General features: G+C 58.8%; 182 protein-coding genes, 1 other RNA gene and 6 pseudogenes (1 of these 189 cut by a window edge). 84 read left to right on the forward strand and 105 right to left on the reverse strand.

What is annotated here, in order from left to right:
- Positions 1–272 (reverse strand): hypothetical protein (locus tag AF70_RS00820; RefSeq protein WP_169342452.1); only part of this gene is annotated, 272 nt, incomplete at its 3' end.
- Positions 273–571: 299 nt separating this feature from the next.
- On the opposite strand from AF70_RS00820, the gene AF70_RS00825 reads away from it, so the two are divergent.
- The 5 genes from AF70_RS00825 to AF70_RS00845 all read left to right on the forward strand — a co-directional run bounded on the left by AF70_RS00825 (position 572) and on the right by AF70_RS00845 (position 3,959).
- Entirely contained in the window at positions 572–1,126 is a 555-nt protein-coding gene (locus AF70_RS00825; protein WP_019579174.1) for an OsmC family protein, read from the forward strand.
- Between the two features lie 97 nt (positions 1,127–1,223).
- Positions 1,224–1,997, forward strand: coding sequence for an SDR family NAD(P)-dependent oxidoreductase (locus tag AF70_RS00830; protein WP_019579173.1), 774 nt, complete (start codon positions 1,224–1,226; stop codon positions 1,995–1,997).
- 175 nt (positions 1,998–2,172) lie between these two features.
- Positions 2,173–2,796 carry a TetR/AcrR family transcriptional regulator gene (locus AF70_RS00835; RefSeq protein WP_019579172.1) on the forward strand — a complete coding sequence of 208 codons (624 nt, stop codon included), beginning with the start codon at positions 2,173–2,175 and terminating at the stop codon, positions 2,794–2,796.
- A 65-nt stretch (positions 2,797–2,861) separates the two neighbouring features.
- Complete coding sequence (locus tag AF70_RS00840) at positions 2,862–3,557, forward strand: DsbA family oxidoreductase (protein ID WP_019579171.1); 696 nt, start codon at positions 2,862–2,864, stop codon at positions 3,555–3,557.
- A 72-nt stretch (positions 3,558–3,629) separates the two neighbouring features.
- A complete protein-coding gene (locus tag AF70_RS00845; protein ID WP_019579170.1) occupies positions 3,630–3,959 on the forward strand; it encodes a co-chaperone YbbN in 330 nt (109 codons plus the stop codon).
- A 38-nt stretch (positions 3,960–3,997) separates the two neighbouring features.
- Here AF70_RS00845 and kefC read toward each other — a convergent pair whose 3' ends face one another.
- The 5 genes from kefC to AF70_RS00870 all read right to left on the reverse strand — a co-directional run bounded on the left by kefC (position 3,998) and on the right by AF70_RS00870 (position 8,427).
- Positions 3,998–5,824 carry a glutathione-regulated potassium-efflux system protein KefC gene (kefC, locus tag AF70_RS00850; protein ID WP_019579169.1) on the reverse strand — a complete coding sequence of 609 codons (1,827 nt, stop codon included), beginning with the start codon at positions 5,822–5,824 and terminating at the stop codon, positions 3,998–4,000.
- A 1-nt stretch (position 5,825) separates the two neighbouring features.
- The gene (kefF, locus tag AF70_RS00855; protein ID WP_028941112.1) at positions 5,826–6,347 is read right to left on the reverse strand and encodes a glutathione-regulated potassium-efflux system oxidoreductase KefF; all 522 of its coding nucleotides are present in this window, start codon (positions 6,345–6,347) and stop codon (positions 5,826–5,828) included.
- A gap of 190 nt (positions 6,348–6,537) precedes the next feature.
- The gene (locus tag AF70_RS00860; RefSeq protein ID WP_019579167.1) at positions 6,538–6,756 is read right to left on the reverse strand and encodes a 4-oxalocrotonate tautomerase family protein; all 219 of its coding nucleotides are present in this window, start codon (positions 6,754–6,756) and stop codon (positions 6,538–6,540) included.
- A 169-nt stretch (positions 6,757–6,925) separates the two neighbouring features.
- Positions 6,926–8,050, reverse strand: coding sequence for an alkene reductase (locus AF70_RS00865; protein WP_019579166.1), 1,125 nt, complete (start codon positions 8,048–8,050; stop codon positions 6,926–6,928).
- 44 nt (positions 8,051–8,094) lie between these two features.
- The gene (locus AF70_RS00870) at positions 8,095–8,427 is read right to left on the reverse strand and encodes a carboxymuconolactone decarboxylase family protein (RefSeq protein ID WP_008015729.1); all 333 of its coding nucleotides are present in this window, start codon (positions 8,425–8,427) and stop codon (positions 8,095–8,097) included.
- Positions 8,428–8,728: 301 nt separating this feature from the next.
- Here AF70_RS00870 and AF70_RS00875 point away from each other — a divergent pair, with 301 nt between their 5' ends.
- Positions 8,729–9,334 carry an ACP phosphodiesterase gene (locus AF70_RS00875; RefSeq protein ID WP_019579165.1) on the forward strand — a complete coding sequence of 202 codons (606 nt, stop codon included), beginning with the start codon at positions 8,729–8,731 and terminating at the stop codon, positions 9,332–9,334.
- A gap of 52 nt (positions 9,335–9,386) precedes the next feature.
- Here the strand turns inward: AF70_RS00875 and AF70_RS00880 are convergent, their stop codons facing one another.
- Complete coding sequence (locus tag AF70_RS00880) at positions 9,387–9,890, reverse strand: Lrp/AsnC family transcriptional regulator (protein ID WP_019579164.1); 504 nt, start codon at positions 9,888–9,890, stop codon at positions 9,387–9,389.
- A gap of 275 nt (positions 9,891–10,165) precedes the next feature.
- On the opposite strand from AF70_RS00880, the gene AF70_RS00885 reads away from it, so the two are divergent.
- The 8 genes from AF70_RS00885 to AF70_RS00920 all read left to right on the forward strand — a co-directional run bounded on the left by AF70_RS00885 (position 10,166) and on the right by AF70_RS00920 (position 17,979).
- Positions 10,166–10,987 carry an ABC transporter substrate-binding protein gene (locus AF70_RS00885; protein ID WP_028941113.1) on the forward strand — a complete coding sequence of 274 codons (822 nt, stop codon included), beginning with the start codon at positions 10,166–10,168 and terminating at the stop codon, positions 10,985–10,987.
- Positions 10,988–11,033: 46 nt separating this feature from the next.
- A complete protein-coding gene (locus AF70_RS00890) occupies positions 11,034–11,837 on the forward strand; it encodes an amino acid ABC transporter ATP-binding protein (protein ID WP_019579162.1) in 804 nt (267 codons plus the stop codon).
- Positions 11,821–12,489, forward strand: a complete 669-nt coding sequence (locus AF70_RS00895) for an amino acid ABC transporter permease (protein WP_019579161.1) — start codon at positions 11,821–11,823, stop codon at positions 12,487–12,489. Before AF70_RS00890 ends, AF70_RS00895 begins: the two co-directional genes overlap by 17 nt.
- A 10-nt stretch (positions 12,490–12,499) precedes the next feature.
- Positions 12,500–13,165, forward strand: coding sequence for an amino acid ABC transporter permease (locus tag AF70_RS00900; RefSeq protein ID WP_019579160.1), 666 nt, complete (start codon positions 12,500–12,502; stop codon positions 13,163–13,165).
- Between the two features lie 71 nt (positions 13,166–13,236).
- The gene (locus AF70_RS00905) at positions 13,237–14,547 is read left to right on the forward strand and encodes an FAD-binding oxidoreductase (RefSeq protein ID WP_231380584.1); all 1,311 of its coding nucleotides are present in this window, start codon (positions 13,237–13,239) and stop codon (positions 14,545–14,547) included.
- A gap of 278 nt (positions 14,548–14,825) precedes the next feature.
- Positions 14,826–16,328, forward strand: a complete 1,503-nt coding sequence (locus tag AF70_RS00910; RefSeq protein ID WP_019579158.1) for an FAD-dependent oxidoreductase — start codon at positions 14,826–14,828, stop codon at positions 16,326–16,328.
- 102 nt (positions 16,329–16,430) lie between these two features.
- Positions 16,431–16,808 carry a Rid family detoxifying hydrolase gene (locus AF70_RS00915; protein WP_019579157.1) on the forward strand — a complete coding sequence of 126 codons (378 nt, stop codon included), beginning with the start codon at positions 16,431–16,433 and terminating at the stop codon, positions 16,806–16,808.
- 31 nt (positions 16,809–16,839) lie between these two features.
- Positions 16,840–17,979, forward strand: a complete 1,140-nt coding sequence (locus AF70_RS00920; RefSeq protein WP_081013814.1) for a PLP-dependent cysteine synthase family protein — start codon at positions 16,840–16,842, stop codon at positions 17,977–17,979.
- A 101-nt stretch (positions 17,980–18,080) separates the two neighbouring features.
- On the opposite strand, the gene AF70_RS00925 is transcribed toward AF70_RS00920, so the two are convergent.
- Both AF70_RS00925 and AF70_RS00930 read right to left on the reverse strand, forming a co-directional pair.
- Positions 18,081–18,395, reverse strand: coding sequence for an EthD family reductase (locus AF70_RS00925; RefSeq protein ID WP_019579155.1), 315 nt, complete (start codon positions 18,393–18,395; stop codon positions 18,081–18,083).
- A gap of 25 nt (positions 18,396–18,420) precedes the next feature.
- Entirely contained in the window at positions 18,421–19,296 is an 876-nt protein-coding gene (locus tag AF70_RS00930) for a TauD/TfdA family dioxygenase (protein ID WP_231380581.1), read from the reverse strand.
- A 293-nt stretch (positions 19,297–19,589) separates the two neighbouring features.
- Between AF70_RS00930 and AF70_RS00935 the strand changes: the two genes are divergently transcribed.
- Positions 19,590–21,188, forward strand: coding sequence for an NAD(P)/FAD-dependent oxidoreductase (locus AF70_RS00935; protein ID WP_019579153.1), 1,599 nt, complete (start codon positions 19,590–19,592; stop codon positions 21,186–21,188).
- Here the strand turns inward: AF70_RS00935 and AF70_RS00940 are convergent.
- From AF70_RS00940 to AF70_RS01010, 15 genes and pseudogenes are all read right to left on the reverse strand, one after another.
- A complete protein-coding gene (locus AF70_RS00940; protein ID WP_019579152.1) occupies positions 21,185–22,300 on the reverse strand; it encodes an AraC family transcriptional regulator in 1,116 nt (371 codons plus the stop codon). The genes AF70_RS00935 and AF70_RS00940 overlap by 4 nt on opposite strands.
- Positions 22,301–22,589: 289 nt before the next feature.
- Complete coding sequence (locus tag AF70_RS00945) at positions 22,590–23,165, reverse strand: peroxidase-related enzyme (RefSeq protein WP_008015715.1); 576 nt, start codon at positions 23,163–23,165, stop codon at positions 22,590–22,592.
- Positions 23,162–23,659, reverse strand: coding sequence for a CMD domain-containing protein (locus tag AF70_RS00950; RefSeq protein WP_019579151.1), 498 nt, complete (start codon positions 23,657–23,659; stop codon positions 23,162–23,164). The genes AF70_RS00945 and AF70_RS00950 overlap by 4 nt, the downstream gene beginning before the upstream one ends.
- Positions 23,660–23,740: 81 nt before the next feature.
- Positions 23,741–25,174, reverse strand: a complete 1,434-nt coding sequence (locus AF70_RS00955) for an NAD-dependent succinate-semialdehyde dehydrogenase (RefSeq protein ID WP_019579150.1) — start codon at positions 25,172–25,174, stop codon at positions 23,741–23,743.
- Between the two features lie 387 nt (positions 25,175–25,561).
- Positions 25,562–26,920 (reverse strand): glutathione-disulfide reductase, encoded by a 1,359-nt coding sequence (gene gorA, locus AF70_RS00960; protein WP_028941114.1) that lies wholly within the window; start codon positions 26,918–26,920, stop codon positions 25,562–25,564.
- Positions 26,921–27,215: 295 nt separating this feature from the next.
- Complete coding sequence (locus AF70_RS00965) at positions 27,216–27,848, reverse strand: response regulator transcription factor (RefSeq protein ID WP_028941115.1); 633 nt, start codon at positions 27,846–27,848, stop codon at positions 27,216–27,218.
- A 113-nt stretch (positions 27,849–27,961) separates the two neighbouring features.
- The gene (locus AF70_RS00970; RefSeq protein ID WP_028941116.1) at positions 27,962–28,714 is read right to left on the reverse strand and encodes a S9 family peptidase; all 753 of its coding nucleotides are present in this window, start codon (positions 28,712–28,714) and stop codon (positions 27,962–27,964) included.
- Positions 28,714–28,872, reverse strand: a complete 159-nt coding sequence (locus tag AF70_RS00975; protein WP_081013878.1) for a DsbA family protein — start codon at positions 28,870–28,872, stop codon at positions 28,714–28,716. Before AF70_RS00975 ends, AF70_RS00970 begins: the two co-directional genes overlap by 1 nt.
- 71 nt (positions 28,873–28,943) lie before the next feature.
- Positions 28,944–30,287: a 2-hydroxycarboxylate transporter family protein gene (locus AF70_RS00980; protein ID WP_028941117.1), complete on the reverse strand. Its 1,344-nt coding sequence runs from the start codon at positions 30,285–30,287 to the stop codon at positions 28,944–28,946.
- A 58-nt stretch (positions 30,288–30,345) separates the two neighbouring features.
- Positions 30,346–30,546: pseudogene (locus tag AF70_RS00985) on the reverse strand (alkene reductase); the annotation flags it as partial.
- A gap of 66 nt (positions 30,547–30,612) precedes the next feature.
- Complete coding sequence (locus tag AF70_RS00990; protein ID WP_008015705.1) at positions 30,613–30,945, reverse strand: carboxymuconolactone decarboxylase family protein; 333 nt, start codon at positions 30,943–30,945, stop codon at positions 30,613–30,615.
- A gap of 397 nt (positions 30,946–31,342) precedes the next feature.
- Positions 31,343–32,365, reverse strand: a complete 1,023-nt coding sequence (locus AF70_RS00995) for a transketolase family protein (RefSeq protein WP_028941118.1) — start codon at positions 32,363–32,365, stop codon at positions 31,343–31,345.
- Positions 32,362–33,210: a transketolase gene (locus AF70_RS01000; RefSeq protein WP_028941119.1), complete on the reverse strand. Its 849-nt coding sequence runs from the start codon at positions 33,208–33,210 to the stop codon at positions 32,362–32,364. The genes AF70_RS00995 and AF70_RS01000 overlap by 4 nt, the downstream gene beginning before the upstream one ends.
- Positions 33,211–33,226: 16 nt before the next feature.
- Entirely contained in the window at positions 33,227–34,525 is a 1,299-nt protein-coding gene (locus tag AF70_RS01005) for an MFS transporter (RefSeq protein ID WP_032831189.1), read from the reverse strand.
- Positions 34,526–34,622: 97 nt separating this feature from the next.
- Complete coding sequence (locus tag AF70_RS01010; protein WP_028941121.1) at positions 34,623–35,372, reverse strand: SDR family NAD(P)-dependent oxidoreductase; 750 nt, start codon at positions 35,370–35,372, stop codon at positions 34,623–34,625.
- A gap of 198 nt (positions 35,373–35,570) precedes the next feature.
- Here AF70_RS01010 and AF70_RS01015 point away from each other — a divergent pair, with 198 nt between their 5' ends.
- Both AF70_RS01015 and AF70_RS01020 read left to right on the forward strand, forming a co-directional pair.
- Positions 35,571–36,485, forward strand: coding sequence for a LysR substrate-binding domain-containing protein (locus tag AF70_RS01015; RefSeq protein WP_019579140.1), 915 nt, complete (start codon positions 35,571–35,573; stop codon positions 36,483–36,485).
- Positions 36,486–36,602: 117 nt separating this feature from the next.
- Positions 36,603–36,911 carry a DUF1652 domain-containing protein gene (locus AF70_RS01020; protein WP_050438342.1) on the forward strand — a complete coding sequence of 103 codons (309 nt, stop codon included), beginning with the start codon at positions 36,603–36,605 and terminating at the stop codon, positions 36,909–36,911.
- A gap of 9 nt (positions 36,912–36,920) precedes the next feature.
- Here the strand turns inward: AF70_RS01020 and AF70_RS01025 are convergent, their stop codons facing one another.
- The 8 genes from AF70_RS01025 to AF70_RS01060 all read right to left on the reverse strand — a co-directional run bounded on the left by AF70_RS01025 (position 36,921) and on the right by AF70_RS01060 (position 40,903).
- Positions 36,921–37,130, reverse strand: a complete 210-nt coding sequence (locus tag AF70_RS01025) for a hypothetical protein (RefSeq protein WP_028941122.1) — start codon at positions 37,128–37,130, stop codon at positions 36,921–36,923.
- A gap of 84 nt (positions 37,131–37,214) precedes the next feature.
- The gene (locus AF70_RS01030; RefSeq protein WP_028941123.1) at positions 37,215–37,532 is read right to left on the reverse strand and encodes a hypothetical protein; all 318 of its coding nucleotides are present in this window, start codon (positions 37,530–37,532) and stop codon (positions 37,215–37,217) included.
- Positions 37,533–37,644: 112 nt separating this feature from the next.
- Positions 37,645–38,004 (reverse strand): hypothetical protein, encoded by a 360-nt coding sequence (locus AF70_RS01035; protein ID WP_028941124.1) that lies wholly within the window; start codon positions 38,002–38,004, stop codon positions 37,645–37,647.
- 42 nt (positions 38,005–38,046) lie between these two features.
- Positions 38,047–38,241: a hypothetical protein gene (locus AF70_RS01040; RefSeq protein ID WP_081791088.1), complete on the reverse strand. Its 195-nt coding sequence runs from the start codon at positions 38,239–38,241 to the stop codon at positions 38,047–38,049.
- A 33-nt stretch (positions 38,242–38,274) separates the two neighbouring features.
- Positions 38,275–38,496 carry a hypothetical protein gene (locus tag AF70_RS01045; protein WP_081791099.1) on the reverse strand — a complete coding sequence of 74 codons (222 nt, stop codon included), beginning with the start codon at positions 38,494–38,496 and terminating at the stop codon, positions 38,275–38,277.
- Positions 38,497–39,002: 506 nt separating this feature from the next.
- Positions 39,003–40,148, reverse strand: a complete 1,146-nt coding sequence (locus tag AF70_RS01050) for a hypothetical protein (RefSeq protein WP_028941126.1) — start codon at positions 40,146–40,148, stop codon at positions 39,003–39,005.
- Positions 40,149–40,448: 300 nt separating this feature from the next.
- Entirely contained in the window at positions 40,449–40,751 is a 303-nt protein-coding gene (locus AF70_RS01055; RefSeq protein WP_032831190.1) for a hypothetical protein, read from the reverse strand.
- On the reverse strand, positions 40,748–40,903 hold the full coding sequence (locus AF70_RS01060) for a hypothetical protein (RefSeq protein WP_169342453.1): 156 nt from the start codon (positions 40,901–40,903) through the stop codon (positions 40,748–40,750). The genes AF70_RS01055 and AF70_RS01060 overlap by 4 nt, the downstream gene beginning before the upstream one ends.
- A gap of 200 nt (positions 40,904–41,103) precedes the next feature.
- On the opposite strand from AF70_RS01060, the gene AF70_RS01065 reads away from it, so the two are divergent.
- From AF70_RS01065 to AF70_RS01080, 4 genes are all read left to right on the forward strand, one after another.
- Positions 41,104–41,754 (forward strand): hypothetical protein, encoded by a 651-nt coding sequence (locus AF70_RS01065; RefSeq protein ID WP_028941127.1) that lies wholly within the window; start codon positions 41,104–41,106, stop codon positions 41,752–41,754.
- Positions 41,755–42,279: 525 nt separating this feature from the next.
- Positions 42,280–43,458, forward strand: a complete 1,179-nt coding sequence (locus tag AF70_RS01070; protein ID WP_028941128.1) for a cyclic GMP-AMP synthase DncV-like nucleotidyltransferase — start codon at positions 42,280–42,282, stop codon at positions 43,456–43,458.
- 102 nt (positions 43,459–43,560) lie between these two features.
- Positions 43,561–45,096, forward strand: a complete 1,536-nt coding sequence (locus AF70_RS29725) for a ThiF family adenylyltransferase (RefSeq protein WP_231508985.1) — start codon at positions 43,561–43,563, stop codon at positions 45,094–45,096.
- The gene (locus tag AF70_RS01080; RefSeq protein ID WP_028941130.1) at positions 45,084–45,566 is read left to right on the forward strand and encodes a Mov34/MPN/PAD-1 family protein; all 483 of its coding nucleotides are present in this window, start codon (positions 45,084–45,086) and stop codon (positions 45,564–45,566) included. Before AF70_RS29725 ends, AF70_RS01080 begins: the two co-directional genes overlap by 13 nt.
- A 150-nt stretch (positions 45,567–45,716) precedes the next feature.
- Here the strand turns inward: AF70_RS01080 and AF70_RS01085 are convergent, their stop codons facing one another.
- Genes AF70_RS01085 through AF70_RS01095 form a run of 3 tightly spaced genes read right to left on the reverse strand, consistent with a single transcriptional unit; the run spans position 45,717 to position 46,664 of the window.
- A complete protein-coding gene (locus AF70_RS01085) occupies positions 45,717–45,881 on the reverse strand; it encodes a hypothetical protein (RefSeq protein WP_169342454.1) in 165 nt (54 codons plus the stop codon).
- A gap of 34 nt (positions 45,882–45,915) precedes the next feature.
- The gene (locus tag AF70_RS01090) at positions 45,916–46,107 is read right to left on the reverse strand and encodes an MbcA/ParS/Xre antitoxin family protein (protein ID WP_028941131.1); all 192 of its coding nucleotides are present in this window, start codon (positions 46,105–46,107) and stop codon (positions 45,916–45,918) included.
- 38 nt (positions 46,108–46,145) lie between these two features.
- Positions 46,146–46,664, reverse strand: coding sequence for a hypothetical protein (locus tag AF70_RS01095; RefSeq protein WP_028941132.1), 519 nt, complete (start codon positions 46,662–46,664; stop codon positions 46,146–46,148).
- 120 nt (positions 46,665–46,784) lie between these two features.
- On the opposite strand from AF70_RS01095, the gene AF70_RS01100 reads away from it, so the two are divergent.
- Entirely contained in the window at positions 46,785–47,093 is a 309-nt protein-coding gene (locus AF70_RS01100) for a helix-turn-helix domain-containing protein (protein WP_028941133.1), read from the forward strand.
- Between the two features lie 115 nt (positions 47,094–47,208).
- On the opposite strand, the gene AF70_RS01105 is transcribed toward AF70_RS01100, so the two are convergent.
- The 6 genes from AF70_RS01105 to AF70_RS01130 form a co-directional block, all read right to left on the reverse strand.
- Complete coding sequence (locus AF70_RS01105) at positions 47,209–47,766, reverse strand: hypothetical protein (RefSeq protein WP_050438332.1); 558 nt, start codon at positions 47,764–47,766, stop codon at positions 47,209–47,211.
- Positions 47,767–48,136: 370 nt separating this feature from the next.
- Positions 48,137–48,580 carry a hypothetical protein gene (locus tag AF70_RS01110; protein WP_028941135.1) on the reverse strand — a complete coding sequence of 148 codons (444 nt, stop codon included), beginning with the start codon at positions 48,578–48,580 and terminating at the stop codon, positions 48,137–48,139.
- Positions 48,581–49,550: 970 nt separating this feature from the next.
- Positions 49,551–50,969, reverse strand: a complete 1,419-nt coding sequence (locus tag AF70_RS01115) for a tyrosine-type recombinase/integrase (protein ID WP_028941137.1) — start codon at positions 50,967–50,969, stop codon at positions 49,551–49,553.
- Positions 50,950–51,564, reverse strand: coding sequence for a hypothetical protein (locus AF70_RS01120; RefSeq protein ID WP_028941138.1), 615 nt, complete (start codon positions 51,562–51,564; stop codon positions 50,950–50,952). Before AF70_RS01120 ends, AF70_RS01115 begins: the two co-directional genes overlap by 20 nt.
- 6 nt (positions 51,565–51,570) lie before the next feature.
- On the reverse strand, positions 51,571–53,649 hold the full coding sequence (locus tag AF70_RS01125) for a hypothetical protein (RefSeq protein WP_028941139.1): 2,079 nt from the start codon (positions 53,647–53,649) through the stop codon (positions 51,571–51,573).
- On the reverse strand, positions 53,627–55,936 hold the full coding sequence (locus tag AF70_RS01130; protein ID WP_028941140.1) for a hypothetical protein: 2,310 nt from the start codon (positions 55,934–55,936) through the stop codon (positions 53,627–53,629). The genes AF70_RS01125 and AF70_RS01130 overlap by 23 nt, the downstream gene beginning before the upstream one ends.
- Before the next feature lie 91 nt (positions 55,937–56,027).
- Between AF70_RS01130 and AF70_RS01135 the strand changes: the two genes are divergently transcribed.
- Complete coding sequence (locus AF70_RS01135) at positions 56,028–56,312, forward strand: 50S ribosome-binding protein YggL (RefSeq protein ID WP_026331760.1); 285 nt, start codon at positions 56,028–56,030, stop codon at positions 56,310–56,312.
- 86 nt (positions 56,313–56,398) lie between these two features.
- On the opposite strand, the gene AF70_RS01140 is transcribed toward AF70_RS01135, so the two are convergent.
- Entirely contained in the window at positions 56,399–57,589 is a 1,191-nt protein-coding gene (locus AF70_RS01140) for a benzoate/H(+) symporter BenE family transporter (RefSeq protein WP_018925276.1), read from the reverse strand.
- Between the two features lie 355 nt (positions 57,590–57,944).
- On the opposite strand from AF70_RS01140, the gene AF70_RS01145 reads away from it, so the two are divergent.
- The gene (locus AF70_RS01145; RefSeq protein ID WP_007941070.1) at positions 57,945–58,709 is read left to right on the forward strand and encodes a GntR family transcriptional regulator; all 765 of its coding nucleotides are present in this window, start codon (positions 57,945–57,947) and stop codon (positions 58,707–58,709) included.
- Between the two features lie 91 nt (positions 58,710–58,800).
- Here the strand turns inward: AF70_RS01145 and guaD are convergent, their stop codons facing one another.
- From guaD to xdhA, 4 genes are all read right to left on the reverse strand, one after another.
- Complete coding sequence (gene guaD, locus AF70_RS01150) at positions 58,801–60,099, reverse strand: guanine deaminase (protein WP_178119829.1); 1,299 nt, start codon at positions 60,097–60,099, stop codon at positions 58,801–58,803.
- A 63-nt stretch (positions 60,100–60,162) separates the two neighbouring features.
- A complete protein-coding gene (gene xdhC / locus AF70_RS01155) occupies positions 60,163–61,008 on the reverse strand; it encodes a xanthine dehydrogenase accessory protein XdhC (RefSeq protein ID WP_019579882.1) in 846 nt (281 codons plus the stop codon).
- Between the two features lie 124 nt (positions 61,009–61,132).
- Entirely contained in the window at positions 61,133–63,529 is a 2,397-nt protein-coding gene (xdhB, locus tag AF70_RS01160) for a xanthine dehydrogenase molybdopterin binding subunit (protein ID WP_028941142.1), read from the reverse strand.
- On the reverse strand, positions 63,522–64,976 hold the full coding sequence (xdhA, locus tag AF70_RS01165; protein WP_028941143.1) for a xanthine dehydrogenase small subunit: 1,455 nt from the start codon (positions 64,974–64,976) through the stop codon (positions 63,522–63,524). The genes xdhB and xdhA overlap by 8 nt, the downstream gene beginning before the upstream one ends.
- A gap of 266 nt (positions 64,977–65,242) precedes the next feature.
- Here xdhA and AF70_RS01170 point away from each other — a divergent pair, with 266 nt between their 5' ends.
- The 6 genes from AF70_RS01170 (at position 65,243) to ffs (ending at position 74,536) form a co-directional block, all read left to right on the forward strand.
- Positions 65,243–65,902 (forward strand): GntR family transcriptional regulator, encoded by a 660-nt coding sequence (locus tag AF70_RS01170; protein ID WP_018925281.1) that lies wholly within the window; start codon positions 65,243–65,245, stop codon positions 65,900–65,902.
- 2 nt (positions 65,903–65,904) lie between these two features.
- Positions 65,905–69,393 carry a chromosome segregation protein SMC gene (gene smc / locus AF70_RS01175; protein ID WP_028941144.1) on the forward strand — a complete coding sequence of 1,163 codons (3,489 nt, stop codon included), beginning with the start codon at positions 65,905–65,907 and terminating at the stop codon, positions 69,391–69,393.
- A gap of 258 nt (positions 69,394–69,651) precedes the next feature.
- Positions 69,652–70,503 carry a cell division protein ZipA gene (zipA, locus tag AF70_RS01180; protein WP_019579886.1) on the forward strand — a complete coding sequence of 284 codons (852 nt, stop codon included), beginning with the start codon at positions 69,652–69,654 and terminating at the stop codon, positions 70,501–70,503.
- A 105-nt stretch (positions 70,504–70,608) separates the two neighbouring features.
- Positions 70,609–72,966 (forward strand): NAD-dependent DNA ligase LigA, encoded by a 2,358-nt coding sequence (gene ligA / locus AF70_RS01185; RefSeq protein ID WP_028941145.1) that lies wholly within the window; start codon positions 70,609–70,611, stop codon positions 72,964–72,966.
- Between the two features lie 154 nt (positions 72,967–73,120).
- Positions 73,121–74,284, forward strand: coding sequence for a putative zinc-binding metallopeptidase (locus tag AF70_RS01190; RefSeq protein WP_028941146.1), 1,164 nt, complete (start codon positions 73,121–73,123; stop codon positions 74,282–74,284).
- 155 nt (positions 74,285–74,439) lie between these two features.
- An RNA gene (ffs, locus tag AF70_RS01195) (signal recognition particle sRNA small type) lies at positions 74,440–74,536 on the forward strand.
- A gap of 186 nt (positions 74,537–74,722) precedes the next feature.
- On the opposite strand, the gene AF70_RS01200 is transcribed toward ffs, so the two are convergent.
- Positions 74,723–75,037: a helix-turn-helix domain-containing protein gene (locus AF70_RS01200; protein WP_007933342.1), complete on the reverse strand. Its 315-nt coding sequence runs from the start codon at positions 75,035–75,037 to the stop codon at positions 74,723–74,725.
- A 408-nt stretch (positions 75,038–75,445) separates the two neighbouring features.
- On the opposite strand from AF70_RS01200, the gene AF70_RS01205 reads away from it, so the two are divergent.
- Positions 75,446–77,146 (forward strand): bifunctional diguanylate cyclase/phosphodiesterase, encoded by a 1,701-nt coding sequence (locus AF70_RS01205; protein WP_019579889.1) that lies wholly within the window; start codon positions 75,446–75,448, stop codon positions 77,144–77,146.
- Between the two features lie 30 nt (positions 77,147–77,176).
- Here the strand turns inward: AF70_RS01205 and AF70_RS01210 are convergent, their stop codons facing one another.
- Positions 77,177–77,920: an ABC transporter substrate-binding protein gene (locus tag AF70_RS01210; protein ID WP_028941147.1), complete on the reverse strand. Its 744-nt coding sequence runs from the start codon at positions 77,918–77,920 to the stop codon at positions 77,177–77,179.
- 145 nt (positions 77,921–78,065) lie between these two features.
- Here AF70_RS01210 and dnaX point away from each other — a divergent pair, with 145 nt between their 5' ends.
- The 4 genes from dnaX to AF70_RS01230 all read left to right on the forward strand — a co-directional run bounded on the left by dnaX (position 78,066) and on the right by AF70_RS01230 (position 82,675).
- Positions 78,066–80,153: a DNA polymerase III subunit gamma/tau gene (dnaX, locus tag AF70_RS01215; protein WP_028941148.1), complete on the forward strand. Its 2,088-nt coding sequence runs from the start codon at positions 78,066–78,068 to the stop codon at positions 80,151–80,153.
- Between the two features lie 67 nt (positions 80,154–80,220).
- Entirely contained in the window at positions 80,221–80,559 is a 339-nt protein-coding gene (locus AF70_RS01220) for a YbaB/EbfC family nucleoid-associated protein (protein ID WP_007933349.1), read from the forward strand.
- Between the two features lie 289 nt (positions 80,560–80,848).
- Positions 80,849–81,451, forward strand: a complete 603-nt coding sequence (gene recR / locus AF70_RS01225; RefSeq protein ID WP_007933351.1) for a recombination mediator RecR — start codon at positions 80,849–80,851, stop codon at positions 81,449–81,451.
- 75 nt (positions 81,452–81,526) lie between these two features.
- Positions 81,527–82,675 carry an acyl-CoA dehydrogenase family protein gene (locus tag AF70_RS01230; RefSeq protein ID WP_028941149.1) on the forward strand — a complete coding sequence of 383 codons (1,149 nt, stop codon included), beginning with the start codon at positions 81,527–81,529 and terminating at the stop codon, positions 82,673–82,675.
- 63 nt (positions 82,676–82,738) lie between these two features.
- Here the strand turns inward: AF70_RS01230 and AF70_RS01235 are convergent, their stop codons facing one another.
- From AF70_RS01235 to ccoN (AF70_RS01320), 18 genes are all read right to left on the reverse strand, one after another.
- A complete protein-coding gene (locus AF70_RS01235) occupies positions 82,739–83,287 on the reverse strand; it encodes an adenine phosphoribosyltransferase (protein ID WP_019579893.1) in 549 nt (182 codons plus the stop codon).
- Positions 83,288–83,365: 78 nt separating this feature from the next.
- Positions 83,366–84,100: a fumarate/nitrate reduction transcriptional regulator Fnr gene (gene fnr / locus AF70_RS01240; protein ID WP_019579894.1), complete on the reverse strand. Its 735-nt coding sequence runs from the start codon at positions 84,098–84,100 to the stop codon at positions 83,366–83,368.
- Positions 84,101–84,250: 150 nt separating this feature from the next.
- Entirely contained in the window at positions 84,251–85,633 is a 1,383-nt protein-coding gene (gene hemN / locus AF70_RS01245; protein WP_028941150.1) for an oxygen-independent coproporphyrinogen III oxidase, read from the reverse strand.
- Positions 85,634–85,882: 249 nt separating this feature from the next.
- Complete coding sequence (locus tag AF70_RS01250; RefSeq protein ID WP_028941151.1) at positions 85,883–86,566, reverse strand: sulfite exporter TauE/SafE family protein; 684 nt, start codon at positions 86,564–86,566, stop codon at positions 85,883–85,885.
- Positions 86,559–86,777 (reverse strand): cbb3-type cytochrome oxidase assembly protein CcoS, encoded by a 219-nt coding sequence (ccoS, locus tag AF70_RS01255; protein ID WP_007933363.1) that lies wholly within the window; start codon positions 86,775–86,777, stop codon positions 86,559–86,561. The genes AF70_RS01250 and ccoS overlap by 8 nt, the downstream gene beginning before the upstream one ends.
- Before the next feature lie 21 nt (positions 86,778–86,798).
- Positions 86,799–89,249: a heavy metal translocating P-type ATPase gene (locus AF70_RS01260; RefSeq protein ID WP_028941152.1), complete on the reverse strand. Its 2,451-nt coding sequence runs from the start codon at positions 89,247–89,249 to the stop codon at positions 86,799–86,801.
- Between the two features lie 187 nt (positions 89,250–89,436).
- A complete protein-coding gene (locus AF70_RS01265) occupies positions 89,437–89,976 on the reverse strand; it encodes a FixH family protein (RefSeq protein WP_019579898.1) in 540 nt (179 codons plus the stop codon).
- A gap of 11 nt (positions 89,977–89,987) precedes the next feature.
- Positions 89,988–91,403: a cytochrome c oxidase accessory protein CcoG gene (gene ccoG, locus AF70_RS01270; RefSeq protein WP_028941154.1), complete on the reverse strand. Its 1,416-nt coding sequence runs from the start codon at positions 91,401–91,403 to the stop codon at positions 89,988–89,990.
- A gap of 205 nt (positions 91,404–91,608) precedes the next feature.
- Positions 91,609–92,019 carry a type II toxin-antitoxin system VapC family toxin gene (locus AF70_RS01275; RefSeq protein WP_028941155.1) on the reverse strand — a complete coding sequence of 137 codons (411 nt, stop codon included), beginning with the start codon at positions 92,017–92,019 and terminating at the stop codon, positions 91,609–91,611.
- Complete coding sequence (locus AF70_RS01280; protein WP_026331761.1) at positions 92,019–92,273, reverse strand: type II toxin-antitoxin system Phd/YefM family antitoxin; 255 nt, start codon at positions 92,271–92,273, stop codon at positions 92,019–92,021. Before AF70_RS01280 ends, AF70_RS01275 begins: the two co-directional genes overlap by 1 nt.
- 183 nt (positions 92,274–92,456) lie before the next feature.
- Positions 92,457–93,440 carry a cytochrome-c oxidase, cbb3-type subunit III gene (ccoP, locus tag AF70_RS01285; protein ID WP_018925300.1) on the reverse strand — a complete coding sequence of 328 codons (984 nt, stop codon included), beginning with the start codon at positions 93,438–93,440 and terminating at the stop codon, positions 92,457–92,459.
- On the reverse strand, positions 93,437–93,622 hold the full coding sequence (locus AF70_RS01290) for a CcoQ/FixQ family Cbb3-type cytochrome c oxidase assembly chaperone (protein ID WP_003175465.1): 186 nt from the start codon (positions 93,620–93,622) through the stop codon (positions 93,437–93,439). Before AF70_RS01290 ends, ccoP (AF70_RS01285) begins: the two co-directional genes overlap by 4 nt.
- Positions 93,623–93,627: 5 nt before the next feature.
- Entirely contained in the window at positions 93,628–94,236 is a 609-nt protein-coding gene (gene ccoO / locus AF70_RS01295; protein WP_018925301.1) for a cytochrome-c oxidase, cbb3-type subunit II, read from the reverse strand.
- Positions 94,236–95,678 carry a cytochrome-c oxidase, cbb3-type subunit I gene (gene ccoN / locus AF70_RS01300; protein WP_019579901.1) on the reverse strand — a complete coding sequence of 481 codons (1,443 nt, stop codon included), beginning with the start codon at positions 95,676–95,678 and terminating at the stop codon, positions 94,236–94,238. Before ccoN (AF70_RS01300) ends, ccoO (AF70_RS01295) begins: the two co-directional genes overlap by 1 nt.
- 482 nt (positions 95,679–96,160) lie before the next feature.
- The gene (gene ccoP, locus AF70_RS01305; RefSeq protein WP_019579902.1) at positions 96,161–97,114 is read right to left on the reverse strand and encodes a cytochrome-c oxidase, cbb3-type subunit III; all 954 of its coding nucleotides are present in this window, start codon (positions 97,112–97,114) and stop codon (positions 96,161–96,163) included.
- Entirely contained in the window at positions 97,111–97,311 is a 201-nt protein-coding gene (locus AF70_RS01310) for a cbb3-type cytochrome c oxidase subunit 3 (protein ID WP_018925303.1), read from the reverse strand. Before AF70_RS01310 ends, ccoP (AF70_RS01305) begins: the two co-directional genes overlap by 4 nt.
- A gap of 3 nt (positions 97,312–97,314) precedes the next feature.
- Positions 97,315–97,923: a cytochrome-c oxidase, cbb3-type subunit II gene (gene ccoO / locus AF70_RS01315; RefSeq protein ID WP_007942211.1), complete on the reverse strand. Its 609-nt coding sequence runs from the start codon at positions 97,921–97,923 to the stop codon at positions 97,315–97,317.
- Between the two features lie 10 nt (positions 97,924–97,933).
- Positions 97,934–99,358 (reverse strand): cytochrome-c oxidase, cbb3-type subunit I, encoded by a 1,425-nt coding sequence (gene ccoN, locus AF70_RS01320; protein ID WP_007942213.1) that lies wholly within the window; start codon positions 99,356–99,358, stop codon positions 97,934–97,936.
- 94 nt (positions 99,359–99,452) lie between these two features.
- On the opposite strand from ccoN (AF70_RS01320), the gene AF70_RS01325 reads away from it, so the two are divergent.
- Positions 99,453–100,127: an alpha/beta family hydrolase gene (locus AF70_RS01325; protein ID WP_028941156.1), complete on the forward strand. Its 675-nt coding sequence runs from the start codon at positions 99,453–99,455 to the stop codon at positions 100,125–100,127.
- Between the two features lie 38 nt (positions 100,128–100,165).
- Here AF70_RS01325 and AF70_RS29950 read toward each other — a convergent pair.
- Together AF70_RS29950 and AF70_RS01335 are read right to left on the reverse strand one after the other, a co-directional pair.
- Positions 100,166–100,270 (reverse strand): annotated as a pseudogene (locus tag AF70_RS29950) (aerotaxis receptor Aer); the annotation flags it as partial.
- Between the two features lie 8 nt (positions 100,271–100,278).
- Positions 100,279–100,560 carry a type II toxin-antitoxin system YafO family toxin gene (locus tag AF70_RS01335; protein WP_231380607.1) on the reverse strand — a complete coding sequence of 94 codons (282 nt, stop codon included), beginning with the start codon at positions 100,558–100,560 and terminating at the stop codon, positions 100,279–100,281.
- Between AF70_RS01335 and AF70_RS29730 the strand changes: the two genes are divergently transcribed.
- The gene (locus AF70_RS29730) at positions 100,555–100,902 is read left to right on the forward strand and encodes a hypothetical protein (protein ID WP_230174137.1); all 348 of its coding nucleotides are present in this window, start codon (positions 100,555–100,557) and stop codon (positions 100,900–100,902) included. The genes AF70_RS01335 and AF70_RS29730 overlap by 6 nt on opposite strands.
- Here the strand turns inward: AF70_RS29730 and AF70_RS01345 are convergent.
- The 3 genes from AF70_RS01345 to acnA form a co-directional block, all read right to left on the reverse strand.
- On the reverse strand, positions 100,892–102,457 hold the full coding sequence (locus tag AF70_RS01345) for a PAS domain-containing methyl-accepting chemotaxis protein (RefSeq protein ID WP_019579905.1): 1,566 nt from the start codon (positions 102,455–102,457) through the stop codon (positions 100,892–100,894). The genes AF70_RS29730 and AF70_RS01345 overlap by 11 nt on opposite strands.
- A gap of 107 nt (positions 102,458–102,564) precedes the next feature.
- Positions 102,565–103,356 carry a CPBP family intramembrane glutamic endopeptidase gene (locus AF70_RS01350; protein WP_028941157.1) on the reverse strand — a complete coding sequence of 264 codons (792 nt, stop codon included), beginning with the start codon at positions 103,354–103,356 and terminating at the stop codon, positions 102,565–102,567.
- Between the two features lie 111 nt (positions 103,357–103,467).
- On the reverse strand, positions 103,468–106,209 hold the full coding sequence (gene acnA, locus AF70_RS01355; RefSeq protein WP_028941158.1) for an aconitate hydratase AcnA: 2,742 nt from the start codon (positions 106,207–106,209) through the stop codon (positions 103,468–103,470).
- A gap of 222 nt (positions 106,210–106,431) precedes the next feature.
- Between acnA and rlmM the strand changes: the two genes are divergently transcribed.
- Both rlmM and tusA read left to right on the forward strand, forming a co-directional pair.
- Positions 106,432–107,505: a 23S rRNA (cytidine(2498)-2'-O)-methyltransferase RlmM gene (rlmM, locus tag AF70_RS01360; RefSeq protein WP_018925308.1), complete on the forward strand. Its 1,074-nt coding sequence runs from the start codon at positions 106,432–106,434 to the stop codon at positions 107,503–107,505.
- Positions 107,506–107,582: 77 nt separating this feature from the next.
- Entirely contained in the window at positions 107,583–107,834 is a 252-nt protein-coding gene (gene tusA, locus AF70_RS01365) for a sulfurtransferase TusA (protein WP_007907805.1), read from the forward strand.
- Between the two features lie 47 nt (positions 107,835–107,881).
- Here the strand turns inward: tusA and AF70_RS01370 are convergent, their stop codons facing one another.
- Positions 107,882–109,291, reverse strand: a complete 1,410-nt coding sequence (locus AF70_RS01370) for an MATE family efflux transporter (protein WP_019579908.1) — start codon at positions 109,289–109,291, stop codon at positions 107,882–107,884.
- A gap of 335 nt (positions 109,292–109,626) precedes the next feature.
- Between AF70_RS01370 and pdxB the strand changes: the two genes are divergently transcribed.
- On the forward strand, positions 109,627–110,769 hold the full coding sequence (pdxB, locus tag AF70_RS01375; RefSeq protein WP_028941159.1) for a 4-phosphoerythronate dehydrogenase PdxB: 1,143 nt from the start codon (positions 109,627–109,629) through the stop codon (positions 110,767–110,769).
- A 91-nt stretch (positions 110,770–110,860) separates the two neighbouring features.
- Here the strand turns inward: pdxB and AF70_RS01380 are convergent, their stop codons facing one another.
- Positions 110,861–111,040, reverse strand: a complete 180-nt coding sequence (locus tag AF70_RS01380; protein WP_019579910.1) for a PA1571 family protein — start codon at positions 111,038–111,040, stop codon at positions 110,861–110,863.
- 268 nt (positions 111,041–111,308) lie between these two features.
- Between AF70_RS01380 and AF70_RS01385 the strand changes: the two genes are divergently transcribed.
- Positions 111,309–113,093 (forward strand): ABC transporter transmembrane domain-containing protein, encoded by a 1,785-nt coding sequence (locus AF70_RS01385; protein WP_026331762.1) that lies wholly within the window; start codon positions 111,309–111,311, stop codon positions 113,091–113,093.
- 78 nt (positions 113,094–113,171) lie between these two features.
- Here the strand turns inward: AF70_RS01385 and AF70_RS01390 are convergent, their stop codons facing one another.
- Complete coding sequence (locus tag AF70_RS01390; protein ID WP_028941160.1) at positions 113,172–115,100, reverse strand: transglycosylase SLT domain-containing protein; 1,929 nt, start codon at positions 115,098–115,100, stop codon at positions 113,172–113,174.
- A 213-nt stretch (positions 115,101–115,313) separates the two neighbouring features.
- Here AF70_RS01390 and AF70_RS01395 point away from each other — a divergent pair, with 213 nt between their 5' ends.
- Complete coding sequence (locus tag AF70_RS01395) at positions 115,314–117,236, forward strand: ATP-binding cassette domain-containing protein (protein ID WP_018925314.1); 1,923 nt, start codon at positions 115,314–115,316, stop codon at positions 117,234–117,236.
- A 78-nt stretch (positions 117,237–117,314) separates the two neighbouring features.
- Here AF70_RS01395 and AF70_RS01400 read toward each other — a convergent pair whose 3' ends face one another.
- On the reverse strand, positions 117,315–117,752 hold the full coding sequence (locus AF70_RS01400; RefSeq protein WP_007933196.1) for a universal stress protein: 438 nt from the start codon (positions 117,750–117,752) through the stop codon (positions 117,315–117,317).
- 104 nt (positions 117,753–117,856) lie between these two features.
- Here AF70_RS01400 and AF70_RS01405 point away from each other — a divergent pair, with 104 nt between their 5' ends.
- The 7 genes from AF70_RS01405 (at position 117,857) to AF70_RS01435 (ending at position 126,281) form a co-directional block, all read left to right on the forward strand.
- Complete coding sequence (locus tag AF70_RS01405) at positions 117,857–118,294, forward strand: hypothetical protein (RefSeq protein WP_019579914.1); 438 nt, start codon at positions 117,857–117,859, stop codon at positions 118,292–118,294.
- Positions 118,295–118,807: 513 nt separating this feature from the next.
- Positions 118,808–120,955: a fatty acid oxidation complex subunit alpha FadB gene (fadB, locus tag AF70_RS01410; protein ID WP_018925315.1), complete on the forward strand. Its 2,148-nt coding sequence runs from the start codon at positions 118,808–118,810 to the stop codon at positions 120,953–120,955.
- A 30-nt stretch (positions 120,956–120,985) separates the two neighbouring features.
- Complete coding sequence (gene fadA, locus AF70_RS01415) at positions 120,986–122,161, forward strand: acetyl-CoA C-acyltransferase FadA (protein ID WP_007933190.1); 1,176 nt, start codon at positions 120,986–120,988, stop codon at positions 122,159–122,161.
- Between the two features lie 99 nt (positions 122,162–122,260).
- Positions 122,261–122,497 carry a DUF1653 domain-containing protein gene (locus AF70_RS01420; protein ID WP_007933188.1) on the forward strand — a complete coding sequence of 79 codons (237 nt, stop codon included), beginning with the start codon at positions 122,261–122,263 and terminating at the stop codon, positions 122,495–122,497.
- A gap of 114 nt (positions 122,498–122,611) precedes the next feature.
- Positions 122,612–125,239, forward strand: a complete 2,628-nt coding sequence (topA, locus tag AF70_RS01425) for a type I DNA topoisomerase (RefSeq protein WP_028941161.1) — start codon at positions 122,612–122,614, stop codon at positions 125,237–125,239.
- A gap of 142 nt (positions 125,240–125,381) precedes the next feature.
- Positions 125,382–125,906 (forward strand): DUF6586 family protein, encoded by a 525-nt coding sequence (locus AF70_RS01430; protein ID WP_007933174.1) that lies wholly within the window; start codon positions 125,382–125,384, stop codon positions 125,904–125,906.
- Positions 125,907–126,047: 141 nt separating this feature from the next.
- The gene (locus AF70_RS01435) at positions 126,048–126,281 is read left to right on the forward strand and encodes a hypothetical protein (protein WP_007933173.1); all 234 of its coding nucleotides are present in this window, start codon (positions 126,048–126,050) and stop codon (positions 126,279–126,281) included.
- Positions 126,282–126,374: 93 nt separating this feature from the next.
- On the opposite strand, the gene sulA is transcribed toward AF70_RS01435, so the two are convergent.
- Positions 126,375–126,848: an SOS-induced cell division inhibitor SulA gene (gene sulA / locus AF70_RS01440; protein WP_018925320.1), complete on the reverse strand. Its 474-nt coding sequence runs from the start codon at positions 126,846–126,848 to the stop codon at positions 126,375–126,377.
- A 10-nt stretch (positions 126,849–126,858) separates the two neighbouring features.
- Complete coding sequence (gene lexA / locus AF70_RS01445; RefSeq protein WP_007933171.1) at positions 126,859–127,467, reverse strand: transcriptional repressor LexA; 609 nt, start codon at positions 127,465–127,467, stop codon at positions 126,859–126,861.
- A 229-nt stretch (positions 127,468–127,696) separates the two neighbouring features.
- Between lexA and AF70_RS01450 the strand changes: the two genes are divergently transcribed.
- The 5 genes and pseudogenes from AF70_RS01450 (at position 127,697) to AF70_RS01470 (ending at position 131,180) form a co-directional block, all read left to right on the forward strand.
- Positions 127,697–128,404, forward strand: coding sequence for a TetR/AcrR family transcriptional regulator (locus AF70_RS01450; RefSeq protein ID WP_019579916.1), 708 nt, complete (start codon positions 127,697–127,699; stop codon positions 128,402–128,404).
- Between the two features lie 155 nt (positions 128,405–128,559).
- A complete protein-coding gene (nagZ, locus tag AF70_RS01455) occupies positions 128,560–129,570 on the forward strand; it encodes a beta-N-acetylhexosaminidase (protein ID WP_019579917.1) in 1,011 nt (336 codons plus the stop codon).
- A 12-nt stretch (positions 129,571–129,582) separates the two neighbouring features.
- Complete coding sequence (locus tag AF70_RS01460; protein ID WP_028941162.1) at positions 129,583–130,320, forward strand: S-methyl-5'-thioinosine phosphorylase; 738 nt, start codon at positions 129,583–129,585, stop codon at positions 130,318–130,320.
- 11 nt (positions 130,321–130,331) lie between these two features.
- Positions 130,332–130,556 (forward strand): annotated as a pseudogene (locus AF70_RS01465) (sigma-54-dependent Fis family transcriptional regulator); the annotation flags it as partial.
- A gap of 369 nt (positions 130,557–130,925) precedes the next feature.
- Complete coding sequence (locus AF70_RS01470) at positions 130,926–131,180, forward strand: DUF1652 domain-containing protein (protein ID WP_028941164.1); 255 nt, start codon at positions 130,926–130,928, stop codon at positions 131,178–131,180.
- Positions 131,181–131,228: 48 nt separating this feature from the next.
- Here AF70_RS01470 and AF70_RS01475 read toward each other — a convergent pair whose 3' ends face one another.
- The 3 genes from AF70_RS01475 to AF70_RS01485 all read right to left on the reverse strand — a co-directional run bounded on the left by AF70_RS01475 (position 131,229) and on the right by AF70_RS01485 (position 133,216).
- Positions 131,229–131,585 (reverse strand): hypothetical protein, encoded by a 357-nt coding sequence (locus AF70_RS01475; protein WP_019579919.1) that lies wholly within the window; start codon positions 131,583–131,585, stop codon positions 131,229–131,231.
- Positions 131,586–131,834: 249 nt separating this feature from the next.
- Complete coding sequence (locus AF70_RS01480) at positions 131,835–132,236, reverse strand: lysozyme inhibitor LprI family protein (RefSeq protein ID WP_019579920.1); 402 nt, start codon at positions 132,234–132,236, stop codon at positions 131,835–131,837.
- A 59-nt stretch (positions 132,237–132,295) separates the two neighbouring features.
- Positions 132,296–133,216, reverse strand: a complete 921-nt coding sequence (locus AF70_RS01485) for an ADP-ribosylglycohydrolase family protein (protein WP_028941165.1) — start codon at positions 133,214–133,216, stop codon at positions 132,296–132,298.
- Between the two features lie 198 nt (positions 133,217–133,414).
- Between AF70_RS01485 and AF70_RS01490 the strand changes: the two genes are divergently transcribed.
- Positions 133,415–133,903: an SRPBCC family protein gene (locus AF70_RS01490; protein ID WP_019579922.1), complete on the forward strand. Its 489-nt coding sequence runs from the start codon at positions 133,415–133,417 to the stop codon at positions 133,901–133,903.
- 540 nt (positions 133,904–134,443) lie between these two features.
- Here the strand turns inward: AF70_RS01490 and AF70_RS01495 are convergent.
- Positions 134,444–135,769, reverse strand: a complete 1,326-nt coding sequence (locus AF70_RS01495; protein ID WP_028941166.1) for a PLP-dependent aminotransferase family protein — start codon at positions 135,767–135,769, stop codon at positions 134,444–134,446.
- Between the two features lie 89 nt (positions 135,770–135,858).
- Between AF70_RS01495 and AF70_RS01500 the strand changes: the two genes are divergently transcribed.
- Complete coding sequence (locus AF70_RS01500; RefSeq protein WP_019579924.1) at positions 135,859–136,488, forward strand: LysE family translocator; 630 nt, start codon at positions 135,859–135,861, stop codon at positions 136,486–136,488.
- Between the two features lie 26 nt (positions 136,489–136,514).
- Positions 136,515–136,853 (forward strand): antibiotic biosynthesis monooxygenase, encoded by a 339-nt coding sequence (locus AF70_RS01505; RefSeq protein WP_019579925.1) that lies wholly within the window; start codon positions 136,515–136,517, stop codon positions 136,851–136,853.
- 73 nt (positions 136,854–136,926) lie between these two features.
- Here AF70_RS01505 and inhA read toward each other — a convergent pair whose 3' ends face one another.
- The gene (inhA, locus tag AF70_RS01510; RefSeq protein WP_028941167.1) at positions 136,927–137,613 is read right to left on the reverse strand and encodes an isonitrile hydratase; all 687 of its coding nucleotides are present in this window, start codon (positions 137,611–137,613) and stop codon (positions 136,927–136,929) included.
- Positions 137,614–137,703: 90 nt separating this feature from the next.
- On the opposite strand from inhA, the gene AF70_RS01515 reads away from it, so the two are divergent.
- A complete protein-coding gene (locus tag AF70_RS01515; protein WP_028941168.1) occupies positions 137,704–138,696 on the forward strand; it encodes a GlxA family transcriptional regulator in 993 nt (330 codons plus the stop codon).
- On the opposite strand, the gene AF70_RS01520 is transcribed toward AF70_RS01515, so the two are convergent.
- The 3 genes from AF70_RS01520 to AF70_RS01530 all read right to left on the reverse strand — a co-directional run bounded on the left by AF70_RS01520 (position 138,665) and on the right by AF70_RS01530 (position 142,330).
- Positions 138,665–139,555: an alpha/beta fold hydrolase gene (locus tag AF70_RS01520; RefSeq protein ID WP_019579928.1), complete on the reverse strand. Its 891-nt coding sequence runs from the start codon at positions 139,553–139,555 to the stop codon at positions 138,665–138,667. The genes AF70_RS01515 and AF70_RS01520 overlap by 32 nt on opposite strands.
- Positions 139,556–139,612: 57 nt before the next feature.
- Entirely contained in the window at positions 139,613–139,999 is a 387-nt protein-coding gene (locus tag AF70_RS01525) for a hypothetical protein (RefSeq protein ID WP_028941169.1), read from the reverse strand.
- Between the two features lie 507 nt (positions 140,000–140,506).
- The gene (locus AF70_RS01530) at positions 140,507–142,330 is read right to left on the reverse strand and encodes a glycoside hydrolase family 15 protein (RefSeq protein WP_028941170.1); all 1,824 of its coding nucleotides are present in this window, start codon (positions 142,328–142,330) and stop codon (positions 140,507–140,509) included.
- A gap of 162 nt (positions 142,331–142,492) precedes the next feature.
- Between AF70_RS01530 and AF70_RS01535 the strand changes: the two genes are divergently transcribed.
- Entirely contained in the window at positions 142,493–143,665 is a 1,173-nt protein-coding gene (locus AF70_RS01535; RefSeq protein ID WP_028941171.1) for an MFS transporter, read from the forward strand.
- A 21-nt stretch (positions 143,666–143,686) separates the two neighbouring features.
- Here the strand turns inward: AF70_RS01535 and AF70_RS01540 are convergent, their stop codons facing one another.
- Positions 143,687–144,820 (reverse strand): cupin-like domain-containing protein, encoded by a 1,134-nt coding sequence (locus tag AF70_RS01540; RefSeq protein ID WP_019579932.1) that lies wholly within the window; start codon positions 144,818–144,820, stop codon positions 143,687–143,689.
- Between the two features lie 158 nt (positions 144,821–144,978).
- On the opposite strand from AF70_RS01540, the gene AF70_RS01545 reads away from it, so the two are divergent.
- The 5 genes from AF70_RS01545 to AF70_RS01565 all read left to right on the forward strand — a co-directional run bounded on the left by AF70_RS01545 (position 144,979) and on the right by AF70_RS01565 (position 177,980).
- Positions 144,979–145,716 carry a thioesterase II family protein gene (locus AF70_RS01545; RefSeq protein WP_032831191.1) on the forward strand — a complete coding sequence of 246 codons (738 nt, stop codon included), beginning with the start codon at positions 144,979–144,981 and terminating at the stop codon, positions 145,714–145,716.
- A 319-nt stretch (positions 145,717–146,035) separates the two neighbouring features.
- Complete coding sequence (locus AF70_RS01550; RefSeq protein ID WP_028941173.1) at positions 146,036–158,404, forward strand: non-ribosomal peptide synthetase; 12,369 nt, start codon at positions 146,036–146,038, stop codon at positions 158,402–158,404.
- Positions 158,404–171,924 carry a non-ribosomal peptide synthase/polyketide synthase gene (locus AF70_RS01555; RefSeq protein WP_028941174.1) on the forward strand — a complete coding sequence of 4,507 codons (13,521 nt, stop codon included), beginning with the start codon at positions 158,404–158,406 and terminating at the stop codon, positions 171,922–171,924. The genes AF70_RS01550 and AF70_RS01555 overlap by 1 nt, the downstream gene beginning before the upstream one ends.
- On the forward strand, positions 171,921–175,157 hold the full coding sequence (locus AF70_RS01560) for an amino acid adenylation domain-containing protein (RefSeq protein WP_028941175.1): 3,237 nt from the start codon (positions 171,921–171,923) through the stop codon (positions 175,155–175,157). The genes AF70_RS01555 and AF70_RS01560 overlap by 4 nt, the downstream gene beginning before the upstream one ends.
- A gap of 342 nt (positions 175,158–175,499) precedes the next feature.
- Positions 175,500–177,980 carry a TonB-dependent siderophore receptor gene (locus AF70_RS01565; RefSeq protein ID WP_028941176.1) on the forward strand — a complete coding sequence of 827 codons (2,481 nt, stop codon included), beginning with the start codon at positions 175,500–175,502 and terminating at the stop codon, positions 177,978–177,980.
- Between the two features lie 269 nt (positions 177,981–178,249).
- Here the strand turns inward: AF70_RS01565 and AF70_RS01570 are convergent, their stop codons facing one another.
- The 5 genes from AF70_RS01570 to pvdM all read right to left on the reverse strand — a co-directional run bounded on the left by AF70_RS01570 (position 178,250) and on the right by pvdM (position 188,041).
- Complete coding sequence (locus AF70_RS01570) at positions 178,250–182,425, reverse strand: non-ribosomal peptide synthetase (protein ID WP_028941177.1); 4,176 nt, start codon at positions 182,423–182,425, stop codon at positions 178,250–178,252.
- A 29-nt stretch (positions 182,426–182,454) separates the two neighbouring features.
- Complete coding sequence (locus AF70_RS01575; RefSeq protein ID WP_028941178.1) at positions 182,455–184,113, reverse strand: cyclic peptide export ABC transporter; 1,659 nt, start codon at positions 184,111–184,113, stop codon at positions 182,455–182,457.
- Between the two features lie 131 nt (positions 184,114–184,244).
- Positions 184,245–185,132, reverse strand: coding sequence for a formylglycine-generating enzyme family protein (locus tag AF70_RS01580; RefSeq protein ID WP_028941179.1), 888 nt, complete (start codon positions 185,130–185,132; stop codon positions 184,245–184,247).
- Between the two features lie 261 nt (positions 185,133–185,393).
- The gene (locus AF70_RS01585; protein WP_028941180.1) at positions 185,394–186,674 is read right to left on the reverse strand and encodes an aminotransferase class V-fold PLP-dependent enzyme; all 1,281 of its coding nucleotides are present in this window, start codon (positions 186,672–186,674) and stop codon (positions 185,394–185,396) included.
- On the reverse strand, positions 186,671–188,041 hold the full coding sequence (gene pvdM / locus AF70_RS01590) for a pyoverdine-tailoring dipeptidase-like protein PvdM (protein ID WP_028941181.1): 1,371 nt from the start codon (positions 188,039–188,041) through the stop codon (positions 186,671–186,673). The genes AF70_RS01585 and pvdM overlap by 4 nt, the downstream gene beginning before the upstream one ends.
- A gap of 326 nt (positions 188,042–188,367) precedes the next feature.
- Here pvdM and AF70_RS01595 point away from each other — a divergent pair, with 326 nt between their 5' ends.
- Positions 188,368–189,996, forward strand: coding sequence for a hypothetical protein (locus AF70_RS01595; protein ID WP_028941182.1), 1,629 nt, complete (start codon positions 188,368–188,370; stop codon positions 189,994–189,996).
- A gap of 66 nt (positions 189,997–190,062) precedes the next feature.
- On the opposite strand, the gene AF70_RS01600 is transcribed toward AF70_RS01595, so the two are convergent.
- From AF70_RS01600 to AF70_RS01610, 3 genes are read right to left on the reverse strand one after another with little or no spacing between them, the layout of a single operon-like run.
- Positions 190,063–191,457, reverse strand: a complete 1,395-nt coding sequence (locus AF70_RS01600; RefSeq protein ID WP_019579942.1) for an efflux transporter outer membrane subunit — start codon at positions 191,455–191,457, stop codon at positions 190,063–190,065.
- 7 nt (positions 191,458–191,464) lie between these two features.
- A complete protein-coding gene (locus tag AF70_RS01605; RefSeq protein WP_028941183.1) occupies positions 191,465–193,438 on the reverse strand; it encodes a MacB family efflux pump subunit in 1,974 nt (657 codons plus the stop codon).
- Positions 193,439–194,611, reverse strand: a complete 1,173-nt coding sequence (locus AF70_RS01610) for an efflux RND transporter periplasmic adaptor subunit (protein WP_028941184.1) — start codon at positions 194,609–194,611, stop codon at positions 193,439–193,441.
- A 325-nt stretch (positions 194,612–194,936) separates the two neighbouring features.
- On the opposite strand from AF70_RS01610, the gene AF70_RS01615 reads away from it, so the two are divergent.
- The 6 genes from AF70_RS01615 (at position 194,937) to AF70_RS01640 (ending at position 204,656) form a co-directional block, all read left to right on the forward strand.
- Positions 194,937–195,419, forward strand: coding sequence for a sigma-70 family RNA polymerase sigma factor (locus tag AF70_RS01615; RefSeq protein WP_019579945.1), 483 nt, complete (start codon positions 194,937–194,939; stop codon positions 195,417–195,419).
- Positions 195,420–195,550: 131 nt separating this feature from the next.
- Positions 195,551–196,888: a lysine N(6)-hydroxylase/L-ornithine N(5)-oxygenase family protein gene (locus AF70_RS01620; RefSeq protein WP_019579946.1), complete on the forward strand. Its 1,338-nt coding sequence runs from the start codon at positions 195,551–195,553 to the stop codon at positions 196,886–196,888.
- A 539-nt stretch (positions 196,889–197,427) separates the two neighbouring features.
- Entirely contained in the window at positions 197,428–200,145 is a 2,718-nt protein-coding gene (gene mgtA, locus AF70_RS01625) for a magnesium-translocating P-type ATPase (protein ID WP_028941185.1), read from the forward strand.
- Between the two features lie 141 nt (positions 200,146–200,286).
- A complete protein-coding gene (locus tag AF70_RS01630) occupies positions 200,287–200,694 on the forward strand; it encodes a hypothetical protein (protein WP_019579948.1) in 408 nt (135 codons plus the stop codon).
- Positions 200,695–200,792: 98 nt separating this feature from the next.
- Positions 200,793–201,413, forward strand: coding sequence for a response regulator transcription factor (locus tag AF70_RS01635; RefSeq protein ID WP_019579949.1), 621 nt, complete (start codon positions 200,793–200,795; stop codon positions 201,411–201,413).
- Entirely contained in the window at positions 201,414–204,656 is a 3,243-nt protein-coding gene (locus AF70_RS01640; RefSeq protein WP_081791089.1) for a transporter substrate-binding domain-containing protein, read from the forward strand.
- A gap of 3 nt (positions 204,657–204,659) precedes the next feature.
- Here the strand turns inward: AF70_RS01640 and dkgB are convergent, their stop codons facing one another.
- A complete protein-coding gene (gene dkgB / locus AF70_RS01645; protein ID WP_019579951.1) occupies positions 204,660–205,463 on the reverse strand; it encodes a 2,5-didehydrogluconate reductase DkgB in 804 nt (267 codons plus the stop codon).
- Between the two features lie 243 nt (positions 205,464–205,706).
- Between dkgB and AF70_RS01650 the strand changes: the two genes are divergently transcribed.
- The 3 genes from AF70_RS01650 to AF70_RS01660 all read left to right on the forward strand — a co-directional run bounded on the left by AF70_RS01650 (position 205,707) and on the right by AF70_RS01660 (position 208,758).
- On the forward strand, positions 205,707–206,573 hold the full coding sequence (locus AF70_RS01650; RefSeq protein ID WP_019579952.1) for a pirin family protein: 867 nt from the start codon (positions 205,707–205,709) through the stop codon (positions 206,571–206,573).
- A gap of 136 nt (positions 206,574–206,709) precedes the next feature.
- Positions 206,710–208,158, forward strand: coding sequence for a mechanosensitive ion channel family protein (locus AF70_RS01655; protein ID WP_028941187.1), 1,449 nt, complete (start codon positions 206,710–206,712; stop codon positions 208,156–208,158).
- A gap of 159 nt (positions 208,159–208,317) precedes the next feature.
- The gene (locus AF70_RS01660; RefSeq protein ID WP_019579954.1) at positions 208,318–208,758 is read left to right on the forward strand and encodes a carboxymuconolactone decarboxylase family protein; all 441 of its coding nucleotides are present in this window, start codon (positions 208,318–208,320) and stop codon (positions 208,756–208,758) included.
- A 21-nt stretch (positions 208,759–208,779) separates the two neighbouring features.
- On the opposite strand, the gene AF70_RS01665 is transcribed toward AF70_RS01660, so the two are convergent.
- Together AF70_RS01665 and AF70_RS01670 are read right to left on the reverse strand one after the other, a co-directional pair.
- Positions 208,780–210,372 carry a DHA2 family efflux MFS transporter permease subunit gene (locus AF70_RS01665; RefSeq protein WP_028941188.1) on the reverse strand — a complete coding sequence of 531 codons (1,593 nt, stop codon included), beginning with the start codon at positions 210,370–210,372 and terminating at the stop codon, positions 208,780–208,782.
- Complete coding sequence (locus AF70_RS01670) at positions 210,369–211,496, reverse strand: HlyD family secretion protein (protein ID WP_028941189.1); 1,128 nt, start codon at positions 211,494–211,496, stop codon at positions 210,369–210,371. Before AF70_RS01670 ends, AF70_RS01665 begins: the two co-directional genes overlap by 4 nt.
- A 171-nt stretch (positions 211,497–211,667) precedes the next feature.
- On the opposite strand from AF70_RS01670, the gene AF70_RS01675 reads away from it, so the two are divergent.
- From AF70_RS01675 to AF70_RS01685, 3 genes are all read left to right on the forward strand, one after another.
- The gene (locus tag AF70_RS01675; protein ID WP_019579957.1) at positions 211,668–212,168 is read left to right on the forward strand and encodes a sigma-70 family RNA polymerase sigma factor; all 501 of its coding nucleotides are present in this window, start codon (positions 211,668–211,670) and stop codon (positions 212,166–212,168) included.
- A 58-nt stretch (positions 212,169–212,226) separates the two neighbouring features.
- Positions 212,227–213,201: a FecR family protein gene (locus tag AF70_RS01680; RefSeq protein ID WP_028941190.1), complete on the forward strand. Its 975-nt coding sequence runs from the start codon at positions 212,227–212,229 to the stop codon at positions 213,199–213,201.
- Positions 213,202–213,298: 97 nt separating this feature from the next.
- On the forward strand, positions 213,299–215,722 hold the full coding sequence (locus AF70_RS01685; protein WP_028941191.1) for a TonB-dependent receptor: 2,424 nt from the start codon (positions 213,299–213,301) through the stop codon (positions 215,720–215,722).
- Between the two features lie 41 nt (positions 215,723–215,763).
- Here AF70_RS01685 and AF70_RS01690 read toward each other — a convergent pair whose 3' ends face one another.
- A complete protein-coding gene (locus AF70_RS01690; RefSeq protein WP_028941192.1) occupies positions 215,764–216,915 on the reverse strand; it encodes an MFS transporter in 1,152 nt (383 codons plus the stop codon).
- A 172-nt stretch (positions 216,916–217,087) separates the two neighbouring features.
- On the opposite strand from AF70_RS01690, the gene AF70_RS01695 reads away from it, so the two are divergent.
- Positions 217,088–218,080 (forward strand): DeoR family transcriptional regulator, encoded by a 993-nt coding sequence (locus AF70_RS01695; protein WP_028941193.1) that lies wholly within the window; start codon positions 217,088–217,090, stop codon positions 218,078–218,080.
- 57 nt (positions 218,081–218,137) lie between these two features.
- Here the strand turns inward: AF70_RS01695 and codA are convergent, their stop codons facing one another.
- The 5 genes and pseudogenes from codA to AF70_RS01720 all read right to left on the reverse strand — a co-directional run bounded on the left by codA (position 218,138) and on the right by AF70_RS01720 (position 223,376).
- Positions 218,138–219,382, reverse strand: coding sequence for a cytosine deaminase (codA, locus tag AF70_RS01700; RefSeq protein WP_028941194.1), 1,245 nt, complete (start codon positions 219,380–219,382; stop codon positions 218,138–218,140).
- A 13-nt stretch (positions 219,383–219,395) separates the two neighbouring features.
- Positions 219,396–220,667, reverse strand: a complete 1,272-nt coding sequence (gene codB, locus AF70_RS01705; protein ID WP_019579963.1) for a cytosine permease — start codon at positions 220,665–220,667, stop codon at positions 219,396–219,398.
- 192 nt (positions 220,668–220,859) lie between these two features.
- Positions 220,860–221,691 (reverse strand): annotated as a pseudogene (locus AF70_RS01710) (alpha/beta fold hydrolase).
- A 163-nt stretch (positions 221,692–221,854) separates the two neighbouring features.
- A complete protein-coding gene (queD, locus tag AF70_RS01715) occupies positions 221,855–222,211 on the reverse strand; it encodes a 6-carboxytetrahydropterin synthase QueD (RefSeq protein WP_007933061.1) in 357 nt (118 codons plus the stop codon).
- Positions 222,212–222,296: 85 nt separating this feature from the next.
- On the reverse strand, positions 222,297–223,376 hold the full coding sequence (locus tag AF70_RS01720; protein WP_028941196.1) for a patatin-like phospholipase family protein: 1,080 nt from the start codon (positions 223,374–223,376) through the stop codon (positions 222,297–222,299).
- 275 nt (positions 223,377–223,651) lie between these two features.
- Between AF70_RS01720 and AF70_RS01725 the strand changes: the two genes are divergently transcribed.
- The 4 genes from AF70_RS01725 to AF70_RS01740 are packed head-to-tail and all read left to right on the forward strand — an operon-like array spanning position 223,652 to position 226,247.
- Complete coding sequence (locus AF70_RS01725; RefSeq protein WP_019579966.1) at positions 223,652–223,960, forward strand: PepSY domain-containing protein; 309 nt, start codon at positions 223,652–223,654, stop codon at positions 223,958–223,960.
- A complete protein-coding gene (locus AF70_RS01730) occupies positions 223,960–224,265 on the forward strand; it encodes a PepSY domain-containing protein (RefSeq protein WP_018925373.1) in 306 nt (101 codons plus the stop codon). Before AF70_RS01725 ends, AF70_RS01730 begins: the two co-directional genes overlap by 1 nt.
- Positions 224,266–224,268: 3 nt before the next feature.
- Positions 224,269–224,937 (forward strand): response regulator transcription factor, encoded by a 669-nt coding sequence (locus tag AF70_RS01735; RefSeq protein ID WP_018925374.1) that lies wholly within the window; start codon positions 224,269–224,271, stop codon positions 224,935–224,937.
- A complete protein-coding gene (locus AF70_RS01740) occupies positions 224,934–226,247 on the forward strand; it encodes a sensor histidine kinase (RefSeq protein ID WP_028941197.1) in 1,314 nt (437 codons plus the stop codon). The genes AF70_RS01735 and AF70_RS01740 overlap by 4 nt, the downstream gene beginning before the upstream one ends.
- A 65-nt stretch (positions 226,248–226,312) precedes the next feature.
- Here AF70_RS01740 and AF70_RS29980 read toward each other — a convergent pair whose 3' ends face one another.
- On the reverse strand, positions 226,313–227,068 hold the full coding sequence (locus tag AF70_RS29980) for a methyl-accepting chemotaxis protein (protein ID WP_371929184.1): 756 nt from the start codon (positions 227,066–227,068) through the stop codon (positions 226,313–226,315).
- Between the two features lie 102 nt (positions 227,069–227,170).
- A pseudogene (locus AF70_RS29985) lies at positions 227,171–228,460 on the reverse strand (HAMP domain-containing protein); the annotation flags it as partial.
- A gap of 363 nt (positions 228,461–228,823) precedes the next feature.
- Between AF70_RS29985 and AF70_RS01750 the strand changes: the two are divergent.
- Positions 228,824–230,140, forward strand: a complete 1,317-nt coding sequence (locus AF70_RS01750; protein WP_167331173.1) for a Na+/H+ antiporter family protein — start codon at positions 228,824–228,826, stop codon at positions 230,138–230,140.
- A 97-nt stretch (positions 230,141–230,237) separates the two neighbouring features.
- A pseudogene (locus tag AF70_RS29990) lies at positions 230,238–230,686 on the forward strand (cache domain-containing protein); its annotated part runs 370 nt beyond the window's last position; the annotation flags it as partial.

Here is a 230,686-nt window from a genome sequence, read left to right on the forward strand (position 1 = left end):
TCAGCGGCGACACCTTTGGCTCCGACATGATCGGCACCGTCAGCAGCCACCTGGCCCGTGCCATGCTCAGCGCCACTTCGTGCTAATGCGCCGGCGCCGACATGATCAGCACCATCAGACGCAGTAGCGGTAGATTTGGATTGGTTATCAACAGCTGATACAGAACTTGCGGTAGGTAGTTCTTGCGCCTCTGTACGTAACGACGTTTGAGGCACAGCGATGTATATTCCAATTGCTGATAAAAAAAGACCTGAAGCTATTTTACGGTTCATGACTACTCTCCCTGATACCTTTTCAATTAATTTTTTAAGCCTGGTAAAGATTTAGAGGGTAATAGCTTCTTTGCTTTAAGCCATCCTACTCGTAGGCGTTTTGCCGTCTGTCCGTTCGGATAGACGGTGCTTAGCTTTGGGCTATGTTTACCGGGCTTGTGAGTAGATTACTCCTTGCTGGGTTTCGCGCATCAAGCAATTTCAAAAAATTCTATTGCATCCCTCCCTACCAGTTGGTAGAGTTATTCCGTCGAACATCAACCCACGCGCAAAAATGCGTTGCACAGAGGACTTACCAAATGACAAATAACCTGAACGGTATTGACGTAGCCGCCCTGCAGCAGTTTGCCCAAGGTGTTGCTGAGGATGCGGGCAAGCGCCACGCCAGCTTTAACGTTAAGACTCAGTGGAAAGGCCAGACGCGCTCTGTGGCGAAAGTCAGTCGCTACAGCCTCGCCGGTGAGACCTATTCGCGTGATTTCGAAATCGTCGCCGATGAGCCAAATGAGTTGCTGGGCCAGAACAGTGCGCCTAACCCTCAAGAGCTGCTAATGGCCGCTCTCAACGCTTGCATGTCGGTCGGCTATGCAGCCAACGCCGCCATGATGGGTATCAAGATCCACAGTCTGGAAATTGAGACGGACGGTACCCTCGACCTGCGTGGTTTCTTGGGCCTCGACGAGAGCGTCAACCCAGGGTACGACGAAGTGAGCGTCGTGATTCGCCTGCACACCGACGCACCTCGTGAGCGCGTGGAAGAGTTGCATAAAAATGTAATTAAGACTTCGGTTAACTACGCCAACTTCTCGAAAGCTATCCGTATGAAGCCGACTCTCGAGGTTCGTGAGGACTGATTTTCAAGGGGGTTGATTCTCTGAACCCTAAGAGCGCCAGCAGACGAATGAACTCTGGCGCTGCAATTTTCGATAACTTGGTTAGCTGGAGTATGAAATGAACGATTTTTTCAAAGGTAAGAAACTGCTTGTTGTAGGTGGTACCAGTGGTATGGGTCTGGAAACTGCTCGCATGGTGCTGAAAGCCGGTGGCAGCGTGGTGTTGACAGGCAGCAAGCAAGACAAGGCAGACGCCGTCCGTAACGAGTTGAGCGCGTTTGGCCCGGTTTCTGTGATAGTCGCAAACCTCATGACTGAAGAAGGCATGAATTTCGTTCGCAACGAAATCAATGCCAAGCATAGCGATATCAGCCTGATGGTGAACTCTGCTGGCATATTCATTCCCAAAGCCTTCACCGAGCACGACGAAGCTGAGTACGACATGTACCTGTCTCTCAACCGTGCAACGTTCTTCATCACCCAGGCAGTAGTCAAGAACATGCTCGCCGCCAAGCGCGAAGGGTCAATTGTCAACGTCGGTTCCATCGGTGCACAGGCCGCTTTGGCAGGTTCGCCGGCCTCTGCGTACTCCATGGCGAAGGCAGGTCTGCATGCGCTGACACGCAACCTGGCAATTGAATTGGCTCACTCGGGTATCCGCGTCAACGCAGTTTCGCCAGGGATCGTTCACACCTCGATTTATGAAGGTTTCATGGACAAAGAGGCGATCCCAGAAGCGATGAAGTCGCTGAACGATTTCCACCCATTGGGTCGAGTTGGTGTTCCTGAGGATGTGGCCAACACCATCGTGTTCCTGCTGTCGGACAAGACATCCTGGGTGACCGGTGCTATCTGGGACGTGGATGCGGGAATCATGGCCGTTCGTGCCTGATTTCAGCTAACGCTGTCTGATGGAAGTCGCCTAAGTCGACTTCCATTCCATCACCAAGAGTGCTGGGAGGTGCAATGGCTCGAACGTTAATCAAAGGCCATTTGACTGGCCCAGTTGGCAGCAGCTTGCCAGCTTTTGGTGTAGGGCGGCTGAACCCTAGCCGCAGGAGTTTTCAATGTCTGTTTCGACAAGAGCAGCGCTGTTAAAAGTCGCGGAAGACCAGATGAGGTCTAAGGGCTACTCAGCATTTAGTTACGCTGATCTAGCCGCAACGATTGGTATTAGAAAAGCCAGCATTCATCATCACTTCCCGACCAAAGAGTGTCTCGGTCAGGAGTTGATCAAAGACTCAATCAATCGCTTCGAAGCGACCATTAGGTCAATTGAAGACACTGATAAGGATCCTTTGATGCGGCTTCGAGCTTTTTCTCGTCTGTTTGTCGTCAGTGCGAATGATGGGCTTCTACCTTTGTGTGGCGCACTGGCGGCAGAAATGGCTGCGCTACCTTTATCGCTTCAAGTGCTGACTCGAGTCTTTTTCGAGACGCAACTTGACTGGCTCCAGAGAACCATCAGTGAGGCAGCTATTCAGAAAGGCTGGTTGCTGGCCAGGCCCGCTCAAGCCTATGCATTCATGCTGTTGAGCGCATTAGAGGGGGCGAGTCTCATTGATTGGACATTGGGCAGATCGGCAGATCCCTTAGCTGGGTTCGACTGCTTGCTCGAATCGGTGGAGCGATCAGCCGCAATGGCTGCTCATGAGATCAGACATACCAGTGAGCATCAACAGAGTTATTAACAGTCGCTTTTAGTCTTCCCCAAATAGCGACGACTTCTTTTATTTCCTTTAATACAGAGTGATTTATGAGCAGTGTTTCGAAGAAATTCGTAATAGATATTTGGTCTGATTACGTCTGTCCTTGGTGCTGGGTCGCTAAGCGTCGTTTCGAAAAAGCGCTTGAAAACTTTCCTCACAAGGACAGCGTTCAAGTCAACGTTAGAGCTTACCGTCTTGCCCCGAACCATGTTGCTGAGCCTATGGTAGGAGCCCTCAAACGTAAATTGGGTAGTCCAACCGCTGCTGTAACCATGATGAGTACAGTTAAGCAATATGGCCAATCTTCGGGGCTGGATTACCGTTTCGAAACCATGCTGTTTGGTGACACTGCGGACGCGCACGTATTGGTCAAAGCAGTCGAAGATGTAGCAGTGAAGAAGAACCTGGTGGAAGCGCTCTATGAGCAAAGTACCACCCAGGGTAAATCGCTCTTTGACAGGAAAAGTTTAGAGGCGATAGCGAAGTCTGTAGGGGTATCTGATGAGTCGATTCGACTCGCGTGGTCATCCCCGGATCTGCGCCTTCAGATGCAGGAAGACGAGCGCGCGGCGGCCCAATTCGGCTCAGGCGTTCCATTTTTTGTGTTCAATAACGCATTTTCCATGGCGGGTGCTCAGCGTCCAGAAGACTTTCTCCAAGCATTGAATCAAATGTATTTGGAAGCAAAGGGCGAGGAGGAGTCGCTCAGCGGTCAAGTCTGCGGTATTGATGGGTGTAATTGATGCTAGAGACTTTGCGGCACCTGTTGGTGCTGCAATCTCTAGATTTGAAGTGGCGTTGTGGGTGAGGTGCAAATGAACCGTATCGTAGACTTGAAAGCCGAACAGTTCGCCAGATTCGTTGCAAAAGGAAGCAGCGTCGTGCTGTTTTCGGCGTCTTGGTGCAAGCCATGCCAGGAAATGAAGCCGGTCTTTCACGACCTGGCAGACAAGCTGCATTCTCGCGCCGCATTCGGAAGGATTGATGTGGCTGTTTCGCCGACGATTTCCCAAATGTACGGTATCCGGTCAGTGCCATCCTTGGCGATTTTTCACGAAGGGCGGTTGCGCTTAGTCTTGGCCGGCTCTCGATCGGCTGCCGCGTTGAAGAAAGCAATCTTGGCTGACTTAAAGGACGTCTTTTAGACTGACCTCAGAATGGCTTTAAATTTTTCGACGTTCGTTTAGCTATCTTTCTCTTCCGCCTTGGCTCGACTTTGATCCGGCCAGTTAATGATCGGATGAGCTCGATCTTCGTTGAAAATTTCCGTCAGAAGGGCGTTGGCCCGCTTGTATGCGTCGTACTTGAACTCAGTATCGTCCTCGGGCTGCGCGGCCATTTCTTCAAGCATTTCCTGGTTCAGGCGGCGGAATCGATCCGCGCGTTCACGGGCCTCGTAGCGCCCGACGCCCAGTTGCTCCAGCGCTCTGCGTCCAAGGGACAAAGCGCTTTCAAAAGTCTCCCGCTCAACTGCCTCTATGCCCATCTGGCGTAGGGTAATGATGTGCCCCATATCGCGAGCGCGCACCACCAGCTTCAGGGAGGGAAAATGCTCTTGGGCCAGCCGAGTCAGTGCCAGGTTGCCTTCCTGATTGTCGATGGCGTTGATTAGCACCACTGCTTGAGCAGCACCGGCGGCGTGCAGCAAATCAAGACGGGTCGCGTCGCCGTAGAACACCTTGACCCCAAACTTGCGCAACGTCTCGATATGATCGGGATCATGATCCAGCACCACTACTTCAAAGCCACAGGACATTAAGAGACGGCCCGCGATTTGGCCGAATCGACCAAAGCCGGCGATGATTACCCGAGGATTGCGCTGATCGATGGTGTCAGCCTCCTGGTTGCCCTGTTTATTTGCGGACTCCAAGCGATTGAGCATTAGGATCAGCAGAGGTGTGACGCACATGGACAGTGCTACCGCCAAGGTCAGGCTTTTACCCCAAGGGTCGACCAGGATGCCGGCAACCGTTGCTGCGCCAAACACGACGAAGGCGAACTCACTGCCCTGACCGAGAAACACCGCCTGCCAAGAGCGCTGTTCAGTAGGGACACTCAGGAAGCGGCCAAGGAGTTTGATTACCAGCAGCTTGATCAGGATGAAACCCAAGGTCAGCGTTAAGACTTTCAGTGGCGCATCGATCAGCGTGCCGAAGTCGATCGACATGCCGACGCCGATAAAGAACAAACCGAGTAGCAGCCCCTTGAATGGTTCAATGTCACTTTCCAAAGCGTGCCGGTATTCCGAGCTGGCTAACAGGACGCCGGCGAGAAATGCTCCCATAGCCATGGACAATCCTGCCTCTTCCAGCAACAACCCAAATCCAAACACCAGAAACAGCGCAACGGCACTGAAGATTTCGCGCAAGCCTGAGCGCGCTACAAAGCGCAGAACGGGCCGGGAGACGTACTGACCCAGGAGCACCACCGCGACGATCGCACCGACGATTTTCGCGATGGACAACGCGAGTTCCGCGCCGGTAGGCGTACCACCATTTGCGGCTAACAATGGAATCATCGCGACCAGCGGAATCGCCGCGATGTCCTGGAACAACAGCACGGCAAAGCTGCTGCGACCCACGGCGGTTGGGATCATGTTTCGCTCGTTCATGGCCTGCATGGCGATGGCGGTCGACGACAGACTCAGCGTCAACCCCACCAACAGTGCTGCTGTCCAGTTCAAGCCAAGTGCGGCGCAAAACACGGCAATTGCAACACCGCAGGCCAGCATCTGCAATGCGCCGCCACCGAAGACCATTCGGCGCATGGCCCAAAGACGTTTGGGATCAAGTTCGAGACCAATGATAAACAACATCAAAACTACACCGATTTCAGCAAAGTGCAGGATGGATTCCACATCCGTTACCAGCTTCAGACCCCACGGGCCGATCAGGCAGCCGGCCAACAGATAGCCCAGAACCGGGCCAAGTCCTAACCGAACGGCGATTGGGACTATCAAGGCAGCTGAGCCCAAGTAAATGAGCATTTCAATCAGACTGTGAGTCTCCATATCAATCTTCCTTCCAGGAGGCCAAGCGCGCGTAATAGTGCTCGATTTGTGAGTGTAGGGAGTCGGGTGCAGCTGCATACGCGCCGTGTACCACGACCGGGTTCAGCCAGCGCATGCTGCAATAGATTGCCGTTGCGTGGAGGGGTTGAGCCAACACCGAGAAACCTGGGTGGTTGCCTATTTGGAAATGATCGTGCTCGCCACCCGTCGTGACGGCCCACAGCAGACTCTTATCTTTGAGGGCGACAGAGCCTTTGCCGTATGCCCAACCGTGAGTGAATACTTTATCGATCCATAATTTCAAAAGGGGCGGGGAGCTGTACCAATACATCGGATGTTGCAGTACGAGCAGCTGTGCTTGATCGACCGCTTTCTGTTCAGCCTCAACGTCGATATTGAAGTCTGGATAAAGGTCGTACAGGGAACGTATGACTATGTCCGGATTGCTGGATACGCGTTCGAGCATTGCTCGATTAACAAGTGATTTTTTGGGGTAGGGATGAGCGTAAATGATAAGAATCAAGATGACCTCCAGGATGTCCGTTAGGTCGATGAGTGATAGAGGCCATCCCGCGTAAAGGATGGTTTTCATTCAAGCACTTTGAGGCCAATTAATGTCTTTTGAATGAAAAAGCCCTTCCTGGAGAAGATGCCAAGTCCCAAGGAACGAGATGCACCAAATCCAGAAAAGGCTTGATTTTCAGGGCCGCGCTTTATTCGCCAGCTTGTAGCTTCAGCACCTTTTCTGCGGTGATTGGTTCTCCTGCAATCCCCCAACTGCCGCTTTTCACTTCCTCGAAAAGAACCCAAGTGAGAGCGCGCATATTTTCACCTTCGACTGAGACCATGGCCTCGGTGACTTTATGAATCGCCTCGGCTTTTTGCTCTTCCGTGAAAACGCCTTCGATACCTTTAATAATGACTAACGGCATAGTGTGCTCCATTTCAATAAGGGCTATAGGTCAGTACCGAAGACGCCCATATCTCCGTGACTTTGGGGCGCGGCTTCTATCCAGTCTTTACAGCAGACATGACTGATAGGTACCGCATTACGACGGGCCTGCCCACGCAGAACTCAACGTAGGCTGAGCCTTAAAGCAATTACGCTTCAGCCGGAACCCGCTGAGCAGCGTTAGCGTAAGTCGGATAGTCGGTGTAACCCTTTTCAATCGAATCGCTTACGCCGTAGTAGGTTGCGCGATCGCCTTCCGCCAATGGCCAACCGTTCTGCATACGCTCTACCAGATCAGGGTTGGCAATGTAGGCGGTGCCGAAAGCGATCAGGTCGAGTTCACCTTTGGCCAGTTCAGACTCTGCGATCTCTTTGGTGAAGCCGCCAGCAGCCATCAAGGTGCCTTTGTAGGCTTCGCGGAAGGCTGCTCCGAAACCCGGAGGTGTTTGCGCGGCGAGGATGGTTGGTTGGTAGTTCAGATGAACGAACGCTAGTTCCCGTTCATTGAGGGCTGCTGCCATGCTCATCCAGGTTTCTTCTTCACCGTCGTACACGCCGAAGTCATACAGGCGACCAAACGGCGAGAAACGTACACCAATCTGGGAACCACCGATTTCAGCAGCAATTGCGTCAATGGTCTCCAGCAGGAAGCGCTGACGGTTGGCAATCGAGCCACCGTACTGGTCGGTTCGAGTGTTCAAGGCACTGCTCAGGAACTGATCGAACAGAAAGCCGTTCGCCGCCATGATTTCGATACCATCAAAACCTGCGTCCATTGCCATTCGCGCAGATTTCACAAAGTCGGCGATAACGCGTTTTACTTCCTCAGTTTCCAGAGCACGTGGAGCGCTAGGTTGAACCGGGCCTGATTTGCCAGGGTCGATCCACGCATACACCGTGGTATCAACCGCAGGCACCGTACCCGAGGAGACTGGCACCATGCCATGCACCGAAACATGAGACATACGGCCAACGTGCCAGAGCTGCGCAAAAATCTTCCCACCCTTGGCATGTACGGCTTCGGTGACTTTGCGCCAGCCTGGCAAGTGCTCATCTTCGTAAATGCCAGGGGTGTACAGATAACCGCGAGCCTCGTCGGAGATAGGCAGGCCTTCGGTGATCAGCAAGCCGGCAGAAGCACGTTGCGCGTAATACAGCGCGTTGGATTCATTTGGAATGTTGTTCAGGGTACGGGTGCGGGTCATCGGCGCCATGACAACACGGTTTTTCAGCGCAATGCCTGACAAATCGTAAGGGGTGAACAGCTTATTCATGATTAATCTCGACGTCGTTAAAGAGTTGAAGGGCGGAGAAAGACTTATGACTTGTCGAAGGCGTCGAGCACGTGAGTGCTATAGACCAGCGCAGCCCCTGCGTTCATGTTGATTGCTACGCCCAAAGCTTCTGCCACCTCTTCAGTAGTTACGCCGAGCTTTTTGGCCTCTGCAGCGTGAAAAGCAATGCAGCCATCGCAGCGGGTAGTCACCGCTACGGCTAACGAAATCAGTTCGCGTGTTTTGGCGTCCAGCTGGTTTGTTTTCGCGCCAGCACCTCCTAGCGAAGCCATGCCTTTCAAGGTCTCAGGGGACAGGCTATTCAGCTGTACCAGGCGGGCATTGATGTCTTGACGAGTTTGCTTCCAATCTTGCATAGGATTCTCACGTGGGCGTTAACGCCCTGCAGGTTCACGGGGATAATTTTGAATCTGTATATACGCTACCATCTAGTTGGTAGGCGTGCAATGAGAAAAACGACAATCGGCGTCATCGTGTAATTTTGAAGGTGGCTGCGGGCGACACGCAGCTGCAGAGCAGGGTGGCTGGGCGGCTTTAAATCTGCTATTGATGACCTACCTAGTGAATGGTAGCGTTTATATGGAGGGCCGATCTCGGACGGGCGGCGCCCAGCGCTATCAACCCTCCCAAAAGCCCTATAGTTCGTAGGAGTCGTTGATGAACTACCTTGCACATCTCCACTTAGGCGGTCAGGAGCCACAGCAGTTGCTGGGGAGTCTTTATGGGGATTTTGTAAAGGGGACGTTTTTAGGAAATTTCTCTACGCAGACTGAAGAGGCAATCAGGCTGCATCGCCGAATTGATGCTTTTACGGATTCCCATCCACTGGTTAGAAGGGCGCTGGAGCGATTTCCTGTCACAAAACGTCGCTACGCAGGTATCGCCCTCGACATGTTTTTTGATCATTGCTTAGCGCGGGATTGGGAGCGATACGCCGATCAGCCCCTGGACGTTTTTTCTCAAAAAATCTACCGACTTTTAGAGGATGAGCCCGCGTTGCCGGAGCGCTTGGCCCAGATCGCGCCATTAATCATTTCGGAAAATTGGCTTGGCGCGTATAGGGATTTTTCGATGATCGGACATGGGCTGGAAGTCATTTCCTTGCGCCTATCCCAGCCAGAAGGCTTGCGTGGGGCATACGAAGAGCTGACAGCTCTGTATGAGCCGCTGAGTGCGGATTTCCTAGAGTTCTATCCATTGCTGTGGCAGTACGCCCAACCCGGTTCGGAATTAGGGAAAAATATCGCCAATTCCGATGGTTAGAGTTTAAACCAGGCAGCTCGTCTGGATACAACGAGCTGCCTCAGAATCTGATTTAGTCTGGAATAAATTCAAGCGGTACTTCGCTTGTTGACTTTATTTCTTCCATTGCAAACATTGAAGTCATATTCGCAACCGGTAACTGACTAATGATTTTTTTATAAAGTGCGTCGTACGCTTGAATATCTGGTAGGAAAGCGCGGATTAGATAATCGACCTCACCGCTCATCCGATAGATGTCGACAATTTCGGTCATGTCACGTGTGGCTTTGTGGAAGCGATCTATCCATTCGATGGAGTGCTCCCTTGTTTTGATCATTATGAACACTGTCACTTTTGCATTCAGCGTCGTTCTGTCGAGGATGGCGACACGTTTCTTGATGAAACCTTGCTGTTCCAGGCGCTGAATTCTGCGCCAGCAGGGCGTCATAGAGAGCCCGACCTGCTCTGCGAGCTCGGTTACGGGCTGAGTAGCGTCGCGCTGAAGTCCCGCCAGTATTCGACGATCGATACGGTCTAGACGGGAGGAACGATCCGGCGGCTTTGAAGAACTGGACATTTAGACAGCCTCGAAAAAATATTGCACAGATACAGAAAACATTGGAAGTTGCTTCTATGTCAAGAGGTTGAGGTGTGGAAATTTTGCAATAGTTTACCTATTGTCAAATGGTAGTCTTTTTTCATCAGCTAAACGGATCGAGCAGAGTGCTTCATCAGGGAGAAAATAAGAGGTGCGTCCCAGCCCCAAAGCGGGCGCGCTGAAAATAACAAGAGGCTCAGAGGGCCATCCCCTCGAATCTGCGCTTGGCCGGCGCATCACTGGGAGATACCGATATGATTTTCAAACGTATGGGCATGCGTCTGTTACCGGCATTGGTTCTAGTAGGAGTGGTTTCCGGATCGTCAGGCGTTTACGCCGAGGGTGAGGGGGATGGCATATGGGCCGCAGCCCAAAAATCGGGCTCTATTCGATGTGGCACGGCGGAGGCTCCGCCCTACATCATGAAAGACCCTGCCACCGGGGAGTATTCAGGTTTCTTTGTCGACGCATGCAGAGAGTTCGCTGAAATACTGAAGGTCAAGCCGGTCTTTGTGGACACCAGTTGGGACAACATGATCGCTGGCTTGCAATCCAGAAAATGGGATTTGGCACCGGCACTTACAGCTACCCCGCAACGTGCGCTCTCTATCGTGTTCTCTAAAAACCTTTCAGCTACTGAATCGACCTTTATCTACAACCAGAAAAATCCCAAGACGAATCAGCCTAAAGGAGTTGCTGATATCGACCAACCGGGAGTCACCATCGCGGTGTCATCTGGCACGGCTCAGGATAAGTCTTTAACGGCCATCATCAAAAACGCATCGATCATGCGGCTGCCTGGCCCCGACGAAATCCGTTTGGCTGTTATGTCAAAACGAGCTGATGTGATTTTCGATACATCGGCAGCTAATGACCTTTTCGCCGCTTCTCACCCCGACTGGGCAGTAGTTCTTAGACCTGTACCAGCGATCGATAAAAAAGGGGTTTCGTTCGGCCTACGGCGCGATACCTCATACGCTGATCTTCAAGTATTAGACCTTTATATCAATGATGCCGTCGCGACCGGTCATATGGATGAGCTAATCAAGAAAGCTATTGCGCACGAGACTAAATAATTTCCTTGTGAGTGGTAGTGGCTGTCTGAATTTGGAGTAGAAGCTAATGGCAAATGCAAACTATCTCGTAGAAATGAAGGGGCTGCACAAGAGCTACGCAGGCGGCGTAAAACCTGTGCTGCAAGGTTTGGACATTAGCATGTGCCCTGGTGACCGTGTCGTCGTGATTGGGCCGAGTGGTGGCGGAAAAAGTACGTTGCTACGAGTGTTGATGGGTCTAGAAGATATTGATAAAGGCCAATTACTGTTTCAAGGTAAAAACTATATTACGACTGATAAGTTCGGAAGAACCGTAATTGATAAGGATATTCGTCGCAACATCGGTATGGTTTTCCAGCATTACACTTTGTTTCCGCATCTGAATATTTTACAAAATCTGACACTTGCGCCGATCAAGGCTCGAGGAGAGTCAAGACAATCGGCAGAACAGCGAGCACGTGGTTTATTGGTCAGATTTGGACTGGAAGGAAAGGAAAAAGCTTATCCAGCCCACCTGTCTGGTGGGCAAAAGCAACGCGTGGCCATTGCCAGGGCTTTAATGCTTGACCCAAAGCTGATGCTTTTCGACGAAGTTACCTCAGCCCTTGATCCTGAACTTGTCGCTGAAGTCGAGCAAGTCATTATGCATTTGGCTGAACAGTCTATGCCGATGGTGATAGTGACTCACGACATGCACTTTGCCAGGAACATCGCTTCCCGCGTCATTTTCTGCGCTGGCGGTGTGGTGGTCGAAGATGGCCCGCCTGAACAGGTACTGGGGAGACCCAAGGAAGCTCGAACGAGAGAGTTCATACAGAGAGTCTTTCATATTGGCGAGACTGTAGGAGTCGGACGTGAACTATCAATTTGATTTGTTCTTTATCACGAGCGGGCTCTGGCCACTACTGAAGGGGTTAGTCGTAACCCTTCAACTCACCGTGGCGGCGAACATCATAGGTTTGACTCTGGGTTTCGTTATTGCGCTCCTGGTAATGAGCCCCAATCCGATACTCCGTTGGCCTTTCACTCTGTTCATTGAGTTCTTTCGCTGTACTCCTGCGCTTGTCCAGATCGTGTGGTTTTTCTACTGCATACCAATCATCTTCGATGTTTACATAGACGCACTGACGATGGGGATCTTGGCGATTGGGCTTAATCTCGCAGCGTTCAACGCAGAAGCGTACAGGGCGGCCATCCAAGGAGTGCAAAGTAATCAGTACGACGCGACTGTTGCGTTAGGTCTCTCTCCGTTTCAACGAACGGTCTATGTAGTCTTGCCCCAGGCATTTCGCTCGGCTCTACCCGTGTTGGTTGCAAATGGTATCGGCGCTTTTCAGCAAACGGCACTCGTTGCGATTGTCGCTTTGCAAGACCTTATGTATATGGGAAAAATCTTGGCCACCGATACCTATCGTCCTATCGAAGTGTTCACGGTTATTGCACTCATATACTTTGCGATATCGTTCCCAATATCTCAGCTCGTAGAATACATAGAGCGCCGCCGCAAAGCGGAAAACTCATGAGGACGCGGCCATGGAACTAGATTTTTCAGTAATCTTCGATTACAAGGCTGCCTTACTTTTCGGCCTTTTATTAACCCTGAAGCTCACAGCAATCTGTGTGATATTGGGTTGCGCTTTAGGCTTTATGGTCGCCATAGCGCGCAGCTCAAAAAACAAAATTATATATGGGATTAGTACCGTATATGTGGCGCTGTTTCGCGGCACTCCAGTGCTCATTCAGTTGTTTTGGATGTTTTTCTGCTTGCCTCTGGTATTGGGTGTTGAACTCTCGAACCTGACTTGTGGAATCATCGCGCTTACGTTGTATATGGCGGCGATAACCAGTGAGACGTTCCGTGCATCGTTCAGCTTCGTTAGCAAAGAGCAACATGATGCGGGGGTTGCTCTCGGACTAACTTACCGTGTGCATACATTGTACGTTCTTCTACCGCAGGCGCTCCTCAGAGCGGCTCCCACGCTTTTATCGAATTGCACTAGCTTATTTAAGGAGAGTGCGCTCGTCTCCGCCGTGGGTATGGCCGACTTAATGTTTGTTAGTCAAAACATATCTAACCGAACGGGGCATCCGGTTGAGCTCTTGACCGCTGCTGCAGTAATTTATTTTGTAATTGCGTTTCCTATTACTCGCGCTGTTACGGCGCTGGAGCGAAAAATTTTGCATACCATGGCTATTTAGTTAAGCAAAAAAACCAACCCTTTGTAGCGATTGAAAACAGTTAATAAATTAAACGCTCGTAGCGAAGTAGGATGATTATGTTTAATGGCGATAGACCTTTCATTAGCGGACAAGAATCTGAAATCAACCATTCAATGTGGTCTGCGACCGGTGGGGAAAAGCCAGAAAGCGTGGTTCTGGCGCGGCAAGAGTCCTGCGATGTCCTGATCATTGGCGGCGGATTCAATGGCGTGACTGCTGGGCTCCACTGTGCAGAACGCGGCGCTAGGACAATATTGGTTGAAGCCCAAGAAATTGGTTCTGGTGCTAGCGGACGGAACGCAGGGCAGGTAAATCCGGGTCAGTTTCTCTCGCCGGAACAAATTCTTCGTGCGCTCGGCCCGGATTACGGTCAGCTCTTTTTGAAGGAGTTGGGCAGCGCGCCTGACGTCGTCCGTCAACTGATACGCGATTACGGTATTGACTGTGCCGCTGACGAAAGGCCTATCATCCGCTGTTCAACGTCTCCTCAGAAAACACGAGAACTCGAAATCCAGGCCTCGGATTGGCAAGCCTTGGGCGCGAATGTTCAGATGGTCTATGGCTCTGAACTCGAAGAGATGAACGGATCGATCCGATATAAAGCTGCATTGATCGATCATCGCGGATTTACGCTTCAACCGCTTGCCTACGTGCGCGGGTTAGCGCGAGCCGCAGTCGCCAGAGGTCTTAGAATTTCTACCGGGTCTAAAGTGACATCCCTGGAGCCTTCAGGTACCGGATGGGTCGCTACCACCGGCAATACGACAATAAAAGCCGACAAGGTCATTCTCTCAACCAACGCATACAGCAATGATCTGGTACCAGGTTTCAAAGAGGAAATAATGCCTCTTGGTGCTTTTGGTATCGCCACTGCAGATCCGTTACCTCCTGAGTGGAGAGAGCGAATTTTGCCTCACTACATAGCCATGTGGGACACCCATAAGATACCGCTGTGGTTTAGATATGACCCGGTAGGGCGTCTTCATGTTGGATCTATTGGATTCCTTCCCATTCATTCGGAAGGGGATAACTGGGTAAATCGCGCAATGAAGTTTGTCTATCCTTTCGCGCCTACATTCAAATGGGGCTATCGGTGGTCAGGCACCCTTGGCCAAACGGTCGACAGATTGCCGCATCTCGTTGAGCCGCGCCCGGGCATCTTTGCAACCATCGGATGTAATGGGCGAGGCATTGCGCCAAATGCCTATTTCGGAAAAATGCTGGCTAAAATCGCACTCGGCGATGATGTAATCACTCCGTTGCCATTAAGAACGTCTTCGAAATATCCAATGCGTGAGATCGCATTAGAAGCGTATGACGCTGGAATTCGTTTCTATCGCAATACGTTACTTTTTACGTAACCAAGACGAAAAAAATTTGTGGACTCTGCAGTGTTGTTGGAGGTCTTTGTTCACGCATTAGCGAATGCTTGGAAAATATTTCCAAAAGTTTAGCTTTTTTTAGAAGTCTATTCGGTTTTGCTTGGCTTTAGCGGTGAAGATTGGAAACTGCTTTTAGTGAAGGAAGAATACACTGACTTTATCAAGCCGGATTAGCGAAAGAGCGATATGAGTGGCCTCTAGGGCTGTTTGCGACGAGATGACCTATATTTCGGATCTATGTAGATAGGTGAAGAAAAATGAGTGTGAAATCAACAGAATGTAGTGCTCTTGATGAATTGGCGTCCAGGGTACAGGCCGATCTCCACGTTCTACGTTTTCCCCATGACCCTTGGGTGCTGCCCAAGACGCACCCTAGCGGCAAGCATGTCTATGACGTGGCGATCATCGGGGGAGGCCAAGGCGGGCTTGCAATCGCGGCGGGGCTTTTGCGCGAACGGGTTGATAACATCGTTGTTTTTGATCAGCAGCCTAAGGGACTGGAAGGCCCATGGAACAATACGGCGCGGATGCGCACTTTGCGTACCGTAAAGCATTTGCCAGGTATTGATGCGTCCTTAACCAGTCTTGCACCTCAAGCCTGGTACACAGCCAAATACGGTGAAGAGGCTTGGGAAGAGCTGGTCAAGATTCCGAAAGGGGACTGGCAAGAGTATCTTACATGGTGTCGCGATACGCTGAAGATTCCAGTCGAGAATCTTACTGGTGTATCCAACGTTATTCCAGAAGACAAACTGTTTCGACTAGAGCTGAACAGATTTGACGGTCGAGGGGAAATATCGTCTCGCGAGTTTGTTTATGCTCGCAGAGTCGTTGTTGCGACGGGCGTTGATGGCAGCGGGGCGTGGCATGTACCCAAATTCATCTCATCGGCATTGCCCAAAGATCGATATGCTTCTTCAGGAGAGCATATTGATTTTTCCAAGCTTGTAGGGAAGAAGATAGCTGTTCTCGGTGCAGGCGCATCTGCTTTCGATAACGCTTCGACCGCACTTGAGGCGGGAGCGTTAGAAGCGACTGTTTGTATTCGTCGCAAGGATATCCAGCGTATTAATCCTCAGATCTGGATGGCAAAAGCAGGGTTCCTTAATCATTACGCTGATATGGACGATTCCCTGAAGTGGAAATACATGCGGCATATGTTCAGGTACAACATTCCAGCTCCACAGGACGCCTACAATCGATTGTCAGGCCTAGAAGGTGCAAGCGTTCGTACCAATGCGGCCTGGGAAGGGGTGAAACTCGTAATTGATGACGGAAAAGAACAAGTTGAGGTCTCCCTTGCGTCTGGAGACAAGCTCAAAGTGGACTATTTGATCGTCGCCGTCGGTTTTGTGAATGATTTTTCTCTACGCCCGGAGCTTTCAAGCATTGCCAATAGCATAGCACTCTGGCAAGACAAATATAGCCCGGCTCATGGGGAGGAAGATGCTCAAATTTCCAGTCATCCCTACTTGGGTGAGAATTTTGAGTTTATCGAGAAAAGGTCTGGGGAAACTCCCTACATTTCGAAGATATTCAATTTTACCTATAGCGCGCTCGTCAGTATGGGGCTTTCCGGCTCCGCTATCAGCGGCTTTAGATATTCGGTTCCTCGCGCGGTTCGTGGTATCACCAAATCGCTATATCTTGAGGATGCTGAAGAAATTTATAATAAATTTACCGATTACGCTGAGCTTGAAATAGTAGGGGTCGTTCCCTTCAATAATTCAACTCAAAAAAGAAAAGTTTTCGCTGATTGAATTAAGTATCGTTGTTCAGTTCATGAAAGGTATCGGCAATCGGTACCTTTACTAATATCGAAGCTGTGAATTTTAATATTCTAAAAAGGGTAGGGTATTTTTATGAAAAATATTTCCACTTTGTTAGCGCCTGCTGCCGTCGGCCCATATTCGCAAGCAGTATGCCATGGCGAGTATCTGTTTGTTTCGGGACAACTCGGTATCGACCCTTCCAAGGGAGAGCTAGTGGCGGAAGATGCCATGCTTCAAATGAAACAGTGCCTCAGCAATATTTCAGCGATTGCTGGAGCAGCAGGTACTGATATTTCAAAGACTATCAAAACAACAATAATGGTTACGAACTTAGGTGATTTCGCCAGGTTGAATGAAGTGTATGCGACCTATTTCTCTTCACCGTTCCCCGCTCGAGCCACGTTCGAGGTTTCCGCACTTCCGAAAGGAGCCCTCGTCGCAGTAGACGCAATTGTCGCATTGGACTGAATGTTGAATTAGTGGCCAAAACAGGATATTTATGAATCTTAATCTCGGAAATCAGGATAAAGAGTGGACTCGCTGGGCGATCGGCGTGTTGCAGGGGGATGCTAATCGCTCTGCCGATACACATCTGATTCCTTTGGATTTTAATGGGCTACCTGGGATATCGATTTATCTGAAAGATGAGTCTACTCACCCTACAGGCAGTCTGAAGCACCGCTTGGCACGATCGCTTTTCCTGTATGGCATCTGCAATGGCTGGATAAAGAAAGGTACTTTATTAGTCGAGGCATCTTCTGGTTCAACAGCTGTCAGTGAGGCGTATTTCGCTAAGCTCCTAAATCTGCCCTTTACTGCGGTAATGCAGCGCTCCACCAGTTGCCAGAAAATCGATGCTATCAATCGATTAGGGGGGGCATGTCACTTTGTTGACAATCCTGGAGCTATCTATACGGTCGCCGAGCAACTTGCTCGTGAAACGGGTGGTCATTATTTAGATCAGTTTACAAATGCAGAGCGCGCTACAGACTGGCGCGGCAATAATAACATTGCCGAAAGTATATTTTCGCAAATGGCAATGGAGCAAGATCCTGAACCAGCTTGGGTGGTTATGAGTGCCGGCACTGGAGGAACATCAGCCACAATCGGAAGGTATATCAAGTATAAGCATCTGAATACTCGACTTTGTGTAGTTGACGTTGAACATTCCGCTTTCTACGAATCCTACGATACTGGAGATAAGGCGAGCACTTGTGCGACTCCGTCTCGCATCGAAGGTATTGGTCGGCCTAGGGTAGAGCCTTCGTTCATCCCTGATGTCATCGATCACATGATCAAGATTCCAGACGCCGCTTCACTTGCTGCCATGCACGTTCTTTCAGAGCGGTTATCGCGCCGTGTTGGTGGTTCTACGGGAACGAATTTCTTTGGTGTTTGTTGTATTGCGGAGCAAATGCGCTCACAGAAACAGACAGGTTCGATAGTGTCGGTAATTTGCGATTCGGGAGATCGTTATGCCTCTACATATTACGATGCTGATTGGCTCAAAGAAGCCAATATTGACATAAGGCCTTATGAGAAATATTTGAATTTGTTTCTCGATGGAAAGAGTTCGGATGTGTCACTGATCAGCCTTTGTAAAAATATATGCGGTAGTAGTGTTGTGGCTCATTGTTAGTTATTAATAAATTGATGGCTCTTATGCAAGCGTTAAATAATTAGGCACCTGGTTCTTAAAAACAGGTGCCTTTCGGTGTGCGCCAATTGGTTTCTTGGGGATCAGCCGACGATCACTTCGCTGATCTGAATGGTGGGCTTGAGACTGGTGTAATTGGCGATGTCCGCTCCGATAGCCTTGGCATGCGGCCCGAATGCAGAGGCGAACGCGTCGAGTGATTTGAAGAAGAGATGACCTATCGCAATGTAGGTTGGAGCGCTTCCAGGCACTGGGCCTTGAAGGCCTTTCTCAATAGTGAAGTGACTGCAGGCCCCGGCCATCTTCTGCTGAATCATCGTCATATGCTGCTCACGATAGTAATCGAAGTCGAAGGTTGCGCCAGCTTCATTCGGGTACAGAATGCTTACGTCAATCATTGGGTGTATTTCCCTGGTTTATTGATTAAACGGCGGCAACACCAACAGGGCGTTCGCCTGAGATGGTTGTTCGATGCATGAGGCGTAGGTGGCCGTCGTAGCCACCCTCTGCATTGTGAAGCGTGCAGCGGTTGTCCCACAGAGTAAGCATGTTCGGCGCCCATCGGTGACGGTAGACGTATGTGTCCTGCACCATGTGCTGATACAAATAACTCAGCAGCGACGTCGATTCTCCATGAGTCAAACCCTGAATACCCTGCGTGTAGACAGGGCTCACGTAGAGCGATTTGCGACCCGTTACGGGATGTACACGTACCAGCGGGTGTGGCCAGGTTTTGTCGGCGTCTTCACTGACCACTATCTTCATTGAACGTGCTTCTGTCTCTTTTGCGAACAGGCCATTTTTGCCATAGGGCATGCTCGCAGAATGTATCGCGACGAGATGATTCATGAGTCCCTTCATGGTCTCAGAAAGATCATCGTAGGCACGATAGCCGTCGGCAAATAGCGTATCGCCGCCCACGGGCGGAGTGATCTTGGAATGTAGGATGGTTCCCGCTGGCGGCTGTTCCTGAAAGCTCCAGTCTGAGTGCCACTGTGCACCAAAGTTAACTGCCTTTTCATCAGCCTCGCGTCTGAGTTCGAGAATGTGCGGATGAGCCTCCATCGGGATGATATATGGGTCTACGCCGAACTCACCAAACTGAAGCGTGAACGCCTCCAGTTGTGTGTGGGAGAGAGGCTGATCCGGGAAGTAAACCACCGAGTGCCTAGCCCACGCTTCCTTCACCTCTCTTAGTACAGCTGCCGCGAGTGGCTTATCAATCGAGATACCAGTAATCCTGGCTCCAAAACCCTGAGCCTCGGGTTCCACCTGAATATGCCTAAAGTTGCTGTCCATCATCGCAGTCCCTTTCTCTCGTTTTTATAAATAAATCACAGGAAGACCGTGGAGGGATTCTCCGATGCCAGTCCTCTGCTGTCGTTGCTACCGTGCGACAGAGAATTGATTTGGGATGCCAATACCTTGGGCGGTTGGTGTTCCCACCATTTAAATTGTCGTGTCGAAACAAATCTTTGGCGTGTGGTGCCATTCACGCCGATTCCCCACGTACCCACACTCAGCCAGGCTGCGTAGCGATTGCGCAGCAGTGATCAATAAAAATCCCGGAAAGGGCAGGGAAGGAACGAACGATGAGCGATTACGATCTGAGTTTTAAGCGCGCGTTGGCTCGTGGCGAGCTAGACAGCAGGTTCGACACGATTGTCATAGGTTCTGGCGCAGGCGGCCTAAGCACAGCCGCGTTGTTGGCGCTCGAAGGACAACGCGTTTTGGTGCTCGAACGCCACGCGGTGTTGGGTGGTTGTTTGCAATCCTTCAAACGCCAGGGCTTCGAGTGGGACGTAGGCCTGCACTATATGGGCGAGGTACACCGCAAAACGAGTGGCCTCTATCGCCTTTTCGACAAAGTCTCAGGTGGTCAACTTGAATGGGCGCCCATGCCCGAAAACTACAATCGCATTATCGTAGGTGCCAATAGCTACGATCATATGGCTGGTGCAGAAGCCTACAAGGATCGACTCAAGGACTACTTTCCGAAGGATGCGCGCGCGATCGATCGTTACGTAGAGCTAGTGGGTGAAGCAAGCCGGGCTGCGAAATGCTTCTTCGGAGAGCGGGCGTTGCCACGTTCAGCGTCTGAGGCAGCGTTCACCAAGGCTCAGACTGCATTCATGCCACTTGCACAGCGCACAGTGCAGGATGTTTTGGACGAATTGACTGACAACGCTGACCTTAAGGCAGTCTGGTGTGGGAACTACGGCGACTACTGCAATTCCCCTGCAGAGGCCTCTTTTGCGATCCATGCCATGGTTTTCAGCCATTACATCGATGGTGCGAGCTACCCCGTTGGCGGTTCGCAACGCATCGCCACAGCAATGGCCGACACTGTGCGTGCTGCAGGAGGAGCTTGCCTTGTTACTGCTGAGGTTGTGAGCATCGAGATGTGTGATGGTTGCGTGGTAGGTGTAAAAACCGCTGACGGAAGCCAAATTCTCGCGGACAGAGTCGTCAGTGCGATTGGTATTTCTCAGACCGTACCGCTGCTGGCTCATGCAAATCCAGAACTGGCGCAGCCATTGGGCGAGGTGACTAAGAGCATTGGTACAACTCAATGTTTTGCTGTGCTTAACCTTGGCATCGACATCGCAAACGCAGATCTGAACATTCATCCAGCCAATCTTTGGGTGCACCCAAGCAACGATCTACCAGCGAATCTCGCTCGGTACAAAGCTGATCCAGAGGGACAGCCCATGCCCCTTCATTTCATTGCCCATCCATCACTGCGGGATCCGAGTTGGGCCGACCGTCACCCTAAGCAGAGCACGATGGACGTCTGCGGCCTGACAGATTGGTCGGTGTTCGAGCGTTTCACTGGCACGAAGTGGAAGCACCGAGGTGCAGAGTACGAGGACATGACAGCAAGCCTTAGAGAAGACCTCTTGGCCGTGGCCTTAAAACATTATCCTCAAATCGGCGGACATATTGCTCATGCCGAGTTGGCTACACCTCTTACTTTCAATCACTTTCTAAATCGTAGTCACGGCAATTTTATGGGATATGAGCAAACGCCACTTCGTTTTGCACAGCGCTGGATGCGTGCGCATGGCCCCGTTAAAGGTCTGTTTTTCGGTGGACAGGATGTGACCGCTGCCGGAGTCAGTGGCGCGATGGTCAGTGGGCTGGTCGCGGCGAGTGCAGTTCTTGAGCGTGATCTTTTCCGAGAGCTTTAGCTCTCAAGATCGCACCGGGTCGAATCGGCTGCACAAGCCGTATTTTGGTTGTCGGAACTCTCGTTGCTGGTGATTGCAAGGGCCTTTCCTACTGCAGAGAAGCTGCTTGCTAATTCTTGGCGCAGCGCACTAGGTGCTTTACCGAAATGACCTCGCACAGCATGCGAAAAAGCGCTGGGCTCTGCATAGCCCAGCCGTTCTGCCAGCATCACAAGCGGCAGATTGGGATCAGCCAGGCCTTCCAATGCCTCGCTCATACGTACCGCTTCCAGTAATTGGCGGAAGGATGAACCGCGCTCAGCCAATCGACGCTGAAGAGTACGCCTGCTGAGATCCAGCGAGCGCGCTACGCTGTCGCAATTCGCTTCCGAAAATCCCTGTGCTGCGATGGCTGCTGTCACGTAATCAACGAGCGTGTCGGAGCGACCCTGGGTTTTAAGCATCGTCTCCGCGCGACCGAGTACGATGCGAAGCAATGTTGGATCAGCAGCCTGCCAGGGTGAGTCCAGCAGTTCAGCGCCAAATACAACACGAGCGTGCTCGACTCCGAGAATGATCGGACATTCGAAATAGACTTGATAGCGGTCGGCTAAACACGCGTCAGTACCAGGTAGCTCAATTCTGGTTGGCCTTCGATCAGTCGGCATACAGTTATAGAGAAGGCGCATGTACGCGGCAAACAGCGAATCTATCTGGGCCGGATGCATGGCAACCGGGCTGGGTGTTACGTGGTAAACCAGCTGAACACCATTGTTGGAAGCAGGTTCAACTGAAAAACGACCAGAGTTGCTAACTAACTGCTGCAGCCTGACCGTATGAGCGAGCGCGTGGCGCAATGAGCTACTGTGCATCAATACCAGTGCTACGACGTTCATCGATTGCAGTGGTAGTGCTACGCCAACCTTCAAGCCGAGCAGCGGATCCTGGGAGAGGTGCATCGCACGCTGCCAAAGCCTCCTCACTTGCACGAGTTGCAACTGCCGCGTAGGCGCCACGTCGTCCCACTGTTGAGTCCAGGGAGCGCCCAAACGGGAAGGTTCGATACCTTGCCGAGTCAGTTCCTCGATGACGCCTACAAGCCAAGTGGCACTGACGGTGAGAGGTCGGGTCATTGTATGTCCGTTAGCTGCCACGCAATACTTGCTCGGAAAGAGATGAGACCCTTACTTGGCGCTGCGTTGCAAATCGGTTGCTCAGGGGCAGCGAAGTATTACGACAGACTGTGTAGCACGTCTGATAGGGATATTCCAAGGCCTGGCCGGCAGCGTCGATTTCGCTTCGAGATACGAGTAGGGGGGGAAGTCTGAGGATGCGGAGTGCTGCTATCGAAAACGGTCATTTTGATGAACGGGCAGTTTGGGGCTGCCCGCTATTTTGATATCACTTCAATGGAGCGTCTGATCAGATTTTTACGGGTTCACCTAAAACATGCATCAGGCGGTTTGCCCAACCAAAGATGGCTGTGGCCAGCACGAGGTCGACAACCCCAAGCGTGTCAAAGCCGAGTTCTTTCAAGGCATCGGCATGCCGTGTATTCAGCATTGGGGGTGACTTGGCCAACTCAACCGCAAAGTCAAACAACGCCTGAGAGCGATCATCCAATTGTGCTTCGGTTTCGTCTGCAAAGATTTTTGCGACCAGCTCTGTACTTTTGGTCAGCTGATTGTATCGGGCGCCGTGTACTGCAGCGCAGTAGACGCATCGATTAACAATTGAAGAACCAATCGCCCCAAGTTCACGCTCAGCTGGGGGCAAGCCGGCGCGGCCATACATAATGGCGTTGAACAAAGGGGATCGCACCGCGAGCGATTCGGGGTCATGGGCGAGAGTGAGCACATACTCCGAGATTTTTTTGCTCGATGGAGTCACTTTCATCGCATCAAGCTGCTCTTGGCTCGCGCTTTCTAACTCAACAGGCTTGATGTACGGCGACCAATGAGGCACCGATACGGTGAAATTATGCACGACCTGGCTCATTTCATTTCTCCTGCAATTTTGAATCCTGCTACGACCCGGAGCTGGTAGTTCACGAAAGCGAGGACTTCAGTGAGCCTTACGATGTCCGGTTCTGAAATCCCAGCGGCCTTTAACGTATCGATATCTTGCTTTGTAGCTTCTCGCGGCTTTTGAGTGACCAGATCCGTGAATCGGATGATCGCCATAAAGCGTTCATCCCCGTAAGCGGACTGCTGAGGATTGGCGGCAACATAAAGGCCCTCTTCGCCACCTGCTGTCTCAAGACAAGCATGGTAGTGATCCGCCAGTTCTTCGGAGTTGCTTAACCGAGCGATTCGTTCAGCAAGGGCTGCACGTTCTGCATGTGACAGCCCACCAGGATCTTTCGGAATGATCACTGCATCATGGCTCGCTTGACTCAGCGCCATAATTTCTGCCCGCTCAGCAATGGCCAGCGCGAGGGGAGAGTTTTCGTTTGCGCCGACAAGACGCTCGATAATGTTCGGAGTAAGCATATGAGTTCCAATAGTTAGCGACGCGTTATTTCCTGAATGCAGCAATGCTCGATAGCGAACTGAAAAAACGTTCGCCGAACGCTAAAGAACGCTCGCGAGCGAAACGAACTTTGTGGTCATGAAAGCATCCAGTGCGCCAGGGCCTCCTTCGGTTCCGTATCCGGAATCTTTTACGCCGCCAAACGGGTGCTCGGGTAGTGCAACGCTGTGATGGTTGATTGAGATGGCGCCAGACTCGATTCCGTTAAACAGCTTATTTGCAGAGCTCAGTGATCGGGTATAGGCGTATGCAGAGAGACCATATGGCAGTCTGTTCGCCTCCTTGATGGCTTCATCGATGTCGTCGAAAGAGTTGATCAATGCGATGGGCCCGAAGGGCTCGTCAATCATGGCGCGGGCGGTTACCGGTACATTCGTCAGAACTGTTGGTTCGAAGAAGTAGCCCTTGTGGCCTATTCGATTTCCGCCGGTTTCCAGCTTCGCTCCATGCGATACCGCGTCCGCCACGAGTTCCTCTGTCGCCTTGAGCCGGCCAGCGTGCGCCATTGGGCCCATTGTTACGTTGGGATCAAGACCATCACCCACCATGACGGCGCGTGCGCCTTCCACGAAACGGCTAACGAACTCGTCGAATACTTTCGAGTGAACGAGGAAGCGAGTAGGGGAGACACAAACCTGGCCCGCATTGCGGTATTTAGCGGCGACAGAAATCTTAACGGCGGTGGCGATGTCCGCGTCATCCATTACGATCACAGGCGCGTGGCCACCCAGCTCCATCGTGGATCTTTTCATGTGGAGCCCCGCGAGGCTCGCAAGCTTTTTACCTACTGGCGTAGACCCGGTGAAGGTAACTTTCCGGATAGAGGGATGGGCAATTAAATGCTCAGAAATTTGGCCCGAGTCGCCAAATAGCAGGTTGACGGCTCCAGGAGAAACGCCAGCGTCAGCGAACGCCTTCACTAGCTCTACTGCACACGTAGGTGCCTCTGTTGCGCCCTTCAAAATTATCGAGCAGCCAGCGGCAAGCGCGCCGGCGACTTTTTTTACCGCTTGAATGAGTGGAAAATTCCATGGGGCGAATCCCACTACAGGCCCAATGGGCTCCATCACGGTGAATTGATGAACGCCTAATGCGCGAGACGGAATGACACGCCCATATGCGCGTCTGCCTTCTTCTGCGTGCCAATCGATGGTGTCTGCGGTTGCGGCAACTTCACCCATCGCTTCCCCCAAAGGCTTGCCATGCTCAGTGGTGAGGATAAGGGCAATGTTTTCCGCTCGCTCACGAATCAAACTCGCGGCTTTGTGCATAATCGTTGCGCGCTCGAGTGCAGATACCTGCTTCCAAGTGGCGAAACCTTTTTCCGCTGCGATCGCCGCATCTTCAATATCAGCCAAGCTAGCTTTCGCAATGAGTCCGATCTGCTCTTCAGTTGCCGGATTGATTACGGGGATCGATTCATCGGGATGCGTGTTACGCCACACACCGCCAATAAACAGTGGTATTTGTTCCATGATCACCTCTCAGTTGCTAATTGTTTTGACGTCCCATGACTTGGAAAAAGCTTGTTGTGCCGCTCATCAGTAGCTATCTACGACACATGGGCTTCAATAAAATATAGGGCATTCCATTACGAAAAATTTTCCGTTTTTTGCAGGAATTATTGATAAATTAGAAAATACTTCTATGAATTATGTTTTTGATAAAAAAAATAACCAATCATGGCGCGGTGTATGATTTTGACCCTACTCTATGGAAGGTTATGATAGGAGCACCAGGGGGGCTTCTAGTCGTAATCCATCACCCAAATAGTAGGGCGCGTTCCTTATAGAAACGTGAAAGCGTGCGTCTCGCAGCTGTCGTTCCGACAGAGCCAGACGCATGTTAAAGCGCAAGAGTGACTAACCCGCGACCGGCGTACGCATAGTGACGAATTCTTCAGCGGACGTCGGATGAACAGCAATTGTTTCGTCAAAATGACGCTTCGTCGCACCAGATTTCAGCGCTATCGCCAAACCTTGCACGATCTCGCCGGCCTCAGGGCCGACCATGTGGCATCCCAAGATTTTGTCTGTTTTGGCGTCTACCACTAGCTTCATCAACGTACGTTCTTGGCATTCGGTCAGCGAGAATTTCATCGGCCGGAAATTGCTTTCAAAGATCACCACTTCGTGTCCGGCCTCCCGCGCCTCTTCCTCGGTCAACCCGACAGTGCCGATGTTCGGCAAGCTGAACACGGCGGTCGGGATCAGCTTGTAGTCCACCGGGCGGTATTGCTCGGGCTTGAATAATCGACGTGCCACAGCCATGCCTTCGGCAAGTGCGACCGGAGTGAGCTGCACCCGACCAATCACATCGCCCAGGGCCAGGATCGACGGTTCAGCGGTTTGATACATTTCATCGACCTCGACAAAACCTTTCCTGTCGAGTGTGACGCCAGTGTTTTCTAATCCCAGGTTGTCGAGCATAGGACGTCGGCCAGTAGCGTAGAAAACGCAGTCAGCCTCAAGTTGACGACCATCCTTGAGGGTAGCCGTTAGGCTTCCGTCAGCTTGTTTATCGATTCGTTCGATATCGGAGTTGAATTGCAGATTCATGCCACGTTTAGTCAGCTCCTCCTGAAGGTGTTTACGTACCGAACCATCGAAGCCTCGTAGGAAGAGATCACCTCGGTACAGCAGCGTGGTTTCGCTGCCCAAACCGTGGAAGATGCCCGCAAACTCCACAGCAATGTAACCACCACCGACCACGAGAACGCGTTTGGGTAGCTTGTTGAGGAAAAACGCCTGGTTGGAACTGATCGCGTGCTCGTGCCCGGGGATCTCCGGGATCTGCGGCCAGCCACCGGTAGCAATCAGGATATTTTTGGCGGTGTAGCGCTCGCCATTGATCTCGACCGTGTGCGGGTCGACGATCTTGGCGTGGCCCTCATGCAAGGTGACACCGCTGTTGACCAGTAGATCGCGATAGATGCCGTTCAGTCGATTGATCTCGCGATCCTTATTGGCAATCAGCGTCGCCCAGTCAAACTTCGCCTCGCCCGGCGTCCAGCCAAAACCTTGCGACTGTCCGAAGTCTTCGGCGAAGTGCGCGCCGTAGACCAGCAACTTTTTCGGCACGCAGCCAACGTTCACACATGTACCGCCCAGATAGCGGCTTTCGGCCACAGCCACTTTCGCGCCAAAACCGGCGGAGAAACGCGCAGCCCGCACGCCTCCAGAACCGGCACCTATCACGTAAAGGTCAAAATCGTAGGGCATTTTCAATCTCCTCGGCAGGCACTCAGCATAAGAGCGGTTGGTTAATAGCGTGCCGGACTGTCGTAGGAAGTCTGCAACTCATCGAGCACAGGCTCTATAGTTTTGCTTAGTAATTTCTAGAGGTTGATCAGAATCTACCATCCGATTGGTAGGGGTGCAAGGGCGCGCTGACTATGACGCCCACATCTTGTGGGCACGTTAGGCAACTTCTGTCGCGGATGGGCGATACAGTTCCGATGGGGGCACTGTTATAAACATGAAATGAATGACACGCCACGACCACTGGCTAAATTCCCTATCTCGGAATTATTCTATGGTCTATTGCATACTTTACCAACGCAGCAGGTTTGTCGATATTGAGTTTGCGTCGAATGCTCAAGCGATGGGTTTCTACAGTCCTGACGCTGATGTTCAGCTCTCGTGCCATTTCCTTGTTGTTCAGTCCTTGAGTCATTTTATATAAAATCTGGCTTTCCCGGGGCGTTAGCTCGTTGATAATACCATCATCAAGAAGCAGCTTTTGTGCGATTTCAGCACTGTAGAAGGTACCTCCGTTTTTAATTGCTTCAATCGCAGCGACAATCTCTCTTGAGGGTGCGTTTTTCAATACATAGCCACTCGCACCGGAGCGTAGGGATTCACTTACATACTCTTTACTATCATACATGCTGAGCACGAGCACCTTCAGGGTGGGGAACCTGTCACGTATTTTTCGCGTCAGCTCAAGACCGTTTATGTCGGGAAGGTTGATGTCGACCAATAGAAGGTCAGGATTGCAGTGCTCAACCATCACCATAGCATCCGCACCATTTTCAGCCTCACCAACCACGGTCACAGTCGGAATGACGGATAGTAGAGCTCTGATCCCATCGCGCACTAAGGTGTGATCATCGACCAAGGCCAGCCGGATTTGTGTTGGTAAGTTCATTAAGTGTGCCAACTGTTATCGATGTCGGAAAGTCAGATTTTCTTACAGGGAATACCATATGAAAATGACCCCCAAAGTGCTATGGCATTTTCGCCGGGAAGCAATGCCTAGGGTTACAGATACCTAGAGCTCCAGGCAGTAATGCATGACGCAACATAATCTGCATCCTGACTATTAGTAAGCAAGTGGTCAGCCGAGTCGAGTGAAATGAAGCTCTTGGGGTGTTTAGCTGTTAGGTAAATTTTCTGGGCTTGCTCTATTGATACAACGCTGTCTGCTGGGGAATGAAAAATAAGCAATGCGCGTCGTAGGTTAGCGATATTTGTATCCTGCTGTTGGGTTTCAATATCGTCGAGAAACTGCCTTTTTATAGTGAACTCTCTTCCTGCCAGCATTACTTTATATTCACCAATGTCTCTGATCGCTTCTACGTGACCTTTGAACTGCTTCAGAACATGGGTCGCGTCAGCGGGGGCACCTATTGTCACCACGCCTTTTGCCTCTGGGATGTACTTCGCCGCTGCTATGACTGCGGCTCCGCCCAAACTATGGCCAATCAAGATGGATGGAGCCTGGTATGTATCACGCAAAAACTCCGCCGCCGCTACCAAGTCGGCAACGTTGGAGGAAAAATTGCTGTTGGAGAAGTCTCCTTCACTGCTGCCTAGACCTGTGAAATCAAATCGCAGTACAGCGATATGATTGTCGACTAGCGCCTTAGCAATTCTCGCGGCAGCTTTAATATCCTTCCCACAGGTGAAGCAATGGGCGAACAATGCATAGGCTTTGGGCGCCTCCGGCGTCTCAAGCAGACCTGACAGGCTTATACCCTGGGCGTTTCGGAACGTTATCTTTTGTTTGCTCATCATGAATTTTCCTTGAACGGCTCTGATACCTGGCCTGGTGCGAGCCGGTAGGCCCGCAGCTTTATCTCTACCAGATGTTTGTGCTCAAACTGCTCAAGGGCTGCTTTAAAGCGCCGTTTAGCAATCCAGCACCAAGGGCAGACGAAATCTGACCTCAGATGGTGTTCACTAGAAAGTGAAAACCATTGGGTTTATTGAGGGGTTGATGATGAGTGTCCTGCACTCGGCATCAAGCAAAAATACGCAAAAGAATACTAGCAATGATCACCGTCGAAGCGCCGCCGAGGCGGGTGGAGATCTGAGCGAATGGCATCAGCGACATACGATGGGAGGCTGAGAGGATCGCAACATCCCCGGTACCGCCAAGGCCGCTGTGGCAGCAGGTCACGATGGCTGATTCGATGGGGTACATTTTCATCAGGTTGCCAATGAAAAAACCTGCGATGGCCATTGAGGCAACGACGGATACGCAGACTAGGACATAACTGATAGAAAAGACTTTTACGACGCTATCGAGAGGGACATACAACATGCCCAAGCCGATCATTACCGGCCAAATGAAGGCGGAAGAAATCAGCTTGTAGAAAGCGTTTGTGCCTTTCTCCAGTTTTTCCGGCAGAACGCGAACGTACTTAAAAAGTACAGCGGCCAAGATCATCAGGACAGGGCCAGGAACCCCCAAGATTTTTTCAAGCAGGCCGCCAAGGACGAAGAATGCACAGATGACCAGAATGCCTGCACCTATCACTCTGAAATCGATAGTCGAGCCGTTATCTTCCCTGGCTTGGAATTTATCATTCTCGTCTTTGGCACGGATCAATGAACCCTCGCCATTGAGATGCGGGCGTTTTAGCGCCAGCCGGGCCAAGTAGCCGGCACAGATAATCGCCGCGATGTTGCCGACTACAGCGGCAGGCACCAATTTAGCAACGTAGATATCCGGCGTACCGCCGAGAATAGCTGAGTAAGCAAGCGATAAAGGCAGGATTCCCTCACCAATGCCCCCGCCAATAATGGGAACAATGATAAAGAAGAAGGTGTGGTAGAAACTATAGCCGACGAGTTTTCCCACAATGAGTCCGCTTGCCACGGCAGCCAGGGTTCCGACGAGAAGAGGTATGAACATCCTCATCATGCCCTGAATCAAAATAAATCGGCTCATCCCGAGAATACTTCCGACTACCAGGCTGGCAATCACGAAGTACAAAAAGTTGGCTTCTTTCATCAGCATTTTTGTAGCGTCAATCGTGGCCGGCCCGAAGAAGCCGTAGAACACCAAAATCGATGGCAGCATCAAGCACAGAATGGCTCCTCCTCCGATTTCCTTCAGAATCGGAAGACGCGAACCCAGTTGACCGAAGAACATGCCCATCGTCATGATGACGGCGAGGCCACCGATCATGTTATTAGGCAAAAAACCCAAGTGTGCCGAGAGATATACAATTACGGCGATGCCGAGAAAAATCGGGAGTGGTATTACCCCTATTTCGTAACCGCACAGGCTACGCAGTTGACGCAACCCGCCAGCACGGGGAGCATCGATTTTCAGGGACTGCTCATTAGACTTGTTCATGTCGCTATTCCTCATACAGCATCACTGACTTGGCGCCAGCCTCAACCTATTCCGCAGTGTAAATACCCGGGGTATACAAATAGCCACGGGCCTCCAGTCCTTCTGTGATCAGACTGGTAGATGCTTGCTGCGCGAAGTAGAGAGCGATAAGTTTATTTGAATTTTTTTCCCGTGTTCGAGTGCGAGTCATGTGGGCTAAAACGACACGGTTTTCTAATAGCGTTCCGCACAAACCGTAGGGCATGAAAAGCTCATTCATGAAAAGTCTCGCAGTTGGCTGGGCGGATGGCAGCAGTTAGTTCTGATATTTCCGCAATGCCCTGTATTAAGGTTTGTCGAATGCATCCAAAACGTGAGTGCTGTAAACCAATGCAGCACCGGCGTTCATGTTGATTGCTACACCCAATGCTTCAGCAACCTCTTCAGTAGTTACACCAAGCTTTTTGGCCTCAGCAGCGTGGAAAGCGATGCAGCCATCACAGCGGGTGGTCACCGCTACGGCGAGCGAAATCAGTTCACGAGTTTTAGCATCGAGGTGGTTTGTTTTTGCACCGGCGCTCCCTAGAGAAGCCATACCTTTCATGGTCTCTGGGGACAGGCCATTCAGCTGTACTAGGCGGGCGCTGATGTCTTTTCGAGTTTGCTTCCAATCTTGCATGGGGACTCACCTGGGCGGGGCGCCCTGTAGGTTTACGGGAGGAGATGTGAATCCGATAGAATCTACCATCTAGTTGGTAGGCTTGCAAGGGGGCGCGACAGCCGACTTGATCGTATGTGTAGTGAGGGCGTTGCGAAGGGGGAGGGAATGGGCGTGACAATTCAGTAGCGGTAGGAGAATTTGGTGGGATCTTGTTGCTCGGATATTGGCTTTGCCCAATGTCCTCGAGGTTCGCCTCTCTTAAATCCGCCTGGTCAAGCTTATGAGCATCTCACCAAAGATGCATTGGAGATGTTAGTAATCAAGACCGCTTAACAAGTCAGGGCGTCGAGAGACGCCCTTGTTCATCGCTCTTGACAGCTAAGCCGATGCTTAGGCTCTTCTCTTTAGGCCCAGATCAAAGCCATGCTTTGATCTGGGCGCAGACCGCCTGAGTCGAAATTCCGTAACGATCATGCAGCGTAGGTAAGGCGCCAGCATCCAGGAAAGCATCGGGCAACGCGATTTGCCTGAAGGTTGGTGTTACGCCGTTACGTAGCAAGACCGTTGCAACGGCTTCACCCAATCCACCGATAATCGAGTGGTTTTCTGCGGTAACGACCAAGCGACCGGACTTCCTCGCTTCAGCGAGAATGGTTTGCTCATCCAGTGGTTTGATCGTCGGTACGTGCAGTACAGCGACATCAACTCCGTCCGCTTGTAGCTCTTTGGCCGCTTCCAGTGCGCGCATCGTCATCAAGCCGGTGGAGATGATCAACACATCGTTACCGGTGCGCAGGGTTTTGGCCTTGCCGATCTCGAATTTGTAGCCGTACTCATCCAGCACCAGCGGCACATTCCCGCGCAACAGCCGCATGTAGACCGGCCCTTGATGCGCCGCGATAGCGGGCACCGCCTGTTCGATTTCCAGTGCATCACACGGATCGACAATCATCAGGTTGGGCATGGCACGGAAGATCGCCAGGTCATCCGTGGCCTGGTGGCTTGGGCCGTAGCCAGTGGTCAGGCCGGGCAGGCCGCAGACGATTTTGACGTTGAGGTTTTCCTCGGCAATCGCCATGCAAATGAAGTCATAGGCACGGCGCGAGGCGAACACGGCGTAGGTTGTGGCGAACGGCACGAAACCTTCACGTGCCATCCCTGCTGCAGCACTCATGAGCAACTGTTCGGCCATGCCCATCTGATAGAAACGATCCGGGTGGGCCTTGGCGAAAATGTGCAGATCGGTGTACTTGGACAAGTCGGCGGACATGCCCACGATGTCTGAGCGCTGATCCGCCAGCGCGGCTAATGCATGGCCAAAAGGTGCTGAGCGGGTGGCTTGGCCTTCAGAGGCAATCGACGCGATCATTGCCGAGGTGGTCAGGCGCTTTTTGGCTGGCTCGCCAGTCGAAGTCGGACTGTGGATGGCGTTGCTCATTGCTTTTTTCCTTCTTCAAGATTGCTCAGTGCCAGATCCCATTCGTGCTCTTCCACGCGGATGAAGTGCGTCTTCTCCCGGGTTTCCAGGAAGGGCACACCTTTACCCATTTTGGTATCGCAGATGATGACTCGCGGTTGCGTGCCAGGATGGTTACGTGCGGCATCGAACGCGGCGACCAGTGTTTCCAGATCATTGCCATCGACCCGTTGGGTGAACCAGCCAAAGGCCTGCCAGCGATCGACGATCGGTTCAAAGGAGAGGATTTCACTGGAGTAGCCATCGGCTTGCTGGTTGTTGACGTCGACTATGGCGATCAGGTTGTCGAGCTTCCAATGCGAGGCCGACATCACGGCTTCCCATGTCGAGCCTTCATTCAACTCACCGTCCGATAGCAAGTTGTAGACGAAGGAGGGCGAACCTTTGCGCTTGAGGCCAAGGCAGGCACCGACCGCGATGCCCAGGCCCTGACCCAGCGAACCGCCGGTGATTTCCATGCCCGGGGTGTATGTCGCCATGCCCGACATCGGTAGCCGGCTGTCATCCGATCCGTATGTTTCGAGCTCATCGAGCGGGATGATTTCGGCTTCGATCAAGGCCGCATACAGCGCAATCGCGTAGTGACCGATCGACAGGTAGAAGCGATCACGCGCTTCCCATTCCGGGTCTTCGGGTCGATAGCTCAGCGCATGGAAGTAGGACACGGCCAGTAGATCCGCAGCACCGAGAGCCTGGCCGACATAGCCTTGTCCCTGGACTTGGCCCATGCGCAGCGCGTGGCGGCGAATGTTGTGGGCTCGCTCCACCAAGGTTTTGGATGAAGCGAATGAAGGATGGGTAGTCATGCTTAAAACTCCGTTATCAACGATTGACCAGTGCGGCGGGAATGCGCAGTACCAACAGGGCTCCGCCCACCAGTACGCCGGTGATGAGGTACATGCCGATGGCGCTGGAACCGGTCAGCGTGGTGACCCAACCAATCAGGTAAGGCGAGCAGAAGCCGGCGAGGTTGGCGAAGCTGTTCACCGCCGCGATGCCTGCGGCGGCAGACACGCCACCGAGTAACGTGGTGGGTAACATCCAGAACATCGACGTCGCGGACAGAATTCCGGAAGCAGCTAGGCAAAGACTCAGAATCGAGAGCGTCACATTTCCGCCCATCATTGCCGCCAGGGTTAGTCCGATAGCACCCGCGATCATCGGTATGATTAGGTGCCATCGGCGTTCACGATGTTTGTCGCCACTGCGTCCGGCATACAGCATGGCCACAATTGCACAGAGGTAAGGCAGGCTGGTCAGTACGCCGATTTTCATCGGGTCGGACACTCCTGCGTTACGCACTAGGGTCGGCAGCCAGAAGGTGATTGCGTACTGGCCCATCACGACACAGAAGTAGATGGCGGCCAGTAACCAGAGACGACGGTCGCGGATGAATTCGCCCACAGAGGCATGCGTGACTTTTTTCTGGTCATCCTCGGCCAGTTCACGGTTGATCAGTGCTTTTTCGTCGTCGTTGAGCCAGCTCGCTTGATGCACGCCATCTTTGAGATAGCTCAATACCAGCAGTCCAACCACGACTGTAGGTATGGCCTCCAGCACGAACATCCATTGCCATCCCGCCCAGCCATGCATACCTGCAAAGTGAGTCATGATCCAGCCGGAGAGCGGGCCACCCACCATGCCTGACAGCGGAATGGCGATAAACCACAACACGGTCATCCGGGCACGACGGTACGACGGAAACCAATAGGTCAGATAGAGCAACAAGCCCGGCGCCAGGCCGGCTTCGGCGATGCCCAGCAGGAAGCGCAGGGCATAGAATTGCCAGGCGGTTTCAACGAAGGCGAACAACGCAGAAACGATGCCCCAGGTGATCATGATGCGCGCGATCCAGACCCGCGCACCGACCTTGTGCAGGATGATGTTGCTGGGGACTTCGCAGAGGAAGTAGCCAATGAAGAACATGCCCGCACCCAGTCCGTAGACCGTTTCGCTGAGCGCCAGATCGTTCATCATTTGCAGTTTGGCAAAGCCGACGTTGACGCGATCGAGGTAGGCGCATAGGTAGCACAGCATCAGAAAAGGCATCAGGCGCCATGCGGTTTTCCGGTAGGCGTTAGAGCGCACGGTCGAAACCGCTTCGAGCGACAGGGTTGTCATGATGGTCTGATCTCTTGTTTTTATTGACCGCCAGGCCAAAGGCCCGGCTGCATCGTCGATCCAGATCCGCACGGGCCGCGAGGCCCGCCAGGTGTAATCAGTGAATCAGCATGCCGCCGTTCACATCCAGCGTGATGCCAGTCAAATATGAGGAGAGATCGCTGGCCAGAAACAATGCGGCATTCGCCACATCCTGGGCTTCACCCAGACGCCCTAGTGGGATGCCATCGATGATCGCGTGGCGGCGTTCGTCCTGCATCAGGCCACCGGTAATGTCGGTGTGAATCAGACCTGGGGCGATGGAGTTGACGCGTACCTTGTCCGGCCCCAGTTCCCGTGCCATTGCTTTCGCCAGCCCCAGCACACCTGCTTTTGCGGCACTGTAATGAGGGCCACCGAAAATGCCGCCACCTCGTTGAGCAGAAACGGAGGACATGCACACAATGCTGCCGGATGACTGTTGGCGCATGATCGGAATCACCGCCTGTGACATGAGCAGGGTGCCGCGCAGGCTGACGTCCAGAACCTTGTCGTAATCGGAAGGGCGGATATCCAGGGTCTTGAGGGGCTGGGTGATGCCGGCGTTGTTGACGAGGATGTCGATGCGACCGAAATGCTCGATGATTTTCGCGACGGCTTGCTGAACTTGCGATTCGTCAGCGACGTTGGCCGCAATCCCCAAATGACCTTCGCCCAGGGAAGCAGCGGCATCCCGTGCGGCGGATTCATCCAGATCGAGGATCACGACACGCGCGCCTTGTTGCGCGAAGGTAGTCGCCGTTGCGCGGCCAATTCCACGTGCGGAGGCGGCACCGGTGATGATCGCGACTTTGCCTTGAAGAAGCATGGGAGGGTACCTCTGATTGTTGTTATTGGGTCGACCCGCAATGAATCGATGGCCCAGCTTGTTCTCCAGGGTGACCTTGAGCAATAACGCGAATCTCACTCGGTGCTGAAAAAAATTCAGCACTCGCCAACCCAGTGAGCGGATGCTTGAATAGCTGGATGCCCGGCTTATGTCACTTGCAGCGGAATAACAATAATCATGCGTTCACCCGGCGATGCACCTCCGATACTGCCACCCCTGAAAGCCATTCAGGCCTTTGAACAGACGGCGCGCTTCGGCAATGTCGCTCGCGCAGCTGAATTACTCGACCTGACACCCTCGGCGGTTAGTCACCAGTTGGCCAAACTAGAGGCAATGATCGGCAGACAGTTGTTTTTCAGAACGGCCAGAGGCGTCACATTGACGCCGGTCGGTGAGCAATATCTCACCGAGGTTTCCGGCATCCTGCATAGCCTCGCCGTAGCCACAGAGCGCGCTACCAGTGATGTCAGCCTGGATTGCCTGCGGTTGCACTCGTCGCCCAGTTTCGGTTTGCTGTGGCTAATGCCGCGCTTGGAGCAGTTTCGCCAGAGCCATCCCGATATCCAGCTCAACCTCTCGTGCTCCTATGAATCACTGCACTTCAGTCGAGACAAGATTGATGTGGATATCCGCCATGGCATGCCCAATTGGCCTAGCTATGAAGTGCGCACGATACGCAATGAAAAGATGGCGGTGATGGCTTCCCCGAAACTATTGGCCAAGCGCCCCATCCGGGTAGTTGCGGATTTGCTGGACTGTAATCTGATTCTGTCGGAGGCCACGTTAATAAAGTGGCCGCAGTTGTTCGCACAACATGGCCTGTCGCGTCCCGAACAACCTTACACGCTAAGCTTCGACCGCTCGTATATGACGCTGGAAGCTGCCAGTCACGGCCTTGGCTTTGCGTTAGAAAGCACGCTGCTGGCCCGGGACTATCTTGCGAGAGGCGCATTGGTTGAGGTGGCGCCGGAGCTGAGCGCTTCTATCACTGCACACCATCTAGTTTTCCCTAGGGCTCATTCAAATTTCCCTCGGGTCAGGCGCTTTTTGGAGTGGATGCAGAAAGAGCTGGGGCATGACTTTGCCTATTGATGCCTGTACCCAACATGAAGACATGCGACAACTGGTCATATTTTGCGCTGTCACACTGCTTGACGACCATTCTTTGGGAGAAAAAACTAAAGAGAAATAATGCTAAGGCCGACCATCATGCTTTCCATTCTGGAGCTCCGCCACACCATTGAATGTGGCTTCCTGCCGCTGTCTTGTAGCTGCACCGTGAACCCCGATGGATCTCTGATGATCAAGGTATTCGAGCCATCCTCTGGTCAAGTGGAATTGCTGGTCACTGGTATCTCGACGGCGAATCTCACATCGAGCCGAGCCATTGCCAATCTAATTAGCGAGCTTCGCTCAGAGATGGCCACGACGAGGGTTTCTTTTGCTCAGCAGGCTCGGAGCACAATCAGCAAGCGCACGTTTTCAGTGACCCAAGGTCAGCAAGATCTTTCGGCGTAGGGGGGTGAATTATTCCGGTGTCATCAACACAGCGAGCGTCATGTTGATGAACTCTTCATTGGTTCTGATCGCGTCCAGGGCACCGCGCACATTGCCTCCAACCTCACCCGATCCACGCTGCTCGACCCAGAGTGTCAGTTCCATAATGGCAGCCTCAAGGGCTTGCTGGTTTTCGTTGATCTTGAATAGTAGGGAAGGGAGCAGGTCTGAGTTTTGCATTGCGATTCCTCCATGGAAAAAGGAAAGCGTAGCAGTAGGTGAATTTAGTAGGATCTTGTCGCTGATATTGATGGTCGCACAGAGTCAGAGCGCGTTCAGTAGACGCTCAAGCTGCTCACGCTCCCAACCACTCAAAAGCTCGACTGGATCTGTGCCATAGCGTTGCCAGTCTTCAAGAGACCCGATGCGACCGTCAGGAGACCTGCAATCCTCGCAGTAATCCAAGGTGCCGCCGTCATTGAAAAGCGTGAGATACCAGCCATCGATCTCAACTGGCATGAGGTCGTGATAGATCTCATTCCATGATTGGCTGCAGGCTCTTTGCATGGTGCGGCTGCCGAGCGCGACGTCCTTCAGTACCTGGTAGACCTCACGAGCGGTGAGAGCAGGTTTTGTGTTCAAATTTTCCCTCATCTTGATTACCGATACTCGTCTTGAGGTGTCCAAAATCATTAGGCCAGTTCAATGAACTTCGCCGAAGCGCACTTCAGACGCAAGGAGCTACGGGATGAAATCACAACCCAATATCGAGTTGCATACGCCATTCAAGCACGTCCTCTGGCAGTACTTCCGGCGGCAAAGTTTGGACGATGCCTCGCAGCAGATGACCGGAGTGACAGTGAAGTATCGCGACTTTACTCGGGTCATCCCCAGAAAACGCTAGCTCTGCTCCTGCCCGGCGCTGGCCCTTGCGCAGGGCTTCTAATGCCTCTTGGTCGAGCCATTCGAGGCGTAGAAATCCATACACGTTCACCGCGCGAGTCCTTACATGACTCTTTAGCAGTTCAGCCACCAACTGCTCCAAGCCTTGCGCGCCGAGCGTGGCCACAGCCAATTGCCAAAGCTGCCCTTCGAGAGGGGGCGTGATCTTCATACACACGCCAGGATAATGATGTGCTTGAGCTCCCGTTTCGACTTAAATCCGTCGCTCTGGTTTAGGGGCGACTGGAGTGCTGGCATCTTCCAGATGCGACACCAAAGCTTCCTTCAATTCCAGCAACGCATCTCGCAGTCGAGCGTCCTCGCGCGGGTCGTCCGTGCTCGGCTTGAATTCTTCGACGTGCCTAAGCAGGGCTTCGCTGTCGTTTTGGTTGAGATCAAAAACAATCATGTTGAGCCCGGGGATTTGGAGGAGGGGGTAGCGTCAGCAGGCGTATCCGTGGCTGAGTTTTTCAAGCTCAGCCTTTACGAATTCGTATCCTGTTTTACTGTTAGCCGCTTGCAACCGCGAGCCTTCAACAGCCCCCGCCATCGGCTGGGCGAGCCAGAGATCGGCCTTCGCTTTGTTGCCAAAAACAATCTCGGCATGGCGCTGGATCAGTTCTGCTGTTGTTGAGTCTTGGCCTTGATTTTGTTTTGAGTACAAGAAAGGGCCCCTTGAGCAAGCCGTTCGCTTAATTTTTTGAAGAGTCCCAGCCATCAGTGCCGGGACTCTTCGTTATGTTTAAAAAGCACTGAGAGAATGATGTGCATTCGGTCAGCGCATTTTAATGCGCCGTCACCCATCACTCTTCATGTATTAGCGCATTATAATGCGCTGATCACCGGTTTGATTATGGCTAGTACTTACCGTCCAAGTGTTCGCTGATGGCGCCAGGCAAGACGCCTACAGCCTAAAATTCGAGAATCCTTTTCCTCGTGAGGGAGCCTGCATTACTGGTTACCTCGGCTTTGGCTTTGTTGCCAAAAATCTGCTCGGCTTGGTTTTGGATTAGCTCAAAGTAATTCATTTTTGGCCCTGGCGCGCGTTCGGCTAAACTGGTTGCTCGGTGCTCGTAAGCATCCATGCTAGCGGGTTGATCCTTTTTCTTTCCATACAGGAGTTCCAGCTTGTCCTGTTAGTGCTTCGGGTGGGGCTTACTGGAAGACCTTTTACACTTCATACATCTGAGCCTTTGCCCATCTCTTTTTTGCTTGTTTTTCTGGAACACGTTTCGCCGTTTTGGTATCTGTCACCAGGCATGCAGGAGAGCGCGCTGGCCACTCTGCCAATTCTGTGGTGACCAAGTAAGCTGGACACAGGATCAATAGGTCGCCCAGGCTGAGCAACGGAAACCCTCTAACCACGGGGCGGTCTTTGTCGATGCTTACTTTCCCCCAATCTGAATCGAAATAATCGACCGAGTAGGTATCCGTTATCAGATACGAAGTAATGGTCGTGTCCCTGAGGCCCATCAAGTAGGCCGTTCGGTAAACCATAGCTGGGAAAGTCCGAGGCGCCATGGTCAGCATTGCTACCGTCATGATCATCAGGACGGCCAGCGTATTTCTGATTTTGGCGAGCAGATTTTCTCCAAAAGCAAAGAAGATAACCGCTGGTACGAGCGCCAGAGATGAAACGAAGATCGCCATCCCGGCAAGTTTGAGCGAGCTTTCAATGTCAGTCGGCGTGGGGTAAGTTGACAACACTAGCTGTACTGGAAATACAGCCGACAATACTGTTGAAAACACAACGATGAACAGTGGGACTAATGCTCCAAAGCGCGCCTGCCATTTCATGCCCTCCTCGGGCCGCGCCATAAAGCCTACTACGTGAATCGCAACCCTGAATCGTTCCGACTTCATCAGGACAAAGAAGACAACGATTTCTGCCAGCGCTGACGCCAATATGGTGAGCAGCGGATGAATGTCCCCCACTATGGTGCTCATCTGCACTGAGATCCCGACTAACACAGGTATTGCGAGCAGCCTGACCATTTTGGTTTGCACATAGGGTTGCTTGTTAAACAGGGTTGCCCCTGATGCGAAAATCATCGAGTTCATGGTGAGCACGAAGATATAGGCGATGAGTAACAATGCAACCAGGAGCATCCAGGGAACGAGAGCAGCCTTGGTGTCGAGGGCGGAGGGAAACAATCCAGGGAGACCGATCGCATTCAGGTAAGTGGACAAGATAGCGAAGCCGAAAAGTGTGCCTGCACCGCTAAGCATCAGACTAACAACAACCCAGTGGTCGACAATGCGTTTTAGGTTCTTCTTGATGGCGCCGTTAGGGATGGAAAAAGGTGATGTCGTCATGAAGAGCGAAGGCCTTGAGTATCAAGGGATGAAGTTAAATCCACTTCATCTCGTTTTACGGAATGGGCACCGGGTATACCCAACCGACGATGTTCGGTTGATGACATAGGCAGCCGTCGGCGCCCTGGATCGTGTTTTCCGGACTCCAGCCTTTTTAGGATAGGAGCTCGTTGGTGCAGGGAAGTCCAGGTGATAAGGGAGATGGTGTCCGCATTAAAATACTCGGACACCATCGCTTTTAGTGCTGGAGTGCGAAGGGTGACTTCACCGGACGCTTACGGTTACCCACCGTGGCTATGCTTATGTGAGTTTGCTTTTCAGCATTTCAAACATCGCCTCTTTCGCCCGAGCGACGAACTCATCTTCGGTTTCGGCCTTTTCGGGAAGGCCAATCTCTGATTGAAGCTCGCCCAGAAACTCTTTGTCAGTGATGAGGTTTGCAGCACCCTCAGCGAATTGAGAGGCCTTTGTTGCCCCCAGGCTTGCGCCAAGGATCGCGAGGGATGCCAGTTTCACTTGGGCACGCGTGGTGATTGCGAGTGTTTCAGCGCCTTTGGGCTCTGCGGAGTTTTGACCGTACACGATATCAACGAGAGATTTCACTGGGCTTCCCCTCCATTCGCTCTGAAAAATTCTCGGAAAACCTTGTCCATCAGATCGACAAAAGCTTGGCAAATATCGTCTTTCTGCTGTTGCGAGAGAGACGACCAGATTTGAGAAATGAAGCTGTATATTTTGAGCAGAATTTCGAGCATGTGACGCTCCCTGTAGTGCTGGTTTCTGACCCTTCTGCATCGGCCAGCGTCCTGGAAGCTTGAGCAGGAATCTGGCCGAAGCCATGGGTGTACAAAACGTACACTGGCGTCCGTGAGCGAACTGGGGCTGATCACAAGTCTGTGCGTCAATTATGCATATCGGTGTACTGTGTTTGCTGATTATTTGTACGGATATGTCCATGTACCAGGTGCTGGGTATTCAAAAATGTCTCGGTTACTTCGCCCTACTGTGCTTTATCGTTTTCGGAGCACTGAGCTTTTGGCGCTTGCCTGAAGTGTTCAGTGAGTTCGCGGCTTTTTGGTCTGTGGCCAAAATGGCGATGGGTGTTTCGACGGTTCTCCTGCTTGGCGTAGGTCAGACACCTCTGTTCCCCTGGCTCTGCAAGCTGCCCTTGGTGAGAAAGTTTTTCCCTCCCATTGATGGAGACTGGCAGGTAACTATCAGGTCGAACTGGAATCTGGTCAGGCAGTTAACTGGGCAGCAGGCTGGCGATACGCTGTTTACCAAGCAGGGTAAAATCACCATTACTTCCCGTCTGTTCAGTGTGAGGATGAAGTTTCAGTCTGATGATAAGTATTCAAAGTCGAGCACTACGATCGTAGGTGTGCGGCGAGATCCCGAGCATGGAACCATTGAGCTGAACTACTCCTACCATAACGTGACCCGTAATCCAGAGTTGACGGATAGCGGCTGTCATTACGGCTCTGCGCGAGTGGAGGTTCATGATGAGAAGGAGGGCGTGAGTCTTGATGGGGAATACTGGACAAATCGAAATTGGAACAAGGGCCTGAACACAGCGGGTATGATTTTCTTTGAAAGGCTGAAGTGAAGCTTTCACCACCTTTGCGCGGCCTTAGGGCTGTCGCCAGGAACAAATCGGGTGGTCTGACTAAACCAACTCATCGTCTTCAAATGCCATCCGAATCAGTTTTCGATGTTAAGCATGCTCAAATGGCGCGTGCTTCGTAGTGGGGGTATTCACTGGGATTGCGGATGATTACCTGCCGTTTCGCGGTTATCGACACTGCGCCTTCAGCGTTGGCCTCAGGTGCCCCTTCCAACCCATTTGCTTTGATTAAGTGCTGCAAAATCTGATAAGAGCTTTGCGGTAGGTACACTGCATCTTGTGTTTTATTGTGTTTATTTTATGGATATTGCACTAGATGTAGGGTTGTGCCAGTATTGGATCCAGCTGTGTTCGCTTCGTTGATGGTTCGCGTTTATCAATCAAAAAACATTGCTGGTTTTTGTGGCAGCACCGGAGGAGTTGGGTCTTGGGGGGAGTGGTACGCACTCACAAGAATCCGACTGAAAGCAGGCGCGTTGCTTGCAAGCCATCGACAGGACATGTCTCATGCTCAACCTGAGTCCCTTGCTGTACACCACCAAAGACCGTTTCGATGAGTTCGGAACCGTCGTTGATCACCCGACCTTCCTGAAATCCATGGATCTCACGACTGATGAGAAGCAAAAGATCGACGCTGCTCGAAAGGACATTCGTCAGTCGCTGCGTGATGGTTTGTCTCAAGCTTTGCGGGAAAAGGGTTACGACGGTGAGACGTGCGACCCCAAGTTCTACATTCAAGGTTCCTGGGCCTACAAGACGCTGAACCGCCCGTGTCAGACACCGCCGCAACAGTCCGACGTCGATGACGGGGTGTACCTACCCCTGAGCATCATGAAGGAGGAAGAGAAGCCACACTTGGCTATTGGTGACTTTTTCGATGCCGTGTACGAAGTGCTCAAGCCGCTGTGTGACGCTAACGGTTGGACTTTGGAGCGCAAGCCCAACTGCATGCGGGTCGTGATCGCAACTTACGCGCACATCGACCTGCCGCTTTACGCGATCCCCGATGTTCAATACAAGCTCCTGAAGGCGGGAATGGAGGAGCGTGGCATTCCAACCATGGACGGTATCATTGCCAATGCCGCCACTCAGAGTTGGAAAAAGCTCCCGTCCGACAAGATATTGCTCGCGTGTGATCGCGGATGGATTAAGTCTGATCCCCTGCAGATGAAGGAGTGGTTTGAGCTGGAAGTACAGGACAAGGGCGAGCAGTTGCGTCGTGTGATCCGCTACATCAAGGGATTCCGTGATCAGCAGTGGGATGAGAGAGGGCCTAGCTCGATCCTGTTGATGGCAGCTGCATGCCCACTCTTCGAATTCGAGAGCAAGCGAGATGATGAAGCACTGCTCAACGTCGTGAGAGGCATCCCAAAGGCCCTGCGAGACGGTGTTCTGAGCCCGATCGATCCTAAGGTTTACCTCACTGCCGCGCTGACCGAGGATGAAATCGATTCGGCGGCGGAGAAGTTTGAAACACTCGCGAGGTACCTGGACGCTGCGATCAACGCAAGTGATGAGGCAAAGTCGTCAGCATGTCTCTGGATGCGGGAGATGTTGGGTGATCGCTTCCCTAACCGGCCAGATTTGATTGATGTCATGTCTAAGGCTGCGCTGCCAGCAGCGATGGCGGCTATTGAGCCTCAGCCCGGGGAGATGGAGATCCTGGATCGTTCTAAGTCGGGGTAATGGTCATTGGTAATTCCTCAGCTTCTGCAAGCACTCAAGCCCCTAGGGTGGCGCCGCCAGAAGTCCCAAGAGCTTTCGGGGTTCCTGGCATTGGAAGGTGCCTTGCAAACCCGCTTTGGTTTGGTGCCGTGCGAGTTATTCATTGATCGCGAGCTTCGGTCGTTCCCAACGATTGTTCTTCAGCAACCCTTCCCCGAGCGTTTGCTTCCCTTTGCACCGCATGTTGGGCCCGATGGTTTTCTCTGCTACGTGGCGCAGGGCGCGGTGGTGTTTGACATCTACAAACCTGTCAGCCAAACGATCGCGGCATTGAGGCGGGCGGCGACCGTACTTGACCAAATCATGGCGAAGGAGCGCGTGGATGATCTGGAGGAAGAGTTTTTCGCCTTCTGGCCAGGCGTATATGCCTTCACTGACATAGAGAGACCTGAGTCGGGCGAAGTGGCTGTATTGAGTCTGGGTAAAGGACAGGGGCTCGTTTTCACCGATGATGTGGCGCGAGCGAAATCAAAGTTCGCCCTTCGAGCAAACAGCGTCGATACGCTCCTTGGATTCTCGGCGAAAATAACGACGAAAACTCCTCCCCGTCCTTTGATGGGGGCCTGGCCGCCAAAAACCGTCGGTGAGCTTCTGGATTGGCAATCGAAGCTGGATCCTCAATGTCGTCGCAAGATTCTAGCTCGGATCGTAAAAGCCTACCGTGCAGGTAAGCATGGCGTCGTCGTTGTCATTGATGCACCCACGATGCAGTACGGATTCCTTGTGAATGATCTTCAGACGTACAAGCGCACATCCAAGGCGGATCAGCGCACTCCAATCTTTGGAGCACCTATAGAGTTGATGCAGGTGGTCAGGATGGACGATCAATACCTTGTAGGGCGTAACATTCCTGCTCAGACAACGCTCGCGGGCAAGAGGATTGCCTTGATTGGTTGCGGAACGATTGGCGGCTTCCTTGGTGACCTACTGGTTAAGGCGGGGGCCGGTACGGGAGGTGGAGAGTTGCAACTGATCGACAATCAGGATCTATCTCCTGGGAATATCGGGCGTCACCGACTAGGCATCAATCGCTTGGAGATCAACAAAGCAATAGGGTTGGTCGCAGAGTTGAAAATCACAATGCCTTCAGCAAACGTCAGGGCACTTCCCCACGACGCCTTTTCGGTCAACCTTGCAGGGGTTGACCTGGTCATTGATGCAACCGGGGAGCAGGGCTTCGGGAGCTGGCTGGCGGGTTTGCAAGCCAGCGGTAGCCTTTCCAATGGTGGGTTGCAGACTCCGCTCCTTCATGTCTGGATTGAAGGTGCTGGAGAGGCTGTGCGGACGCTTCTTAAGCAGCATAGGTCTGAAGGGTGTTACCGCTGCTTATGCGATTACGAAGCGGAGCAACGGTTCCTCTCAGTAGTCGGAGGTGTTCGTCCGATCCTCGCAGGAGGTGGCTGCGAGGGGCAGTACGTGGCGTACTCGGCGTCAGTGTCTGTTCAGGCGGCAGCATTAGGCTTGGATACTGCATTGGCTTGGGTCGGGGGTACGGCGTGGCCTTCATTGTCCACTCGTGTTCTCAGTCGGGCGCATGATCCCTCCACAGGAGATGTCACCATCCTTACGCGACCAGGATGCCCCGCATGCAGTTCCTAAATACCTGGAAGGATCCCGCCAGCGAGCGACTCGTGTATTTCTCTGCGCAGGTGATCGAAGTCTTTGAACGCTACATCCAGGGCGAGAACGATGCAGAGGCGGGAGGCATATTGCTGGGGCATGTTCGTGGTATCCATCTGGAAGTTCTAGAGGCCACGGTGCCCACCCGAAAAGATCGTCGACTCAAGTATTTTTTCGAGCGGTTGGTCGAGGGCCATAAAGGCATTGCTGAGCGCCGATGGCGTGAGAGCAATGGGTTGGTCAGGTATCTCGGGGAATGGCATACGCATCCTGAAGACCATCCCACACCGTCTGGCCTGGATATCAGTGAGTGGCAGAAGCTTGCGGCTGCTCGAAGAGATGGGCGGCCTATGCTGGCAGTCATTGTTGGGAGACGGGACTTACGTGTTGAGTACTCGTCCTCGAATGGCGCTAGGCTCCGCTTGTACCACTCCTCTAGTGGTCAGTAGCCAACGCTCAGGATGAAGCTTCAGATGGTAATTGAGGGGATAGATACTTGCTTAACGATTAGGGTTGATAAGCAGCATTCCCTACATTCGCGTCGATTTTCCTACATTCGGGCGGGATCCATGGAGATCACCAGTAGCGTTGTAAACGTCCTAAGCGCCCGAATCATTTAGGTGCTGTACGAGGGCTTCCTTCAATTCGAGAAGCGCATTTTGCAGTCGTGAGTCTTCGCGAGCGTCGCCCGAACTCGGCTTGAATTCTTCAACGTGCCTGAGCAGGGCTTCAGCATCGTTTGTGTTGAGATCAAAAAAAATCATGTTGAGTCCTGGGCTTGGAGGAGTGGAACTCGAATTAGCAGGCGAATCCGTGACTGAGTTTTTCAAGCTCAGCTTTTACGAGTTCGTATCCCGTTTCATCGTGAGTGAGCTCCAATGGTGTACTACCACCGAAGGTGTTTTTCGGTTGGGTCAGCCAACTGTCGGCTTTTGCTTTGTTGCCAAATACAAGCTTGGCTTGATGCTGGATCAACTCAACGTAGTTCATTTTCTTACTCTCGGGAGACTTGCCGGAATCCGCTCTGTTTAGCTTGCGGGCGAGATCGATGCCGGAGCCTTCGCGCAATATTCACGAAACGCTTTGATGCCCCGTTTGATGATCAATATTGGCTTAATCATGTAGCGATAGCTGACGAACATATTGAGCGCGAGCCAACCCAACTGGTAAGTCGAGCCATGAAATCCTCCATGGTGTGTGCTGTTTTGCCAAAAGCCGTAGGCAACGAAAATAGTAAAAATGGCGACCGTCAGAGGCAGGATGCTGAGCCTTCCCAGGGAGACGGCAATGAAGGGAATGTCGACAACTGAACGGACAGGTTCATTGTCGAGCTGAATGGCCCAGATCCGGTTGATGTTGTCTTTGCCTGGCTGGTACGTCGCTCTGACTCGATCGCCGGCCTTTACGTGAGCGTCGAGAACGTCAGGGATTTCGAGCTTTTCGTGTTTCTTGCCGTCAATTTTCCAGTAGTGATAGCTGACCATGTCGCCGCCAAAGCCTCGCGATTTCTCGTCGAGCCGGCCGTCTACGATTTGCATTTCCTTCATTTTGATCCCTGTCTCGCGTTTGAAGTGATGGCAAAAGGATATTTCTGCCAAATACTAAGTAATACTTAGTATGTCGTCAAAGCGAATCTAAGAATCTCTTAGCCTTTCGGCGATGAGAAAATGGGTACGTTTGGCAAGCGCTTGAAAGAGGCACGCAAGATAAGAGGTTTTTCACAGGAACGTTTGGGGATTGAGGCGGGCATTGAGCCGGCCACAGCTTCTGCGAGGATGTCTCAGTACGAAAAGGGCGTTCACCAGCCTGGTGAAAGCATCGTGAAGCAGATTGCTGCTGTCCTGAATTTACCGGTGCCGTATTTTTACTGCGAGGATGACGAGACGGCGCATCTGCTGCAGTGTTTTCATTTATTGAAAGGGAAGGAGCGCAAGGATGTGGTTGATCTGGTGGAGCGACTGGCACTGGGTGGCTGATGTACGCGCTGCGAAATGCTTTGAAGGTGCTTTTCTTGATCGAATGGTTTGAGTCAAAGAAGACTCATTGGTGCTATAGGCATCAGCATCCCACCATTCGGAAACGCTGATGGGGTCAGGTAAGTTTCACAGCAAACTTTTTTCTATTGGCCTTTGGTTTCCCATCTTCGAAGTACTCAACTGACACCACCTGTTGGGCTCGATCGACCATCATGAACACCCCCAGCAGGTATCCACAGACGTGTTCGGGATGAGTGACACCGTCATAAGACCAGGTGTCGTCAAAGCTCTTCTTGGTTAGAGCCATGAGTCGTAGCCTATCCGAGTGTATCTGTTCAGTCGTTTTGTCTGGCTTGGCCATTTCCATGGCAATCAGATTATCTCGCCCCCTCTCTCCACGGCTGTGCACGATTAGATCACAGGTCACTTTGATCACTTCCAATTCTCCCGACAAGATGGTTTTGATCTGCCCACCTTGTTTTCTGTTGTACTCGGGGTCTGCGTAATACCCCTCAAGCTTGTAGGTTGGGAGCAGGTTTTCGAATTGCATGGCGAGACGAGCACAGAGATTTCTTTCCGAAATATTGTCTCTGATGCTGGTGGCGTCCTTGATCAGAAATTGGCTTACCGCTGCTTCAACAAGCTCGTACATCAAACTCCGAGAGGTTTCCATTCAGGCTCTCCGGATCCATGTTTTGAAATAGGGAGGCCGGTCAGAAGACCAGTGAGGATGACTCCCTGATAGTGGGATTAATGTGGCAATGCTTAGCCGCTTACGTCAAGAGAAGACGCCAGCTTGGATGGTGACATTTAACTCTCTGAGTGCTTTCAGTTTCGAGCAGTCATTCTGGGCGCGCGAAATCCAATACCTTCCGAGCACGGGACGATCTGCTCATCGAGCGTTCCCTAAGGCTGCAAGCTAGCATCCGAAAGGCGCGAAGGTGGGCTCGGTCAACGTTAAAGCCGTGCGTTGATCCACTCCCAAACATTCTTGCTGGGCCACCCTTGGTGTTCACCATTGTTGAGTTTGGTGGCCACTTGGTTTATCCGCATAAATGCGTGCAGCAAGGTTGGCTAGAAATCCATTTTTTAACTTCGTTGTCCCAGCCTGGTTCGCAAAACTCAAGGCTGGGCCAGTAATTGTGAAACTCTTCGTAATCTAGCGCTCTCGCGTTTTTCTGAGATTTCTCGGATATAAACCCCCACACAATGTACATCCGCTCTTTCCAATTGGATGTAGAAAGCATATGCATTGGTGTGCATTCAGGAAAACCAAGGTTCAATATGGAAGCACTGAAGGATTCGACTACTGCCGGCGTAAACCTTGAGTCGTACTCATTGGTTGCGTCAATGCCGTGATATAACAGTCCAATGTACTGGAATGCACTATGATCTATGCTGTCCTGTTTTTTGATGCTGTGAAAAGAATTGAGGTTATAGCCTTCGGGCGTTTGGGTTACGCTGAAGCTGATTTTTAGGTCGGACATTGATGTTCTCTTTTTTATTTTATGGTAACGAGGGAGCAAACACCGGTGCAACTCTGAGAGATTAGATTTCTAGGGGGGCTATGTGCGGATTTTGCAATGTAGGTTGTGGGCTGGCTGCTTGCATTCATTCCCCGGTAACTTTGCTTACTTGATATCAAAGGCTTTCGATTTTTATATGCTGACCTGTGAGGTCATGGCCTGATGAGTTAGTGAGTATTCGGCTTGTTGATGGCTAGCAGGGCTTTGTTTGAAATTAATTGATTCCGTAGCGAGAAATCCGCATTGGAGGTTGCTGGCTGAAAGTCTCCATCGACATAGTAAAGAGGAAAACAGAGTCGCAATCGAGGATGTCGGTATGGAAAGCAGAGCAACTGAATATCGATTTGCTTAGGGTATTTGGATGGCAGGTGGAGATTGCTGAGCAGGATGAATCTTTTGGGGTCTCTGGCAAGTACTTGAAGCTTTACCGGGTTTCCAGGCCTGGCCAACCTGATTGCAAGAAATCTTATGTCAGCCCAATGCCTATCGATATACCTGACTTCGCTATCCATAACGCCGGTTGGCTCTGCCGTGATACTATCTCCTAGGCTACAAACAAGGACGCCGTGATGAAGGTAGATTCAGACGAAAAAACGACCTCGTGATCGGTAAGAATTGAGGTTGCCAATGAATGCTACGACTTGCAGGGTTTGGATTCCCCCCTGTCGGAGCTGTAGATGTTCAAGGCATTCTCACCCGTTTGAGTCGAAATCTATTCACATCCACGACTACATCTGCACGACGCTTGGAGCATTCATAAGTAGTGGTGCTCTACGTCAGTACTATTATCAGAAGGGGCTGAGTACACGCGGCGATGCGCAGACTTAGCTCAACCGCTCGCATCCTCGTGAATTGTCGGATGAAGTCGGTAATCCAGTCAGGGAGCTTCTGTTGAAAGCAAGAATGATCTCTAAGGCTCCAAGGCTGGATCTCACGCCACCTTAAGCAAGCGCTCCATGGATTCCGTCAGAGACTGTTCCCTTTCAATGTATATTTCTTTGCTGATTTTTTCTTTCGCGAAATCATCCAGCAACCGTTTTCTCCGCTTCTGATATGTTTCGTAAATTTTGGCCACTTCAACATTATGAATGATCTGCTCGTACTTGGATTTGGTCTTGAATGCTGTGTCCACGTAGCCCAGTAGGCTCTCCAGTGTGGCGTGACCGCTCTTGGTTAGCGCTCGCTCGGCCAGCATCTTGTTAGTCATCAACGTCTGCCTGAACGAGTCTGGGCTCAGTGCCTGTGTTTCGGCAATTAACCGGGCGACAATGTTCGTACAATATGCATGTCTGAAGAGGTGCGCGCAGGCTTGTTCTTCGACTCCGGCAGCGCGACGGATCAAAGAAAATTCAGTTGTGAAAGTGTCTATCCCAAGCGGGCGACCACCACGCTCGGTGACAAACAGGAATCCGTGATCCGGGACGCCTTTGAATCGCTTCATGATGATGAAGCGGTCGCCGCGAATATAGTTCATGAGCTCGTCAATCATGGGAGGGCTAAGCTCAAGTGCTCGTGTCAGCCCCATCCCGCCTCGTTTTAGAGTGGTGACTGAAATAGTGGGTTGTTTTACTTTGGCGGCGGCAAGCACTTCGGCAACTGTAATGGGTTGAATCTCGCCGCGTCGCGCGCCTAATTCCTCGAATAATGAAATCATCAGGTGTCGACGATTATTTAAAAATTCCGACGTCGACATCTCATCAATAGCATTACGCAATTTTTCGATCGTGGCTTCTCCAATCGGCTGACGAGTCTTCTTCGCCTCAGGTGTCCTGAACGACCTGTGGTGAACGCTGGAGCGTGTGAAGGCCTTTCCATTTCGATAGTAAACTGAGTCCACCATGTAAATTGATATGGTTCCATCTATACCGACGAAATTGTGTAAGCCGCTCATTTCACCCACGTAAGCAAGAAAGCTTAAGCACCTTCTACCAATGCCAACAATCGTACGCTCAGTTCTTTTGCGCTGGTTGGGTTGATTGCGCTTCATTTCTCTGCGAAGTCCGTCGATGAACTCGCAGAAGTCGTCATCGGATAGAGCGATAAAACTGAGGTTATTGTAATAGCAGAATCTGATCAGGTGGCTGATCTTCCCAGCGTACTCGCCAAAGGTGCCCCCTTTGGTTCCGGCTCTGGATGGGCCATTGCCACCTCGGCCAGGTTTCATACGTGTCTTGATCATATAAGCATTGGCCTGTAGGCAGGGCATTCCATTTGGCCACGTCATAAAAGGCATGTTGCTGCCATCGAGCGTATGCAGCCTATCCAGCGATATGTAGTCGTAAAGTCGCAGTTTCGGAATCAGTGTAAATAATTGAGCGGATTCGGGGTACTCAACGCGTCGTTTGATCATGGGGCACCAGCTGCAAATGCTTCTTCATGGAGAGAATGGTCACGTCATCAAACGGTGCAGGGTTCAATCCCAGAATTTTGATGACCCTGTTGATGGCGTCCTTAATCCGCTTTTGCCGCAATCCTGTATTGGCCGTGTCAGCAATCGTGATCAAGTCCCTCCTGTTAACCTCCAGTGCCTGTATAAGCACCATGTTAACGGCTTGCAGGGAGGAGATAGTGTCCTTCAGTTCGTCGACCTGTTCCTCCAGCGCGGTTCGAGATCGCTTCTTTGGCGCAGCCTGTTGCTCTTCGAATTTGTATATCATTTGCTGCGCATGCGACCGCAGCCGGTCTAAATGTTGAAAATCTCTCTCCGCATCTGGTTGCGTGAGTCTTTTCTTCAAAGTGTTCAGGCTGACAGGCCGGATCGAGAAGTTTTCATCTCGTATTGAGAACTCCATATCCAAGGAGCATAGGCCCCCCTGGCTTTTGAGTGCATTCAACACCTGTTCGTTTTGCGAGTAACTGTCTGGCGAGCGTGCGATATCAACCAGCAATCTGAAAATGCTATCGATGGACTGATCAATTTGCTCGCGCTTGGATACTGTGCTCATCTTTGTTCAGCTCACAATGAATAGAATTTTCATAGATGTACCATTTTCATCTTTGAAGAATTGCGGTTCGAATCTGGCTTTCCCCTCGTTCAGCATGGCCGCAAGGTAGGTTTCAATTTTCCCCTCATCGACAAGCGCAAATGACGTAGTGCCGAACTGTGCAGATAGCAGATCCCGCAAATTTTTGTAGTTCTCCAGCCGGCCTTTTTTTGCCAAGCCTGCAAAATAACGTGCGCCTGCGCCTCGAATTTCTTTAGGCTCCATGCATTCGGTCAGATACCGCCAAATGTGTTCGATGTCGCGATGGCCAAACATCCAGCGCAAAGTATCCAATTCCCCAAAGCTGTTGGTGTAGAAAAACATGATGGCAAAGAAACGCCGCAGCTGATGTTGACGCACGTAATAACGCTCGCCACTTTCTGTGACATCGCTTTCGAAATAATCGCAGGCAAAATCCAGGTGACGGTTGTAAAGGTGCAGTGAACAGTCCTGGAGTACTTTATGCCCCATAGAAGGTGGAGTCGCGAACAGGTCGGTCAGGTCGTCGATAACGCCAAGACGCTTGAGTAGCTTTTGGAAGCGACGCAGCTCCTCAATCATTTCGACGGCGATGGCGTCGATGGGGCGAGACTCGCGCTGTCGAATGCCCAAGGCGTTACGAGTGGACTTGGCCAGCTTGAAGATAAGCCATGACTTTGTACTGTCCAGGCACTTTTGAGTCTCCAAAGTCACCAACTCATCAACGCGTCGCGCCATGATCATCCCGACGGTCAGTTGTATGCTGCCGAGGTATACGTAAACCAATTCAAGTAGTCCGTGATTTGCACGTATCCGCTTGAAGTATTGATTCCTGTCTCCTTTTCGTCGGGATCTCGCCCCGGTTTGGCGGTGACTAGAAAGACCTAGTTTTTTGACGCCAAAATCTACGAGCTCTGGGCCGATGATTTTCATGAAGTCGGCGTCAGCAAGTCGGATCATCGAAATGTTTTGGGCGTGGCAGTAGCTCGCGACTCTAATGAATCCATTTAGAATTTTCCTTCCGTGATCGACATGGAACTCCATGCTGCTACGGAACAGTTTCAATAGGTTTCCAGAGGGCACGCTTCTAAATCGGGATGGTTGATTAAGCTTTGGAGTATACTCTTTGATCGTAATCGTATCTGAGGGGGCAGGTAGCCCTAGCGCACTGAGCGATGCACTGCTCACGAGGGTGTACCTGTAGTAAAAGTACAATGATTCTTGGAGAAGCTCGGCTTCGCCGGTGGTAACTCTTACTGACGGATACTCTCGTTTGTAGTTCTGCTCGTTAGGGTAGAAGCTCAGTGCCTCCAACGCTGATTTTGCAGTCTGTCGTCCTCGTAGCGTGTCTGGGTACAGACGTTCAGAAAGCACTTTAGTGCTTATCTTGTAGCCGTTGTGGTTGTTTCCGTAATACAGGTTCGCTTTCATCATTGCTGCACGAACTCTCGGAATGTCGGAGGCGTTGATGTCGAGGCTCAGATCCTCACAGACGTCATCGCTGACCTCCAGCATACTCGGGTACTTGGCAAAAAACTCCTCGGCCTCAGCGTTGCTGAGGCCGCCTAGTTGAAGCGTGCAAAACGCAGACACGCGCTCATGCCATGCATAAATGGAGTCTTCAGACCGCGCAAAGGAGGCCAGTTGATTGAGTATCCCCTTCAAGTCATCAGCGTTCAAAGCACCTAGGCCGAAGGCGATAAGGTCGTAGCTTTGAGCATTAATCAGCAAGTAGTCGATGACTTTCAATGTGCAAGCTAAGCGCATGTTTTGAGAGTCGGGCGAGAGAGTAGCAAACTCATCGTTGACACCATTTGTGCTAATGATGAGTAGATGTTTAAGCGAGCGAAGCAAGATCTCATTCTTGTCGTCGGTCAAGAGGCTGCCATCCCAAAGACGAACTCCCCAATCAAGTTCGTAGGGTTTTTTCTGGTTGGTCAGTATTGCCCAGGAATTCTCATCGAATTTGCACCGCAGCCAGGATGCTGTTGTGTGAGGTGATGCTTCGACCAAGTCAAAGTCATCAAGAAATTCATATCCGGATTCACGACCAGTGAGCAGGGACATAGATCAGCGCCTCCATCTTCTTTGCATCGACCAGTTTCAACGCTGCGTCCAGATGCTTCTTCAGCAGCCGGTCATAACCACTGGAAATCTCGGCTTTGATTTTTCCTGCAAATGACGCCCAGTACTCAGCCTTGCCGCATACCCGCTCGCGATTGCTGGATCCCGTGACTGCTGCCTCCAGCGAGAGCAAGGAGGAGAGGAACGGCACTCCGATGGAAAGCACGGCCTCGCTGGTTTCAATGGGTTTGAGCTGCTCTTTTCGTTCAGGATCGGAAGCTTCGGGCGGAATCTCTTTGATCCGGTGGTTATCCAGGAAGGTATCCAGTTCATCCATGTTGTTGAACTTCGTCACACGAAGAAGGTGCGGGCTGTCCTTCATGGCCTCGCAGACCATCGCCTTCTGGAAGATCCTGATCCATCGAGCCTTGATGAAAGCCAGCAGGGCCTCCGGGAGGTAGTGGCTGAGCAAGTCTGGGTAATAGTGTTCATGGCCAAGAGCCTTGGACATCTCCTCAGTACTTTTACTCGCAATGAAAACTGCGACCGCCGCAGAAGCTCTGATGCGCCCTAGTCGCACTCTCTGAATAAAGTCCACCAGCTGCGTCTCTGGGAGATCGATGTGTGGTGTGAATTGAGCGATCAGTTGCTCGCGCAGACCGCTATTGTTAGCAAAGCTACTCTTATTCCATTGGGGAATAACGTCGGCCCCAAAGACGGTTGTTCCCCTGGCGGAGTTCACAAATAGCTGGCGCCAGACATCATTACCTTGGGCCTTAAGTTTTCGCCGACCGAGGCTAGTGATCTCGATGATGTCTTTAACGATGGAAAATGAGGTGTCATTGAGCTTAATGGTCTGCTCCCGGACATCCGACTGTTTACGGTCTTTGTAGCCAATGAGCAGCCGTTTCTCTTCGTTAAACCCTGATAACTGACCTGCCTGGTTATAGAGCTCGAATCCATTGAGAAAGTCCGCTGTGATCTCTGGGTGTTCAAGCACGAGAAGGCACTGAAATGGATACAGGCACCCTTTCAATTGGAAGCCATAGGTGCTGGCGAGGTGCATGGCGCTGCAACCCTCACCCGTGATCTGCTCGTGAACTTTGCAAAGAAAATTATGTGGCACCGTAGAAGTTATATCCTCCAAAGTCGCGCAGATGTCCGCCTGTGTATACCGCTTGACCATGCCACGGCCGGTGTACTCGATAATCGGGATGCCCTCCTTAGCTAGTGAGATTCGACGAGCAAAGCGGGATTTCAGATCTGCTGCCTGCTTGGTAGCCCAGTTACGCACCGTCGCGAGGTCGTTCTTGATATGAAAGAACAACACGTCGATAGCCTCGGCATCGGTTACGTGCAGTGGAATACTCGTGATTAGCTTTTCTTGTATAAGCAGGCCGCCTTCATCTTCACGCAGCCTCGTTTCCGAACCATGTTTGGTAGCTGGAGGAGGGCGTCGGATCGGTGAGGTAAGGCTTGCCCATACGCCTGTTTTGCAAAGGCAAGATTCAACGGCGTTGAGGAACTTGTTCCACGCTTTGATCTTGTATTTGCTGTCGTGGCCGTCTTTCTTGGCCTTATAAAAATGAGCAAGGGTGAACGCGTGCATGAATCGCTTCACGCCTTGTTCGCTCTCAAATGTGCGCAGAGGCCATTGAGCTTGATGTTTGTGGAGGTAGTCGAACATGAAGCCCCATTCGAGACGATAATCACCCCCTCGGCCACGGTAATGTTTCTCCAGCTGGACATACATGCCCTCGACAAAAGCCCTTCCATAAGCGGCCACGAGAGGGGCTAGTCTCAGGTGCGAGCTCCCACCACCTTCACGGAAAATCGTCCAACCTCCCCAGTACCACCTCTTGAAATCGTCCGCCGATGCCACTTTCGCGCATACGGCTGCATCAGGTTTGAATAGGGCAAAGTCCCAGCTAACGGCATGAAGATCAGGGTGCGTGAGTCGGGCTGTGGCTAGCACCTGATAGATGCGGCGACAGAACTTCACTGATTCTTTACTTGGCAAGTCAAGCAGTTCATCGCCAGCCAAGGCGGCTACGTAGCCTTCCAGGACTGTCTCGATCGCGGGGCCTCTAAGCGTCTCCATCGTGATCCGCTGACCAGTGATATCGCAGTACGCTTCGAGTACCTGTAGAGCAGGTCGAATTGTAAAACTTCTCGCCTTTGTTGACTGTCGGTAAACCTCGCCAGCCTGAAGGATCAGGTCGCCGACCTCTGGGTCGATCGCGGTAAGTGGATGGTAGAGGACAGTAGAGGCGTTTTTGATAATTGTCATTTTTTTCTAGCTGAGGATTGTGCCTTTAATGCCCGTTTTAGAGCGGTTAAGACAATAATGATAGCCATCGCTAAATAGTCAAACGAAAGAGCTGGGTTTCGAACTGAACCTGGATTTCAAAGAAGATTTGGCTGATGAAGCCATTGATGCTTTCCTCGACGCGTTCCTGAAAGAAGCCATGGAAGCCAACGGTCTGGGTTATGTGGGCGGCGATGACTTCGGTCTGGTTTGCCTGCAGAAGCGTGGCTCGGTGACCGAAGCACAGCGTGCCGCTGTTGAAGCCTGGCTCAAGGGCCGTAGTGAATTGACCAGCGCTGAAGTCAGCCCGCTGATCGACGTCTGGTACCCGGAAAAGCCGATCAATCCGGTAGCCTGATGTTCTAAAAAAACGGCGACCCCAAGGGTCGCCGTTTTTTTTATACCTGCTTTTTATAGGCGCATGGCTTGCCCGCGAAGGGGCCCTCAGGCCTTGCGCCAATTCAGAATCACCAGCGTCAACACCCCCGCAACAATCCCCCAGAACGCCGAACCGATGGAAAACAGCGTCAGCCCCGATGCCGTCACCATAAAGGTAATCAGCGCCGCTTCGCGTTCCTGCACTTGCGCCATGGCAATGCTCAGACCGTTGATGATCGAGCCGAACAGCGCCAGCGCGGCAATCGACAGCACCAGTTCTTTAGGCAACGCGGCAAACAACGCCGCCAATGTCGCGCCGAACACCCCGGCAATCCCGTAGAAAATCCCGCACCAGACCGCTGCCGTGTAACGCTTGTTGCGATCCTCATGGGCGTGCGGCCCGGTGCAGATCGCTGCGCTGATGGCGGCCAGGTTGATGCCGTGGGAGCCGAACGGCGCCAACAGCAACGAGGCGATGCCGGTGGTGGTGATCAGCGGCGAGGCCGGCACGTTGTAGCCGTCGGCGCGCAAAACGGCGATGCCCGGCATGTTCTGCGAGGTCATCGCCACCACGAACAGCGGGATGCCGATGCTGATGGTCGCGGCCAGGGAGAAATGCGGCGTGGTCCAGACCGGCGTCGCGACTTCCAGGTGAAAGCCACTGAAATCCAGCAACCCCATGAAACCGGCCAGCGCGGTGCCAATCAGCAGTGCCGCGAGCACGGCGTAGCGTGGCGACAGGCGCTTGACCAGCAGATACGTGAAGAACATCCCCAGGACCAGCGCGGTGCGGTGCTGGGCGGCGACGAAAATCTCGCTGCCGATCTTGAACAGAATCCCCGCCAGCAACGCCGCCGCCAACGAGGCCGGAATCTTTTTCACCAGCCGTTCGAAACTGCCCGTCAGGCCGCACACGGTCACCAACACTGCGCAAGTAATGTAGGCGCCGATGGCCTCGCCGTAGCTGACACCGCCCAGGCTGGTGATCAGCAACGCCGCGCCGGGGGTCGACCAGGCAATGGTAATCGGGGTGCGGTAGCGCAAGGACAGGCCGATCGAGCACACCGCCATGCCGATGGAGATCGCCCAGATCCACGACGAAATCTGCCCGCTGCTCAGGCCCGCCGCTTGCCCGGCCTGGAACATCAGCACCAGGGAGCTGGTGTAACCGGTCATCATGGCGATGAACCCGGCGACAATGGCCGAGGGCGACGTGTCGGTCAGGGGACGAAGCTGCGTGTGCGTGGCGTCGGTCATGACAGCGGTGTTCCTTGTTCTGATAAAGATGTCCGTAGCCGCTGAACTTGTAGGAGCGAGGCTTGCCCGCGAAGGCGTCGTGTCATTCAACATTGATATCGACTGACACGACGCCTTCGCGGGCAAGCCTCGCTCCTGTAGGGATTGTGTTCAGGCTGCGAATTCTGCGTTCAAGCCTAAACTGAAACGTAACCGGTCGTTGCGATACAGCAAAGGCGACAAACAGCCGTACAGTCGTGTTGCCACCCGCCATTGTGTACAATTGCAGTGTTTTTTACGCGATACTTGCCAGCGACCCACTGTGCCGTATTACAGTCACGGTCAATTCGCCGCAGTTCTCCCGACTCGAGTGCCCATGAACGAACAGTTGCAACCCCTCAAGAAACAACCGCGAGCAGGCAAAGCCGGCCGCAGCGGTACCCAGGACGATATTGTCTACGCGCATATCTTCGAGGCCATCCTCGAACAGCGTCTGGCGCCCGGCACCAAGTTGAGCGAAGAAGCGCTGGGGGAAATTTTCGGGGTCAGTCGCACCATCATTCGCCGCGCGCTGTCGCGTCTGGCCCATGAAGGCGTGGTGTTGCTGCGTCCGAATCGCGGCGCTGTCGTTGCCAGTCCGAGTGTCGAAGAGGCACGTCAGGTGTTCATGGCGCGGCGGCTGGTGGAGCGGGCGATCACTGAGTTGGCGGTACAGCACGCCACTGCCGAGCAGATTGCCGACTTGCGGCAGATGGTCAACGACGAGCGCGACAGCTTCTCCCGCGGCGATCGCGGTGCCGGTATTCGTCTGTCGGGCGAGTTCCACTTGAAACTGGCCGAAGCGGCGAAGAACGCGCCGCTGATCAGCTTCCAGCGCAGCCTGGTGTCCCAGACATCGCTGATCATCGCCCAGTATGAGAGCGGCAACCGTTCCCACTGTTCCTACGATGAACACACCCAGCTGATCGACGCCATCGAAGCGCGGGACGCGACGCTGGCGGTGGATTTGATGATGCATCACATGGACCACATCGACAGCAAACTCAACCTCGACGAAGAAAGCGCGTCGGATGATTTGCATGCGGTGTTCTCGCATCTGTTGCAGACCAAGAAACCGGGGCGTTCGACTGCCAAGCTATAAATCGGGCCGAGTCGCGATAGCGGTCTGACAGGCGACAAAAAAAATCCCCCGCAATCAATGAATGCGGGGGATTTTTTATGCCCGAAAAACCTTAACGCTGATGCACCAGACTCCCCGCCGCATACGTCTGCAACACCGTCCGGTCATCCCCCAGCGTCATCAACACAAACAACGTCTCGGCAATGTTGTTCGCCTGCTTCAAGCGATAGCTCAGCAGCGGCGTGGCGTTGTAGTCCAGCACCAGGAAGTCCGCGTCGGTGCCCGGTTGCAGAGTGCCGATCTTGTCTTCCAGCCGCAGCGCGCGGGCGCCGCCGAGGGTGGCGAGGTACAGCGACTTGAACGGGCTCAGCCGCGCACCTTGCAGCTGCATAACCTTGTAGGCTTCGTTCAGGGTTTGCAGCAGCGAGAAACTGGTGCCGCCACCGACGTCCGTGCCCAGGCCGACATTCAGCTTGTGCTTCTCGGCCATCGGCAGGTTGAACAAGCCGCTGCCGAGGAAGAAGTTTGAGGTCGGACAGAACGCAATCGCCGATCCGGTCTGTGCCAGGCGCGCGCATTCGTCGTCGCACAGGTGCACGCCGTGGGCGAACACCGAGCGCTCGCCGAGCAGTTGGTAGTGATCGTAGACGTCCAGGTAGCCCTTGCGCTCCGGGAACAGTTCCTTGACCCACTCGACTTCCTTGAGGTTTTCGCTGATGTGGGTCTGCATGTACAGATCCGGGTATTCGCTGAGCAACTGCCCCGCCAGTGCAAGCTGTTCCGGGGTGCTGGTCGGGGCGAAGCGCGGGGTGACGGCGTAATGCAGGCGGCCCTTGCCATGCCAGCGCTCGATCAGCGCCTTGCTTTCAACATAGCTCGACTCGGCGGTGTCGGTCAGGTAGTCCGGCGCGTTGCGATCCATCATCACCTTGCCGGCGATCATCCGCAGATCCAGTTGCTCGGCAGCCTCGAAAAACGAGTTCACCGATTGCGGATGCACGCTGCCGAAGACCAGGGCGGTGGTGGTGCCGTTGCGCAACAGTTCCTTGATGAAAATATCCGCCACTTCGTCGGCGTGAGCCTTGTCGGCGAACTGGCTTTCGCACGGGAAGGTGTAGGTGTTCAGCCAGTCCAGCAGTTGCTCACCGTAGGCGCCGACCATGCCGGTTTGCGGCAGGTGAATGTGGGTATCGATGAAGCCGGGGGTGATCAGTGCGTCCTGATAATGGGTGATCTCGATGTCGGCCGGCAGCGCTGGCAGCAATTCGCTGGCGTGGCCGATGGCGTTGATCTGGCCGTTCTCGACCACCAGCAGGCCGTCTTCGAAATACTCATACGAGGCTTCGATACCCACTTCGGCAGGGTCGGCGATGCTGTGCAAAATGGCGGCGCGGTAGGCTTTGCGAGTCATTGGCATGGGTGTTCTCAATTAGTTCGGAGCTTTTCAGTTCGAGGCTTTTCAGTTCGAAGCTCTTCAGTTAGAAGCTTGGCTGCGGCGTGAAGCAGGCAGCAGTTTGGCGATCGATGATCCGGCGCTGGCGGTGTGCTGGCCAAAATTCGCGTTGTAAGTGGCGATGATTTCGCCGGCGATGGAGATGGCGATTTCCACAGGCAACTTGCCTTTGACTTCGCCCAGCCCCATTGGGCAGCGCATGCGTTGCAGCACGGCGCTGTCGAAACCACGATCACGCAGGCGGTGTTCGAACTTCACCCGTTTGGTCTTCGATCCGATCAGGCCGAAGTAGGCGAAGTCATTGCGCTTGAGGATCGCGGCGGTGAGTTCGAGGTCGAGCTGGTGGTTGTGAGTCATGACAATGCAGTAGCTGCCAGCGGGCAGGTCATCGACTTCATCCAGCGGTTCTTCGGTGACAATTTTGCGCACGCCATGGGGGATCTGTTCGGGGAATTCGGCTTCCCGCGAATCGATCCAGCGCACCCGGCAGGGCAGGCTGGCGAGCAGCGGCACCAGCGCCCGACCGACGTGGCCGGCGCCGAATACAGCAATCTGCGCTTGCACCTGGCCCATCGGCTCGAACAGCAACACGGTCACGCCGCCGCAGCACTGGCCCAGGCTGGCGCCGAGGCTGAAGCGCTCCAGATGGGTGTCCTGCCGGCCGCTGGCAAGCATCTCGCGGCCGATCTGCATGGCCTTGTATTCCAGATGCCCGCCACCGATGGTGTCGAACGTTTGCGTGGCGCTGATGACCATCTTCGAGCCGGCATTGCGCGGCGTCGAGCCGAGCTCTTCGATGATGGTCACCAACACACAGGGTTCACCCCGGTTTTGCAGGTCGGCGAGGGCGTCGATCCAGTTGTACATGTTCACCTCTCAAGATCGTTCCCACGCTCGGCGTGGGAATGCATCTCTGGACGCTCCGCGTCCGCTGTTCACAATGCGACGCAGAACGTCGCGGGCTGCATTCCCACGCAGAGCGTGGGAACGATCAAACCACTACTTCCGACTCAGTTTCGACGGCCTTCACCGCCTTCAACTGACGCATCTGCTCACAGCCCCACAACACCCGCTCCGGCGTCGCCGGCGCGTCGATTTTCGGTTGATGCCGGTAGTCGCCCAAACTCGCCACGGCGTCCTTGATCGCGCACCAGACGGCGATGCCAAGCATGAACGGCGGCTCACCCACAGCCTTGGAATGGAACACCGTGTCTTCCGGGTTCTTGCGGTTTTCCACCAGCTTCACCCGCAGGTCCAACGGCATGTCCGCCACGGCCGGGATCTTGTAGCTGGCCGGGCCGTTGGTCATCAGTTTGCCTTTGTCGTTCCACACCAGTTCTTCCATGGTCAGCCAGCCCATGCCCTGGATGAAACCGCCCTCGACCTGACCGATGTCGATGGCCGGGTTCAACGAGGCGCCGACGTCGTGGAGGATGTCGGTGCGCAGCATCTTGTACTCGCCCGTCAGGGTGTCGACGATCACCTCGGCGCAGGCCGCGCCGAAGGCGTAGTAGTAGAACGGCCGGCCGCGAGCCTGGCTGCGGTCGTAGTAGATTTTCGGGGTCTTATAGAAGCCAGTGCTCGACAGCGATACCTGGGCGAAATACGCCTGCTGGATCAGCGCTTCGAACGTCAGGATGTGATCGCGAACCCGCACATGCCCGTTGTGGAATTCCACGTCTTCTTCGCTGACCTTGTATTGCCGCGCAGCAAATTCCACCAGGCGTTTCTTGATGATTTCCGCGGCGTTCTGTGCGGCTTTACCGTTGAGGTCGGCGCCGCTGGAAGCGGCGGTTGGCGAGGTGTTCGGCACTTTGTCGGTGTTGGTCGCGGTGATCTGCACCCGGTCCATTTCCACCTGGAATACTTCAGCCACCACTTGCGCAACTTTGGTGTTCAACCCCTGGCCCATTTCGGTGCCGCCGTGGTTCAGGTGGATGCTGCCGTCGGTGTAGACATGCACCAACGCACCCGCCTGGTTGAGGAAACTGGCGGTGAAGGAAATGCCGAATTTGACCGGGGTCAGCGCCAGGCCTTTTTTCAGGACCGGGCTGTTGGCATTGTAGCGACGGATCGCTTCGCGGCGCTCGGCGTACTGGCTGCTGGCTTCCAGTTCGGCGGTCATTTCCTCGAGCATGTTGTGCTCGACGGTCTGGTAGTAATGGGTGACGTTGCGCTCGGTCTTGCCGTAGTAGTTGGCCTTGCGCACCGCCAGCGGATCGAGGCCCAGATGACGGGCGATGGCGTCCATCACTTCTTCGATGGCGACCATGCCTTGCGGGCCGCCGAAACCACGGTAAGCGGTGTTCGACGCGGTATTGGTCTTGCAGCGGTGACCGTTGATGGTCGCATCGCCCAGGTAGTACGAGTTGTCGGCATGGAACATCGCGCGGTCGACAATCGACGCCGACAAGTCCGGTGAGCAACCGCAGTTACCGGCCAGCTCCAGAGCGATGCCGTGCAGGCGGCCGGTACTGTCGAAGCCCACGTCGTACTCGACGTAGAACGGGTGACGCTTGCCGGTCATCAGCATGTCTTCAACACGCGGCAGGCGCATTTTGGTGGGTTGACCGGTCAGGCGCGCGATCACCGCGCACAGGCACGCCGGGCTGGCAGCCTGGGTTTCCTTGCCGCCGAAACCACCGCCCATGCGGCGCATGTCGACGACGATCTTGTTCATCGACACGTCCAGCACTTCCGCCACCAGTTTCTGCACTTCGGTGGGGTTCTGGGTCGAGCAGTAAACGATCATCCCGCCGTCTTCAGTCGGCATCACCGAAGAGATCTGGGTTTCCAGATAAAAGTGTTCCTGGCCGCCGATGTGCAGCGTGCCCTGGATGCGATGCTCGGCAGTGGCCAAGGCATTGGCCGAATCGCCGCGCTGGTGGGTATGGCTGTCGAGCACGAAATGGCGTTTGCGCAGGGCTTCGACCACGTCCAGAACCGGTTCGAGGTCTTCGTATACGATGATCGCTGCCATCGCGGCTTTGCGCGCGGTTTCCAGGTCTTTCGCGGCGACGGCGAGCACCGGTTGACCGACGAACTGCACGTCATCGATGGCCAGCAGCGGATCGCCCGGCAACAGCGGGCCGATGTCTTTCAGGCCTGGCACGTCTTCGTGGGTGATGGCGATGCGCACGCCTTCGAATGCGTAGCAGGGCTTGGTGTCGATGCTGATGATTTTCGCGTGGGCGCGGTCCGACAGCCGAGCATAAACGTGCAGCTGATTGGGGAATTCCAGCCGATCGTCGATGTACTGTGCTTCACCGGACACATGCTTGGCGGCGCTGTCGTGCTTGACGCTGCGGCCGACTCCGGTGGTCAGGTCCTTGGCGAACAATTCAGCCAGTTCGGCTTGGGTCTTCTCTACAGCGTGATGATTAGACATAAGCGGTCACCCGAGTCTCGATGTGCGGTGTTTGCAGTTCGATGAAGTATTTGCGCAGGAGGTTCTGCGCGCTGAGCAGGCGGTATTCCTTGCTGGCGCGGAAGTCCGAGAGCGGTGTGAAATCTTCGGCCAGTGCGGCGCAGGCGCGTTCAATGGTGGCGTTGTTGAACGGTGCGCCAACCAGCGCGGCTTCGCAGTTTTTCGCGCGTTTGGGGATGGCCGCCATGCCGCCGAAAGCAACGCGGGCGTCGGCGACTACGCCATTGTCGATGCGCAGGTTGAAGGCTGCGCAGACCGCGGAAATGTCATCGTCCAGACGCTTCGATACCTTGTAGGCGCGGAACAGTTGTTCAGCGCTGGCGCGGGGCACGATGATCTTCTCGATGAACTCGCTTTCCTGGCGCGCGGTGACCCGGTAATCGATGAAGTAATCCTCCAGGGCCAGGGTGCGGCGAGTCTCGCCTTTGCACAGCACGATCTGCGCGCCAAGGGCGATCAGCAGCGGTGGCGAGTCACCGATCGGCGAGGCGTTACCGATGTTGCCGCCGAGGGTGCCCTGGTTGCGAATCTGCAACGAAGCGAAGCGCTGCAGCAATTCGCCGAAGTCCGGGTACTCGGCTTTCAAAGCGTCGTAACAGTCGGAGAGGGCGGTGGCGGCGCCGATTTCCAGGCGATCGTCGAAGCGCTCGATGCGCTTCATTTCGGCGACGTTGCCGACGTAGATCATCACCGGCAAGGTGCGGTGGAATTGCGTGACTTCCAGCGCCAGGTCGGTACCGCCGGCCAGCAGGCGGGCCTGTGGATAAGCGTCGTAGAGGTCGGCCAGGTCGGCCACGGTCAACGGCACCAGGCAGCGTTTGTCGCCACTGTTGAGTTCGCCGATGTCGGTGGGGGCGATGGCTTTCAGGCGAGCGATGGTTTGCGCTTCGCGAGCATCGAACTGATCCGGTTGCTTGCCGCAGCAGGATTGCTCGGCAGCGGCCAGGATCGGCCGATAGCCGGTGCAGCGGCAGAGGTTGCCGGCCAGGGCTTCATGGGCCTTGTGGGCGTCCGGTTGATCGCTGTTCTTTTGCAGGGCGAACAGCGACATGACGAAGCCAGGGGTGCAGAAGCCGCACTGCGAGCCGTGGCACTCAACCATGGCTTTTTGCACGCTGTGCAACTCGCCCTTGTGCTTGAGGTCTTCGACGCTGATCAGTTGCTTGCCGTGCAGCGACGAAACAAAGGTCAGGCAGGAGTTGAGGCTGCGATAGCGAATGTGTTCGCGGCCATCGTCATCCGTCTGCAACTCGCCGACCACCACGGTGCAGGCGCCACAGTCACCGCTGGCGCAGCCTTCTTTGGTGCCGGGTTTGCCCACATGTTCGCGCAAGTAATTGAGCACGGTCAGGTTCGGGTCCAGGGCGTGCTCGCTACGGAGTTCCTGGTTTAATAAAAACTGGATCACGGATGGCCTCGCAAACTCATTATTGTTGTTAACCGACATGAGCCGAATTTATCAGGTCTGACTTTTCGGTCAATGATTTTCTGACTTAAAGGTCAGGAAATGGCATTTTGTCGATCAACGACTCGTTCCTTCATTATTGACCCTCACGGGATAGCCTGCTTTTTGCTTGAATCGTGCCAAAAACCGCTGGGTGGGCACTCCGCCATGACCCATCAATTGCGCTACACTGCGCCGCTTGTGCAGATCGAAGAGTTTGAAGGACAACCATGACGTTCAAGGCGCCGGACAGCCTCGCCGAGCAAATCGCTCACCACCTCGCCGAACGTATCATTCGCGGCGAAATGAAGCCGGGGGAGCGCATTCAGGAACAGAAGGTCACGCTGGCGCTCAATGTCAGCCGCGGTTCAGTCCGTGAGGCCTTGCTGATTCTCGAGCGCCGCCACCTGATCGCGATTTTGCCGCGACGTGGCGCCCATGTGACCGAACTCACGGCGCACAAGGTGCAGAGCCTGTGCACGCTGATGAGCGAGTTGTACATCTTGCTCGGCAACGCCGTGGCTAGCGGCTGGCAAGTCCAGGCCGACATGGCGCCGTTCCTGCAGATCCAGCAGCGCCTGACCGACAGCTACGAACGCCAGGACATCCGCACGTTCGTCGACGACAGCTTCAGCGTGATGCGCGCCGCGTATCCGTTCGCCAACAACCCGTACCTGCAGGAAACCGTCGAGAATCTGCAGCCGGCCATGAGCCGTGCGTATTTCCTTGCCCTGGAGCAGCGCAAGGCCTCGATGAGCGAGTTCCTTGAACTGTTCGAACGCCTGCTGGCCGCCGTGCTGGCCCGTGACTTTGCGCAGATCCGCGTGGTGCTGACGGCGTATGCCCAGCGCAGTTGCGATCTGGTGGTTTCTGCCTTGACGGTCGCTTAAGCGTGCGGCTCAAGTGCATTAAACTGGCGGGGTTCAAATCCTTCGTCGACCCGACCACGGTGAACTTCCCCAGTAACATGGCGGCGGTGGTCGGGCCCAATGGTTGTGGCAAGTCGAACATCATCGACGCCGTGCGTTGGGTGATGGGCGAGAGCTCGGCCAAGAACTTGCGCGGCGAGTCGATGACCGACGTCATCTTCAACGGCTCCACCAGCCGTAAACCGGTGAGCCAGGCGAGCATCGAGCTGGTGTTCGATAACTCCGATGGCACCTTGATCGGCGAATACGCCGCCTACGCGGAAATTTCCATCCGCCGCAAAGTGACCCGCGACAGCCAGAACAGTTATTTCCTCAACGGCGCCAAATGCCGTCGTCGTGACATCACTGACATTTTCCTCGGCACCGGTCTCGGCCCGCGCAGCTATTCGATCATCGAGCAGGGGATGATCTCCAAGCTGATTGAAGCCAAGCCGGAAGACCTGCGCAACTTTATCGAAGAAGCGGCGGGCATCTCCAAGTACAAGGAGCGTCGACGCGAAACCGAAAACCGCATCCGCCGCACCCACGAAAACCTGGCCCGCCTGACCGACCTGCGCGAAGAGCTCGAGCGTCAGCTTGAACGCTTGCACCGCCAGGCCGAGGCCGCCAAGAAGTATCAGGAATACAAAGGCGAAGAGCGTCAGCTCAAGGCCCAGCTGTCTGCCTTGCGCTGGCAGGCGCTGAACGAGCAGGTCGGCCAGCGCGAAGCGATCATCGGCACCCAGGAAATCACCTTTGAAGCCCTGGTGGCCGAGCAGCGCAACGCCGACGCGGCCATCGAACGCCTGCGTGACGGGCATCACGATCTGTCCGAGCGCTTCAATCTGGTGCAGGGGCGCTTCTATTCGGTCGGCGGCGACATCGCCCGGGTCGAGCAGAGCATCCAGCACGGCCAGCAGCGCTTGCGTCAATTGCAGGACGATCTGAAAGAAGCCGAGCGCGCGCGGTTGGAAACCGAATCGCACTTGGGCCATGACCGCACTTTGCTACTGACCTTGGGCGAAGAGCTGGACATGCTCACGCCGGAGCAGGAAGTTACCAGCGCCGCCGCCGAAGAGGCCGCCGCCGCACTGGAAGAATCCGAAACCACCATGCATGGCTGGCAGGAGCAGTGGGACACCTTCAACCTCACCGCCGCCGAGCCCCGTCGCCAGGCTGAAGTTCAGCAGTCGCGGATCCAGCAGCTGGAAACCAGCATGGAGCGATTGGCCGATCGCCAAAAGCGTCTGGCCGAAGAGCGCGCGCTGCTTTCGGCGGACCCGGAAGACGCGGCGATCATGGAACTCAGCGAGCAGTTGGCCGCGTCCGAGGCGACGCTGGAAGACTTGCAGGCCAGTGAAGAGGCGCAAGTCGAACGTCTTGAGCAACTGCGTCAGGAGTTGCAGCAAGCGCTGTCGGCGCAGCAGCAAGCCCAAGGTGATTTGCAGCGGCTCAACGGTCGGTTGGCATCGTTGGAAGCCTTGCAGCAAGCCGCGCTCGATCCGGGCACCGGCACCGCCGAATGGCTGCGCGAACAGCATCTGGCGGATCGTCCGCGTTTGGCCGAAGGCCTGAAAGTTGAAGCGGGTTGGGAGCTGGCGGTGGAAACCGTGCTCGGCGCCGACCTGCAAGCGGTATTGGTGGATGACTTCGGTGATTTCGATCTGGCCGGGTTTGCCCAAGGCGATTTGCGCCTGCTCAGCCCGGCCAGCGATGGCGTGCGCATGCCCGGCAGTTTGCTCGACAAGGTCGAGGCGCAGATCGATCTGTCGCCATGGCTGGGGCAGGTCAAGCCGGTCGACAGTCTTGAACAGGCCTTGGCCTTGCGCGGGCAATTGGCTGCCGGCCAAAGCCTGATCAGCCGCGACGGTTACTGGGTCGGCAGGCACTTTTTACGCGTGCGTCGGGCCAGTGAAGCGGAAAGTGGCGTGCTCGCCCGTGGTCAGGAAATCCAGCGGCTGGGCCTGGAGCGTGAAGAACGCGAAGCCACGGTCGAAACCTTGGAAACCCAACTTCAGAATCTAAGGGCGCAACAGCGTCAGCAGGAAAACGGCCGCGAACACTTGCGCCGTCTGCTGCAAGACGAAGCGCGTCAGCAGGGCGAATTGAAAGCCCAGTTGTCGGCCGGTAAAGCCAAGGTCGAACAATTGACCCTGCGCCGCAGCCGTCTCGATGAAGAACTCACCGAGCTCAGCGAACAGCGCGCCCTGGAACACGAAAACATCGGCGAAGCGCGCCTGCAGTTGCAGGAAGCCCTCGACAGCATGGCGGTGGATACCGAGCAGCGCGAGTTGCTGCTGGCCCAGCGCGACAGCCTGCGCGAACGCCTCGACCGGGTGCGCCAGGAAGCCCGGCAGCACAAGGACCATGCGCATCAATTGGCGGTGCGCCTGGGGTCCCTGAAGGCGCAACACGACTCCACCCGTCAGGCTCTTGAGCGGCTGGAAATGCAGGCAGAGCGCCTGACCGAGAAGCGCGAACAGCTGAGCCTCAATCTGGAAGAGGGCGAGGCACCTCTGGAAGAGCTGCGGCTGAAACTCGAAGAGTTGCTCGACAAACGCATGACCGTCGACGAAGAGCTCAAGACCGCGCAAATCGCCATGGAAGACGCCGACCGTGAACTGCGCGATGCGGAAAAGCGTCGGACTCAGGCCGAGCAGCAATCCCAGTTGATTCGCAGCCAGCTCGAACAGCAACGCATGGAATGGCAAGCGTTGACGGTGCGGCGCAAGACCTTGCAGGATCAATTGCTCGAAGATGGCTACGACCTCAATGGCGTGCTCGCCACACTGGTGGCCGGGGCCAGCGAGAAAGACGCCGAAGAAGAACTCGAGCGTATTGCCGCACGGATTCAGCGCCTCGGCGCGATCAACCTCGCGGCCATCGACGAATACCAGCAACAATCCGAGCGTAAACGTTATCTGGATGCTCAGAACGACGATCTGGTGGAAGCACTGGACACTCTCGAGAACGTGATTCGCAAGATCGACAAGGAAACCCGGAACCGCTTCAAAGATACCTTTGATCAGATCAATGGCGGTTTACAGGCCCTTTTCCCAAAAGTTTTCGGTGGAGGCAGCGCCTATTTGGAACTGACGGGCGAAGATCTACTCGATACAGGGGTGACGATCATGGCGCGGCCGCCAGGAAAGAAGAACAGCACCATCCATTTGCTCTCCGGTGGCGAAAAAGCCCTGACCGCATTGGCCCTGGTATTTGCCATCTTCAAGTTGAATCCGGCGCCGTTCTGCATGCTCGATGAAGTTGACGCGCCATTGGATGACGCTAACGTTGGACGCTACGCACGGCTGGTCAAAGAGATGTCGCAGACGGTGCAGTTCATCTATATCACCCACAACAAGATCGCCATGGAAATGGCCGATCAATTGATGGGGGTGACGATGCACGAACCGGGTTGCTCGCGTCTGGTGGCAGTGGATGTGGAGGAGGCGATGGCCATGGTGGACGCCTGAGTCATTGGGTGTAGGGCAAGTAATTTTGAGCTGTAGGGCTTTTTTACCTGCCTTGATTTGATGGCTAATCGACATATTCGCGCCAGCCAATGTGACAGACGGTGTAAAGTTATCTTTGGTCGTGCTAGTTTAATGTCAATTTTTCGTATACGTGGGCAAAACGCCTGTCAGAACATAGAGTTGGCGCCACGTTTTAAAGCGGTTTACACAATGTAAACCCCTTATTTTTCAGCATTTTTTATAGAGGCACGGGATTACATGGAAATCGGTCTGCGCGAGTGGCTGATCGTCATCGGCATTATTGTCATTGCCGGTATTCTTTTCGATGGCTGGCGTCGCATGCGCGGCGGCAAGGGAAAACTGAAATTCCGTCTTGACCGAAGTCTGTCCAACCTGCCGGACGAGGACACCAGCGCCGAGCTGTTGGGCCCGCCTCGCGTGCTGGACACCCAGAAAGAACCGCAGCTGGACGAGCACGACTTGCCGTCGGTGAGCATGCCTGCCCGTGAACCGCGCGAATCGGGTTCCAAGCGTGGCAAGCGTGGCCATGGCGAGCCGTCGCAAGGCGATATGAACCTCAGCCTGGACCTGGACGGCGGCCCGAGCTTCAGCAGCCGTGACAACGATTTCCCGGATGACAGCAAGTCCGCCAGTTCACCTGAAAAAGATCAGCCACAAGCCGAAGAAGTGCTGGTGATCAGTGTGATCTGCCGCGACCCGGCCGGCTTCAAGGGCCCGGCGCTGTTGCAGAACATTCTGGAAAGCGGTCTGCGTTTCGGCGAGATGGATATTTTCCACCGCCACGAAAGCATGGCCGGTAACGGTGAAGTGCTGTTCTCGATGGCCAACGCGGTCAAACCGGGCGTTTTCGATCTGGATGATATCGACCACTTCAGCACCCCGGCGGTGAGCTTCTTCCTCGGCCTGCCAGGCCCGCGTCATCCGAAGCAAGCCTTCGACGTGATGGTGGCGGCGGCACGCAAGCTGTCCCAGGAGCTGAACGGCGAACTGAAGGACGACCAGCGCAGCGTGCTGACCGCCCAGACGATTGAGCACTACCGTCAGCGCATCGTCGAATTCGAACGTCGCGCATTGACCCAGAAGCGTTGATCTGTAGGAGCCAGGTTTGCCGTACCGCTGGCTCCTGCAATGATTTGTACAGCATCAACAGATTGAGCAGCCTCGGCTGCTCTTTTGCTTTATGAGAGAACACCCATGACTGCCGCCGAAACCCGCATTCTAGAGCTGCGCGCCGAGCTCGATCAGCACAACTATCGCTACCATGTGCTGGATGAGCCGAGCATTCCGGACGCCGAATACGATCGCTTGTTCCATGAACTCAAGGCGCTCGAAGCGGCCCATCCCGAACTGATCACCAGCGACTCGCCGACCCAGCGCGTCGGCAGTGCGGCGCTGTCGGCGTTCACTCAGGTGCGTCATGAAGTGCCGATGCTCAGCCTTGGCAACGCCTTCGAAGAAACCGACATGCGCGAATTCGATCGCCGGGTGACGGAAGGTCTGGACTTGCCGGTCGGCGACCTGTTCGGTGGCGGCGCAGCGGTGGAGTACAGCTGCGAACCCAAACTCGATGGCCTGGCGGTCAGTCTGCTGTATCAGGACGGTATGCTGGTGCGCGGCGCTACTCGCGGCGATGGCACCACCGGCGAAGACATCAGCGTCAACGTGCGCACCGTGCGCAATATCCCGCTCAAGCTGCACGGCAGCGGCTGGCCGGCGACCCTGGAAGTGCGCGGCGAAGTGTTCATGTCCAAGGCCGGTTTCGAGCGGCTCAACGCCACGCAACTGGAAGTCGGCGGCAAGACCTTCGCCAACCCGCGGAACGCGGCGGCAGGTAGCTTGCGGCAGCTGGATTCAAAGATCACCGCCAACCGACCGCTGGAATTCTGCTGCTACGGCATCGGCCAGGTTTCCGCCGATATCGCCGACACGCACATTGGCAATCTGCAGCAACTCAAAGCCTGGGGTATGCCGATCAGTCATGAATTGAAATCGGCTCGTGGCATCGATGAGTGCCTGGATTACTACCGCGACATCGGCGAACGCCGCAATGCGCTGCCCTATGAAATCGACGGCGTGGTGTTCAAGGTCAACAGCATTGCCTCCCAGCGCGAGTTGGGTTTTCGTGCTCGCGAACCGCGTTGGGCTATCGCGCATAAATTCCCGGCGATGGAAGAACTCACCGAGTTGCTCGATGTGGAGTTTCAGGTCGGTCGCACCGGTGCCGTGACGCCGGTAGCACGCTTGAAACCGGTCAAGGTCGCCGGCGTTACCGTGGCCAATGCGACGTTGCACAACATGGATGAGGTCGCGCGGTTGGGGTTGATGATCGGCGACACCGTGATCATCCGTCGCGCCGGTGACGTTATTCCGCAAGTGGTGCAAGTGGTCATCGAGCGTCGTCCTGAGGATGCGCGACCGGTACAGATTCCCGAGCAGTGCCCGGTCTGCGGTTCGCATGTCGAGCGTACGCAACTGGTCAAGCGCAGCAAGGGTCGCGAGACTGTCAGCGAAGGTGCGGTGTATCGCTGCGTCGGCCGTCTGGCCTGCGGTGCGCAACTCAAGCAGGCGATCATTCACTTCGTTTCACGCCGCGCCATGGACATCGAAGGGCTGGGCGAGAAGAGTGTCGAGCAACTGGTGGACGAAGGTCTGGTGAATTCGCCAGCCGATTTGTACGCATTGACCTTCGAACAAATCGTCGACCTCGAAGGCTTTGCCGAGCTGTCGAGCAAGAACCTGCTCGGCGCCATCGAAGACAGCAAGCGCCCGAGCCTGGCGCGGTTCATCTATGCCTTGGGTATCCCTGATGTCGGCGAAGAGACGGCCAAGGTGCTTGCACGGTCTCTCGGCTCGCTGGAGCGGGTTCAGCAGGCGTTGCCGCAAGTGCTCACGTACCTGCCGGATGTCGGGCTGGAAGTGGCTCACGAGATTCACAGCTTCTTTGAAGACGCGCATAACCAGCAGGTGATTGCCAATCTGTTGAAGCACGGCCTGCAGATTCAGGATCAGGGGGCGTTGGGGGCTGAATTCGCTGCAAGCACCACGCTTGGCGGTTTTCTCGACAAGCTGAACATTCCTTCGGTCGGGCCGGGCGGGGCGCAGAAGCTTGCCGACAAATTCGGCTCGCTTGAAGCGGTGATGAATGCTGACTGGCTGGACATGCGCCAGGCGTTGCCGGAGAAGCAGGCGACCTCGGTGCGTGAGTTTTTTGCGGTCGCAGAAAACCGTCAGCTCGCCGAGTCCGCTGAAAAGCAGCTGCGCGATTTCGGCATGCATTGGCAGAGCGAGAAAAAAGTCGTCGAAGGATTGCCGCTGGCTGGGCAGACCTGGGTGCTGACCGGTTCGCTGGAACTGATGAGTCGCGACATTGCCAAGGACAAACTTGAAAGCCTCGGGGCCAAGGTGGCCGGTTCGGTGTCGGCCAAGACCCATTGCGTGGTCGCCGGACCGGGCGCAGGTTCGAAGCTGGCCAAGGCTAATGAGCTGGGGTTGAAGGTGCTGGATGAGGAGGCGTTTGTCGAGTTTCTTGGCAGGCACAATATTTCGGTTTAACTGATCGTTCCCACGCTCTGCGTGGTAACGCATCCCGTGACGCTCTGCGTCACAGCGGACGCGGAGCGTCCGGGGCGGCATTCCCACGCAGAGCGTGGGAACGATCATGTCTGAGCAATGATCTAGTCTTGGCAGTCCCCAAAGAGAGATCGCCATGTACCGCTTCTTCGAACAGCTCAGCTCGCGCATCGCCGCGCCCTTCATGGGTGAGCATTTGCGCAACAGCAAGGTCTGGCATTGTCGCTGCGGGCAGTCGCTGTTCTTTCGCAACAGCCAGTGCCTGGCCTGTTCGGCGGCGCTGGGCTATCAGCCGCAGCAAAGTCGCTTGTCATCGCTGCAACCCGGCCCGCAAGCGGATACCTGGTTGCTCGACGCCGACCCTGACGCCGGTATTTTCCGCCGTTGCGCCAATCTCGATTCCCCGGCTGCGTGCAACTGGTTATTGCCGGCCAATCATCACGATGGGTTGTGCATCGCCTGTAGCCTGAATCGCACCATCCCCGACCTGTCGATTTCCGAGAATCACGAGCGCTGGCGCAAAGTGGAAACCGCCAAGCGTCGCCTGGTGGCGCAGTTGCTCAGCCTGGGCTTGCAGGTCATTCCCAAAACGGTGGACGAAGGGGCTGGTCTGGCCTTCGATTTCATCGGTATCGACCTCGAAGGCAAGCCGCCGACCACCGGGCACGCCAACGGCCTGATCACCCTCGATGTCAAAGAAGCCGACGACGCCCACCGCGAGCAGGTTCGCGTGCAGATGCACGAACCCTATCGCACGCTGCTCGGTCACTTTCGGCACGAGACAGGGCATTACTACTGGGACCGGCTGATCGCCAACAGTGCCTGGCTGGAACCGTTCCGCGGCCTGTTCGGCGACGAGCGTGCCAGCTACGCTGAGGCTCTTGAACAGCATTATCAACAAGGTGCGCCGCTCGACTGGCAGCAACATTACGTCAGCGCCTACGCCACCATGCACCCTTGGGAAGACTGGGCGGAAACCTGGGCTCACTACCTGCACATGATGGATGCGGTAGACACCGCCCTGGGTTTTGGCATGAGTGCCCAGGAAATGGAGTTCGACTATCAGCCGTTTCCGCCCAGCACGCTGTTCGACCCACAGCACCCCGGCGGGCCGGCGTTCCTGTCGTTCGTCAATGCGTGGATCGAACTGGCCGGCATGCTCAACGAGCTGTCACGCAGCATGGGGCAGCCGGATTTCTATCCGTTCGTCTTGCCGCCGGCGGTGATCGCCAGGCTGCACTTCATTCACCTGGTGATCCAGCAAGAGGGCGGCCGGGCAGATGAAGTGTTGGTGCAATAGGATCAAAGGATCGCGGCCTGGTCGCGATCTTTTGAAGGCCGGCGCATGTCCTTGAAGCGGCTCATGTTTTTTAATCTGCCCGAACGGTTGTAACTTCGTCTCAGATAGGTACAATGGCGCGGCTCGCCGTCAGGTGAGCGTTGTTATGGTGACCCCATCGGTCCCCCCGCAACGATTACCCGTGAACCTGGTCAGATCCGGAAGGAAGCAGCCACAGCGGGAACATTGTGTGCCGGGGTGTGGCTGGTGGGGTTGCCTCCATAACGCAACACGAACCCTCTCTCGTGTTTTCTATCTAAAAATACTGTTTTGCTTTCCCTGCCATGGAGCTCATCCAGGGCGGCTTTTCGTCGTTTCCGAATGAAACAACGGGATATAAAAAAGGAGGCCGATCTGTCGCATTCGACAGGTCGGCCTCCTTTTTTTTGATTGTAAGCATCAAGGCTTGGACAAGGCCTGGTCAACCGCTGCGATCAGCTTTCCCAGATCCTTCGGGGTGGCTTTGTGTATGACGCTGAACAGGTACGCTCGCTGTTCATCCTCGTCGCCTAGATCTGCGAAAAAGGCTTTCAGCTTCACACCCAGCACGTCGGCAAGCAGGAACAATGCTTCCACGCTGGGGGTATAGGTGCCAGTTTCGAAGCGGCTGATGGTTTTGGGGTCAAAACCGGTTTTTTCGCCGAGTTCAGCCTGAGTAAGCCCTGCGACCTTGCGGTAGCGTCGGATGGCTGGACCCAAACTTGAAATTTGCATCGCTCAATTCCCATTTAGAATCAAGAACTTAACGATAGATTTTTGCATTAGGCAACTGCATGATCCATCACCTTGCTTTGCAAAATGTGATGCATTTCGTAGAATCGCCGCTTCGGAGGGGGTTTTGGTGATCTGCTGTCTGAAGTTTAGGCGATATGAAACAGCCAGCATTGTCTTCCCTTGCCGGGTGTGCAGAGAAGCCGTTGGCGGTCTGAAACCCTCGCGAAATGTTACCAGAGTCGGTGTTGCTACCTTGCCCGAGACTAGTTGATCTTCGGCGGTCCGGGGGCCATCAAATGCTGTTCATGGAGTGATAACGTGTCTCTGCGCTGTACGTCTCAAAACATCTCTTCCGGGCATCCTGCACTGGTCGAGCGGTACCTCCGCTAGCGACAGTGAGCCTCACTCATGGATGAGAAATACCGCAGGGCCGTGGATGCCGCCGCAATTTTTTCCGAGACTGATCTGAACGGCCGGATTACTTACGTCAATGATCAATTCTGCGTCGTGTCCGGCTACAGCCGCGAGGAATTGCTGGGGCAAAACCATCGCCTGCTGAACTCCGGCCTGCATTCCGCCGATTTCTTCGCTGCCATGTGGCGCACCATTGCCCTGGGCAATATCTGGAAAGGCGAAATCTGTAATCGCGCCAAGGATGGCAGGTTGTATTGGGTCGACAGCACCATGGTGCCGGTGCTCGACGACACCACCGGGCTCGTTGATCGATACCTGTCGATTCGTTTCGACATCAGCGAAAAACGCCAATTGCTGCAATCCCTGCAATGGCGAGTCGGGCATGACGTACTGACCGGGCTGCCCAATCGCGCGTTCCTGTCGGATTTGCTGGATCAGGCGCTGGAGTTTTCCCGGCAGGAAAACATTCCGCTGGCAGTGTGCATGCTTGACCTCGACGGGTTCAAAGCGGTCAACGACGGCTACGGTCACGCCAGTGGCGATATGCTGCTGGTGGAAGTGGCCAAGCGTCTGCGTGACATTGTGCGCGGCGAAGATGTGGTGGCGCGATTGGCCGGTGACGAGTTCGTGCTGGTGTTGCGTTACGTGCGTGATCTGCCGGAATTGCGCGCGGCGTTGAGTCGCGTGCTGGGGGCGATCTCGGCGCCTTACACATTGCACGGCAAGGACATCAATGTATTTGCCAGTATCGGCGTCACCCTGTTTCCCCATGACAATGAAGATGCCGAAACCCTGCTGCGCCACGCCGACCAGGCGATGTATGTGGCCAAGCAGCGCGGGCGAAACCGCTTTCATCTGTTCGATGTGTCCCGGGATCAAGAGGTCAAGGCCACGCACCAGACCGTCGAGCGGGTGCGTCAGGCGCTGGTCGCCGGTGAATTTCGCCTGCACTTTCAGCCCAAGGTGAACATGCGCCGTGGCGAGGTCGTCGGTTTCGAGGCCTTGTTGCGTTGGCAGCACCCGCAAAACGGCATGGTGCCGCCCCGGGAGTTTTTGCCGCTGGTAGAGGATACCGACCTGATCATCGATATCGGCGAATGGGTGATGGACCAGGTGCTGGCGCAGTTGCACCGCTGGCAGCAAGCGGGGCAGGGCTGGCCGATCAGTATCAACATCGCGGCGCGACATTTTCAGCGCGCGGATTTCGTTGACCGGCTCAGACAGGTACTCGCTCGGCATGCTCAGGTTGCCCCGCGGATGCTTGACCTGGAAATCGTCGAGTCGGTGGCGATCGAGAATATCCAGCATGTCAGCGCCTGTTTGCAGGCCTGTCAGGCGTTGGGGGTGCAGTTTTCCCTGGGTGATTTCGGCACCGGTTATTCGTCCCTGAGTTATCTCAAGCGTTTACGCACCCAGACTATCAAGATCGACAAGTCATTTGTGCGTGACATTCTGAATGACCGGGATGACCTGGCCCTGACCACGGCGGTGATTGGCCTGGCCCGCGCATTCGGTCGGCAGGTGATTGCCGAGGGGCTGGAAAGCCTTGAGCACGGTGAGTTGTTGTTGCGGCTGGGGTGCGAAGTCGCTCAAGGCTATTTCATCGCCCGTCCGATGCCGCCCTCCGAGGTGCCGGCCTGGGTGGCGGGGTTTGTCGCCCCGTCGCAATGGCAGGCACTCGATCAAATAGCCTGACTCGCTCTATATAGCAGCCTTCGGCAGCTGCTACGGGGTCGGGTTACCGGTATAGAGCCGGATGATGTCATTGATCTCCCCCGACGTTTTCATTTGCTGCAACGTACGCAAAATGCGTTGTACTGGCACTTTGGGGTCGTTGCGCACGTAACAACTGATAGGCTGTTCCTGCACCAGCGCTACGCTTTTCAGTTGCTGCTCGGGCAGCAGGCGCTGGTTGAACCAGTCCAGGGTCCATTGGTTACTCACCGCGTAGCGATAGCGTCCAGCCAGCAGCTTTTCCAGCACCTGTTCCTGATTGCGTGCGTCCTCGCGGTGCAGCCGGTTGGCGTCGAACAGCGGTTGCAGGGTCGGGTAGCTATAGCCGAGCACGGTGCCGATCGACTGTTGCGGCAGGTCCGCTGGATTGACAGAGTCGGGTGGGCCTTGCCGGCCAATCAGCATGTCGCGCTGAACCAGCAGCGGAACGCTCCAGATATAGTCGCCGGACGGGGTCGGCAACCAGTCTTGTGAGACGAAACAGCGCACATCGGCTTCGCCGTGTTCCATGGCGTTCTGTACTCGCGGCCGAGGCAACACGTGAAATTGCGCCGGCGCGCCGACCTGAGTCGCCAGGCTAAGCATGATGTCGTGCAGAATGCCCTGGGTCGGCCGGTCGCGCTCGATTTGCACCAAGGGCATGGCCCAGCTGTCCGGCACGACAAAGCGCAACGGCACTTCGGCGGCCGCGACGCTCAGGCTGACTAATAGCAGTGCCCCCAAGGCAAAGTGCATAAATGCTCCGGTACGGCTCAAGCCTGAGCTGATAAAAGCTCCTCAAAGTGCAGCTTAGCCAGAATAGACGAGCGCACCGGATGCAATTTTGGCCTTGCTCCGCTAGCATTAGCCGCTTCTGCTTCCTTCGCTGCGACGGTTTTCGATGAGTTATCAGGTTCTTGCACGTAAATGGCGTCCGCGCTCGTTCCGCGAAATGGTCGGCCAGACCCATGTGCTCAAGGCTCTGATCAATGCCTTGGACAGCCAGCGGCTGCACCACGCCTACCTGTTTACCGGTACCCGCGGGGTCGGCAAGACCACCATCGCGCGGATCATCGCCAAATGCCTGAATTGTGAAACAGGTATCACTTCGACGCCCTGTGGCGAGTGCTCGGTGTGCCGCGAAATCGATGAAGGCCGCTTCGTCGACCTGATCGAGATCGACGCCGCGAGCCGGACCAAGGTCGAAGACACCCGCGAACTGCTCGACAACGTGCAGTACGCGCCGAGCCGCGGGCGCTTCAAGGTCTACCTGATCGACGAAGTGCACATGCTTTCCAGCCATTCCTTCAATGCGCTGTTGAAAACCCTCGAAGAGCCGCCGCCCTACGTCAAGTTCATCCTGGCTACCACCGATCCGCAGAAACTTCCTGCAACGATTCTCTCGCGGTGCCTGCAGTTCTCCCTGAAGAACATGACCCCTGAGCGGGTGGTCGAGCATCTGAGCCATGTGCTGAGCGTCGAGAACGTACCGTTCGAAGACGATGCGCTGTGGCTGCTGGGTCGCGCCGCCGACGGTTCGATGCGCGATGCCATGAGCCTGACCGACCAGGCCATCGCCTTCGGTGAAGGCAAGGTTCTGGCCGCCGACGTGCGGGCGATGCTCGGCACCCTCGATCACGGCCAGGTCTACGACGTCCTGCATGCGCTGATCGAAGGCGACGCCAAGGCGTTGCTCGAAGCCGTGCGCCATCTGGCCGAGCAAGGCCCGGACTGGAACGGCGTGCTCTCGGAAATTCTCAACGTGTTGCACCGTGTTGCCATCGCCCAGGCCCTGCCTGAAGGTGTCGACAACGGCCATGGCGACCGTGATCGCGTATTGGCACTGGCCCAGGCACTGCCGGCCGAAGATGTGCAGTTCTATTACCAGATGGGCCTGATTGGTCGCCGGGATTTGCCGCTGGCACCGGATCCGCGCGGCGGTTTCGAAATGGTCCTGCTGCGAATGCTCGCATTCAGGCCGGCAGACACCGAGGACGCTCCGAGGCAACCGCTAAAGCCAGTGGGGATCAGCCAGGCCACAGTTGATTCCGCAAACTCAGTGGCTGCCGCGCCGATTGTTGCGCCGGTAGTCGCTGCGGCCGTGGCACCGGTTCCAGTGGCGCCCGTGGTTGCACCAGCACCTGTCCCGGCCGTTGCGCCTGAACCCGTCGCGCCGGTGGTCGTGCCTGAGCCCGAGCCAGTGGTCGAGCCCGTAGCGGTCGAAGAAGTCGTCGATCTGCCCTGGAACGATCCGGTAGAGCCTGAGGTTGTCCAGCTGCCCGCCGTCGAGCCGGTGCTGGAGACGGCCGGCGAACAACCCGAATTACCACCGATGCCCATGCCGACGCCGGACAGCGTGGTGCCGGATGCACCTGAGTGGGCCGCTGCGCCGATTCCGGAACCGTCCGTGGCCGAAGTCGATGCCGCCACACCAGGCATCGACCTGGATGACGAACCGCCGCTGGACGAGGACTACATCGAGCCGGACATGGATTCGGCCTACAGCTACCTCGACGATCTGGCCAGTGAGCACACCGCCGAACCTGCGGCGCAGCCCGAGCCTGAACCGGCCGCGATGCCGGCCACCGGCCTGGCCCTGCAATGGCTGGAGTTGTTCCCGAAATTGCCGGTGTCCGGCATGACCGGCAGCATCGCCGCCAACTGCACGCTGATCGCCGTCGATGGCGACAATTGGCTGTTGCATCTGGACCCGGCTCACAGCGCCTTGTTCAACGCGACGCAACAACGTCGTCTCAACGATGCGCTGAACCAGCACCACGGGCGCACGCTGACCCTGAGCATCGAGCTGATCAAGCCTGAGCAGGAAACCCCGGCCCAGGCAGCGTCCCGGCGTCGTGCCGACCGTCAGCGCGAGGCCGAAGAGTCGATCCATGGCGATCCGTTCATCCAGCAAATGATGCAGCAGTTCGGAGCGGTGGTCCGTCACGATACTATTGAACCTGTCGAGGTCCTGGTCAGTCAGGGCTAATAACTGAAGGCGCTTGGCCGCACTCGCCGGGCGCTGTTTTTATCCAAGTACTTTTGAGGTGATTCCCATGATGAAAGGTGGCATGGCCGGCCTGATGAAGCAGGCGCAGCAGATGCAGGAAAAAATGGCCAAGATGCAGGAAGAGCTGGCCAACGCCGAAGTCACCGGTAAGGCCGGTGGCGATATGGTCACCGTGGTAATGACCGGTCGTCACGACGTCAAGCGCGTGACCATCGACCCAAGCCTGGTCGAAGGCCTGAGCGAAGACGACAAAGAGATGCTGGAGGCTGTATTCGCCGCCGCCGTCAACGATGCCGTGCGCAAGATCGAAGCCAACAGCCAGGACAAAATGGGCAGCATGACCGCTGGCATGCAACTGCCACCGGGTATGAAATTGCCATTCTGATTCGCCAACGCGCGTCGGATGGGTTAAAAAAAATGCCAGGCATCGCGCCTGGCATTTTTGTTTCTGCCCGCGGTTTACCCTGTGGCGAGGGGGCTTGTCGGAACGCCGCACCGCCCCGTTCGGCTGCGCAGCAGTCGTTAAATCAGTCAATACAGTTTTTGATGCTGGGCCCGCTTCGCGAGCCAACGGGGGCAAGCCCCCTCGCCACAGGGTAATTGGCGCTGCTATTTGACGCTAAACAGAGGCGCGGGTATAAACCGCGTCTCGTTGTTATGTCGGACTTTTCCCCATGAGCTTCAGCCCTTTGATTCGCCAACTGATCGATGCCCTGCGAATTTTGCCGGGTGTGGGTCAGAAAACTGCCCAGCGCATGGCGTTGCAACTGCTTGAGCGCGATCGCAGCGGCGGTTCGCGACTGGCCCAGGCGCTGAGCCAGGCCATGGAAGGGGTGGGCCACTGCCGTTTGTGCCGCACGCTGACCGAAGACGATCTGTGCCCGCAATGCGCCGATCCACGCCGCGACGACACCTTGCTGTGTGTGGTGGAAGGTCCGATGGACGTGTACGCGGTGGAGCAGACCGGTTTCCGCGGTCGCTACTTTGTGCTCAAGGGCCACTTGTCGCCTCTGGACGGATTGGGGCCGGAAGCCATCGGCATTCCACAACTGATGGCGCGGATCGAAGAGGCGGGCACGTTTACCGAAGTCATCCTCGCCACCAACCCGACGGTGGAAGGCGAGGCCACGGCGCATTACATCGCCCAGTTGCTCAGTAACAAGGGCCTGATTGCCTCACGCATTGCCCACGGCGTGCCGTTGGGTGGCGAGCTGGAACTGGTGGATGGCGGGACATTGGCGCATTCGTTTGCCGGGCGTAAGCCGATTTCGCTGTAACCGCATCTTCAATCCTCACTTGAAAACCAAGCAAGCGCTCGGTTAACTTCGCTGAACCTTCAGTGGAGTTCGCCGATGCCTGTCTTCCAGGAATACTTCGACCCCAGCCACCAATTGGTCCGCGACAGCGTCAGACGTTTCGTCGAGCGCGAGATTCTTCCGGACATCGATCAGTGGGAAGAAGCCGAAAGCTTCCCTCGTGAGCTCTACCTCAAGGCCGGCGCGGCGGGGATTCTGGGCATCGGCTATCCCGAAGCCTTCGGCGGTAGCCATGAAGGCGATGTGTTCGCCAAGATCGCCGCCAGTGAAGAGCTGATGCGCTGCGGTTCCGGTGGTCTGGTCGCAGGGTTGGGCTCGCTGGACATCGGCCTGCCGCCGATCCTCAAGTGGGCCAGGCCCGAAGTTCGCGATCGCGTAGTACCTCAGGTGCTGGCGGGCGAGAAAATCAGCGCCTTGGCCGTCACCGAGCCCAGCGGTGGCTCCGACGTCGCCAACCTGCAAACCCGCGCCGTGCGTGATGGCGACTTCTACCGGGTCAGCGGCAGCAAAACCTTCATTACCAGCGGCGTTCGCGCGGATGTCTACACCGTGGCGGTGCGCACCGGCGAGCCGGGGTTCGGCGGCATCAGTTTGCTACTGATCGAGAAGGGCACGCCGGGTTTCACCGTCGGTCGTCAGTTGAAGAAAATGGGCTGGTGGGCGTCCGACACCGCCGAGCTGTTTTTCGATGATTGCCGGGTGCCGGCCAGCCATTTGATCGGTGCCGAAAACGGGGGCTTTGCCTGCATCATGGGCAACTTCCAGAGCGAGCGTCTGGCTCTGGCGCTGATGGCCAACATGACCGCGCAGTTGGCGCTGGAGGAGAGCCTGAAATGGGCTGGTCAGCGTGAAGCTTTCGGTAAACCCATCGGCAAGTTCCAGGTGCTCAAGCACCGCCTCGCGGAAATGGCCACGGCATTGGAGGTGTCTCGGGAATTCACCTACCGCCAGGCGGCGAAAATGGCGGCCGGGCAGAGTGTGATCAAAGAGATTTCCATGGCGAAGAATTTCGCTACAGACACGGCGGATCGCATTACCACCGATGCGGTGCAGATTCTGGGGGGATTGGGTTACATGCGTGAAAGCCTGGTGGAGCGGCTGTACCGCGATAACCGGATTCTGTCGATTGGCGGCGGGACGCGAGAAGTGATGAACGAGATTATCAGCAAGCAGATGGGGCTGTAGTTGGCGGTATGGCAACTGACGCCATCGCGGGCAAGCCCGTGAAGGCGTCCTTCCAGACGCCGCTTACTTATCGCTCAACGCAAACTGCGTCAGACAGAAAGTCGCAATCCCCATGTCTTCCAGCCGTTGCGAACCACCCAGCTCCGGCAAGTCAATGATCGCCGCCGCTTCATGCACCCGCGCGCCCATGCGCCGAACCAGGTTGGCCGCCGCAATCAGCGTGCCGCCGGTGGCGATCAGGTCATCGAACAGCACCACCGAATCCCCCTCGCACAGGCTGTCGGCGTGGACTTCAAGGAAGGCTTCGCCGTATTCGGTCGCGTAACCTTCGGCCAGCACGTCGGCAGGCAATTTGCCCTGCTTGCGGAACAACACCAATGGCTTGTTCAGCTGATACGCCAATATCGAACCGATCAGGAACCCGCGCGCGTCCATGGCACCGATGTGGGTGAAGTCGGCCTCGACGTAGCGATGGGCAAAGCTGTCCATCACCAGGCGCAGGGCCGTGGGCGACTGGAACAGCGGGGTGATGTCGCGAAAGATCACGCCCGGCTTGGGAAAGTCGATCACGGGGCGGATCAGGGATTTGATGTCGAAGGAGTCGAAGACCATCGTCGAAGTGTCCTGGCGGGCTGCAAACGTCGCAGTATAACGGCGGCTGAACCGTTTCGCTCAGCCACCGTTAAAGGGTCAACCTTCGATCGAGCCACCGGCCAGGGCGCAGAGCTGGATCGGGTCGAGGATGTGCACTTCCTTGCCCTCGGCGGCGATCAGTTCGTTTTGCTGGAAGCGGGTGAACACCCGAGACACGGTTTCCACCGCCAGGCCCAGGTAATTGCCGATTTCGTTGCGCGACATGCTCAACCGGAACTGATTGGCCGAGAAGCCCCGGGCGCGGAAACGGGCCGACAGGTTGACCAGGAAAGTAGCAATGCGCTCGTCGGCGGTCTTCTTCGACAGCAGCAACATCATTTGCTGATCGTCACGAATCTCGCGGCTCATCACGCGCATCAACTGGCGGCGCAGTTGTGGCAGTTGCAGGGCCAGTTCGTCGAGGCGCTCGAACGGGATCTCGCACACCGAAGTGGTTTCCAGGGCTTGCGCCGAGACCGGATGCTGTTCGGTGTCCATGCCCGACAGGCCGACCAGTTCACTGGGCAAATGGAAACCGGTGAGTTGTTCTTCGCCGCCATCGCTCAGGCTGAAGGTCTTCAGGGCGCCGGAGCGTACTGCATAAACGGAATCGAACGTGTCGCCCTGGCGAAACAGGAATTCGCCTTTTTTCAGCGGGCGACCACGTTTGACGATATCGTCCAGCGCATCCATGTCTTCCAGATTCAGAGAAAGTGGCAGGCAGAGAGGGGCCAGGCTGCAATCCTTGCAATGGGCCTGGTTATGAGCGCGCAGTTTTACTGGCTCGGACATTTCTTTAATCCTTGTGGGAAAAAACACACATAAGCCGTAAGGGTACCCCACCGGAGGACATTCGGGCCAGCCTGCGACAATTTATCCTCAAGGGGGTGTTCTCAATTAGTTTCCCCGGCGCGGCGGGGAAACTAATTGAGAGCGCCCCCCCTAAATCACGCGTGAGAAACGCTGGCGATTGCTGTGTTCCAGGTATGCATCGAACACCATGCACACCGAGCGCACCAGCAGCCGGCCTGCGGGCAGTACGGTGATTCTTTCATTGTTCAACTCGATCAATCCGTCCTCGGCCATGTCCTGCAGCTGTGGCCAGAGTTCGCCGAAGTAACCCCGAAAATCGATATTGAAGGCCTGCTCGATTTCCGCGAATTCCAGGTTGAAATGGCAAATCAGTTGCTGAATCACCGCTCTGCGCAAGCGATCGTCGGCATTGCACAGCAGGCCACGGTTGGTGGCCAGTTGCGCGGACGCCAAAGCGTTCTGGTACTGGGTCAGGTCGCTGCTGTTCTGGCAGTACAGGTCACCGATCTGGCTGATGGCCGATACCCCCAGACCGATCAAGTCGCAATGACCGTGGGTGGTGTAGCCCTGGAAGTTGCGTTGCAAGGTCGACTCTTCCTGGGCAATCGCCAGTTCATCATCGGGCAGGGCGAAGTGGTCCATGCCGATGTAGCGGTAACCGGCGGCCGTCAGTTGTTCGATGGTGCGCTGGAGCATTTCCAGCTTCTGCGCCGGTTCCGGTAGATCGTTGCTGTTGATCCGCCGTTGCGGCATGAAGCGCTCTGGCAGATGGGCGTAGTTGAACACCGAGAGCCGGTCCGGTTGCAGGTTGATGACTTCGTCGACGGTGCGGGCGAAGTTCTCGGGCGTCTGCTTGGGCAGGCCGTAGATCAGATCGATGTTGATCGAGCGATATTGCAGAGTTCGGGCGGCGTCGATCACCGCGCGGGTTTCTTCCAGGCTTTGCAGGCGATTGACCGCCCGCTGTACCGCCGGGTCAAGGTCTTGCAGGCCGATGCTGACCCGGTTGAAGCCCAGTTCCCGGAGCAGGCCCATGGTCGACCAGTCGGCCTCGCGCGGGTCGATCTCGATGCCGTAGTCGCCGGAATCGTCGTCCAGCAGATTGAAATGCTTGCGCAGCCGGGCCATCAGCTGACGCAGTTCATCGTGGCTGAGAAAGGTCGGTGTGCCGCCGCCGAAATGCAGTTGCTCGACTTTTTGCATGGGGTCGAGGTGGCAGGCGATCAGCTGGATTTCCTGTTCCAGGCGCTGCAAATAGGGCAGGGCGCGGCCGCGGTCCTTGGTAATGACTTTGTTGCAGGCGCAGTAGTAGCAAATGTTCGCGCAGAACGGCACGTGCACATAGAGGGATAACGGCCGCAGCGCCTTGCGGCTGTCGCGCAGGGCATGAAACAGGTCGAAGGTGCCGACCTGGCTGTCAAATTGTACGGCCGTCGGATACGAGGTATAGCGTGGCCCCGCCAGGTCGTAACGGCGGATCAGATCTGTGTCCCAACGAATGGCGTCGAGCATGCGGGCATTCCCCCGGATAGGCTGGCAGTGTCGGCGAGTCTAGGGGCTGCGACGTTGCGGCATCTTGATTTGCATCAACGGTGATTGGATGTGCGCCGCACTTTTGTAGCAGCTGCCGAAGGCTGCGTTCGAGGACGAAGTCCTCGCAAGAACGGCTACCCGGTATACCTGAAATGTTGAGGTGAATGGTTTACGACGGCTTCGCCGCCGAACGCAGCCTTCGGCAGCTGCTACAAGGGGCGCGTTGATCTAATGCCCCATGAGCCAATGCTGATGCGGCCCCGGCAAGGTCCAGATGCCGAACACCATCACCAACAAGCCGCCGGTCATGCGCACGCTGCGTTTACGCAACAACGCCGTGACCCGCTCGGCCGCCAGGCCTGTGGCGAGCAGTACTGGCCAGGTGCCCAACCCAAACGCCAGCATCAGCAACGCACTGTCCAGCGCATTCCCCTGACTCGCCGACCACAGCAATGTGCTGTAAACCAGCCCGCACGGCAGCCAGCCCCACAGCGCGCCGAGCAGCAAGGCGCGGGGCAGGCTCGACACTGGCAACAGTGTGTTGGCCACCGGCTGGATATGCCGCCACAGGCCGCGACCGAGGCTTTCGATGCGGGTCAAGCCGCTCCACCAGCCGGCCAGGTACAGCCCCATGGTGATCAGCAGCAATCCGGCGAGGATGCGCATGAACATCGCCGCCGGGCTATTGGCCACGGCCCATCCAGCCAGGCCGATCAGCAGGCCGGCCGCGGCGTAGCTGAGAATCCGCCCCAGATTGTAGGCCAGCAGCAAGCGCAAGCGTCGGCTGCGCTGTTCCTTGGGGATCGCCAGGGTCAACGCGCCCATCAAACCGCCGCACATGCCCAGGCAATGGCCGCCACCGAGCAGGCCGAGGATCAGCGCAGATACCAGCAGTGGCGCCAACTCAAGCATGGGGTGGCGCCTTGTCGTCCGGTTTGGCCGGATGGCCGCTGGCTTCGTCGACCGCTGCCGTGTGCTTCGGGTCCTGGTCATCGAACAGGATGCTGTGGGCCGGGCCGTCGAGGTCGTCGTACTGACCGCTGTCGACCGCCCAGAAGAAGATGTAGATAGCGATGGCCACGATCAGCAGCGCGGCCGGGATCATCACGTAGAGAGCTGGCATCTGGACTCCATGCCCGCGCGGCTAGGCCGGCAGCGGGCGGGTTTCTGGCGTGGCGCTGGCGGCAGGCGCGCTCGGCAGGCGAGTCAGGCGCAAAGCATTCAACACCACGGTCAACGAACTGATGGACATGCCGACCGCGGCCCACACCGGAGTGATCCAGCCGAGGGCGGCGAATGGCAACATGAGGCCATTGTACAGCGCTGCCCACAGCAAGTTCTCGATGATGACCCGACGGGTGCGACGGGCCAGGCTGAAGGCTTGCACCAGCGCGTCGAGGCGGTTTGACAGCAACACCGCGTCGGCACTGGTTTTCGCCAGATCGGTGGCCGAGCCCATCGCCACGCTGATGTCGGCGGCGGCCAGCACCGGCACGTCGTTGACCCCGTCGCCGAGCATCAACACCTTGCGACCTTCCTGGTGCAGCTGTTGCAGCACCTGCAATTTATCGTCCGGACGCAAACCGCCACGGGCCTCGTCGATGCCCAGTTCGGCGGCGACGCTGGCGACCATCGGCGAGCTGTCGCCGGACAGCAGCAAGGTGCGCCAGCCGCGAGCCTTGCATGCCGCCAGCAGGGCGGGGGCGTCGGCGCGCAAACGGTCATCGAGGACAAACCACGCCAGCGGTCCCTGGCTGTCGCCGAGCAGCAGCCATTGGCCGGGTTCATCGGGCATCATCGGCACTTGAGCACCGCTGAGCTCGCAGACAAAACCCGGTTGGCCAATGCGCAGGCGTTGCGCGCCGACCAAGCCTTCAAGGCCCAGGCCCGGCGTGCTGTGGACTTCTTCGGCAGCCAGCGGCGCGCGGCCAAAAGCCCGGGCGATCGGGTGTTCGGAACGGTTTTCCAGGGCGGCGGCGAGGCTCAGGCATTGATCGCTGGCCAGTGCCCCAAGCGGCCGGATCGAACGCAAGGCCAGCCGACCTTCGGTGAGGGTGCCGGTCTTGTCGAAAATCACCGTGTCGATCTGGTTCAGGCCTTCCAGTACATGGCCGCGCGTCAGCAGCAAACCGAGTTTGTGCAGTGTGCCGGTGGCAGCGGTGAGGGCGGTAGGCGTGGCCAGGGACAAGGCGCACGGGCAGGTCGCAACCAGCATCGCCAGGACAATCCAGAACGCTCGCGATGAATCCAGCTCCCACCAGAGCAGGCCGATGGCGGCCACTGCGATAAGCGTCAGCAGCAAGAACCATTGCGCGGCGCGGTCGGCGATTTCCGCCAGCCGCGGCTTTTCGGCCTGGGCGCGATCCAGCAGGCGGACGATGGCCGACAGGCGCGTGTCCTGACCCAGCGCCAGGACCTCCACGGTCAACGCACCCTCGACGTTCAAGGTGCCGGCGGTGACTGCGTCACCCAGGGTTCGTGGTTGCGGCAGGTATTCGCCGGTGAGCAGGGATTCGTCAATGCTCGACTGACCGTCAAGGATCTTGCCGTCGGCCGGAAGAATCGCACCGGGGTGCACCAACACCTGATCGCCCACGCGTAACTCGCTGAGCAGAATCCGCTCGCTCTGGCCGTCCGCACTCAGCCGCAGGCAGGAGGCGGGCAACAGATTGACCAGTTGTGCGGTCGCGGCGGCGGTTCGCTCCCGGGCACGGCGTTCCAGGTAGCGCCCAGCCAGCAGGAACAGCGCAAACATTCCCACCGCATCGAAATACAACTCGCCGACCCCGGTGATCGAGGTCCAGATCCCGGCGATATAGGCACTGCCAATTGCCAGTGACACCGAGACGTCCATCGTCAGGTGCCGGGTGCGCAGATCGCGCATCGCCCCTTTGAAGAAGGGCGCGCAGCTGTAGAACACGATCGGCGTGGTGAGAAACAACGCGACCCAACGCAGGATGGTGTGCAGTTCGGGGCTGAGGTCAATGTTGAATTCCGGCCAGGTGGCCATGGTCGCCATCATCGCCTGGAACCACAGCAACCCGGCGACCCCGAGTTGGCGCAGGGCCAGACGGTTTTCGCTGGCCAGTTGTTCGCTGGCACGGTCGGCCTGATAAGGGTGAGCGGCGTAACCGATGTGGCGCAATTCGCTGAGCAACTGGCTTAACGGCAATTGCGCGTCGGCCCAGCGCACGTGCAGGCGATGGTTGGACAGGTTCAGACGTGCTTCGGCCACCGCCGGCAGGCTGCGAAGATGCTTTTCGATCAGCCAGCCGCAGGCGGCGCAGCTGATGCCTTCCATCAACAGGGTGGTTTCGGCGAGTTCGCCTTCGTGGCGGACAAAGGGTTGCTGCACATCGGCGCGATCATACAGCGCCAACTCGTCGACCAACTGCACCGGCAAGGCTTCGGGGTTGGCCGAGGCTTCGCTGCGATGCTGGTAATAACTTTCCAGCCCACCGGCCACGATGGCCTCGGCCACCGCCTGGCAACCCGGGCAGCAGAATTCGCGGGTATCCCCGAGGACAGCGGCGGTGAAGCGGCTACCGGCCGGGACGGGCAGGGCGCAGTGGTAGCAGGGGATTGGAGTGGTCATGTTTGTTGCCATGAAAACCATTGTGGCAGGCCCAAAGGCCTCTGTGGCGAGGGGGCTTGCCCCCGTTGGACCGCGCAACGGTCCCAAAGACAGTCAGCGCGAACTTCTCGATAGATCGAGTAGACAACTTGCGGCTGCTGCGCAACCGAACGCGGGCAAGCCCGCTCGCCACAGGAGATCGTTGTGACTATTTCTTCAGGTCTTCGGCACCTTGCAACGGCTCATCACCGAGCAACAGATCCTTGGCATGGCTGACCTGTTCTTCTTCGAACATGCGCCAGGTCTTGTCATCCTGCACACCCAGCAATTCGACGAAGCGGCGGCCTTCGACCTTGTCGCTCAACTGGCCAATGTAGCGGCCCTGTTCAGTTTCGCTGCGGGCCAGGGTGATCTTGCGATCCTTCTCTGGCTGGGTCGGCGAAATCAGATTCAGCTCAAGGGTTTTCGGTTGGCTGTTGCCGCTCAGGCGCAGGTCGACTTCGCCGGTCAGCTCATCCAGGTGCACGCTGGCTCGCAGTTGCAGGGTCTGGGCCAGCAGTTCCCGGTCCAGGGAGCGATTGATGCCTTTGCCGGCCTCGTAATAGTTGTCATTGACCAGGTTGTCCGGGTGATTCACCGCGATGGTCACCATCGACAGGGTCAAGGTCACCGAGCAGGCCAGGATGGCGATAATGATCCACGGCCAAAGGTGCTTGTACCAGGGACTTGCGGCAGTTGCTGCGGGCATGATCACTTCTCTCAACGAATTTGTGGGCCGATGAATCGGCTCTTGGCTTCAACGTGGACGCTGGCGTCATCGGCATCCTTGAGGATGAATTTCACCTCGTTGGTGCTCGACGGCAGTTGCTCCGGCGAGCTGGACAACTCGACCGGCTGGCTGAAAATTTCCCCGGCGGCGACTTTGATCTCGCGCTTGCCTTGCAGCTTGAGGTCCGGCAGGCCGGTGGCTTCCAGCACGTAGGTGTGGTCGCGCTGGTCCTTGTTCATGATCTTCAGGCTGTAGACGTTTTCGATCCGGCCTTCGGCGTTTTCGCGATACAGCACGCGGTCTTTGCTGACATCAAAACCGACCAGCGAGCGCATGAAGAACGCGGTCACCAGCAACGCGATCATGGTCAGCAACACCAGGGCATAGCCGATCAGGCGCGGGCGCAGTTTATGGGTTTTTTGCCCCGACAGGTTGTGCTCAGTGGTGTAGCTGATCAGGCCACGCGGGTAATCCATCTTGTCCATGATGCTGTCGCAGGCGTCGATGCAGGCCGCGCAGCCAATGCATTCGATTTGCAGGCCGTCGCGGATGTCGATGCCGGTGGGGCAGACCTGGACGCACATGGTGCAGTCGATGCAATCGCCCAGGCCCTGAGCCTTGTAGTCGATGCCTTTCTTGCGCGGGCCACGGCCTTCGCCACGGCGCGGATCGTAGGAGACGATCAGCGTGTCCTTGTCGAACATCACGCTCTGGAAGCGGGCGTACGGGCACATGTAAATGCACACCTGTTCGCGTAGCCAGCCGGCGTTGCCGTAGGTGGCGAGGGTGAAGAAACCGACCCAGAAATACGACCAGCCATCGGCTTCACCGGTGAAGAAGTCGATCACCAGTTCACGAATCGGTGAGAAGTAGCCGACGAAGGTCATGCCGGTCACGAAACCGATCAGCAGCCACATCGTGTGCTTGCTGAATTTGCGCAGGAATTTGTTGGCGCTCATCGGCGCCTTGTCGAGCTTGATGCGCTGGTTGCGGTCGCCTTCGGTGACCTTTTCGCACCACATGAAAATCCAGGTCCAGACGCTTTGCGGGCAGGTGTAGCCGCACCAGACCCGACCGGCATACACGGTAATGAAGAACAGGCCGAAGGCGCTGATGATCAGAATGCCCGAGAGCAGGATGAAGTCCTGGGGCCAGAAGGTCGCGCCAAAAATGAAGAACTTACGCTCCGGCAGGTTCCACCAGACGGCCTGATGACCGCCCCAGCTCAGCCACACCGTGCCGAAATACAGCAGAAACAGTGCGGCACCACCCGTCATCCGCAAGTTGCGGAACAGACCGGTGAAGGCGCGGGTGTAGATCTTTTCTCGAGAGGCGTAGAGGTCGACGCTGTTGTTCGCGTTCTTGGCGGGTGGAGTGACGTCGTGTACCGGAATCTGATTGCTCATCATTGCATCCCACGGCAGTGGAAAAATGCCCCGGTCAGTACGTGCCGACCGCGGTCAAAAAGAGGTGTTGCAGTGGCGCAATGATACGCCTGTAGCTCTAACTCAAGGGTGCGACCTTTGGTCACGTTGGTGGAAATCAACTGACAGTGTAATGACTTGAATCAATTGACTTGTGAATTATGGACGGTTACGCGAGTGTCGGCGCTCAATCGGCCCATGGATTGATCAGGGCAACACCACTGGATTGAAAATCGCTGATGTTACGGGTGACCACTGTAAGGCCATGAACCAGCGCGGTCGCTGCGATCAGTGCGTGGCTTTCGTTGGCGCGGTCCGGAACATGCAGGCTGGCACAGCGTAGCGCCACAGCGGCGTCGACCGGCAAGATTCTGGCATCGAAGGCCGGAATGACATGTCGCTTCAGCCACGCACGCAAAACCTTCCCTTGCGCGGGGTCACGTCGCTCCATTCGTAATACCCCTGTCTCCAGTTCCTTCAAGGTAATGGCCGAAATAAACATGCGTGGCGCGATGATACTTTTAGCCCAGGCGACGACATTTACATCAGCCTGGGGTTTGCGTAGTTCAGAAATCACGTTGGTGTCGAGTAGAAACATCAGGACAAGTCCACGGGGCGATGAATGATCACGGCGCGCTCGGTTTCGAATTCGATGTCGGCTGCTTCTGGCATCACCAACAGATCGACGATGTTGGCGTTTATGCCAGTCAGTTTTTGGTACTCCTCAATGCTTAGCAGTACGTGAGCAGGCTTGCCACGGTCGGTGATGATAACCGGCCCCTGACGCGTGGCTTTTTTGGCACTACTTGTGTCCTGATTGAATTCACGGCTGGAAATGGTGGTGATGGCCATCATGGCTGACCCTCTTGAAAGTGCTTTGTAGAAACGTTACTACTCGGTAGGTCGTATCGCAACCTCATGGATGACGGGGCTGCTACCACTGGTCGGTAGGGGGCAGGCATGATTGTGTTGAAAACAAAACGGCCCCGCCAATTCTCATTGGCGGGGCCGTTTTGTTTGCATCGAGCGTTTGCCTTACTGGGCGTCTGCCACCGGCGCTTTCTCACCGTGAGAGAGGCTGTAGACGTAAGCGGCCAGCAGGTGAACCTTGTCGTTGCCTTGCAGCTGTTCTTGCGCAGGCATCTGGCCCTGACGGCCGTAACGGATGGTCTGCTGCAGTTGAGCGAAGCTCGAACCGTAGATGAACGCTGCCGGGTGAGTCAGGTTAGGGGCGCCCATGGCCGGGGTGCCTTTGCCTTCCGGACCGTGGCAAGCCACGCAGTTGGCAGCGAACAGCTTCTGGCCGGCAACCGGGTCAGCCTTGGCGCCTTCCGGCAGTTTGCGGCCATCGAGGCTGGTCAATACGTAAGCGGCAACGTCGCTGACGCCTTGTTCACCGATCACTTCGGCCCAGGCCGGCATCACGGCGTGACGGCCGCCCATGATGGTGGTCTTGATGGTTGCCGCTTCACCGCCCCAGCGCCAGTCGGCGTCGGTCAGGTTAGGGAAGCCATAAGCGCCCTTGGCGTCGGAACCGTGGCAGACCGAGCAGTTGGAGGCGAACAGGCGGCCACCCATCTTCAGGGCTTGCGGGTCCTTGGCGACTTCTTCGATTGGCATGGAAGCGAACTTGGCGAAGATCGGGCCGAACTTGGCGTCCGACCTGGCCATTTCCTTTTCCCACTCGTGAACGCCGGTCCAGCCGGTCTGGCCGTTGGCGAACGCGGTCTGCTTCTCGTTATCCAGGTAGTTGTAACCTGGCAACAGGCCTTTCCAGTTACCCAGGCCCGGGTACAGGACCAGATAGCCAAGGGCGAAGATGATGGTGCCCACGAACAGCATGAACCACCATTTCGGCAGTGGGTTGTCGTACTCCTCGATCCCGTCGAAGGAGTGGCCGACCGTCTCGTCGGTCTGCTCGGCGCGCTGGCCCTTGCGGGTGGACAGCAGCAGCCAGGTCAGGGCGAAGATGGTGCCGAGACTGAGGACTGTGACGTACAGACTCCAGAACGTAGTCATTCTTTGTTACTCCTAGAAGCTTGCTCGACGTGCTTGATGGCTTCGGGATCATCCGCGAAAGGCAGCAAGGTCGCGTCTTCAAACTCCGACTTGCGCTTGGGACTGAATACCCACAACGCCAGACCGATGAAGGCCACCATCACAACAACGGTGCCCAGGCCACGAATCATCCCGATATCCATCTAAATCACCGTTTGCTTTTGATGATGGTGCCCAGGCCTTGCAGATAGGCCACCAGCGCGTCCATTTCGGTTTTGCCCTTCACAGCATCCTTGGCGCCGGCGATGTCTTCGTCGGTGTAAGGGACGCCGAGCGTGCGCAAGACTTCCATTTTCTTGGCGGTGTCTTTGCCGTCGAGCTTGTTTTCCACGAGGAACGGGTAAGCTGGCATTTTCGACTCGGGCACCACGTTGCGCGGGTTGTACAAGTGCGCACGCTGCCAGTCATCGGAGTAACGACCGCCGACACGGGCCAGGTCCGGACCGGTACGCTTGGAACCCCACAGGAACGGGTGATCCCAGACGCTTTCACCGGCGACCGAGTAGTGGCCGTAGCGTTCGGTTTCAGCACGGAACGGGCGGATCATCTGCGAGTGGCAGCCGACACAACCGTTGGCGATGTAGATGTCACGGCCTTCCAGTTCAAGGGCGGTACGAGGCTTCATGCCTTCGACCGGCTTGTTGGTGACGTCCTGGAAAAACAGCGGAACGATCTGGGTCAGGCCGCCGATGCTGACGGCGATAACCATGAAGAAGGCCAGCAGGCCAATATTCTTCTCGACTGCTTCATGCTTCATCAGTGAGCTCCAACTACAGCAATCTTGGCGGCGGCTTCAGCTTCAGCCGGGTCCGAGGCACGAACGGTACGGAACACGTTGTAGGCCATCAACAGCATGCCGCTGGCAAAGAACGCGCCGCCCAGGGCACGAACGATGAAACCAGGGTGGCTGGCTTGCAGCGCTTCCACGAACGAGTAGGTGAGGGTGCCGTCGTCGTTGATTGCACGCCACATCAGGCCCTGGGTGATGCCGTTGACCCACATCGAAGCGATGTACAACACGGTACCGATGGTCGCGAGCCAGAAGTGCGCGTTGATCAGGCCGGTGCTGTGCATTTGTGCACGGCCGAACAGTTTCGGGATCATGTGGTAGATGGCGCCGATCGAGATCATCGCTACCCAACCCAAGGCGCCGGCGTGTACGTGGCCGATGGTCCAGTCGGTGTAGTGCGAGAGCGAGTTGACGGTCTTGATGGCCATCATCGGGCCTTCGAAGGTCGACATGCCGTAGAACGCCAGCGACACGACCAGGAAACGCAGGATCGGGTCGGTGCGCAGCTTATGCCAGGCGCCCGACAGGGTCATCATGCCGTTGATCATGCCGCCCCAGCTCGGAGCCAGCAGGATGATCGACATCGCCATGCCCAGGGACTGAGCCCAGTCCGGCAGTGCGGTGTAGTGCAAGTGGTGCGGACCGGCCCAGATGTACAGGGTGATCAGCGCCCAGAAGTGCACGATCGACAGGCGATAGGAGTAGATCGGACGCTCGGCCTGTTTCGGCACGAAGTAGTACATCATCCCCAGGAAGCCAGTGGTCAGGAAGAATCCCACGGCGTTGTGGCCGTACCACCACTGGATCATCGCGTCGGTCGCACCCGAGTAGGCCGAGTAGGACTTGAACAGGCTGACCGGCAGCGACATGTGGTTGACGATGTGCAGCATCGCGGTCACGACGATGAAGGCACCGTAGAACCAGTTACCGACATAGATGTGCTTGGTCTTGCGCTTGACGATGGTGCCGAAGAACACCAGACCGTAGGTGACCCAGACGATGGCCAGCAGAATAGCCAGGGGCCATTCCAGTTCCGCGTATTCCTTGGTGGTGGTGAAACCCATCGGCAAGGTCACGATCGCGCCGACGATCACCGCTTGCCAACCCCAGAAGGTGAAGGCCGCGAGGCTGTCGGAGATCAGTCGCGTTTGGCAGGTTCGCTGCACGACGTAATAAGAAGTGGCAAACAGAGCACAACCACCGAAGGCGAAAATCACCAGGTTGGTGTGCAACGGGCGTAAGCGTCCAAAAGTCGTCCACGGCAGACCGAAGTTCAATTCCGGCCATACGAGCTGTGAGGCGATGAAGACACCAAGCCCCATGCCAAGGATCCCCCAGACCACCGTCATGATGGCGAACTGGCGGACTACCTTATAGTTATAAGCAGTCGGACTGATTGCTGTGCTCATTCTAAGGTTCCACGGTTTGGGTGTTTTATTAGGAGTAAAAATCGGCCGCAAGTATGGAGAAAGCGGGGGGTCATTGCAACGCGCCATGACCTGGGTCAATGCTTTCAAAACCTGATTCTGCGGCCTTTCCATGCGCCGCGTAAGGACAAAATTGCCCTCTGACAAAATGTCGCAGCGGATGAAAAAGGCGAGGGGTTCAAGTCAGATGTAACGGGGTGTGTTCAAACGCAACGATCGAGGGACAGACGGCAATTTGCGCGACAGCCGGTATCTACCAGCCTTTGCGGCCTGTCATCGAACAGAATCGTCGAACACATCGGGTAAAATCGACCTGGAACCGACTCATGCCAGTCCGCACCGAGGAAGCTTAGACCCGAATCTGGTGAACCGAAAGGAAGGGGAACGGGAGGGTGCGACAATGGGTCGCAAAGAGGCAGGGAACTGCCGCATTCCGCAGAATGCGGCAGCAGAGCGGTCAAAAATTATTCGCTTTTGCCTTGTGCCTGCAAACGCTCGGTGCCGACTCCGTGGGACAAGCTGTACACATAAGCGGCCAGCAATTGCACCTTGTCGTTGCCCAGCAGTTCGTTTTGCGCTGGCATATGGCCCTGGCGGCCGTGGCGAATAGTCTGTTGCAGTTGCGCCAGGCTGGTGCCATAGATAAAACCGGCCGGGTGCGTCAGATTCGGCGCGCCCATGGCTTCAGTGCCCTGGCCGTTTGCCCCATGACAGGCTACGCAGGTGGTGCTGAACAGTTGCTGTCCGGCTTGCACGTCGGCACCACTGTCGGCCGGCAGCGGCAGGCCGGCCAATTCGTGACGCACGTACGCGGCGACGTTCTTCACCCCGGTCTCACCCAACACTTCACCCCAGGCCGGCATGGCCGCCATCCGGCCACCCATGATGGTGGTCTTGATGGTCTCGGCATTGCCGCCCCAGCGCCAATCGCTGTCAGCCAGGTTGGGAAAACCGAACGCGCCCTTGGCATCCGAGCCGTGGCACACCGAGCAGTTGGAGGCGAACAGGCGGCCGCCCATTTTCAGCGCTTGCGGGTCTTTCGCTACTTCTTCCACCGGCATTGCCGCGAATTTGGCGAAGATCGGCCCGAATTTGGCGTCCGCCTTGCTCATCTCCTTTTCCCATTCGTGCACGCCGGTCCAGCCGTTTTCATAACCGGGCAATATGCCTTTCCAGTTGCCCAGGCCCGGATAAAGAATCAGGTAGCCGACCGAGAACACCAGGGTGCCGGCGAACAGCATGAACCACCACTGCGGCAGCGGGTTGTCGTACTCCTCGATGCCGTCGAAGCTGTGGCCCATGGTCTGGTCGACGCTGCCCTTGGTTTCGCCGCGGCGGGTGCCGATCAGCAGCCAGGTCAGGCCGATCAGGCTGCCGATGGTCAGTACGCAGATCCACGCACTCCAGAAGGTGGTCATGGCCGGGCGCTCCTTGTTGTTGCAGATTCTTGGGTAGTTTCGGGTTGCGGCTCGTCAGCGAACGGCAGCAGGCGCGCTTCGGCGAATTGCGGATTGCGCTTGCTGTTGAACACCCACAGTGTCAGACCGACGAAGGCCACGAACACCACGACTGTGCCGAGGCCGCGGATCAGGCCTGTGCTCATATCAATGACCATGACTCACCTCTTGCTCTTGATGGCAGTGCCGAGCACTTGCAGGTAGGCAACCAGCGCGTCCATCTCGGTCTTGCCCTTGAGCGAAGCGACCGAGCCTGCAATGTCTTCGTCGGTGTACGGCACGCCGAGGGTGCGCATGGCGCGGATCTTGGTTTCGGTGTGGCTGCTGTCGAGCGGGTTGGCCACCAGCCATGGATACGCCGGCATCTTCGATTCCGGCACCACGTTGCGCGGGTTGTACAAGTGCGCGCGGTGCCAGTCTTCGGAGTAGCGCCCGCCGACTCGCGCCAGGTCCGGGCCGGTGCGCTTGGAGCCCCAGAGGAACGGGTGATCCCACACGCTTTCCCCGGCCACCGAGTAATGGCCGTAGCGTTCGGTTTCGGCGCGGAACGGGCGGATCATCTGCGAGTGGCAACCGACGCAGCCTTCGCGGATGTAGATGTCGCGACCTTCCAGTTGCAGCGCGGTGTAGGGCTTCATGCCTTCCACCGGTTTATTGGTCACGTCCTGGAAGAACAGCGGGACGATCTGGGTCAGGCCGCCGATGCTCACGGCGAACACCATCAGCAACATCAACAGGCCGACGTTTTTCTCGATTGTTTCGTGTTTCATGGCGGACTCCTCAGGCGATCTGCGCGGCAGCGACGGCTTCGGCAGGCTGCGAGGCCCGCACGGTGCGCCAGGTGTTGTAAGCCATCAGCAGCATGCCGCTGAGGAAGATCGCGCCGCCCACCAGTCGCACGATGAAGCCAGGATGGCTGGCCACCAGGGTTTCGACGAAGGAGTAGGTCAGCGTGCCGTCCTCGTTGACTGCGCGCCACATCAGGCCCTGGGCGATGCCGTTGACCCACATCGAGGCGATGTACAGCACGGTGCCGATGGTGGCGAGCCAGAAGTGCGCGTTGATCAGGCCGATGCTGTGCATCTGCTCGCGGCCGAAGACTTTCGGGATCATGTGATACAGCGCACCGATGGAAATCATCGCCACCCAGCCGAGCGCGCCGGCGTGAACGTGGCCGATGGTCCAGTCGGTGTAGTGGGAGAGGGCGTTGACCGTCTTGATCGCCATCATCGGCCCTTCGAAGGTCGACATGCCGTAGAACGCCAGGGACACCACGAGGAAACGCAGGATCGGGTCGCTGCGCAACTTATGCCAGGCACCCGACAGGGTCATCATGCCGTTGATCATCCCGCCCCAGCTGGGCGCCAGCAGGATCAGCGACATCACCATGCCCAGCGATTGTGCCCAGTCCGGCAGCGCGGTGTAGTGCAAGTGGTGGGGACCGGCCCAGATGTACAGGGTGATCAGCGCCCAGAAGTGCACGATCGACAAGCGATAGGAATACACCGGGCGTTCGGCCTGTTTCGGCACGAAGTAGTACATCATCCCGAGGAAACCGGCGGTGAGGAAAAATCCTACGGCGTTGTGGCCGTACCACCACTGCACCATGGCATCGGTCGCACCGGAGTACAGCGAGTAGGACTTGGTCAGACTCACCGGCAATTCCAGGTTGTTGACGATATGCAGGATTGCCACGGTGATGATGAATCCACCGAAGAACCAGTTACCGACATAGATGTGCTTGGTCTTGCGCTGCATGATCGTGCCGAAGAACACGATGGCGTAAGCCACCCAGACGATGGTGATCAGGATGTCGATCGGCCATTCCAGTTCGGCGTATTCCTTGGAACTGGTGTAACCCAGCGGCAGGCTGATCGCCGCCAACAGGATCACCAGTTGCCAGCCCCAGAAGCAGAACGCGGCGATTTTCGGCGCAAACAATCGAGTCTGGCAGGTACGCTGTACCGAGTAGAACGAACTGGCGAACAACGCGCAGCCGCCGAAGGCGAAGATCACCGCGTTGGTGTGCAGCGGGCGCAACCGGCCGAAACTGGTCCATGGCAGATTGAAGTTGAGTTCGGGCCAGACCAACTGGGCGGCGAGAAAAACCCCGAGCCCCATGCCGACGATGCCCCACACCACCGTCATAATGGCGAATTGGCGGACCACCTTGTAGTTGTAGGCGGTACTGATAGAAGTGTTCATGGTTCCCCATCCACGGTTCAGCCGAAGGAGAACGCGTGCGCAAGGCAACGCTCCCTTCGCCTGGAGTTATAGGCAGACTAAAAGCGAGGCAAGCATGGACAAACAGCACAAGGCCAGTATTGACGGGGATCAATGGGCGCAGTGCGTGCGGGATCACGGATGGCTGTGGAATGCCGCCTCGGTACCGGCCTCGGCGACACTGATTCTCGCCCATGGCGCCGGTGCGCCGATGGACAGCGGCTGGATGAGCGACATGGCTGCGCGCCTTGCCGCGCAAGGCGTCAACGTGTTGCGCTTCGAGTTTCCGTACATGGCCCAGCGGCGAGTGGACGGCGGCAAGCGCCCACCGAACCCGGCACCGAAACTGCTGGAATGCTGGCGTGAGGTGTATGCCGTGGTGCGACGCCATGTCACTGGGCGTCTGGCCATTGGCGGCAAGTCCATGGGCGGGCGGATGGCCAGTCTTTTGGCCGATGAGCTGGAAGCGGATGCGCTGGTGTGCCTCGGTTATCCGTTCTATGCCGTCGGCAAACCGGAGAAACCTCGGGTTGAGCATTTGGCTGCGCTAAAGACACGGACGTTGATTGTGCAGGGCGAGCGCGATGCGCTGGGGAATCGTGAAGCCGTTGAGGCTTACACGTTGGCACCAGGTATCGAAGTATTCTGGCTGGGGGCGGCGGACCATGATTTGAAACCGTTGAAGGCTTCGGGGTTTACGCATGAGCAGCATTTGGACGCGACAGCGAAGAAAGTCGCCGGGTTTCTGTGAGAAGCAAGATCAAAAGATCGCAGCCTTTGACTTTGTTGTCAGCGGTTAAACCGCTCCACCAACGAATACTGGGTATTCGCGGTCTTGGTCAGTTCCTCACTCAGCAGCGCCGAGTTTTGTGCCTGTTCCGAGGTCTGGTCCGTCATTTGAATCAACAGTCGTCCAGGTCGGGAAAGATGACTTTACCCACTACCCAAGGCCCAACGATTTCACAATGCACAGTGCGCAGGAATGAACCCCACTCACTTCGGTTATGGGCATCAGGGCCGGTGACAGTCAGCAAAAGGTATTCATCCCGAAAGGCGTCAAAGGCATAGATCAGCCAGAAGTCATTGTCAGGATCTTCAACCAGAGCGGTTCGGTAATACTGGCGGTCGATTTTTGCCCATTGGGCTTGAATCGCTTGAGTGCTTGCCAGGTGGATGTGGTGCATATCGCTGAGGTCGAGCCGTTCGTCTCGCCCGAAAATAGTCGGCAGTTCGCCGCACAACTTTGTAGTTGTAAAAGTGTGCGGCGAAGTTTTGCCAGTTGTTTATTTGTTCAAAAAGTGCAGAGATTTTGGCAGCTGGCATCCATGGCCATGCAGGTGGAAACTGTGTTTGCCAATGTCGATACCGAGAAGCGTCATCGTGTTCATGAGAGATCCTCCGCCGAAAACGAGAAAAGCCCTGCAAGCGTAAACCTGCAGGGCTTCTCGGTCAGGCTGACCATCTCATTAAACCCGGAAGCTTTCGCTGTCCGGGTTTTTTGTTTTTCGACCACGATCAGCGGTTAAACCGCTCCACCAACGAATACTGGGTATTCGCGGTCTTGGTCAGTTCTTCACTCAGCAGCGCCGAGTTCTGTGCCTGTTCCGAGGTCTGATCAGCCAGTTGCGAGATGTTGCTGATGTTGCGGCTGATTTCTTCGGCCACCGAACTTTGCTCTTCGGTCGCAGCAGCGATTTGGGTGGTCATGTCAGTGATGTGGGCTACCGCTTCGCTGATGCCCACCAGCGCCTGATCCGCTTCCAATACCCGCGCCACACCTTCTTCGGCCTGGCGATGGCCGGCCTCCATGGTTTGCACCGCCGTGCTGGCGGTTTGTTGCAGCTTGGCGATCAGGGCGTGGATCTGCCCGGTGGATTCGCTGGTGCGCTGCGCCAATTGGCGCACTTCGTCGGCCACCACCGCAAAACCACGACCCATCTCACCGGCACGCGCGGCTTCGATCGCAGCGTTCAAGGCGAGCAGGTTGGTCTGGTCGGCAATGCCTTTGATCACGTCTACCACGCCGCCGATTTCGTCGCTGTCCTTGGCCAGTTGCGTAACGGTCAGGCCGGTTTCACCGACCACCACTGACAGGCGTTGAATGGCTTCGCGGGTTTCACCTGCGATGTCGCGACCGCGACCGGTCAGGCGATTGGCTTCCTGAGTGGCGTCGGCGGTGCGCTGCACGTGACTGGCGACTTCCTGAGTGGTAGCGGCCATCTGATTGACGGCGGTCGCCACTTGCTCGGTTTCGACGCGCTGACGTTCCAGGCCGGTGGAGCTGTTGTGAGCCAGCGTGTCGGACTGTTTCGCTTGTTCGTTCAGATGCTCGGCGGTGTCTTGCAGGCGCGTCAGGCAGGTTTTCAGGCGAGCTTCCTGGCTGAGAATGGACATTTCCAAGCGTGCCTGGGCACCTCGGCTGTCGGTGTACATCTGCGCGATCAGCGGGTCGGACGTGGTCTGTTCGGCCAGGCGCAGCAAACGCTTGATGCCGCGCTGTTGCCAGCTCAAGCCCATCAAGCCCAACGGCACCGAAAGACCGGCGGCGAGGGCGAAGCCCCATTGCGACGTCAGGGTGGCGCCGATCATGAAGCTCAACTGGCTGACCAGAATGAACGGCAGCCAATCCTGAAGTACTGGCAACCACTTATCTCTTTGAGGAACGGCGGACTTGCCCTGGTTGATGCGTTGGTAGAGCGCTTCGGCACGGCGGATCTGCTCGGCGGTGGGCTTGACCCGCACCGACTCGTAACCGATCACCTGATTGCCTTCGAACACCGGTGTGACATAGGCGTTGACCCAGTAGTGGTCACCGGTCTTGCAGCGATTCTTGACAATGCCCATCCATGGCAAGCCTTGTTTCAGTGTGCCCCACATGTGCGCGAACACCGCAGCCGGGACGTCGGGGTGACGAACCAGGTTATGCGGCGCACGGATCAGTTCCTCACGCGAAAACCCGCTGATTTCGATGAAAGCATCGTTGCAGTAGGTGATCATGCCCTTGGCATCGGTGGTGGAAATCAACCGTTGCTGAGCCGGGAAGGTCCGTTCGCGTTGTGTAATGGGCTGGTTGTTACGCATGGCTTTTTCAATCCGCAAGGCTTTGATGGTGTATCGGCATCGTCGGGCATTTATTGAAGTTTTTTTTCAATAAATCAGTAACGCGTCGCAAAACGACCGCTGCGTCATCATCCCGCGAGCATCGGATACGTGAACAAGCCGAAATGCAGCAGATTCAAACCAAAATGGGTGGCGATGGCCGCACCTAACCCACCGAATCGGTAAGCCAGGCCATAGCCGATACCGGCCAGGCTCGCCAGTAACACCCATTGCCAGCCAGCGCCCAGATGAACGAGGCCAAATAGCAATGATGCGAGCACCAGCGCGAGGCTTTCGCCATAAGGCAGGTGTTTAAACTGCCGGCTCAGACCGCCCTGGATGTAGCCGCGAAACAGCGCTTCTTCCACCAGCGTCACCAGCAACAGATTGTTCAGCATCCACAGCCAGGCCTGATCCGGCCATTTCGGTGCCCAACTGATCACCCCCAGCAATAGCGCACCACCCAGAGCCAGTACGGCACTCACGGTCAGGGCGAGGGCGGTGGCATACACGGACAGGCGCAGGGAGCGCCGGCCGATAATCCACGGACAAACCAGCAACAGCCAGAAGCCGATCAGGGGTTTGTCCAGATTCAGGTACATGGCGAACCGCACGGCATCGTCGGTGAAACGCTGGGGATCGATGGCTCGACCGTTGTAGAAACCGGGAAGCCAGTGTGTCGCCAGCGCCACCGCCAGGACGATGAACAAGCCGTGGCCGAGGTAGCGGCCGAGGGGAATCTGTTGTTGGCGAACGGCGAAACCGGCGATCAGCAGTAACCCGAAAGAAATGGCAGCCAGCCAGCCGAGATGGCCGTAGATCAAAGCCAGGCCGTAGCCGAGCGAGAGAAGTGCCAGATAGATCCATGGCAGAGCGATCATTTGAAGTCCTTGAGGGCGGAGGTGCCTGTTTTCTTGGGGCGCGCAATTATAGAGACATACACCGCCCAAACAAAAACACCGCCCGAAGGCGGTGTCGTTGTCAGCTGGCTGTTACGAGGCAATCAACTGCCGCAACACGTAATGCAAAATCCCTCCGGCCTTGAAGTACTCCACTTCGTTCAGGGTATCGATCCGGCACAATACCTCGACCTTCTCCTGGCTGCCGTCTTCACGGGTGATGACCAGCGTCAGGTTCATCCGCGGAGTCAGTTCGACGCCCGTCAGGCCAAGAATGTCCAGGGTTTCCTTGCCGGTGAGGTTCAGGCTCTTGCGGTTCTGATCCAGCTTGAACTGCAGCGGCAACACGCCCATGCCCACCAGATTTGAACGGTGAATCCGCTCGAAGCTTTCTGCGATGACGGCTTTGACCCCCAGCAGGTTGGTGCCCTTGGCCGCCCAGTCACGGCTCGATCCGGTGCCGTATTCTTGCCCGGCGATCACCACCAGCGGCGTGCCCGATGCCTGGTAACGCATGGCCGCGTCGTAGATCGGCAGTTTTTCCCCGGTCGGAATGTAAATCGTGTTGCCGCCTTCTTCACCGCCGAGCATTTCGTTGCGAATGCGGATGTTGGCGAAGGTGCCGCGCATCATCACTTCGTGGTTGCCGCGACGTGAGCCGTAGGAGTTGAAGTCCCGCGGTTCCACTCCTTGTTCACGCAGGTAACGGCCGGCGGGGCTGTCGGTCTTGATGTTGCCGGCCGGGGAGATGTGGTCGGTGGTCACCGAGTCGCCGAGCAGTGCGAGGACTTTCGCCCCTTCGACATCCTTGACCACCGGCGCAGGACCGCCAATGTCATCGAAGAAGGGCGGATGCTGGATATACGTCGAATCGTTGTTCCAGACATAAGTCGCCGCCTGCGGCACTTCGATGGCTTGCCACTGCTCGTCGCCGGCGAACACTTCGGCGTACTCCTTGTGGAACATCGCGGTGTTCACCTGAGTCACTGCGTCGGCGATTTCCTTGGTGCTCGGCCAAATGTCTCGCAGATAAACCGGGTGGCCGTCCTTGTCGTGTCCCAAGGGCTCGCTGCTGATGTCGATGCGCACCGTGCCGGCCAACGCATAGGCGACGACCAACGGCGGGGAGGCCAGCCAGTTGGTTTTCACCAGCGGATGCACGCGGCCTTCGAAGTTGCGGTTGCCCGACAGCACCGAGGCGACGGTCAGGTCGGCTTTCTGGATGGCTTTTTCAATCGGCTCCGGCAACGGCCCGGAGTTGCCGATGCAGGTGGTGCAGCCATAACCGACCAGGGCAAAACCGAGTTGGTCGAGGTAGTGGGTCAGGCCGGCTGCCTTGTAGTAGTCGGTGACCACTTTCGAACCGGGGGCCAGCGAACTCTTGACCCACGGTTTGCGCTTGAGGCCTTTTTCCACGGCTTTTTTCGCCAGCAGCCCGGCCGCCATCATCACGCTGGGGTTGGAGGTGTTGGTGCAAGAGGTGATCGCGGCAATCACCACCGCACCGTTTTTCAGCCGATGCGTATGGCCTTCGTGGGCGTAGTCCGCCTCACCGATCAGATCGGCGTTGCCCACTGCGACACCACCGCCGCCCTCACTTTCGAGGCGACCTTCTTCCTTGCTGGTCGGTTTGACTTGCAGGCCGAGAAAGTCAGTGAACGCTTGCGCGACATTCGGCAACGAGACGCGGTCTTGTGGGCGCTTCGGCCCGGCGAGGCTGGCTTCGACGCTGCCCATGTCCAGCGCCAGGCTGTCGGTGAACACCGGCTCTTTGCCGGGCAGGCGCCACAGGCCCTGGGTCTTGCTGTAGGCCTCCACCAGTTTCACGGTTTCCGTGGTGCGGCCGGACAGGCGCAAGTATTCCAGGGTCACCTCGTCCACCGGGAAGAAGCCGCAGGTGGCGCCGTATTCCGGAGCCATGTTAGCAATGGTCGCGCGGTCGGCCAGCGGCAGGTCGGCGAGGCCGTCGCCGTAGAACTCGACGAATTTGCCGACCACACCTTTCTTGCGCAGCATCTGGGTGACGGTCAGCACCAGGTCGGTGGCGGTGATGCCTTCCTTGAGCTTGCCAGTGAGTTTGAAGCCGATCACTTCCGGAATCAGCATCGACACCGGTTGACCAAGCATCGCCGCTTCCGCTTCGATCCCGCCGACGCCCCAGCCGAGTACGCCGAGTCCGTTGATCATGGTGGTGTGGGAATCGGTGCCGACCAGGGTGTCCGGGAAGGCATAGGTGCGGCCGTCCTCATCCTTGGTCCAGACCGTGCGACCCAGATATTCAAGGTTTACCTGGTGACAGATGCCGGTGCCCGGCGGCACCACGCTGAAGTTGTCGAAGGCGCTCTGGCCCCAGCGCAGGAAGGCGTAGCGCTCGTGGTTGCGCTGCATTTCGATGTCGACGTTCTGTTCGAAGGCGCTACTGCTGGCGAATTTGTCGACCATCACCGAGTGGTCGATCACCAGGTCCACCGGCGACAGCGGATTGATGCGCTGCGGGTCGCCACCGGCCTTGGCCATGGCGGCGCGCATGGCGGCCAGGTCGACTACGGCCGGGACGCCGGTAAAGTCCTGCATCAATACCCGCGCGGGGCGGTATTGGATTTCGCGGTCGGAGCGACGCTCCTTGAGCCAGGCGGCAATCGCCTTGAGATCGGCGCCGGTGACGGTTTTCTCGTCCTCCCAGCGCAGCAGGTTTTCCAGCAACACTTTCAACGACATGGGCAGCTTGTCGAGATCACCCAGGCTCTTGGCGGCTTCGGGCAAGCTGAAGTAGTGATAGGTCTTGTCGTCGACTTGTAAGGTTTTAAGGGTTTTCAGGCTATCGAGGGACGGCATTGAAATGACTCCTTTAAGTCCACACGGCTACGGACTGAGGGACGGGCAGAGGTTTAAACCTAGTCCTGTTTGGTGCTTAAGGCTAATAACTGGACCCTAAGGGCAAGTCCAAGGTTCCGAACTCGGCTATCATGCGCCGGTTTTCGTGACAGGCTTTGCTTCAACGCAAGTCTGGGCATCGCGCAGTGGCGCAATTTTTCCGCCAACTGCCCAGGAGTAAGAATGAACACCCTCTTTATGCATTGCCGACCGGGCTTCGAAGGCGAAGTCTGTTCCGAGATTTCCGAACATGCCGCGCGGCTGAACGTGGCCGGTTATGCGAAGGCCAAGACCGCCAGCGCCTATGCCGAATTCATCTGCACCGAAGAAGACGGTGCCGAGCGCCTGATGCGTGGCCAGCGTTTCGCCGACCTGATCTTCCCGCGCCAGTGGGCCCGTGGGATCTTTATTGATCTGCCGGAAACCGACCGCATCAGCGTGATCCTCGCCCACATGGCGGACTTCCCGCTGTGCGGCAGCCTGTGGCTGGAAATGGTCGACACCAACGATGGCAAAGAGCTGTCGAACTTCTGCAAGAAGTTTGAAGTGCACCTGCGCAAGGCGCTGATGGCGGCCGGCAAACTGGTGGAAGACCCCAACAAGCCGCGTCTGTTGCTGACCTTCAAGAGCGGCCGCGAAGTGTTCATGGGGCTGGCGGAGTCGAACAACTCGGCGATGTGGCCGATGGGCATTCCACGCCTGAAGTTCCCCCGTGAAGCGCCGAGCCGTTCGACGTTGAAGCTGGAAGAGGCCTGGCATCACTTCATTCCCCGCGACCAGTGGGATGAGCGTCTGCACAGCGACATGACCGGTGTCGACCTCGGAGCCGCACCTGGTGGCTGGACCTGGCAACTGGTCAACCGCGGCATGCTGGTGACCGCCATCGACAACGGCCCGATGGCCGAAAGCCTGATGGATACCGGTCTGGTGCAGCACTTGATGGCCGACGGTTTCACCTTCAAGCCCAAACAGCCGGTGGACTGGATGGTCTGTGACATTGTCGAGAAGCCGGCGCGCAACGCGGCGATGCTGGAAGAATGGATTGGCGAGGGGCATTGCCGGGAAGCGGTGGTCAACCTCAAGCTGCCGATGAAACAGCGTTATGCCGAAGTGAAGCGCTTGCTGGAGCGTATTGCCGAGGGGTTCAAGGCGCGGGGCATTCGGGTTGAAATCGGCTGCAAGCAGCTGTATCACGACCGTGAAGAAGTGACCTGCCATTTGCGCCGGCTTGACGTGAAAAAACCGAAATCCCGCTGATTCACACGGTCCCGCTCCCACAGGTGACCGAACACCCGGCAATGCGCGACAATGCCGGCAAGTTTCAGGAGTAAACCATGAGTGAAATGATCGATACGCCGGTCGACGGCACCCTCGACGCCACCGGCCTCAATTGCCCGGAACCGGTGATGATGCTGCACCAGCACATCCGTGACCTGGTGCCCGGCGGCCTGCTGAAGGTGATCGCCACTGACCCGTCGACCCGTCGCGACATCCCCAAGTTCTGCGTGTTCCTCGACCACGAGTTGGTGGCGCAGCACGAAGAGGCAGGCACCTACCTGTATTGGATCCGCAAGAAACTCGCTTAACGGGCACAAAAAAGGCCTGCATGTGCAGGCCCTTTTTTTGCGCTCGCTTAACCGGCCGAACGGCTGATGCGGATCCGTTTGCGTGCGCTGCGTGCCAGGCGGATCGACAGCATCAGCGCCGCGCAACTCAAGCCGACGATCAAACCCTGCCACAGCCCGCTCGGGCCACTCGGCGCGCTGAACCAATCGGTCAGGCCCAAGGCGTAACCCACCGGCAAACCGATGCCCCAATAAGCGAACAGCGTCAGGATCATCGTCACTCGCGTGTCTTGATAGCCGCGCAGTGCGCCGGCCGCTGTCACCTGGATCGCATCGGAAAACTGGAACAGCGCCGAGTACACAATCAGCATCGCGGCTACGTGAATCACCGTCGGATCGGCGGTGTAGATTGCGGCGATGGGTTCACGCAGCAACAGCATCATGCTTGCGGAAATGCACGCATAAGCCAGTGCCGTGCCCATACCGACCCCGGCGGCGAAGCGTGCTTCGCGTGGTTCTTCACGGCCCAGTGCCTGGCCGACCCGCACGGTCACGGCCATGCCCAGGGAGTAGGGGATCATGAACACCAGTGAGCTGAAATTCAGGGCGATCTGGTGCCCGGCGACCACCGTGGCGCCGAGGCTGCCGATCAGCAGGGCGATCACCGCAAAGATGCTCGACTCGGCGAAAACGGCGATGCCGATTGGCAGGCCGATGCCCAGCAAACGTTTGATCACCGCCCACTGGGGCCAGTCGAAACGGCTGAACAACTGGCTCGACTGATAGGCTGGCGCCCACCGTTCCCAGCCGGCCATCCCCAGCGCCATCACCCACATCACGATTGCCGTGGCCCAGCCGCAGCCGACACCGCCCATCGCCGGCACACCAAAGTGGCCATAGATGAAAATGTAATTGAGCGGAATATTCAGCGCCAGCCCGCACAAGCCAAGGACCATGGCCGGACGCGTGCGACCCAGGCCATCACTGAAGCAGCGCAATACGTGATAGAACGCGACGGCGGGCAGGCCGCTGGCGATGCCGTGCAGGTACTGCATGCACGGGCCGATCAGCTCGGGATCGACCTTCATGATATGCAGGATCGGTTCGGCGCTGAACAGCAGGCCGGTCGCCATCAAACCCACCACCAACGCCAGCCACAAGGCCTGACGAACGATCGGGCCGATCTCGCTGTGAGTGCCGGCACCGAAGCGCTGGGCGACTTTCGGGGTGGTGGCCAGCAGCGTACCGGTCATCAACAGAAACACCGGCACCCAGATCGAGTTGCCTAACGCGACGGCCGCAAGATCGCGAGGCCCGACCCGTCCCGCCATCACCGCATCGACGAAGCCCATGGCGGTGGTCGCCAGTTGCGCGATCATGATCGGCAACGCCAGGCCGAGCAGGTTTTTCAGCTCCAGGCGAACCCGGGCCGGGCGGTTGAGGGAAATAGCGGCGGTGGGGTCGGTCACGGAATTCAAGGCGAAACGTCCAAAGGATTTTGATGCGCGAGGCGGCGCATTCTACGCCTTGACGCAATGGTCAGGAAAAATCCTGTGTTGCGGATTTGTAATCAGTTTTACAGGCATCCCCCACTCCCTGTGGCGAGGGAGCTTGCTCCCGCTGGGCTGCGCAGCAGCCCCAAAAGCAGCTGTCCAGTTCCTTCAGGCACACCGCGGCATCAGTCTTTGCGACTGCTTTGCAGCCGGATGGGAGCAAGCTCCCTCGCCACAGGGGGGCAACTAAGGTGCTTAATACCTGCTGGCTCATCACCTCCATCTGCGCCTAAACTGCCGGTCCGCCAAAGGAGCCTGCCATGTTGATTGTTGCCGACGAAAATATCCCGCTGCTCGATGCCTTCTTCGAAGGTTTCGGTGAAATCCGCCGAGTGCCGGGACGTTCCATCGACCGCGCCACCGTCGAACAGGCCGATGTGCTGCTGGTGCGCTCAGTGACCAACGTCAATCGCGCATTGCTCGAAGGCAGCAAAGTGCGCTTTGTCGGCACATGCACCATCGGCACCGATCATTTGGATCTGGACTACTTTCAGCAGGCCGGCATCACCTGGTCCAGCGCGCCAGGCTGCAATGCCCGGGGTGTGGTCGATTACGTGCTGGGCAGCTTGCTGACCCTGGCCGAAATCGAAGGTGCCGACCTGACTCAGCGCACTTACGGCGTGGTCGGCGCCGGCGAGGTGGGCGGGCGGCTGGTCAAGGTTCTGCAAGGCCTGGGCTGGAATGTGCTGGTTTGCGATCCGCCACGGCAAGCCGCTGAAGGGGGCGATTACGTCAGTCTCGAGCAGATCATCGAGCAATGCGATGTCGTCAGCCTGCACACGCCGCTGGACAAACAGGGTCCTCAGGCAACCTGGCATCTGTTCGATAAAAACCGTTTAAACCAACTCAAACCCGGCACCTGGCTGATCAACGCAAGTCGTGGCCCGGTGATCGACAACGCCGCCCTGCGTCAGGTGCTGTTGCAGCGTGAAGATCTGCAAGCGGTGCTGGATGTCTGGGAGGCTGAGCCTGAAGTCGATGTAGCGCTGGCGGAGTTGTGTGTCATCGCGACGCCGCACATTGCCGGCTACAGCCTCGACGGCAAACAGCGCGGGACGGCGCAGATCTATCAGGCGTTTTGCAAATTTCTTGGGCAACCGGAACAGGTTAGCCTGAACGATTTGCTGCCAGCGCCATGGCTGTCGGCTGTTACGTTGAATGCTGACACCGATCCGGCCTGGGCGCTGGCGATGTTGTGCCGTGGCGTGTATGACCCGCGCCGTGACGACGCGGATTTCCGACGCAGCCTTGTAGGTAATGTGAACGAACAACGTGTGGCGTTCGATGCGTTGCGCAAACATTACCCGCTGCGGCGTGAAATCGATGGGTTGAAAGTGCGGATCGAAGGGGATTCGCCGGCGTTGCAGCAGATCGTGGCGGCCTTAGGCGCAACCTCTGCCTAGCAAACTGACCGGATCCCTACAAAAGCCACACAAAACAGACACCCATAAAAAACCCGGTCAACAGGGCCGGGTCAAGAAGACGGTGGCTATATCACTTTTGTTCGGCAGGCTTGACCAATCGCTTTTCCAGTTCGCGGCAAGCGTCCTGGATCATGCTTTCAGTGATCGGTACTTCGCGCCCATCCTCATCAATAATCGAGCAACCCAGAGACTGGTCTGGCTGCGTGCGGATCACTGGAATCTTGTCATCGCTGCTGTTTTGCAAGGACATGGCCTGTCTCCTCATCAGGTTGTTTGCTTACTGTAGAACCGCCAAGTGACCGGGCTGTGACAACTCCCTGCGATCTTTCAGGTCGGCCTCTTCAGTCCATCAGAAATACCCTGACGTTTCCACCCGGACTTTAGACCAATAACCTCTAGCCGCTAGTCTTGGTGGTCATAATTAACGTTACTCATTGTGATTTACAGCGTTCAAGCCGATTGACCGGTGTAGGCTTGATCGGGTCAAAACCCATTGGTTGCATCATCGGATGATCTTCATGCTCTCTGCCCGTCACCGCCGCGCCATTCGCCTGGCCAGCCGTTTCATCACGCCTTATCGCTGGCCGGCCTTAGGCGCCTTGCTGGCGTTAATTGTCACTGCCGGCATCACCTTGTCCATGGGGCAGGGGATTCGCCTGTTGGTGGATCAGGGTTTCATGACCCAGTCGACGCATTTGCTCAATCAGTCCATCGGCCTGTTCATGTTGCTGGTGATCGGTCTGGCGATCGGCACCTTTGTCCGCTTTTACCTGGTGTCGTGGATCGGCGAGCGCGTTGTCGCGGACATCCGCCGTCGGGTGTTCAACCACCTGGTCTATCTGCATCCGGGCTTTTATGAAGACAACCGCAGCTCCGAGATCCAGTCACGACTGACTGCCGACACCACGCTGCTGCAATCGGTGATCGGCTCTTCGCTATCGCTGTTCCTGCGCAACGGGCTGATGGTGATCGGCGGGATTGTCTTGTTGTTTATTACCAACCCCAAGCTGACCAGCATCGTAGTGGTCGCGTTGCCGTTGGTGGTCGCGCCGATTCTGATTTTTGGCCGCCGGGTACGCACCCTGTCGCGCCAGAGCCAGGATCGGGTTGCCGATATCGGCAGTTATGTGTCCGAAACCCTGAGTCAGATCAAAACCGTGCAGGCCTACAACCATCAGGTGCAGGACGAGCAGCGTTTTGCCGCGACCGTGGAAGAGGCTTTCAATACCGCCCGCAAGCGCATCTTCCAGCGGGCCTGGTTGATTACCCTGGTGATCCTGCTGGTGTTGGGGGCTGTCGGGGTAATGCTCTGGGTCGGCGGCATGGATGTGATCGCCGGGCGGATTTCCGCAGGCGAACTGGCAGCGTTTGTCTTCTACAGCCTGATCGTCGGCGGCGCCTTCGGCACCTTGAGTGAAGTGATCGGCGAACTGCAGCGAGCAGCAGGGGCGGCGGAACGGATTGCCGAATTGCTGCGTTCGGAAAACATCATTCAGCCCCCGACCCATGGGCTGGTGACCTTGCCTGAGCGGGTGAAGGGCGATCTGGTGCTGCAAGATGTGCGCTTTTCCTACCCGTCGCGTCCTGAGAGCTATGCCGTCGATGGTTTGAGTCTGACGATCAACGCCGGCGAAACCCTCGCTCTGGTCGGGCCGTCAGGTGCTGGCAAATCGACGGTGTATGACCTGCTGTTGCGCTTTTACGACCCCGCTGAAGGACGCATCCTGCTGGACGGTGTGCCGCTGACCCAACTCGACCCTCTGGACCTGCGTCGCTGCTTCGCCCTCGTCTCGCAAACCCCGGCGCTGTTCTTCGGCAGCATCGAAGAGAACATTCGCTACGGCCACCCGACGGCGACTTTGGCCCAGGTCCAGGAAGCCGCCAAAATTGCCTACGCCCACGACTTCATCGAGCAAATGCCCAACGGCTACCAGACCCACCTCGGCGACGCGGGTCTCGGTTTGTCCGGCGGTCAACGCCAACGCCTGGCTATCGCCCGGGCACTGTTGGTGGACGCGCCGATCCTGCTGCTCGACGAAGCCACCAGCGCCCTCGACGCCCAGAGCGAGCACCTGATCCAGCAAGCCCTGCCCAGCCTGATGAAAAACCGCACCACACTGGTCATCGCCCATCGACTGGCGACAGTGAAAAACGCTGACCGAATCGCGGTGATGGACCAAGGTAAACTGGTGGCGGTGGGGACGCATCAAGAGTTGATTGCGAGCAATGCGTTGTATGCGCGATTGGCTGCATTGCAGTTTAGTGATGGGCTCCATACCCCAATCGACCAAGTAACTGACTAAGTAACCGACCAAGTCGAGCACCATAAAAATGCCCGCATCAATCGATGCGGGCATTTTTGTCAGCGTTTCAAAGCAGGCTTATTGATCGTCAAAGTAACGTTCATGCCAATCCACCAGCGGCTGCGGTGAATTGAGCTTCTGGCCGTAGATCACCGAATACGACAGCACGTTCTGCACGTACTGGCGGGTTTCGTCGAACGGGATGCTTTCCACCCACACATCGAAACTCAAGTGATCGGCGCCGCGCAGCCATTGACGCACGCGGCCGGGGCCGGCGTTGTAGGCAGCGGAGGCGAGGACGCGGTTGCCGTTGAACTGGCTATGGACCTGGCTCAGATAAGCGGCGCCGAGCTGGATGTTTTTGTCCGGATCGAGCACTTGCTGTGGCGAGGCCAGGGGAATGCTGAACTTGCGCGCGGTTTCCTTGGCGGTGCCGGGCATCAGTTGCATCAAGCCGCTGGCGCCAACGCCGGAACGGGCGTCGTCCATGAAGGCGCTTTCCTGACGAGTGATCGCGAACACCCAGCTCGAGTGCAGGCCACGGACCTTGGCTTCACGCACCAGGGTATCGCGGTGAGCCATCGGGAAGCGGATGTCCAGGTCGTCCCAGTACTGCGCCTTACTGATGGTGCGGATTGCCGGGAAATACCATTTCAGGTCATAGGCCAGTTTCGCCTGGGCGACCATCTCGTCACGACTGAAATGCTGGCTGACGTGGTACCACTCACGTCGGCCGTCGACGATCTGTCCGCGTGCATGGAACTCCAGCGCGCGGCGCACACCGGGTGTATTGCGCACCTTGTTGATCAGCGCTTGGCTGAGCATCAGCGGTTTGTTGATCAGCGAGTAGGGAGACTGCGAACGATCGGCCGCCAGGAAGCCGTAGAAGTCGCGTTCGCGAGCCAGGCCCTTGTAAAGCGTTTGCGCTTGTGGATTCTGTGGCTGCGCCAACTCCAGGGTGCGAGCCTGCCAGTAACGCCAGCGGTTGGTGGTGGCCAGGTCCTGAGGCAGGCGGCGGGTCAACTGATAGGCGTCGTCCCAACGAGCCAGGCGCAACAGCAGGCGCAAGCGCCATTCCGAAACGGTGTTGTCCCGCAGTTCCGGGTCATATTTGGTCATCACGTCCAGTGCGCGACTGTCAAAACGTCGAGCGAGGGTCAGCCCGATTTCCCGGGCGATCGCGACTTTTTCGTCTCGGGAAAAATGCATGCTGCTGGCGTAGCCGTCGAGCAGGGCCATGGCCCTGTCCGGATCCTGACGGGCCAGGCGGCGCAGGCCAAGGCTGACGATGTCGGACATCGGCTCATCGGCCGGGGTAAAGCGCGACGGCTGATTCAGCAGTTCGGGTTTCTGCGCCACATCCACCAGCAGGCGACCGCGCGGGGCGAGGGTCGCCAGGCCATTGATCAGGCTGTTGGCCAGCGGGTAGTTGCCGGCCTGGGCGGCGAGCTTGGTGCGTTCCCAGCGTTTCTGTTCAGTCAGTTGACCATCGGCGGCCCACATGCCGAACACTGCATCGCATGCCTCGGGCCGGGTTTTGCCGCTCAGCCAGAGTTTGTCAGCGTTGGCGTAACCTTCGGCCTTACGGTTATGGCTGATCTGATACTGCGCGTTCAGGCAGTCCAGTTCGGTGAAATTGAGCTTGGGGTCATAATATTTGACGAACGTTTCCCAATCGCCGCGTTCAGCCAGCCAGCGCAGCCAGCGCAATTTCATCCAGTTGGCTTGCGGCAGGTCACCATGTTCGGCGAGGAAACTCTCGATTTCGGCGTTGTTCGCGGTTTTCAGTCGCGCGGTCAGTTCGTCATAGGCCAGGTAGGGTGTCAGCGGATAATCGCTGAGCGCCTGGCTATAACGGAAATATGGGCCGGAATCGCCCTTGGCCAAGGCACGCTTGGCTTCGTCGTAATATTGTCGTTGGGTAGACAGGTCTACCGCCTGGGCGGATTGAACGGCAGCGGCTGTAAGAAGCAAGCATGAAAAAAGACTGAAAAGGCGACTGCGCATGAGACATCCGGGCAGAGAAATCATGACAAGTGCCGATAAAACCGGCACCTAATTATCTGTAGCTTAGCCTTTTGCCAGCAACGGGCGAAAGCTTTGCCGACATGCCAGCATAAGTTCGCAACAATTGTTGTGCAGAGTGCTTCGACATTGAAATTGCCGGCCTTCTGTAGCCTCAAGTCAGGTAGAATGCGCGCCCGGTTTTTGGAGAAGCTCATGACCCTGCTCAAATTCAGCGATGTGTCCCTTGCTTTCGGCGCTATGCCGTTGTTGGACAAGGTGTCCTGGCAGATCGCCCGTGGTGAGCGGGTGTGCATCATCGGCCGCAACGGCACTGGCAAGTCCAGCATGATGAAGCTCGTCAAGGGCGACCAGAAGCCCGACGATGGCTCCGTTTGGCGCGCACCTGGCCTCAAGATTGGTGAATTGCCGCAAGAATTGCCGGTAGCCGACGAGCGGACCGTGTTCGACGTGGTCGCCGAAGGCCTCGACGGCGTTGGCGCGTTGCTTGCCGAATATCACCATCTGAGCCAGAACATCGTCACTGACGCCGATCTGGACAAACTGATGCACGTCCAGCACGACCTCGAAGCCCGAGATGGCTGGCGCTTGCAGCAACTGGTCGACAGCACCTTGAGCCGTCTGCAGTTGCCTGCCGACAAGACCCTCGCCGAATTGTCCGGCGGCTGGCGTCGTCGCGTCCTGCTGGCCCAGGCCCTGGTTTCCGAACCGGACCTGCTGCTGCTCGACGAACCGACCAACCACCTGGACATCGGTGCCATCGCCTGGCTTGAAGAAGCGCTGAAGGATTTCCAGGGCGCCGTGCTGTTCATCACGCACGACCGTTCATTCCTGCAGAACCTTGCAACCCGGATCCTGGAACTGGATCGCGGCGGCTTGATCGACTGGAACGGCGATTACGCCAGCTTCCTCGTGCACAAAGAGGCCACATTGGCCGCTGAAGAAACCGCCAACGCGCTGTTCGATAAGAAACTGGCCCAAGAAGAAGTCTGGATCCGCCAGGGCATCAAGGCGCGTCGCACCCGTAACGAAGGCCGTGTCCGTGCACTGAAAGCCCTGCGCGTCGAGCGTAGCGAGCGTCGTGAGCGTACCGGCAAGGCCAACATTCAGCTGGATACCGCCGACAAGTCCGGCAAGCAGGTAATGGTGCTCGAGAACGTGAGTTTCGCTCACCCGGGCGGCCCGTTCCTGATCAAGGATTTCTCGATGGTCCTGCAGCGCGGCGACCGCATCGGTCTGCTCGGCGCCAACGGTACCGGCAAGACCACGCTGTTGAAGCTGATGCTCAACGGTCTGCAACCGACCAGCGGCACAGTGGAAGAGGGGACGCGCATCGACGTGGCCTATTTCGACCAGTTGCGCCATCAGTTGGATCTGGAAAAGACCGTGATCGACAACGTGGCTGAAGGTCGCGACTTCATCGATATCGATGGCCAGAGCCGTCACGTGCTGAGCTACCTTGGCGACTTCCTGTTCAGCCCGCAGCGTGCCCGCACGCCGGTCAAGGCGTTGTCCGGTGGTGAGCGTGCGCGTCTGCTGCTGGCCAAACTGTTCAGCAAACCGGCGAACCTGCTGGTGCTCGACGAACCGACCAACGACCTCGACGTGGAAACCCTCGAACTGCTGGAAGAGGTCTTGCTGACCTTCAACGGCACCGTGTTGATGGTCAGCCACGACCGGGCATTCCTCGACAACGTGGTCACCAGTACCCTGGTCTTCGAAGGCGAAGGCAAGGTTCGCGAATACGTCGGCGGTTATCAGGACTGGCTGCGTCAGGGCGGCTCGCCGCGCCTGCTGGGTGTGACCGAGAGCAAGTCCGGCAAAGCCGACCTGAATTCGGCTGTCGTGACCGCCGAACCTGCGCCGGTTGCTGCAGTGGAAACGCCAGCGCCGGTGGCAAAAAAGAAACTCAGCTACAAGTTGCAGCGCGAGCTGGAAGCCTTGCCTGGCCAGATCGAAGCCATGGAGCAGCAAATCGCGGTGGTTGAAGCGCAGATGGCGGACGCCGGTTTCTATCAGCGTCCTCCTGCCGAGACGGCTGCAGTGATCGCTCAGCTTGAGCAGTTACAGGCTGAACTCGACGTGATGGTCGAGCGCTGGGCAGAACTGGATGCCTGATTGATCCGGCTATAAAAAAGCCCGGCTTCACTCGTGTGAATGCCGGGCTTTTCGTAAGGGTTTTATTGTTGCTAGTTGTCAGCTTTTTTGCAGGCGCACGGCAAGTACATCGCAAGGCGCGCCGTGCAGCACGTCATTGGCAGTGGAACCGAGCAACAGTGCCAGGCCATGCCGGCCATGACTGCCCACCACGATCAGGTCGCACGTTTGCTCCTTGGCGAGATGGTGAATCTCCTGTCGCGGCTGGCCGTAGGTCAAGTGGCTGTATTCCTTGGAGAGCTCCGGGTATTTCAGGATCAGCCGCTCAAGGCGCTCCTTGGCCTGATCGAACTGTTGCTGTTGCAACTGGGAAAGGTCCATCGGCACGTCGCCGCCAAAGGCCATGGCCATCGGCTCGACGATATGCACCAGGGACAGCTTTGCGCCATTGCTCACCGAAAGTTCGCGGGCGCGGTGGATTACAGGATCGCACTCTTCGGTTAGATCTACAGCGACCAGAATATGGTGGTAGGGCATGAGGTGCTCCTCCTGAGGATTGCAATATTGGTAAGTATGGCTGGTTTCAAGCGCATTGGTTTCAACGTGACCCAATGGGCTCATCAAGAATCGGGAGTACAGATATGACGGTCTGGATAGTGGTGTCAATCCTGCTGGTGGTGCTGAGCCCGCTGGCCTGGTTGCGACCGTCTCGTGTCCAGAGCGGTCGCATGGCCCTGCGCATGGAGGCGCGGCGCATCGGCCTTGCCATGCAATTGTCGCCCCAGGAGTGGCCGCACTGGCTGAGCCAGGAGCCGCCAAGCCCTTGCGCCCAGTACCACCGGCCGCGCCGTGGCACTCAGCCGGCGTGCTGGAGCTATTGGCAGAAGGCGCCGGGTGTGTGGGTCAATCAGTGGCAGGAAGTCTGCGAGGATGGAGTGCTGCTGAATCATTTCGAAAAATTGCCTGCCAACGTCTACAAGGTCGAGGCAGACAAGCAAATGATTGCCCTGTATTGGGGCGAGAAGGGCGAAGCCGAGGTTCTGCAACAGATCGACGCTACGCTCAAAGCACTCGCCTGAACCCCGATCTGCTGCGGAAGGCAATAAAAAGCCCGACATCATCATCGGGCTGGGGTTGGCCAGGCAGGCCGGTAATTCTTTGTGGCACAGATCTTACGCTTGGCATTCGTCAAAAGCGTTCAATTTTTTCTCCAGGGTCCCGCCAGCGTAGCCTGTTAAACACAGGTTGCCGCGAATTAGGGCGACTTTTCTAACTATTGATTCTATGAATGGCCTCACATGCATCCGCGTGTTGCAGGGCTTCGTGGTACGGAAGTGACCGGAAAGTCGCGTTTCAACCAGTATTTTGGGCGATTGACAATTGCCGGAAATTCCGTGAAGGTGACACACCCAAATCAAACGGGCGTATGAATTGAGCGTTTGTATTACAGACTGCTCCTACAGAATCCCGACTATCGCGTTGGCGGGTGTGCCGGGTGAGTTGGCGTTAGCATTGACGATAAACGTCCCTGCCGAGCCAGCCGCCTGCGTCCGACGTGTACTGTTCAGCTTCCATATCGTGGAGATCAGTTGATGATTTACGAAGGTAAAGCCATCACGGTTAAGGCTCTTGAAAGTGGCATCGTCGAACTGAAGTTCGACCTCAAGGGTGAGTCCGTCAACAAGTTCAACCGTCTTACCCTGAACGAACTTCGTCAGGCTGTAGACACCATCAAGGCAGATGCTTCGATCAAGGGTGTGATCGTCAGCAGTGGCAAGGACGTATTCATCGTCGGCGCCGACATCACCGAATTCGTCGACAACTTCAAGCTGCCGGATGCCGAGCTTGTTGCTGGCAACCTCGAAGCCAACAAGATTTTCAGCGATTTCGAAGACCTCAACGTCCCGACTGTTGCCGCGATCAATGGCATCGCACTGGGTGGCGGTCTGGAAATGTGCCTGGCGGCGGATTTCCGCGTCATGGCCAGCACCGCCAAAATCGGTCTGCCGGAAGTCAAGCTGGGCATCTACCCAGGCTTCGGCGGTACCGTGCGCCTGCCGCGCATCATCGGTGCCGACAACGCCATCGAGTGGATTGCCGCCGGTAAGGAAAACCGCGCTGAAGACGCACTGAAAGTCGGTGCCGTCGATGCGGTGGTCGACTCGCAGAAGTTGCACGAAGCGGCGCTGAACCTGATCAAGGGCGCCATCTCCGGCACGTTTGACTACAAGGCCAAGCGTCAGCCGAAGCTCGAAAAGCTCAAGCTCAACGCCATCGAACAAATGATGTCGTTCGAAACCGCCAAAGGTTTCGTGGCCGGCCAGGCGGGCCCGAACTACCCGGCACCGGTCGAAGCGATCAAGACCATCCAGAAAGCCGCGAACTTCGGTCGCGACAAGGCCCTGGAAGTCGAAGCCGCCGGTTTCGTCAAACTGGCCAAGACCTCTGCCGCACAGAGCTTGATCGGTCTGTTCCTGAACGATCAGGAGCTGAAGAAAAAGGCCAAGGCCTACGACGAAATCGCCAAGGAAGTGAAGCAGGCCGCCGTATTGGGCGCCGGCATCATGGGTGGCGGTATCGCTTATCAGTCGGCCTCCAAAGGCACGCCGATCCTGATGAAGGACATCAACGAGCACGGTATTGAGCAAGGTCTGGCCGAAGCCGCCAAGCTGCTGGTTGGCCGCGTTGATAAAGGTCGCATGACCCCGGCGAAGATGGCTGAAGTGCTCAATGGCATTCGTCCGACCCTGTCCTACGGCGATTTCGGTCACGTCGACCTGGTGGTCGAAGCCGTGGTCGAGAACCCGAAGGTCAAGCAAGCCGTTCTGGCCGAAGTCGAAGACAAGGTCAAAGAGGACACCATCCTCGCGTCCAACACCTCGACCATTTCCATCACCTTGCTGGCCAAAGCCCTCAAGCGTCCGGAAAACTTCGTCGGCATGCACTTCTTCAACCCGGTGCACATGATGCCGCTGGTTGAAGTGATCCGTGGCGAGAAGTCCAGCGAAGTGGCCGTTGCCACCACCGTTGCCTACGCCAAGAAAATGGGCAAGAACCCGATCGTCGTCAACGACTGCCCGGGCTTCCTGGTCAACCGCGTGCTGTTCCCGTACTTCGGCGGTTTCGCCAAGCTGGTCAGCGCCGGTGTGGACTTCGTCCGCATCGACAAGGTCATGGAGAAGTTCGGCTGGCCAATGGGCCCGGCATACCTGATGGACGTGGTCGGCATCGACACCGGCCACCATGGTCGTGACGTCATGGCTGAAGGCTTCCCGGATCGCATGAAGGACGATCGCCGTTCGGCCGTCGACGTGCTCTATGAAGCCAAGCGCCTGGGCCAGAAAAATGGCAAGGGCTTCTACGCCTACGAGACCGACAAGCGCGGCAAGCAGAAGAAAGTCGCCGATCCGTCGGTGCTGGAAGTGCTCAAGCCGATCGTTTTCCAACAGCTCGAAGTCACTGACGAAGACATCATCAACTGGATGATGATCCCGTTGTGCCTGGAAACCGTGCGTTGCCTGGAAGACGGCATCGTCGAAACCGCCGCCGAAGCCGACATGGGTCTGGTCTACGGTATTGGTTTCCCTCCATTCCGTGGCGGTGCGCTGCGCTACATCGATTCGATCGGTGTTGCAGAGTTCGTTGCCCTGGCTGACCAGTACGCTGATTTGGGCGCGCTGTACCACCCGACCGCGAAGCTGCGTGAAATGGCCAAGAACGGTCAGAGCTTCTTCGGTTAAGCGCCCACACTAGAGCGAGAGTGAAAGTATATGAGCTTGAATCCTAGAGACGTCGTGATTGTCGACTTCGGTCGTACGCCGATGGGCCGCTCCAAGGGCGGCATGCACCGCAACACCCGCGCCGAAGACATGTCGGCACACCTGATCAGCAAATTGCTGGAACGCAACGTCAAGGTCGACCCGAGCGAAGTCGAAGACGTGATCTGGGGCTGCGTGAACCAGACCCTGGAGCAGGGCTGGAACATCGCCCGCATGGCGTCCCTGATGACTCAGATTCCACACACCTCGGCCGGCCAGACCGTCAGCCGTCTGTGTGGCTCCTCGATGAGTGCGCTGCACACTGCCGCACAAGCAATCATGACCGGCAACGGTGACGTGTTCGTCGTTGGCGGCGTCGAGCATATGGGTCATGTGAGCATGATGCACGGTGTCGATCCGAACCCGCACATGTCCCTGTACGCGGCGAAAGCCTCGGGCATGATGGGCCTGACTGCAGAAATGCTCGGCAAAATGCACGGCATTACTCGCGAACAGCAAGACGCCTTTGGCGTGCGCTCCCACCAACTCGCCCACAAGGCGACCGTGGAAGGCAAGTTCAAGGACGAAATCATCCCGATGCAGGGCTACGATGAGAACGGTTTCCTGAAACTGTTCGACTACGACGAAACCATTCGTCCGGAAACCACCCTGGAAAGCCTGGCGGCTCTGAAACCAGCGTTTAATCCGAAGGGCGGCACCGTGACCGCGGGTACTTCGTCGCAGATCACCGACGGTGCTTCGTGCATGATCGTGATGTCGGCACAGCGTGCCCAGGACCTGGGTATCCAGCCGCTGGCGGTGATTCGCTCGATGGCAGTGGCAGGTGTGGACCCGGCGATCATGGGCTATGGTCCAGTACCGGCAACGCAGAAAGCATTGAAGCGCGCGGGTCTTGGCATCAACGATATCGACTTCTTCGAGCTCAACGAAGCTTTCGCTGCACAGGCCCTGCCAGTGCTGAAAGATTTGAAAGTGCTCGACAAGATGAACGAGAAGGTTAACCTGCACGGCGGCGCGATCGCCCTGGGTCACCCGTTCGGTTGCTCCGGTGCACGTATTTCGGGCACCTTGCTGAACGTGATGAAGCAGAATGGCGGCACCTTCGGGGTGGCTACCATGTGCATTGGTCTCGGCCAAGGTATCTCCACCGTCTTCGAACGCGTTTAAGCGTTTCGTCGATGGAAGCCGGGGCCAAGTGCCCCGGTTTTTGTTTTTCCGGATTTATTTTTGTTTTTATTTTGAAAAAATTTGAGTGAGGGCCAAAGCATGCCGATACAACCTGGGCTCTACCAACATTACAAAGGTCCGCAGTACCGCGTATTCAGTGTTGCGCGGCATTCGGAGACCGAAGAAGAAGTGGTCTTCTACCAAGCCCTGTATGGCGATTACGGCTTTTGGGTGCGCCCCTTGAGCATGTTCCTGGAGTCGGTCGAGGTTGACGGCGAACAGGTGCCACGCTTTGCTTTGGTGCAAGCCGAACCGAGCATTTTTCCGCAGCCATAAGGGGAGTGCGCGCAGAACCCTGCGCTTGACCTCACCTTGTAGCCACTATATATAGCGGTGCCGCGTCAGGCGCCAACCGCCTTTCACTTCTAGAATTCAGGAATTTTCTGATCCATGGGCAAATCGCTGGTCATTGTGGAATCCCCGGCTAAGGCCAAGACCATCAACAAGTATCTGGGTAACCAATACGTGGTGAAGTCGAGTATCGGCCATATCCGAGACCTGCCCACCAGCGGTTCGGCTAGCGCCAGCAAAGAGCCTGCCGCCAAGCGTGGCAAGGCCGCCGCAGGCGAAGGTCCGGTGCTCACGCCGAAAGAGAAAGCGCGCAAGCAGTTGGTCTCGCGCATGGGTGTCGATCCCGATCATGGCTGGAAAGCCAAGTACGAGATCCTCCCGGGCAAGGAAAAGGTTATCGAAGAGCTGCGCCGGCTCGCCAAAGATGCTGACACCATCTATCTCGCAACCGACTTGGATCGCGAGGGGGAAGCCATTGCATGGCACCTGCGCGAAGCCATCGGTGGTGACGACAGCCGCTACAAGCGCGTGGTGTTCAACGAAATCACCAAAAAAGCGATCCAGGAAGCTTTCTCCCAACCGGGCGAGCTGGACATCGATCGCGTAAACGCTCAGCAGGCGCGTCGCTTCCTCGACCGCGTGGTGGGTTACATGGTTTCGCCGCTGCTGTGGGCCAAGGTTGCTCGTGGCCTGTCCGCCGGTCGCGTGCAATCGGTTGCCGTGAAGCTGGTGGTTGAGCGTGAGCGTGAAATCCGCGCGTTCAACCCGGAAGAGTACTGGGAAGTTCACGCTGACCTCGGCACCGCCAAGGGCGCGACTGTGCGCTTCGATGTGGCTCGCGAGAAAGGCGAAGCCTTCAAGCCGCTCAACGAAGCCCAGGCCATGGCCGCGCTGGAGAAGCTCAAGGCTTCCAGCTACAGCATCGTCAAGCGCGAAGACAAACCGACCAGCAGCAAGCCGTCGGCACCGTTCATCACCTCCACCCTGCAGCAGGCCGCGAGCAATCGCCTGGGCTTCGGTGTGAAGAAAACCATGATGATGGCCCAGCGTCTGTACGAAGCCGGCTACATCACTTATATGCGTACCGACTCCACCAACCTCTCGGCTGATGCCGTGACGATGGCGCGTACTTATATTGAAGGCGAATTCGGCAAGAAGTACCTGCCGGAAACCCCGAACGTCTACAGCAGCAAGGAAGGCGCACAAGAGGCTCACGAAGCGATTCGTCCGTCTGACGCCAATACCGAGCCAAGCAAGCTGTCGGGCATGGAGCGTGATGCCGAGCGGCTTTACGAGCTGATCTGGCGCCAGTTCCTCGCCTGCCAGATGCTGCCGGCCCAATACCTGTCGACCACGGTCACTGTCGGTGCCGGTGACTTCGAGTTGCGCGCCAAGGGCCGCATCCTGAAGTTCGACGGTTACACCCGCGTCATGCCGCAAATCACCAAGCCTGGCGATGACGACGTGCTGCCGGACATGGCCCAGGGCGATACGATGAAGCTGATCAAGCTTGATCCGACCCAGCACTTCACCAAGCCGCCGGCGCGTTACTCGGAAGCGAGCCTGGTAAAGGAAATGGAAAAACGCGGCATCGGTCGTCCTTCGACCTACGCTGCGATCATTTCGACCATCCAGGACCGCGGCTACGTGGCGCTGCACAACCGTCGTTTCTATTCGGAAAAGATGGGCGACATCGTCACCGAGCGTCTGGCCGAGAGCTTCTCCAATCTCATGGACTACGGCTTCACCGCCGGCATGGAAGAGAATCTCGATGACGTGGCCCAGGGCGAGCGCGACTGGAAAAACGTGCTCGACGAGTTCTACGGCGACTTCAAGAAGAAACTCGAAGTGGCCGAAAGCGCCGAAGGCGGCATGCGCGCCAACCAGCCGGTAATGACTGATATTCCATGTGTGGTGTGCGGTCGTCCGATGCAGATTCGTACTGCATCGACTGGCGTGTTCCTCGGTTGCTCGGGCTACAGCCTGCCGCCGAAAGAACGCTGCAAGGCCACCGTCAACTTGGTGCCGGGCGACGAAATCGCTGCGGATGACGAGGGTGAGTCGGAGTCGCTGGTTCTGCGCGGCAAGCACCGTTGCCCGATCTGCAGCACGGCGATGGACGCTTATCTGCTCGACGAGAAGCGCAAGCTGCACATCTGCGGTAACAACCCGGATTGCGCAGGCTACGAGATCGAAGAGGGCGCTTACCGCATCAAGGGCTATGAAGGTCCGAGCCTGGAATGCGACAAGTGCGGCAGCGAGATGCAGCTCAAGACCGGCCGTTTCGGCAAGTTCTTCGGTTGCACCAACGCAACCTGCAAGAACACCCGCAAGCTGCTGAAAAGCGGTGATGCGGCGCCGCCGAAGATGGATCCGGTGAAGATGCCTGAGCTCAAATGCGAGAAGGTCAACGACACCTATATCCTGCGTGACGGTGCTTCCGGCCTGTTCCTGGCGGCCAGCCAGTTCCCGAAAAACCGCGAGACCCGTGCGCCATTGGTCGTCGAGATCGTGCCGCACAAGGATGAGATCGATCCGAAGTACCACTTCCTCTGCGAAGCACCGAAGAAAGATCCTGACGGTCTGCCAGCAGTGATCCGTTACAGCCGCAAGACCAAAGAGCAATACGTGCAGACGGAAGTCGACGGTAAGCCGACTGGCTGGAAAGCGTATTACGATGGTGGCAAGTGGACGGTTGAAGACAAGCGTCCAGCAGCCAAGGCTTAAAAGCCGCTGCACATAAAAAGGCGGCATGACAACCCTCGGGTTTTCATGCGGCCTTTTTGTTTTGGGCTTGCGGTGAGCTTGGGTGATCCACGACACTGTCAGACCTGCGTGAAGCAATTATTTCGTTGTGGAGGCTGCCGTCATGGCCCACGAACTCTATACCCGTACCAACCAGAAAATTTATTTCGCCGGCTTGTCGCTGGAAGCGCTCGCCAAGGCCGAAGAGGGGCGGGCGATGAACTCCCTGGCGCTGATTCAGGCCGGGCGAGAATCGGCGTTGTTTCACCTGTACGGAGCGCTGTTGGGGTTGTGCCATGAAATCGCCGGCTTCTATCGCTTGCCTCAGGCCAACGCGCCGCGGGCAGAGATGCTGCTGACCCGCGAAGTGCTCGAAACCATCGCTATTCCGGAAATGGCCGAGATGGTCGAGTTGGCGCAAAACCCTGAAACCTGGCTGGCCAAGCTGCTGTCGGCTTATGCCGCACTGTTTCAACCGCCTCGTGCTCCACACAAGCCCAAGGGTGATGTGACGCAGCCGCTTATTCTGGCCGTCAACCTGGACGAAGAAGAGGCGCCTGAAGAGCTAAGCCGGGAAGAACTGGAGAGCTGGCGCCAGAACCTGAAAAGCTTGGCGATCCGGTTTCGCGAAGGGCTGAACGAGTGCTGAAAGATTGAGTGTTCGGCGAATGGTCCGCTCAAGAAAGCATGCTGTCAGAAATTTCTCTTCGTGATGGCATCTGGTCAAGATCCCGAGCGAAGCTTGGCCGATGCCTATATAATCCCTGCCTTTCGTGGAGAACAGTCCTTTATGCCAACGTCCTTTCTAGAAATTGTCGAGTTACCAGACGGCCGAATCGAGCTGCGCAGGGCCGAGGACGAGGGTTCTCTGGTTACTTTGGATTTCTCCGAGGATGCCAAGGCTTTCCTGCAAGGCCAGCACGTGGAAGTCGCCAAGGCGATGTTGAGCGTTGGTGTTCAGATGGCAGGACGCCTGGTTGAAGGCGAATTTGATAAGGAAGAGGGGCCACGGGTTCTTCATTGATCCCGCCCGTCGGATTTTGCGAATACCCCTACAGATCGGCTTCTCTATCCTTGGAGAAGCCCCGCGCTGCTCGGCGCGCATAGTGTTTTTCAGCTAACCCAGTCGAATATTCAGACTTTGCGCATCCCCAGTACGGGCGGCGCTGATCAGCTGTTGCCGCGAGGATGTACTCAGCGGGTTTAGCCAGCTGACGACCGTATGGCTGCGGCCAAGTCGCAAAGCTTCACAGGTCAGTTGTTGAGCGCTCTGTGTGCCGCGTGGTTGCAGCAGCAGAATGCGTTCACGGTTCAGGCCGGCGTCTCGCAGCCAGGCCTGGGTCAGGCTGGCGGGCGGGGCGATCAGTGTCAGCCAGCGAGCGTCCTGATCCTGGCTCAGCTCCCTGAGGATTGGTGCCAGAAGGTTCAGGCAGTTCCCGGCCGCGCCACGCAATGACAGCTCGCTGAAGACTTCGGGTTCGGCGCTCCAGGGCGACTCGACCACTTCTTTCAGGATCGGCGCCAGCGGCTGCGCCATGAATGCCTCGAACAACGGCAGTTGGGCTTGCTGTGAAGTGTGTGGGAACTGCATAAAGCCTCCTTTAGCGGCGAATCACGCCGACGCTCAAGCCTTCGATCACCAGTTCCTGATCTTTCAGGTTGACTTCGATAGGGGCGAATTCAGGGTTTTCGGCAATCAGCCAGACTTTGCTGCCGTCGCGCTTGAAGCGCTTGACGGTCACTTCGTCACCAATCCGCGCCACCACGATCTGACCGTTACGGGCTTCGCGGGTGGTATGGACGGCCAGCAGGTCTCCGTCGAAAATGCCGACATCCTTCATGCTCATGCCATGGACCCGCAACAGATAGTCAGCGCGAGGGTGGAAGAACGAAGGGTTGATGTTGCAGGATTCTTCGATGTGCTGCTGGGCGAGGATCGGAGCGCCCGCTGCCACTCGGCCGATGATCGGCAGGGTAGATTCGTCGGCCTTGGCTTCGAAGCCGGGGATGCGAATGCCGCGGGAGGCGCCCGGGGTCATCTCGATCGCGCCCTTGCGGGCCAGTGCCTTGAGGTGTTCTTCCGCCGCGTTGGGCGACTTGAAGCCCAGTTCCTGAGCGATTTCCGCGCGGGTTGGCGGGTAGCCGTTGTCTTCGAGGCAACGTTTGATGAAGGCCAGAATCTCTGCTTGGCGTGGCGTCAGCTTTAGCATATTGATCGCTCTGTCTTTTTATACAGTGACTGGGATTATATACAGTGAACCGGTCTTGGCAATGCCCCTTTTTTTGCCGGCCGCTGGACGGTCATTCAGCTCGCCGATTGAAGCGCCAGTGTTGTATGGTTAAATAGCTGACCGACCATTCCCAAAACGAACCGCCAGACTTGACAAGGCCTGGGCTGAAACGTATGTTTCAAACAAGTGTTTGTCAGGCGGAGTAGCCATGGCCCAGTCGGAAACCGTTGAACGCATTCTCGATGCTGCCGAGCAATTGTTCGCGGAAAAAGGTTTCGCTGAAACCTCGTTGCGTCTGATCACCAGCAAGGCCGGTGTCAATCTGGCGGCGGTGAACTATCACTTCGGATCGAAGAAGGCGCTGATTCAAGCGGTCTTCTCGCGTTTTCTCGGGCCATTCTGCCTCAGTCTCGATAAAGAGCTAGAGCGCCGTCAGGCCAAACCCGAGAACAAACCGACCCTCGAAGAATTGCTAGAGATCCTCGTCGAGCAAGCCCTGGTGGTGCAACCACGCAGCGGCAACGACCTTTCCATCTTCATGCGTTTGCTGGGGCTGGCTTTCAGTCAGAGCCAAGGGCACTTGCGTCGTTATCTGGAAGACATGTACGGCAAGGTTTTCCGCCGCTACATGCTGCTGGTCAACGAAGCCGCGCCACGCATTCCTCCGATCGAACTGTTCTGGCGCGTGCACTTCATGCTAGGTGCCGCGGCGTTCAGCATGTCGGGGATCAAGGCCTTGCGCGCGATTGCCGAGACCGATTTCGGCGTCAACACTTCCATCGAGCAAGTGATGCGTCTGATGGTGCCATTCCTGGCCGCGGGCATGCGTGCCGAAACCGGCGTCACCGACTCCGCCATGGCTACCGCACAGTTGCGTCCACGCAGCAAATCGACCCCGGTGGCCGCCAAGGTTTAACCGCACACGGGTGGGCGCGGCAGCTGACATCCGCTAAGCTAGCCGCCCATGCCGACTCTCGTTTTGAACCCCCTCATTGATATCGCCGACCTGCCGGGCTCAGCCCATGGCGGCGAATTCGTGCGAGCCGGGTTTATCATATTCAAGGAATTTCCATGACTGCTGGCCTGCAAGGCTCGTTGATGGTGGACGTCGCCGGTACCTGGCTGACGTCTGAAGATCGCCAATTGTTGCGCCAGCCCGAAGTGGGCGGCCTGATCATTTTTGCCCGCAACATCGAACACCCGCGTCAGGTGCGCGAATTGAGCGCCGCGATCCGCGCCATTCGTCCCGATCTGCTGCTGGCGGTCGACCAGGAGGGCGGTCGGGTTCAACGGCTGCGTCAGGGCTTCGTGCGACTGCCCGCCATGCGCGCCATCGCCGACAATCCGAATGCCGAATACCTGGCCGAGCAGTGCGGCTGGATCATGGCGACCGAAGTGCTTGCGGTCGGTCTCGACCTGAGCTTCGCCCCGGTGCTGGACCTGGACTACCAACGCAGCGCCGTTGTCGGCACCCGTTCGTTCGAAGGTGATCCCGAGCGCGCAGCCTTGCTCGCCGGTGCATTCATCCGTGGCATGAACAGCGCCGGGATGGCTGCCACCGGCAAGCATTTCCCCGGTCATGGCTGGGCCGAGGCCGATTCCCACGTTGCGATTCCCAATGACGAACGCAGCCTCGAAGAGATCCGCGCCAACGACCTGGTGCCGTTCGCGCGATTGAGCAAGCAATTGGCCGCCGTCATGCCGGCCCACGTTATTTATCCACAAGTCGATTCCCAGCCTGCCGGTTTCTCCCGTCGCTGGTTGCAGGACATCCTGCGCGGCGAGCTGCAGTTCGATGGCGTGATCTTCAGTGACGACCTGTCGATGGCCGGTGCGCACGTGGTGGGCGATGCCGCCAGTCGCATCGAAGCGGCATTGACCGCCGGTTGCGACATGGGCCTGGTGTGCAACGACCGCGCGGCTGCCGAGTTGGCTTTGAGTGCCGCCCAGCGGTTGAAGGTCAAGCCTTCGGCGCGTATCGCGCGGATGCGTGGGCAGGCGTACGCCAGCACCGAATACCGTCAAGACCCGCGCTGGCTGACGGCCGTCGGCGCGCTCAAAGAAGCTCAATTGATTGATTAAGGACTTTTCGTTATGACGGTTTACGCGATTATCGGTGGCACCGGCCTGACTCAACTCGAAGGCTTGAGCATTCGTCAGTCATTGGCGGTGGACACCCCTTACGGTGCCCCTTCGGCCGAGGTGCAGATCGGTGAGTACGCCGGCAAGGAAGTGCTGTTTCTCGCACGTCACGGCCACCCGCACCGCTTCCCGCCGCACCAGGTGAACTACCGCGCCAATCTGTGGGCCTTGAAGCAGGCCGGAGCTGAAGCGATTCTCGCGGTCAACGCCGTGGGCGGGATTCATGCCGCGATGGGCACCGGGCATTTCTGCGTGCCGCATCAATTGATCGACTACACCAGCGGTCGCGAACACACCTATTTCGCCGATGACCTGGAACACGTTACACACATCGACTTCAGCTATCCCTACAGCGAACCCCTGCGTCAGCAATTAATCGCGGCGTTGGCGGCTGAAGGCGTCGGCTATAGCAGTCATGGCGTGTACGCTTGCACCCAGGGGCCGCGTCTGGAAACGGTCGCTGAAATCGCGAAGCTGGAACGTGACGGTTGTGACATCGTCGGCATGACCGGTATGCCGGAAGCCGCATTGGCACGCGAGCTGGAACTGGATTACGCCTGTCTGGCGCTGGTGGTGAACCCGGCGGCGGGCAAATCGACGGCGGTGATTACCATGGCCGAGATTGAACAGGCACTGCATGATGGCATGGGCAAAGTGAAGTCGACGTTGGCGCGGGTATTGAAAGGCTAAGCTCGACACTCTCGAGCGCCAGTCTCGACGGGCTGCTGGCGAGCAATCGGTTGTTGATCGATGCGGCGATGCCGGCCATCGACTATCTGGCCGATCGCCAAGGCAACGAAGGGCTGATCATCCTCGCCAATTCCGACGCCACCATCCTCGCCGTCGAAGGTCGCGCCGACCGTCTCAAGGGCAGCGGCCTGCAAGACATCACCCTTGGCGCAGGGGCATGGTCTGGCCGTCCGCGGCCTCGACCCAGTCTCCGCCGATGAGCATGCGCGGTGCGCGCTGGATGAACGCCGAGGTGGCGGGAAGCAGATAAGGGAGGGGCATGGCAAGACCTCTTGTTGTGCGTGAAAACGGGGGCTTGCTCACTGTTTGGCAATGGCTGTGCCAAGTGTCGGGAAGGGGCTGATAGCTCAGTGACAGCCGGGTTTTGAGTGATGCGAGGGGAGGGCGAAGCCCTTGGAGGTGTCGCAAATCGCGGCAGCCCGTTGAGACGACGAGCAACCTGTCACAGCCTTGAGACACCCGCTATTGAGGATTAGAATTTTCAAGCTAAAGGGTGAAATGACGGAACATTTGCCCGGCATCCATCTGGCGCGAGGGAGGTAGCGATGTTTCTATCACCCCTGGAAATCCAAAACATCATCGAGCAAAGTTTTCTGCCCGCCGTGTGCACCTGCAGCATGGAGGCGGACCAGTTCCTGACGATTCGGGTCTGCGATTGCATGACCGGCAAAGTGGATCTGGTGGCCACTCACATTCCGGTGTGGACACTGGACAGCCCCCATGCAATTGCTTCGCTGGTGGCTGATATGCGGTTGGAAATCGAGGCTCACAAAGGCGTTCACCCGACGTTCTACAGCTGAACCGATGTCACGCCGCACCTGTCGATGGTGCGGCGTGCGTCTGTCATGTCAGGACGGGATTTTTCGGGAAATCTCATCGAACGTGTCGCTGTCTACAGCTGCCAGCAACCTTCTTCCATCCTTGAGTGTGGCCAGAAAGGTTACCTCGGTTTCCTTGCCAGCCAACATGAAGCCGGCAATTGCGCCGATAGGCCCCAGCAACATGGCCCCCGCCACGCCGAAGCCGATGACATCCTTGATGTTGTTGATCGAATCCTCGTTGGCCACTTCTACACTCTTGAACAATGAGAGCGGGAGGGTGATGCCGGGCCACGGGTGAAGCGACGTCCTGAGCGTGAAAACGCCGTCTGTGTACTCTCCATCACCCTGCAGAAAGTCCCCCGCCAGGACCGTTATGCTTGCCATGTTCTTACCCTCTGACTGGCAATCGGTGAGCCCACATTTCGCGCCTGCACTGGAGCATCGTCAATCGCCGGGCGATGAAGTGTTCCGGCCGGGGGCCTCTATGCTTGTCTCACACTGCAACAGGTATCGCGATATTAGACGCGGGCGATCTCGTTCAGACGCGCCCATAAGCCAGTTATTTCAAGTAACTGATTGATTTTTATAGTGATCGTTAAGCTGGCTCGCGGCGCCCTCAAGAACGCCGCAGCATCAAGCCTCAGGCACCGGACAACTCAAATCCCCTTCCTTACACTTCAAGTAAGTCTTGAACGCTTCGACCCGCGCCTTGGTCAGCGCCGTGGTGCAGTTGCTATAGATCAGCGGATAGACACTGCCACCTTCCACCCCGGACGCCGAGAACTTGCACTCGGCATCGCGAAACGCAATCCATGAGCGCTGGGCACTGACCAACAGCTTCTTGGCGTCAGGGCTGTCCTTCAATCGCGTGGTGATCTGTTGGTAAAGCGCATTCAGCTCCTTGTCGGCCGCTTTGTTCTGCTGCGCCGCGCACTGATTCATCGTTGTCTGGTCGGTGGCGTTGTCGCAGTCCAGAGCATGCGCGAGGGGGGAGAACAGCAGCGGTGTCAGCGCCAGGAGAAAACGTGGGGGCATGGGAGTTCTCGCTGTGACAAATGAAAAGATGAGGTTGCAGTGTAGCGAAGACGCGGGCTTCAGCTTGTAGAAAGGACGCCTGAAGCCGCGAGTAATTGGTCCGCACAGGCCTGGATGTCAGCGCGCATGTGCAACTTCGCCAGCCAGCCTTCAGGGATGGCTTGCACACCGTAGTGAGCCCCGGCCAACTGACCGACGATGGCGGCAGTGGTATCGGCGTCGTCGCCCAGGTTCGCAGCTTCGAGGATGGCGGCTGCAAAACTGTCCGTATGGTGAAAACACCACAAGGCCGCTTCCAGTGATGCAACGCAGTAGCCGCTGCCTTGGATATCGTCCCTGGATTTTGCGAGGTAATCGCCTCGGGCGATGCTCGTGACCTTTGGTTCCAGGAACGTCGTCTCTGGCAGGCGCTGCAAATCCGGCTTGGGCGTGCCTTGCAATGCCTTGTGGATCAGTTCGGCAAGCAACTGACAGCATTCAAGTGCCTCCGGTGCCGCATGAGTAGTGCGCGAGCTGTCTACAGAAAACATCCTGATCCGGTCGCGATCGGGAAAGTAGTACAAGACTATCGGCGCCAGCCGCATCAGCGAACCGTTGCCCGCCGTGTCGGGATCGGAGGAGCCTGCGAATGGCTGACCGGTTTTCTGATAACGAGCCAGCGCGTCACGTACGGTCATGCCAATGTCGAAGCATTCGCCGGTCGAACTCTGGTAACCCCATTGCCACCAGTTGAGGTAACGGCCCATCTGGTCAGCCGCATCAAAACCTTTTTTGTTCAGCAGACTTTCAGCCAGGCAAAGTGCCATGGATGTGTCATCGGTCCATTGCCCCGGCTTCAGATTGAACGGGCCGCCGCCAACCATATCGGTCAGGGGCTCGAACGAGCCGCGTGGCTGGAATTCGACACTGGTGCCGATAGCATCTGCGCAAGCAAGCCCTAACAGGGTTGCGCGATAACGCTCCGTGAGTGAAGGCTGCATGAATCTTCCTTGTAAGGTTGCACGTCGTTGCAAACGTTAGCAGTTTCAATCCGTTGACTGTGCCTTTCAAACCAGAACTTATGGCCGAAATAGAGGCCGAATATTTCAGGTACGGTTGATTGCGGCACCTGTTTGATACAACTTTTAGGTTGGTTTTCTGGTCTTTACGGGCCTACTGTTCAATACAGGAGGTGACTTATGAACCCAGCATCAGATCGCATCGAAAGGAAGATCCTGCTCAAGGCGCCGCGCTCGCGGGTCTGGCGCATGCTGGCCAATGCCGAAATGTTCGGACAATGGTTCGGCGTGGCACTCGAAGGCAAGCGCTTTGTCGCCGGCGAGTGGACCCAGGGGCAGATTACGTACCCTGGTTATGAGCACTTGTTGTGGAATGTACTGGTGGAGCGGGTCGAGCCGGAGCGGGTGTTTTCGTTTCGCTGGCACCCGTATGCGGTGGAGCCGGAAGTCGATTACTCTCAGGAGCCCACCACGCTGGTGAAATTCGAACTCCAGGACATGGACGAAGGCACGCTGTTGACGGTCGTCGAGTCCGGTTTCGATCACATTCCTCAGTCGCGCAGGCTCAAGGCTTTCCGCATGGACAGCCGTGGCTGGGATGAGCAGATGAACAATATCGAACAGTTCCTGGCAGAAAACACCAAGGCCCACGAGCGTCAGGGAAGTTGATGGCTGCAAGCCGCGAAATTCGCGGCTTCGGCCCATGATGGTGGATACGTCTAAGGGTTTTCGGAAGGGCGGCTATAGCGAATGTCTTACACGCGGTAGTAGCTATATCGTCTATTGCTGATTGGATCCGAAGCGTAATCTAGCCCCATCAACTGAAGCACAGGAAGTGCTCAGGGTCACGGATGATCGACCATAAGCAAGGATTGCTGCCGACAGGGAGTCGATATGGTCTTGGGAAAACCCGCTTCGGCGGGTTTTTTTTCGTCTGCAGGAAACTGCGACCGATCGCCAGACCCGTACCTCGACCTGCTACAAAGACTGTTTTTAGGCGCTGAATGGTCAATGGCTTACACGCAGCCGCTGTTATGTCGTCTTTTGAAGCTTCGCCGATGTGTTTAATCTGGATCCATCAACTGAACACAGGACGTGTTCAGGATCACGGATGATCGACCATACGCCAGGATGGCTACCGACAGGATGTCGTAATGGTCTTGAGAAACCCGCTTAGGCGGGTTTTTTTATGGGTGTCCGAAAAGTCCGTCAGATGTCCACGACTTCACGCAGAGTCTCCAGGGCGCGCTTCAACACGTCGAGGCTGATCGATCCCATGGCCACCCGCAGTGCAGGAGGCACATGAGTGGTCGTGGCAAAGGGATCGGCGCTGGTCACCTGCACGCCTTTACGTTCCAGCTCGGCAACCACCGTTTCGGCCCGCAAGCCTTCGGGCAATCTGAGCCAGAGGTAGTAGGACGCGGGATGCGCCACCAGTTCGCAGCTTTTCAGGATCTGCCGAGCCAGGTCCTGTCGCTGCCGGGCGTCCAGGCGCTTTTGCTCTTCTAGGTTGTCGACTTCGCCGCTATCGATCCAGCGGCAGGCCAGCGCGACGGTCAGCAACGGGGTGCTCCATGTCGACACGCGGATGGCTTGCTCCAGCGCCGGCATCATCGCTTTCGGTGCAACGATGAAACCGATGCGCAGGCCCGAGGCAACGCTTTTCGACAGGCCGCTGATGTACAGCGTGCGCTGCGGGGCCAGGGTAAACAGCGGTTTGGGTGCCGGTTCTGCGAGGAAGGCATAGGCGCCGTCTTCGATGATCAGAAAGTCGTATCGTTCGGCCAATTGCACCAGGCGCTCACGGTCGGCGATGGACATCACCGTCCCCAGCGGATTGTGCATCGTCGGCATGCTGTAGAGCGCCCGCACGGGACGCCGCTTGCACAGTGCTTCCAGGGCGTCGAGGTCGGTGTGCCCGGCGATTTGCGGCAGGGCTTCGAGGTCCAGCCGATGGGCCTGGGCCAGGGTTTTCAGGCCGGGGTAGGTGAGGGCGTCGAGGGCCAGAATATCTCCCGGCTTGAGCAGTGCCATCAGCGTCACGGCAAGGCCTTGCTGGGCGCCGTTGACGATCAGCACCTGATCGCCCCCCACCCGAATGTCCCGATTGCGTAAATGCCGGGCCGCCGTCTGCCGTTCATGCGGCCGCCCGCCCTGAGGCGCGGAATGCAATAGCGCATCGATATCCCCGGAGGCGGCGATCGCTCGCAAACCCTCGCGCAATAACTCGTCCTGACCGGGTACCGACGGGTAATTGAAGGTCAGGTCCACCATGCCGACGCCCAGTGGTTGCTGTTCCAATCCCAGACCGCGTGGCAAGGATGTGTCGCGCACAAAGGTGCCACGGCCGGTCTCGCCGACCACCAGGCCGATCGCCTCCAACTCGTGATAGACCCGCAATGCCGTGGCCAGGGCGATCCGTTCGCTCTGCATCAACGCGCGAATGGTCGGCAGTTGCGTGGCGGGTGGCAGTTCACCGCTGCGAATCTTCCCGGCGAACTGATCCACCAGGCGTTTGTAGCGAATACGGGTCATGGGCGAGCGCTCTTTGTATCTGGATCAATTTTTTGTTTGTATCAGATTGGCGCTCTAATCTACAGGCTTTCCAGGACGGAGACTTCGCTGTGATTGACCCTGCGACCTTATCGATTTTCGTCGGCGCGGTGATGCTGTTGCTGCTGTCACCCGGACCGAACATGGCCTTCGTCATCAGCCATGGTGCCAGTTATGGCTGGCGCGGCGGTGTGGCGTCGGGATTGGGCATTGGCCTGGCCGATCTGATCCTGACCGCGCTGACCGCGATGGGGGTTACGGCACTGGTTGCCAGTTGGCCGCCGGCCTTCGACCTGATCCGTTATGCCGGCGTCCTGTACCTGCTGTGGCTGGCGTTCAAGGCGTTGCAAAAGCCATCGGCCAGCGGCACGTCGGATGTTGCGCAGGTGCCGCTCAAGACCCTGCTGATCCGGGCGATGCTCAACAGCCTGCTGAACCCCAAGGCCTTGCTGTTTTTCATGGTGTTCCTGCCGCAATTCGTTAACGCGCAACGAGGCTCGATTGCCGTACAGCTGGTGCTGCTGGGCATGGTGCTGACCCTGGTCAGTGGCGTGTTTCACACCCTGCTCGGGGTTTTCGGCAGCACGGTCAGCCGGCGTATTTCCAGCACGTCGACATTCGCCAAATGGCAGTCATTGGGGCTGGCCGCGGTATTGCTGTTGCTCGCCGTCCGGTTGGCCCTGATGACGCGTCCGGCCTGACTCATTCGCTGAAAAGGAACCTCTGCATGTACATCGCATCGTTTATCTACAAACCCGGGCAACGGGACGAGGAGTTCAACCGGTTGAGCACGTTGATCGACGAAGTCGCGATCAGCATCGAAGGGTTCGTCGGTACCCAGTCCTGGTGCTCGGCCGATGGCGAGCTAGTCAACGCCAGTTACTACTGGCAGGACGAAGCCTCTATCCGGGAATTCGCCAGCCATCCCAAGCACCTGGAGGCCAAGCGTCAGTACCGCAAGTGGTATGCGGGTTATCAAGTGGTGATCGCTAAAGTGGAGCGGGCTTATGGCGATGACTCGTTCGAGCTGTTTGTGCCGAATGGCCGGCGTGCGGCGAATGCTTGAGCGAGGTTTTCCGCGACGGATTCCCGGCGTGAGTGACTGGCTGCGGGGGGATAGCCCCCCGCAGCCATCTCTTTCACTGGAGGTCGAGTTTCGCCGCTGCACGTTCGGTGATTTCCGTACGTAATTTCAACGACCCGGCAGCGCGTTTACGGGCTTCCTCCAGCACGCTGGCTGGCGCTGTCTCGGGGCTGCCCGACGCAAACGGTGGTGCCGGGGCGTATTCCAGCTGCAATTGCACCAGTTGCGCGGTGTCCTTATCGAACAATTCAGCGGCCAGGGTCAGGGCAAAATCGATCCCTGCGGTGATCCCGCCACCGGTCAGCAGATTGCCGTCGCGCACCACCCGATCCTTCACCGGAATCGCCCCCAACAGCCCGAGCAACTCGTGATACGCCCAGTGAGTGGTGGCGCGCTTGCCCTTGAGCAGCCCTGCCGCGCCAAGCACCAGGGCACCGGTGCAGACCGAGGTGACATACCGCGCCGTGGCGGCCTGAGTCTTGATGAAGGCCAGGGTTTGTTCATCCTCCATCAATGGGCCGACGCCGCCACCTCCGGGAATGCAGATCACATCCAGCGGCGGGCAATCGTCGAAGGTGATGGTCGGTTTCAACACCAGCCCGGTACTTGCGGTGACGGGCACCAGGTCCTTCCAGATCAGGTGCACCTTCACGTCCGGCAGCGAGGCCAGCACGTCATAAGGGCCGGTCAGGTCCAGTTGTTGAACCTGTGGAAACAACAGTAAACCGATCTGCAACGTCATGGCGTTTTTCTCCTGATTGGGGTGGACGGCTTCACTGTAGGCTCGTAGGATTTGGCGAATACGCCAATAACCCCACGAATTACGCCAATCATGCCGAACCACCCGAAAACCATTCATGTGCTGGCCTTCGCCAACGTGCAAGTGCTCGATGTCACCGGGCCGTTGCAGGTGTTTGCCTCAGCCAACGACATTGCCCGCCAGCAAGGTCTGCCGCCGCCCTATGCGCCGTCAGTGATTGCCAGCGGTGGCGGGGCGGTGATGTCGTCGGCGGGGTTGGCACTGTTGGCGGAGCCGCTGCCGGATCGGGGCAGCGACACCTTGATCATTGCCGGTGGCTGGGGCGTTTACGCGGCAGCGCAGGACGCGTCGCTGGTGGGGTGGGTGCGTGAGCATGCGCGAGATTGCCGGCGGGTATCGTCGGTGTGTACCGGGGCGTTTTTGCTGGCGGCCAGCGGCTGGCTTGATGGTCGACGGGTGGTGACGCACTGGACCCGTTGCGAGCAATTGGCGCAGCAGCATCCCAAACTGCAGGTCGAACCCAACCCGATCTTCATCAACGACGGTCCGGTCTGGACCTCGGCCGGGGTTACCGCAGGCATTGACCTGGCGCTGGCCATGGTCGAACAAGACCTCGGCCGAACCATGGCCCTCGAAGTCGCCCGGCAACTGGTGGTGTTTCTCAAGCGTCCGGGGGGCCAGTCGCAGTTCAGCGTGACCCTGTCTTTGCAGAAAGAAGGCAACCGATTCGACGAGCTTCACGCCTGGATCAGCGAAAACCTCACCAAGGACCTCGGCATTCCGACCTTGGCCTTGCAGGCCGGGATGAGCGAGCGCAGCTTCGTCCGTCACTACCGCGCCGACACTGGCCAGACCCCGGCACGAGCCATCGAGCTGATTCGGGTCGAGACCGCGCGACGACTGCTCAGCGACACCGGCGTACCGATCAAACGGGTCGCGGTGCAATGCGGGTTTGGCAGCGAAGAGACCCTGCGCCGCAATTTTCTGCGAGCCATGGGTGTGACACCGCAGGCTTATCGCGAGCGGTTTTCCGTCAGCCCTTCAGCAGATCCAGTATTGCCCTGAGCGTCGCTTCGGGTGCTTCCTCGGGAATGTTATGCCCGACGCCCGCCAACACTCGGCGTTCGTAGGGGCCGGTAAAATGCTCGGCGTCTTCATCGACTTCAGGCGCGGGCCCCACACCGTCATCGGCACCGCACAGGGAAATTGTCGGCACGCTGATTGCAGGTTGTCGGGTCAGCGCTTCTTCCATCCACTCCAGCGCCGGGTCGCCAGGCGCATACGTGAACCGGTGCCGGTACGAGTGAATCACTACGTCGACGAAATCCGGATTATCGAAGGCTGGCGCGCTCAAGGGATATCGTTCGGCATTTTGCGCCCAGGTCGGTGACCACAGGCGCCAGAGCAGTTCGCACAGGGCCCGGCGGTTTTGGGTCAAGCCTTCCACGCCGCGCGGGGTGTGGAAGTAATACTGATACCAGAGACGATGTTCAGTCTGCGGATCCAGAGGCTGGGTGGAGCGGGGAATGTTCTGCAGGTTGTAACCGTCCCCGGTCACCAGGCAGCGCACCCGCTCCGGCCTTAGCGCCGCGACAATGCACGCCGCCCGACCGCCCCAGTCATAACCGCACAGCGCGGCCTGTTTGATGGCGAGGGCGTCCATCAGGTCCAGCAAATCCTGGGCGAGAGCGGCCTGCTGACCAGAGCGCAGGGTGGCGGGGGAGTTGAAACGGGTCGGGCCGTAGCCGCGCAGGTACGGGACGATCACGCGGTAGCCCTTTGCGGCGAGGGCTGGAGCGATGTCGTCATAGGCGCGGGGGGAGTAGGGGAAGCCGTGCAGAAGAATGATCGGGTCGCCGGTGCTGGGGCCGTGTGTTTCGCAGGCAATATCGAGGTTTGGCGTCAGGACATGTTGGGTCTGCATTCGATGCTCCATGGGCTGTCTATCAACGGCTGATTCAGATCGACCCGGGCCCGTTCCTCAGGTTTCCACGTCCATCTGATTGAAGTACTTCGACCGGTCCGGCGTATACGTCACGACCATTTTGGTCCTGGAACAGGTCAGCGCCCGTTCTGCGCTCAGATCAATATCCAGATCTTCCCCGCGTAATCCTTGCCATTGGGCGAGGTATTTCAGGGATCCGTATTTTTCAAGTTTCTTCAGGCTGCGGCTGACGCCACCTTTCCAACCCAGCACCGGGAGTTCGCCGGTGAGGCATTGGTGGGCGAGGTCGGGGAAGCGGGCGGCGCGCTGACGGCCGATTTCCCAGCATTTGATCAGGCCTTTGTCGGGGCCTTCCCACAGTTCAGTCCGATTCAGGCCTGATCGGAGTGGGACGTTGATGCTGCGATGGATGCGCTGGGTCATTCTGGTTCCTTGAATTCGGGTTTTGTTGGACAGCTCCGCTGTGCCCGTTGAGCGTGGATGGTAGGGATGGATGTAGGTGCTGGCAACAAGGTATTTCCGGATGTAGGAATCAGTTACCAGGTGTTGATTGGGCTGGTTTGTTTAGTGAATGTAGGCGATTGGCCTACACACTGTTGTGGCGAGGGGGCTTGCCCCCGTTCGGCTGCGCAGCAGTCGCTAAGCCAGTAAATACGGTGCTTCTGGAGGAATGTGGTTGAGCATTCGAGGGGCCGCTACGCGACCCAACGGGGGCAAGCCCCCTCGCCACGGGAGGTCATTCCTGCCAGGCAGAGTGTGTTTAAGTTCATCGCGGGTAGGTCTTGATCCTACAAAAAGTGTCGTAAAAGTGGATATTTCCGACGAGTTTTGGCGGTGGTCACAACGGCGATGCCGAAGCCAGCGCCCCCCACAGTTGAACGGTATACATCTGTAGGAGCGAGGCTTGCCCGCGAAGCAGTCACCTCATTCTCAAGGCTGCCAGACGTTTTTCTCCCCGCTCAGCTTCCTGTTCAGAAAGCTCGCCGCGCTGATCAGCGCCAGATGCGTCAATGCTTGCGGAGTGTTGCCCAAGTGTCGGGCGTGGCTGTCGAACTCTTCGGCGTACAACCCCAACGGGTTGGCATACTTCAGCAATTGCTCGAACTCCAGATGCGCCTTTTCCACCTGGCCGGCGCGGGCCAGGCATTCGACGTACCAGAACGAGCAGGCGGCGAAGGCGCCTTCGGTGCCGGGCAGGCCGTCGATCTGGCTGTCGTCGTTGCGGTAGCGGTAGACCATGCCCGCGCGCACCAGGTGTTTCTCGATGGCTTCGAGGGTCGCGATCCAGCGCGGATCCTTGGCGCTGACGAAGCGCACCAGCGGCATCAGCAGCATCGAGCCGTCGAGGCCGGTGCCGCCGATGTGCTGGACGAAATGCCCGCGTTCTTCGTTCCAGAAGTTGCTCCAGATGTCGGCGTAGATCGCTTGACGGGTTTGGTCCCAACGGGCGAACGGGGCGGGCAGCGAGCGTTTGGAGGCCAGCCGGATGGCCCGATCCAGCGCCACCCAGCACATCAGTCGCGAGTGCAGGAAATGATGCTGCTCGCCGCGCATTTCCCAGATGCCAACGTCCTTTTGCTGCCAGGTTTCGCAGACCTGATCGACCACTTCCACGGTGTGTTTCCAGCCCTCATGGGAGATCGCTTCACCGTACTTGTTGACCAGGTACACCGCGTCCATCAGCTCGCCGAAGATGTCGAGCTGGATTTGATCATAAGCCTGATTGCCGATGCGTACCGGCGTCGCGCCGCCATGGCCGGACAGGTGCGAAAGTTCGGTTTCCGGCAGTTCCTGGCGGCCATCGATAGCGTAGAGAATATTGAGTTTCATCGGTTTACCACGGCAATCACTGACCCTGCCACGCAGCCAGCGCATGTAGGCGTTGGCTTCCTCGACGAAGCCCAGGCGCATGAAGGCGTAGACGGTGAACGAGGCGTCGCGGATCCAGGTGTAGCGGTAGTCCCAGTTGCGTGTGCCGCCGGGTGTTTCCGGCAGACCGAAGGTGGCGGCGGCGAGGATGGCGCCGTGTTTGCGCGAGGTCAGCAGCTTCAGCGCCAGGGCCGAGCGATTGACCATTTCCCGCCAGCGCCCGCGGTAATTGGACTGGCCGATCCAGTCGCGCCAGAACTTCAAGGTGCGCTCCAGGCACAGATCGGCGGCGCCTTCCTTGAAGCGCGGATCGTCAACGCCGCCGAGCAAAAACTCGGCGCTCTGGCCCTGTTCGAGGGTGAATTCGGCAATCGCTGCGTTGCCCTCGACGCGCAAGGGCTGATCCGCACACAGCTGCATGGGTGGCTGACCGGTAGCCTCGAAATACACACTGCGGCCGCGCGCCCGCGCCTTGGTGTGAGCCCGCGCATAGTCATGACGCAGGTTGCACAACATCTGAATCGTCGCTTGACCGCTGACCACGCGCACCCGGCGCATCAACATCGGCCAATCATCCTCGCTGTCGCCGATGGGCAGCAGGTCGGTGACTTCGATCACCGCATGATCGCTGAGCCAGCGGGTTTGCAAAACGTTGGTGTCGGGCAGGTAAATCTGCTCGCGGCGGGCGTCGGGCAGGTCCGGAGCCAATTGGAAGATGCCGGCTTCGGGGCTGTCCAGCAGCGAGCAGAAGATCGACGGACTGTCGAATTCCGGCCAGCAGAAAAAGTCCACGCTGCCCTTGTCGTTGACCAGCGCCGCGCTGCGCATGTCGCCAATGATGCCGTGGGCGTCGATCGCGCTTTGTCGTTCGGAATGATCAGCCATTGCCGCAGAACTCCGGGAATCGAGGGCCTAACCAGCTGACTGGTTTAAGCCACAGAGAGTTCATTTGGCGCCGAACCGGCGTTCACACTCAACCAACAATTCGGCGCTTTCCCGCAGACCGATGCTGTGGCAAGTTGCAGGCCCTTGTTGAGGCCCGATCCCATGGCAAACCCCTACCGCGAGCTGTTCCACGCCCCAGGCGCACGTGCCTTTGTGCTGGCCGGGATGATCGCGCGAATGCCGATTTCCATGACCGGCATCGGCCTGATCACCATGCTCTCGCAGCTCCAGGGTGGTTACGGCCTGGCGGGCTCCATCGCGGCGACTTTTGCCCTGGCCACGGCGTTTTGTGCGCCGCAGGTTTCGCGGCTGGTGGACCGTTTTGGGCAAGGCCGGATCTTGCCGGTGTCGGCGCTGGTCGGCGGCGGGGCGCTGTTGATGCTGTTGCTCTGCACCCGCTTGCAGGCGCCGCACTGGACGTTGTTTGCGTTTGCCGCGCTGGCCGGTTGCATGCCGAGCATGTCGGCGATGGTGCGGGCACGCTGGACCGAGTTGTATCGCGGTCGCCCTGAGTTGCAAACCGCCTATGCGCTGGAGTCGGTGCTGGATGAGGTGTGTTTTATCGTCGGGCCGCCGCTGTCGGTGGGGTTGTGCGTGGTGGCGTTCCCCGAGGCGGGGCCGTTGGCAGCGTTGTTGATGCTGGCGATCGGGGTCACGGCGCTTGTGTTGCAGCGCGGCACCGAGCCGCCGGTGCATCCCCATGAAGAACACCATCAGGGTTCGATCATCCGCTCGAGCGAGATCCAGTTGTTGATGCTGTTGATGGTTGCCATGGGCACCATTGTCGGTGTGGTGGATGTGGTCAGCGTTGCCTTCGCCGCGCAGCAGGGGCAACCGGCGGCCGCGAGCATTGTGCTGTCGGTGTATGCCATCGGTTCATGCCTGGCCGGGTTGGCGTTCGGTGCGCTGCGCTCAAAACTGCCGCTGCCGTTACTGTTTCTCTATGGCGGGGTGGCGACGGCGGTGACCACGTTGCCGTTGCTGCTGGCGGCGAATATTGTCGGCTTGTCGCTGGCGGTGTTCGTTGCCGGGCTGTTCTTTGCGCCGACCCTGATTGTGGCGATGGCGCTGGTGGAGCGCATCGTGCCGCCGGCCAAGCTCACTGAAGGCCTGACCTGGCTGGTCACCGGTTTGAGCATCGGTGTGGCCCTCGGCGCGGCCAGTTCCGGCTGGCTGGTGGATGCGTTCGGGGCGCGCAGCGGGTTCTGGGTGTCGATTGCCGCTGGCGCCGTGGTGCTGGGATCGGCGGTGCAGTGTTTCCGTCATTTGAAATAGCCCGCTGCTCCCATGAAGGGATTACCAGCCTCTTCCCGAATTCACCCAGAAATTCACCGACAACGATGTCGAGACCGATTCCACCTGATGGAACCAGCCTTCGGGCAGAAACAGCAGGTCGCCGGCCTCCAGGGTTACTCGCAGAAACGTCACGTCTTGCGCGCCGGGGAAACGCTGGTAATCCGGCGCATCCGGGTTGAAATCACAACCGTCGAGCCCGCCCTGCGGGGCTGTCGACCAGGTGCCTAGGGCTTCGCGGTGATGGGGGGCGGCGAGGGTGAAGGTTTTCTGGCCCCAGACCTGAGCAAACAGGTTGTCGGTATCGTCGCGATGCAGCGGTGTCAGCGTGCCCTTGGGGCCGATCCAGATGCGGGGCGGGATGAACAGCGCTTGATCGAAGTAGGGCGGGTACTTGATCTGCTCCATCAACTGCGCCGGCAGGATGTTGTTGCCCATGTACGCCGGAGGTTCGCCATCGGCGCTTTTCACTGCCGGGGTGTCCAGCGAAGCGATGAACTCGGCCATGGAGGTGGAGCGGAAATCCCGCTCCGTGGAGAAGGTTTTCTTCACGTAATCGCCGTGGCGGGTGATGCCTTGCAGTTCGGCGAAATGCACCAGCGATTCTTCGCGGCTGAGCTTGAACAGGGGCCAGTCTTGCAGGGCATCGCTGATCACCAGCGGAATGCCGTGGGGCAGGTAGCGAGTCTCGAACTCCAGCACCGACAGCTCGCTGCGTGGCCGGCGCTCCACCGAGCGTTGGGTCGGCAGGCTGACGGAGACCTTTTCGCTGAAACGCGGCGGGGTCGGGTAGCGCTTGTTCATGTCGACCTTTTCCACCACGCCGCCACCATGGCGGGCGTGATCGATGATCTGCGGCAGCATCGTCGCCAGGCCCATGTTGCCGCCGATTTTCAAGCGGCCGCTGGCGAACAGCTCCTCGACATTGGCCATGCCGCCCATGATTCCGAGAAAGTCCTGTTCCGCGACTTCGATGGTCACGTCGGGGCTGGCATGACGGCCGGCTTCGGTGCGGCTGCTGGCCTTGACCTCGGACCAGTACGCCTGATGCGGGCCGAACACGAATTGAAAAACCCCTTCGATGCCGACGGCACCGGCATTGGCGAACAGTTTGCCCAGGATGGTCTGCAGGTCCACGGCGACGCCTCTTGTTGGTTTTGGTCTGAGCTGGTTTTGGTTTGAACTGATTCTGGTTTGAAGAGAAACGAGCACCTGCAGCGGAGATTTAACCGACGCTGACTAATTTGCGCTGCTGGCGGGTCGTCTTCCCATACAGACGACTTTTTGAGGTAAACGTGGTGACCAAGCTGACCCTGCTGTGCCTGCCGTATTCTGGCGCCAGTGCCATGGTCTACAGCCGTTGGCGGCGCAAGTTGCCGCAGTGGCTGCAGTTGCAACCGGTGGAGCTGCCGGGGCGAGGGGCACGGTTCGGCGAACCGCTGCACACCGACATGCGCGCGCTGGCGATGCAATTGGCCAGGGAGTTGCGTTCGACGCTCAATGCGCCTTACGCCTTGTTTGGTCATAGCTTGGGCGCCTTGCTCGCGTGTGAGTTGGCTCACGCCTTTCGTGCGCTGGGTTGCCCGGAACCGGTGGCGCTGTTTGCCTCGGGAACGGCGGCGCCGACGATGCGGGCCGACTACGATCGCGGCTTTGCCGAGCCCAAAACCGATGCGCAGTTGATCGAGCAACTACGCACGCTCAATGGCACCAGCGAAGAGGTGCTGGCCAATGAAGAGCTGATGAGCCTGACGCTGCCGATTCTGCGTGCGGACTTTCTGTTGTGTGGCCGTTTTCAGCCGGTGCAGCGGCCATTGCTCAAGTGCCCGGTGCATGTGCTGGGTGGCAAGGCCGACAAGGCCACCACCGAACAGCTGATCGGCTGGAGCAAGGAAACCCATGGCAGCTTTTCGGTGGACATGCTGGCTGGTGGGCACTTCTTCATTCATGAACACGAAGCCAAGGTGCTGCGGGTGATCAAGGATCAGTTGGAGGTTCATCATCGGCGGCATGCCTTGGCCGCTGTCGGTTAACACGATGCTTCAGTTTGGTGATTTCTGTGGCGAGGGAGCTTGCTCCCGCTGGGTTGCGAAGCAACCCTAAAACCTGCGACCTCGCTGTGTCAGGAATACCGCATTCGCCGGTTTACGACTGCTGCGCAGCCGAGCGGGAGCAAGCTCCCTCGCCACAGGTCTGTGTTCGGCCGTCATTTCTTCGCCGCACCGCCGATTCCAGCCGCTTCGACCTTCCTTCCTGATACTTGTTCTCAAACGCTAATTTTTCCGGTCTGCATTCGTTTCATAGGGACGACGTGCCTTTGTGCTTCCTGCCTACTGATCCGGATGCTAAGAAATGAATGCTGAAGACTCCTTGAAACTTGCTCGCCGGTTTATCGGGTTGCCCCTGGAAAAGCGCCAGATGTTCCTTGCGGCCTTGCACAAGGAGGGCGTGGACTTCGCCCGTTTTCCGATTCCGCAAGGGGTCGAGGCCGAGGACCGGCAAGCGCTGTCCTACGCCCAGCGGCGCATGTGGTTTCTCTGGCAACTGGACCCGCACAGCGGCGCCTACAACTTGCCGGGCGCAGTGCGCCTGACTGGGCAACTGAACCTGCCGGCCCTGGAGCAAGCGTTCACCAGCCTGGTGGCGCGTCATGAAACCCTGCGCACGGTGTTCCAGCGCCAGGCCGACGAGTCCCTGCAACAAGCACCTGCCAGTGCGTCGTTGGTGATCGAGCAAATTGATTTCAGCGCGCTGCCAACCCTTGAGCGCGAACAGGCCGTGGCCGAGGCCGCCCAGCAGCAATCGTTGCTGCCGTTCGATTTGGCCGTCGGGCCACTGCTGCGGGTCAAGCTGCTCAAGCTCGCCGAGCAGGAGCACGTGCTGCTGCTGACCCTGCACCACATCGTTTCTGATGGCTGGTCGATGAACGTGTTGATCGACGAGTTCATCCGCTGCTACGACGCCCATGATGCCGGCGCGCAACCGCAGCTCGCGCCGTTGCCGATTCAATACAGCGACTACGCCTTGTGGCAACGCCGCTGGCTGGAGGCCGGCGAGCAGACGCGGCAGCTGGAATACTGGCAAGCCCAATTGGGCTTCGAGCATCCGGTGCTGGAGCTGCCCACCGATCACCCGCGCCCGGCGATGCCCAGCTATCGCGGCACGCGTTATGAGTTCGGTGTCGACGGCCCACTGGCCGAACAACTGCGAGCCACCGCGCAGAAGCACAACATCACCTTGTTCATGCTGTTGCTTGGTGCGTTCAACGCGTTGCTGCACCGCTACACCGGGCAGACCGACATCTGCGTCGGTGTGCCGATCGCCAACCGCAATCGCGGCGAAATCGAAGGCCTGATCGGTTTCTTCGTCAACACCCAAGTGCTGCGCACCCGGCTCGATGGCCAGACCCGCGTGGCGGATTTGCTCAGTGACATCAAGGAAACCGCCCTCGGCGCCCAGGCCCATCAGGACTTGCCATTCGAGCGGCTGGTGGAAGCGCTAAAGCTGGAGCGCAGCCTCAGCCACACGCCGTTGTTCCAGGTGATGTACAACCATCAACCGCAGGTGGCGGACATTTCCACGGTGACCACCGCCTCGGGCCTGGAACTGGGCATGATCGAATGGGAAGGGCGCACCACCCAATTCGACCTGACCCTGGACACCTATGAAAAGGCCGGCACACTGCACGCCGCGCTGACCTATGCCAATGACCTGTTCGATGCGCCGACCATCGAGCGCATGGCGCGGCACTGGACCCATTTGCTGCACGGTATGGTCAACGACAGCCAGCAGCGCATCAGCGATTTGCCGTTGCTTGAAGCCGAGGAATACCAGCGCATCGTCCATGATTGGAACCGCGCTGACGAAGGTTTCGCCGATGATCTGTGCATTCATGAGCTGATCGCCAGGCAGGTCGCGGCCATGCCGGACGCGCTTGCGGTGACCTTCGCGGCCAAGCAACTGACTTACGCCGAGCTCGACAGCTGCGCCAACCACCTCGCCCACAAGCTGATCGAGTTGGGTGTGGGTCCGGAAGTGCGGGTCGGCGTGGCGATGCAGCGTTCCGACAGCCTGTTGGTAGCGCTGCTCGCGGTACTCAAGGCCGGCGGCGCCTATGTGCCGCTGGACCCGGATTACCCGGCCGACCGCGTGGCCTACATGCTCGAAGACAGCCGCGCTTTGGTGCTGCTGACCGAGCAGGCTGTTGCTGAAACATTGAGCGTAATGGCGGGCACTCAAGTGCTGTTGATGGACAACGCCGAGCCATGGCTGGCCACTTACCCAAGCAGCGCACCGGTGACCGGCGTCACGCCGGATAACCTCGCCTATGTGATCTACACCTCCGGTTCCACCGGCAAACCCAAAGGTGTGGCCATCGCCCATCGCAACGTGCTGGCGCTGATCGACTGGTCGCAATCGGTGTACAGCCGCGACGACATTCAAGGTGTGCTGGCCTCGACCTCGGTGTGTTTCGACCTGTCGGTATGGGAGCTGTTTGTCACTCTGGCCAACGGCGGTTCGGTGATCATCGCCCGCAACGCCCTGGAGCTGCCGCAACTGCCGGCCCGCGATCAAGTGCGTCTGATCAACACCGTGCCTTCGGCGATCAATGCGTTGCAGCGCGACGGGCAGATCCCGCCGAGCGTGCGCATCATCAATCTGGCCGGTGAGCTGCTGAAGCAGTCGCTGGTCGACGCGCTTTATAGGCAGCCGACCGTTGAGCATGTCTACGACCTCTACGGCCCGTCGGAAGACACCACCTATTCCACCTGGACCCGTCGCCAGTCCGGCGGCAGCGCCAACATCGGCCGACCGCTCAAACACACCGCCAGCTATTTGCTCGACGCCGATCTGCAACCGGTGCCACAGGGCGTATCGGCCGAGTTGTACCTGGCCGGCGCGGGCATCACCCGGGGTTACTTGGCGCGACCGGGCATGACTGCCGAGAAGTACGTGCCGAACCCGTTTGCCAGCAACGGCGAGCGTCTGTATCGCACCGGTGATTTGACCCGCTATCAGGTCGACGGCGCGCTGCAATACGTCGGTCGCATCGACCATCAGGTCAAGGTTCGTGGCTTCCGGATCGAACTGGGTGAAATCGAAGCGCGGCTGTTGCAGCAGGACGCGGTACGCGAACTGGCGGTGCTGGCCCAGGACGGCGCCAGTGGTCAGCAACTGGTCGCCTACATCGTGCCGACCGATGCCGTGGTGTTGGCGGACAATGCCGATGCTCAAGCGAACCTGCGCGAAACCCTGAAAGCCGCGCTGCGCCAACACTTGCCGGACTACATGGTCCCGGCGCATCTGCTGTTCCTCGAGCAATTGCCGTTGACCCCCAACGGCAAGCTCGACCGCAAGGCCTTGCCTGCGGTCGACGGCTCCCAGCAACAACGTGAACACGTGGCGCCACGCACGGCGCTGGAAAAGTCGCTGGCAACGATCTGGCAAGACATTCTGGCCATCGACAACGTCGGCCTGGAAGACAACTTCTTCGAGCTGGGCGGCGACTCCATTGTGTCGATGCAAGTGGTCAGCCGTGCGCGTCAGGCGGGTATCGTGCTGAGCCCCAAAGACTTGTTCCAGCACCAGACTATCCGCAGCTTGGCGCAAGTGGCCCGCAGCGGCGAACAGAAGCTGATCGATCAAGGTCCGGCTGTTGGCGCGGTGGCCCTGACGCCGGTGCAGCACTGGTTCTTCGAGCAAGCCATCCCTGAGCGTCATCACTGGAACCAGTCGCTGCTGCTGGTGCCGCGCGAAGCGCTGGATGCCGGGGCGCTGGATCAAGCGTTGGCGCAGTTGCTCCAGCATCACGATGGGTTGCGTCTGCGTTATCAACAGACCGATGCCGGTTGGCTGCAGGCTTATGACGCAGCGACTGTTGAGTCGGTGCTGTGGCAACGCTCGGCGCAATCGCTCGAAGAGCTGAATGCGTTGTGCGACGAAGCTCAGCGCAGTCTTGATCTGAGCAGCGGCCCGTTGCTGCGAGCGTTGTCGGTGCAGATGGCCGATGGCACTCAGCGGCTGCTGCTGGTGATTCACCACTTGGTGGTGGACGGTGTGTCGTGGCGGGTGTTGCTGGAGGATCTGCAACAGTTCTATCGTCAGGCACGCGACGGCTCGACGCTGACAACGGCGGCGAAAACCAGTTCGTACCAGCGCTGGGTGGCGCGTCTGCAAAGCCACCTGCCAACGTTCCAGCACAGTGTCGATTATTGGCAGGCGCAATTGTGCGATGCGCAAAACGACTTGCCGTGCGACCGCCCTGACGGCGCACTGCAAAACCGTTTCGAGCAGAAAGTCGAACTGACCTTCGATGCCGAACAAACCCGCAAACTGCTGCAACAGGCGCCGGCGGCTTATCGCACTCAGGTCAATGATTTGCTGCTGACCGCGCTGGCGCGGGCCGTGTGCCGCTGGACGGGGCAGGGCAGCACGTTGATCCAGCTCGAAGGGCATGGCCGTGAAGACCTGTTCGACGACATCGATTTGACCCGCACCGTTGGCTGGTTCACCAGTCTGTTCCCGGTCAACCTGAGCCCGGCCGGCGACCTCGGCGCGTCGATCAAAATGGTCAAGGAGCAACTGCGCGCGGTGCCGGACAAAGGTCTGGGCTACGGCGTGCTGCGCTACCTGGCCGATCCGCAGATTGGCGCCGCACTGGCGGTCTTGCCGCAACCGCGCATCACCTTCAACTACCTGGGGCAGTTCGACCGTCAGTTCGACGAAGCGGCGTTGTTTGTGCCGTCCAGCGAAGGCAGCGGCGCGGCCCAGGATCCGTCGGCACCGTTGGCCAACTGGCTGACGGTTGAAGGCCAGGTGTACGGCGGCGAGTTGTCGATGAACTGGGGCTTCAGCCGCGAGATGTTCGACACCGCGACCATCCAGCAGCTGGTCGATCAATACGCCGCAGAACTCAATGCATTGATCGAGCATTGCTGCACCCTCGAAGCGCCACAGGCCACGCCGTCGGACTTCCCGCTGGCGCGCATCACCCAGGCACAACTCGATGCATTGCCGGTGGCCGTCGGCCAACTCGACGACCTCTATCCACTGTCGCCGATGCAGCAGGGGCTGTTGTTTCACACCTTGTACGAGCAGGCGGCGGGAGAGTACATCAATCAGTTGCGGGTGGATGTGCAAGGCCTCGAACCGGAGCGTTTCCGCGCCGCCTGGCAGGCCACGGTCGATGCACAAGACATCTTGCGCACAGGTTTTGTCTGGCAAGGCGAACTGGAACAACCGGTGCAGATCGTCCACAAGCAGGTGCAGTTGCCGTTCACCGTGCTCGACTGGCGTGAGCGTGACGATCAGCTTCAGGCCTTGAATGAACTGGCTGATGCCGAGCGCCAACAAGGGTTCGACCTGAGCCAGGCGCCATTGCTGCGACTGGTGCTGGTGCACACCGCAGCCGATAGCTGGCAGCTGATTTACACCCATCACCACATTCTGATGGATGGCTGGAGCAACTCGCAGTTGCTCGGTGAAGTCTTGCAGCGTTACAGCGGTCGCACGCCGGTGTCCTCCGGTGGGCGCTATCGCGATTACATCGGTTGGTTGCAGCGTCAGGATGCGCAATCGAGCCAGGATTTCTGGCGCGAGCCATTGGCCTCCTTGCAAGAGCCGACCCGACTGGCGCGGGTGCTGTCCGGCAATGAAAGCCTGAGCGGGCATGGCGATCATTTCCAGACCCTGGACGTCAGTCGCACCCGAGGCCTTGAAAGCTTTGCCCGGCAACAGAAAGTCACCCTCAACACTTTGGTGCAAGCCGCGTGGCTGCTGTTGTTGCAGCGCTACACCGGTCACCAAACCGTGGCGTTCGGCGCCACGGTGGCCGGGCGTCCGGCAGACTTGCCCGGCATCGAGCAAGCGGTCGGCTTGTTCATCAATACCTTGCCGGTGATCGGCACGCCGCGTCCGGACCAAAGCGTCGGCCACTGGTTGCAAGCGGTACAGGCGCAAAACCTCAGCCTGCGCGAGTTCGAGCACACGCCGTTGGCGGACATTCAACGCTGGGCCGGGCAGGGCGGCGAAGCCCTGTTCGACAACATTCTGGTGTTCGAGAACTACCCGATTGCCCAAGCGCTGCAACAGGGCGCGGAGCAAGGCGTGGTGTTCGGCGACGTCGCCAACCTTGAGCAAACCCATTATCCGTTGAGCGTGGCCGTGACATTGGGCCAGACCCTGGCGCTGCATTACAGCTTCGACCGGGCGCATTTCTCAACGTCCGCGATCGAACGCATCGGTGCGCACCTGCTGCAACTGTTGGAGCAGTTCGCCGAGTCGGTCGAACGCAATCTTGGTGAAATTGCCCTGGCCGGCGCCGCCGAACGGGCGCAGCAACAGGCCAATAATCAGCCGCAGCCGTACCCGGTGAACGTCGCCGTGCACCAGCGCATCGCCGAACTCGCCGCCCAGCGCCCGGAGCGCACGGCGGTGATTTTCGCCGGCCAGCGGTTCAGCTATGGCGACATCGACCAACGCGCTAATCAGTTGGCCCACGCCCTGATCGCGCGGGGTGTCGGCCCGGAAAGCCGGGTCGGCGTGGCCTTGCCGCGCAGTGAAGGGGTGATCGTCGCGCTGCTGGCGGTGCTCAAGGCCGGCGGTGCCTACGTGCCGCTGGACACCAGCTACCCGCGCGAGCGTCTGGCTTATCTGATCGAGGATTCGGGGCTGGCGTTGTTGCTCACCGATTCGTCGGTTTCTGCGCAGTTGCCGGTGGATGATTCGGTCCCGGTGCTGGAACTCGACCGTCTCGATCTGCGCAGCCAAGCCCTCACTGCGCCCAAGGTGCCGCTCGATCCGCAGAACCTCGCTTACGTCATTTACACCTCCGGCTCCACCGGTAACCCCAAAGGCGTGAGCGTCGCCCATGGCCCGCTGGCGATGCATTGCCAGGCCATCGGTGAACGCTATGAAATGCGTGACAGCGACTGCGAATTCCACTTCATGTCCTTCGCCTTCGACGGCGCCCATGAGCGTTGGCTGACCAGCCTGACCCACGGCGCTTCGCTGCTGATTCGCGACGACAGCCTGTGGACCCCGGAACAGACCTACAACGCCATGCGCGAACACGGCGTGACGGTGGTGGCGTTCCCGCCGGTCTACCTGCAACAACTGGCCGAACACGCCGAACGTGAAGGCCACCCGCCGAAGGTGCGGATCTACTGCTTCGGCGGTGATGCCGTGCCCAACGCCAGTTTCGAACGGGTCAAGCGTGCGCTCGATCCGGACTACATTATCAACGGCTACGGCCCGACCGAAACCGTGGTCACGCCGCTGATCTGGAAGGCCGGGCGCGACGTACAGTGCGGGGCGGCCTACGCGCCGATCGGCAGTCGCATCGGTGACCGCAGCGCTTACGTGCTGGACGCCGACCTGAACCTGCTGCCCCAAGGCATGGCCGGTGAGTTGTACCTGGGCGGCACCGGCCTGGCCCGGGGTTATCTGAACCGTCCCGGCCTGACGGCGGAACGCTTTGTCGCCGATCCGTTCAGCGCGGTCGGTGGCTTGCTGTACCGCACCGGCGACCTGGTGCGGCAGCGTGCCGATGGCACGTTCGATTACCTGGATCGCATCGACAATCAGGTGAAGATTCGCGGTTTCCGCATCGAACTGGGGGAAGTCGAAGCGCGCCTGCAAACCCTCGACGGCGTGCGCGAAGCGGTGGTGGTCGCCCAGGAAGGCACCGCCGGCAGCGGCAAGCGCCTAGTGGCTTATGTGGTCGCCGATGCGCTCAATGCCGAACAGGCTGATTTCGCCGACAGCCTGCGCGAGCAACTTAAAGTCGCGCTGCCGGCGCACATGGTCCCGGCGTATTTGCTGCTGCTTGAGCATCTGCCGCTGACCCCGAACGGCAAACTCGACCGCAAGAACCTGCCCAAGCCGGACGTCAGTCAATTGCAGCAAGCCTATGTGGCGCCGCAAAGCGTACTGGAGCAGCAACTGGCGGCGATCTGGCAGGACGTACTGAAACTCGATCAGGTCGGTTTGAGCGACAACTTCTTCGAACTGGGCGGCGATTCGATCATCTCGATCCAAGTGGTCAGCCGCGCCCGTCAGGCCGGCATCCGCTTCACGCCAAAAGACCTGTTCCAGCACCAGACCATCCAGGCACTGGCCACGGTGGCGCGGTTGGGTGAGCAAGCTCAGGTCATCGATCAAGGGCCGGTCACGGGTGAACTGGCGTTGTTGCCGGTGCAACAGGTGTTCTTCGAGCAGGCGATCCCCGAGCGTCAGCACTGGAATCAGGCGGTGATGCTCAAGCCGACGCAAACCCTCGACGCTGCGCTGCTTGAGCAGGCGTTGGGCGCACTGGTTACTCACCACGATGGCTTGCGCTTGAGCTTCGTCGAACAGGCGGACGGCTGGCAGGCACAGTACCGTGCGCTGGGCAGCCAGACCGAGGCGTTGCTCTGGGCGGTTGACGTCGCCGACGCCATGGCACTGGAAGCGGTGGCCAATGAAGCGCAACGCAGCTTGAACCTGCAACACGGGCCGCTGCTGCGTGCGGTGCTGGCGAACCTCGATGACGGTACTCAGCGCCTGTTGCTGGCGATCCACCATCTGGTGGTGGACGGCGTGTCGTGGCGGATTCTGTTTGACGATCTGCAAACCGCTTACCGTCAGCTGTTGAGCGGCGAGCCCCTGCAATTGCCGGCCAAAACCAGTGCGGCCAAGGTCTGGGCCGAGCACCTGCAAACCTACGCCCGCAGTGCTGAATTGCGCAGCGAACTGGCCTGGTGGCAACAGCAGTTGCATGGCGCCGACGTGGCGTTGCCGGTGGACAATCCCGAGGGCGGGCAGCAGAACAAGCATGCACTGACAGTGCGCACGCGACTGAACAAGGAAATGACCCGGCAACTGCTGCAAGACGCCCCGGCGGCGTATCGCACGCAGGTCAACGACCTGCTGCTGACCGCTCTGGCCCGCGTGATGGTGTGCTGGACCGGGACCGACAGCGCGTTGATCCAGCTCGAAGGTCATGGCCGTGAAGAGCTGTTCGACGGCGTTGACCTGACCCGCACCGTCGGCTGGTTCACCAGCCTGTACCCGGCGAAACTGACGCCGGTCGCTGACCTCGGCGGTTCGCTGAAACAGATCAAGGAACAGCTGCGCACGATCCCGAACAAGGGTCTCGGTTTTGGCGCGCTGGCCCATCTGGGTGACGACGCTGCACGTCAAATCCTCAGCCAATTGCCGGTGCCGTGCCTGACCTTCAATTACCTGGGCCAGTTCGACGGCAGCTTCACCGAAGCCGACGGCGCCTTGTTCGTACCGTGCAGTGACGCGGCCGGCGATGAACTGGATGTTCGTGCGCCATTGGCCAACCAGTTGGCCCTCAATGGTCAGGTGTATGGCGGTGAACTGAACCTGGGCTGGACCTTCAGCCGCGAACGGTTCAATGAGTCGACCATTCAGGCGCTGGCCGACGATTACGCCCAGGAACTGCAAGCGCTGATCGCCCATTGCTGCCGGGCCGGGCAGCACGGCGTCACCCCGTCGGACTTCCCGCTGGCGCGCTTGAGCCAGGCCCAACTGGACGGCTTGCCGCTGGCACCGCAATTGATCGAAGACCTGTATCCGTTGTCGCCGATGCAGCAGGGCATGTTGTTCCATGCCGTGTACCAGGAAGCCACCGGCGATTACATCAACCAGATTCGCCTGGACGTCGACGGGCTCGACCCCGAGCGCTTTCATCAGGCCTGGCAAGCGGCGGTGGAGGCCCACGACATTCTGCGCACACGCTTTGTCTGGCAGGGCGAACTGGAAAACCCGGTGCAGGTGGTCAGCAAACACGCGCAGATGCCTTACAGCCTGCACGATTTACGCGCCCATCCGCAGCGCGATCAGGCCTTGCAGACGCTCGCCGACACGGAACGCCAAGCCCTCAACTTGAGCGCGCCGACCCTGTTGCGGCTGGTGATTACGCGCATCGACGACCACCGTCATCACCTGATCTACACCAACCATCACATCCTCATGGACGGATGGAGCAATTCGCAGTTGCTCGGCGAAGTGCTGCAGCGTTACAGCGGCCAGTTCAACGCCGCTCACAGCGGACGTTACCGCGATTACATCGCCTGGCTGCAACGCCAGGACGCGGCTGCCAGCGAAGCGTTCTGGACCCCGGCGCTGCTGGCGCTGGAAGAGCCGACGCGTCTGGCCCAGACCGTCGCAATGCCGCAAGCGTCTACCGAAACCCAAGGTTACGGCGATCACTTCCAGGTGCTGGAGGCCGATCAAACCCTGCGTCTGGGCGAGTTCGCCCGGGCCGCGAAAGTCACCGTCAACACGCTGGTGCAGGCGGCCTGGTTGCTGTTGCTGCAACGCTACACCGGCAAAACCACCGTGGCCTTCGGCGCGACGGTCGCTGGTCGTCCGGCAGACTTGCCGGGTGTCGAGCAGCAGATCGGGCTGTTCATCAACACCTTGCCGGTGATCGCCAGCCCTCGGGCCGAGCAATCACTAGCGAGCTGGCTGCAAGCGGTGCAAGGGCAAAACCTGGCGTTGCGCGAGTTCGAACACACCGCGCTGTTCGATATTCAGCGCTGGGCCGGGCAGGGCGGTGAAGCGCTGTTCGACAACATTCTGGTGTTCGAGAACTACCCGATTGCCCAGGCTCTGGAGCAGGGCGCCCCGCAAGGGTTGCGTTTTGGTCCGGTGGCCAGCCGCGAGCAGACCAACTATCCGCTGACCCTGCTGGTGAGCCTCGACGCGCAACTGTCGCTGCACTTCAGCTATCAGCGCGGCAGTTTTGCTCCAGCGACAGTGACGCGACTGGCGGCTCATTTGCAGCATCTGTTGAACCAGATGATCGACGGTGGTGAACGCTGTCTCGGCGAGTTGGTGCTGCTGGATGAAACCGAGCAGCAACAAGTGTTGCTGGACTGGAACCCTGCTGACGAAGGTTTCGCCGATGATCTGTGCATCCATGAGCTGATCGCCAGGCAGGTCGCGGCCATGCCGGATGCGCTGGCGGTGACCTTCGCGGCCAAGCAACTGACTTACGCCGAACTCGACAGCCGCGCCAACCAACTCGCCCACAAGCTAATCGAATTGGGCGTGGGCCCGGAAGTGCGGGTCGGCGTGGCGATGCAGCGTTCCGATAGCCTGCTGGTGGCATTGCTCGCGGTGCTCAAGGCCGGTGGCGCCTACGTGCCGCTGGACCCGGATTACCCGGCCGAACGCGTGGCCTACATGCTCGAGGACAGCCGCGCTTTGGTGCTGCTGACCGAGCAGGCTGTTGCGGCAACATTGAGCATCGCTGCCGAGACACAAGTGTTGTTGATGGACAACGCCGAGCCATGGCTGGCTGCTTACCCGAGCAGCGCACCGGTGACCGGCGTCATGCCGGATAACCTGGCCTACGTGATCTACACCTCCGGCTCCACCGGCAAGCCCAAAGGCGTGGCCATCGCCCATCGCAACGTGCTGGCGCTGATCGACTGGTCGCAATCGGTGTACAGCCGCGACGACATTCAGGGCGTGTTGGCCTCGACCTCGGTGTGTTTCGACCTGTCGGTGTGGGAGCTGTTTGTCACCCTGGCCAACGGCGGCTCGCTGATCATCGCCCGCAATGCCCTGGAGCTGCCGCAACTGCCGGCCCGCGATCAGGTGCGCCTGATCAACACTGTGCCTTCGGCGATCAATGCGTTGCAGCGCGACGGGCAGATCCCGCCGAGCGTGCGCATCATCAATCTGGCCGGTGAACCGCTGAAGCAGAGCCTGGTGGAGGCGTTGTATCAGCAGCCGACCATCGAGCACGTCTACGACCTCTACGGTCCATCGGAAGACACCACCTATTCCACCTGGACCCGTCGCGAAGCGGGTGGCACGGCGAACATTGGTCGCCCGCTCAAACACACCGCCAGCTATTTGCTCGACGCTGATCTGCACCCGGTGCCGCAGGGCGTATCGGCCGAGTTGTACCTGGCCGGTGCCGGCATCACCCGGGGTTACCTGGGGCGGCCGGGCATGACCGCCGAGAAGTACGTGCCGAACCCGTTCGCCAGCAACGGCGAGCGCCTGTACCGCACCGGCGATTTGACCCGCTATCAGGCCGATGGCGTGCTCGAGTACCGAGGCCGAATCGATCATCAAGTGAAGATCCGCGGCTTCCGCATCGAACTGGGGGAAATCGAAGCGCGCCTGCTGGAGCAGCCAGCGGTTCGCGAAGTAGCGGTGTTGGCGCAGGAAGCCCTGGGCAATCAGCAACTGGTGGCCTACGTGGTCGCTTCACCACTGGAGCTCGATGATCAGCAGTCCCTACGCGATGAACTCAAGGCACGGCTCAGGGAGTCTTTGCCGGAATTCATGGTCCCGGCGCACCTGTTGTTCCTCGAACAATTGCCGCTGACGCCCAACGGCAAACTCGACCGCAAGGCGTTGCCGACGGTGGAGGGCGGTCATTTGCAGGTGCGTTATGTCGCCCCGCAGAGCGAGCGGGAGCAGCAGGTCGCGGCGATCTGGCAGCACGTACTGCAAGTCGAGCGTGTCGGCCTGCTGGATCACTTTTTCGAACTGGGCGGCCACTCGTTGCTGGCCGTCAATGTGGTTTCACGCCTGCAACTGGAACTGGGCCTGAAACTGACCCCACAACTGATTTTTCAACACCCCGTACTCACGGATTTCGTCAGCAGTCTGGCAACCGCAGGTGAGCAGGTCGATACGTTGAAACTGAGCAAGCTGGACGCCCTGCTTGACGAATTGGAGGAAGCTTGATGGATACCAATGTCGCTTTGAAGATCGCCCGGCGCTTCATTACTTTGCCGCTCGACAAGCGCAGGGTCTATCTGCAGAAGATGCTCGAGGAGGGCGTTTCGCCGGCGAACCTGCCGATTCCCGAAACCCAGTCGCAGTTCGATCCGGTGCCGCTGTCTTTTGCTCAGGAGCGCCAGTGGTTCCTCTGGCAGATGGACCCCGACAGCGCCGCCTACAACATCCCCAGTGCCATGCACTTGCAGGGCGAGCTTGACATCGCGGCGCTCGAACGCGGTTTCAATGCGCTGATTGCCCGTCATCAAAGCCTGCGCACCACGTTCCGGCAGCAGGATGAGCAAGCGGTGCAGGTGATTCATCCGCACATGAACCTGACCGTCGCCGTGCATGAACTGGATGAACGCCCCGATGCCCTGTCGCCAGAGGCACAGATTCAGGCGTTCGTCTCCGAACAGACCGGGCAACCGTTCGACCTGATCAACGGGCCGCTGTTGCGCGTCAGCCTCCTGCGCCTTGGCGCGCAGGAGCACGTGCTGACCCTGACCCAGCACCACATCGCCTCGGATGGCGCGTCGATGCGGGTCATGGTCGATGAACTGCTGCAACTGTACGGCGCCTACCGCCAGGGCCATGAACTCGATTTGCCGCCACTGTCGATCCAGTACGCCGACTATGGCATCTGGCAACGGCACTGGATGGAAGCCGGGGAGCGCGAGCGGCAACTGGACTACTGGCAGGCGCACTTGGGCAGCGAACATCCGGTGCTGGAGTTGCCCACCGATTACCCGCGTCCGGCGGTGCAGAGCCTGCGTGGCGCCCGTCATGAGCTGGCATTGCCGCCAGCACTGGGCGAGCGCCTGAGGGCCTTGGCCAAAAGCGAAAACGTCACCCTGTTCATGCTGTTGCTGGCGTCGTTCCAGACCTTGTTGCATCGCTACAGTGGCCAGGCCGAGATTCGCGTCGGCGTGCCCACCGCTAACCGCAACCGGGTCGAGACCGAGCGGCTGATCGGCTTCTTCGTCAACACCCAGGTGCTCAAGACCGAGTTCGACGCTCAGGCCACGTTCAGCACGCTGCTGGCCCGGGTCAAGCAGACCGCGATGGCCGCCCAGGCCCATCAGGACCTGCCTTTCGAACAACTGGTCGAGGCCTTGCATCCGGAACGCAGCCTGAGCTACAGCCCGCTGTTCCAGGTCATGTACAACCATCAGAGCACCGGTGCCAGCCAAAGCCGCCAGGGCACCGGCGAGTCGGCGCTGACGATCCGCCACTTGCATCAGCCCTCGCGCACCGCGCAATTCGACCTGACCCTGGAAACCTTCGACGGCCCCGAGGGCCTCGGCGCACAGCTGACCTATGCCACCGACCTGTTTGACGGCGCGACCATCGAGCGTCTGGCACGGCATTGGCAAAACCTGCTCGGCAGCCTGGTTGCCGATCCGCAGCAACGGGTGGGCGAACTGGCGCTGCTCGACGAAACCGAACAACAGCAGGTGCTGGTCGACTGGAACCGCAGCGCCGCCGAATACCCGACCGACCGCTGCATCCATCAATTGATCGAAGCCCAGGCCCGGCGCACGCCAGAGGCCACGGCGCTGGTGTTCGACGGGCAATCCCTGAGTTATGCACAACTCAATCGCCAGGCCAACCAGTTGGCCCATCGGCTGATCGAACGGGGCGTCGGCCCGGATCAGTTGGTCGGTATCGCCATCGACCGCAGCCTGGAAATGCTGATCGGGCTGTTGGCGATTCTCAAGGCGGGCGGTGCCTATGTGCCGCTGGACCCGCAATACCCTGAAGACCGTCTGGCGCACATGATCGAGGACAGCGGTTTGCAACTGCTGCTGACCCAGGCGCATTTGACCGGGCAACTGCCGATTCCGGCCGGCGTGCAGACCCTGTTGCTCGACCCGCAAGGCGAACACGCTCGCTGTTACAGCGAAGCCGATCCGCAGGTAGCGCTCAGCGGTGAACACCTGGCGTATGCGATTTACACCTCCGGTTCCACCGGCAAGCCCAAAGGGGTGATGGTGCGCCATCAGGCGCTGGTGAACTTCGTGGTGAGCATGGTCAAGGCGCCGGGCATTGAAGCCCGGGACCGCATGCTGTCGCTGACCACGTTCTCGTTCGATATTTTCGGCCTGGAAATCTACGGCCCGCTGCTCAGCGGTGCCCGCGTGGTGCTGGTGGACAAGCACACAGCCCAGGATCCGCAAGCGCTGCTGGAGATGATCCGGCAGCAGCAAGTCACGGTGGTGCAAGCCACGCCGTCGACCTGGCGCATGCTGCTCGACCATGAACAGGCGCCCACCCTCCAGGGTTGTAAATTCCTCTGCGGTGGCGAAGCGCTGGCCGATGACCTGGCCCACCGCATGCTCGGCCTGGCGGGGCAGGTCTGGAACCTTTATGGCCCGACCGAAACCACCATCTGGTCGGCGGCCTGGCAGCTGACCCGCGAGCAGCGCCAGCCGTACCTGGGCAAACCGATTGCCAACACCACGCTGTACATTCTGGGTGACGATCTGGCGCCGAACCCGGCGGGCTCGATTGGCGAACTGCTGATCGGCGGCGACGGCCTGGCCCGTGGGTATCACGACCGAGCGGCAATGACCGCCGAGCGCTTCCTGCCCGATCCGTTCGGCAACGGCGCGCGGCTGTACCGCACCGGCGACCTGGCGCGCCATCGTCACGACGGCGTGCTCGAATACATGGGGCGTATCGACCATCAAGTGAAGATCCGCGGTTTCCGCATCGAACTGGGTGAAATCGAAGCGCGTTTGCTGGAGCAGCCAGCGGTCCGCGAAGTGGCGGTGCTGGCGCAGGAAGCCCTGGGCAGCCAGCAACTGGTGGCCTATGTAGTCGCGTCGCACCTGGACCTCGATGCCGCCGACGAGCAACTGCGCCTGCGCGATGAACTCAAGGCGCGGCTCAAGGAGTGCCTGCCGGAATTCATGGTCCCGGCGCACCTGCTGTTTCTCGCCAGCCTGCCGCTGACGCCTAACGGCAAACTCAATCGCAAGGCGTTGCCGGCGGTGGACGCGAGCCAGTTGCAGGCGCGTTATGTCGCCCCACAGAGCGAGCGGCAACAGCAAGTCGCCACCATCTGGCAGGACGTACTGAAGCTGGACCGCGTGGGCCTGACCGACAACTTCTTCGAGCTGGGCGGGCACTCCCTGCTGGTGACCCAAGTGGTGTCGCGGGTGCGTCGGGTGCTGGGCATTCAGGTGCCGTTGCGCAGCCTGTTCGAGCACAGCACCCTGGAGGATTTCGTCCAGGCGCTGGGCGCCGAGCCGGGCGAACAGTCACCGCCGATGACCCGGGTCGACCGTGACCAACCGCTGGCGCTGTCCTTTGCCCAGGAGCGCCAATGGTTCCTGTGGAAAATGGACCCCGACAGCGCCGCCTACAACATCCCGACCGCGCTGCGGATGCGCGGCGCGCTGGACAAAAACGCCCTGCAATGCAGCTTCCAGGCATTGGTGGAGCGCCACGAAAGTTTGCGCACGGCATTCGTCGAGGAAGATGGCCGCACCTGGCAGGTGATCCGCCCGCAAGGTCGCGTGAGCTTTGTCGAACAACGTCTGGCCGCCTGCGATGAAGCGAGCATCAAGGCCTTCGTCGAACAGGAGACGCAACGCCCGTTCGATGTACTCGACGGCTCGTTGGTGCGCTTCGTTCTGCTGCAGGTGGGCGAGCAGGATCACGTGCTGATTCTGACCCTGCACCACATCGTCTCCGACGCCTGGTCGTTGCAGGTGATGATCGACGATTTGATGGCCCTGTATGCGGCGATCAGCCAGGGCCGGCCGGCCGAATTGCCGCCACTGCCGGTGCAGTACGCCGACTATGCGGTGTGGCAGCGTCAATGGATGGCCGCCGGCGAACGGGATCGGCAGTTGGCCTACTGGTGCGAAAAACTCGGCAGCGAACAGCCGCTGCTGGAGCTGCCACTGGATCATCCGCGTCCGGCGCAGCAAAGTTTCCGTGGCGCGCGTCTGCCGATTGCCCTCGACGAATCCCTGAGCAATGCCCTGAAGGCCTTGGCCCGGCGCGAAAACGTCACGCTGTTCATGTTGTTGCTCGGTTCGTTCCAGACCTTGCTGCATCGCTACAGCGGCCAGGCGGATATCCGCGTCGGCGTGCCGATTGCCAACCGTAATCGGCTGGAGACCGAGCGTCTGATCGGCTTCTTCGTCAACACTCAAGTGCTGCGCGCCGAGTTCGACGGCCAGCTGACGGGCGCGCAATTGCTGCAACAGGTGAAGCAGACGGCCATGGCGGCGCAGATGCATCAGGACCTGCCGTTCGAGCAACTGGTCGATGCGCTGCAATCGCAACGCAACCTGAGCCATAGCCCACTGTTCCAGGCGATGTTCAACCATCGCAGCGAATCGGCGTCGACACTGGCCGAATCCTTGCCGGGCATCGAGCTTGCTCATCTCAGTTGGGAACACCGCACCGCGCAGTTCGACCTGACCCTGGACACCAGTGATAACCCGCAAGGCCTGCACGCGTCACTGACCTACGCCACTGATTTGTTCGAGCCATCGACCATCGAGCGCATGGGCCGGCACTGGCTGAATCTGTTGCAGGGCCTGGTCGAGGACATCCACCGTCCGGTCGGGCAATTGGCATTGCTCGATGATCGCGAGCGGCAACTGACGGTGGTCGACTGGAACGCCACCGCCGTCGACTACCCGTTGCATCGCAGCGTGCAGGCGCTGATCGAAGAGCAGGTCGGTAAAACCCCGCAGGCATGTGCGCTGGTGTTTGCCGAGCAACGCCTGAGCTACGCAGAACTCAATGGCCGCGCCAACCAACTGGCTCACGTGCTGATCGAGCAGGGCGTCGGCCCGGATGTGCCGGTGGGTATCGCGGTCGAGCGGTCGGTGGAAATGGTCGTGGGCCTGCTGGCGATTCTCAAGGCCGGCGGTGCCTATTTGCCGTTGGACCCGGAATACCCGCAGGAACGCCTGGCCTACATGTTTGAAGACAGCGGCATTCAGTTGCTGCTGACCCAGAGCCATTTGCTTGAGCAATTGCCGATTCCGGCCGGCATTCGCAGCCTGGTGCTGGATCAGGACGGCGACTGGCTGGAAGGCCACAGCGACGGCAACCCGAGCATTGATATTGACGGGGAAAACCTTGCCTATGTGATCTACACCTCGGGCTCCACCGGTAAACCCAAAGGCGCGGGCAACCGTCATTCGGCACTGGTCAATCGCCTGTGCTGGATGCAACAGGCCTATCGACTCGACGCCACGGACAGCGTGTTGCAAAAAACGCCGTTCAGTTTCGACGTGTCGGTCTGGGAGTTCTTCTGGCCGCTGCTGACCGGTTCGACCCTGGTGGTGGCCGCGCCGGGTATTCATCGTGATCCGGCGCAGTTGATCGAACTGATCACCGCGCAACGCATCACCACGCTGCACTTCGTACCGTCGATGTTGCAGGCGTTCCTGCAAGACCCTGCGGTGGGCCAGTGCCGCAGCCTGACCCGGATTGTCTGCAGCGGCGAAGCCCTGCCAGTGGACGCGCAGCAGCAAGTGTTTGCCAAGCTGCCGAATGCCGGGCTGTACAACCTCTACGGCCCGACCGAAGCGGCCATCGACGTCACGCACTGGACGTGCATCGAGGAAGGGCGCGACAGCGTGCCGATCGGCCAGCCGATCGCCAACCTGGGTACTTACATTCTCGATCACGAGTTGTCGCCGGTGCCGGTGGGCGTGATCGGCGAATTGTATTTGGGCGGCGAAGGCCTGGCCCGGGGTTATCACCGTCGCCCATCGCTCACGGCAGAGCGCTTCGCGACCAGCCCGTTCGGTGACGGCCAGCGTCTGTACCGTACTGGCGACCTGGCGCGTTATCGCGCCGACGGGGTGATCGAATACGCCGGGCGCATGGACCATCAGGTGAAAATCCGTGGCCTGCGCATCGAATTGGGCGAGATCGAAGCGCGCCTGGCTGAACACGCCGAAGTCCGTGAAACCGTGGTCATCGCCCAGGACGGCACGCTGCTGGTGGCGTATGTGGTGCCGGCCCGCGACGCATTGCTGCATGCCGACGATGAAACTCGCAACGCCTTGCAGCGCCGCCTCAAGGAACACCTGAGCCAGACATTGCCGGACTACATGGTCCCGCAGCATTGGCTGTGGCTGGAAAACATGCCGGTCAGCCCCAACGGCAAACTGGAACGCAAGGCGTTGCCCAAGGCCGACACCACAGCCAGCAGCAAGGCTTACAGCGCCCCGACCAGTGCCATCGAACAAGCATTGGTGGAGATCTGGCAAAGCGTGCTGGGGCGGCCGCAGGTGGGGATCAGCGACAACTTCTTCGAGCTGGGCGGCGATTCGATCATCTCGATCCAGGTGGTCAGCCGGGCGCGTCAGGCGGGGATTCATTTCAGCCCCAAAGACTTGTTCCTGCACCAGAACGTGCAAAGCCTCGCGGCGGTGGCGAAGGTCGGCGACAGCGACTTGCGCATCGACCAGGGCCCGGTCACTGGCGATACGCCGTTGCTGCCATTCCAGCAGTTGTTCTTTGAGCGCGAGATGGTCGAGCCGCACCACTGGAACCAGTCGGTGCTGCTCAAGTCAGCCAAACCGCTGCACGCCGAACACCTGGAGCGTGCGTTGCAGGCGCTGGTCAGCCATCACGACGGGTTGCGTCTGGCGTTCAGTCGTCAGGGCGACAACTGGACCGCGCAACATCGTTCCTTGGCCGAGCAACAGGCGCTCTGGCAACAGTCGCCGCTGCTGTGGACCGCCGAGGTTGCCGATGCGGCGGCACTCGAACAGTTGGGCGAACAGGCACAGCGTAGCCTCGAACTGGCGAGCGGTAATCTGCTGCGCGCGGTGCTGGCGAACATGGCCGATGGCAGCCAGCGACTGTTGCTGGTGATCCATCACCTGGTGGTCGACGGCGTGTCCTGGCGCATTCTGCTTGAAGACCTGCAACAGACCTATGAGCAGTTGCAGGCCGGCCAAACGCTCACATTGCCGGCCAAGACCAGCGCCACCCAGGCCTGGGCGCGACGCTTGCAACAGCATGCTGACAGCCCGGCGATGCAGGCTCAGCTGAGGTTCTGGCAAGAGCAATTGCAGGATGCGCGCAATGACTTGCCCTGCGATCGACCCCAGGGCGAGTTGCATAACCGCCACGCCTTGCATGCGCACACCCGACTGGACAAACAGCAAACCCGCCAGCTGCTGCAGGAGGCACCGGCGGCCTATCGCACGCAGGTCAATGACCTGTTGCTGACGGCGCTGGCGCGGGTGATTGCGGACTGGACGGGTGAAGCCTCGACCCTGATCCAGCTTGAGGGCCATGGTCGCGAAGCGCTGTTCGACGAGCTCGATTTGAGCCGCAGCGTGGGTTGGTTCACCAGTCTGTTCCCGGTACGGCTGACCCCGGCGAGCACGCCGCAGGACTCGATCAAGACGATCAAAGAACAACTGCGGGCGATCCCCGATAAAGGCCTGGGCTTTGGCGCGCTGCGCTACCTGGGCAACGACCGCACCCGCCAGGTGCTGCAAGCCTTGCCCGTGCCGCGCATTACCTTCAACTACCTGGGCCAGTTCGATGCCGGGTTTGGCGACGAGGCGGGCGCACTGTTCACCCCGGCCAGCGAATCGGCGGGCGCGGAGCAAAGTCCGCTGGCACCGCTGGACAACTGGCTGACCCTGAATGGCCGGGTGTATGGCGGCGAATTGAGTATTGGCTGGACGTTCAGCGGGCAGATGTTCGATCCGTCGACCATCGAGCGATTGGCGCAGGCTTATGCGCGGGAACTGGGGCTGTTGATCGAGCACTGCTGTGAGGCTCGGCATCAGGGGCTGACGCCGTCGGACTTCTCGCTGGCCGGGTTGACGCAACGCCAGCTCGATGCGTTGCCGGTGACGCCACGCCAGGTCGAAGACATTTACCCGTTGTCACCGATGCAGCAAGGCATGCTGTTCCACACCCTCTACGAGCAGCAGGCCGGCGATTACATCAATCAGCTGTGCGTGGATGTCGAAGGCTTGAACGTCGAGCGTTTCCGCGAGGCCTGGCAAGCGGCAATGGATGCGCACGATGTGCTGCGCAGCAGTTTTGTCTGGGACGGCGAGTTCAAGCGTCCGTTGCAGGTGATTCACAAGCAACTGGCCGTGCCGTTCACCTTCCATGACTGGCGCGACCACAGCGATGTGGCCCTGGCGCTCAGCGAACTGGCGGCCGCGCAGCGCCAGCAGGGTTTTGACCTTGCCGCCGCACCGTTGCTGAACCTGACGGTGGTGCGTCTCGACACCGCGCGTTTTCACCTGATCTACACCAGCCATCACATCTTGATGGACGGCTGGAGCAATTCGCAGCTGCTCGGGGAAGTGCTGCAACGCTACAGCGGCCAGGTGCCGACGAACACGGCGGGGCGTTATCGCGACTACATCGAATGGCTGACGCAACAGGACGCGCAGGTCACCGAAGGTTTCTGGAAGGGCCAGTTGGCCGGGTTCGATGAGCCGACCCGGTTGGCCAAAGCGCTGGTGTGGACCGGCAGCGATGCGGCCAACACCGCTCAAGGCGAGCACTTCCTGACCCTGGACCAGGCGCAGACCGCCGGGCTCAATGGCTTTGCGCGGGAACAGAAAGTCACCCTCAACACCCTGGTGCAGGCAGCCTGGCTGCTGTTGTTGCAACGCTATACCGGGCTGGACACGGTCAGCTTCGGCGCCACGGTGTCCGGACGTCCGGCGCAACTGGCCGGGGTCGAACAGCAGATCGGCCTGTTCATCAACACTTTGCCGGTGGTCGCCAGCCCACGGGCCGAACAGCCGTTGGCGCAGTGGCTGCAACAGGTGCAGGCGCAGAACCTCGCCTTGCGTGAGCAAGAACACACCGCGCTGTTCGACATCCAGCGTTGGGCCGGGCAGGGCGGCGAAGCCCTGTTCGACAACATTCTGGTGTTCGAGAACTACCCGATCTCCGAAGCCCTGCAACAGGGCGCACCGCAAGATCTGCGCTTCGGTGAAGTGGGTAACTTCGAGCAAACCAATTACCCGTTGACCTTGTCGGTCAACCTCGGCGCTGAGTTGTCGTTTCAACTGAGTTTCGATCGTCAGCAGTTTGATGACGCCGCGATTGAACAACTGGCCGGGCATCTCGCGCACCTGCTGTTGCAGATGGTCGAGGCACCTGCCGCCAGTGCCGTGGGCGATCTGGCCCTGGTCTCGACCGCTGTGCGCGAACCGCTGGCACTGCCGGTCGATGAGGTGTGCGTGCAGCGTTTGTTTGAACGGCAAGCCGAGCGCACACCGCAAGCGCTGGCGCTGATTTTCGACGAGCAACGCCTGAGTTATGCCCAGCTCAATGACCAGGCCAACCAATTGGCCCGCGTGCTGCTGCAACACGGCGTCGGCCCCGAAGTGCTGGTGGGCATTGCGGTCGAGCGTTCGACGCAGATGATCATCAGCCTGCTGGCGGTGCTCAAGGCCGGTGGCGCCTACGTGCCGCTGGACCCGGAATACCCGGCCGAGCGACTGGGCGCGATGATCGAGGACAGCGGTCTGCGTGTGCTGTTGACCCAAAGCCACCTCGTGCCGAAGTTGCCAGAAGCTGCGGGTGTGACCGTCCTGAGCCTGGATCAACTGGATTACCCGACCCAGACCGACAATCTGCCGCAGCGCAGTGGCCCGCAAAACCTGGCGTATGTGATGTTCACCTCGGGCTCCACCGGGCGCCCGAAAGGGGTCGGCATCACTCAATCGGCGCTGACCCGTCATGCCCGGGTGGCCCTGGATTTCCTCGGCCTCACGCCGCAGGACCGCTCGCTGCAATTTGCCACGTTCAACTTCGATGCCTTTGTCGAGCAGCTTTACCCGGCGCTGATTTGCGGTGCCTCGGTGGTGCTGCGCGGGCCGGATATCTGGGACAGCGAGACCTGGTATCGCGAATTGCGCGACAAGCAGTTCAGCGTCAGCGACCTGACCACTGCCTACTGGAATATGTTGGCCAAGGACCTCGCGGCGGCGGGTCATCGTGACTATGGCGCGTTGCGCCAGATGATCGTCGGTGGCGAAGCCATGCCGCCGGAAGGTGTTGCCGCCTGGGGCCAGGCCGGGCTGGGCCATGTGCGCCTGCTGAACACCTACGGCCCGACCGAAGCCACGGTCAGCGCCACGCTGCTCGATTGCAGCGACTACGTGTCCGGCCGCAACCCGTTGCCGGTGACCATGCCGATTGGCCGGGCGTTGGGCGGTCGGGCGATTCATGTACTCGACACCCAGGGCCAACCAGCGCCGGTCGGTGTGGTCGGTGAACTGGTGATTGGCGGTGAGCTGCTCGCACGGGGCTACTTCCAGCGCCCGGAATTGACCGCCGAGCGCTTCATTCCCGACCCGTTCGATCCACTGGGCGGTGGCCGCGTGTACCGCACCGGCGACCTCGCGCGTTATCGCGCCGACGGCGTGATTGAGTACGTCGGGCGGGTCGATCATCAAGTGAAGATTCGTGGTTTGCGCATCGAGCTCGGAGAGATAGAAACCCATCTGCTGCGGGTTCCTGCGGTGCGTCAGGCACTGGTGGTGGCGCAACCGGGCGCCATCGGTCAGCAATTGGTGGCGTACGTGGTGTTCGACGATCCGGCGCAAGCCAGAGCCGATTCATCTACGCTGGCGGCGTTGCGCAATGACATCAAGGCACGCCTGAAGGCCAGCCTGCCGGATTACATGGTTCCGGCCCATGTGCTGTTCCTCGAAAGCCTGCCCCTGAGCCCGAATGGCAAGATCGATCGCAAGGCCTTGCCGGGCGTCGATGCCAGTCTGCTGGCGTCGGACTTTGTCGCGCCTGAAGGTGCATTGGAACAGCAGATCGCTACGGTCTGGCAGGACGTGCTGGAACTGCAACAGGTCGGCCGCGACGATCACTTTTTCGAACTGGGCGGGCACTCCCTGCTCGCGACGCAAGCAGTCTCGCGCCTGCGCAAACTCACGGCCTGTACGTTGAGCCTGCGCGACCTGTTCAGCCATCCGCGACTCAAGGACCTGGCGGCGTGGATCGCGCAGCAGCAGGGCACACCCGAGCCGAACGGCCACCACGGTGTGGTGCTCAAGGCCCATGGCACCCGGCACAGCGCACCGTTGTCGCTGGTGCAGCGTCGCTTGTGGATCGCCGAGCAATTGTCCGGCGGTACCGCGGCCTATGGCATGTCGATGGCCTTGCGTTTGCGCGGTGAGTTGTCGGTGGAACGGCTGATCAGCAGTTTCGCCGAGGTGGTGCGCCGCCATGAAGTGCTGCGCACCGCGTATACCCAGGACGATGAAGGTGACCCGATAGCCGTGATCGCCGAGCAGGTTGAACTGGATTTCCCGGTGATCGATTTGTCCGGTCTGTCCCGCAGTGCCCAGGAAGAATGGGTGGCACAAGCGGCACTGGAAAACGCGCGCACGCCGATTGATATGGAACACGCGCCACTGTTGCGTGGGCGGATCCTGCACCTGGGGCCGACTGAGCATGTGATGCTTTATGCGATGCACCACATCATTTCCGATGGTTGGTCAATGGGCTTGCTGGTCAACGAACTGGTGCAGATTTACCACCGCACCAAGGCCGGTGACCTGACCCCGTTGCCGGCGCTGGAGGTGCAGTATTCCGACTTCGCGCTGTGGCAGCAGGAACTGGAACAGCAAGGCGTGCTGGCGCGCCAGGCCGAGTACTGGAAAGCGCGGCTCGCGGGCTATGACGGGCATCTGAAGTTGCCATCGGACAACCCCCGTGGTTTGACACCGTCCTATGCGGGTGACTCGGTGCAGTTCAAGCTCACCACGCCACTCAGCACGGCCTTGCGCCAGTTGTCGATGGACGCGGGCGTCACGCTGTACAGCACGCTGCTGGCGTCGTTCCAGGTGTTGTTGCACCAGGTCAGCGGCGTTGCGGATGTGTTGGTCGGTGCCGACGTGGCCGGGCGTGAACAGCCGGAGCTTGAACGGTTGATCGGCTTCTTCGTCAACGTCTTGCCGTTGCGTTCGCAGTTCGACGCCGCCACACCGTTCGCCCGATTCCTGGGCCAGACCCAGGAATCCCTGCTCAGCGCCATGGAGCATCAGGACCTGCCGTTCGACATGATCGTCGACGCCTCGGACGTGCCGCGGCACAAGGGCATGAACCCGCTGGTGCAAGTGTTGTTCGTGATGAACAACCTGCCGGGACGCACCCAGGCCATGGGCGGTTTGAGCGTGGAATCGCTACCGGCGCTGGAGACCCATTCTAAATTCGACATGGCGTTGTTCGTTGACGATGAAGCAGGGCAATTGCTGGGTAATTGGCAATTCGCCACAACCTTGTTCGGACACGAGCGCATCCAGCACCTGGTGAAGGCCTGGATAGCCCTGTTGGAACAGATCGTCGCTGATCAGGACATTCTATTGGGAGCTATCAGCATGCCAGTCGACAATTTAGCGGTGGCCGCCAAGCCTGCCGTCCCCGGACCCAAGGCCGACAAACTCGGCAAGTTCCTCAAGCGCGGCGCCGCCCCGGCGGCCAAGGCCCGACCGGCGCCGATCCGCGAATCGCTGATCGCCGCGCCACAGCCGTTCCCGCTGCTGCTGGAACCGAACGAGCCGCACCTGGACTTGATCGAGTGGATCAACAACAACCGGCCGCTGATCGAAGAAAAACTCGCCAGGCATGCCGGGATTCTGTTCCGTGGTTTCGAACTGGATGGCATTCAAGGCTTCGAGGCGTTTGCCGAAGCGATCCAGCCAGGGCTTTACGGCCAGTACGGCGATCTGCCGAAGAAAGAGGGCGGCAAGAACACCTACCGCTCCACGCCGTACCCGGAACGCAAGATGATCCTGTTCCATAACGAGAGCTCCCATCAGGATCGCTGGCCGCGCAAGCAGATGTTCTATTGCGAGCAAGCCGCGTCCATTGGCGGTGCGACTCCAGTGGTGGATTGCCGGTTGATGTACGAAAAACTGCCGGCGGACCTGCGGGACAAGTTCGAGGAAAAAGGCCTGCTTTACGTGCGCACCTTCACCGACAACCTCGACGTGTCCTGGCAGCATTTCTTCAAGACTGAAGACCGTGCCGAGGTGGAGGCCCGTTGCCGGGCCGGTGGCATCGAATGGCGCTGGCTCGACAACAACGAATTGCAAACCCGCACCCCAGGCCCGGCCATCATTCGTCACCCGGTGACCGGCGCCAAATCGTTCTTCAACCAGGTGCAACTGCATCACATCTATTGGCTGGAGCCGGACGTGCGGGAAGACCTGTTGTCGATGTTCGGCCTGGACCGCTTACCGCGCCATGTGTTCTACGGCGATGGCACGCCGATCGAAGACGAAGTGATGCAACGCATCGGTGACTTGTACGAAGAATGCGCGGTGCGTTTCGACTGGCAAAAAGGCGACGCCATCCTGCTCGACAACATGCTGGTGGCCCACGCCCGTGATCCGTTCGAAGGCCCGCGCAAGATTGTCGTGGCCATGGGCGACATGTTCGACCGCAGCGCCCTTGAACGCGTAATGAACACCGAGGAAACCGGAGCATGAACGAGGTATCGATGGACCAGCAGGACCTGGGTTACGCCTTGACGCCTGAACAGCAACGGTTGCTGGAGCAGTTGCCCAAGGCCCCGGCCTGTGGTGATGCGCTGCATTTCCTCGAGGTCGAGATCAGCGGCGCCCTCGATCCGCAACGGGTGCAAAACGCACTGGATCGCTTGCTGGCGCAACAGCCGATGCTGGTTGCGCGGCTGGGCAAGGCGCCGGGTTTCCATGGTGTCCGGCAGTTCGTCGGGGGGGCGGAGCGCTTCCCGCTGAGCGTGCAGGCGAGGGTCGATACCCCGGCCGGTATTCAGGCTCAGCTCAGCGAATGGGCGGAACGTGCTTTTGTCGTCGGTGAATCCGAGGGCGCGCAAGCGGTGCTCTATCGCCTGGCCGATGATCAATGGAAATTGGTCTTGGGCCTGGCCCGGCACAGCCTCGATCAAAGCGGCGCGCGGTTGCTGTATCAGCAATTGGTACGGACCTATGGGCAATCAACGGCGGCGGACGATGATGAAAAGACCGGTGAATTCACCCAATACCTGGAATGGCGCAGTGAAGTGGTGCTCGACGAAGACGCGGCCGGCGCACGTATCTACTGGCAGGAACACCTGCAAGGCGCCGATCCCGATTTGAGTACCCCGTGGCTGGCCTATCGCGACGGGAATCCTGGATTGTCGTCGGTCACTGAATCGCTGGCGCTCACGCTCGATCCGGCACTGCGCAGCGGTTTGCAGCAAGTGGCCGGGACGTTGGAGCAATCGCCGAGTGTGGTGCTGCAAGCGGCCTGGTGGCTGTTGCTGGGTCGGCTCAGTGGGCATCAACAGGTGCTGGTCGGTGTGCGGCATGACAGTCGCGAAGATTACCAATACTTCAGCGATGCCGTGGGCGTGTTCGAGAAAACCCTGCCGCTGAACCTGTCACTGACGGCGAACGCAGGGTTCAGCACCTGGGTGGCGGCGTTGGCGGCGCGTCTGGATGAGCACCGTACGTGGCAGGAATACTGGGCGCCTGAACTGGCGCCGACGGCGGCTCGCCCGGCGTATGGTTTTGCCGTGTGCCGGGCCATGCAAGCCCCGACGTCCGCTGATCTGCAATGGACTCCGCGTTCGGCAGTGCGCGAAGCACTGTTTGAATTAATGCTTGAACTGGAAACGGACGAGGCGGGCAACGCCCACGCGTTCCACCTGCATTACAACGCGTCCCGTTACTCGGTCCAGGCGATGGAAGGGTTGCTGGCGCAGTTGCGCGTATTGCTGGAAAACATCGTTGCCAATCTTCACGCCGAACTCGGTCAACTGAAGGTGTTGGGAGCCGCCGAACAACAGCGCTTGCTGTCGATCAACCCGCCAGCGCGAGCACGGGTCGATAGCCGGTTCTTGCCGCAGCGCATTGCCGACTGGGCTCGGACCACGCCGCAAGCTATCGCCCTGACTGACGGCGATCAACGCCTGAGTTACGGGCAGTTGCAGGCGAAGGTCGAGGTGTTGGCCCAGGCATTAAAAGCCCAGGGCATGGCGCCGGGGGCTATCGTCGCGCTGGCCTTGCCACGCTCGGCGGAGCTGGTGATCGCCATGCTCGCGGCGTGGCGTATCGGCGCGGCGTACCTGCCGCTGGACCCGCAATGGCCGCAAGCCCGTCAAGCCTTGATGCTGGAACAGGCCGGCGCTGCGTTGCTGCTGGTGGACGCCGGGCACATCGCGCAATGGCACGATTATCCGTTGCCTCTGGCGACCGTGGATCGTGTGCTGCAATCGACCCCGGCGAGCACGTCGGCCATCATCCTAGACACACAGGGCGATCAGGCGGCGTACGTGCTGTTCACCTCCGGCTCCACCGGTATGCCGAAAGGCGTGGTCATCGAGCATCGGCAATTACTTAATTACACCGCTCACGTCAGCCAGGCCCTGGGGCTGGATCAATGCCAGCAGTTCGGCTTTACCTCCACGGTGGCGGCGGACCTGGGCAACACGGCGCTGTTCGGCGCCTTGTTCAACGGCGCCGCGCTGCATGTGGCCAGCGATGAGCAAATGCAGGACGGCAATTTGTTTGCCGATTTCCTGCAACGGCAGGCCATCGATTGCCTGAAGATCGTTCCGTCGCACCTGGCCGCGCTGCTCGACAGCGAACGCGCGCAACTGCCGCGCACGCTGGTGCTGGGCGGCGAGCCGATTGCCCAGGGATTGGTGCAACGGATCGCCGGTTTGCGCAGTGATTGCCGGGTGTTCAATCACTACGGCCCGACCGAGGCCACGGTCGGCGTGCTGGTTCATCCGCTGCATCTGGAGGCGGCGGTGCCTGACGCCGGCGTTCTGTCCCGGGTGTTGGGCAACAATCAGGTGTTTGTACTCGACGATAACCGGCAACTGGCGCCGGTCGGTGTGCTGGGCGAGTTGTACCTCGGCGGCGCGCAGTTGTGTCGCGGCTACGTGAATGTCGAGGCCGATTCGCAAGTGTTCATCCAGAGCCCGTTCAATCCGCAGGAGCGCCTGTACCGCACCGGCGACCTGGCCCGCTATCGCCCGGATCTGGCGATTGCGTTGCACGGTCGGCGCGATCAGCAAATCAAGGTGCGGGGTTTCCGTATCGAACTGGCAGAGATCGAAGCCGAGTTACTGCGTGTGCCGCAGGTCGCGCAAGCACTGGTGTTGCCGGGGCCGTCCGCGCAAGACGGGATGCTCGCGTTCATCGTGCCGCATCAGGCGCCTTCGGCGACTTTGCTCGATGCCGTTCGCGACGAACTGGCGCGGCGCCTGCCCAGTGTGATGCTGCCGCAGCACTTGCAGTTGATCGACAGCTTCCCGCGACTGGCCAACGGCAAGGTTGACCGCAAGGCCTTGCAACAACTCGCGTCCACCTCGGCTGACGATGAAGGCATGCAACCCCGCGATGCTCTTGAGCAATTGCTGGTGACGCGCATGGCGCAGTTGCTGGGGGTTGAGCGTCTGGGCATCGACCGGGACTTTTTCGCCGCTGGGGGCCATTCCTTGCTGGTGATCAAACTGGTGGCCGGCATTCGCAAGTTGTTGCAGTGCGAAATCCAGCCGGGCGTGGTGTTTGACCATCCGACCGTGGCGGGGCTGGCGGCGGCGTTGCGCTCCCGGGAAAGCAGTCCGGGTCAGTTGGAGAAAATCGCCCAGGCGCGGTTGCGTCTGGACAACATGAGCCCCGAAGAAAAAGCGTTGCTCACCGAAAAAGCCCGGCAACTGCAGAACGCCAAGACTGCACAAAACGGTTGAAGTAGCAGAAAAAAAGGCCGACGCCCAATGCGTCGGCCTTTTTTTTGAATTTTTGTGCAAATGATAAATAAACTCATTCCGGTTTTTGCGCGGTGCTGCGTCTTACTTACGTAAGCAGATAAATCGAGCCGGGCAGGGTAGCCACTGGGCTCAGGTTTTCCCAGCCGTACACATTTTTACCGCTGCCCGGACAAACGATCGTGCCCGGGGAGGGGCCGGTCATCGACTTGCGACACGTTGCCCGAGATGGCAGCCGATCCAGGTGGTTCACAGGTCCAGGCAGCGGCAGGGCACTCGATTGCCCATGGATCCTATCCATTTCAATTAAAAATAGAGAGCACGATGTCAGCAATTCATGAGTTGAAACCTCTGTTCAAGGCTTTGGTCATTGCCCGAACCCTGCGCTCGCGTCGCTCGTTGGCCGGTCTGGGCATGGCTTGCCTGCTGCCGCTCAGCGCGCAGGTCCACGCCGAAGACTTCACCCTCGACATTCCTGCCCAGCCTTTGCCCCAGGCGTTGCAGGCGTTTGGCACGCAGACCAATCAGCAGGTGATCTACAGCGCCGATGATATGACCGGCCTGCGCAGCACACGCGTCAGCGGCAAGTTGAGCAGCGAAGCGGCGATTGCCCAATTGCTCAAGGGCACGGGCGTGCACTACAGCTTTGAAGGCAACACGCTGATGCTGGTACGCGGCAGTTCGACCGAGGGTCTGGAACTGGGCGCCACCACCATCAACGCGCAACAGGTGGGCGCGACCACCGAAGGTTCGAATTCCTACACCTCGAATGCCGTGACCATCGGCAAGGGCACCCACACCCTCAAGGAAATCCCGCAGTCGGTCACGGTGATGACCCGCAAGCAAATGGATGATCAGGATATCGTCGATCTCAAGGACGCCGCCAACAAGACCACCGGACTGGTCGGTGCCCAAGGCGTCGGCAGAGGTTTGATCCTCTCTTCGCGCGGTTTCCAGATTGATGACTGGCAGTACGACGGTGTGCCGATCCCGCGCAACACTTACGCGCTGGGCAACTGGGCCACGCAGGACTTGATTTTCTTCGATCGCATGGAAGTGCTGCGTGGTGCGTCGGGCTTGCTGCAAGGCACCGGCAGCCCGGGTGGCGCGGTCAACCTGGTGCGCAAGCGCGGTCAGGCCACACCGACCGTGACCCTGACCGGCAAGGCCGGCTCCTGGGATCACTACGGTCTGCAACTGGACGCCGGTGGGCCGTTGAACCAGAACGGCACCATCCGTGGACGTTTCGTGGCCGACCAGGACGACACCCACACGTTCGTTGATTCCGAATGGTACAAGACCACCTCGCTGTACGGCGCGCTGGACTTCGATCTGAGCGAAGCCACCACCGTGGGCGTGGCGGTCAGCCAGTCCGACGGCGAATCGCGCTCGAATGTCCGCGGCTTCCCGCGTTACTCCGACAGTAAACCCATCGACCTGCCGCGCAGCACGTACACCGGGGCGAAGTGGAACCATTCGGATATCGACGTCACCACGCTCTACACCGATCTGGAACACCGTTTCAACGATGACTGGGCTTTCAAGATCGGCGCCGTGCGCATGACGGAAACCAACAAGGCGAAGAACCAGCGGGTGCAATCCACCGGCGATGGCATCAATCCCGATGGCAGCGGCGTGCAATACGCGGACTTCGTGACGGACATGGACTCCACCAAAGTTGCTCTGGACATGAACCTCACCGGCAAGTTCGAAGCCTTGTCCATGCCGCAGGAAATCATGGTGGGCGGCAACTATTCCAAATACACCTCGGACGACAAATACGCCCGAACCTTCAATGACAGCTCCGACAATATCTTCGACATTGATCACAACCGTCCGGATATCAGCTACGAAGGCTTGATCAATAGCCCCGGTGGTCGTGGGACTCCCAGCCAATACGACATCCGCCAGAAAGGCCTGTACGGCAGCTGGCGGGTCAAGCCTGTTGAAGACCTGACCCTGGTGCTCGGCTCGCGCGTCAGTTGGTACGACTACAATTACAAGTCTTCGACCCAGACCGCGAGCGGCATTACAGAAGATCCAAAAAGCACCGCCACTGAAACCGGAGAAGTCACGCCCTATGCCGGTATCGTCTATGACCTGAGCCGCGAATGGGCGGTCTACGCCAGTTACACCGACGTATATACACCGCAGACCGAACGCGATACCGCCGGCGCGGTACTCAAACCGATTATCGGCAGTAACTACGAGATTGGTCTCAAGGGCGAGTTGATGGATGGCCGGATCAATACCTCCGTGGCCCTGTTCCGTTACGACCAGGAAAACCGTGCCGTTCTCGATACGCAGGGTGCGCAAACCTGCGACGGTTGGTTCTGCTCGACGGCATCGGGCAAAGTGCGCAGCCAGGGTCTGGACGCCGAAATCAGCGGCGAAGTGATCGACAATCTGCAACTGTTTGCCGGCTACACCTACAACACCACCAAATACCTCGACGACCCTGACAACGAAGGCAAAATCTTCAGCTGGTGGACGCCTAAACACATGCTGCGTGTGTGGGGCAATTATCAGTTGAGCGGCGACTGGAGCCGTGTGAGTACAGGCCTGGGCTTTACCGCACAAACCCACACGATAGGTTTCGACCACTCCGTCAACGTTCCGGGTTACACCGTGTGGAATGCCCGCGTCGGTTACCAGCTCACCCCGGAAATCGAGCTGGCGATGAATGCCAACAACCTGTTTGACAAGACCTACTTCGCAGCGGCCTACAACCAGATCAACGGCAACAACAACTACGGTGATCCACGCAACGTGATGTTCAGCGTGAAATACACACCGGAGTTCTGAGTCCTTTGCACCAGCGTCAAAGTCCCGGCCCGCGCCCTTTTACCAGGGGCGCGGGCTAATCTTGTAGCAGCTGCCGAGCAGCGCGAGGCTGCGAAGCAGTCGTGAAATCAGGCACTGCAGTCTGTCAGATACACCGTACATTTAGGGTCTACGACTGCTGCGCAGCCGAACGCAGCCTCGCGCTGCTCGGCAGCTGCTACGGTATTACCTGAAGCACAAACAAAAACGCAGAAGCCATGGCTTCTGCGTTTTTGTTTGCCGTCGCTCGGTCAGCTACATGACTCGCCCTGGCAGCCGAGGAACACTTCGGTAAACGACTCCAGTAGCGACTCGCTGTAGATCATACTGCGGTGCGGCAGTGGTGAGTGGATCGAGGTGTGCAATTGGCCTGTCACGTTGTGGGCCCTGAGCAGTTGTTCCGAATACCGCACTTGCTCCAGGGTTTTATGCGACAGCGACCACCAGCAGCTGACCTGGACCTTGAGCAGCGGCAGCGAGAATTGTTCGAACGCCGCCACCAGACGTTCATGTATCGCATAGGCTTGCGCGTTCATGATCTCTTGCTTGATGCCTTCCAGGGTCGCGATCATTTCCTGTTCCCCGGTCGCTGTCTGTTCGCTGGCCCAGCGATAGAAGGCCTTGAGGTCGGCCGTCGGGTTCCGGGCGATGAAGCTCGCCGCCGCCGGTTCCAGATGCGCGAACATCAGGTTGAAGACTTCGAGTGCTGCCAGCAGTTCGTTTTCCGCGCTGAGGTGGTTCGGGTTGTCTTCTTCCTGAGGCTTGCGCGGCAGGTCGGCAGGCAGGTCACGTTCCGGCAGAGTGGTGTCAACGAGGCCGAGGAAGGTCACTTCCTTGCCCTGGCGCTCCAGGTGGGCGGCGACGTCCATGGCAATGGCGCCGCCCAATGACCAGCCCATCAATCGGTAGGGGCCGTGGGGCTGCTTCTCGACGATCTGTGCGCTGTAGTCGGCAATCATCTCGGCCCATGTCTGAGCGTTCGAGTCTTTGTCGGCAAAGCCCTTGTGCATCACGCCGAAGGTCCGGGCATGGGCGCTGAGTTTTTTCGCCAGCGGCTGATAACAAAACACGATACCGCCGCTGGGGTGCAGGCAGAACAGTGGTGGTACCGACGCTGTCGAGGCATTGAGTTCGACCACGCATTGCACATTCTGCTGATGCTCCCGTGCGATGAATCTGGCCAGTGCCTGGACATTGGGGTGAGCCAGCATGTGTTGCAGCGCCAGTTTGATGCCCAGGCGCGCGTTAAGGGTCGAGATGAATTGAATGGCCAGAATCGAGTGGCCACCGAGTTCGAAAAAGTTGTCGTCCAGGCTGACACGCTCGACCTGCAACGCTTCTTGCCAGAGTTCGGCGAGCGCCTTTTCCAGTGGCGTTTCGGGGGCAATGAAGTGGCGCTGCGTCTGGCTGAGGTCGGGCTGCGGCAGGGCCTTGCGGTCGAGCTTGCCGTTGGGGCTCAACGGCATGGCGGCCAGTACCAGCAGATGACTGGGCACCATGTAGTCGGGCAGATTGGCCTTGAGCTCAGCCTTGAGGGTTTCGCGCAGGTCGAGTTGCTGCTGCTCGCTCAGCGAGTCGCTTTGGGCCACGACATAGCCGACCAGTTGCAAACCCACCGCGCCTTCCCGGGCAACCACCAACGCCTCGCGGACCTGCGGCGATTGCAGTAGGCATGACTCGATTTCCCCGAGTTCGATGCGGAAGCCGCGAATCTTCACCTGGTGATCCAGCCGGCCTGCATACTCGATCACACCGTCGGCGCGATAGCGCGCCAGATCGCCGGTGCGGTAGAGACGACCGCCGCCCTGAACATCGAACGGGTCGGGGATGAAACGCTCGGCCGTAAGCTCAGGTCGCTTGAAGTAGCCGCGTGCGAGCAGGTCGCCGGCAATCATCAGTTCACCGACGACGCCCACCGGCACTGGCTGGCCGCCGGCATCGAGCAGGTAAATCGCCCGTCCGGCCAGAGGCTGGCCGATCGGCATGCTTTTGGGGAGGGCGATTTGCCCTGTCACGTAGTCGCTGCAATCCAGCACCGTGGCGCTGACCGTCGTTTCCGTCGGCCCGTAGGTGTTCAGCAGCTTCACGTGCCCGAGCCCGGCCTTGCCCCAGGCCGCCACGCCCTCCGGTGGCATCGCTTCGCCACCGACGATCACTTGCCGCAGTGCACCGTAGTCGCGCTGCCCGGCAGCGGCGAAGTCCTTGGCCAGCATGTTCCAGTAGGTGGTGGTCAGGTCGCTGACGCTGAACTGTTTGTCGAGCAGTTCGCGGTACCAGGTTTCACTGTCCCAGATATCCGGCCCGCGCAGCACCACCGAGGCGCCGCAGATCAACGCCGGGTAAAGCTGCTCGACAAAGGCATCGAAGTTGAACGTGGCGAACTGCAGGGACCGGTCCTGTGCGGTCAGGCCGAGAAACTCCAGCGCCACCTGGGCGTGACGGGTTAACGCCGCCTGGGTGATGCCGACCCCTTTGGGGCGACCGGTGGAACCGGACGTGAACATCACATAGGCGAGGTTTTGGCCGGTGGTGCGGCAGGGCGGGTCAAGTGCGGGCAGCGTCCCCCGGACATCGATGTCGTCGACGCAGCGTCGCTGGACGCCGGGCATCGAGGGCAGCCGATCCAGCAGCGAACGCTGGCTCAGCAACACGCTCAGGCCACTGTCTTCAATCATCCAGGCCAAGCGTTCCTGCGGATAATCGGGGTCCAGTGGCACATAAGCGCCGCCGGCCTTGAGCACCGCCAACAGGCTGATGATCATGTGCGCCGAACGCTCCACGGCAATGCCCACCAGCACTTCCGGTCCGACACCCTGTGCAATCAACGAGTGGGCCAGGCCATTGGCGGCGGCGTTGAGCTGGGCATAGCTGAGCTCAAGGTCGTTGAAGATCAGGGCTACCGAGTCGGGGGTTGCCAGCGCCTGGCGTTCGAACAACTGATGCACGCCGTCCTCAGGCATGGCTGACGCGGGCGGATTCCACTGCTGCAACTGAACCTGGCGTTCGTCGCTTGCCAGCAGCGGCAATTCGCCGAGCGCACGCAGCGGATCTTCCGTGAGTGCATGGAGCAGGTTCAGCCAGTGCCGGGCCAGGCGTTCGAGGGTCGCGAGGGCGTAGAGGTCCCGGCTGTATTCGAGACTCGCGTGGATGCCCTCGAGCGAATAGCCGACGTCCAGGGACAGATCGAATTTGGCCTGGCTGGGCCCCGCGCCGAGGAACTCCAGCGCCAGCCCGTCCAGGTCGATCCGGTCCGGTTGCCCGGCTTCGGTGCGCCAGTTGAACAGCACCTGGAACAGCGGATTGGCGTGTTCGCTGGCGTGCAATTGCAACGCGTCGAAACTCAATTCCAGCGGGTAATCGCCATGGTCCAGTGCCGCCAGCGATTCGCGCCGCAGCCGCTGGAGAAAGTCTGCGCAGGACAGCAGCGGATCAATGCGCGCCCGGTACACCTGGGAGCTGACGAAAAAGCCGACCAGATCTTGGGTTTCGCTGCGATTGCGGGTGGCGTTGGGTACGCCGACGGTAAAGTCGTGTTGGCCACTGTAGCGGCTCAATAACAATTGCCAGGCCCCGAGGGCCACGACGAAAGGCGTCAGTTTTTGCTGCTGGCAGAAGCGGTTCAGGGCTTGCGCGAGGGGGGCGGGCACACTGAAGTCATACTGCCCGGCAGGGTGGCTGTGCCGGGCATTTCGTGGGAAGTCCACCGGCAGATCGAGGGCCGGCAATGTTTGCCCCAGATACTCTTGCCAGTAGTCGGCGCTGCTGGCGCAGATTGCACTGTGCAGGTATTCGCCGCGCTGCCAGGCGGCATAGTCGGCGTACTGGATGGCCGGGCGGGGCAAGGGTGATGTATCGCTGCTGCCGGCCTGGGCAAAGGCCCGTGTCAGGTCTTGCATCAGAATGGCATTGGACCAGGCATCGGAAACGATGTGGTGCATGTTCATCAGCAACAGATGCTCGTCGGCCGAAATCTGCAACAGAGTCGCCCGCATCAGCGGCGCCTGACGCAGATCGAACGGCGTGCCGGCCTGGGCCTCGATACGTAGCGCGATCCGGTTGGCGCGGGCCTCGTCCGACAGGCCCGACAGGTCTTCATGGCCGAGCAGCAGTGTTGCCTGCGCATCGACCACCTGCATGGCGCAACCATCGATTTCGACGAAGGCACTGCGCAAAATATCGTGCCGCTCAAGCACCTTGTTCAGGGCTGTTTCCAGCCGCCGGGGTGCCAGGGGGCCGGTGATGCGCATGACACGGGGCAGGTTGTAGGCGGCGTTGTCCGGTGACAGTTGCTGGAGAAACCACAGCCGCTGCTGGGCGAAAGACAGCGGCGCCGGGCGCTGATTGGCGCGGGCGGTTATCCCCTGGGGTTGATCACCGGCATCGGCCAGCAACAGCGCCAGTACATCATCATCGATCAAATCGTTCATCGGGGCTCTCGTAGTCGGCGGTGGATCGTTCAGGCGGTCGCCAACGGTTTTTTTTGCGCGACGACTTTGCCGCCTTCCATTCGCACCAATTGGTCGGCGACATCGAAGTAACGGTCGTCGTGGGAAATGACGATGATGGTCTTGCCCAGGTATTTGAGTTCCGGCAACAGCTCGGTGTAGAAGATGCGCCGGAAGGCCGGGTCCTGGTCGGCCGCCCACTCGTCGAACACCAGCACCGGGCGTTCTTCCAGCCAGGCGTTCAACAGGGCCAGGCGTTTGCGCTGGCCGGTGGAGAGGTCGGTGGTGCTGAAGGCGCCATCGCGGATGCTGACCTTGTGCGAGATTTCCAGGCGTTCCAGGTAACGGTTGGCGTCTTCGGGAACGTTCTGCTCGCCTTGCACCAATTCGTCGAACAGGTAGTAGTCGGCGAAAATCGTGGTGAATAACTGGCGATAGTCGTCGCGGTCATGCGCCAGGACCGGCTTACCGTTAAGGATGATTTCCCCGCCCTGCGGCGCATACAGCCCCAGCAACAGTTTGATCAGCGTGGTCTTGCCGCCGCCATTCTCGCCGACGATAAACACGATCTCGCCCTGGGCGATGGACAGGTTGACTGGCCCGAGGGCGAAGGGCTTGCTGCCGTCCACCGCCGGGAAGGCGAAATGCACGTCGCGCATTTCAAGGTGTTCGACCACCGGTTTCGGCGCGTCTTTGTCACTGAGCAGCAGGTGCGGTTCCGGCGAGGAAAACTGCTCCGCCAGGTCGGCAATGCGCTTGAACGCAATGTTGGCGCGGCTGACCACCGGCAGGGTGGTGACCAGGTATTCCATCGGGCCTTTCATGTACAGCAGCACCAGCACGAACCCGCTGAGCACCGCTTTATCGGTGCCCAGCCACAGCGATTGCAGGGCCAGTGCCAGGCCGATCACCACGAAAAACAGCATCGAGCCAAGGGTCTTGGCCACCACGAAGGTGTTGACCGCGCGGATGTGCGTGTTGCAGATGAAATCAGCGGTGCCTTCGATGCGTTGGCTGAACATGCGTTGGCGGCGCGGACGATGGATGCGCAGTTCCTTGGCGCCGGCGGCAATCGCGCTGTAGTGCTTTTGCAGTTCGTCCTCGGCTTCGCGAGCCGCCTGGAAACCCTTGATGCCCTTGGCCCGGGCCACGTATTGCAGCGCGGTGCCGATCACCAGGGCCACCAGCAGCAAGGCAAACATCGGCAACGACAGGTAGGCCAGGTAGCTCAGGCAGCCGAGGGTGACGGTGAACGCAATGGCCAGCGGCGCGAAGGAAAAGGCGAAATCACTGACGGTGTCGACGTCATGGGTCAGCACCGGAATCAGTCGATAACTGCGAAAGCGCTCGATCTGTTCGATCGGTGCCAACAGGACTTTTTCCCCCAGGGATTTACGCAGCCCGGCAATGATGTGTTGCCCGACATGGTTGGTGCCGATGTCCGACAGGATCGACGTCAGCAACGCCACCGCGCACAGGCCGATAAACGTTGCCAACACCCGGGTCGACGGGGTGTCGGCGGCGTTCAGCGCGTCATTGATGGTCGCCAGTAACGCGGTGATGCTGAGGCCACCGAGCATGCCGAGCATGATCGACACCACAACGATGACCCGGAAAGGCCTGAGCAGGCCGAGGACTTCACTGAAGGCTCCGCGGGATTTTGAGGTCATGGAAGTTTCCGCTTCAAGTGCCGCTAAAGGGCAAAGGTTCAAGAGTTTGGCTGCTTGAAAGACGAAACCCGTGGGCGGCGATTTAGCCGCGCACGGGTTTGTTGCAGGTCATGCGACAGGAGGTGGGAGCCTCAAAGATCCCGCGCGACGCGAAAACCGAGCCAGTCGCCACGGGTGTCGGGGTAGGTGGCATTGCGGTTGCCCGAACGCGAGAACACCGGAGCTTCGCCCCAGTCATTGCCGCGAATGCGCCGGGCCGTGCATTCGCCGGTCAACCAGGCGCTGCCATCGCTCGGTGCGCCGACGTAGTTGTCGTTGTAGCAATCGGCGGTCCACTCATAGACGTTGCCGTGCATGTCGTACACGCCGAAGGCGTTGGCCGGGAAGCTGCCCGCCGGTGAGGTGAAGTTGTAGCCATCGGCGGCACCGTAGGTGTTGGCGTGTTTGGCGATGCTGTATTCCTTGCCTTCATCGAACGGGAAGGGGAACGGGCCGCTGCTGCCCGCGCGGGCGGCATACTCACGCAGCGATTCGCTGACCAGTCGATAGTGCTTGCCGGTCTTCTTCGAGAGCCAGGCCACATAGGCATTGACCTCGGGGAAGTTCATGCACACCGCCGGATGCCTGGCCGTGCGTTCATAGCGCGGCACGCCAGCCTTGCACTCGCGGCCCGGGCGGGTGTCACCGTCGGACATGACGTAACCGCTGTCGCGCAGGTACGCGTCCCACTCGCCGGCCAGCACCTGAAAGCGGCTGATGGCCAGCGGTTTGGCGAAGGTCACCGGGTGCAACGGACCTTCGTCGGGCTCGCGGCCCACCTCATTGTCCGGGGTGCCCATGGTGAAAGTCCCGGTGGGCAGCACGACCATCTCAGGGCAGTCCTTGCAGTCCTTGAACACTTTGCCGGGCTGGGCGGGGGCGGCGGCCTGAGCGGCGCCCGGCAGCAGGCCTGCAACCACGGCGGCGAAGGCCAGTGCGGGGAGCGTCTTCAGGGAAAAGCTACGCAGCTCACTGTTCATCATTGCTCTCGATAAAAAGTTAAAGGGAATCAGGGGGGCTGATGCCAGTCAGTCAAGTGAAGGCCAGACCTGTGGCGAGGGGGCTTGCCCCCGTTGGACTGCGAAGCAGTCCTGAAACCTGCAACCTCGTTCTGCCAGGCACACCGCATATGCCGGATTTGCGACTGCTTCGCAGCCGAACGGGGGCAAGCCCCCTCGCCACGGGTCTGCACTTGGCGCAGGCTTTTCTTAACTGACTGACATTAACCATGGGGCTGGCGATCAGAGCTGTTTGCCGAGCAACGCGATGAAGCGGTCGACTTCAGCTTCAGTGTTGAGCAGCCCCGGCGCGGCGCGGATCACCGGGCCCACGTCGCGCTCCACGGCATCGGCGATCACGCGGTTTTGCATCAACCAGGCGGCGATCTTGTCGCTGTCCTGGCCCTTGACCCGGAAGAAGCTGAAGCCGGACGACAGCTCGGGGCTCAGAGGCGTGACCAGTTCGATCTGCGGGTGCGCTTGCAGGCGTTTTTTCATATAGCTGTTCAGCGCATGGATACGCGCCTGAACATCGGCCTTGCCCCATTGCAAATGCAGCTTGAAGGCTTCGTTCAGTGCCCAGCGATGCTCGAACGAGTGGTAGCCGCCCGGTGTCATGGTGGTGGAGAACGCCGTGGCTTCGGAGAAGGTCGGGATGATCGGCGTGACGTATTTGACCTGTTCACTGCGGCTGCAAACGATGCCGGTGCCACGGGGGCCGAACAGCCATTTGTGGGTGCCGGCGATGAAGAAGTCGCAGTTCATGGCGGGAAAACTCAAGTCCTCGACACCAAAACCGTGCACGCCGTCGACCAGGTAAATAATACGGTCCTGGTCGGCGCGGCCGCGGTTGTGCTTGTCCACCAGCGCGCCGATGTCAGCGATCGGCAGTTTCACGCCACTGCCGGAGTGCACCCAGGTCATGCCGAGTACACGGGTTTGCGGTTTGATGTTCTGCTCGATCGAGGCAAGGATCTCCGCTTTGGAGACCGTCTGCGGATCCTTGAACAACCTGATCTTGCGCACCCGGGTGCCGTCCCGTTGGGTGCGCAGATCGAGAATGGTGTGGGTCGCGTAATGCTCGTGGGCCGTGGTGAGGATTTCCTGGTCGGGGCGTACATGAACGCCGCCGTAAATCATCGCCAGGCCTTCGGTGGTGCTGCCGGTCAAGGCGATCTGTCTGGCATTGGCTTGCAGGTAACGACCGGCCCAGACACGCACCTCTTCTTCACGCTGCTCGATCACGCCCAGGTCCCAGTCCATCGCCAGTCCGGGGTTTTTATCGAGGGCGGCACGGTGCATCTCGATCGCTTCACGCACAGGTTTTGGGTGCGACGTGATCAGGAAATTGGAGAAATGCAGGTAATCCGGATCCTGGTCGAACAGCTGCCGCAGCTGTGCCCATTTGTCCCCAGGCGGCGAGGGCACTGGCGTGGCGTTGGCGACGTTGTTCAGGCCGGCAGTCAACGGCAGGCCGGCGGCGAGGATCCCGGCCTGTTTCAGAAAGGTGCGACGATCGCTCATGGTGTGCTCGTGCCTTGTTGTGAAATCAGCGCTGGCTTGGCGGCTTTCTGCACCTGATCCCAGACCCGCAGGAAGTTGCCGCCCCAGAGCTTGGCGATATCTGCTTCGGAGTAGCCGCGCGAGATCAGTTCTGCCGTGACATTGCGAATGTCACCGACGTTTTCCCAGCCTTTGACGCCGCCCCCTTCGTTGAAGTCGGAGCTGATGCCGACATGGTCAATGCCGATTTTTCGCACCGTGTAATCGATGGCGTCGCCGAGGTCTTTGAGGTTGGCTTTGGGTTCTTCTTCGAGAGTCGCGTAGAGACGGCTGGCGTACTGGCCGAATTTTTTCTCCGGCCAGGCAGCGATGACCGGATCGCCCGGCATCAATGCCATGGCGAGGTTCGGCAGGGGCGGCAGGTCGAACTCTTTGCGCAGTTCGTTGAGCTTGTCCTGGGTGGTCTGGGTCAGCGGGCGCAGGTATTGGGAGAAACCGACCACCTGCACCACGCCGCCGCTGTTCTTGATCAGCTGCATTTCCTTGTCGCTGAGATTGCGCGGGATATCGACCATCGCTCGCGGCGCCGAGTGCGAGGCGACCATCGGTGTGCGGCTCAATTGCGCGACTTGCTCCAGGGCCTTGGTCGACATTTGCGACACATCGATGATCACACCCAGGTCATTCAAGCGATGCACCGCTTGCTTGCCCAGGTCCGAGAGGCCGTCTAGGGCATCCGGCGAATCGTTGAAAAACGGCAAGGGGCGCGAAGAGTCGGCCCAGTCGTTATTGCCGATGTAGCTGAAGCCGAACATGCGCATGCCGCGTGCTGTCCACAGGTCCAGCAGCTTCAGGTCGTGGCCCAGCGGGTAGGCGTTGAGCATGCTGATGAAAATCGCGAACTTGCCTTCGCCGTGCAAACGACGGAAGTCGTCGGGGGTGTAGGCAATGGCGACCTGATTGGGAAAGTCGCGGACCATCCCGGAAATAATCTTGTAGCGAATCTCCTGCTGGTTGCGTGCCTCTTCGACAAAACCGGCGGTGGGCTTGTGCGGCGCGTTGGCGCCATTCCACAGTTCCGGCCAGCCGAAAATCGTCAGGGCCGCGCCGGACAGGCGTCCACGGTTGGCCTTGACCAGGTCGAACTGGCCCTCGCCATCCTTGTCGGCTTCGTTGCCCTGGGTGCCGAAGTTCTGCATCAGGCTGATGTGGCTGTCGAAGGAGAGCATGCGCTCGTGCAACTCGTCGGCCTGTTGCATGACCTTGATCGGGTAACCGGGGTTGTCCTTGAACCCGTAATACCAGACTGCGAAGCCAGCGCCGGCGCTGATCGCCAGGGCCAGCGGCAGGCCGATGTAAAGAGCCTTTTTCGAACGTGGTTTTGTCATTGCCATCTCTGTCAGGTTCGCCGCCCCGGTGCAGGCGCAGGGGCCTTTGCTATCTGGGAGGAACGAGTGGCTGGCAGAAAAAATTAGGAGACAGCGAGATACCCTGTGGCGAGGGAGCTTGCCCCCGTCCGGCTGCGAAGCAGTCGTAAATCCGGTGCATGCGGTTTGCCTGGCGGAACGAGGTTGCAGGTTTCAGGACTGCTTCGCAGTCCAACGGGGGCAAGCCCCCTCACCACAGGGATTGTGTTTGGCACGCTTAAATTTCCCCCCACAACAAACGTTCTAGCTTGGATAAAGCCTGCTTCATGGCTGACACAGGTAGGGCAATGACGATTTCTCGACGATGGTTCATGGCAGGCCTGGCGCTGACTGGCGCTGCCGTGCCTGCGGCTTATTATGGGCATCGCGAATGGACGAAGCCGGACCCGACGATCACCCCCGGCGAAGCGACGGTCGAACTCGCGGACACCGCGGGTCAGCAGTTGGCCAACTCGCTGCGAGGCATCTGGGATATCCGCTTCGAAGGTTCGCAAGCGGGCCTCGACGGTTTACCGCAGCACGGGCTGGAGCTGTTTCTCGACATCGCCCAGCGCGGCCGCGGCCTGCGTGGCTGCCTCGATACCGCGCAGCAGTTACGCGGCGAAGCCGAGCCGCGTTACCGGGTGATCGGCGACCTGGTGTCGCCTGACGCCAGCCAACTGTACTGGCGCCTGATCGATCGGCAATCGGCCAACGGCGCACCGACTTATGAGCTGGCGGTCACGCTCGATGAGGTCTGGGCCGATTTCGGCAATGCCGGCAGTGGCACGCTCAGCGGGCGGATTCTGCGTCTGGATCGCCCGCTTGGTTTGCCGGAACTGGACAATCGCTTTGTCGCGCGCAAACGGCTGTTTCCCGAAGCCCGTGAGCGTGTCGGTCTGAATCCGCCGTTGCTGGCGTGGCTGATATCCGCCGAACACCGCTTGTTCCACCAGCTCTGGCACGCCTCGCGGGACAAATGGCACAAACTCTCCAAGGACCAACAGGGTGCCTTGCGCGGCATCGGCTGGCAGCCGGGCCCGCGAGGCAATGAGCGCGATGCCCGGGGGCCGCGCAAAGACCGTAATGGCTCGGGGATCGACTTTTTCTTCATGCACCGGCACATGCTCGGCACGGCGCGTTCGATGCAGGACCTGCCGTCCTGGTCGAGCTTCCCGATGCCGCAGCCGGAGCTTGAACGCGACCGTCAGGGCTTCGCCCGCTATTTCGACAATCACGATGGCACGGCGCTGCCGCCCACCTGGCTGGCCGCCGAAGACACCGAGTACACCCAGTGGGTCAGCGACATCAAGACCGCCGAAACCTTCCACAGCAATTTTCAGGTGTGGGAATCCCGCTACCGCGACCCGCGTTATCTGTCGAAGCTGACCCTGGGGCAGTTCGGTTCGGAGGTCGAGCTGGGGCTGCACGACTGGCTGCACATGCGCTGGGCCTCGGTGCCACGCGATCCTTCCAACGGTCAGCCGGTGCCTTTCGCCAGGGATCCGGCGGACTTTGCCGCACGCTGGTATGCGCCGGAAAACGACTTCCTCGGTGACCCGTTTTCATCCCACGTGAACCCGGTGTTCTGGCATTTCCATGGCTGGATCGATGATCGGCTGGAAGACTGGTTCCGCGCCCACGAGCGTTTCCATCCGGGGGAACTCAGTCGGCTTGAGGTCAATGGCGTGCCCTGGTTCGCTCCGGGGCGCTGGGTTGAAGTCGATGATCCGTGGCTCGGCCCGAGCACCCACGGTTGCAGCACCACGCCGGGATTGCAGGTCGGCAAGTCGGTGGAAATGGACCCGGAAACCATGAAGCTGGCGCTGCGCATTACCTTCGGTACGGATGAAAAGAAACTCGCGGATTTGTTCCGGCGAGTGCCGCAACGGCCGTGGTATGCGCGGAATCTGAAGGTCAAGCCGCTGAGTTCGTAAGCCAGGCACTTGTGGCAAGGGAGCAAGCTCCCTCGCCACACAGTTTTTGGTGACGGATAACCTCGATCAAAGCACCTGCCACCCCCCACCCAACGCCTTGTACAACGCAATGCTCGCCTGCAACCGCGACAACCGCAGTTGCACATTCGAGTCCTGCGCCGCATACAGCGTGCGCTGCGTTTCCAGCACCGTCAGCCAATCCTCGGCGCCAGCCTGATAGCGGCTTTGCGCAATGTTGAACGCGGCCTGGGCCTGGTTCAGTTCTTCGCGTTGCCACTGCCGCTGTTCATCCAGGCCGCGAATGCTGTTGAGGGCTTTTTCGACGTCGGCAAACGCATTGATGATCGCGCCTCGGTAGGCTTCCAGCAGTTCTTGTTGGCGGGCCGTGGCCTTGTCGCGCTCGGCACCGAGGCGGCCGTTGTTGAAGATCGGTGCGACCAGCCCGGCGGTGAGGTTGTAGAACGGGCTGCGCAGAATGTCGCTGGCCGTGTTGGCGCCCGAGCCGATGTCGGCGCTGAGGGTCACGGCGGGCAACATGGCTGCGCGCGCGACCGTGACGTTGGCCTGGGCGGCGGCCAGTTGCGCTTCGGCGCGGGCGATGTCCGGGCGGCGGCTGAGCAGTTCGCTGGGCACCCCGGAGTCGATTGAAGGCCATTGCAGTTGCTCGAAGGATTCGTGGCTGGGCGGAAGTTGCTGAACCGGTCGGCCCAGCAGGGCGGCGAGGCTGATCCGGGCGTCCTCGGCTTGCTGGCGAATCAGCGGCAATTGCCGTTGTTGCGCCGCCACCAGGCTTTTTTGTTGGGCCAGTTCCAGCGCGGTGGCCGAGCCTGAGTCGAAACGGGTCTGCACCAGTTTCAAAACGTTCTGTGCATTGGCCAGGTTCAGCTCGGCAATGCGACTTTGTTCATCCAGCGACAAGGCTTGCGCGTAGCTGTTGGCCACGCCGCTGAGCAAGGTCAATTCAACCGTGGCCTGATCGAACTCGCTGGCGCGCAGCCCGAATTGCGCACTGTCCCGGGACGCGCGTTTGCCGCCCCAGAAGTCGATCTCGTAACTGGCGCTGAGGTTGGCGTCAAAGTAGTCCACGGCCTTGTTGCTGCTGTCGGCATCGAGTTGACTATAGCCGTTGCCGCGCAGCAATTTCTGGCGGTTGGCGTTCATGCCGGCCTTGATCTCCGGCAGCTGCGAGCCGCCGGCAATCACTGTGTCGGCCCGGGCCTGATGCACCCGAGCGATGGCGGCGGCCAGGTCATAACTGCCGACGCGGGCCTGTTCGATCAAGCGATCAAGCTGCGGGCTGCCGAACTGCGTCCACCATTGCCGGTTTGTCCGGGAAGCATTTTCATCGTGTGGCGATTGCCAGGCCGGCGGTGGTTGAATGCCGCTGTCCGGGCGCGCAGCCGGGTGGCTGCACGCGCCGAGTATCAGGCAAAGGGTCAACAGGCTCAGTTGCGGTTTCATAGATCGATCATTCACTGGTAAGGGCCGTGACCGGGTCGAGTCGGGCAGCTTTGCGGGCCGGCATGAAGCCGAAGACAACGCCGGTGATCAGTGCGCAGGCGAAGGCGCCGATGACCGCCGCCAGGGAAAAGGCCACCGCGACTTTGCTGAGCACCAATGCGCCGCCGACGATCAGCGCCAGGGCGATGCCGGTGATCCCGCCGACCACCGAGAGCATCAGCGCTTCGGTGAGGAACTGGCGCAAAATGTCGCGCTGACGGGCGCCGGTGGCCATGCGGATTCCGATCTCGCGGGTCCGTTCGCGCACGGTCATGAGCATGATGTTCATCACGCCGATGCCGCCCACCAGCAGCGAGATCGCCGCAATCGAACCGAGCATCAGCGACAGCGTATTTTGCGTGCGCGCCTCGGCCTGAATCATCGCGGCATTGTTGGTCAGTTCGAAATCGTGTTTGCCGTCGTGCAGGCGCAGCATCAACTGCTCGATGGCCTTTTCGGTCTCTTTGACCTTGCGCGCATCGGCCGCGGCAATGGCCACGTATTCGGGGTTGTGGGTACCGAACAATCGGACACTGGCGGCCGAGTAGGGCACGGCAATCCGGTTGTCGCTGTCGGAGTCGCCGGAGCTGGCGCCTTTTTCTGCGAGCACACCGACGACCTGAAAGGGCACGTTTTCGATCAAGATATATTGGCCGATGGGGTTGGCGACATCCTTGAGCAACTTGCTGCGCACCTTGTGGCCGATCACCGCGACCGCTGCGGCGTTGCGCTCATCGGCCTCGGTGAAGTAACTGCCCTCGACCACCGGCCAGTTGAAGATCGCCGGAAAGTTGGTGTCATTGCCGCCGACGTAGCTCAGGTGGTCGAGGTTACCGAAGCGCACCCCGGCTTCGGCGCCGTTGACCGGCATGATCCGCATGACCTGCGGCAGGCTGGCCAGCGCCGCGACGTCATCCAGGGTCACGATGCCGGGCGGCGTGCGCGGGTTGGGAGCGGAGCCGCTGAGGTAAATGATGTTCGAGCCGAACGCGCCCATTTGCGCCATGACCTGACGCTTGCTGCCTTCGCCGACCGCCAGCATCACCACCACCGAGGCGACGCCGATGATGATCCCCAACAGCGTCAGGGCGGTGCGGAAGCGGTTGATCCACATCACCCGCCAGGCCGCGTGTACCGCATCCACCAATTCGCCTTTCCAGGCTCCGGTGGCCTCGCTGCCTTCGCTCAGCCGCTTGCGCAAATCCACCGCTTGCAACGCACCGGGATTGGCCGAGGCCTGCACGGCGGGGTTGTCGCGGGCGCTGTCGCTGATGATCAGGCCATCACGGATTTCGATCACGCGTTTGGCCCGCGCCGCCACGTCGCGGTCGTGGGTGATGAGGATCACCACATGGCCCTGGCTCGCCAGTTCGTCGAGCAGTGTCATGACCTCGGCGCCGCTGTGGCTGTCGAGGGCGCCGGTGGGTTCGTCGGCGAGGATGATGTGGCCGCCATTCATTAATGCGCGGGCGATGGACACCCGTTGCTGCTGGCCGCCGGAGAGCTGGTGCGGACGGTTGCCGGTGCGCTCGGCCAAGCCCAGACGGTCGAGCAGGGCGGCGGCGCGGGCGTGGCGTTCGGCCGCTGGGGTGCCGGCGTAGATCGCCGGCATCTCGACGTTTTCCTGGGCCGAACCGGACGGAATCAGGTGGTAACCCTGAAACACGAAACCGAAGGCCTCGCGACGTAGCCAGGCCAGTTCATCGCTGTCGAGTGCCGCGACATTTTCGCCGGCGAACAGATACTCGCCGGACGTTGGTCGGTCGAGGCAGCCGAGGATGTTCATCAGCGTCGATTTGCCGGACCCGGAAGCGCCGACGATCGCTACGAACTCCCCGGCGTGGATCGACAGGTCGATGCCGCGCAACACATGAACTTCAGGCGCGTCGCCGCCACCGTAGGATTTACGAATGTCCTGCAGGTCGATCAGAGGCGTTTGCATTCAACCTCCGCTGCCGTCGGCGGGGCCGATCAACAGGTGATCGCCTTCGGCCAGTCCGTCAAGGATCTGCACCTTCAAACGATCGCTGATGCCGGTGCGCACAGACCGTTGTTCGATCTCACCGTTTTGAGCGACCACCCGAGCCGTTTGACTGTCGGTCTGCGGGCCGCCCTGCAAGGCGGCGACCGGAGCGGTAAGGACGTTTTTTGCCTGATTGGAAACGAAGAACACTTGGGCGGTCATTTCCGCCATCAGCGCGTTGTCGGCGTTGTCGACGTCCAGCAGCACCGTGTACAGCACCACGCGGGCCGTCCCGCTTTTACTGGAACTGGCCGGACTGCCGCCGCCCTGGCTGGTCTGATCCAGCGGTTTGGGCGGTATCGGCAAAATCTGCCGCACCGTGCTGCTCCAGCGCCGGTTACCGCCGCTGAGCGTGGTGAACCAGGCGCTCATGCCGGGTTTGACGTGGCCGATGTCAGCCTCCGAGACCTCGGCCCAGACCGTCATCGGCGACAGTTTGGCGATGCGCAGGATCAGCGGCGTTTGTTGCTGGGCGTTGAGGGTCTGGCCTTCGCGAGCATCGAGGGCCACGACCGTTCCGCTCATCGGCGCGTAAATGCGCGTATAGCCGAGTTCGGCCTGATCGCTGCGCAGGTTGGCCTGGGCCTGGCGGATCTGCGCCTCGAACATGTCGATGCGCGCCTGGGTGGTGCGCAGTTCGGCTTGGGCCGTTTGCACGTCTTCGTCCCGTGTTGCGCCGCCGGCGGCGAGGTGCTGTTGACGCTGATATTTCTGCCGGGCCAGGTCGTGTTGTGCCCGTTGCTCCTGCAGCTGCGCCTTGAGGTTGTCGATGGAAAAACGCCCGGCGTCGAGTTTGGCCTGTTGGGTGGAGGGATCGATTTCCACCAGCAACTGGCCTTCCTTGACCACGTCACCGACCTCCACATGGATCTTGTGGATCTGCCCGGAGGCCTGGGCGCCGACATCGACATACCGCCTCGGTTGCAGGGTTCCCAATGCCGTGACGCTGCTTTCAATGTCGCCGCGCGCGACCTGGACCGTGGCGAAGCGGTCACGACCCGCTGGCAAAACCTGCCAGGCCGCGATGGCGATAACGGGGATCAGACAAAGGGCAACAAGCAGGGCGCGTCGGGTGTGACGGGGACGTTTCATGCAGGGTTCCGGCCAATAGGATTCGGCCCGTCATTCAACTTGCGCGCAAAACCTGGCGGCAGCTGAACGCTGTCGGAGGACCGACAGCCACGGGGAGCTGTCCTGTAAACGAGGGAAGGGGCGGGGAATTTAAGCGTTGAGGCTTTGAGTGACAGACAGGTATAGAACAGCACTATTTAGCAGGCAAATGGAAACAGCACTTTAAATCTATATGAGAATTACTATAAATTACGCACTCGAAGTCGCCATCATCGTGCCATTGCCTATTTGGGCGGTGGCGGATCTGGTTCAAGGATAGAAACCGCACCCCGTGCGGCCGGGAGTCATGTTGGAAAACTACTATCGCGAGCTGGTGTGTTTCCTGAACGCCAAGCTAGGCAACCGCCAGGTGGCCGAAGATGTGGTGCATGACGCGTATCTGCGGGTACTGGAGCGTTCCAGCGACACGCCGATCGAACAACCCCGGGCGTTCCTTTATCGCACCGCGCTCAACCTGGTGATCGACGACCACCGACGCAATGCCCTGCGTCAGGTCGAGTCGCTGGACGTGCTCGACAGCGAAGAACGCTACTTCATCCCTTCGCCCCACAACAGCCTCGATCACGGTCAGCGCCTGGACATGCTCCAGCGCGCACTGGCGGAATTGCCACGGCTGTGTCGCGAGAGCTTCCTGCTGCGCAAGATCGAAGGCCTGTCACACCCGCAAATCGCCGAGCACCTGGGTATTTCCAAAGCGCTGGTGGAAAAGCACATCGTCAATGCCATGAAGCATTGCCGGGTGCGCATGCGTCAGTGGGACGTCGCTTAAATCAGTCCTCGTTAAATTTTTTTTCATTGTCCTCGTTCCTATTCAACAGACGATCTGCCGCCGCCAAAGGCCGGTCAGGTCACCCAGGCTTTATCCCCGCAGCTGCGGGGTTTATCCAGAGGACACTGGAAATGACACAGGCAATTGCATCGCCCATCGTTCACGACCTGATCGGCGTTGGTTTCGGCCCTTCGAATCTGGCCCTGGCCATCGCCCTGCAAGAGCGCGGGCCGAGCCAGGGCGAGCTGGATGTGCTGTTTCTCGACAAGCAGGCGGACTACCGCTGGCACGGCAACACCCTGGTCACCCAGAGCGAACTGCAGATATCGTTTCTCAAGGACCTGGTGACGCTGCGCAACCCGACCAGCCCGTATTCCTTCGTCAACTACCTCAAGCACCACGGTCGTCTGGTGGACTTCATCAACCTCGGCACCTTCTATCCGTGCCGCATGGAGTACAACGACTACCTGCGCTGGGTCGCCGGGCAATTTACCGGGCAGAGCCGCTACGGCGAGGAAGTGCTGACCATCGAGCCGGTGCTGCATAACCAGCAGGTCGAGGCGCTGCGGGTGATCTCGCGTGATACTCAGGGTTTGCAGCATGTGCGCACCACCCGTTCGGTGGTGGTCAGCGCCGGCGGTACACCGCGCATTCCCGAAGCGTTCAAGGCATTGAAGGATGACGGTCGGGTGTTCCACCATTCCCAGTATCTGGAGCGCATGGCTACACAACCGTGTGTGAACAACCAACCGATGAGCATCGCAATCATCGGCGGCGGGCAGAGCGCGGCGGAGGCCTTCATCGACCTCAACGACAGCTTCCCGTCGGTGCAGGTGGACATGATCCTGCGCGGTTCGGCCCTCAAACCGGCCGATGACAGCCCCTTCGTCAACGAAGTGTTCTCGCCGGAATTCACCGACCTGGTGTTCCAGCAGGCCAGCAGCGAACGCGAGCGTCTGGTCAATGAGTACCACAACACCAACTATTCGGTGGTGGACATCGACCTGATCGAGCGCATCTACGGAATCTTCTACCGGCAGAAAGTCTCGGGCATTGCGCGGCATGCGTTCCGTACCCTGACCACCGTCGAAAAAGCCATCGCCACCGAACGCGGTATTGAACTGACTGTGCGCAATAATGCCACCGGAGAAGTCTCGGTTCGTCGTTACGACGCGGTGGTGCTGGCCACGGGTTACGAGCGTCAGATGCACCGCAAACTGTTGGCGCCGCTGGAGCAATACCTCGGCGATTTTGAGGTCGATCGCAACTACAGGCTGATCACCGACGAGCGCTGCAAGGCCGGGATCTACATGCAGGGCTTCTGCCAGGCCAGCCACGGTTTGAGCGACACCTTGCTGTCGATCCTGCCGATCCGCGCCGATGAAATCGCCGGCTCGTTGTATGACCATGGCAAATCCCGCGGGCATGGCCGCTCGGTGAGGGACTTGTTGTTGGCCACTGCCAGCTGAGATTTTGTGGCGAGGGGGCTTGCCCCCGTTCGGCTGCGAAGCAGCCGTAAATCCAACATCGCGGTCTGTCTGACAAATTGCGATTGCAGGTTTGGGGGCGCTTCGCACCCCAACGGGGCGGTGCGGCGTTCCGACAAGCCCCCTCGCCACAGGTTTGCGATCAACCTGAACCCTTCCTGAAGAACCCCGCGATTCCCCCCGCAACACCCCTGCGCAGCGTTTACTCTCTAGATATCGCGGCGTAAGCTTCGCGCGTTTTCATTAATTAGCGGAGACCCACAGTGGGTACTTGTTCGAGTGACAGTTGTCGGCCGGTCTCGGTAACCGGCATTTTCCCGGCAAGATAACGCGCAGCCTTTTTGTGCCGTTGTCTCGCCGTAAAGCGAGCAGCGGCATCCCGATCGTGGCCGATTTTGGCCCGACTCCCGACGTCCTCTCATCGACGCTGAACAGCGTGTGATGTTCGACCCCGTGTCGTCATCGCAGCGCCTCGACACGCCTGCTCGACGGTTTCCCGGCTGACCCTGGGGGGCACTGCCATGAACCTGACCTGGCTGAAAGAATTCTTCGCCGGATTCCTGCGTAACCGTCACATCGCCCGGCACTTCCGTCGACTGGCGCTGCTGGAAAGCTTCACCGACACCACGGTCAGCCGTGAGGTCCCGCCGACGCTCGCGCAAACCCTGGTCGCCGCCGCCAACAGCGACACCGGCCAATTGCTGGATAACCTCGGCAGCCACCCTGACGGCCTGACTGAACCCGAGGCCGATGCGCTGCGCGAACAATACGGCCTCAATGAAGTCGAGCACGAGCAACCGCTGCCGTGGTGGACCCACCTGTGGCACTGCTACAAAAACCCGTTCAACCTGCTGCTGACCTTGCTGGCGGTGATCTCCTGGCTGACCGAAGACATGAAAGCCGCCATCGTGATTTTCTCGATGGTGGTGCTCTCGACCTTGCTGCGTTTCTGGCAGGAAACCAAATCCAACCAGGCCGCCGACGCGCTCAAGGCGATGGTCAGCAACACCGCCACTGTGATGCGTCGGGAGGTGGCGAACAACGGTGCGCAACGCCTTGAATTGCCGATCAAGCAACTGGTGCCGGGCGACCTGATCGTACTGTCGGCCGGTGACATGATTCCCGCCGATTGCCGAGTGCTCAACGCCAAGGACCTGTTCGTCAGCCAGGCCGCGATGACCGGTGAATCGATGCCGGTGGAAAAATTCCCTCGTCAGCAGGACAACCACACCCACAACCCGCTGGACCTCGACAACATCCTGTTCATGGGCACCAACGTGGTGTCCGGCACGGCCATGGCGCTGATTCTCACCACTGGCAACAACACCTATTTCGGCGCGCTGGCGCAGCGGGTCGGTGCCACCGATCGTGCGCCGACTTCGTTTCAGACCGGGGTCAACAAAGTCAGCTGGTTGCTGATCCGCTTCATGTTCGTCATGGCGCCGCTGGTGTTGTTCATCAACGGTTTCACCAAGGGTGACTGGACCGAGGCGTTGCTGTTCGCGCTGTCGATCGCCGTGGGCCTGACCCCGGAAATGTTGCCGATGATTGTCACCTCGACCCTGGCAAAAGGCGCGGTGTTCCTGTCGCGCAAAAAAGTCATCGTCAAACGCCTCGACGCGATCCAGAACTTCGGCGCCATGGACGTGCTCTGCACCGACAAGACCGGCACCCTGACCCAGGACAAAATCTTCCTCGCGCGCAACGTCGATGTCTGGGGTAACGATTCCGATGACGTGCTGGAAATGGCCTACCTCAACAGCTACTACCAGACCGGCTTGAAAAACCTGCTGGACGTGGCCGTGCTGGAGCACGTGGAAATCCATCGTGAACTGAAAGTCGGCACGGCGTTTCGCAAGGTCGACGAGATTCCGTTCGACTTCACCCGGCGGCGCATGTCGGTGGTGGTGGCCGAGCGTGATCAGCCGCACTTGCTGATCTGCAAAGGTGCGGTGGAAGAAGTGCTGGCGGTGTGCACCCGGGTGCGCCATGGCGATGCCGACGAGGCGCTGAGCGATGAATTGCTGGCGCGCATTCGCCAGGTCACCGCCACCTTCAATGCCGAAGGCCTGCGGGTAGTGGCGGTGGCGGCGCGGCCGATGATCGAGGGCCGCGACACTTACAGCCTGGCCGATGAACAGGCGCTGACGCTGATCGGTTACGTGGCTTTCCTCGATCCACCGAAAGAAAGCACCGCGCCGGCGCTCAAGGCCCTGGCCGCACACGGTGTGGCGGTGAAAGTGCTGACTGGCGACAACGAACTGGTGACTGCGAAAATCTGCCGTGAAGTCGGACTGGAGCAGCAAGGCCTGCTGCTGGGCAACGACATCGAACACATGAGCGACGCCGAGCTGGCGGTGGCGGTGGAGACCACCAACGTTTTCGCCAAACTCACGCCGTCGCACAAGGAACGCATCGTCCGCCTGCTCAAGGGCAACGGTCACGTGGTCGGTTTCATGGGCGATGGCATCAACGATGCGCCAGCCCTGCGCACTGCCGACATCGGCATTTCGGTGGACAGCGCGGTGGACATCGCCAAGGAAGCGGCGGACATCATTCTTCTGGAAAAAAGCCTGATGGTGCTGGAGGAGGGCGTGCTGGAAGGGCGGCGGACCTTCGCCAACATGCTCAAGTACATCAAAATGACCGCCAGCTCGAACTTCGGCAACGTGTTCTCGGTGTTGGTGGCCAGTGCGTTCATTCCGTTCCTGCCCATGCTGCCGATGCACCTGCTGGTGCAGAACCTGCTCTATGACATTTCGCAGATCGCCATCCCGTTCGATAACGTCGATGAAGACATGCTGAAACAGCCCCAACGCTGGCAGCCAGCGGACGTCGGACGCTTCATGCTGTTTTTCGGCCCGATCAGTTCGATCTTCGACATCAGCACTTTTGCCTTGATGTGGTATGTGTTCGATGCCAACACCCCGGACCACCAGACCCTGTTCCAGTCTGGCTGGTTCGTGGTCGGGCTGCTGACCCAGACGCTGATCGTGCACATGATCCGCACGCCGAAGCTCCCGTTCCTGCAAAGCCGCGCCGCCATGCCACTGCTGGTGATGACCGGCATCATCATGGCCGTGGGAATTTTCCTGCCGATGGGGCCGCTGGCGCATTACTTCAAACTGCAGGCGCTGCCGTCGCTGTATTTCGTGTTCCTGCCGGTGATTCTGCTGGCGTACATGGCACTGACCCAGGCGGTGAAAGGTTTCTATATTCGGCGGTTTGGCTGGCAGTAATGCTGCCAGATGCAGGAGCTGGCGAAGGCTGCGATCTTTTGATCTTTAAGCACGTATCTTTAGGAAAAATCCTACAGAAAGCACGACAGGTCTTCCGTAGCCTTGCTCCCCCACGAATCTGTCACCTTCAAGGGACCTGTTTTGCCAAATAAAGCCTTGCGCATCCTGATCGCCGACGAGCAGCATTTTCACCGGCTGAAAACCGAGCGGTTGTTCAACCAGCTCGGTTATTACCGAGTGGCACCGGTGCAAAGCCTTGCCGAGATGCTGAACCTGGTCGAGTACGGTTGCGAGCCGTTTGATCTGGTGGTCATCAATGCCTCATTGGCGGATGGGGCGTTGGACCTGCCTGGGTTCTTCCTCGATAACGGCCAGGTTCATCATGCCTTGATCTACGACGGCCACGCGCAGCTGCCGGATCTTGCGTCCGTTCAACGGCTGATGGCGCTGATCGATCTGCATGGGTGTGAAGCTGAACAATCCCTGGATCACCAGCCATTCGTTGATGCTGGGCTACCGCTCGTCGAAACTATCATTTCTGACAGGTAGTTTCTTCCTTCTACCTATGCAAAAGTTTTCGCACAGCCGCTGCGTCTGCTCCGGGGTTTTCCGGGGACAAACGTTGAGTTTGTGCATAAGGAATTACCATGAAAAAAGTGCTGATTGTGGACGATCATCCGGTGATACGCGCCGCAGTCAGACTTGTACTTGAGGGGGAAGGTTTCAAACTCATCTTTGAGGCGTCCAGTGTTCGCGAGGCATTGTCGATACTTCGTGAGCATGAAATCGATCTGATGGTACTGGATCTGAGTCTGTCCGATGGCGATGGCTTGACCCTGATGGAGCGAATCGCAGCCAGTGATCGGTCATGTCGGGTAGTGGTTTTCACCGCCTCGGATCCATCGTTATTTCAACAGCGTTGCATGCACGCCGGGGCCATGGCGTATGTCGCCAAGACCACCGACTTGAGTCAACTGCAAAAAGCCGTGCATGCGGTCAAGGCCGGTTACACCTTTTTCAAGCAGCTGTCTTCGGGTCCGCAGGACCTTGGGCAACGCAGCGAAAAACAGAGGATCGACGAGCTCTCCACCCGCGAACTGGCGGTCCTGCGGTATTTGGCCCAAGGCATGACCAACAAGGCAATCGCCGAGCGTATGAATTTGAGTGTAAAGACCACCAGCACCTACACCAGCCGCCTGGTCGAAAAACTCGGAGTGAAGTCGAAGGTGTTCCTGCCGGAATTCGTCACGCGCAATGGTCTGTTCTGAGTGAACCCGACCGTGCGCACTTTACTGTTAGCGTGTGCACTGTGCCTTGTACAACACATTCAAACAGCGCTGGCCGACGAACCGCAGCCGTTGCATTTGCTGGGGCGCTCCACGGTGCAGGGCTATCAGGTAAAACTGGACGGAACGGACTGGCAATGGCTACGCGATAAACGGACCCTGCGCCTGGGGGTGACGGGCCCCGACTACCCGCCATTCGAGGTGACACGTCACAGCGATGAGTTGGAGGGCATCACGGCCGATTACGCCGAACTGTTGGGGCAACTGCTGCACGTCAGGATCGAGGTGCTGCGGTATGCCACCCGTGAAGCCGCCATGGATGCCCTCAAGCACCATGAACTGGATCTGCTCGGGACATCGAACAACTTCGAGGCGGCCGATCCGTCGCTGACCAGATCCCGGGCCTATGCCGAAGATCAGCCGATGCTGGCCACTCGGCTGGACGAGCGGATGCCTGTCGATCTTGCCGGCAAATGTATTGCCATGGTTGAAGACTATTTGCAGGCGCAGGCTGTTGAAGATTTTTATCCCGACGCACGTTTGCAGCGTTACCCCTCGACCCTCGACGCGCTCGGGGCGGTGGCGTTCGGACAGTGCGATGTGTACCTGGGCGACTTCATCAGCGCCAATTACCTGATCAACAACAATTACCTCAATAACGTTCAGCTGGCGGGGCCTTCCGGTCTGGATGCCAACCCGTTTGGCTTCGCTCTGGCATTGGATAACCCGCGTCTGAAAGGCATCGTCGACAAGGCGCTGGCGGCGATTCCCATGGAGCAGCGCTTGGCCATTGAGGTGCGCTGGAGTGCCGGCAGGGCCAGTACGGCGGGTCAACAGCAGGTGCGTTTGAGCGTCAGCGAGCAACGCTGGCTGGATCGGCATCCGACGGTCACCGTCGGTGCGATCGACAACTTTGCCCCGCTGACATTCTATGATGCCCAAGGTCGGCTGAGCGGGTTGACGGCACAGTTGCTGACGCTGATCAGCCAGCGCAGCGGTTTGACCTTTGAGGTGCAACGCGGCCACTCGCTGGACCGGCAAATCGAGCAACTTCGGGACGGTGAGATCGACCTGCTGCCGGTAGTCACGCCCAGTACCGAGCGTGAAGACGCGTTGCTCTTTACCCGCGCTTACCTTAGTAACCCTTTCGTGCTGGTCAGTAAAACGAAAGTGGACAGCCCCAGGACGCTGGACGATCTGGCCGGTAAGCGCCTGGCCATTTATCGCGGTCATCCGTTGTTCGGCTTCATCCAGGCCCGGGCGCCGCAGGTGCGCCTGGTCGAGGTGCAAAGTCCGGCGGAGGGAATGGAATGGGTGATCGGGGGGCGGGCTGACGCGACGCTCAGTTCATTGATCGTCGCCCGTTACCTGATCGCCCGGCAGTATCACGAGCAGCTGCGTGTCAGCAGCACCGTGGGCGATCAGCCCGCCCGCATCGCCCTGGCCACTGCCCGTGGCGCGCTGGAGTTGCACTCGATTCTGAACAAGGCATTGCTGAGCATCTCGCCCCAGGAGATGGACGATCTGGTGGCGCGCTGGAGCCATGATGTGGTGGTGGATGACAGCTATTGGCTGCGTCATCGCCAAGGCATTGTTCAAGCGTTTACCGTGGCTGGCGCCTTGCTGTTGCTCGCCCTGGTCTGGATTGCCTGGCAGCGCCGGCAGATCCGCCAGCGCCAGCAATGGTTGCAGCAATTGCAGGACGCCAAGGACGTGGCGGACGACGCCAATCGCGCCAAAACCACCTTTCTGGCGACCATGAGTCATGAGATCCGCACGCCGATGAACGCGCTGATCGGCATGCTCGAACTGGCCCTGATGCGCGCAGATGAAGGCGTCATCGACCGTTCTGCGATTGAGGTGGCGTCCAGTGCCGGCCAACAATTGCTGGCGCTGATTGGCGACATTCTGGATATCGCGCGGATCGAGTCTGGGCATTTATCCCTGAGCCCTGAACGGGCCAATCTGCGGGCGCTGGTGGCATCGGTGTGTCGGGTTTTCGAGGGCCTTGCACGGCAGAAATCGCTCGTGTGGCGAATCGATCTGGACGAACACAGCGACTGCGATGTGTTGATCGACCCCATCCGTTTCAAGCAGGTGCTGTCCAATCTGCTGAGCAACGCCATCAAGTTCACCCGTGAGGGTGAAGTGAGCCTGACGCTACGAGTGGCGCCCGTCATGTCGGGGCATCTGGCGGTCAGCGTGCAAATTGAAGACACCGGCATAGGCATCAGCACCGTCGACCGACAACGGTTGTTCAGCCCGTTCATCCAGGCCGATAACGGCCGACAGTCAGCCCGAAGCGGCTCTGGCCTGGGTTTGGTGATCAGCCGCACGCTGTGCGAAATGATGGGCGGGCGGTTGCAACTCGACAGCGTCCTCGGACAGGGCACGCGAGTGGACATTGACCTTGAGCTGACCGCCTTGTCACCGTTGCCTTCCAGTGGCGGGGTGGATAGCGGGTTGCAGGCGCCGACACGGCCACTGACTATTCTGGTGGTCGATGATCACCCGGCCAACCGCTTGTTGCTTTCGCGACAACTGAGCCACCTGGGGCATCAGGTTCTGGAGGTCGAGGATGGCGCGCGGGGGTTTGAGCTGTGGCGTGAGCATGACTTCGATCTGGTCGTTACCGATTGCAATATGCCAATGCTCAGTGGTTATGAACTGGCGGGAGCCATACGCGATGAAGAGCGCGCCCAGGGATTGCCGCCGACGCTGATTCTGGGGTTTACCGCCAATGCGCAGCCCGAGGAGAAGGCCCGATGCCTGGAGGCAGGCATGGACGACTGCCTGTTCAAACCCATCCTGTTGGCGGATTTGGACGCTTGGCTGGCGTCCAGGTTTGCCAGTCAGGCGCCTGAGCGCATCGAAGAACCATCAACGCCCGAGATGGACCTCAGTGGCCTGGAACAATACGTCGGTGCGGACCGCACGTTGATTGATAGTCTGGTGCGCGAGCTGACGGTGACCAACCGGGTGGATCGGGATGATCTGCTCCAGGCGCACGCCAATGGCAATCACCGTGTGCTGCGCGACCTGGCGCACCGCATCAAGGGCGGTGCGCGCATGGTCCGGGCGGTGCGTTTGATCGAGCATTGCGAGCAACTGGAGCGTGTCATCGATGTGGGGGATTCGGCGCTGCTCGACGATGCCGTCGATCAATTGCAGCACGCGATGTCATCGCTGGATGAACGCTTGAGCCAAGATTTAAGTCAGGGCTGAAACTCAATCCCACTGCGGCGCAATGCCTTTGGGGCTGGTCAGCCGCTGGCCGCGATCCAGGCCCGCGATCAGCGCCATGTCGGCGTCGCTCAGGGTCAGGGTGCAGGCGTGCAGATTGCTTTGCAGGTTGGTGCGTTTGGTGGAAGAGGGGATCACCGCGTACCCCAGTTGCATGGCCCAGGCCAGGGTGACTTGGGCCGGCGTCGCCTGCAGGCGATCGGCGATCTGCTGGATGAGCGGATTTTTCAGCACTTCGCCGTAGGCCAGGGTCATGTAAGAGGTGATCTGGATGCCCTGGCTTTGCGCAAATTCGACGACCTTGCGGTTTTGCAGGTACGGGTGCAGCTCGATCTGGTTGGTGGCGATGTTCTCGGCGCCGACCGCAGCAATGGCTTGCTTCATCAGGTCGACCGTGAAGTTGGACACGCCGATCCGACGGGTCAGGCCCAGTCGTTTGGCCTCGAGCAGCGCCCCCATGAACTCTTCGACCGGCACCTGATCTTCCGGCGACGGCCAGTGGATCAGGGTCAGGTCCAGATAGTCGGTTTGCAGCTTATCCAGGCTCTCTTTGAGGCTGTCGATCAACCGGTCTTTGGCAAAATTGGCGACCCAGATTTTGCTGGTGATAAACAGCTCTTCACGGGCAATGCCGCTGGCAGCGATAGCCTGGCCGACCTCGGCTTCGTTTTCGTAGATTTGCGCGGTGTCGATGACCCGGTAACCCAGCTCAAGACCGGTGCTTACCGAATCGATGACCACTTGGCCTTGCAGGCGAAACGTACCAAGACCGAATGCGGGAATAGACATCAATGACTCCAGGGGTTGCAGTGGGAATGGGCGGGAGTATCCCCGGCTGCACCCTTGAGAAAAACCGCTGGTTTGGCAAAGCACTGTTTACCGCAAGTCATGAATGGGCTGTTGGAAGATCAAAAAATCTTCCTCCATCGTTCCCCAGATAGAACGATGAGGCTGATTTTTGCAGTCTAGTGCGCCAAAGGTCATGGTTTTAAGCTTTATCCATCGCGTCACACAACAGATTCAGAGGCAAAGATGAAAAACATCATCGGTATCTACACCAGTCCACGACCTCATTGGGTCGGCGACGGTTTTCCGGTTCGCACGTTGTTTTCCTACGACAACCTGGGCAAACACATCAGCCCGTTCCTGCTGCTGGATCACGCAGGTCCCGCCGAATTCACTCCGACCACCGAGCGTCGTGGCGTGGGTCAGCATCCGCACCGCGGGTTCGAGACCGTGACGATCGTTTACAAGGGCGAACTGGAGCACCGTGACTCCACCGGCAGCGGCGGCAAGATCGGCCCCGGCGATGTGCAATGGATGACCGCGGCCTCGGGGATCATTCATGAGGAGTTTCACTCCGAAGGTTTCGCCAAAACCGGCGGCACCCTGGAAATGGTGCAGCTGTGGGTCAACTTGCCGGCCAGGGACAAGATGGCCGAGCCCGGTTACCAGACGATTCTCGACGGCGACATTGCGCGTATCCCGCTGAAAGACAATGCCGGCAGCCTGCGCTTGATCGCCGGTGAGTTCGACGGCCACAAAGGCCCGGCGCGGACCTTCACGCCGATCGACGTGTGGGATGTGCGCTTGAACGCCGGCAAGTTGCTGACCCTGGATCTGCATGAAGGACGCAACACCGCACTGGTGGTGCTGCGCGGTACGGTTCAGGTCAATGGTCAGGAACTGGTGCGTGACGGGCAGTTGGCGTTGTTCGAACGCGACGGTGATCAGCTCAGCCTCGAAGCCGACAACGATGCAGTCGTGCTGCTGCTCAGCGGCGAGCCGATCGACGAGCCCATCGTCGGCCACGGCCCGTTTGTAATGAACACCGAGCAGGAAATCCATCAGGCCTTCAGCGACTTCCAGTCGGGCCGGTTCGGCCGGATGAGCGGTTGAACACGACGCAGTAGTGGGTTGCTCTGCAACCTGGTATCTCCCACATTGGTTTTGTGGCGTTTTGCAGATCGCAGGCTTCGCCAGCTCCTACAATCTGTGAGATCTTCATGCCATTGGCCTTTGTTGGAGTTGCTTGATGCTGTCACTGCTCACCAATCACCCGTTGCTTAGCGCGCTGATCCTGATCCTGATCGATCTGGTGTTGTGGCGTTTGATCACGGCCAGTAGCAGCAACTGGAAACTGGCCGCGCGAGTGGTGATTTTCGCGTTGTTCAGCGTGCTGCTGTTCAACGAAGGCTTGAACCCCATGGCGCCGGCGCCCTGGGCCGACAATGTGCCGTTGCACTTGGCGGCAACCGGTTTGCAGATTGGCTGGTGGCTATACGCAGCGCGCACCCTGACGGTATTGCTCGGCGCGGTGATGATGCAACGGGTCGGGCACACCGGGCGCTTGTTGCAGGACTTGCTCGGCGCGGTGATTTTCCTGATCGCGGTCATTGCTGCCCTGGCGTACGTGCTCGAATTGCCGGTCAAGGGCGTGCTGGCGACATCCGGCGCGTTGGCGATCGTCGTCGGCCTGGCCTTGCAAAGTACCCTCAGCGACGTGTTTTCCGGGATCGTCCTGAACACCACCAAACCCTATCAACTGGGGGACTGGATCTCCATCGATGGCACCGAAGGTCGGGTCACCGACATCGATTGGCGCGCCACACGCCTGCAAACCTCCCAAGGCAGCATGGCGGTGATCCCCAACTCCCTGGCGGCCAAGGCCAAGATCATCAATTTCAGCCGGCCCAGCGATATTTTCGGCGTCTCGATCAGTTTGCAAGTGAGCCCCCACGCGCGTCCGCAAACGGTGATCGATGCCCTGGAGCGGGCCATGCAGGGGTGCCGCTTTCTGTTGGACAAACCGGCACCGTGCGTGGCGTTGAAAAGCTCCGGCAGCACCGGCGTGGAGTATGAAATCAGCGGCTTCGTGGTCTCCATGGATCAGAAACGCATGGTGCGCAATCTGCTGTTCGACCTGGCGTTCCGGCACTTGCAGGCGTCCGGCGTGATCCTGTTGTCGAACGTCGAGCCCAACGCTCCTGCGGCCTTGTCACGGCAACGGGCGTTGCTGGACAGCTCGAACATCTTCTCGACCCTGCGTCAGGAAGAGAAAGAAACCTTCAGCCAGAACATGAAGCTGCAAACCTTCCGCGCCGGAGAAATGATCCTGCCAGCGGGGGAGGTCAGCGATCATTTGTTCATCATTGAATCCGGCGTCGTGTCGGTGGAGCTGAGCCGCGGCGGGGTCAAGATCGAAAGCGGGCGCATGGGGCCGGGAGAGGTGATCGGCGAGGGCGGGATTTTGTCCGATATGGCGATGCCGGCGGATTTTAAAGCCAAGACGAACTGCAGCTTGTACCGGATCGAAAGGGAATACCTCCAACCGTGCCTGGATGCGCGGCATGACATCGGTGAAGCGATGAAGACGTTGCTGGATTTCCGCTTGAACAAGGCTCAGACGCTGATTCAGGAAACACCCAAGGTGGTGGAGAAAAAAGGGTTTTTGCAGTGGTTGCGCAATCGTAGTCACTCATAGGTTGGTTGCCTGTTCCGGCGCCTTCGCGAGCAGGCGTCGGCACCCTCTCTGAAATTCTTCTGGTCTATTGGCATCCTCAACTTCCCAATAATTGGCTATTTGTTCAACCTCAGGTCCGCATTAACGTAGCGCCAACACCCATTGTGATTGGAGCTCGCCATGCAAACCCGTATCGATTTCTACACTGCCTCCCCAGACGCCTTCAAAGCCATGATGGCCCTGGAAACCGCTGTCTCGAAACTGCCCCTGGAAAAGTCGCTGATCGAACTGGTCAAGCTGCGTGCGTCGCAGATCAACGGCTGCGCCTTCTGCATCGACATGCACACTGCCGATGCCATGAAGGATGGGGAAACGCCACGCCGGCTGTTCGCCGTGACCGCCTGGCGCGAGGCTCCGTTTTTCACCAATCGCGAGCGCGCCGCACTGGCCTGGACTGAGTCCATGACCCAAGTGAGCCTGACCCACGCGCCGGACGAAGACTATGCGCTGCTCAGCGCCGAGTTCAGCCCCAAGGAAATGGTCGACCTGACTGTGGCGATTTCCACCATCAACAGCTGGAACCGCCTGGCCGTGGGCTTCCGCAAGATGCCTCAGGCCTGACTTTTTGAAGTGCCGCCGGGCTCAATGAGCATCGGCACTCGGCGCGGCCGGTGGTTGCACCTTGCGCATCAGGGGCACCATCGCCGTGGCGAGAATGAAGCAGACCATGATCATCAGGAACGCGTCGCCGTAGGTTTGCGTCTGCGCTTCGCGGTACGTCAGCAACCACAGCTGACGCAGGCTGGCGGTGACGCCGATGTCACCGCTCTGGCCGAGGGCGGCGAAGTTATGGCCGACCTGGGACAGCCACTGATTGAGTGCTTCGTTAGTGCTGTTGAGGTTCTCCGCCAACCGGGTGAAGTGCAGGTTGGTGCGGTCATTGAGAATTGTCGCGCACGCGGCGATCCCCATCGCGCCGCCAAGGTTACGCATCAGGTTAAATAACCCCGAAGCATGTTTGAGCCGCGCCGGTGCCAACCCGCCAAGGGTCAGGGTCACCGCCGGCGGCACCGCCAGTTGTTGCGCGATCCCGCGCAAGGCTTGCGGCAGCATCAATTCTCTAGCCCCCCAGTCATGGGTGATCGGGCTGAAATCCCACATCGACAGGGCGAACAGCCCAAGGCCGGTCATCATGATCCAGCGCAGGTCGATGCGATTGGCCAGAAAGGCGTACAGCGGAATCGCCATAATCTGGAACACCCCGGTGGAAAACACCGCCAGGCCAATGTCCAGCGCGCTGTAGCCACGCACCCGGCCGAGAAACAGCGGCGTCAGGTAAATCGTCGCGAACAGGCCGATCCCGGTGACGAACGAAAAGAAGCAGCCGAGGGCGAAGTTGCGGTCCTTCAAGGCGCGCAGATCGACGATCGGATTGGCCACGTACAAGGTTCGACCGATGAAGGCCAATCCGGCCAGGCCGCTGATCCACGCAGTGGTCAGAATCGTGCTGTCGCTGAACCAGTTCCAGCGCGGGCCTTCTTCGAGGGTGTATTCCAGGCAACCGAGAAACACCGCCATGAACAGCATGCTCAGGTAGTCGGCGCCTTTGAGCAGCGACAATTCCGGCTGGTCGATTTTCACCAGCATCGGCACTGCCACCGCGACGAAAATCCCCGGCACCAGGTTGATGTAGAACAGCCAGTGCCAGGACGAAATGTCAGTGATCCAGCCACCGATGACCGGCCCCAGCGTCGGCGCCAGCGAGGCCACTGCGCCGATGGTTGCGGCGGCGATCACCCGTTGCTTGCCGGTGAAGAAAAAGAAGGCGGTGGTGAACACCAGCGGAATCATCGAGCCACCGAGAAACCCTTGCAGGGCGCGGAAGGCGATCATGCTCTGGATGTTCCAGGCCACGCCGCAGAGCAGGCTGGCCAGGGTGAAGCCAATCGCCGAGGCGCAGAACAACCAACGGGTCGAGAACACCCGGGACAACCAGCCCGACAGCGGAATCACGATGATTTCGGCGATCAGGTAACTGGTCTGCACCCAGGCAGTTTCGTCGGTGCCGGCCGAGAGCCCGCCGCCGATGTCACGCAGCGACGCCGAGACGATCTGGATATCCAGCAGCGCAATGAACATGCCGATGCACATCGTGGCGAAGGCGAACACCTTGGTCGCCGTCGCCATGTTGGCGGCGTTGAACGGTTGCGCGGGGGCGGCGAGGGCACGGCTCATGGCGCGCTGGCCACGGTTGGGGTTTGCGCTTCAGGCTCGGCGCGGGTGTCCACTTCGGCCGTCACCGACAGGCCTGGACGCAGATGACCGAGCACGCCATCCGCCGGGTCGAGCAGGATCCGCACCGGCACCCGCTGGACGATTTTGGTGAAGTTACCAGTGGCGTTTTCCGGTGGCAGCACGCTGAACTGCGAACCGCTGGCCGGCGCCAGGCTGTCCAGATGCCCGTGGAATTCACGCCCCTTGAGCACGTCGGCATGCACGATCACACGTTGGCCCGGCGTCATCCGCGCTAGCTGATCTTCCTTGAAATTGGCATCGACCCACAGCCCGCTGGACGGCACCACCGACAACAGTTGCGAACCGGCCTGGGCATAAGCGCCGACCCGCGCCCGACGATTGCCGATCACGCCATCGACGGGGGCTTTCAACTCGGTGTAGCCGACGTTCAACTGCGCCAGATCACGCTCGGCCCGCGCCTGTACCAATGCGGCACGGGCTTGTTGTTTCTGGGTTTCGATCACGTTCAACTGGCGTTGCGCGGCCAGCAATTCGGCCTGGGCCCGGGCACTCTGCGCCTGGGCCGTCTTGAAGGTGGCGTCGGCCCGTTGCGCGCTTTCCACCGAGACGGCATTGCTGCCCACCAGGCGTTTGTAGCGGGCATTGTCGTCCCGCGAGCGTGCGGTTTCGGCGCCCGCGGCATCGATACCGGCGCGGGCCTGGCCGATCACCGCGTGTTGCAGTTGTTCGGTGGCGTCGAGGTTGGCGAGCAGCGCTTCTTCAGCGGCCACCGCGCCTTCAGCCTTGGCCAGGTTGGCGCGATAGTCACGGGCGTCGATCCGGATCAGCACATCGCCGGCCTTGACCCTCTGGTTGTCGGTCACCAGCACTTCTTCGATATAGCCGGCAACCTTCGGGCCGATCACCGTGACGTCGCCACCAATGTAGGCATCGTCGGTTTCTTCAATGAAGCGCCCGGCAGTCCACCAATGGTTCGCGTACAGCCCGATAAACACCAGGGCAGCGATGGCTGCCGTCAGCAGCACCATCCGTTTCAGCAGGGGAGGCTTGGGTGGGGTCGCTGCGACGGCAAGGTCGGGTTCGAGGCTGGGCATGCTGGTCATGGAGAAATACCTGTGGGAAACGAGGCTTTATTATGTGTGTAATATGACGTAGGTAATATTTCGTGACAATGGGTTTTTGCTACCGGTCGTCTGGTGCTCCCAAGTGGAATCCATTGCTTCCAGTTAATAGGAAGCATTACTATTCGCGCTTCCTCCCCACAGCACACCGCAATGACCCCCAAGCTGCCCCGCAGACCCGGCTTTTTCGAGCATTACGAAGAGTTGATCGGCACCTGGACCCGTCGCCTGAGAAATCGTCAGCAGGCCGAGGACCTGGCCCATGACACCTTCGTGCGGGTGCTCGAGTCCGATTCGGCGGCGGTGCAACAACCTCGGGCGTATTTGCACCAGACCGCGCGCAACATTGCGGTGGATGGTTATCGGCGTGAGGATCGGCGGGGCGCCATGGAGTCGGAGGCGATCGATCACAGTGTGTCGTCGTCCGGCGACCCGGAGCATTTCATGCACGCGATCCAGTTGGCGGATTCCATTGAACGGGCGCTCACCGAGTTGCCGCTCAACTGCCGCAAGGTGTTCGTCTGGCAGAAGATCGAAGGCCTGACCCAGGCCGAAATCGCCGAGCGCCTGGGGCTGTCCAGGAACATGGTGGAAAAGTATATGATCCGCACCCTGCGGCATCTGCGTGATCGTCTGGACGGGTCACAACCATGATGTTGCGTCGTCCCGAACAGATCGCCGGCTTCTCATCCCCAGCCAAGCAGGATTTTCCATGATGGATACTCGTGATTGTGCGTGCGGGCAAACAACGGTTCGCGACGACGCGGCGCGGTGGTTTGTGCGTTTGCAGGAACCTGCCGTCAGTGCCGAAGAGCAGAGCCGCTTCGAGATCTGGCTGGACGAACACCCTCAGCATCGCAACGAATATCAGATACTCCAGAACCTGTGGGTGGCGGCCGATCGATTGCCGGCCAAGCGTCTGCACGCACTGTGTGAAACTCCGGTGGCGCGCAGTAAACGTCGTCCGCTTGTGCGTTACGCAGTGGCCGCCAGTGTGTTGGCGGTGGCGCTCGGCCTGGGGCTATTCAGTGGCTTGAACTCTCCGGCGACCTACACGGCTGAATATTCCACAGCCCTTGGCGAACGTCGTCATGTGGCGTTGCCGGACGGTTCGGTGATTGATCTGAACAGCCGCAGCCGGGTACAGGTGCGCTATGAAAAGGACCGTCGCGGCATCGAGTTGACGCAAGGCGAGGCGATGTTCAGCGTCGAGCACGACAGCAGTCGACCGTTTGTGGTCGAGGCGGGCAGCGGCAAGGTCACGGTCACCGGCACCCGGTTCGATGTGCGCCGCGACAGCGCCGAAACCCGGGTCGCGGTGGAGCAGGGCACGGTCCGGGTTCAAGGAGACGGCGACGATTTCCTCAGCCTCACTGCCGGCCTTGGCACTCGCGTCGATGCCCAGGGCAAGGTGGCCGCCGCCTATGCGGTCAACCCTGCGGAACTGACCGCATGGCGCAGCGGCAAACTGGTGTTCAACAACGCCAGCCTCAGCGAAGTGGCCGAAGAAGTGTCGCGTTATCGGGAGAAACCGCTGACAGTCGGCAGCACCAACGTGGGCAACCTGCGCCTGACCAGCGTGTTCAAATCCGACAACACCGATGCGCTGCTCAAGGCCTTGCCGAGCATTCTGCCGGTGGCCATCCGCACCCTTGATGACGGCAGCCAGGAAATAATTTCCCGATAGATTCAGGTTTTTTTCGAGTTCTTCGTCTTCTTGTCCAACTGCAACTGGTTTGCATTAACAGACGCACACTCTTGCGATCCACAGGACAACGTTCGACGTGAAGAAAACCACCGCTAAAAATAACAAGTCATCCTGGCTGCCCCTCGCGCTCGCCCTGTCGGTCAGCTCGGCGCTGCCTCAGGCATTCGCCGCCGATGCCATTCATATTCAGGCGCAGCCATTGGGCCAGGCCTTGAGTCAGTTGGGCCAGCAAACCTCGCTGCAGGTTTTTTTCAGCCCGGAACTGGTGGCCGGCAAACAGGCTCCGGCAGTGGACGGCAACCTCTCGCCGGAACAGGCCTTGCGCCAATTGCTGCAAGGCAGCGGTCTGCAATACCAGATCGATGAAGGTTCGGTAACGCTGATGCCGGCACCGACTTCCGCCTCAAATGGCCCGCTGGAACTGGGCGTGACCGACATCAAGGTGGTGGGTGACTGGCTCGGTGACGCCGATGCCGCCGTGGTGCAAAACCATCCCGGCGCGCGTACGGTGATTCGCCGTGAAGCGATGGTCGAGCAGGGTGCGATGAACGTCGGCGACGTATTGAAGCGCGTGCCCGGCGTGCAAGTGCAGGACGCCAACGGCACCGGCGGCAGCGACATTTCCCTGAACGTCGGCGTGCGCGGCCTGACCTCGCGCCTGTCGCCACGCTCCACCGTGCTGATCGACGGCGTGCCGGCCGCCTTCGCACCTTATGGCCAACCGCAACTGTCCATGGCGCCGATTTCCTCCGGCAACCTCGACAGCATTGATGTGGTGCGCGGCGCCGGTTCCGTGCGTTACGGGCCGCAGAACGTCGGTGGCGTGATCAACTTCGTCACCCGCGCGATCCCGGAGAAAGCCACCGGTGAAATCGGCACCACTCTGGAAACCACCCAGCGCGGTGGCTGGAAACACATCGACACCGCGTTTCTCGGCGGCACCGCCGATAACGGCATGGGCGTGGCGCTGTTGTATTCCGGGGTGAACGGCAACGGTTATCGCAAAAGCAACAACGGCAATGACATCGACGACGTGATCCTCAAGACTCACTGGGCGCCCACCGATCAGGACGATTTCAGCCTCAACTTCCATTACTACGATGCCAGCGCCGACATGCCCGGCGGCCTGACGCAGAAGCAGTACGACGCCGATCCGTTCCAGTCCGACCGCGACCATGACAACTTCAGCGGCCGCCGCAAGGACGTGTCGTTCAAGTGGGCGCGGCAGATCGACGACCGGACCCAGGCCGAAGTGCTGACCTACTATTCCGACAGCTTCCGTGGCAGCACCATCGCCGCGCGTGACCAGAAAACCCTCAGCTCTTATCCACGCACTTACTACACCTTCGGCATCGAGCCGCGGGTGTCCCATGTGTTCGACCTGGGCCCGACCACGCAGGAAGCCAGCGTCGGTTATCGCTACCTGAAAGAAGGCATGCACGAAGAGTCGAGCCGTCTGGCGCTGGTGAACAATCAGCCGGTGGTCAGCAAAATTTCCGATGGCCATGTGTTCCAGGACCGCACTGGCGGCACCGAAGCCCACGCCGTTTACCTCGATGACAAGATCGACGTCGGCAACTGGACCGTGACCCCCGGCATCCGTTTTGAAAGCATCAGCACCGAATGGCACGACAGACCGGTGCTCGACACCGCCGGCAAACCTGTGCAGGAAAAGCGCCGCAGCATCGACAGCAACGAACCGCTGCCGGCCCTGAGCGTGATGTATCACCTGTCCGAGGCCTGGAAGCTGTTCGCCAACTACGAAACCTCGTTCGGCAGCCTGCAATATTTCCAGCTCGGCCAGGGTGGTTCGGGCGACAACACCGCCAATGGCTTGAGCCCGGAAAAGGCCAAGACCTACGAGATCGGTACGCGCTACAACGATGACGTGTGGGGTGGGGAAGTGACGCTGTTCTACATCGACTTCGATGACGAACTGCAATACATCAGTAACGACGTGGGTTGGACCAACCTCGGCGCGACCAAGCACCAGGGCCTTGAAGCGTCGGTGCATTACGACCTGTCGGCGCTCAACCCGATGCTCGACGGCCTGACCGCCAACGCCGGTTTCACCTACACCCGCGCCACATATGAAGGTGAGATCCCGGGCTTCAAGGGCCGTGATCTGCCGTTCTACTCGCGTCAGGTGGCCACCGCCGGGCTGCGTTACGACATCAACCGCTGGACCTACAACCTCGATGCCTTTGCCCAGTCCAAGCAGCGTTCGCCGGGGACCGGTGTAAATGCCGATGGCAGCTTCAGCGGCAACTACATCACCGAAGGTTCCGCAGACGGCCAGTACGGCGACATTCCGGGTTATGTGACCTGGAACGTGCGCGGTGGCTATGACTTCGGCTCGCAGTTGTCGAACCTGAAAGTCGGCGCCGGGGTGAAAAACATCTTCGACAAGCAGTATTTCACCCGTTCCAGCGACAACAACTCGGGGATGTACGTCGGCGCGCCACGCACGTTCTTTGTGCAGGCCAGCGTCGGGTTCTGATCGACTGAGTTAACTTCATCGCGGGCTTGCCCGCGATGCTTTTAAACCTTCAATACCCTGCCGCCAATCGCCACCGCCACCAGCAACATCGCCATCAACCCAAAGGCAAAACTCAAACTGCTGCCATGGGCGATAAAGCCGATCACCGCCGGCCCGGCGAGAATCCCCGCATAGCCCAATGTGGTAATGGCCGGCACGGCAATGCTTTCGGGCATGACGGTCTGTTTGCCGACTGCGGTATAGAGCACCGGCACAATGTTCGAGCAGCCAGCCCCCAGCAACGCATAACCCACCAGCGCCGCTTCCCACGCCGGTGCGAACGTCGCCAGCGCCAGGCCCGTCGCGGCCGTCAGCCCACCGAACACAATCACTCGCGTATAACCAAGGCGCCGGACAATCCTGTCGCCGGTCAAGCGCCCGAGCGTCATGGTCAGCGCAAATGCCGCATAACCCAGCCCGGCATACGCGGTGTCGATCCCGCGTTCCTGCGCCAGGAACACCGCGCTCCAGTCGAGTGCCGCGCCTTCGGCCAGGAACACGATGAAGCACATCCCGCCAATAAACAGCACGATGCCATGGGGCACGGCAAACGCCGGGCCGGAGCTTTCGCTGCCGTAAGGCAACAGGTGCGGCGCGGCTTTAAGCAATGCCAGCACCAGCACCACGATCACCACGCACATCGCCCCCAGCGGCGAAAAACCCAGACCGAGCAGGCCGCTGACACCCGCTGCGCCGACGATGCCGCCGAGGCTGAACAGCCCATGAAACCCCGACATCATAGTCTTGCCGCTGGCCCGCTCGACGATCACCGCTTGCAGGTTCACCGTCGAATCCACCGTGCCCAGGCCAGCGCCGAACATGAACAACGCCGCGATCAACGCCGGAATCGAAGACACCGTCGCCAACAGCGGCAGCGCCGCGCAGATCAACAAGGTGCCGCCGCTCAACACCCGACGGCAGCCGAAACGCGTCGCCAGAATCCCGGCCATGGGCATCGCCAGAATCGAACCCACGCCCAGGCACAACAGCAACAGCCCGAGGGTGCCTTCATCCAGCCCGGCCCGCGCCTTGGCATAAGGCACCAGCGGCGCCCAGGCCGCGATGCCGAAACCGGCGATGAAGAAGGCGATGCGCGTGGACATCTGTTCCAGACGTCCGGGGATGAAGGCGGCTTGGGTGTTGAGGTTGGTCATATCGATCCTTGGCAAAAAACGTCGCGTCCCAAAGGACAGTGAACAACCGCAAAGGGTTCGATCACCACGTTCGGGGGGGGGGGGACAGCAGTCAGGCAGGGTGACATCCTTGCACAGCCAGCCGTTGTTTCGCGATATTGTCGACGCATCAATTGTTCATAGGGGGGGCGCCATGACGCGGATGTACGATGCTCGAGGCAATATCTACGCAGTGGTGGCGCCTGACGCCCTGCGCGGTAGCGGTATCGATCTGCCTGAACAGGCCAGCCAGGCGGCGCAAACCCGCGAGGCCTGGGCGTTGTCTGCCATCGAGGCATTCTGCGGCTGGGCTCCCGGGACACAACCGCCCGGCAGCAAGGCGCATCGTTGCGATGGCTTGCTGGTGGGGCCGTTTCAATCTTCGCCGCCGTTTGACCTGCTGATCGTCAACACCGACGGCAGCCTGGCCGAGCGCAGTGGCAATGGCCTGACGATTTTTTCCCAGGCCCTGAGCGAACAAGGGCTGATGCCGAAGGAAGAGGCCTGCCTGCTCAGGGTTCATCACGACAAGAATGATGCGGTTTCGCCGGTGGCGACTTCGGTGAAACCCGCCGAAATCGATGGCGTGCAAGGGTTCTGGCTGGACTTGGGGCAGCCTTCGTTCGGGCCTGAAGCGGTGGGTGCGCAAGGGGTCGAAGCCGTGGTGTTGAACGGGCGTGATGTCAGTCATGTGCGGCCATTGTCGACGCTCGACCCTGCCTGGAACCGCAGCCAGTTCGTGCGCATCGGTAATCCCCATTGTGTGACGTTAGTGACAGGCGCCGATGCGTTGCCGAGCAACGCGCAAATGCGTGAGCCGGAGTTGTCTGGAGGGTTGACCCGCATTGCTTATGCCACGCCGACCGGGGCAGGGCAGCCGTGTGCGGCAGGCGTGAACCTGCAATGGGCGATGCTTGAGTCCGAAGGGCGAATCGTTGCGCGGGTGTTCGAGCGTGGCGAAGGGCCGACCGAGTCGTCGGGCACCAGCGCCAGTGCGGTGGCGTGCGCGGCGTGGCGAGTGGGGTGGGTGGCGGCCGGGGCAGTGAAAGTGGTCATGCCCGGCGGCACGGCGCCGATTCTGCTGGAAGAACGGGAGGGCGAATTGAGTCGGGTCAGGTTGTTTGGGACGGCGCGGTTGATGGAGTGATTTTGAGACCGTCATCGCGAGCCTGCTCGCGATGACGCCCGAACGGTCAGCGAAGATTCAGAGCCGATCCGCCCACTCAATCACCGGCATCTGCCGCTTCATCAACACCTTGCCCCCACGTATCGAATACAGCGGCAGACCCTGGCTGCGGATCACCTCGTAATCGCTGTCCGCCGACAGAATCAGCAGATTCGCCGGCCGGCCCAGTTCCAATCCATAGCGATCGCCCAGGTTCATCGCCTTGGCACTGTTGTCCGTGACCAGGTCCAGCGCACTCTGCAAATTGCGATAACCGAGCATGTGGCAGATGTGCAAACCGGCCTCGAGCACCCGCAGGATGTTGCCATTGCCCAGCGGATACCACGGGTCGACGATCGAGTCCTGACCGAAACACACGTTCATCCCCGCTTCGAGCAACTCATTCACCCGGGTCACGCCACGGCGTTTCGGGAAGTTGTCGAAGCGGCCTTGCAGGTGGATGCTTTCGGTGGGGCACGAAACAAAACTGATCCCCGAATGCCCGAGCAGGCGAAAGAGTTTCGCGCAGTAGGCGTTGTCGTAGGAGCCCATCGCCGTGGTGTGGCTGGCGGTGACGCGCGAACCCATGTCGCGGCTGCGGGCCTCTTCGGCCAGCACTTCAAGGAAGCGTGAGTGCGGGTCGTCGGTTTCGTCGCAATGCACGTCCACCAGACAGCCCGTGCGTTCGGCCAGGTCCATCAGGAACTTCACCGAGCTCACGCCCTGGTCCCGGGTGTATTCGAAATGCGGAATGCCCCCGACCACATCGGCGCCCAGGCGGATCGCTTCTTCCATCAACTCCCGGCCATTGCGGTACGACTCGATGCCTTCCTGGGGGAACGCGACGATTTGCAGGTCGATCAGGTGGCGGCTTTCCTCGCGGACTTCGAGCATCGCCTTGAGCGCGATCAGTTCCGGGTCGGTGACATCGACGTGGGTGCGCACGTGCTGAATGCCGTGGGCGGCGAGGGTCTGGATGGTTTTTTTGGCGCGGGTCTTGGTGTCTTCCTGAGTGATGGTGGCCTTGCGCTCGCCCCAGCACTCGATGCCTTCGAACAGCGTACCGCTCATGTTCCAGCGCGGTTCGCCGGCCGTCAGGGTGGCGTCGAGGTGAATGTGCGGTTCGACGAAGGGCGGCACCACCAGATTACCGCCGGCATCCAGATCGTCAGGTCCCAGTGACGGGGCTTCGGTTTGCCGGGCGATGCTGTGAATCAGGCCGTTTTCCAGGTGCAACTCATGCAGGCCTTCTTGGTTGCGCAGGCGGGCGTTGATGATGTGCATCAGGCGAGTCCTTTTATAGATCTTGTAGTGGCGCTTCGGCGGTACGGGCACCCAGTACGCCGGTCAATAACACATACGTTAGCGCGGCAGTGGCAATCCCTACCAGCGGCGCGATCCACGGCGAGCTGAATGCCGCGACGGTGCCGACCGCATAAGCGCTCAGGCCAGGCCAGTTGAACGCCGGCAACCGGGCATCGGCCAGGCGTGGATATTGCCCACGGTAACGGAAGAAAAAGTCCGCCATGATCACCCCGCCAATCGGCGGAATCACCGTGCCCAGCAGAATCAGGTAAGGCACCAGCATGTCGTACATACCCAGCAGCGCCAGCAGCGTGCCGATCACCGCGCCGGCCAGGGTCACGGTTTTGCGCCGGCCGGTGCGCAACAGATTGCAGCCGGCGACGGCGAAGTTGTAGATCGTGTTGTCCTGGGTGCTCCAGATGTTGAGCAGCAACATCGCCATCGCGGCCATGGCGAAACCTTGCAGCAACAGCACTTCGACCACGTCCGGTTGCTGATAGACGATCGCGCCGTAGGCACCGATCAACACCATCAGGCCGTTGCCGATGAAAAAGCCGATAAGGCTCGCCAGCACCGCGACTCGCGCCGAACGGGAGAAACGTGTCCAGTTGGTCGCCTGGGTCGCGCCACTGACGAAGGTGCCGAACACCAGGGTAATCGCGGTCGACCAGTCCAGTGTTGCTGTCGGCACCACCGCGAGCAAACCCTCGAGCCCGCCGACCTTCACCGTCGCGACCCACATCGACAGCATCAGCAGCAACATCATGGCTGGCACGGCGATGTACGACAGAATCTCCAGCCCGCGATAGCCGATGTACGCCGTGGCGCAAAAGCCCAGGCCGAACAGGACCATCAGCCCCAGAACGGTGCTTTCATTCAGTTCGAAATATTTGCCGAGTACCACGGCGGCAGTCGCGGTGCCCCAGGCGTACCAGCCGATCTGGGTGAAGCCGAGGATCAGGTCGCTGAGCTTGCTGCCCACTTCGCCGAAGCAGAAACGGCCCATCAACACCGAATTGAGGCCGCTTTTGAAGGCGATGTAGCCAAGCCCGGCTGCGTAGATTCCCAGCAGCAGGTTGCCGACGATGATCACCGTCAGCATCTCGCCGAAACTGAACGCCACCCCCAGCTTGCCGCCGGCAAACATAGTCGCTGTGAAGAAAGTAAAACCCAGCAGCACCATGGCCGTGGAGGCGAGCCCCTTGCGGGCATGCATCGGGACTTCGCTGAGGGGATAGTCGTTGCCCGGATCGTTCTGCGTCATGTGGCGTTCCTTGCTGGATGGGGACGCGAGGGTGTTGCAGTGCTCGTGCCAATGGCGCGAGGGTGTTGTTATTTATAGACGAGCAGGCGGATTTGGCCTGAAGAGGGGCACGAAAGCAGTGCGGCTGTGGTTCAAATTGGGACGCAGCAATCAGGTAGTCACAAAGTCCCCTCGCCACAGGGTCTCCGTCGATCAGGCGTTCTGTGCCAACGGCAGAAACCGCAATATCGCCGCCATGATTCGCCTCTGGCGCATCCTCCTGCACCAGATGCCCGGCATTCGCAACGGGATGAAACTGCGACCCCGAAATCATCTGATGCAACGCCCGCCCGCGCTCAATCGGAATCCACTGATCGTCTTCCCCCCAGAGAATCTGCACCGGGCAGCGAATCGTCGGGTACAGCGCTTCGACCTCGCGGGTATAACGCTCATCCATCTGCGCGATCTGCCGATAGAACGCCGCTTGCCCCGAATCACCCAGCCAGGGCTGCACGTAAGGCGCCAGCTCCTGATCGGAAATCTCGCGCTTGATCGCACCACGAATATAGGTCGGCACAATCGCCCGTTGAATGTAATCAGGCAGCCCGCTGAACGCCGCTTCATGCTGACGCACATGTTGCACGAACGGCGAACCCCAGGGCGACAGCGCCACCGGGTCAATCAGCGTCAGGCTGCGGTAATCCTTGCCATTGAGCAGATGCGCGCGCAACACAGTGGCGCCGCCGAAATCGTGAGCCACCACGTCTGGCCGTTCCAGGCCCCAGTGTTCCAGCAATTGCGCCAACAGTTGGTTTTGCACGCCCAGGGACACATCGCCGTCCGGCTGTGCGGACTGCCCGTAACCCAGCAAATCGAAGTAATGCACCCGGTGCGTGGTGATGAAGTGCGGCGCGATCCGGTGCCACACATGAGAAGAGAAGGGCGTGCCGTGCACGAACACCAACGGCGGACCGTCACCACGTACGGCGTAGCGAACGGAGTGCCCGTTGAAACGATAGGTCTGAGCCAGCGGCCAGTCAGTCATGGGTGCGTCCTCTTGGCGTGTGCGAGCCCAAAAGCATAGGCATAAAAAAACAGCCATTGAAGGCTGTTTCTCTATTCACTGACGAAACGCATTTTCCTGGTGGGAGCCCTGTGGCGAGGGGGCAAGCCCCCTCGCCACAGGGATTTGCGTTGCTTTAGGCTGTTTACTCACCGCGATAGATGCAACCGCTGGTGCAGGTCTCGTGGATGCGGATCGCGCTGAGTTCCGGCAACAATGGCTTCAACTCATTCCAGATCCACTTGGCCAGCACTTCGCTGGTCGGGTTTTCCAGGCCGGGAATGTCGTTCAGGTAGTTGTGGTCGAGGCGCTCGTAGAGCGGCTTGAAGATTTCTTTGATTTCCGAGAAATCGCGGATCCAGCCGGTGTGCGGATCGAGGTCGCCGCTCAGGTGAATCGCCACTTTGAACGAATGACCGTGCAGGCGGCCGCACTTGTGGCCGTCCGGTACGTGGGGCAGGCGATGGGCGGATTCGAAGGTAAACTCTTTGAATATTTCCACAGTGATGTTCAGCTCTTTCAGGTGGCGATCGCCGCGGCGATGTGGGCAGGTGGCGAGTTTACCAGAGCTCCGGGCAAAACACTGACTAAAGGGTCAGCAAGCGCTCGCCGAGGCGACCGTTGGCGGTCAGTTCGAGGAACTCATCGCCCAGACGACGGCTTTCATCCATCGTCGCGCGCCAATACTTCTGCCGGCTCGGGGCATCGCCCATGAAGCGCTTGAAGTCGTTGCGGTCCGGCAGTTTGCCGTAGGGCAGGCGTGCCAGGTATTCCTTCGACGGCGCCAGCAGCAGAACATCCTGCAGGCGCTCGGGGCAGGCGCGGCGCCATGGCAGCGTCTTGTCGAACCAGCCGGGGATCACCCGGTCGGTGAAATGCGGATACAGCACGATGTCGTTGCCGCTGTAGGGCAGGTCGAGGTGATAGTCCAGCAGACCACCATCGCGGAACGTCCCTGAGCCGGCACCCGGCAAGTCGCGCACGCCTTGCATGACCATCGGGATCGAACCCGAGGCGAGCAGGGCCTGGCGCAGGTTGCCGGCATTCAGTGAGATGAAGCGCGACGGGAAGTCATTCAGCGCATTGACTGGTGGCGCCTGGCGCGGGTCGTGGATGATCAGCCGCTCGAAGTGCCGCGACAGCCGTGCGCGACCGCGCAGGTTGTCGGCGATCACCGACGACAGGCCCAGCCCCAACCGGCCGCGATGATCGTCCGCCAACAGGCCGTGGCTTTTGACCACCATGATGTTCAGGCGGTAGTGGGCGTTATCCAGAATCGCGGCATCGCGGCCGTCGAGCAGGTCATCGAGCATGCGCCGGGAGCTCTGGCTGATCTGCGCCATGGTCACGCCCTTGGCGAAGTTCTGTTCGGTGTACAGATGGCCGAGGCGGCGGATGCCCTCGGCGGCATCCGGCAGGCAGGCACTGGCGAACCGCCAGGAACCCACCGAGGCGCCGATCAGCGAACGCTCCCGGGGCGCCGCCGGCAACCATTCGCCAAACAGCGCCAGGTCCAGACCCTGAATCCCCAGCGCTTTCGGGCCACCGGCGGCGCCCGGCAACGTGCCCACATCGGCAGCGCTCAAGCCGTTGGCACGGATGCGCGCCAGGGCACGCGGGCCGGCCTTGAGGGTCAGGGAAGGGAACTTGATGTGGATAGCGGTCATACCGGTCTCGATGTCTGGCAAGCAGGGATTATAAGCACCTCTTGGGCTGCGATTGTCCCCGATCAATGCAGGAGCTGCCGAAGGCTGCGATGCTTTGATCTTTGGCTGCGTCATGCACGCAAAAAATCCAAATCAAAAGATCGCAGCCTTCGGCAGCTCCTTGTATCTACGGGTTATGCGTAAGCTATTCCCAATGATGGCAATTCAGTTTCAGTTAAGTTCGAATCGCTAAGGTCGCTCCGTAGGCAACACATAAGAAAATACGGAGCCACCCCATGAAAATCCTGACTGCCCTGTTCACCGCGTCCCTCATCTGCCTGACCGCCAGTACCGCCCATGCCCGCGACCTGGGCCCCGACGAAACCCTGAGACTGCGCGACGCTGGTACCATTGTGTCTTTCGAGAAGCTCAACGCCACCGCTCTGGCCAAACACCCCGGCTCGACCATCACCGGCACCGAGCTCGAAGAAGAGTACGGCAAGTACAAATACCAGATGGAACTGCGCGACCCGCAAGGCATTGAGTGGGATATGGAATTGGATGCTGTCAGCGGGCAGGTTCTCAAGGATCATCAGGATACGTAATGAAGGTGCTTTCATTTTCAAGCATGGCGCTGGTGCTTCTGGCTTTTTGCTCGGTGGCCGTGGCCCGCGACCTGGATCAGGACGAAGCCCTGCGCCTGCGCCAACAGGGCGTGATCCTGCCGCTGGAGCAGCTCTTGCAGCAAGCGCTGGACCGCTATCCCGGGGCCAAGTTGCTGGAAGCCGAGCTTGAAGAAAAACACGACGTCTATGTTTATGAAGTCGAGCTGCTGACCGCCGAAGGCGTGGTGCGCGAGCTGGACGTCGATGCCACCACCGGCCACGTGCTGAAAGACAAGGAAGATTGATCGATGCGTTTGCTCCTGGTGGAAGACCATGTGCCGCTGGCCGACGAATTGATGGCTGGCCTCAACCGGCAGGGTTACGCCGTGGACTGGCTGGCCGACGGCCGCGATGCGGTGTACCAGGGCAGCAGCGAGCCTTATGACCTGATCATCCTCGACCTCGGCCTGCCGGGTTTGCCGGGGCTTGAGGTGCTGGCGCAGTGGCGGGCCGGTGGCCTGGCCACGCCGGTGCTGATTCTCACCGCGCGTGGTTCCTGGGCCGAGCGGATCGAAGGCCTCAAGGCCGGCGCCGACGATTACCTGAGCAAACCCTTCCACCCGGAAGAACTGCACCTGCGCATTCAGGCATTGTTGCGCCGCTCCCACGGCCAGGCCAATCAGCCGACGCTCAAGGCTGCCGGCCTGCACCTGGATGAAGGTCGTCAGTGCGTGACCCGCGACGGCGCCGACATCCAGCTCACTGCCGCGGAATTTCGCCTGCTGCGCTATTTCATGCTGCACCCCGAACAGATCCTTTCCAAAAGCCACCTCGCCGAACACCTCTACGACGGTGAAACCGAGCGCGACTCCAACGTGCTAGAAGTCCACGTCAACCACCTGCGCCGCAAGCTCGGCCGCAGCGTGATCGAAACCCGTCGCGGTCAGGGTTACCTGTTCGGCGGGCAAGCCCAGTGAGGTCGATCCAGCGTCGCTTGAGCCTGGGCCTGATCAGCGTGATGGTGATCGTCGGCCTGGTGCTGGCGCAAACCAGCCTGTGGCTGTTCGAAATGGGTTTGCAGCGCTACCTCGAAGCCGGGTTGCGCAACGACAGTGAAAACCTGCTGGTGGCGCTGGTGCGCGGCCCACAGGGGTTGCAGCTGGATGAGCGACATCTGTCGCCGGCCTATCAGCGCCCGTTTTCCGGGCACTATTTTCGTATCGACTTTGCCGACAGCCATTGGCGCTCCCGCTCGTTATGGGATCAGGACCTGCCGCGGCTCGAACACCCGGGCCTGAACAGCAACCTGCAACTGGGGCCGGAAGGGCAGCAGTTGCTGGTGCTGCGTTCGGACTACCGGCGGCTGGGCCAGGCGATTTCCATCAGCGTCGCCCAGGACTACACGCCGGTGCGCGAGAGTTTCTGTCGCATGCAACAAGTCGGTCTCGGGTTGGGGCTGGCGGGGCTGTTGCTGATTTTGCTGTTGCAACGGATCACCGTGCGCCGCGCCTTGCGCCCGCTGGAAAAGGCCCGCGAGCAAATCGCCCAGTTGCAGCAGGGCCAGCGTTCGCAACTCGACGAAGCCGTGCCGGTGGAGCTGGAACCGCTGGTGGCGCAGATCAACCATTTGCTGGCCCACACCGAAGATAGCCTCAAGCGCTCGCGCAATGCCTTGGGCAACTTGGGGCATGCGTTGAAAACCCCGTTGGCGGTGTTGTTGAGCCTGGCTTCCAGCGAGAAGCTCGATGCGCACCCGCAGCTGCGCAAGGTGATTCAAGCGCAACTGGAGCAGGTCCAGCAGCGACTCAATCGCGAACTCAACCGCGCCCGGTTGTCCGGCGATGCGCTGCCGGGGGCGTTGTTTGATTGCGATGCCGAGCTGCCGGGGTTACTGGCCACGCTGAGCATGATTCACGGTGAACACCTCGACCTGAGCTACCGCGCACCGGCCGGTTTGCAACTGCCGTGGGATCGCGAAGATCTACTGGAGTTGCTGGGCAACCTGCTGGATAACGCCTGCAAATGGGCGGATGCGGAGGTTCGGTTAAGCGTGGTTGAAACGACTGAAAGTTTTCAGTTGAGCGTGGAAGACGATGGGCCGGGGATTCCCGAAGGCCAGCGCGATCAGGTGTTCAGCCGCGGTACACGGCTTGATGAACAGACCGATGGGCATGGATTGGGATTGGGCATCGTGCGCGACATCGTCGACACGTGGGGCGGGGTGTTGAGGTTGGAGGAAAGCGAGTGGGGCGGGTTGAAAGTGATGATCGAACTGCCCAAACGCTGACCCCGCACTGAAGGGTGCAGGTTACCTGTGGCTAGGGAGCAAGCTCCCTCGCCACAGGTGTCAGGTCACACGCGAAACTGGTCCATCAAGCTCTGCTGCTGATTCGCCAGGCTGTTAAGCGACTGACTCACCCGCGCCGATTCATTGGCTTGCCCCGACAGCGATTCGGTCACGTCCCGAATGGTCGCCACGTTGTTATTGATTTCCTCGGCCACCGCGCTTTGTTCTTCCGCCGCACTGGCAATCTGCAGGTTCATGTCGCTGATCACCGTCACCGCATCACCAATCTGCCGCAATGCCGTCACCGCCTGACCCACCTGCTCGACACTGCCCTGAGCCTGTCGATGGCTGTTGTTCATTGAGTTCACCACATCCTGAGTACCGCCCTGCAACAGTTCGATCACCTGGCGGGTTTCCTCCACCGATTCCTGAGTGCGTCGCGCCAGGTTGCGCACTTCATCGGCGACCACGGCGAAACCGCGTCCGGCTTCACCGGCCCGGGCGGCTTCGATGGCGGCATTCAGCGCCAAGAGGTTGGTCTGCTCGGCAATGGCGCGAATCACCTCCAGCACCGAACCGATTTTCTCGCTGTTCGCCGCCAGGCCTTCGACCTGCACCATGGCTGCGCTCATGTCGGCGGCGAGGTGGTCGATGCTGGTGGTGGTGCGGTCGATCACGGTCAAGCCCTGACGGGTGGCCTGATCGGCATCGCGTGCTGCTTGTGCCGCCTGCGCGGCGCTGCGGGCGACGTCCTGGGCGGTGGCGCTCATTTCATGGGACGCGGTGGCCACCTGGTCGACCTGACGGTACTGCTGCTCCATGCCGGCGCTGGTCTGGGTGGCGATGGCGGACGATTGGTCCGCCGTGCTACGGGCGTCCTGCACCGAGCGTTTCACTTGGGCGATGATCGGCTGCAACTTGTCGAGGAAACGGTTGAACCAACCGGCCAACTGGCCCAGTTCGTCCTTTTTGTCGTAAGCCAGACGCCGGGTCAGGTCGCCTTCGCCGCTGGCAATGTCTTCCAGCATGCGGGCCACGCCGAGGATCGGTTTGGTCACACTGCGGGCCATCAGCCACACCAGTAACAAACCGACGAGCGCCGCCAGTACACCCAGGCACAGTTCAACCAGGGTGCCGGCGGCGTTGCTGTCGTCGAGTTGTTTTTTCAACGCTTCGGCGGGGCCGACCAGCACCTTCTCCGGCACGTCAAGCAACACGCCCCAGGATTTGCCACCGGGAATCGGCTGGAACGGCGAGAGCACTTTCAGTTGCTGGTTGCTGTGCAGGCTCTCGGTCTTGCTGCTGGCAGTGAGCCGGCGCAGCAGTTCGGCGCCGTTAGTGGTGTCCACGGCGTCGAGGCGCTGGCTGAGCTTGCTGGCGTCCGGGCTGTAGCCGGCCAGCAAACCGACCGGGCTGACGATGCTGACGCTGGTCTGGCCGTCATAGAGTTTCTTGCTGGCGCTCTGGCTGATCGCTTGCAGGCTGTTGAGATTGATGTCCACCGACAGCGAGGCGATGACTTTGCCGTTGACCATCAGCGGGAACACGATGCTGGTCATCAGCACGTTCTGGCCGTCGATCACATAGAAGTAGGGTTCGATCACGCAAGGCTTGAGCGTGGTGCGCGGGCAGGTGAACCAGGCGTTGGCCGGTTCGCCGCTGGGGCCGGTGCTGGTGTCGGCCATGTCGCTTTCCGGCAGGGCCATGGAGGTCACTTTGCCGGGTGTCGGTTGCGACCAGTACAGGGCGAAACGGCCCTTGTCGTTACTGCCCAACTCCGCCTGGCCGGCGAACAGATTGTCCTTGCCGTCCAGCGCATTGGCCTCGAACACCAGCGACAGGCCAAGCAGGTCCGGGTTGGCCTGCAGGGCCGACTTGACCTGCCGGGTCAGGTCTTCACGCAGGTCGAAGGCATCGAGAAAGCGCTTCTCGGCCTGATCGCGCAAAAACAGCACCTGCCGCGAAAAGCCATGGCCATATTGATAGGCGTCCATGAACTGCTGACGAATTCCCAGCGCCTGCACTTCACCCTGGGATTCGATGCGCGCCTGGGCGGCCTCGGTGAGCATTTCCATGCTTGAGGCTTTCACCAGCGCCGAGCTGTGCTCCATGCGATACAGCGAAAGCCCTACCAGCAGGGTCACGATGCCCGCCAGGCAGAGCCCGGCCAACAGGGTGATTTTCCATTGAATGGAAAGGTGTCTGAGCGACATGGGAACGTCCTTTTATTCGATAAATATCTGAGACTTTGCACTGTAGCGGCCGTGATTCGGCTTTCTTTATGTCGCAGGCTGAATAACCAATCCCGACCACTGCAACCTCAGTGGCGAGGGGGCTTGCCCCCGTTCGGCTGCGAAGCAGTCGCGAATCCAGGCAACCAAGTGTGTCTGTAGGAATATAGGGGGCCGCTTCGCGACCCAACGGGGGCAAGCCCCCTCGCCACAGAACCCCCTTTGACAAGGCGGCAGCGGTCCGGCACAGTGCGCGCCCTCTAATAAAACCCTCTCTTCAATCCGCTGGCGGCGCTTGTGCGCACTGCCGGACGGACTCTTTCCGCTTGCCTTGAGGTAACGATGATTAATGCAGTAATTGCCGCGGTCGGCATCATGCTGATACTCAGCCTGTCCCGCGTGCATGTGGTGATCGCGCTGATTGTGGGCGCGCTGGTCGGTGGCTTGACCGGTGGTCTGGGGATCGATGCGACCCTCAAAGCCTTCAACAGCGGCCTCGGCGGCGGGGCGACGGTGGCGTTGTCCTACGCCTTGCTCGGCGCGTTCGCCGTGGCCATTGCCAAGTCCGGCTTGGCCCATGCCCTGGCGGACAAAGCCCTGGCCATGGTCGATCGTCAGCACGCCAACGGTGGCGGCAATGTCAAATGGCTGCTGATCGGCCTGCTATGGGTGGTGGCCATCGCCTCGCAGAACATTTTGCCGATTCATATCGCCTTTATCCCGTTGCTGGTGCCGCCTCTTTTATATGTGCTGACCAAACTGCAACTGGACCGGCGGTTGATCGCCTGCGTGATGACCTTCGGGCTGATCACGCCGTACATGTTCCTGCCGGTGGGCTTCGGCAACATCTTCCTCAATGAAATCCTGTTGGCCAACGTCGCCCGTAGCGGCGTGGACATCAGCGGTATCAATGTCACCCATGCGATGGGCATTCCGGCGCTGGGCATGGTGTTTGGCCTCGCGGCAGCCTTCATCAGCTACCGCAAGAAGCGCGTTTACGACCTGGAAAAGATCGAGCAAGTCGAACAGGTCGCGGTGCAGTACAACCCCTTGAGCCTGATGGTCGCCGGTCTGGCGATTGTCGTGGCGTTCATTATTCAGCTGTTGCTGGACTCGATGATTATCGGGGCGCTGGTGGGCTTCCTGATTTTTTCGGCGTCGGGCATCGTCAAGTGGCGTGAAACCGACGACCTGTTCACCGAAGGCATGAAGATGATGGCGATGATCGGCTTCATCATGATCGCCGCGTCCGGGTTTGCCGAAGTGATGAAAGCCACCGGTCATGTGCAGACACTGGTGGAGTCCTCGGCCTCGTGGATCGACCACAGCAAAGGCATCGGGGCGCTGTTGATGCTGCTGGTGGGCCTGTTGGTGACCATGGGCATCGGCTCGTCGTTTTCCACGGTACCGATTCTGGCGGCGATTTTCGTGCCGTTGTGCGTGCAACTGGGCTTCAGCCCGATCGCCATCGTGTGCATCGTCGGCACTGCCGGCGCGCTGGGCGATGCCGGTTCACCGGCGTCGGACTCGACCCTGGGCCCGACCTCCGGTCTGAACATCGACGGCCAGCATCATCACATCTGGGACACCGTGGTCCCGACCTTCCTGCACTACAACCTGCCGTTGCTGGCGTTCGGTTGGGTGGCGGCGATGGTTCTGTAACCACTTTACCTTGTAGGACCGCGTTCAACTTTTGATCTGGCGTGCCGTTATAGCCTTTAACCACGCCAATAAAATCAAAAGAGTGAACGTCATGCGCATGAGCCTGAAGGCCAAAGTCCTGTCCCTTGCCGTCCTCCCGGTGTTGCTCTTTGCGCTGGTCATCAGCCTGACCACGCTGTTCATCCTGCAGGAACAGGCCCGCAAGGAAGTCGAGGAAACCCGTCAGCGCCTGCTCAGCGATGCCAAGGCGACCCTGCAAAGCTACGTTACCGTGGCCATGACCACGATCAAGCCGCTCTACGACGCGGCCGCCCCCGGAGATGACGCGGCGCGGGCGCAGGTGATCAAGTTGCTGTCGAGCATCACCTACGGCAAGGACGGCTACTTCTTCGGCTACGACTCCAACACCGTGCGCCTGTTCAAGGCCAACAGCCCCGAAGGCGTGGGCCAGAGCTTCAAGGACAACCGCGACCCGAACGGCGTCTACGTTAACCGCGACCTGGTGAAAGTCGCCAAGGACGGGACCCACTACCTGCAATACAGCTC

The organism is Pseudomonas sp. KD5, from assembly GCF_012932895.1.
Lineage (GTDB): Bacteria > Pseudomonadota > Gammaproteobacteria > Pseudomonadales > Pseudomonadaceae > Aquipseudomonas.

What these genes read in the sequence shown, in the direction of transcription:
- AF70_RS00825 (WP_019579174.1), top strand. Translation starts at nt 572, where the DNA reads ATGACAAATAACCTGAACGGTATTGACGTAGCCGCCCTGCAGCAGTTT.
- AF70_RS00830 (WP_019579173.1), top strand. Translation starts at nt 1,224, where the DNA reads ATGAACGATTTTTTCAAAGGTAAGAAACTGCTTGTTGTAGGTGGTACC.
- AF70_RS00835 (WP_019579172.1), top strand. Translation starts at nt 2,173, where the DNA reads ATGTCTGTTTCGACAAGAGCAGCGCTGTTAAAAGTCGCGGAAGACCAG.
- AF70_RS00840 (WP_019579171.1), top strand. Translation starts at nt 2,862, where the DNA reads ATGAGCAGTGTTTCGAAGAAATTCGTAATAGATATTTGGTCTGATTAC.
- AF70_RS00845 (WP_019579170.1), top strand. Translation starts at nt 3,630, where the DNA reads ATGAACCGTATCGTAGACTTGAAAGCCGAACAGTTCGCCAGATTCGTT.
- kefC (WP_019579169.1), bottom strand. Translation starts at nt 5,824, where the DNA reads ATGGAGACTCACAGTCTGATTGAAATGCTCATTTACTTGGGCTCAGCT.
- AF70_RS00860 (WP_019579167.1), bottom strand. Translation starts at nt 6,756, where the DNA reads ATGCCGTTAGTCATTATTAAAGGTATCGAAGGCGTTTTCACGGAAGAG.
- AF70_RS00865 (WP_019579166.1), bottom strand. Translation starts at nt 8,050, where the DNA reads ATGAATAAGCTGTTCACCCCTTACGATTTGTCAGGCATTGCGCTGAAA.
- AF70_RS00870 (WP_008015729.1), bottom strand. Translation starts at nt 8,427, where the DNA reads ATGCAAGATTGGAAGCAAACTCGTCAAGACATCAATGCCCGCCTGGTA.
- AF70_RS00875 (WP_019579165.1), top strand. Translation starts at nt 8,729, where the DNA reads ATGAACTACCTTGCACATCTCCACTTAGGCGGTCAGGAGCCACAGCAG.
- AF70_RS00880 (WP_019579164.1), bottom strand. Translation starts at nt 9,890, where the DNA reads ATGTCCAGTTCTTCAAAGCCGCCGGATCGTTCCTCCCGTCTAGACCGT.
- AF70_RS00885 (WP_028941113.1), top strand. Translation starts at nt 10,166, where the DNA reads ATGATTTTCAAACGTATGGGCATGCGTCTGTTACCGGCATTGGTTCTA.
- AF70_RS00890 (WP_019579162.1), top strand. Translation starts at nt 11,034, where the DNA reads ATGGCAAATGCAAACTATCTCGTAGAAATGAAGGGGCTGCACAAGAGC.
- AF70_RS00900 (WP_019579160.1), top strand. Translation starts at nt 12,500, where the DNA reads ATGGAACTAGATTTTTCAGTAATCTTCGATTACAAGGCTGCCTTACTT.
- AF70_RS00905 (WP_231380584.1), top strand. Translation starts at nt 13,237, where the DNA reads ATGATTATGTTTAATGGCGATAGACCTTTCATTAGCGGACAAGAATCT.
- AF70_RS00910 (WP_019579158.1), top strand. Translation starts at nt 14,826, where the DNA reads ATGAGTGTGAAATCAACAGAATGTAGTGCTCTTGATGAATTGGCGTCC.
- AF70_RS00915 (WP_019579157.1), top strand. Translation starts at nt 16,431, where the DNA reads ATGAAAAATATTTCCACTTTGTTAGCGCCTGCTGCCGTCGGCCCATAT.
- AF70_RS00920 (WP_081013814.1), top strand. Translation starts at nt 16,840, where the DNA reads ATGAATCTTAATCTCGGAAATCAGGATAAAGAGTGGACTCGCTGGGCG.
- AF70_RS00925 (WP_019579155.1), bottom strand. Translation starts at nt 18,395, where the DNA reads ATGATTGACGTAAGCATTCTGTACCCGAATGAAGCTGGCGCAACCTTC.
- AF70_RS00930 (WP_231380581.1), bottom strand. Translation starts at nt 19,296, where the DNA reads ATGGACAGCAACTTTAGGCATATTCAGGTGGAACCCGAGGCTCAGGGT.
- AF70_RS00935 (WP_019579153.1), top strand. Translation starts at nt 19,590, where the DNA reads ATGAGCGATTACGATCTGAGTTTTAAGCGCGCGTTGGCTCGTGGCGAG.
- AF70_RS00940 (WP_019579152.1), bottom strand. Translation starts at nt 22,300, where the DNA reads ATGACCCGACCTCTCACCGTCAGTGCCACTTGGCTTGTAGGCGTCATC.
- AF70_RS00945 (WP_008015715.1), bottom strand. Translation starts at nt 23,165, where the DNA reads ATGAGCCAGGTCGTGCATAATTTCACCGTATCGGTGCCTCATTGGTCG.
- AF70_RS00950 (WP_019579151.1), bottom strand. Translation starts at nt 23,659, where the DNA reads ATGCTTACTCCGAACATTATCGAGCGTCTTGTCGGCGCAAACGAAAAC.
- AF70_RS00955 (WP_019579150.1), bottom strand. Translation starts at nt 25,174, where the DNA reads ATGGAACAAATACCACTGTTTATTGGCGGTGTGTGGCGTAACACGCAT.
- gorA (WP_028941114.1), bottom strand. Translation starts at nt 26,920, where the DNA reads ATGCCCTACGATTTTGACCTTTACGTGATAGGTGCCGGTTCTGGAGGC.
- AF70_RS00965 (WP_028941115.1), bottom strand. Translation starts at nt 27,848, where the DNA reads ATGAACTTACCAACACAAATCCGGCTGGCCTTGGTCGATGATCACACC.
- AF70_RS00970 (WP_028941116.1), bottom strand. Translation starts at nt 28,714, where the DNA reads ATGAGCAAACAAAAGATAACGTTCCGAAACGCCCAGGGTATAAGCCTG.
- AF70_RS00980 (WP_028941117.1), bottom strand. Translation starts at nt 30,287, where the DNA reads ATGAACAAGTCTAATGAGCAGTCCCTGAAAATCGATGCTCCCCGTGCT.
- AF70_RS00990 (WP_008015705.1), bottom strand. Translation starts at nt 30,945, where the DNA reads ATGCAAGATTGGAAGCAAACTCGAAAAGACATCAGCGCCCGCCTAGTA.
- AF70_RS00995 (WP_028941118.1), bottom strand. Translation starts at nt 32,365, where the DNA reads ATGAGCAACGCCATCCACAGTCCGACTTCGACTGGCGAGCCAGCCAAA.
- AF70_RS01000 (WP_028941119.1), bottom strand. Translation starts at nt 33,210, where the DNA reads ATGACTACCCATCCTTCATTCGCTTCATCCAAAACCTTGGTGGAGCGA.
- AF70_RS01005 (WP_032831189.1), bottom strand. Translation starts at nt 34,525, where the DNA reads ATGACAACCCTGTCGCTCGAAGCGGTTTCGACCGTGCGCTCTAACGCC.
- AF70_RS01010 (WP_028941121.1), bottom strand. Translation starts at nt 35,372, where the DNA reads ATGCTTCTTCAAGGCAAAGTCGCGATCATCACCGGTGCCGCCTCCGCA.
- AF70_RS01015 (WP_019579140.1), top strand. Translation starts at nt 35,571, where the DNA reads ATGCGTTCACCCGGCGATGCACCTCCGATACTGCCACCCCTGAAAGCC.
- AF70_RS01020 (WP_050438342.1), top strand. Translation starts at nt 36,603, where the DNA reads ATGCTTTCCATTCTGGAGCTCCGCCACACCATTGAATGTGGCTTCCTG.
- AF70_RS01025 (WP_028941122.1), bottom strand. Translation starts at nt 37,130, where the DNA reads ATGCAAAACTCAGACCTGCTCCCTTCCCTACTATTCAAGATCAACGAA.
- AF70_RS01035 (WP_028941124.1), bottom strand. Translation starts at nt 38,004, where the DNA reads ATGAAGATCACGCCCCCTCTCGAAGGGCAGCTTTGGCAATTGGCTGTG.
- AF70_RS01040 (WP_081791088.1), bottom strand. Translation starts at nt 38,241, where the DNA reads ATGATTGTTTTTGATCTCAACCAAAACGACAGCGAAGCCCTGCTTAGG.
- AF70_RS01050 (WP_028941126.1), bottom strand. Translation starts at nt 40,148, where the DNA reads ATGACGACATCACCTTTTTCCATCCCTAACGGCGCCATCAAGAAGAAC.
- AF70_RS01060 (WP_169342453.1), bottom strand. Translation starts at nt 40,903, where the DNA reads ATGCTCGAAATTCTGCTCAAAATATACAGCTTCATTTCTCAAATCTGG.
- AF70_RS01065 (WP_028941127.1), top strand. Translation starts at nt 41,104, where the DNA reads ATGTACCAGGTGCTGGGTATTCAAAAATGTCTCGGTTACTTCGCCCTA.
- AF70_RS01070 (WP_028941128.1), top strand. Translation starts at nt 42,280, where the DNA reads ATGCTCAACCTGAGTCCCTTGCTGTACACCACCAAAGACCGTTTCGAT.
- AF70_RS01080 (WP_028941130.1), top strand. Translation starts at nt 45,084, where the DNA reads ATGCAGTTCCTAAATACCTGGAAGGATCCCGCCAGCGAGCGACTCGTG.
- AF70_RS01085 (WP_169342454.1), bottom strand. Translation starts at nt 45,881, where the DNA reads ATGATTTTTTTTGATCTCAACACAAACGATGCTGAAGCCCTGCTCAGG.
- AF70_RS01090 (WP_028941131.1), bottom strand. Translation starts at nt 46,107, where the DNA reads ATGAACTACGTTGAGTTGATCCAGCATCAAGCCAAGCTTGTATTTGGC.
- AF70_RS01095 (WP_028941132.1), bottom strand. Translation starts at nt 46,664, where the DNA reads ATGAAGGAAATGCAAATCGTAGACGGCCGGCTCGACGAGAAATCGCGA.
- AF70_RS01100 (WP_028941133.1), top strand. Translation starts at nt 46,785, where the DNA reads ATGGGTACGTTTGGCAAGCGCTTGAAAGAGGCACGCAAGATAAGAGGT.
- AF70_RS01105 (WP_050438332.1), bottom strand. Translation starts at nt 47,766, where the DNA reads ATGGAAACCTCTCGGAGTTTGATGTACGAGCTTGTTGAAGCAGCGGTA.
- AF70_RS01110 (WP_028941135.1), bottom strand. Translation starts at nt 48,580, where the DNA reads ATGTCCGACCTAAAAATCAGCTTCAGCGTAACCCAAACGCCCGAAGGC.
- AF70_RS01115 (WP_028941137.1), bottom strand. Translation starts at nt 50,969, where the DNA reads ATGATCAAACGACGCGTTGAGTACCCCGAATCCGCTCAATTATTTACA.
- AF70_RS01120 (WP_028941138.1), bottom strand. Translation starts at nt 51,564, where the DNA reads ATGAGCACAGTATCCAAGCGCGAGCAAATTGATCAGTCCATCGATAGC.
- AF70_RS01125 (WP_028941139.1), bottom strand. Translation starts at nt 53,649, where the DNA reads ATGTCCCTGCTCACTGGTCGTGAATCCGGATATGAATTTCTTGATGAC.
- AF70_RS01130 (WP_028941140.1), bottom strand. Translation starts at nt 55,936, where the DNA reads ATGACAATTATCAAAAACGCCTCTACTGTCCTCTACCATCCACTTACC.
- AF70_RS01140 (WP_018925276.1), bottom strand. Translation starts at nt 57,589, where the DNA reads ATGACCGACGCCACGCACACGCAGCTTCGTCCCCTGACCGACACGTCG.
- AF70_RS01145 (WP_007941070.1), top strand. Translation starts at nt 57,945, where the DNA reads ATGAACGAACAGTTGCAACCCCTCAAGAAACAACCGCGAGCAGGCAAA.
- guaD (WP_178119829.1), bottom strand. Translation starts at nt 60,099, where the DNA reads ATGACTCGCAAAGCCTACCGCGCCGCCATTTTGCACAGCATCGCCGAC.
- xdhC (WP_019579882.1), bottom strand. Translation starts at nt 61,008, where the DNA reads ATGTACAACTGGATCGACGCCCTCGCCGACCTGCAAAACCGGGGTGAA.
- xdhB (WP_028941142.1), bottom strand. Translation starts at nt 63,529, where the DNA reads ATGTCTAATCATCACGCTGTAGAGAAGACCCAAGCCGAACTGGCTGAA.
- AF70_RS01170 (WP_018925281.1), top strand. Translation starts at nt 65,243, where the DNA reads ATGACGTTCAAGGCGCCGGACAGCCTCGCCGAGCAAATCGCTCACCAC.
- zipA (WP_019579886.1), top strand. Translation starts at nt 69,652, where the DNA reads ATGGAAATCGGTCTGCGCGAGTGGCTGATCGTCATCGGCATTATTGTC.
- ligA (WP_028941145.1), top strand. Translation starts at nt 70,609, where the DNA reads ATGACTGCCGCCGAAACCCGCATTCTAGAGCTGCGCGCCGAGCTCGAT.
- AF70_RS01190 (WP_028941146.1), top strand. Translation starts at nt 73,121, where the DNA reads ATGTACCGCTTCTTCGAACAGCTCAGCTCGCGCATCGCCGCGCCCTTC.
- AF70_RS01200 (WP_007933342.1), bottom strand. Translation starts at nt 75,037, where the DNA reads ATGCAAATTTCAAGTTTGGGTCCAGCCATCCGACGCTACCGCAAGGTC.
- AF70_RS01205 (WP_019579889.1), top strand. Translation starts at nt 75,446, where the DNA reads ATGGATGAGAAATACCGCAGGGCCGTGGATGCCGCCGCAATTTTTTCC.
- AF70_RS01210 (WP_028941147.1), bottom strand. Translation starts at nt 77,920, where the DNA reads ATGCACTTTGCCTTGGGGGCACTGCTATTAGTCAGCCTGAGCGTCGCG.
- dnaX (WP_028941148.1), top strand. Translation starts at nt 78,066, where the DNA reads ATGAGTTATCAGGTTCTTGCACGTAAATGGCGTCCGCGCTCGTTCCGC.
- AF70_RS01220 (WP_007933349.1), top strand. Translation starts at nt 80,221, where the DNA reads ATGATGAAAGGTGGCATGGCCGGCCTGATGAAGCAGGCGCAGCAGATG.
- recR (WP_007933351.1), top strand. Translation starts at nt 80,849, where the DNA reads ATGAGCTTCAGCCCTTTGATTCGCCAACTGATCGATGCCCTGCGAATT.
- AF70_RS01230 (WP_028941149.1), top strand. Translation starts at nt 81,527, where the DNA reads ATGCCTGTCTTCCAGGAATACTTCGACCCCAGCCACCAATTGGTCCGC.
- AF70_RS01235 (WP_019579893.1), bottom strand. Translation starts at nt 83,287, where the DNA reads ATGGTCTTCGACTCCTTCGACATCAAATCCCTGATCCGCCCCGTGATC.
- fnr (WP_019579894.1), bottom strand. Translation starts at nt 84,100, where the DNA reads ATGTCCGAGCCAGTAAAACTGCGCGCTCATAACCAGGCCCATTGCAAG.
- hemN (WP_028941150.1), bottom strand. Translation starts at nt 85,633, where the DNA reads ATGCTCGACGCCATTCGTTGGGACACAGATCTGATCCGCCGTTACGAC.
- AF70_RS01250 (WP_028941151.1), bottom strand. Translation starts at nt 86,566, where the DNA reads ATGCTTGAGTTGGCGCCACTGCTGGTATCTGCGCTGATCCTCGGCCTG.
- ccoS (WP_007933363.1), bottom strand. Translation starts at nt 86,777, where the DNA reads ATGCCAGCTCTCTACGTGATGATCCCGGCCGCGCTGCTGATCGTGGCC.
- AF70_RS01260 (WP_028941152.1), bottom strand. Translation starts at nt 89,249, where the DNA reads ATGACCACTCCAATCCCCTGCTACCACTGCGCCCTGCCCGTCCCGGCC.
- AF70_RS01265 (WP_019579898.1), bottom strand. Translation starts at nt 89,976, where the DNA reads ATGCCCGCAGCAACTGCCGCAAGTCCCTGGTACAAGCACCTTTGGCCG.
- ccoG (WP_028941154.1), bottom strand. Translation starts at nt 91,403, where the DNA reads ATGAGCAATCAGATTCCGGTACACGACGTCACTCCACCCGCCAAGAAC.
- AF70_RS01275 (WP_028941155.1), bottom strand. Translation starts at nt 92,019, where the DNA reads ATGTTTCTACTCGACACCAACGTGATTTCTGAACTACGCAAACCCCAG.
- AF70_RS01280 (WP_026331761.1), bottom strand. Translation starts at nt 92,273, where the DNA reads ATGGCCATCACCACCATTTCCAGCCGTGAATTCAATCAGGACACAAGT.
- ccoP (WP_018925300.1), bottom strand. Translation starts at nt 93,440, where the DNA reads ATGACTACGTTCTGGAGTCTGTACGTCACAGTCCTCAGTCTCGGCACC.
- AF70_RS01290 (WP_003175465.1), bottom strand. Translation starts at nt 93,622, where the DNA reads ATGGATATCGGGATGATTCGTGGCCTGGGCACCGTTGTTGTGATGGTG.
- ccoO (WP_018925301.1), bottom strand. Translation starts at nt 94,236, where the DNA reads ATGAAGCATGAAGCAGTCGAGAAGAATATTGGCCTGCTGGCCTTCTTC.
- ccoN (WP_019579901.1), bottom strand. Translation starts at nt 95,678, where the DNA reads ATGAGCACAGCAATCAGTCCGACTGCTTATAACTATAAGGTAGTCCGC.
- ccoP (WP_019579902.1), bottom strand. Translation starts at nt 97,114, where the DNA reads ATGACCACCTTCTGGAGTGCGTGGATCTGCGTACTGACCATCGGCAGC.
- AF70_RS01310 (WP_018925303.1), bottom strand. Translation starts at nt 97,311, where the DNA reads ATGGTCATTGATATGAGCACAGGCCTGATCCGCGGCCTCGGCACAGTC.
- ccoO (WP_007942211.1), bottom strand. Translation starts at nt 97,923, where the DNA reads ATGAAACACGAAACAATCGAGAAAAACGTCGGCCTGTTGATGTTGCTG.
- ccoN (WP_007942213.1), bottom strand. Translation starts at nt 99,358, where the DNA reads ATGAACACTTCTATCAGTACCGCCTACAACTACAAGGTGGTCCGCCAA.
- AF70_RS01325 (WP_028941156.1), top strand. Translation starts at nt 99,453, where the DNA reads ATGGACAAACAGCACAAGGCCAGTATTGACGGGGATCAATGGGCGCAG.
- AF70_RS01335 (WP_231380607.1), bottom strand. Translation starts at nt 100,560, where the DNA reads ATGCACCACATCCACCTGGCAAGCACTCAAGCGATTCAAGCCCAATGG.
- AF70_RS01345 (WP_019579905.1), bottom strand. Translation starts at nt 102,457, where the DNA reads ATGCGTAACAACCAGCCCATTACACAACGCGAACGGACCTTCCCGGCT.
- AF70_RS01350 (WP_028941157.1), bottom strand. Translation starts at nt 103,356, where the DNA reads ATGATCGCTCTGCCATGGATCTATCTGGCACTTCTCTCGCTCGGCTAC.
- acnA (WP_028941158.1), bottom strand. Translation starts at nt 106,209, where the DNA reads ATGCCGTCCCTCGATAGCCTGAAAACCCTTAAAACCTTACAAGTCGAC.
- rlmM (WP_018925308.1), top strand. Translation starts at nt 106,432, where the DNA reads ATGAACACCCTCTTTATGCATTGCCGACCGGGCTTCGAAGGCGAAGTC.
- tusA (WP_007907805.1), top strand. Translation starts at nt 107,583, where the DNA reads ATGAGTGAAATGATCGATACGCCGGTCGACGGCACCCTCGACGCCACC.
- pdxB (WP_028941159.1), top strand. Translation starts at nt 109,627, where the DNA reads ATGTTGATTGTTGCCGACGAAAATATCCCGCTGCTCGATGCCTTCTTC.
- AF70_RS01380 (WP_019579910.1), bottom strand. Translation starts at nt 111,040, where the DNA reads ATGTCCTTGCAAAACAGCAGCGATGACAAGATTCCAGTGATCCGCACG.
- AF70_RS01385 (WP_026331762.1), top strand. Translation starts at nt 111,309, where the DNA reads ATGCTCTCTGCCCGTCACCGCCGCGCCATTCGCCTGGCCAGCCGTTTC.
- AF70_RS01390 (WP_028941160.1), bottom strand. Translation starts at nt 115,100, where the DNA reads ATGCGCAGTCGCCTTTTCAGTCTTTTTTCATGCTTGCTTCTTACAGCC.
- AF70_RS01395 (WP_018925314.1), top strand. Translation starts at nt 115,314, where the DNA reads ATGACCCTGCTCAAATTCAGCGATGTGTCCCTTGCTTTCGGCGCTATG.
- AF70_RS01400 (WP_007933196.1), bottom strand. Translation starts at nt 117,752, where the DNA reads ATGCCCTACCACCATATTCTGGTCGCTGTAGATCTAACCGAAGAGTGC.
- AF70_RS01405 (WP_019579914.1), top strand. Translation starts at nt 117,857, where the DNA reads ATGACGGTCTGGATAGTGGTGTCAATCCTGCTGGTGGTGCTGAGCCCG.
- fadB (WP_018925315.1), top strand. Translation starts at nt 118,808, where the DNA reads ATGATTTACGAAGGTAAAGCCATCACGGTTAAGGCTCTTGAAAGTGGC.
- fadA (WP_007933190.1), top strand. Translation starts at nt 120,986, where the DNA reads ATGAGCTTGAATCCTAGAGACGTCGTGATTGTCGACTTCGGTCGTACG.
- AF70_RS01420 (WP_007933188.1), top strand. Translation starts at nt 122,261, where the DNA reads ATGCCGATACAACCTGGGCTCTACCAACATTACAAAGGTCCGCAGTAC.
- topA (WP_028941161.1), top strand. Translation starts at nt 122,612, where the DNA reads ATGGGCAAATCGCTGGTCATTGTGGAATCCCCGGCTAAGGCCAAGACC.
- AF70_RS01430 (WP_007933174.1), top strand. Translation starts at nt 125,382, where the DNA reads ATGGCCCACGAACTCTATACCCGTACCAACCAGAAAATTTATTTCGCC.
- AF70_RS01435 (WP_007933173.1), top strand. Translation starts at nt 126,048, where the DNA reads ATGCCAACGTCCTTTCTAGAAATTGTCGAGTTACCAGACGGCCGAATC.
- sulA (WP_018925320.1), bottom strand. Translation starts at nt 126,848, where the DNA reads ATGCAGTTCCCACACACTTCACAGCAAGCCCAACTGCCGTTGTTCGAG.
- lexA (WP_007933171.1), bottom strand. Translation starts at nt 127,467, where the DNA reads ATGCTAAAGCTGACGCCACGCCAAGCAGAGATTCTGGCCTTCATCAAA.
- AF70_RS01450 (WP_019579916.1), top strand. Translation starts at nt 127,697, where the DNA reads ATGGCCCAGTCGGAAACCGTTGAACGCATTCTCGATGCTGCCGAGCAA.
- nagZ (WP_019579917.1), top strand. Translation starts at nt 128,560, where the DNA reads ATGACTGCTGGCCTGCAAGGCTCGTTGATGGTGGACGTCGCCGGTACC.
- AF70_RS01460 (WP_028941162.1), top strand. Translation starts at nt 129,583, where the DNA reads ATGACGGTTTACGCGATTATCGGTGGCACCGGCCTGACTCAACTCGAA.
- AF70_RS01470 (WP_028941164.1), top strand. Translation starts at nt 130,926, where the DNA reads ATGTTTCTATCACCCCTGGAAATCCAAAACATCATCGAGCAAAGTTTT.
- AF70_RS01475 (WP_019579919.1), bottom strand. Translation starts at nt 131,585, where the DNA reads ATGGCAAGCATAACGGTCCTGGCGGGGGACTTTCTGCAGGGTGATGGA.
- AF70_RS01480 (WP_019579920.1), bottom strand. Translation starts at nt 132,236, where the DNA reads ATGCCCCCACGTTTTCTCCTGGCGCTGACACCGCTGCTGTTCTCCCCC.
- AF70_RS01485 (WP_028941165.1), bottom strand. Translation starts at nt 133,216, where the DNA reads ATGCAGCCTTCACTCACGGAGCGTTATCGCGCAACCCTGTTAGGGCTT.
- AF70_RS01490 (WP_019579922.1), top strand. Translation starts at nt 133,415, where the DNA reads ATGAACCCAGCATCAGATCGCATCGAAAGGAAGATCCTGCTCAAGGCG.
- AF70_RS01495 (WP_028941166.1), bottom strand. Translation starts at nt 135,769, where the DNA reads ATGACCCGTATTCGCTACAAACGCCTGGTGGATCAGTTCGCCGGGAAG.
- AF70_RS01505 (WP_019579925.1), top strand. Translation starts at nt 136,515, where the DNA reads ATGTACATCGCATCGTTTATCTACAAACCCGGGCAACGGGACGAGGAG.
- inhA (WP_028941167.1), bottom strand. Translation starts at nt 137,613, where the DNA reads ATGACGTTGCAGATCGGTTTACTGTTGTTTCCACAGGTTCAACAACTG.
- AF70_RS01515 (WP_028941168.1), top strand. Translation starts at nt 137,704, where the DNA reads ATGCCGAACCACCCGAAAACCATTCATGTGCTGGCCTTCGCCAACGTG.
- AF70_RS01520 (WP_019579928.1), bottom strand. Translation starts at nt 139,555, where the DNA reads ATGCAGACCCAACATGTCCTGACGCCAAACCTCGATATTGCCTGCGAA.
- AF70_RS01525 (WP_028941169.1), bottom strand. Translation starts at nt 139,999, where the DNA reads ATGACCCAGCGCATCCATCGCAGCATCAACGTCCCACTCCGATCAGGC.
- AF70_RS01530 (WP_028941170.1), bottom strand. Translation starts at nt 142,330, where the DNA reads ATGGCTGATCATTCCGAACGACAAAGCGCGATCGACGCCCACGGCATC.
- AF70_RS01535 (WP_028941171.1), top strand. Translation starts at nt 142,493, where the DNA reads ATGGCAAACCCCTACCGCGAGCTGTTCCACGCCCCAGGCGCACGTGCC.
- AF70_RS01550 (WP_028941173.1), top strand. Translation starts at nt 146,036, where the DNA reads ATGAATGCTGAAGACTCCTTGAAACTTGCTCGCCGGTTTATCGGGTTG.
- AF70_RS01555 (WP_028941174.1), top strand. Translation starts at nt 158,404, where the DNA reads ATGGATACCAATGTCGCTTTGAAGATCGCCCGGCGCTTCATTACTTTG.
- AF70_RS01560 (WP_028941175.1), top strand. Translation starts at nt 171,921, where the DNA reads ATGAACGAGGTATCGATGGACCAGCAGGACCTGGGTTACGCCTTGACG.
- AF70_RS01565 (WP_028941176.1), top strand. Translation starts at nt 175,500, where the DNA reads ATGTCAGCAATTCATGAGTTGAAACCTCTGTTCAAGGCTTTGGTCATT.
- AF70_RS01570 (WP_028941177.1), bottom strand. Translation starts at nt 182,425, where the DNA reads ATGAACGATTTGATCGATGATGATGTACTGGCGCTGTTGCTGGCCGAT.
- AF70_RS01575 (WP_028941178.1), bottom strand. Translation starts at nt 184,113, where the DNA reads ATGACCTCAAAATCCCGCGGAGCCTTCAGTGAAGTCCTCGGCCTGCTC.
- AF70_RS01580 (WP_028941179.1), bottom strand. Translation starts at nt 185,132, where the DNA reads ATGAACAGTGAGCTGCGTAGCTTTTCCCTGAAGACGCTCCCCGCACTG.
- AF70_RS01585 (WP_028941180.1), bottom strand. Translation starts at nt 186,674, where the DNA reads ATGAGCGATCGTCGCACCTTTCTGAAACAGGCCGGGATCCTCGCCGCC.
- pvdM (WP_028941181.1), bottom strand. Translation starts at nt 188,041, where the DNA reads ATGACAAAACCACGTTCGAAAAAGGCTCTTTACATCGGCCTGCCGCTG.
- AF70_RS01595 (WP_028941182.1), top strand. Translation starts at nt 188,368, where the DNA reads ATGACGATTTCTCGACGATGGTTCATGGCAGGCCTGGCGCTGACTGGC.
- AF70_RS01600 (WP_019579942.1), bottom strand. Translation starts at nt 191,457, where the DNA reads ATGAAACCGCAACTGAGCCTGTTGACCCTTTGCCTGATACTCGGCGCG.
- AF70_RS01605 (WP_028941183.1), bottom strand. Translation starts at nt 193,438, where the DNA reads ATGCAAACGCCTCTGATCGACCTGCAGGACATTCGTAAATCCTACGGT.
- AF70_RS01610 (WP_028941184.1), bottom strand. Translation starts at nt 194,611, where the DNA reads ATGAAACGTCCCCGTCACACCCGACGCGCCCTGCTTGTTGCCCTTTGT.
- AF70_RS01615 (WP_019579945.1), top strand. Translation starts at nt 194,937, where the DNA reads ATGTTGGAAAACTACTATCGCGAGCTGGTGTGTTTCCTGAACGCCAAG.
- AF70_RS01620 (WP_019579946.1), top strand. Translation starts at nt 195,551, where the DNA reads ATGACACAGGCAATTGCATCGCCCATCGTTCACGACCTGATCGGCGTT.
- mgtA (WP_028941185.1), top strand. Translation starts at nt 197,428, where the DNA reads ATGAACCTGACCTGGCTGAAAGAATTCTTCGCCGGATTCCTGCGTAAC.
- AF70_RS01635 (WP_019579949.1), top strand. Translation starts at nt 200,793, where the DNA reads ATGAAAAAAGTGCTGATTGTGGACGATCATCCGGTGATACGCGCCGCA.
- dkgB (WP_019579951.1), bottom strand. Translation starts at nt 205,463, where the DNA reads ATGTCTATTCCCGCATTCGGTCTTGGTACGTTTCGCCTGCAAGGCCAA.
- AF70_RS01650 (WP_019579952.1), top strand. Translation starts at nt 205,707, where the DNA reads ATGAAAAACATCATCGGTATCTACACCAGTCCACGACCTCATTGGGTC.
- AF70_RS01655 (WP_028941187.1), top strand. Translation starts at nt 206,710, where the DNA reads ATGCTGTCACTGCTCACCAATCACCCGTTGCTTAGCGCGCTGATCCTG.
- AF70_RS01660 (WP_019579954.1), top strand. Translation starts at nt 208,318, where the DNA reads ATGCAAACCCGTATCGATTTCTACACTGCCTCCCCAGACGCCTTCAAA.
- AF70_RS01665 (WP_028941188.1), bottom strand. Translation starts at nt 210,372, where the DNA reads ATGAGCCGTGCCCTCGCCGCCCCCGCGCAACCGTTCAACGCCGCCAAC.
- AF70_RS01670 (WP_028941189.1), bottom strand. Translation starts at nt 211,496, where the DNA reads ATGACCAGCATGCCCAGCCTCGAACCCGACCTTGCCGTCGCAGCGACC.
- AF70_RS01675 (WP_019579957.1), top strand. Translation starts at nt 211,668, where the DNA reads ATGACCCCCAAGCTGCCCCGCAGACCCGGCTTTTTCGAGCATTACGAA.
- AF70_RS01680 (WP_028941190.1), top strand. Translation starts at nt 212,227, where the DNA reads ATGATGGATACTCGTGATTGTGCGTGCGGGCAAACAACGGTTCGCGAC.
- AF70_RS01690 (WP_028941192.1), bottom strand. Translation starts at nt 216,915, where the DNA reads ATGACCAACCTCAACACCCAAGCCGCCTTCATCCCCGGACGTCTGGAA.
- AF70_RS01695 (WP_028941193.1), top strand. Translation starts at nt 217,088, where the DNA reads ATGACGCGGATGTACGATGCTCGAGGCAATATCTACGCAGTGGTGGCG.
- codA (WP_028941194.1), bottom strand. Translation starts at nt 219,382, where the DNA reads ATGCACATCATCAACGCCCGCCTGCGCAACCAAGAAGGCCTGCATGAG.
- codB (WP_019579963.1), bottom strand. Translation starts at nt 220,667, where the DNA reads ATGACGCAGAACGATCCGGGCAACGACTATCCCCTCAGCGAAGTCCCG.
- AF70_RS01720 (WP_028941196.1), bottom strand. Translation starts at nt 223,376, where the DNA reads ATGACCGCTATCCACATCAAGTTCCCTTCCCTGACCCTCAAGGCCGGC.
- AF70_RS01725 (WP_019579966.1), top strand. Translation starts at nt 223,652, where the DNA reads ATGAAAATCCTGACTGCCCTGTTCACCGCGTCCCTCATCTGCCTGACC.
- AF70_RS01730 (WP_018925373.1), top strand. Translation starts at nt 223,960, where the DNA reads ATGAAGGTGCTTTCATTTTCAAGCATGGCGCTGGTGCTTCTGGCTTTT.
- AF70_RS01735 (WP_018925374.1), top strand. Translation starts at nt 224,269, where the DNA reads ATGCGTTTGCTCCTGGTGGAAGACCATGTGCCGCTGGCCGACGAATTG.
- AF70_RS29980 (WP_371929184.1), bottom strand. Translation starts at nt 227,068, where the DNA reads ATGGAGCAGCAGTACCGTCAGGTCGACCAGGTGGCCACCGCGTCCCAT.